This window comes from Streptacidiphilus jeojiense (genome assembly GCF_000719095.1).
Lineage (GTDB): Bacteria > Actinomycetota > Actinomycetes > Streptomycetales > Streptomycetaceae > Streptacidiphilus > Streptacidiphilus jeojiensis.
Window position 1 is genome coordinate 57,672 of record NZ_JOEH01000011.1, and the last position, 226,337, is coordinate 284,008.

General features: G+C 71.2%; 208 protein-coding genes, 1 rRNA gene, 3 pseudogenes and 2 riboswitches (1 of these 214 only partly in view). Of the genes and pseudogenes, 110 read left to right on the plus strand and 102 right to left on the minus strand.

The features are described from left to right. From IF29_RS0116335 to IF29_RS0116365, 6 genes are all read right to left on the minus strand, one after another. Nucleotides 1-1,144: the 5' portion of an acyl-CoA dehydrogenase family protein gene (locus tag IF29_RS0116335; protein WP_030254971.1), read on the minus strand. 1,097 nt of this gene lie to the left of the window's left edge; the window shows 1,144 of its 2,241 coding nt (coding positions 1-1,144); the start codon lies at nt 1,142-1,144; its stop codon lies beyond the left edge, outside the window. Continuing rightward, nucleotides 1,108-1,485, minus strand: a complete 378-nt coding sequence (locus IF29_RS46050) for a hypothetical protein (protein ID WP_030254973.1) — start codon at nt 1,483-1,485, stop codon at nt 1,108-1,110. The genes IF29_RS0116335 and IF29_RS46050 overlap by 37 nt, the downstream gene beginning before the upstream one ends. Before the next feature lie 36 nt (nt 1,486-1,521). Beyond that, on the minus strand, nt 1,522-2,715 hold the full coding sequence (locus tag IF29_RS0116345; protein WP_030254975.1) for an amidohydrolase family protein: 1,194 nt from the start codon (nt 2,713-2,715) through the stop codon (nt 1,522-1,524). Between the two features lie 165 nt (nt 2,716-2,880). Next, nucleotides 2,881-4,533 (minus strand): MFS transporter, encoded by a 1,653-nt coding sequence (locus tag IF29_RS0116350; protein WP_051725396.1) that lies wholly within the window; start codon nt 4,531-4,533, stop codon nt 2,881-2,883. Nucleotides 4,534-4,613: 80 nt separating this feature from the next. After that, nucleotides 4,614-6,047 carry an aldehyde dehydrogenase gene (locus IF29_RS0116360; RefSeq protein WP_030254981.1) on the minus strand — a complete coding sequence of 478 codons (1,434 nt, stop codon included), beginning with the start codon at nt 6,045-6,047 and terminating at the stop codon, nt 4,614-4,616. Between the two features lie 68 nt (nt 6,048-6,115). After that, entirely contained in the window at nt 6,116-7,231 is a 1,116-nt protein-coding gene (locus IF29_RS0116365; RefSeq protein ID WP_030254983.1) for an oxygenase MpaB family protein, read from the minus strand. Between the two features lie 181 nt (nt 7,232-7,412). Between IF29_RS0116365 and IF29_RS0116370 the strand changes: the two genes are divergently transcribed. From IF29_RS0116370 to IF29_RS0116390, 5 genes are all read left to right on the plus strand, one after another. Beyond that, nucleotides 7,413-8,018, plus strand: a complete 606-nt coding sequence (locus IF29_RS0116370) for a TetR/AcrR family transcriptional regulator C-terminal domain-containing protein (protein ID WP_232242176.1) — start codon at nt 7,413-7,415, stop codon at nt 8,016-8,018. 133 nt (nt 8,019-8,151) lie between these two features. After that, nucleotides 8,152-8,874 (plus strand): glucose 1-dehydrogenase, encoded by a 723-nt coding sequence (locus tag IF29_RS0116375; protein WP_030254988.1) that lies wholly within the window; start codon nt 8,152-8,154, stop codon nt 8,872-8,874. Between the two features lie 42 nt (nt 8,875-8,916). Beyond that, nucleotides 8,917-9,729, plus strand: coding sequence for an alpha/beta fold hydrolase (locus tag IF29_RS0116380; protein ID WP_030254991.1), 813 nt, complete (start codon nt 8,917-8,919; stop codon nt 9,727-9,729). A 95-nt stretch (nt 9,730-9,824) separates the two neighbouring features. Further along, nucleotides 9,825-10,790: an alpha/beta hydrolase gene (locus IF29_RS0116385; RefSeq protein WP_030254995.1), complete on the plus strand. Its 966-nt coding sequence runs from the start codon at nt 9,825-9,827 to the stop codon at nt 10,788-10,790. A 53-nt stretch (nt 10,791-10,843) separates the two neighbouring features. Next, nucleotides 10,844-10,910: riboswitch (guanidine-III (ykkC-III) riboswitch) on the plus strand. Nucleotides 10,911-10,927: 17 nt separating this feature from the next. Then, nucleotides 10,928-11,188: a CBU_0592 family membrane protein gene (locus IF29_RS0116390; protein ID WP_037595502.1), complete on the plus strand. Its 261-nt coding sequence runs from the start codon at nt 10,928-10,930 to the stop codon at nt 11,186-11,188. Between the two features lie 68 nt (nt 11,189-11,256). Here the strand turns inward: IF29_RS0116390 and IF29_RS0116395 are convergent, their stop codons facing one another. From IF29_RS0116395 to IF29_RS0116405, 3 genes are all read right to left on the minus strand, one after another. Next, nucleotides 11,257-11,856, minus strand: a complete 600-nt coding sequence (locus IF29_RS0116395) for a P-loop nucleotide/nucleoside kinase family protein (protein WP_232242177.1) — start codon at nt 11,854-11,856, stop codon at nt 11,257-11,259. 20 nt (nt 11,857-11,876) lie between these two features. Further along, a complete protein-coding gene (locus tag IF29_RS0116400) occupies nt 11,877-12,443 on the minus strand; it encodes a P-loop NTPase family protein (RefSeq protein WP_232242178.1) in 567 nt (188 codons plus the stop codon). Between the two features lie 69 nt (nt 12,444-12,512). Next, nucleotides 12,513-12,905 (minus strand): MerR family transcriptional regulator, encoded by a 393-nt coding sequence (locus IF29_RS0116405; RefSeq protein WP_030255006.1) that lies wholly within the window; start codon nt 12,903-12,905, stop codon nt 12,513-12,515. Between the two features lie 87 nt (nt 12,906-12,992). Between IF29_RS0116405 and IF29_RS0116410 the strand changes: the two genes are divergently transcribed. From IF29_RS0116410 to IF29_RS0116425, 4 genes are all read left to right on the plus strand, one after another. Next, nucleotides 12,993-13,721 (plus strand): 3-keto-5-aminohexanoate cleavage protein, encoded by a 729-nt coding sequence (locus IF29_RS0116410; RefSeq protein WP_030255009.1) that lies wholly within the window; start codon nt 12,993-12,995, stop codon nt 13,719-13,721. Between the two features lie 190 nt (nt 13,722-13,911). Beyond that, a complete protein-coding gene (locus IF29_RS43620) occupies nt 13,912-17,475 on the plus strand; it encodes a serine/threonine-protein kinase (protein WP_198037471.1) in 3,564 nt (1,187 codons plus the stop codon). Nucleotides 17,476-17,607: 132 nt separating this feature from the next. Further along, nucleotides 17,608-18,189 (plus strand): RNA polymerase sigma factor, encoded by a 582-nt coding sequence (locus IF29_RS0116420; protein ID WP_037595504.1) that lies wholly within the window; start codon nt 17,608-17,610, stop codon nt 18,187-18,189. Continuing rightward, complete coding sequence (locus IF29_RS0116425; RefSeq protein ID WP_030255016.1) at nt 18,186-18,830, plus strand: hypothetical protein; 645 nt, start codon at nt 18,186-18,188, stop codon at nt 18,828-18,830. The genes IF29_RS0116420 and IF29_RS0116425 overlap by 4 nt, the downstream gene beginning before the upstream one ends. Before the next feature lie 107 nt (nt 18,831-18,937). Here the strand turns inward: IF29_RS0116425 and IF29_RS0116430 are convergent, their stop codons facing one another. Beyond that, nucleotides 18,938-19,552, minus strand: coding sequence for a TlpA family protein disulfide reductase (locus tag IF29_RS0116430; RefSeq protein WP_051725400.1), 615 nt, complete (start codon nt 19,550-19,552; stop codon nt 18,938-18,940). Between the two features lie 89 nt (nt 19,553-19,641). Beyond that, entirely contained in the window at nt 19,642-20,490 is an 849-nt protein-coding gene (locus tag IF29_RS0116435) for a LysR family transcriptional regulator (RefSeq protein WP_030255021.1), read from the minus strand. 95 nt (nt 20,491-20,585) lie between these two features. Between IF29_RS0116435 and IF29_RS0116440 the strand changes: the two genes are divergently transcribed. Beyond that, nucleotides 20,586-21,317: an SDR family oxidoreductase gene (locus tag IF29_RS0116440; protein ID WP_030255024.1), complete on the plus strand. Its 732-nt coding sequence runs from the start codon at nt 20,586-20,588 to the stop codon at nt 21,315-21,317. 62 nt (nt 21,318-21,379) lie between these two features. On the opposite strand, the gene IF29_RS0116445 is transcribed toward IF29_RS0116440, so the two are convergent. Further along, nucleotides 21,380-22,366 (minus strand): LCP family protein, encoded by a 987-nt coding sequence (locus IF29_RS0116445; RefSeq protein WP_232242179.1) that lies wholly within the window; start codon nt 22,364-22,366, stop codon nt 21,380-21,382. A gap of 255 nt (nt 22,367-22,621) precedes the next feature. Here IF29_RS0116445 and IF29_RS0116450 point away from each other — a divergent pair, with 255 nt between their 5' ends. From IF29_RS0116450 to IF29_RS0116475, 6 genes are all read left to right on the plus strand, one after another. After that, nucleotides 22,622-23,134, plus strand: a complete 513-nt coding sequence (locus tag IF29_RS0116450) for a hypothetical protein (protein ID WP_030255029.1) — start codon at nt 22,622-22,624, stop codon at nt 23,132-23,134. Between the two features lie 107 nt (nt 23,135-23,241). Next, complete coding sequence (locus IF29_RS0116455) at nt 23,242-23,727, plus strand: DUF2975 domain-containing protein (RefSeq protein WP_030255033.1); 486 nt, start codon at nt 23,242-23,244, stop codon at nt 23,725-23,727. After that, the gene (locus tag IF29_RS0116460; protein WP_030255035.1) at nt 23,727-23,948 is read left to right on the plus strand and encodes a helix-turn-helix domain-containing protein; all 222 of its coding nucleotides are present in this window, start codon (nt 23,727-23,729) and stop codon (nt 23,946-23,948) included. The genes IF29_RS0116455 and IF29_RS0116460 overlap by 1 nt, the downstream gene beginning before the upstream one ends. 213 nt (nt 23,949-24,161) lie before the next feature. Beyond that, entirely contained in the window at nt 24,162-24,629 is a 468-nt protein-coding gene (locus IF29_RS0116465) for a MarR family winged helix-turn-helix transcriptional regulator (RefSeq protein WP_232242180.1), read from the plus strand. Nucleotides 24,630-25,029: 400 nt separating this feature from the next. Beyond that, nucleotides 25,030-25,902, plus strand: a complete 873-nt coding sequence (locus tag IF29_RS0116470; protein WP_030255040.1) for an NAD(P)H-binding protein — start codon at nt 25,030-25,032, stop codon at nt 25,900-25,902. After that, nucleotides 25,899-26,549 (plus strand): hemerythrin domain-containing protein, encoded by a 651-nt coding sequence (locus IF29_RS0116475; RefSeq protein WP_030255041.1) that lies wholly within the window; start codon nt 25,899-25,901, stop codon nt 26,547-26,549. The genes IF29_RS0116470 and IF29_RS0116475 overlap by 4 nt, the downstream gene beginning before the upstream one ends. Before the next feature lie 110 nt (nt 26,550-26,659). Here IF29_RS0116475 and IF29_RS0116480 read toward each other — a convergent pair whose 3' ends face one another. Then, a complete protein-coding gene (locus tag IF29_RS0116480) occupies nt 26,660-27,031 on the minus strand; it encodes a hypothetical protein (protein ID WP_030255044.1) in 372 nt (123 codons plus the stop codon). Between the two features lie 246 nt (nt 27,032-27,277). Between IF29_RS0116480 and IF29_RS0116485 the strand changes: the two genes are divergently transcribed. Then, nucleotides 27,278-27,643 (plus strand): hypothetical protein, encoded by a 366-nt coding sequence (locus IF29_RS0116485; RefSeq protein WP_030255047.1) that lies wholly within the window; start codon nt 27,278-27,280, stop codon nt 27,641-27,643. A gap of 87 nt (nt 27,644-27,730) precedes the next feature. Here IF29_RS0116485 and IF29_RS0116490 read toward each other — a convergent pair whose 3' ends face one another. The 3 genes from IF29_RS0116490 to IF29_RS0116500 form a co-directional block, all read right to left on the minus strand. Continuing rightward, a complete protein-coding gene (locus IF29_RS0116490) occupies nt 27,731-28,297 on the minus strand; it encodes a TetR family transcriptional regulator (RefSeq protein ID WP_030255050.1) in 567 nt (188 codons plus the stop codon). A 77-nt stretch (nt 28,298-28,374) separates the two neighbouring features. Continuing rightward, nucleotides 28,375-29,058: a hypothetical protein gene (locus IF29_RS0116495; RefSeq protein ID WP_030255052.1), complete on the minus strand. Its 684-nt coding sequence runs from the start codon at nt 29,056-29,058 to the stop codon at nt 28,375-28,377. Continuing rightward, nucleotides 29,055-29,561: a sigma-70 family RNA polymerase sigma factor gene (locus IF29_RS0116500; RefSeq protein ID WP_030255055.1), complete on the minus strand. Its 507-nt coding sequence runs from the start codon at nt 29,559-29,561 to the stop codon at nt 29,055-29,057. Before IF29_RS0116500 ends, IF29_RS0116495 begins: the two co-directional genes overlap by 4 nt. 138 nt (nt 29,562-29,699) lie before the next feature. Here IF29_RS0116500 and IF29_RS0116505 point away from each other — a divergent pair, with 138 nt between their 5' ends. Both IF29_RS0116505 and IF29_RS0116510 read left to right on the plus strand, forming a co-directional pair. Next, nucleotides 29,700-30,632: an SDR family oxidoreductase gene (locus tag IF29_RS0116505; protein WP_030255057.1), complete on the plus strand. Its 933-nt coding sequence runs from the start codon at nt 29,700-29,702 to the stop codon at nt 30,630-30,632. A gap of 138 nt (nt 30,633-30,770) precedes the next feature. Continuing rightward, nucleotides 30,771-32,024, plus strand: coding sequence for an amidohydrolase (locus IF29_RS0116510; RefSeq protein ID WP_030255059.1), 1,254 nt, complete (start codon nt 30,771-30,773; stop codon nt 32,022-32,024). 55 nt (nt 32,025-32,079) lie between these two features. Here IF29_RS0116510 and IF29_RS0116515 read toward each other — a convergent pair whose 3' ends face one another. Both IF29_RS0116515 and IF29_RS0116520 read right to left on the minus strand, forming a co-directional pair. Then, nucleotides 32,080-33,492: a CoA transferase gene (locus tag IF29_RS0116515; protein WP_030255061.1), complete on the minus strand. Its 1,413-nt coding sequence runs from the start codon at nt 33,490-33,492 to the stop codon at nt 32,080-32,082. A gap of 57 nt (nt 33,493-33,549) precedes the next feature. Further along, nucleotides 33,550-34,074 (minus strand): cysteine hydrolase family protein, encoded by a 525-nt coding sequence (locus tag IF29_RS0116520; protein WP_030255064.1) that lies wholly within the window; start codon nt 34,072-34,074, stop codon nt 33,550-33,552. Between the two features lie 138 nt (nt 34,075-34,212). Between IF29_RS0116520 and IF29_RS0116525 the strand changes: the two genes are divergently transcribed. Next, the gene (locus IF29_RS0116525) at nt 34,213-34,845 is read left to right on the plus strand and encodes a TetR/AcrR family transcriptional regulator (protein WP_030255067.1); all 633 of its coding nucleotides are present in this window, start codon (nt 34,213-34,215) and stop codon (nt 34,843-34,845) included. Here IF29_RS0116525 and IF29_RS0116530 read toward each other — a convergent pair. Continuing rightward, complete coding sequence (locus IF29_RS0116530; RefSeq protein WP_232242181.1) at nt 34,790-35,518, minus strand: COG4705 family protein; 729 nt, start codon at nt 35,516-35,518, stop codon at nt 34,790-34,792. The genes IF29_RS0116525 and IF29_RS0116530 overlap by 56 nt on opposite strands. A gap of 270 nt (nt 35,519-35,788) precedes the next feature. On the opposite strand from IF29_RS0116530, the gene IF29_RS0116535 reads away from it, so the two are divergent. The 6 genes from IF29_RS0116535 (at nt 35,789) to sigJ (ending at nt 43,230) form a co-directional block, all read left to right on the plus strand. Continuing rightward, on the plus strand, nt 35,789-36,982 hold the full coding sequence (locus tag IF29_RS0116535; protein WP_051725402.1) for a sensor histidine kinase: 1,194 nt from the start codon (nt 35,789-35,791) through the stop codon (nt 36,980-36,982). After that, nucleotides 36,979-37,641, plus strand: coding sequence for a response regulator (locus tag IF29_RS0116540; protein WP_030255076.1), 663 nt, complete (start codon nt 36,979-36,981; stop codon nt 37,639-37,641). Before IF29_RS0116535 ends, IF29_RS0116540 begins: the two co-directional genes overlap by 4 nt. Before the next feature lie 121 nt (nt 37,642-37,762). Continuing rightward, a complete protein-coding gene (locus IF29_RS0116545) occupies nt 37,763-38,236 on the plus strand; it encodes a carboxymuconolactone decarboxylase family protein (protein WP_030255077.1) in 474 nt (157 codons plus the stop codon). Between the two features lie 525 nt (nt 38,237-38,761). Next, nucleotides 38,762-39,406, plus strand: coding sequence for a transglycosylase SLT domain-containing protein (locus IF29_RS43625; protein WP_051725403.1), 645 nt, complete (start codon nt 38,762-38,764; stop codon nt 39,404-39,406). Nucleotides 39,407-39,571: 165 nt separating this feature from the next. Beyond that, nucleotides 39,572-42,148, plus strand: coding sequence for a DUF3616 domain-containing protein (locus IF29_RS44950; protein WP_051725404.1), 2,577 nt, complete (start codon nt 39,572-39,574; stop codon nt 42,146-42,148). 134 nt (nt 42,149-42,282) lie between these two features. Then, entirely contained in the window at nt 42,283-43,230 is a 948-nt protein-coding gene (sigJ, locus tag IF29_RS0116560) for an RNA polymerase sigma factor SigJ (RefSeq protein WP_030255082.1), read from the plus strand. 29 nt (nt 43,231-43,259) lie between these two features. Here sigJ and IF29_RS0116565 read toward each other — a convergent pair whose 3' ends face one another. Continuing rightward, nucleotides 43,260-43,775, minus strand: a complete 516-nt coding sequence (locus IF29_RS0116565; protein WP_030255084.1) for a putative immunity protein — start codon at nt 43,773-43,775, stop codon at nt 43,260-43,262. 385 nt (nt 43,776-44,160) lie between these two features. Between IF29_RS0116565 and IF29_RS0116570 the strand changes: the two genes are divergently transcribed. The 7 genes from IF29_RS0116570 (at nt 44,161) to pcp (ending at nt 53,842) form a co-directional block, all read left to right on the plus strand. Further along, nucleotides 44,161-45,948 carry an ABC transporter ATP-binding protein gene (locus tag IF29_RS0116570; protein ID WP_030255085.1) on the plus strand — a complete coding sequence of 596 codons (1,788 nt, stop codon included), beginning with the start codon at nt 44,161-44,163 and terminating at the stop codon, nt 45,946-45,948. A gap of 215 nt (nt 45,949-46,163) precedes the next feature. After that, nucleotides 46,164-46,928: an IclR family transcriptional regulator gene (locus tag IF29_RS0116575; RefSeq protein WP_030255087.1), complete on the plus strand. Its 765-nt coding sequence runs from the start codon at nt 46,164-46,166 to the stop codon at nt 46,926-46,928. Between the two features lie 238 nt (nt 46,929-47,166). Continuing rightward, nucleotides 47,167-47,877: an MIP/aquaporin family protein gene (locus IF29_RS0116580; RefSeq protein ID WP_030255089.1), complete on the plus strand. Its 711-nt coding sequence runs from the start codon at nt 47,167-47,169 to the stop codon at nt 47,875-47,877. 85 nt (nt 47,878-47,962) lie between these two features. After that, a complete protein-coding gene (gene glpK / locus IF29_RS0116585; protein ID WP_030255090.1) occupies nt 47,963-49,495 on the plus strand; it encodes a glycerol kinase GlpK in 1,533 nt (510 codons plus the stop codon). A gap of 142 nt (nt 49,496-49,637) precedes the next feature. Beyond that, complete coding sequence (locus IF29_RS0116590; protein ID WP_030255093.1) at nt 49,638-51,221, plus strand: glycerol-3-phosphate dehydrogenase/oxidase; 1,584 nt, start codon at nt 49,638-49,640, stop codon at nt 51,219-51,221. Between the two features lie 386 nt (nt 51,222-51,607). Then, nucleotides 51,608-53,167, plus strand: coding sequence for a molybdopterin-dependent oxidoreductase (locus IF29_RS0116595; protein WP_084714422.1), 1,560 nt, complete (start codon nt 51,608-51,610; stop codon nt 53,165-53,167). 81 nt (nt 53,168-53,248) lie between these two features. Further along, on the plus strand, nt 53,249-53,842 hold the full coding sequence (pcp, locus tag IF29_RS0116600) for a pyroglutamyl-peptidase I (protein WP_030255098.1): 594 nt from the start codon (nt 53,249-53,251) through the stop codon (nt 53,840-53,842). A gap of 14 nt (nt 53,843-53,856) precedes the next feature. Here the strand turns inward: pcp and IF29_RS0116605 are convergent, their stop codons facing one another. The 3 genes from IF29_RS0116605 to IF29_RS0116615 form a co-directional block, all read right to left on the minus strand. Further along, nucleotides 53,857-54,372, minus strand: a complete 516-nt coding sequence (locus tag IF29_RS0116605; protein ID WP_030255101.1) for a GyrI-like domain-containing protein — start codon at nt 54,370-54,372, stop codon at nt 53,857-53,859. Continuing rightward, nucleotides 54,369-54,932 (minus strand): isochorismatase family protein, encoded by a 564-nt coding sequence (locus IF29_RS0116610; RefSeq protein ID WP_030255104.1) that lies wholly within the window; start codon nt 54,930-54,932, stop codon nt 54,369-54,371. Before IF29_RS0116610 ends, IF29_RS0116605 begins: the two co-directional genes overlap by 4 nt. A gap of 79 nt (nt 54,933-55,011) precedes the next feature. Continuing rightward, complete coding sequence (locus IF29_RS0116615) at nt 55,012-55,623, minus strand: ABATE domain-containing protein (RefSeq protein ID WP_030255106.1); 612 nt, start codon at nt 55,621-55,623, stop codon at nt 55,012-55,014. Between the two features lie 79 nt (nt 55,624-55,702). On the opposite strand from IF29_RS0116615, the gene IF29_RS0116620 reads away from it, so the two are divergent. Further along, on the plus strand, nt 55,703-56,476 hold the full coding sequence (locus tag IF29_RS0116620) for an MBL fold metallo-hydrolase (protein WP_030255109.1): 774 nt from the start codon (nt 55,703-55,705) through the stop codon (nt 56,474-56,476). Here the strand turns inward: IF29_RS0116620 and IF29_RS0116625 are convergent. Both IF29_RS0116625 and IF29_RS0116630 read right to left on the minus strand, forming a co-directional pair. After that, nucleotides 56,464-57,921 carry a sensor histidine kinase gene (locus tag IF29_RS0116625; RefSeq protein WP_030255111.1) on the minus strand — a complete coding sequence of 486 codons (1,458 nt, stop codon included), beginning with the start codon at nt 57,919-57,921 and terminating at the stop codon, nt 56,464-56,466. The two genes, IF29_RS0116620 and IF29_RS0116625, sit on opposite strands and share 13 nt — an antisense overlap. Beyond that, nucleotides 57,918-58,655, minus strand: a complete 738-nt coding sequence (locus tag IF29_RS0116630) for a response regulator transcription factor (RefSeq protein WP_030255114.1) — start codon at nt 58,653-58,655, stop codon at nt 57,918-57,920. The genes IF29_RS0116625 and IF29_RS0116630 overlap by 4 nt, the downstream gene beginning before the upstream one ends. 195 nt (nt 58,656-58,850) lie before the next feature. Between IF29_RS0116630 and IF29_RS0116635 the strand changes: the two genes are divergently transcribed. After that, nucleotides 58,851-60,248 carry a ferredoxin reductase family protein gene (locus tag IF29_RS0116635; protein ID WP_030255117.1) on the plus strand — a complete coding sequence of 466 codons (1,398 nt, stop codon included), beginning with the start codon at nt 58,851-58,853 and terminating at the stop codon, nt 60,246-60,248. Nucleotides 60,249-60,317: 69 nt separating this feature from the next. Next, entirely contained in the window at nt 60,318-60,821 is a 504-nt protein-coding gene (locus tag IF29_RS0116640; RefSeq protein WP_030255119.1) for an FMN-binding protein, read from the plus strand. A 46-nt stretch (nt 60,822-60,867) separates the two neighbouring features. Here the strand turns inward: IF29_RS0116640 and IF29_RS0116645 are convergent, their stop codons facing one another. Continuing rightward, nucleotides 60,868-61,569, minus strand: a complete 702-nt coding sequence (locus IF29_RS0116645; protein ID WP_030255121.1) for an SDR family oxidoreductase — start codon at nt 61,567-61,569, stop codon at nt 60,868-60,870. 106 nt (nt 61,570-61,675) lie between these two features. Here IF29_RS0116645 and IF29_RS0116650 point away from each other — a divergent pair, with 106 nt between their 5' ends. The 3 genes from IF29_RS0116650 (at nt 61,676) to IF29_RS0116660 (ending at nt 63,335) form a co-directional block, all read left to right on the plus strand. Continuing rightward, nucleotides 61,676-62,260 carry a TetR/AcrR family transcriptional regulator gene (locus IF29_RS0116650; protein ID WP_030255123.1) on the plus strand — a complete coding sequence of 195 codons (585 nt, stop codon included), beginning with the start codon at nt 61,676-61,678 and terminating at the stop codon, nt 62,258-62,260. Nucleotides 62,261-62,321: 61 nt separating this feature from the next. After that, entirely contained in the window at nt 62,322-62,789 is a 468-nt protein-coding gene (locus IF29_RS0116655; RefSeq protein WP_030255125.1) for a GNAT family N-acetyltransferase, read from the plus strand. A gap of 60 nt (nt 62,790-62,849) precedes the next feature. Next, nucleotides 62,850-63,335, plus strand: coding sequence for a hypothetical protein (locus tag IF29_RS0116660; RefSeq protein WP_157623781.1), 486 nt, complete (start codon nt 62,850-62,852; stop codon nt 63,333-63,335). A gap of 93 nt (nt 63,336-63,428) precedes the next feature. On the opposite strand, the gene IF29_RS0116665 is transcribed toward IF29_RS0116660, so the two are convergent. Then, nucleotides 63,429-64,352 (minus strand): LLM class F420-dependent oxidoreductase, encoded by a 924-nt coding sequence (locus IF29_RS0116665; RefSeq protein ID WP_030255129.1) that lies wholly within the window; start codon nt 64,350-64,352, stop codon nt 63,429-63,431. Nucleotides 64,353-64,505: 153 nt separating this feature from the next. Here IF29_RS0116665 and IF29_RS0116670 point away from each other — a divergent pair, with 153 nt between their 5' ends. Beyond that, nucleotides 64,506-65,756, plus strand: a complete 1,251-nt coding sequence (locus IF29_RS0116670; RefSeq protein WP_030255138.1) for an MFS transporter — start codon at nt 64,506-64,508, stop codon at nt 65,754-65,756. Nucleotides 65,757-65,776: 20 nt separating this feature from the next. Here IF29_RS0116670 and IF29_RS0116675 read toward each other — a convergent pair whose 3' ends face one another. Then, nucleotides 65,777-66,304, minus strand: a complete 528-nt coding sequence (locus IF29_RS0116675; RefSeq protein ID WP_030255140.1) for an HAD domain-containing protein — start codon at nt 66,302-66,304, stop codon at nt 65,777-65,779. A 126-nt stretch (nt 66,305-66,430) separates the two neighbouring features. Here IF29_RS0116675 and IF29_RS0116680 point away from each other — a divergent pair, with 126 nt between their 5' ends. Continuing rightward, on the plus strand, nt 66,431-67,456 hold the full coding sequence (locus IF29_RS0116680) for an MDR family NADP-dependent oxidoreductase (RefSeq protein WP_030255142.1): 1,026 nt from the start codon (nt 66,431-66,433) through the stop codon (nt 67,454-67,456). Nucleotides 67,457-67,482: 26 nt separating this feature from the next. Beyond that, nucleotides 67,483-67,860: a MerR family transcriptional regulator gene (locus tag IF29_RS0116685; protein WP_030255144.1), complete on the plus strand. Its 378-nt coding sequence runs from the start codon at nt 67,483-67,485 to the stop codon at nt 67,858-67,860. 35 nt (nt 67,861-67,895) lie between these two features. Here IF29_RS0116685 and IF29_RS0116690 read toward each other — a convergent pair whose 3' ends face one another. From IF29_RS0116690 to IF29_RS0116705, 4 genes are all read right to left on the minus strand, one after another. Further along, complete coding sequence (locus IF29_RS0116690) at nt 67,896-68,891, minus strand: S66 peptidase family protein (protein WP_030255147.1); 996 nt, start codon at nt 68,889-68,891, stop codon at nt 67,896-67,898. A gap of 135 nt (nt 68,892-69,026) precedes the next feature. Further along, nucleotides 69,027-69,623 carry a cysteine hydrolase family protein gene (locus IF29_RS0116695; RefSeq protein ID WP_030255150.1) on the minus strand — a complete coding sequence of 199 codons (597 nt, stop codon included), beginning with the start codon at nt 69,621-69,623 and terminating at the stop codon, nt 69,027-69,029. After that, the gene (locus IF29_RS0116700; RefSeq protein ID WP_084714386.1) at nt 69,620-71,152 is read right to left on the minus strand and encodes an MFS transporter; all 1,533 of its coding nucleotides are present in this window, start codon (nt 71,150-71,152) and stop codon (nt 69,620-69,622) included. Before IF29_RS0116700 ends, IF29_RS0116695 begins: the two co-directional genes overlap by 4 nt. Then, the gene (locus IF29_RS0116705; protein ID WP_030255155.1) at nt 71,149-71,628 is read right to left on the minus strand and encodes a MarR family winged helix-turn-helix transcriptional regulator; all 480 of its coding nucleotides are present in this window, start codon (nt 71,626-71,628) and stop codon (nt 71,149-71,151) included. The genes IF29_RS0116700 and IF29_RS0116705 overlap by 4 nt, the downstream gene beginning before the upstream one ends. Nucleotides 71,629-71,778: 150 nt before the next feature. Here IF29_RS0116705 and IF29_RS0116710 point away from each other — a divergent pair, with 150 nt between their 5' ends. Beyond that, a complete protein-coding gene (locus IF29_RS0116710; protein WP_030255157.1) occupies nt 71,779-73,002 on the plus strand; it encodes a low temperature requirement protein A in 1,224 nt (407 codons plus the stop codon). Nucleotides 73,003-73,011: 9 nt separating this feature from the next. On the opposite strand, the gene IF29_RS47660 is transcribed toward IF29_RS0116710, so the two are convergent. Continuing rightward, nucleotides 73,012-73,521: a hypothetical protein gene (locus tag IF29_RS47660; protein ID WP_232242183.1), complete on the minus strand. Its 510-nt coding sequence runs from the start codon at nt 73,519-73,521 to the stop codon at nt 73,012-73,014. A 108-nt stretch (nt 73,522-73,629) separates the two neighbouring features. On the opposite strand from IF29_RS47660, the gene IF29_RS0116720 reads away from it, so the two are divergent. The 3 genes from IF29_RS0116720 to IF29_RS0116730 all read left to right on the plus strand — a co-directional run bounded on the left by IF29_RS0116720 (nt 73,630) and on the right by IF29_RS0116730 (nt 76,450). Then, nucleotides 73,630-74,559 (plus strand): helix-turn-helix domain-containing protein, encoded by a 930-nt coding sequence (locus tag IF29_RS0116720; protein ID WP_037595511.1) that lies wholly within the window; start codon nt 73,630-73,632, stop codon nt 74,557-74,559. Between the two features lie 23 nt (nt 74,560-74,582). Beyond that, nucleotides 74,583-75,005: an organic hydroperoxide resistance protein gene (locus IF29_RS0116725; protein ID WP_030255164.1), complete on the plus strand. Its 423-nt coding sequence runs from the start codon at nt 74,583-74,585 to the stop codon at nt 75,003-75,005. Nucleotides 75,006-75,127: 122 nt separating this feature from the next. Continuing rightward, entirely contained in the window at nt 75,128-76,450 is a 1,323-nt protein-coding gene (locus tag IF29_RS0116730) for a M48 family metalloprotease (protein ID WP_051725405.1), read from the plus strand. Nucleotides 76,451-76,495: 45 nt separating this feature from the next. On the opposite strand, the gene tpg is transcribed toward IF29_RS0116730, so the two are convergent. Beyond that, on the minus strand, nt 76,496-77,050 hold the full coding sequence (gene tpg, locus IF29_RS0116735) for a telomere-protecting terminal protein Tpg (protein ID WP_030255167.1): 555 nt from the start codon (nt 77,048-77,050) through the stop codon (nt 76,496-76,498). Nucleotides 77,051-77,059: 9 nt separating this feature from the next. Further along, on the minus strand, nt 77,060-79,114 hold the full coding sequence (gene tap, locus IF29_RS0116740) for a telomere-associated protein Tap (protein ID WP_030255169.1): 2,055 nt from the start codon (nt 79,112-79,114) through the stop codon (nt 77,060-77,062). Nucleotides 79,115-79,211: 97 nt separating this feature from the next. Here tap and mug point away from each other — a divergent pair, with 97 nt between their 5' ends. Then, entirely contained in the window at nt 79,212-79,766 is a 555-nt protein-coding gene (gene mug / locus IF29_RS0116745) for a G/U mismatch-specific DNA glycosylase (RefSeq protein WP_030255172.1), read from the plus strand. 457 nt (nt 79,767-80,223) lie between these two features. Then, nucleotides 80,224-80,817 carry a 3'-5' exonuclease gene (locus tag IF29_RS0116755; RefSeq protein WP_030255178.1) on the plus strand — a complete coding sequence of 198 codons (594 nt, stop codon included), beginning with the start codon at nt 80,224-80,226 and terminating at the stop codon, nt 80,815-80,817. Nucleotides 80,818-80,893: 76 nt separating this feature from the next. Here the strand turns inward: IF29_RS0116755 and IF29_RS0116760 are convergent, their stop codons facing one another. Further along, nucleotides 80,894-81,715, minus strand: a complete 822-nt coding sequence (locus IF29_RS0116760) for a hypothetical protein (RefSeq protein ID WP_051725406.1) — start codon at nt 81,713-81,715, stop codon at nt 80,894-80,896. A 301-nt stretch (nt 81,716-82,016) separates the two neighbouring features. Further along, entirely contained in the window at nt 82,017-83,228 is a 1,212-nt protein-coding gene (locus IF29_RS44415; protein WP_063757518.1) for a transglycosylase family protein, read from the minus strand. A 6-nt stretch (nt 83,229-83,234) separates the two neighbouring features. Beyond that, nucleotides 83,235-83,395, minus strand: a riboswitch (cyclic di-AMP (ydaO/yuaA leader). 267 nt (nt 83,396-83,662) lie between these two features. Between IF29_RS44415 and IF29_RS0116770 the strand changes: the two genes are divergently transcribed. From IF29_RS0116770 to egtD, 5 genes are all read left to right on the plus strand, one after another. Further along, nucleotides 83,663-85,348, plus strand: a complete 1,686-nt coding sequence (locus tag IF29_RS0116770) for an NAD(P)/FAD-dependent oxidoreductase (RefSeq protein WP_030255185.1) — start codon at nt 83,663-83,665, stop codon at nt 85,346-85,348. Nucleotides 85,349-85,374: 26 nt separating this feature from the next. Beyond that, nucleotides 85,375-86,808, plus strand: a complete 1,434-nt coding sequence (locus IF29_RS0116775; protein ID WP_030255188.1) for an ATP-binding protein — start codon at nt 85,375-85,377, stop codon at nt 86,806-86,808. Then, entirely contained in the window at nt 86,805-87,158 is a 354-nt protein-coding gene (locus tag IF29_RS0116780; protein WP_030255191.1) for a UBP-type zinc finger domain-containing protein, read from the plus strand. Before IF29_RS0116775 ends, IF29_RS0116780 begins: the two co-directional genes overlap by 4 nt. A 122-nt stretch (nt 87,159-87,280) precedes the next feature. After that, nucleotides 87,281-87,403 carry a type B 50S ribosomal protein L36 gene (ykgO, locus tag IF29_RS0116785; RefSeq protein WP_030255193.1) on the plus strand — a complete coding sequence of 41 codons (123 nt, stop codon included), beginning with the start codon at nt 87,281-87,283 and terminating at the stop codon, nt 87,401-87,403. A 187-nt stretch (nt 87,404-87,590) separates the two neighbouring features. Beyond that, on the plus strand, nt 87,591-88,586 hold the full coding sequence (gene egtD / locus IF29_RS0116790) for an L-histidine N(alpha)-methyltransferase (protein ID WP_030255195.1): 996 nt from the start codon (nt 87,591-87,593) through the stop codon (nt 88,584-88,586). A gap of 62 nt (nt 88,587-88,648) precedes the next feature. Here egtD and IF29_RS0116795 read toward each other — a convergent pair whose 3' ends face one another. The 5 genes from IF29_RS0116795 to IF29_RS0116815 all read right to left on the minus strand — a co-directional run bounded on the left by IF29_RS0116795 (nt 88,649) and on the right by IF29_RS0116815 (nt 93,424). After that, nucleotides 88,649-88,969, minus strand: coding sequence for a hypothetical protein (locus IF29_RS0116795; RefSeq protein WP_051725407.1), 321 nt, complete (start codon nt 88,967-88,969; stop codon nt 88,649-88,651). A 199-nt stretch (nt 88,970-89,168) separates the two neighbouring features. Next, nucleotides 89,169-90,644 (minus strand): serine hydrolase domain-containing protein, encoded by a 1,476-nt coding sequence (locus tag IF29_RS0116800; RefSeq protein ID WP_063757519.1) that lies wholly within the window; start codon nt 90,642-90,644, stop codon nt 89,169-89,171. Between the two features lie 25 nt (nt 90,645-90,669). Then, the gene (locus tag IF29_RS0116805) at nt 90,670-91,281 is read right to left on the minus strand and encodes an SMI1/KNR4 family protein (protein WP_051725408.1); all 612 of its coding nucleotides are present in this window, start codon (nt 91,279-91,281) and stop codon (nt 90,670-90,672) included. Between the two features lie 57 nt (nt 91,282-91,338). Continuing rightward, complete coding sequence (locus IF29_RS44960) at nt 91,339-92,058, minus strand: DUF4232 domain-containing protein (protein ID WP_157623782.1); 720 nt, start codon at nt 92,056-92,058, stop codon at nt 91,339-91,341. Nucleotides 92,059-92,095: 37 nt separating this feature from the next. Further along, nucleotides 92,096-93,424 (minus strand): NAD(P)/FAD-dependent oxidoreductase, encoded by a 1,329-nt coding sequence (locus IF29_RS0116815; RefSeq protein WP_030255208.1) that lies wholly within the window; start codon nt 93,422-93,424, stop codon nt 92,096-92,098. A 285-nt stretch (nt 93,425-93,709) separates the two neighbouring features. Between IF29_RS0116815 and IF29_RS0116820 the strand changes: the two genes are divergently transcribed. The 3 genes from IF29_RS0116820 (at nt 93,710) to IF29_RS0116830 (ending at nt 95,737) form a co-directional block, all read left to right on the plus strand. Continuing rightward, the gene (locus tag IF29_RS0116820; RefSeq protein WP_030255211.1) at nt 93,710-94,471 is read left to right on the plus strand and encodes a dienelactone hydrolase family protein; all 762 of its coding nucleotides are present in this window, start codon (nt 93,710-93,712) and stop codon (nt 94,469-94,471) included. A 38-nt stretch (nt 94,472-94,509) separates the two neighbouring features. Then, nucleotides 94,510-94,809: a DUF6295 family protein gene (locus tag IF29_RS0116825; protein ID WP_030255214.1), complete on the plus strand. Its 300-nt coding sequence runs from the start codon at nt 94,510-94,512 to the stop codon at nt 94,807-94,809. 106 nt (nt 94,810-94,915) lie between these two features. Beyond that, the gene (locus tag IF29_RS0116830) at nt 94,916-95,737 is read left to right on the plus strand and encodes a pentapeptide repeat-containing protein (protein WP_030255217.1); all 822 of its coding nucleotides are present in this window, start codon (nt 94,916-94,918) and stop codon (nt 95,735-95,737) included. 172 nt (nt 95,738-95,909) lie between these two features. Here the strand turns inward: IF29_RS0116830 and IF29_RS0116835 are convergent, their stop codons facing one another. Beyond that, entirely contained in the window at nt 95,910-96,467 is a 558-nt protein-coding gene (locus tag IF29_RS0116835; RefSeq protein ID WP_030255220.1) for an NAD(P)H-dependent oxidoreductase, read from the minus strand. A gap of 119 nt (nt 96,468-96,586) precedes the next feature. On the opposite strand from IF29_RS0116835, the gene IF29_RS0116840 reads away from it, so the two are divergent. After that, a complete protein-coding gene (locus tag IF29_RS0116840) occupies nt 96,587-97,264 on the plus strand; it encodes a TetR/AcrR family transcriptional regulator (protein WP_030255222.1) in 678 nt (225 codons plus the stop codon). A gap of 106 nt (nt 97,265-97,370) precedes the next feature. Here the strand turns inward: IF29_RS0116840 and IF29_RS0116845 are convergent, their stop codons facing one another. Beyond that, entirely contained in the window at nt 97,371-98,612 is a 1,242-nt protein-coding gene (locus tag IF29_RS0116845; protein WP_030255225.1) for a S53 family peptidase, read from the minus strand. 407 nt (nt 98,613-99,019) lie between these two features. On the opposite strand from IF29_RS0116845, the gene IF29_RS0116850 reads away from it, so the two are divergent. The 4 genes from IF29_RS0116850 to pflA all read left to right on the plus strand — a co-directional run bounded on the left by IF29_RS0116850 (nt 99,020) and on the right by pflA (nt 105,238). Further along, a complete protein-coding gene (locus IF29_RS0116850; protein WP_030255227.1) occupies nt 99,020-99,247 on the plus strand; it encodes a hypothetical protein in 228 nt (75 codons plus the stop codon). A gap of 133 nt (nt 99,248-99,380) precedes the next feature. Continuing rightward, entirely contained in the window at nt 99,381-102,041 is a 2,661-nt protein-coding gene (adhE, locus tag IF29_RS0116855) for a bifunctional acetaldehyde-CoA/alcohol dehydrogenase (protein ID WP_051725410.1), read from the plus strand. 101 nt (nt 102,042-102,142) lie between these two features. Further along, a complete protein-coding gene (gene pflB / locus IF29_RS0116860) occupies nt 102,143-104,416 on the plus strand; it encodes a formate C-acetyltransferase (protein WP_051725411.1) in 2,274 nt (757 codons plus the stop codon). Between the two features lie 9 nt (nt 104,417-104,425). Next, entirely contained in the window at nt 104,426-105,238 is an 813-nt protein-coding gene (pflA, locus tag IF29_RS0116865) for a pyruvate formate-lyase-activating protein (protein ID WP_030255234.1), read from the plus strand. Here pflA and IF29_RS46055 read toward each other — a convergent pair. Beyond that, nucleotides 105,225-105,395: a hypothetical protein gene (locus tag IF29_RS46055; RefSeq protein WP_157623783.1), complete on the minus strand. Its 171-nt coding sequence runs from the start codon at nt 105,393-105,395 to the stop codon at nt 105,225-105,227. The two genes, pflA and IF29_RS46055, sit on opposite strands and share 14 nt — an antisense overlap. 212 nt (nt 105,396-105,607) lie before the next feature. Here IF29_RS46055 and IF29_RS0116880 point away from each other — a divergent pair, with 212 nt between their 5' ends. From IF29_RS0116880 to IF29_RS0116890, 3 genes are all read left to right on the plus strand, one after another. Beyond that, nucleotides 105,608-106,075, plus strand: coding sequence for a DUF7144 family membrane protein (locus tag IF29_RS0116880; RefSeq protein ID WP_030255237.1), 468 nt, complete (start codon nt 105,608-105,610; stop codon nt 106,073-106,075). Nucleotides 106,076-106,220: 145 nt separating this feature from the next. Then, a complete protein-coding gene (locus IF29_RS0116885; RefSeq protein ID WP_051725412.1) occupies nt 106,221-106,583 on the plus strand; it encodes a phage holin family protein in 363 nt (120 codons plus the stop codon). 37 nt (nt 106,584-106,620) lie between these two features. After that, nucleotides 106,621-107,016, plus strand: a complete 396-nt coding sequence (locus IF29_RS0116890; RefSeq protein WP_030255240.1) for a YidH family protein — start codon at nt 106,621-106,623, stop codon at nt 107,014-107,016. 18 nt (nt 107,017-107,034) lie between these two features. Here IF29_RS0116890 and IF29_RS0116895 read toward each other — a convergent pair whose 3' ends face one another. From IF29_RS0116895 to IF29_RS0116910, 4 genes are all read right to left on the minus strand, one after another. Continuing rightward, nucleotides 107,035-108,141: an AI-2E family transporter gene (locus IF29_RS0116895; RefSeq protein WP_051725413.1), complete on the minus strand. Its 1,107-nt coding sequence runs from the start codon at nt 108,139-108,141 to the stop codon at nt 107,035-107,037. A 236-nt stretch (nt 108,142-108,377) separates the two neighbouring features. Continuing rightward, on the minus strand, nt 108,378-108,833 hold the full coding sequence (locus IF29_RS0116900) for a cupin domain-containing protein (protein WP_030255246.1): 456 nt from the start codon (nt 108,831-108,833) through the stop codon (nt 108,378-108,380). A 52-nt stretch (nt 108,834-108,885) separates the two neighbouring features. Further along, nucleotides 108,886-109,359 carry a MarR family winged helix-turn-helix transcriptional regulator gene (locus IF29_RS0116905; RefSeq protein ID WP_030255248.1) on the minus strand — a complete coding sequence of 158 codons (474 nt, stop codon included), beginning with the start codon at nt 109,357-109,359 and terminating at the stop codon, nt 108,886-108,888. Nucleotides 109,360-109,550: 191 nt separating this feature from the next. Next, nucleotides 109,551-110,600, minus strand: a complete 1,050-nt coding sequence (locus IF29_RS0116910) for a LacI family DNA-binding transcriptional regulator (RefSeq protein ID WP_030255251.1) — start codon at nt 110,598-110,600, stop codon at nt 109,551-109,553. Nucleotides 110,601-110,935: 335 nt separating this feature from the next. On the opposite strand from IF29_RS0116910, the gene IF29_RS0116915 reads away from it, so the two are divergent. Next, the gene (locus IF29_RS0116915) at nt 110,936-111,673 is read left to right on the plus strand and encodes a glycoside hydrolase family 16 protein (RefSeq protein ID WP_030255253.1); all 738 of its coding nucleotides are present in this window, start codon (nt 110,936-110,938) and stop codon (nt 111,671-111,673) included. Nucleotides 111,674-111,961: 288 nt separating this feature from the next. Then, complete coding sequence (locus IF29_RS42075) at nt 111,962-112,591, plus strand: hypothetical protein (protein ID WP_037595524.1); 630 nt, start codon at nt 111,962-111,964, stop codon at nt 112,589-112,591. A gap of 35 nt (nt 112,592-112,626) precedes the next feature. On the opposite strand, the gene IF29_RS0116925 is transcribed toward IF29_RS42075, so the two are convergent. Both IF29_RS0116925 and IF29_RS0116930 read right to left on the minus strand, forming a co-directional pair. After that, a complete protein-coding gene (locus IF29_RS0116925; protein ID WP_037595526.1) occupies nt 112,627-113,451 on the minus strand; it encodes a helix-turn-helix domain-containing protein in 825 nt (274 codons plus the stop codon). Beyond that, on the minus strand, nt 113,444-114,013 hold the full coding sequence (locus IF29_RS0116930; protein WP_030255258.1) for a carboxymuconolactone decarboxylase family protein: 570 nt from the start codon (nt 114,011-114,013) through the stop codon (nt 113,444-113,446). The genes IF29_RS0116925 and IF29_RS0116930 overlap by 8 nt, the downstream gene beginning before the upstream one ends. A gap of 310 nt (nt 114,014-114,323) precedes the next feature. Between IF29_RS0116930 and IF29_RS0116935 the strand changes: the two genes are divergently transcribed. Both IF29_RS0116935 and IF29_RS0116940 read left to right on the plus strand, forming a co-directional pair. After that, nucleotides 114,324-114,698 (plus strand): hypothetical protein, encoded by a 375-nt coding sequence (locus IF29_RS0116935; protein ID WP_030255261.1) that lies wholly within the window; start codon nt 114,324-114,326, stop codon nt 114,696-114,698. A gap of 34 nt (nt 114,699-114,732) precedes the next feature. After that, nucleotides 114,733-115,254 carry a hypothetical protein gene (locus IF29_RS0116940; protein WP_030255264.1) on the plus strand — a complete coding sequence of 174 codons (522 nt, stop codon included), beginning with the start codon at nt 114,733-114,735 and terminating at the stop codon, nt 115,252-115,254. Between the two features lie 119 nt (nt 115,255-115,373). Here IF29_RS0116940 and IF29_RS0116945 read toward each other — a convergent pair whose 3' ends face one another. Further along, nucleotides 115,374-116,156: a VOC family protein gene (locus tag IF29_RS0116945; protein WP_030255267.1), complete on the minus strand. Its 783-nt coding sequence runs from the start codon at nt 116,154-116,156 to the stop codon at nt 115,374-115,376. A 202-nt stretch (nt 116,157-116,358) separates the two neighbouring features. Here IF29_RS0116945 and IF29_RS0116950 point away from each other — a divergent pair, with 202 nt between their 5' ends. The 3 genes from IF29_RS0116950 to IF29_RS0116960 all read left to right on the plus strand — a co-directional run bounded on the left by IF29_RS0116950 (nt 116,359) and on the right by IF29_RS0116960 (nt 118,717). Continuing rightward, entirely contained in the window at nt 116,359-117,051 is a 693-nt protein-coding gene (locus IF29_RS0116950; RefSeq protein ID WP_030255270.1) for a hypothetical protein, read from the plus strand. Between the two features lie 7 nt (nt 117,052-117,058). Beyond that, a complete protein-coding gene (locus tag IF29_RS0116955; RefSeq protein ID WP_037595530.1) occupies nt 117,059-117,634 on the plus strand; it encodes a TetR/AcrR family transcriptional regulator in 576 nt (191 codons plus the stop codon). A 297-nt stretch (nt 117,635-117,931) separates the two neighbouring features. Continuing rightward, nucleotides 117,932-118,717 carry a heavy metal-binding domain-containing protein gene (locus tag IF29_RS0116960; protein ID WP_269665009.1) on the plus strand — a complete coding sequence of 262 codons (786 nt, stop codon included), beginning with the start codon at nt 117,932-117,934 and terminating at the stop codon, nt 118,715-118,717. A gap of 169 nt (nt 118,718-118,886) precedes the next feature. Here the strand turns inward: IF29_RS0116960 and IF29_RS0116965 are convergent, their stop codons facing one another. Then, entirely contained in the window at nt 118,887-119,945 is a 1,059-nt protein-coding gene (locus tag IF29_RS0116965; protein ID WP_030255278.1) for an ABC transporter permease, read from the minus strand. Continuing rightward, nucleotides 119,942-120,787, minus strand: a complete 846-nt coding sequence (locus IF29_RS0116970) for an ABC transporter ATP-binding protein (RefSeq protein ID WP_332262544.1) — start codon at nt 120,785-120,787, stop codon at nt 119,942-119,944. Before IF29_RS0116970 ends, IF29_RS0116965 begins: the two co-directional genes overlap by 4 nt. A gap of 204 nt (nt 120,788-120,991) precedes the next feature. On the opposite strand from IF29_RS0116970, the gene IF29_RS0116975 reads away from it, so the two are divergent. Further along, the gene (locus tag IF29_RS0116975) at nt 120,992-122,212 is read left to right on the plus strand and encodes a sensor histidine kinase (RefSeq protein WP_051725415.1); all 1,221 of its coding nucleotides are present in this window, start codon (nt 120,992-120,994) and stop codon (nt 122,210-122,212) included. A 52-nt stretch (nt 122,213-122,264) separates the two neighbouring features. After that, the gene (locus IF29_RS0116980) at nt 122,265-122,930 is read left to right on the plus strand and encodes a response regulator (protein ID WP_030255285.1); all 666 of its coding nucleotides are present in this window, start codon (nt 122,265-122,267) and stop codon (nt 122,928-122,930) included. A gap of 23 nt (nt 122,931-122,953) precedes the next feature. On the opposite strand, the gene IF29_RS0116985 is transcribed toward IF29_RS0116980, so the two are convergent. The 4 genes from IF29_RS0116985 to IF29_RS0117000 all read right to left on the minus strand — a co-directional run bounded on the left by IF29_RS0116985 (nt 122,954) and on the right by IF29_RS0117000 (nt 127,136). Beyond that, complete coding sequence (locus IF29_RS0116985) at nt 122,954-123,853, minus strand: bifunctional 5,10-methylenetetrahydrofolate dehydrogenase/5,10-methenyltetrahydrofolate cyclohydrolase (protein ID WP_051725416.1); 900 nt, start codon at nt 123,851-123,853, stop codon at nt 122,954-122,956. 64 nt (nt 123,854-123,917) lie between these two features. Then, entirely contained in the window at nt 123,918-124,820 is a 903-nt protein-coding gene (purU, locus tag IF29_RS0116990; protein ID WP_030255290.1) for a formyltetrahydrofolate deformylase, read from the minus strand. A 1-nt stretch (nt 124,821) separates the two neighbouring features. Further along, entirely contained in the window at nt 124,822-125,688 is an 867-nt protein-coding gene (locus tag IF29_RS0116995) for a methylenetetrahydrofolate reductase (protein WP_198037474.1), read from the minus strand. 113 nt (nt 125,689-125,801) lie between these two features. After that, entirely contained in the window at nt 125,802-127,136 is a 1,335-nt protein-coding gene (locus tag IF29_RS0117000; RefSeq protein ID WP_030255296.1) for an aminomethyltransferase family protein, read from the minus strand. Nucleotides 127,137-127,592: 456 nt separating this feature from the next. On the opposite strand from IF29_RS0117000, the gene IF29_RS0117005 reads away from it, so the two are divergent. Next, nucleotides 127,593-128,525 carry a LacI family DNA-binding transcriptional regulator gene (locus tag IF29_RS0117005; protein WP_030255298.1) on the plus strand — a complete coding sequence of 311 codons (933 nt, stop codon included), beginning with the start codon at nt 127,593-127,595 and terminating at the stop codon, nt 128,523-128,525. 129 nt (nt 128,526-128,654) lie between these two features. Here IF29_RS0117005 and IF29_RS0117010 read toward each other — a convergent pair whose 3' ends face one another. The 6 genes from IF29_RS0117010 to IF29_RS44970 form a co-directional block, all read right to left on the minus strand. Next, entirely contained in the window at nt 128,655-128,897 is a 243-nt protein-coding gene (locus tag IF29_RS0117010) for a hypothetical protein (protein WP_030255300.1), read from the minus strand. Beyond that, nucleotides 128,894-129,118 (minus strand): hypothetical protein, encoded by a 225-nt coding sequence (locus IF29_RS0117015; protein ID WP_030255302.1) that lies wholly within the window; start codon nt 129,116-129,118, stop codon nt 128,894-128,896. Before IF29_RS0117015 ends, IF29_RS0117010 begins: the two co-directional genes overlap by 4 nt. A gap of 62 nt (nt 129,119-129,180) precedes the next feature. Next, complete coding sequence (locus IF29_RS0117020; RefSeq protein ID WP_030255304.1) at nt 129,181-130,029, minus strand: helix-turn-helix domain-containing protein; 849 nt, start codon at nt 130,027-130,029, stop codon at nt 129,181-129,183. A 27-nt stretch (nt 130,030-130,056) separates the two neighbouring features. After that, nucleotides 130,057-130,581, minus strand: coding sequence for a DUF6879 family protein (locus IF29_RS0117025; protein ID WP_030255305.1), 525 nt, complete (start codon nt 130,579-130,581; stop codon nt 130,057-130,059). Beyond that, nucleotides 130,553-130,813 (minus strand): hypothetical protein, encoded by a 261-nt coding sequence (locus IF29_RS0117030; protein ID WP_030255307.1) that lies wholly within the window; start codon nt 130,811-130,813, stop codon nt 130,553-130,555. The genes IF29_RS0117025 and IF29_RS0117030 overlap by 29 nt, the downstream gene beginning before the upstream one ends. Nucleotides 130,814-131,230: 417 nt before the next feature. Further along, nucleotides 131,231-131,722, minus strand: a complete 492-nt coding sequence (locus IF29_RS44970) for a DUF4231 domain-containing protein (protein WP_332262545.1) — start codon at nt 131,720-131,722, stop codon at nt 131,231-131,233. A gap of 32 nt (nt 131,723-131,754) precedes the next feature. On the opposite strand from IF29_RS44970, the gene IF29_RS0117040 reads away from it, so the two are divergent. Continuing rightward, nucleotides 131,755-132,096, plus strand: coding sequence for a hypothetical protein (locus tag IF29_RS0117040; RefSeq protein WP_157623785.1), 342 nt, complete (start codon nt 131,755-131,757; stop codon nt 132,094-132,096). 258 nt (nt 132,097-132,354) lie between these two features. Here the strand turns inward: IF29_RS0117040 and IF29_RS42080 are convergent, their stop codons facing one another. Together IF29_RS42080 and IF29_RS48515 are read right to left on the minus strand one after the other, a co-directional pair. After that, a complete protein-coding gene (locus tag IF29_RS42080; protein ID WP_157623786.1) occupies nt 132,355-133,389 on the minus strand; it encodes an MFS transporter in 1,035 nt (344 codons plus the stop codon). Nucleotides 133,390-133,421: 32 nt separating this feature from the next. Next, entirely contained in the window at nt 133,422-133,793 is a 372-nt protein-coding gene (locus tag IF29_RS48515) for an MFS transporter (protein WP_332262546.1), read from the minus strand. A 44-nt stretch (nt 133,794-133,837) separates the two neighbouring features. Between IF29_RS48515 and IF29_RS0117050 the strand changes: the two genes are divergently transcribed. Beyond that, nucleotides 133,838-134,173 (plus strand): winged helix-turn-helix transcriptional regulator, encoded by a 336-nt coding sequence (locus IF29_RS0117050; protein ID WP_198037475.1) that lies wholly within the window; start codon nt 133,838-133,840, stop codon nt 134,171-134,173. A 77-nt stretch (nt 134,174-134,250) separates the two neighbouring features. On the opposite strand, the pseudogene IF29_RS44980 reads toward IF29_RS0117050, so the two are convergent. The 5 genes and pseudogenes from IF29_RS44980 to IF29_RS0117075 all read right to left on the minus strand — a co-directional run. Further along, nucleotides 134,251-134,463 (minus strand): annotated as a pseudogene (locus tag IF29_RS44980) (SDR family NAD(P)-dependent oxidoreductase); the annotation flags it as partial. A gap of 768 nt (nt 134,464-135,231) precedes the next feature. Then, nucleotides 135,232-135,393, minus strand: coding sequence for a hypothetical protein (locus tag IF29_RS46060; RefSeq protein WP_157623788.1), 162 nt, complete (start codon nt 135,391-135,393; stop codon nt 135,232-135,234). A 35-nt stretch (nt 135,394-135,428) separates the two neighbouring features. After that, entirely contained in the window at nt 135,429-136,340 is a 912-nt protein-coding gene (locus IF29_RS0117065) for an ABC transporter ATP-binding protein (protein ID WP_030255315.1), read from the minus strand. After that, nucleotides 136,337-137,149 (minus strand): hypothetical protein, encoded by an 813-nt coding sequence (locus IF29_RS0117070; protein ID WP_030255317.1) that lies wholly within the window; start codon nt 137,147-137,149, stop codon nt 136,337-136,339. Before IF29_RS0117070 ends, IF29_RS0117065 begins: the two co-directional genes overlap by 4 nt. Next, nucleotides 137,146-137,844: a hypothetical protein gene (locus tag IF29_RS0117075; RefSeq protein ID WP_157623789.1), complete on the minus strand. Its 699-nt coding sequence runs from the start codon at nt 137,842-137,844 to the stop codon at nt 137,146-137,148. The genes IF29_RS0117070 and IF29_RS0117075 overlap by 4 nt, the downstream gene beginning before the upstream one ends. Before the next feature lie 190 nt (nt 137,845-138,034). Between IF29_RS0117075 and IF29_RS0117080 the strand changes: the two genes are divergently transcribed. Further along, on the plus strand, nt 138,035-139,177 hold the full coding sequence (locus IF29_RS0117080; protein ID WP_063757520.1) for a sensor histidine kinase: 1,143 nt from the start codon (nt 138,035-138,037) through the stop codon (nt 139,175-139,177). A 32-nt stretch (nt 139,178-139,209) separates the two neighbouring features. Beyond that, complete coding sequence (locus IF29_RS0117085; protein ID WP_232242185.1) at nt 139,210-139,839, plus strand: response regulator; 630 nt, start codon at nt 139,210-139,212, stop codon at nt 139,837-139,839. A gap of 279 nt (nt 139,840-140,118) precedes the next feature. On the opposite strand, the gene IF29_RS0117090 is transcribed toward IF29_RS0117085, so the two are convergent. The 5 genes from IF29_RS0117090 to IF29_RS0117105 all read right to left on the minus strand — a co-directional run bounded on the left by IF29_RS0117090 (nt 140,119) and on the right by IF29_RS0117105 (nt 143,986). Continuing rightward, nucleotides 140,119-140,382, minus strand: coding sequence for a hypothetical protein (locus tag IF29_RS0117090; RefSeq protein ID WP_030255328.1), 264 nt, complete (start codon nt 140,380-140,382; stop codon nt 140,119-140,121). Nucleotides 140,383-140,644: 262 nt separating this feature from the next. Further along, nucleotides 140,645-141,913 carry a serine hydrolase domain-containing protein gene (locus IF29_RS0117095; protein ID WP_051725420.1) on the minus strand — a complete coding sequence of 423 codons (1,269 nt, stop codon included), beginning with the start codon at nt 141,911-141,913 and terminating at the stop codon, nt 140,645-140,647. 774 nt (nt 141,914-142,687) lie between these two features. After that, nucleotides 142,688-143,140 carry a hypothetical protein gene (locus IF29_RS0117100; RefSeq protein ID WP_030255333.1) on the minus strand — a complete coding sequence of 151 codons (453 nt, stop codon included), beginning with the start codon at nt 143,138-143,140 and terminating at the stop codon, nt 142,688-142,690. Between the two features lie 58 nt (nt 143,141-143,198). Then, entirely contained in the window at nt 143,199-143,624 is a 426-nt protein-coding gene (locus IF29_RS46065; RefSeq protein WP_157623790.1) for an ATP-grasp domain-containing protein, read from the minus strand. A 2-nt stretch (nt 143,625-143,626) separates the two neighbouring features. Beyond that, nucleotides 143,627-143,986, minus strand: coding sequence for a hypothetical protein (locus IF29_RS0117105; protein WP_030255336.1), 360 nt, complete (start codon nt 143,984-143,986; stop codon nt 143,627-143,629). A 113-nt stretch (nt 143,987-144,099) separates the two neighbouring features. Between IF29_RS0117105 and IF29_RS0117110 the strand changes: the two genes are divergently transcribed. The 4 genes and pseudogenes from IF29_RS0117110 (at nt 144,100) to IF29_RS47665 (ending at nt 146,512) form a co-directional block, all read left to right on the plus strand. Then, nucleotides 144,100-144,579, plus strand: a complete 480-nt coding sequence (locus IF29_RS0117110) for a macro domain-containing protein (RefSeq protein ID WP_030255339.1) — start codon at nt 144,100-144,102, stop codon at nt 144,577-144,579. 249 nt (nt 144,580-144,828) lie between these two features. Further along, on the plus strand, nt 144,829-145,266 hold the full coding sequence (locus tag IF29_RS0117115) for a hypothetical protein (RefSeq protein WP_030255341.1): 438 nt from the start codon (nt 144,829-144,831) through the stop codon (nt 145,264-145,266). Nucleotides 145,267-145,371: 105 nt separating this feature from the next. After that, nucleotides 145,372-145,695: pseudogene (locus IF29_RS0117120) on the plus strand (transposase); the annotation flags it as partial. Nucleotides 145,696-145,714: 19 nt separating this feature from the next. Next, complete coding sequence (locus IF29_RS47665) at nt 145,715-146,512, plus strand: transposase (protein ID WP_157623791.1); 798 nt, start codon at nt 145,715-145,717, stop codon at nt 146,510-146,512. A 174-nt stretch (nt 146,513-146,686) separates the two neighbouring features. Here IF29_RS47665 and IF29_RS0117130 read toward each other — a convergent pair whose 3' ends face one another. Next, a complete protein-coding gene (locus tag IF29_RS0117130; RefSeq protein ID WP_030255350.1) occupies nt 146,687-147,478 on the minus strand; it encodes a hypothetical protein in 792 nt (263 codons plus the stop codon). Nucleotides 147,479-147,567: 89 nt separating this feature from the next. Beyond that, a complete protein-coding gene (locus tag IF29_RS0117135) occupies nt 147,568-147,819 on the minus strand; it encodes a hypothetical protein (protein ID WP_030255353.1) in 252 nt (83 codons plus the stop codon). Nucleotides 147,820-147,945: 126 nt separating this feature from the next. On the opposite strand from IF29_RS0117135, the gene IF29_RS44995 reads away from it, so the two are divergent. From IF29_RS44995 to IF29_RS0117145, 3 genes and pseudogenes are all read left to right on the plus strand, one after another. After that, complete coding sequence (locus IF29_RS44995; RefSeq protein WP_157623793.1) at nt 147,946-149,343, plus strand: AAC(3) family N-acetyltransferase; 1,398 nt, start codon at nt 147,946-147,948, stop codon at nt 149,341-149,343. A 286-nt stretch (nt 149,344-149,629) separates the two neighbouring features. Next, nucleotides 149,630-150,437 (plus strand): annotated as a pseudogene (locus IF29_RS45000) (IS5 family transposase). An 87-nt stretch (nt 150,438-150,524) separates the two neighbouring features. Continuing rightward, entirely contained in the window at nt 150,525-151,250 is a 726-nt protein-coding gene (locus tag IF29_RS0117145) for a TetR/AcrR family transcriptional regulator (RefSeq protein ID WP_051725422.1), read from the plus strand. Between the two features lie 146 nt (nt 151,251-151,396). On the opposite strand, the gene IF29_RS0117150 is transcribed toward IF29_RS0117145, so the two are convergent. Together IF29_RS0117150 and IF29_RS0117155 are read right to left on the minus strand one after the other, a co-directional pair. After that, complete coding sequence (locus IF29_RS0117150) at nt 151,397-151,939, minus strand: MOSC domain-containing protein (RefSeq protein WP_030255362.1); 543 nt, start codon at nt 151,937-151,939, stop codon at nt 151,397-151,399. A 447-nt stretch (nt 151,940-152,386) separates the two neighbouring features. After that, nucleotides 152,387-153,019, minus strand: a complete 633-nt coding sequence (locus IF29_RS0117155) for an NAD(P)-dependent oxidoreductase (protein ID WP_030255365.1) — start codon at nt 153,017-153,019, stop codon at nt 152,387-152,389. A gap of 162 nt (nt 153,020-153,181) precedes the next feature. Here IF29_RS0117155 and IF29_RS0117160 point away from each other — a divergent pair, with 162 nt between their 5' ends. The 4 genes from IF29_RS0117160 (at nt 153,182) to IF29_RS0117175 (ending at nt 156,416) form a co-directional block, all read left to right on the plus strand. Continuing rightward, nucleotides 153,182-153,775, plus strand: coding sequence for a TetR/AcrR family transcriptional regulator (locus tag IF29_RS0117160; protein ID WP_051725423.1), 594 nt, complete (start codon nt 153,182-153,184; stop codon nt 153,773-153,775). A gap of 122 nt (nt 153,776-153,897) precedes the next feature. Continuing rightward, nucleotides 153,898-155,073: an AraC family transcriptional regulator gene (locus IF29_RS0117165; RefSeq protein ID WP_157623794.1), complete on the plus strand. Its 1,176-nt coding sequence runs from the start codon at nt 153,898-153,900 to the stop codon at nt 155,071-155,073. A 132-nt stretch (nt 155,074-155,205) separates the two neighbouring features. Beyond that, nucleotides 155,206-155,988, plus strand: a complete 783-nt coding sequence (locus IF29_RS0117170; protein WP_030255373.1) for an alpha/beta fold hydrolase — start codon at nt 155,206-155,208, stop codon at nt 155,986-155,988. A gap of 50 nt (nt 155,989-156,038) precedes the next feature. Beyond that, nucleotides 156,039-156,416 (plus strand): YybH family protein, encoded by a 378-nt coding sequence (locus IF29_RS0117175; RefSeq protein ID WP_030255376.1) that lies wholly within the window; start codon nt 156,039-156,041, stop codon nt 156,414-156,416. Nucleotides 156,417-156,462: 46 nt separating this feature from the next. Here IF29_RS0117175 and IF29_RS0117180 read toward each other — a convergent pair whose 3' ends face one another. Together IF29_RS0117180 and IF29_RS43650 are read right to left on the minus strand one after the other, a co-directional pair. Beyond that, complete coding sequence (locus tag IF29_RS0117180) at nt 156,463-157,188, minus strand: FAD binding domain-containing protein (protein ID WP_030255378.1); 726 nt, start codon at nt 157,186-157,188, stop codon at nt 156,463-156,465. Between the two features lie 144 nt (nt 157,189-157,332). After that, complete coding sequence (locus tag IF29_RS43650; protein WP_051725424.1) at nt 157,333-159,462, minus strand: beta-galactosidase; 2,130 nt, start codon at nt 159,460-159,462, stop codon at nt 157,333-157,335. 199 nt (nt 159,463-159,661) lie between these two features. Here IF29_RS43650 and IF29_RS0117190 point away from each other — a divergent pair, with 199 nt between their 5' ends. Then, nucleotides 159,662-163,033: an AfsR/SARP family transcriptional regulator gene (locus IF29_RS0117190; RefSeq protein ID WP_030255382.1), complete on the plus strand. Its 3,372-nt coding sequence runs from the start codon at nt 159,662-159,664 to the stop codon at nt 163,031-163,033. On the opposite strand, the gene IF29_RS0117195 is transcribed toward IF29_RS0117190, so the two are convergent. The 4 genes from IF29_RS0117195 to IF29_RS0117210 all read right to left on the minus strand — a co-directional run bounded on the left by IF29_RS0117195 (nt 163,017) and on the right by IF29_RS0117210 (nt 167,126). Further along, nucleotides 163,017-163,853, minus strand: coding sequence for an ABC transporter permease (locus IF29_RS0117195; protein ID WP_030255384.1), 837 nt, complete (start codon nt 163,851-163,853; stop codon nt 163,017-163,019). The genes IF29_RS0117190 and IF29_RS0117195 overlap by 17 nt on opposite strands. After that, entirely contained in the window at nt 163,850-164,872 is a 1,023-nt protein-coding gene (locus IF29_RS0117200) for an ATP-binding cassette domain-containing protein (RefSeq protein WP_030255386.1), read from the minus strand. Before IF29_RS0117200 ends, IF29_RS0117195 begins: the two co-directional genes overlap by 4 nt. Nucleotides 164,873-164,965: 93 nt before the next feature. Next, complete coding sequence (locus IF29_RS0117205) at nt 164,966-165,253, minus strand: hypothetical protein (RefSeq protein ID WP_157623796.1); 288 nt, start codon at nt 165,251-165,253, stop codon at nt 164,966-164,968. Nucleotides 165,254-165,371: 118 nt separating this feature from the next. Further along, nucleotides 165,372-167,126 carry a cation:proton antiporter gene (locus IF29_RS0117210; protein WP_030255392.1) on the minus strand — a complete coding sequence of 585 codons (1,755 nt, stop codon included), beginning with the start codon at nt 167,124-167,126 and terminating at the stop codon, nt 165,372-165,374. A 131-nt stretch (nt 167,127-167,257) separates the two neighbouring features. On the opposite strand from IF29_RS0117210, the gene IF29_RS0117215 reads away from it, so the two are divergent. Then, a complete protein-coding gene (locus IF29_RS0117215) occupies nt 167,258-167,986 on the plus strand; it encodes a Clp protease N-terminal domain-containing protein (RefSeq protein WP_030255395.1) in 729 nt (242 codons plus the stop codon). Between the two features lie 33 nt (nt 167,987-168,019). Here the strand turns inward: IF29_RS0117215 and IF29_RS0117220 are convergent, their stop codons facing one another. Genes IF29_RS0117220 through IF29_RS0117240 form a run of 5 tightly spaced genes read right to left on the minus strand, consistent with a single transcriptional unit; the run spans nt 168,020 to nt 173,629 of the window. Next, a complete protein-coding gene (locus IF29_RS0117220; RefSeq protein ID WP_198037479.1) occupies nt 168,020-168,844 on the minus strand; it encodes a GntR family transcriptional regulator in 825 nt (274 codons plus the stop codon). Next, nucleotides 168,841-170,433: a beta-N-acetylhexosaminidase gene (locus tag IF29_RS0117225; protein WP_051725425.1), complete on the minus strand. Its 1,593-nt coding sequence runs from the start codon at nt 170,431-170,433 to the stop codon at nt 168,841-168,843. Before IF29_RS0117225 ends, IF29_RS0117220 begins: the two co-directional genes overlap by 4 nt. Before the next feature lie 60 nt (nt 170,434-170,493). After that, entirely contained in the window at nt 170,494-171,333 is an 840-nt protein-coding gene (locus IF29_RS0117230) for a carbohydrate ABC transporter permease (RefSeq protein WP_030255404.1), read from the minus strand. Next, nucleotides 171,330-172,292, minus strand: a complete 963-nt coding sequence (locus IF29_RS0117235; protein ID WP_198037480.1) for a carbohydrate ABC transporter permease — start codon at nt 172,290-172,292, stop codon at nt 171,330-171,332. The genes IF29_RS0117230 and IF29_RS0117235 overlap by 4 nt, the downstream gene beginning before the upstream one ends. An 11-nt stretch (nt 172,293-172,303) precedes the next feature. Then, on the minus strand, nt 172,304-173,629 hold the full coding sequence (locus IF29_RS0117240) for an extracellular solute-binding protein (RefSeq protein ID WP_051725426.1): 1,326 nt from the start codon (nt 173,627-173,629) through the stop codon (nt 172,304-172,306). A gap of 355 nt (nt 173,630-173,984) precedes the next feature. On the opposite strand from IF29_RS0117240, the gene IF29_RS0117245 reads away from it, so the two are divergent. The 3 genes from IF29_RS0117245 to IF29_RS0117255 all read left to right on the plus strand — a co-directional run bounded on the left by IF29_RS0117245 (nt 173,985) and on the right by IF29_RS0117255 (nt 179,395). Next, nucleotides 173,985-175,436, plus strand: a complete 1,452-nt coding sequence (locus IF29_RS0117245; protein ID WP_063757521.1) for a cellulose binding domain-containing protein — start codon at nt 173,985-173,987, stop codon at nt 175,434-175,436. A 318-nt stretch (nt 175,437-175,754) separates the two neighbouring features. After that, complete coding sequence (locus tag IF29_RS0117250) at nt 175,755-178,496, plus strand: alpha/beta fold hydrolase (protein ID WP_030255416.1); 2,742 nt, start codon at nt 175,755-175,757, stop codon at nt 178,494-178,496. Then, complete coding sequence (locus IF29_RS0117255) at nt 178,493-179,395, plus strand: ABC transporter permease (RefSeq protein ID WP_030255418.1); 903 nt, start codon at nt 178,493-178,495, stop codon at nt 179,393-179,395. Before IF29_RS0117250 ends, IF29_RS0117255 begins: the two co-directional genes overlap by 4 nt. Before the next feature lie 29 nt (nt 179,396-179,424). On the opposite strand, the gene IF29_RS0117260 is transcribed toward IF29_RS0117255, so the two are convergent. Next, nucleotides 179,425-180,189, minus strand: coding sequence for a hypothetical protein (locus IF29_RS0117260; RefSeq protein WP_030255421.1), 765 nt, complete (start codon nt 180,187-180,189; stop codon nt 179,425-179,427). An 83-nt stretch (nt 180,190-180,272) separates the two neighbouring features. On the opposite strand from IF29_RS0117260, the gene IF29_RS0117265 reads away from it, so the two are divergent. Continuing rightward, nucleotides 180,273-181,823: an ATP-dependent DNA ligase gene (locus IF29_RS0117265; RefSeq protein WP_030255422.1), complete on the plus strand. Its 1,551-nt coding sequence runs from the start codon at nt 180,273-180,275 to the stop codon at nt 181,821-181,823. Between the two features lie 6 nt (nt 181,824-181,829). Here IF29_RS0117265 and IF29_RS0117270 read toward each other — a convergent pair whose 3' ends face one another. Continuing rightward, the gene (locus IF29_RS0117270; RefSeq protein ID WP_030255425.1) at nt 181,830-182,324 is read right to left on the minus strand and encodes a MarR family winged helix-turn-helix transcriptional regulator; all 495 of its coding nucleotides are present in this window, start codon (nt 182,322-182,324) and stop codon (nt 181,830-181,832) included. A 98-nt stretch (nt 182,325-182,422) separates the two neighbouring features. On the opposite strand from IF29_RS0117270, the gene IF29_RS0117275 reads away from it, so the two are divergent. Next, on the plus strand, nt 182,423-182,974 hold the full coding sequence (locus IF29_RS0117275; protein WP_030255427.1) for a YceI family protein: 552 nt from the start codon (nt 182,423-182,425) through the stop codon (nt 182,972-182,974). A 72-nt stretch (nt 182,975-183,046) separates the two neighbouring features. On the opposite strand, the gene glnII is transcribed toward IF29_RS0117275, so the two are convergent. From glnII to IF29_RS0117290, 3 genes are all read right to left on the minus strand, one after another. Beyond that, nucleotides 183,047-184,069 (minus strand): glutamine synthetase, encoded by a 1,023-nt coding sequence (gene glnII, locus IF29_RS0117280; RefSeq protein ID WP_030255430.1) that lies wholly within the window; start codon nt 184,067-184,069, stop codon nt 183,047-183,049. Nucleotides 184,070-184,297: 228 nt separating this feature from the next. Next, complete coding sequence (locus IF29_RS0117285; protein WP_030255432.1) at nt 184,298-185,518, minus strand: beta-ketoacyl-[acyl-carrier-protein] synthase family protein; 1,221 nt, start codon at nt 185,516-185,518, stop codon at nt 184,298-184,300. Between the two features lie 168 nt (nt 185,519-185,686). Beyond that, nucleotides 185,687-186,361, minus strand: a complete 675-nt coding sequence (locus IF29_RS0117290; protein WP_051725427.1) for a YigZ family protein — start codon at nt 186,359-186,361, stop codon at nt 185,687-185,689. A 183-nt stretch (nt 186,362-186,544) separates the two neighbouring features. Here IF29_RS0117290 and IF29_RS0117295 point away from each other — a divergent pair, with 183 nt between their 5' ends. Continuing rightward, nucleotides 186,545-187,699: a DUF5685 family protein gene (locus IF29_RS0117295; protein WP_030255438.1), complete on the plus strand. Its 1,155-nt coding sequence runs from the start codon at nt 186,545-186,547 to the stop codon at nt 187,697-187,699. 21 nt (nt 187,700-187,720) lie between these two features. Here IF29_RS0117295 and IF29_RS0117300 read toward each other — a convergent pair whose 3' ends face one another. After that, the gene (locus tag IF29_RS0117300) at nt 187,721-188,926 is read right to left on the minus strand and encodes an MFS transporter (RefSeq protein ID WP_037595534.1); all 1,206 of its coding nucleotides are present in this window, start codon (nt 188,924-188,926) and stop codon (nt 187,721-187,723) included. A gap of 58 nt (nt 188,927-188,984) precedes the next feature. Between IF29_RS0117300 and IF29_RS0117305 the strand changes: the two genes are divergently transcribed. From IF29_RS0117305 to IF29_RS0117320, 4 genes are all read left to right on the plus strand, one after another. Further along, nucleotides 188,985-190,010 (plus strand): ArsR family transcriptional regulator, encoded by a 1,026-nt coding sequence (locus IF29_RS0117305; protein WP_030255443.1) that lies wholly within the window; start codon nt 188,985-188,987, stop codon nt 190,008-190,010. Nucleotides 190,011-190,096: 86 nt separating this feature from the next. Continuing rightward, nucleotides 190,097-191,785, plus strand: a complete 1,689-nt coding sequence (locus IF29_RS0117310; RefSeq protein WP_030255446.1) for an ABC transporter ATP-binding protein — start codon at nt 190,097-190,099, stop codon at nt 191,783-191,785. Then, on the plus strand, nt 191,782-193,566 hold the full coding sequence (locus IF29_RS0117315) for an ABC transporter ATP-binding protein (protein WP_037595536.1): 1,785 nt from the start codon (nt 191,782-191,784) through the stop codon (nt 193,564-193,566). The genes IF29_RS0117310 and IF29_RS0117315 overlap by 4 nt, the downstream gene beginning before the upstream one ends. Nucleotides 193,567-193,621: 55 nt before the next feature. Further along, nucleotides 193,622-194,692, plus strand: a complete 1,071-nt coding sequence (locus tag IF29_RS0117320) for an iron-siderophore ABC transporter substrate-binding protein (protein WP_030255452.1) — start codon at nt 193,622-193,624, stop codon at nt 194,690-194,692. Nucleotides 194,693-194,768: 76 nt separating this feature from the next. Here IF29_RS0117320 and IF29_RS0117325 read toward each other — a convergent pair whose 3' ends face one another. Both IF29_RS0117325 and IF29_RS0117330 read right to left on the minus strand, forming a co-directional pair. Further along, nucleotides 194,769-194,981: an MbtH family protein gene (locus tag IF29_RS0117325; protein ID WP_030255455.1), complete on the minus strand. Its 213-nt coding sequence runs from the start codon at nt 194,979-194,981 to the stop codon at nt 194,769-194,771. Nucleotides 194,982-195,021: 40 nt separating this feature from the next. Next, nucleotides 195,022-215,295: a non-ribosomal peptide synthase/polyketide synthase gene (locus tag IF29_RS0117330; RefSeq protein ID WP_051725428.1), complete on the minus strand. Its 20,274-nt coding sequence runs from the start codon at nt 215,293-215,295 to the stop codon at nt 195,022-195,024. 185 nt (nt 215,296-215,480) lie between these two features. On the opposite strand from IF29_RS0117330, the gene IF29_RS0117335 reads away from it, so the two are divergent. The 3 genes from IF29_RS0117335 to IF29_RS0117345 are packed head-to-tail and all read left to right on the plus strand — an operon-like array spanning nt 215,481 to nt 218,483. Next, nucleotides 215,481-216,506 carry a FecCD family ABC transporter permease gene (locus IF29_RS0117335; protein ID WP_030255460.1) on the plus strand — a complete coding sequence of 342 codons (1,026 nt, stop codon included), beginning with the start codon at nt 215,481-215,483 and terminating at the stop codon, nt 216,504-216,506. Between the two features lie 2 nt (nt 216,507-216,508). Next, a complete protein-coding gene (locus IF29_RS0117340; protein WP_030255464.1) occupies nt 216,509-217,582 on the plus strand; it encodes a FecCD family ABC transporter permease in 1,074 nt (357 codons plus the stop codon). Between the two features lie 4 nt (nt 217,583-217,586). Beyond that, on the plus strand, nt 217,587-218,483 hold the full coding sequence (locus IF29_RS0117345) for an ABC transporter ATP-binding protein (protein ID WP_084714414.1): 897 nt from the start codon (nt 217,587-217,589) through the stop codon (nt 218,481-218,483). Between the two features lie 64 nt (nt 218,484-218,547). Here IF29_RS0117345 and argB read toward each other — a convergent pair whose 3' ends face one another. Both argB and IF29_RS0117355 read right to left on the minus strand, forming a co-directional pair. After that, nucleotides 218,548-219,402, minus strand: a complete 855-nt coding sequence (gene argB, locus IF29_RS0117350; protein WP_051725429.1) for an acetylglutamate kinase — start codon at nt 219,400-219,402, stop codon at nt 218,548-218,550. Then, a complete protein-coding gene (locus IF29_RS0117355; RefSeq protein WP_030255470.1) occupies nt 219,399-220,343 on the minus strand; it encodes a methionyl-tRNA formyltransferase in 945 nt (314 codons plus the stop codon). Before IF29_RS0117355 ends, argB begins: the two co-directional genes overlap by 4 nt. Before the next feature lie 95 nt (nt 220,344-220,438). Between IF29_RS0117355 and IF29_RS0117360 the strand changes: the two genes are divergently transcribed. From IF29_RS0117360 to IF29_RS0117385, 6 genes are all read left to right on the plus strand, one after another. Further along, the gene (locus IF29_RS0117360; RefSeq protein ID WP_030255472.1) at nt 220,439-221,788 is read left to right on the plus strand and encodes a lysine N(6)-hydroxylase/L-ornithine N(5)-oxygenase family protein; all 1,350 of its coding nucleotides are present in this window, start codon (nt 220,439-220,441) and stop codon (nt 221,786-221,788) included. A 3-nt stretch (nt 221,789-221,791) separates the two neighbouring features. Continuing rightward, the gene (locus IF29_RS0117365) at nt 221,792-222,334 is read left to right on the plus strand and encodes a GNAT family N-acetyltransferase (protein ID WP_037595538.1); all 543 of its coding nucleotides are present in this window, start codon (nt 221,792-221,794) and stop codon (nt 222,332-222,334) included. A gap of 17 nt (nt 222,335-222,351) precedes the next feature. Further along, a complete protein-coding gene (locus tag IF29_RS0117370; RefSeq protein WP_030255477.1) occupies nt 222,352-222,531 on the plus strand; it encodes a ribbon-helix-helix protein, CopG family in 180 nt (59 codons plus the stop codon). A 6-nt stretch (nt 222,532-222,537) separates the two neighbouring features. Further along, nucleotides 222,538-222,885 (plus strand): VOC family protein, encoded by a 348-nt coding sequence (locus IF29_RS0117375; protein WP_030255480.1) that lies wholly within the window; start codon nt 222,538-222,540, stop codon nt 222,883-222,885. Between the two features lie 7 nt (nt 222,886-222,892). Beyond that, nucleotides 222,893-223,756 (plus strand): class I SAM-dependent methyltransferase, encoded by an 864-nt coding sequence (locus tag IF29_RS0117380; RefSeq protein WP_030255482.1) that lies wholly within the window; start codon nt 222,893-222,895, stop codon nt 223,754-223,756. Nucleotides 223,757-223,871: 115 nt separating this feature from the next. Beyond that, on the plus strand, nt 223,872-225,032 hold the full coding sequence (locus tag IF29_RS0117385) for an FAD-dependent oxidoreductase (protein ID WP_030255484.1): 1,161 nt from the start codon (nt 223,872-223,874) through the stop codon (nt 225,030-225,032). Nucleotides 225,033-226,262: 1,230 nt separating this feature from the next. Here the strand turns inward: IF29_RS0117385 and rrf are convergent. Beyond that, nucleotides 226,263-226,337 (minus strand): 5S ribosomal RNA (gene rrf / locus IF29_RS0117395); the annotation flags it as partial.

Genomic DNA, 226,337 nt, shown 5'->3' on the forward strand with positions numbered 1-226,337 from the left:
CCCAGCCTCGGAATGCCGGGTCCTTGTCCTCCAGTTCGAGGTCGAAGTCCCGGGCCGCGGTCAGGGACAATGCGCCCAGGTCGCTCGCCCGGGTTGGGACCGGTCCGGTCAGGGCGTTCAGGCTGATGGCACGGCGCCAGTACAGGTGGATGTCGTGTTCCCAGGTGAAGCCGATGCCGCCCAGCAGCGTGACCGCGTCCAGGACCGCGTCGACGGCGCGGCCGGGGCCGACCACCGCGGCGGCGGCAGCGGCCAGGCGTGACTGCGTACCGTCCTGGGCAAGGCTGCGGGCGGCGTCCCACGCGGCTGCGGCGCTCAGTTCCGACGCCAGCAGGAGCAGCGCTGCCTTGTGCTTGACCGCCTGGAACGAGCCGACGGGACGGCCGAACTGCTCGCGGACCTTGACGTGGTCCACCGCCGTCCGCAGGCTCTGCGCGACCACGCCGCTGGCGTCGGCGGCGTACAGGGCGGTCACCGCGGCGCGCACCCGGTCGGCGTCCAGTCCGGGGACCAGGTCCGCCGCTGCGACCTGAGCGTCCGTCAACCGGAGTCTTCCCAGGTCACGGGTGAGGTCCACGCCCTCCTCCGGCAGCAGTGCACCGGCCAGCGCCTGCACCGGCAGGGCGAACCAGACGGCGTCCCCGGCTGCGTGGTCGACGCGCTCGGCGCCGACGAGGAGCAGGTCGGCCGACAGCAGGCCGAGCACGGGAGTGCTGCGGCCGGTCAGGACCCATCCCTGTGCTTCCCGGCGTGCCGTGATCCCGCTGCCGGGCAGGACCACCGCTCCGGTGGTGCCGTCGGCGAAGCACCGCAGCACTTCGCTGCGCCTGACGCCGGCGGCCGCCGTCGTGACTGCGGCGCTCGCGGTGACGGTGGGCAGGAACGGGCCGGGCAGCAGGGCCCTCCCGGTCTCCTCGACCACGACGGCCAGGTCCACCAGCGACCCGCCGTCGCCGCCGTCGGCCTCGTCGATGTGGATTCGGTGCAGCCCCTGCGCAACCAGCGCGTCCCAGTGCTTGGGGCGGTCGCCGGCCGCATACCGGGACAGGTGCAGCCGAGTCTCGGCGACGCTCGCGTAATGTGCGGTGAAATCCCTTACTGAATCAGCTAGTTGGATGTGCTCTTCGGTGACCGGGAGGGCCATGCGCTGCTCCCTGGGGAATCGGGTTCGACGGGTGACGGGTGTATCCACTGGGAGACGAGATCGGCCCACCGCTGCGAGACGGTCTGTTCCATCTCCGCCGCGGACTTCCGTGCGGACGCGTCGGGTGACGCCGCCCGCAGCGCGGCGAAGGGGCCGTGGGCGGTGGCCGGCAGCAGGGCGTCCAGATCCTCCCTGGCCAGCCCCGCCGCCTCCAACTGCCGTGCGTGCCCGTCGATGTCGAGGACCTCTGGCAGGTCCGAGACGGCGAGCCGGACGGCCGCGTCCTCCTCGCCGTTGTCCATGAGGATGCCGATCAGGCTGGCCTTGCTCAGCTGTACCACGGTGGCTCCCTGTGCTTGTTCCGGAGGTCCGCGCGGTCAGGCGGGGCTGCGGCGGGTGGCCAGCTCCCAGCCGTTGGTGCGCATGACGGCCTCGCACTGCTCCGGTGTGTAGTCGAAGTTCTCGAGGTCCTTGATGTAGGAGGCGGGATCGGCCAGGCCCTCGACGTGGGGCCAGTCGGAGCCCATGAGGATGTGGCCGGGCCCGATCAGTTGGAGCAGGCTGGCGAGTTCGTCCTCGTAGAACGGGGAGACCCACACGTGGCGCTTGAAGGTCTCGCGCGGGTCCTCGGGGTAGAGGTGCGGAACCTGGCCGTAGGACTTGCTGAGCTTCTCGAAGAGGTGGAACACCCAGGCGGAACCGATCTCGATGGAGGCGATCCGCAGGTTCGGGAAGCGGTGGAACAGGTGCAGGGAGAGGTGGCTGGCCATGGTGTCCTGCATGGGGTCGGGAGAGGAGATGCCGCGGAAGGCCGACGCCCGGTACGCCTCGGTGAAGTCCCGCTCCCCCCATTCCCCGAGGAACTTGGCGTAGTGGGTCTCACCGCCGTGGTAGGCCACCGTGATCCCGGAGTCGGCGGCGAGCTTCCAGAAGTCGTCGAAGACGGGATCGGCGGGTGCGCGCATGCCGCTCTCGGTCTGCACCGGGCCGGGGATCATCACCACGAACCGCGCGTCCCGCTCCAGGGCCCACTCCAGCTCCCGCGCCGCATTGGCGGGGTCGGCCAGGGTGATGTAGGGCGCCGCGAAGATGCGGTTCCGGTAGGCGAAGCCCCAGTCCTCGGCCAGCCAGCGGTTGAAGGCGCGGAAGGCGGCGGTCAGCGCCGGGATGTCATGGGCCAGGGCGACCTCCATGCCGACTCCGAGGGTGGGCAGCATGAGGCAGGCGTCCATGCCCTGCCCGTCCATGACCGCCACCCGGGCGTCGCGGTCGCGGTACTCGCCGCGTATCGGCCCCAGTTCGCCCATCAGCTTGCTCACGTCGGCGGACTTGGGGTTGCGCCCGCGGAAGTACTCGTCCATCACCCCGGGCGCGGCGACCGGGTCGAAGGTGGGCTTGGGGATGAACTTGTTCACCCTGCCCGCGACCAGCAGACGGGTCCTGCCCTCGATCTCGGCCCACTGCATGGCCCGCTTGCGGTACTCGGGCTCGATGTGGCGGGTGAAGGCGTCCAGCGCCTCGTAGTAGTGGTTGTCGCAGTCGAAGAAGCGGAACGGGAGTTGGTGCGCCATCAAGGGACTCCATACGTGTGAGGGGAGGCTCGCCTTCAAGATAGAACGAGGTTTCTCGAAGAACAAGACCTGAGAGAGGATCAGGAAACTGCTCTAAACCCACAGACTGGGACATGACCATCGCGGAAGTGTCCAGTTCCATGAACGCGGTTTCACCAACGTCGGTTAAGCGGCTACGACGCCGGCCTGTTCCGGAGCGCGCTGCTCCTCGCTGGCCGCGCCACCGGTCGCCGCCGCGCGGGCGTGGCGGAGGACCAGGGTGCAGGTGCAGGCGACGACCGTTGCACCCAGCACGATCCACATCAGGATCTGTGCGGTGCGGAGCGTCATCAGGGAGTACTGGGCGGTCAGATTGACCTGGCCCAGGGACTTCGGCCCCAGGGTCACTTTCATGACCAGCGGGTCGGCCCAGATCACCGCGGTCACCGTGGCGGTGGCGATGGACTGGCCGATGTTGGCGGCCAGGCTGAACATGCCGGCGCTAATGCCCTGCAGGCGCGGCGGCGCGGCCTCCATCATCAGGGTCGGGGTGATGGCGTAGTAGGCGCCGAAGCCGAGGCCGAAGACCGCGCCGGTCAGGGCGAAGAACCAGATGCCGTGGGTGAGCAGCGCCAGCATGAGCACGGCCGCTGACGCGAAGGCCGCGAAGCCGAGCAGCAGGGGAAAGCGCATGCTTCGGCGTCCTGCCAGCCAGCCGGCCGCAGGCCCGGCGAACAGGGCCGTACCGCCCTGCCACACCATCTGGTGCACTGCGCAGCCGATCAGGGAGAGGCCTCCCGCGAAGGCGAGGGAGCCGCTGAAGGAGACGTGCAGCAGCGCGGCAGTCGCGCTGGGCAGCCCTGAGGCAACGGCCTGCGCGCGGGCGCCGGCGGTCAGTTGGGCCGCAGTGGGGGTCTGGGTCATCAGGGGCACCGCGTAGGCCCAGACGCTGACGGCCACGCTGCCCCAGAAGGTGACCGCCAGCGTGCCCAGCACCCTGCGGTCGCCGAGCAGGTGCAGATCGATCAGCGGTGAGGGGGCGCGCCGTTCGACGGGGACGAAGAGGCCGAGCAGCACCAGCCCTCCGGCCAGGTAGGCGAGGCTGCCCAGGGCGCTCCAGCCCCAGTTGTGCCCGTTGCTGAGGTAGACGAGCAGCAGCGCCAGTCCCGCAGCCAGGACGAACGCGCCGAGCAGGTCCAGGTGTTGGCGGAAGCGGTGGTTGGACTCCGGTACCAGCAGGACGAGCAGGACCAGGGTCGCGATTCCGTACAGGGTCATGACCCAGAACAGCGACCGCCAGCTGTAGTGGTCGAGCAGGTAGCCGCTCAGCAGCGGGGCGGCGATGACCCCGGCGCCCGAGCCGGTGGTGAGCATGCCGATGGCAGTCGGTACGTACCGCCGCGGCAGGATGTCGCGGAAGAGGCCGTAGGCGACGGCGCCGATGCCGAGGGAGAGCCCCTGCAGCACCCGGCCGGCCAGGAAGGCGGGCCAACTGGCGGTCAGCGCGGTGACCAGCGACCCGATGACGAACAGGACGCCGCTGACCGTCATCATCCGCTTCTTGCCCCACAGGTCGGAGGCTTTGCCGAGCAGCGGAGCGGCCACCGCGCCGGTCAGGGCGAAGACGGTGTTCACCCAGCTGATGTCGGCGCCGACACCGGGGAAGCTCGGCGCGATCCTGAGCACGGCCGGGCTGACCATGGTGAACTGCAGGACCCCGGTCTCCGCGAACAGGACGGTCACCGCGACGATCAGGAAGACCCGTCGCCGGGAGGCCTCCGGCAGGCGGTCGTCTGGTCCCGCGTGGCTTTCAAGTGATCTCTCAGGCTCCTTGGGCATGGTTCAGTACTCCTTGTCGTCCGCGATGCGCGGCGAGGACTCGATGGGGTGGCAGGAGACTCGCGGGTCGGCCGGTCCGGTCACTGCTTCCTGGGGATGCTCTTGTGCTCCAGGTAGGCGTCCAGGCCCTCGGGGCCCAACTCGCGTCCGATGCCGCTGTTCTTGTAGCCGCCGAACGGGGTGGCCGGGTCGACGCTGTACAGGTTCACCCCGCAGGAGCCGGTGCGGATGCGGCGGGCCACCTCGACGCCGTGCTGCGGGTCGGCGGTCCAGACCGAGCCGGCCAGCCCGTACTCGCTGTCGTTGGCGATGCGGACGGCGTCCTCCTCGTCGTCGTAGGCGATCAGGGTGAGGACCGGACCGAAGATCTCCTCGCGGGCGATGCGCATGCCGTTGTCGACGTCGGCGAAGACCGTCGGCGCGACGTACCACCCGCGATCGAGCGGTCGGCTGAGGCCGCCGACCAGCACCTTCGCCCCCTCCTCCTGGCCGAGGCGGATGTAGCCCTCGACGCGCTCGCGGTGGCCGCGCGAGGCCAGCGGGCCGATCATGGTGTCGGCCGCGGAGGGGTCGCCGATCTTGAGGGCGCCGACCATGTCGGCCACGGCGCCGGCGAACTCGTCGTAGCGGGAACGGGGCAGCAGGATGCGGGTCTGCGCTGCGCAGACCTGTCCGCTGTTGGCCAGGGAGGCGCCCATGAGCCCCCCGACGGCAGTCGGCAGGTCCGCGTCCTCCAGGAAGACCGCTGCTGACTTGCCCCCCAGTTCCAGGGTCACCCGCTTGAGGCTGCGGCCGCAGACCTCGGCGATCCGGCGTCCGGCCGCGGTGGAGCCGGTGAAGGACACCTTGTCGACGCCGGAGTGGCCGACCAGGTGCGCGCCGACCTCCCGTCCCGCAGGGACGATGTTGACCACCCCGGCCGGGACGCCGGCCTCGGTGAGCCACTCGGCGAGCAGCACGGAGTCGAGCGGGGTCTCCGGGGACGGCTTGACCACGACCGTGCAGCCAGCAATCAGCGCCGGGGCGAGTTTGAGCATCAGCGCGAACTGGGGCACGTTCCACGGCACGATGGCCGCGACCACGCCCACCGGCTCGCGCACGACGGTCACCGGCCCCTGCAGTCCCTGGCGCTCCTCCTCCCACGGGTAGGAGGCGGCGAGGTCGACGTAGTACCGCAACACCATCTGGGGCATGAAGGCCTGGGCACCGAGCGAGAACCAGGCCGGGGATCCCATCTCGGCGGTAACCAGTTCGGCCATGGTCTGCACGCGCTCGGCGTACAGCGCCGACAGCCGGCCCAAGACCGCCGCGCGCTCGGTGGGGCTCATCCGCGGCCACGGGCCGTGGTCGAACGCCTCGCGTGCGGCCGCCACCGCCCTGTCGATGTCGCCGCTGGTGCCCTCGGGCACCTGGCCTATCCGCTCCTCGGTGTGCGGGGACACGACGTCGATCGTGCCGGTTCCGGCGGGTTCGACCCAGGTGCCGCCGATGAAGAGCTTGCCGCTTCCGTACATGGTGTTCCTCCGAAGCATGGTGGGGTGCCGGATACTGAGCCCTGGTCAGCTCCTGTGCGCGCGTGGGCTCAGCGCGCGGCCCTGGCCTGCGCCCTGGCAGCGGCCTTGGCCTTCTTGACCTGCTCGCGGGCGCTCCTGATCAGCGTCACGCCGTCCGGCCCCCACATCAGTCGCATGAAGTGGCGCTCGACGGGCCCGCGCTGGAAGAGCCAGATCAGCGGCATCGACAGCTTGGTGCGGCGCACAGCGCGCCGGGACTGCTCCGGTGTCATCCCCATCCAGGCGCGCAACTGCTCGGAGCCCACCGCGCCGACCCACATCCGGAACAGCGTGTGGTTGATCGGGCCGTTGTAACGCGCGACCGCGCGCTGCGACTTGTGGTAGTTCTTCCGGAGGTTCTCGAAGTACAACAGGTTGATGTTCTCGCCGGTCTCGGGGATCACGGCCATGGTGGCCGTGGGCCCGAACAGGTGGCCGTATTTCACGTACAACGCGTCGAGCTCGGCGATCGAGGTGGGGATCTCCTCCTCGTCGGCCCCCACGAGGCGGCAGTAGGCCGCGGCCTCGGCCATGAACTGGTCGCGCTCGTGCGGCGGGAGCCTGTGCGGCGGCCGACCGTCCCTGAAGGCCAGCCCCTCGTAGGCCCACAGCATGGAGTGCATCTCGGTCAGGGCCGCCCACATCGCCTCGCGGGGCCCGGCCGCCGCGTAGCCGCCGAGTTCCGGGTCGCCGACGTCGATGACCTCGCCGGCGACCTTCTGGTGGATGTTGCGCAGGTGCTTGGCCATGCGCTCGGCGGTCTCGGTGTCCCCCAGCCACATCGGTGCGTGCATGCCGGAGTTCCGCTGAGTGCGCTCGAACATACCGAAGTGGTTCAGTTCGCCCTTGCGCGCGGCGCGCGAGATGGGGTCGTGGTCGCGCACGCCGGCCAGGATGGGCCGGTAGGAGGACTGGATCGCGCTCTGCGCCGGGTACTGGAAGACGATCGTCGCGGGGTGCAGCATCACCTTCCACACGATGGAGTCCGGTCCGAAGAGTCCGTAGTCCGGCGAACCGTCCTCGCGAACGGACGCGCCCGCCGGAACGGGCTCGCCGAACCGCCGCCAGCGCCGTTCGGTGCCTGCGACCTGCTCCTTCGTGATCACATTGCTCGTGGGCCCGCGAAGCCCGGAAGTGGTGGCCATGGCCGGCTGCCTCCTTGCTGCCAAGTTAAATCCCGACCGGGATTTACGTCACTGTAAGATGGGTTTCATGAGCCGTCAACAGTCGTCGGCGGGTTCCGCACCCGCCGGCTCCGCCGCATCACAGACGCCGCCCGCGCGCAGGGGAAGGGGCAACAGCGTCGGACTCGGTCCGAAGCAGATCGTGGATGCGGCTCGCACCCTCCCGCCGGAGCGGCTGACCATGCAGGCGGTGGCGAACCTCCTCGGCGTGGACCGGAAAGCGATCCACAACCACGTCCCCGACCGCGAGGCACTGGCCACGCTCGTGGCACTCGACGCGCTCGCCGCGAACTCGACGGACGTACAGATCCCCGAGGACGCGGACTGGCAGACCGCCAGCCGGATCTACGCCTACGGCCTGGTCGACGGCGTCATCGCGGTGGGCGGCCTCGCCCGCCACCTCTCCCAGGGCTCACCGCTGACCGCCCAGACCCTGGACGGCACGGAGGCCGTGCTCGCACGCCTCATCGAGGCAGGCTTCGACCAGGCGACGGCCCAGCGCTACATGGCGGCTCTGACGAACATCTGCCTGGCGTTCGCCCGCGACGTGATCGACGCCGCCCAGGAAGGGACTGCCACCCGCCTGCACTACCTCCAGGCGGCCCTGGCCGAGCGGGACGCCGACCACTTCCCGCACCTGTCCCGCATCGCCAGGCAGCCGGAAGACACCTACGACAGGCAGCAGTTGGAGTTCACCCTCGACATCTTCCTGGCGGGCGCAGCAGCAGCCGACCCCGATCCCCGCTGACGCCGACCGTTCCATTTGACGGTCCAATGGACCCCGTCTAGCCTGGGATAAATCCCGGTCGGGATTTAGTTGCGTGATCGGTGGGACAAGCCGGCCGCACTGGGCAGGCCGGTGGGACGGGAAGGAACGCATCATGGCTCGACTCGACGGCAAAGTGGCGGTCATCACCGGCGGGGCACGCGGTATGGGGGCGGAGCACGCGCGTCGCTTCGTCGCCGAAGGAGCAAGCGTCGTGATCTCCGACGTCCTCAAGGATGACGGCGCCGCGCTCGCCGACGAACTCGGCGGCAAGGCGCTCTTCCTGGCCCACGACGTCACCGACGGGTCCCGGTGGGACGAGGTCGTCCGCGAGGCCGAGGAGGCCTTCGGGCCGGTCGACGTCCTGGTCAACAACGCCGGCATCTCCAGCGGCTCCGGTCTCCAAGGCACGGACGAGGAGCACTTCCGCCGCATCATCGACGTCAACCAGGTGTCGGTGTTCCTGGGCATGAAGGCCGTCCTGCCCAGCATGCGCAGGGCAGCGGGCGGCTCCATCATCAACGTCTCCTCCACCTCGGGGCTGGTCGGCTCCCAGGCGTTCGCGTACACGGCCTCCAAGTTCGCCGTCCGCGGCATGACCAAAGCAGCCGCGATCGAACTGGGGCCGATGGGCATCCGCGTCAACTCGGTACACCCCGGCTACATCCGCACTCCCATGATCACCGGCCTGCCGGACCGCCTCCCGGCGGCGACCCCGCTGGGGCGGGCGGCCGATCCCTCCGAGGTGTCGAGCCTGGTGTTGTACCTGGCCTCCGACGAATCCAGCTTCTCCACCGGCTCCGAATTCGTGGTCGACGGGGGCTTCACGGCCCAGTGAGTGCAGGATGGACGGGTAGTTCCGTTACTGAGGGGGTGCCACATGGCCTGGTCCGAACGCGTCGTGGTCCGAGACGGTGTACGACTCGTCTGCCGCGACTGGGGTGGTGACGGGCCGCCGGTCCTGATGCTGCACGGGTTGGCGGGTCATGCGGGCGAGTGGGACCGACTGGCCGAAGGGCTCGGCGGACAGCACCGGATCGTCGCCCTGGACCAGCGCGGGCACGGGGCCAGTGAGCGCCGCCCGAGGGAGGTCACCCGCGCGGCCTGTACAGCCGACGTGATCGCGGTGATCGATCAACTCGACCTGGAGAAGGTGGTTCTGGCCGGCCAGTCGCTCGGCGGCCACACCGCGATGCTCGCCGCTGCCGCCGCACCGGACCGGGTGCGCGGACTGGTCCTGGTCGAGTCCGGAGCGGGTGGTCCGAGCACCAACGCCGCAGCAAATATCGGAAATTGGCTGGACTCGTGGCAACTCCCCTTCAAGACCCGGGATTCGGCCGTCCAGTTCCTGGGCGGCGGAGCCATCGGCGAAGGCTGGGCCGCCGGGCTGGAGCAGCGGGACGACGGCTGGTGGCCGCGCTTCGACCGGGACATGATGGTCGACTCGATTGCGGAGCTGGATGAACGGGACTTCTGGGCAGAGTGGGAAGGCGTCACCTGTCCGACCCTGCTCGTGCTGGCCCAACACAGTTTCATCCCGCTGGACGAAGTCGACGGCATGCTCCGACGCAGGCCGGAGACCACTGCCGTGAGCATCCCGGGCACCCGCCACGACCTGCACCTTCAACAACCGGACGTGCTGCTCGACCGAGTGTCGGACTTCCTGAGCCGGCTCGACCACGCCGACGGGTGAACGCGTCGTGGCCGTTCGGCCACCTCGGCGATGTCCAGCAGGGCCAAGAAACCGCTCCTTGACTTGAACCTCGCTTCAAGTCGGAGCATGAACCCATGACCGACACGACAGCACCACTCGGCTCCCCGCACCCGCAGGTCCAGGCCTACCTGGACCGCCTGGCCGCCGCGAACGTCGGCGAGTTGCACACCTTCACCCCCGAACAGGTACGCCAGGGCTGGCGTCGCCAGATCGCCCTGCTGGGCGAGCCGGAACCCGTTGCCGGGGTCCAGGACCGACGGATCGTCACCACGGCCGGTCCGATCCCGGTGCGCATCTACACTCCCGGTGGCACTCCCGGCGGCACCGGCCCCTTCCCCGTGCTGGTGTACTTCCACGGCGGCGGTTTCGTCATGGGCGACCTGGACACCCACGACGGCCTGTGCCGCAGCCTGACCAACGGCGCGACCTGCGTCGTGGTCTCGGTGGACTACCCCCTGGCCCCCGAGCACAGGTTCCCCGCCGCTCCCGAGGCCTGTCTCGCCGCCACGGAATGGGTCGCCGAACACGCCGGCGACCTCGGAGCGGACCCCGCACGAATCGCCGTCGGCGGCGACAGCGCGGGCGGGAACCTGGCGGCTGTCGTCGCCCGGCTCGCACGCGACCTCGGCGGACCGGCACTGGTCTTCCAACTGCTGATCTACCCGGACCTCGACTTCCGCAGGACCAGCCACAGCATCCAGGCCTTCGCGGGGAGGTTCGGCAACGTCAGCCGCGCCGCCCAGCACTGGTTCATGGACCACTACCTCACGGACGAACAGCAGAAGCTGGACCCCCGCGTCTCCCCGCTGCTGGCACCCGACCTGACCGGTCTACCGCCGGCACTGATCATCACCGCCGAGTTCGACGCACTACGCGACGAGGGCGAGGAGTACGGGCAGCGCCTGGAGAAGGCCGGCGTCCCGGTGACGGTCTCCCGATACCCGGGGATGATCCACGAGTTCGTCCGCCACCCCTTCGACGACAGCGCAAAAGCCCGCCATGAGGCAGCACTCGCACTGGCGACGGCGTTCACCCGATGACAGCAGGCCGGGCCCCACCGAACCACCCTCCCGCCGTGTGCGAACATGGAAGTGGTGGGCAGGGATGACGCCCGCTTCCGGACGAGGTGCACCGTACCCGGTGGGACAAGACGACGCTTCGCAGGAGGCGTGCCGTCATGAACGAGCAGTTGGTGCAGATCCTCGGGTCGGTGCTGGTACTGATCCCCTTCGCGCTGGCCCAGGCCCGGCGGGTGGACCCGAGTTCACTCAGCTATCTGCTGCTGAACCTGCTGGGGTCGGGCCTGCTTGCAGTCGACGCCGCGGTGACGCGGCAGTGGGGGTTCCTGCTGCTGGAGGGCGTCTGGGCGGTGGTCTCCCTGGCCGCGCTCAGCCGCAGGCAGGCCGGCCGCCGAACGTCCCGAACCGCCGGCCACTGAGCGGTGCTGATGGTGGACCCGATGGCCTCCGTGCTCGCGAGAGGGTCTGCTCGCAGGTTCGGGGACTGTCAGGGCCGCGGTGACGGCGCGGCATTCGCCTGTCCGGCAGGTCCTGCGTGTGCCTGCGCGCCGATCCAGGCGGCGACGGCGGACATGTCCACGGGCACGCTGGTGTCCACGCGCAGCAGTGGCCCCACCGCGAGTGGTCGGGCCAGCTCGCGCCAGCTCTCCCACTCGGCGTCACCGGGGAGCTCCCCGTGGATGGGGTGCCGCGGCAGGCGCGCTGCGCACCGGTGCCGGGCCGTCTCCATCGGCACTTCGCACCAGACTTCCACCGGCAGCGCATGCCTGGCCGTGCTCAGGCCCTGCAGCACCAGGTCCCGGACATCCGCACGCCAGCTCGACTCCAGGACGGCTCCCGCCGGAGCGTGCGCCAGCAACGCCCACATGGTCTGGCTGGCGGCAGCCCCGACGGCGGAGTTCCACTGCCGCTGGGAGTACCCGATCGCATGGCTGCCCAGGATGTCCGCGTGCACTTCCTTGATCACGTCCTTGCTGAACAGCGGAAGCCCCAGCACCCGGGACAGCTCGGTGCTCAGGGTCGTCTTCCCCGCCCCCGGCAGCCCATTGACCAACACCGCCACGGCAGCACTCTCAACGACGGTCATCGAGTCCCCCTGTCTCACGGTCAGTGCTCCATCAGCCGGGTTGTCCGCAGGATCCGGGCGAGCGTCTGCTCGACCGTGTTCTCCGGGCCGATGACGGTCTCCAGCCCGGCGGGAAGGAGGTCGAGTTCGCGGTACCAGCTCCGCAGCAGATCCACGCCGATCTCGTCGGCGGACGGCTTGGTGTTGTGGCGCTCGACCGTCGTCTCGAACGGGGCGTGCAGGTAGAACCAGTGCTGGGGACCCGTGTGCGCGGCCCGCAGGTCGGTGAGCATCGGTCCGTAGCGGCCTGCGTCGAGGATGCCCTCAAGGACGGTGTGGAACCCGCGTCCGAGGGCGAACCCAGTGATCTCCCGGATCAGGTCGATGTTGTGGCCGCCGGGAACGTCCGGTTCCCGCAACAGCTCACGACGGACGACGTCCTGGTGCACCAGGGCCAGGTTCCGTCGCTCGTAGGCTGCCCGGATCCTCTTGGCGAGGGTCGTCTTCCCGACCGCGCTCGGCCCGCGCAGGACGATCAGGATCGGGTCGCCGGGTCGGTCATCCTGCGCCTTCTCGGGGGCCGCACGGGGTAGGGCGCTGGCAGTCACCGGGGGCTCCAGGGGTTCATCGACTTGTGAGGGATGTTCAGGTGCAGTTGGCTTCCCTCTGAGTTGGTGTCAGGCAGCCGGGGCGTCGGAGATGGCCTGCTTGAACTCGGGGCACTCGACCAGGGGGGAACGGGTGCAGACGGCGGCGTGGCGCAGACTGGCGCGCATCCGGGTGAGCCGGTCGATCTCGGCGTCCAACTGCTCGGCCTTGGCCGCCAAGTGCACGCGCAGTTCGGTGTCGTCGGGGGTCGCGGTCACGAACCGGGCGATCTCGGCGAGAGTGAAACCCGAGGCACGGGCACACGCGACCAGGGACAGACGCACCAGCACCTCGGACCCGAAAGTACGGCGCAGTCCGTTACGGCCCTCGGAGGCGATCAGCCCCCGCCGCTCGTAGTACCGCAACGCCGACGGTGCCAGCCCGGACCGTTCGGCCACCTCGGCGATATCCAGCAGGGCCATGAAACGCTCCTTGACTTGAACCTCGCTTCAAGTCGAAGCATAGACCCATGACGTCTGACACGAGTGCTGTCTGGCACGATCGTGGGCATGCTGCAGGTCTGCCTGAACGGGGCGCGGACCCCCGACGAGTGCTGCTCTCTTCCGGTGTCGCCCGACCAGCTGGCACGAGAGGCGGCCGCGGCGGTGGCCGCCGGCGCTGAAGACGTCCACCTCCATCCCAAAGGCGTCGACGGCGTCGACTCCTTGGAGCCCGAACCGGTGGCGCGGGCCGTCGCGGCGGTGCGCGCTGCCGTGCCGGCCGGGGTGAAGGTCGGGGTCACCACCGGGGCCTGGGCGGTGCCGGACCCCGAGCGCCGTGCGGCGCTCATCCGTTCCTGGACGGTCCTGCCCGACCACGCGTCGGTGAACTGGCACGAGGAAGGCGCCGAGGTGGTCGCGGAGGTACTGCTGGCGCGCGGCGTGGGGGTCGAGGCGGGGATCTATTCCAGCGGCGGCGCGGCCCACCGGTTCCGTGCCTCGGGGTTGTCGCATCGTGTGCTGCGCGTGCTCGCCGAGGTCACCGACACCGACCCGGTCACCGCGGCGGCCACGGCCGTATCGCTCATCGACCTTCTGGGGCCGGGGCTGCCGGTTCCGATCCTGCTGCATGGGGAGGACGGCGGAGCTTGGCCGGTGCTGCGAGTGGCGGCCCGGCTGGGCCTGGACACCCGGATCGGCCTGGAGGACACCCTGGTGCTGCCGGACGGCTCGACCCCGGAGGGCAATGCCGCTCTGGTACGGGCCGCGAAGACCGTCCTGCGCCCACGCGGAGCCTGAGCGCGGGCAGGGGCCAACCTGATCGTCCAGGGCGGCGCCCCACCCGCACCTCGCTGCGCGTTCACAGGTTCGCGCCGGAACCATCTACGACGTGAACTCGTCAGAATGGGGCAGGACCGGAACGGATCAAGCGCGACGGATGTGGGGCTGCGACATGGGGGAACCTCTACTCCCAGGGGATCCTCGGCAGTTGGGGGACTTCTATCTCGACGCCAGACTCGGCGCAGGTGGCCAGGGGGCTGTGTACGAGGGCTACGGCCCCGACGGCCGGCGCGTCGCCGTCAAGGTCCTGCACGACGTGGACCCCGCGAGCCGGGGGATGCTGCGCCGGGAACTGCGTGCCTGGCAGCGTGTCGAGCCGTTCTGCACGGCGCGGCTGCTGTACACCGACCTCGCCGGGCCGATCCCCTTCGTCGTCAGCGAGTACGTGGCCGGCCCCAATCTTCGGCAGGCGATCCGCGCCGCCGGACCGCACGCACCGCAGGAGCTGCGACGGCTGGCCGTCGGCATGGCGGCGGCGCTGGTGGCCGTCCACCGCGCAGGGGTGGTGCACCGGGATCTGAAGCCCGAGAACATCCTGCTCGGCCCCGACGGCCCACGTGTGATCGACTTCGGTATCGCCCGCGTCGTGGAGGGCACGGCCACCTCCGGCCTGCCCATGGGCACCCTGCGCTACATGCCGCCCGAGCGGTACCGGGGGGCGCCCGGGGACGGCAAGGTCGACGTGTGGGGCTGGGGCGCGCTCGTGCTGTTCGCCGCGACGGGCCAGGACGCCTTCGGCGGCGAGAACATGGCGGAGATCGCCTACCGGGTCGCCACTCACCGGCCCGACGTCTCCGGCCTCGACGAACCGCTCCGCTCGCTGGTCCGGGCCGCGCTCTCGCAGGAGCCGGACCAGCGGCCCAGCGCCGAGCAGTTGCTGCTGACCCTGGTCGGCCGCGCGGACCTGGCCTCGGCGGTCCGGGAGGCCGGCGCGGGCGGCTCGTTCAAGGACACTCCGGGCGATTCCGTCGGCCCCTCCCGCGGCGAGGTCGCGGAAGCCGTCTTCTCCAGACTGAACGCCGTCGCCCAGGACGCCGTCCCCGGTGTGATGCTGCGTCTGGTCGCAGCCGGGGAGCGCGCCGAGGACACCCTGCGTTCGGCGCACCGGAACGAGTTCTCCGACGGCCGGACCCCCGAGCACGTCCTGGACTGGGTGCTGCGCGCCTTTACCGACGCCGGGATCCTGGTCTGGCAGGGCTACACCGCCACGCTCTCCTCCGCTGCCCTGCTGCGGTCCTGGCCGCGTCTGCACGACTGGGTGGAAGCCGAGCGTTCGGGCCTGAGCACCCATCAGCGACTGGCGGAGGGGGCCAGGACCTGGGCGGAGCACGGCCGCCGCAGGAACGACCTGGTGCAGGGGAGCACGCTGGACCGCATGCGCGACTGGGCCGCGACCGGGCGCCGCCACCTCGCTCTGAACCTGGCGGAGCAGGCCTTCCTCGAGGCCGCGTCGGAGCTGGGCCGCCGGCGCGGTCGGCTGCGCATGCTGGTCAGTGCCGTCCTCGCCTTTCTGCTGGTCGTCGCGGTCGCCGGCGCGGCGGTCGCGTTCGACCAGTGGCGGACCGCCGTCGCCCAGCGCGACCAGGCCGCCTCCGCGCAGGTGGCCGGCCTCGCGCTGTCGCTGCGCGTCACCGACCCCCAGCTCGCCCGGCGCCTGGCGGTCGCCGCCGAGCAGTTGGGCGGGACACCGCAGGCCTGGTCGGCCCTGCTCGCCGTGCGTTACGAACTGGAGCACGACGCCTTCAAGTTGGAGGCGCCGACGATCGCCGGCGCGGACGACCTCGACGGCGCCGGGCAGACGTTCGCCGCGGCCGAAGGCGACCGCGTGGACTTCTGGGACGTCCGGACCCGCGCCAGGATCAGCAGCTACACCACACCCGCGAAGGTCCGGAACGTCATCCTGTCCGCCGACGGCACAGTGGCCGCCGTGGTCAGCGACGACGGCTTGGTCCGATTCATCCGGGTGGCCGCCGTCAGAAGCGGCGCCACGGCTGAGGTCGCGCCCGCGCTGAGCATCACGAAGAGCGCGGAAGGGGACTGGCCCTGGCTGATGCTCAGCCCGCACGGCAACTTCCTGGTCATCGAGCCGAATGACCCCAAAACCACGATGACCGTACGGAACATCCACACCGCACGCACTGTCGCGAGCCTCCCTGCCGGTGCCACGATTCCCATCTCGGAGACATCGTTCTCGCCGGACGAGCGCGTCCTCTCGCTGCCGGTCCCGAGCGGCGGTCAACCGTTCACCTGGATCGACCTCCTCGCCAACAGGCGCCTCCCCGTACCCGACATGAACCTCCAGGCGGCTAGCTCAACCGGTGCGGTGGCGTTCAGTCCTGACGGCAAGTCAGCAGCTGTGGCCACCCTCGGCAACACCGTCAGCCTCTTCACCCGGACCCGGGACGGCGCTTCCGGCACCCTCACCGGCGCCGACCAGTACTCGCCCTACCCGCTCTCCTTCAGCCACAACAGCCGGTTCCTGACGCAGGGTGGAACGGTCTGGAACACCGATCCCACCACGCCGAAACTCGATCCGGTCCTGACCTACACCACCAACCAGAACGACTGCTACACCGGCACGTTCTTCCGCTTCGCAGCCGACGACAGGACGTTGGAGTGCGTGGGACTCGACGGATTCGTCCGGTCCCTCGATGTCAGCGCCGCCACCGGACAACCCGTCTGGGACGTCGACAACGACGTCGACCAGGCCGCGGTGAGCCCGGACCGCTCCACCTTTGCGCTCCTGCACCAGAACAGGCTGGAGATCTGGTCGGCACAGTCGCGGACCAGACGTTTCAGCGTGGAGACGCTGGCGCAGACCGCTACCACCTCCACGACGCCGGACCAGATCCAACTCAGCCGGGACGGCCGGCTGGTGGCGGTGCTGCGCGGCACCACCGTCGAGGTCTGGGACCCGTCCAAGAAGGGGGGCGCGCTCCTCGGCACCTTCCCGCTCCTCGCCCCGGCCCGACGCAGCAGGGCGGTGACGTCACTCGCCTTCTCCCCCGACGGCAACTCACTCGCGGCCTTCGTCACGATGAAGGACGGGACCGACACACTCACCTTCTGGAACCTGCGCACGATGAAGCAGATCCGCTCGATGAGCGCACACCTCGGCTATCCCGACTACCCGGGTTCGCTGCTCTTCGCCCCCGACGGTCGATCCGTCATCGCGCCCGCATTCGGGAGGATCTCCTTCCCCTCCGGGCAGACCCTTCTCCCCGGCTCCCCGGACACGCACTTCGACGCGCTCAGCGACGACGGAACGACCCTCTACACCTTTCCGCGCGCCTCCCGGCCGTCCCTGCAGACCTGGAATGCGACGACCCTGCGTCCGCAGGGGAACGAGCTGTACACAGGAACGGTGAGCGAGCCTTCGTTCGATCCGGCCGGGGACACCGCCGTCTCCCCCGACGGCCGCCTGCTGGCCGCGGTGCAGCAGCAGGGAACCGACTTCCAGTTCGCCGTCTGGGACACCAGCAACCGGTCCCAGCTGGGAGTGGCGCTCACCGGACCCACCGGCGACGTCGAAGCCGTCGCCTTCTCCCCGGACGGCTCGGCGCTGAACGCCGTGGACAAGTACGGCAGATTCTTCAGCTACCCGCTCGCCCCGGCCGCCCTCGCCCACTCGCTCTGCACCGAGGCCGGCCCGCTGACCAAGGCCGAATGGAAGACCTACATCCCCGACGTCCCCTACCGCCACGACTGCTGACGCTTGCCGACTCCCGTGCGACCGCGGAAGCCGCGGACCCCTCCTCGAGGTGTCCCTCGACGATGTGACGCTTTCCGGCACCGGAGCCAAGAAGAGATGTAAGGCAGTACTCGTTCGTCGCAAGGAGCGTCCGTGCCCACGGAGCACCCGCCAGCCCCACCCGTGCGAGACCCGTCCGGGTTCGCCGAGTTCTACCGGCAGAACTTCGACACGATCCTCGGCTTCGTCACCCGGCGCACCGACAGCGTCCACCTGGCCGCCGATCTGACCGCCGACATCTTTCTGACCGCGCTGGAACAGGCCGACAGCTACGACGCCCGGCGGGGTGTGCCCGCCGCCTGGCTGTACGGCATCGCCCGCAACGTCCTGGCGGCGCATTTCCGCGGCAGCGCCCGGGAGCAGCAGGCCGTCTCCAGGATCGCCGGCCACCGAATGCTGGTCGAGCAGGACATCGCCGCGATCGAGGCGCGCATCGACGCGGCCCGCACCGCCCGGCAGCTGGCCGGCCGGCACGCCGCCCTGTCCGAATCGCTGCGCGCGGTACTGGACCTGGTGGCCGTCGACGGGCTGTCCACCAGGGAGGCCGCCCAGGTGCTGGGCATCAGCACCGCCACCGCCCGGATGCGCCTGCACCGGGCCCGCAAGGCGCTGCGGAGCGCCACCCCGCCGGCCGACCCGTCGTCCCTGAGCACCCTCCTGGAGACCGCCTCGTGAACGCTCCCACGTACGCTCCCGTCAACTTCCAGCAGCAGCTCGGCGACGAGCTGACCGCCCGCGCCGCGGCCCTGCCCGCGCATGCCCCGGCCACCGTACGGCCGCGGCACACCCGGCGCATCGCGGCCACCTCGCTCGGGCTGGCCGCCGCCGTGACCGCGGTCGTCGTGGGCACCCACACCGCCGGCGGCCCCGCTGCGCCGACCCAGGCGGCGCCGGCCACCTCCCCGGCCGTGGGCAGCAGCCCGACGGCGGGGCTCGCCGACGTCGGCTACACGGTGACGGTCCGTCCCGGCGACATCGTCGCCCTCAGGATCATCGGCACCCAGCTGTCCGGACTCCAGGCGGCGCTGCGACGAGCGGGCCTGCCCGCTGTCGTGCTGTCCCCGTCGGCCTCGTGCCACACCAAGGTCACCCCGGTCGACACCGGCAGCCTCGGTGCGGTGATGTCGCTGGATCCGGAGGACGGCCGGGTCGCGCTGCTCGACCCCGGCGCGATTCCGCACGGGGACACCCTGCTGGTCGTCGACGAGTCCCCAGCAAACGCCGTCCACGGGTCGGTGGGGAGCCTGGCCTACCTGCTGACCGAGCAGGCGCCGACCTGCTTCCCCACGTCGCAGGTCGACATCGGCGAAGGCTGATCCCACCGGTCGGCGGGGTGGCCCGGGCCACCCCGCCATGCCGGCCCAAGAGACCGGGCGTCCCGTTGCGGGCCGCCCGGACGGTAATGGGGAGCCCCGGCGCCGCGTCAGGACTTTTCGGCGAGGACCGGGGCAAGCATCCGGTTCAGCTCGGAGGCGCTGACGGCCTTGAGGGCTCGGGCGGCTATGCGGCCCTGGCGGTCGAGGACGAAGGTGTCGGGGATGAACTGGGGATCCAGCGCGCCCCGAGGGAAGCTCAGCAGCAGGGAGCCGGAGGGGTCGTACAGGTTGGGGTAGGCGATGCCGTGGTCGGCGACGAAGGCCTTCGGTTGGGCGGTCTGCGGGTCGCGGGTGTCGACGCCGACGAACTGGACCCCCTGGGCTGCGTCGGCGCCGGCCGCGGCAGCCAGGCCGTCGGCCTCGGCACGGCAGGCGGAGCACCAGGAGCCCCAGATGTTGAGGATCACGACCTTGCCGCGGTAGCCGGTGAGGTCGAACTTCTTTCCGTCCAGGGTGGTACCGGAGAGGTCCAACGGGGTTCCGCGGTCCTTGACCGCGGTGATGAGGCCGGTGCCCGGCAGCACCCTGCTGCCGGCATTGTCGCCGGCCCCGCCGGACCCCGTGCTCGTGGAGCAGCCGGCAACGGTGAGGGCGGTGGCCAGGGCGGTGGCGGCTACCACCCGGTGCCTGGTGCGGGGACGCGAGTTCGATTGCGGACGCATACGCAGGAGTCTCGCAGGTGGTTGAGAGGGAGCTGTGGCGGCCCTGCTGACGAACCGACAGGGAGCGGGTAAAGGTTCCGGACGCGGCGTCAGAGCCGTGTCGCGGTCCGGACGAGGTCGGCGACGGCCCGGGAGCGGCTGTGCGCCGGCCAGGCGATGACGGTGGTGACCTGCGGCGCGTCCAGCACCGGCACGGCGGCTAGGTCGCTGTGCAGTTGGGCCCGGCAGGACTCCGGTGAGACCGCGCAGGCCCGTCCGAGCGCGACCAGTTGCAACAGCTGCGCGTGGTCGCGGACCTGCGGGCCGGGGCCGGGCGGGTAGCTGCCGTCGGGGGCGGGCCAGCGCGGCAGGGGCAGGCCCGGCAGTCCGGTGACGTCGGCCAGGTGCACATGGGACCGGGTGGTGAGCGGATGCCCGGCCGGCAGCACCACCACCTGGCCCTCCGTGCCGAGCTCCTCGGTGTGGAACCCGGCGGTGGAGTCGAACGGCCGGTGCAGCAGCGCCACGTCGGCCCGGCCCTCGCGCAGTAGCCGGGCCTGTTCGGCCGGGCCGCACAGGATGACGTCGACCGGGACCGCGCCGGGTTCGGCGGCGTAGGCGTCGAGCAGTTTCGCCAGCAGTTCGCTGGACGCGTTGGCCTTGGTGACCAGGACCAGCCCGGGACGGCCGGTCGCGGCAAGGGCGGCGCGCCGGGTCCGGCGCTCGGCGGCGTCGACCGCGTCCAGGGCGGCGCGGGCCTCGACCAGCAGCACCGAGCCGGCCTCGGTCAGCGCGACGGTGCGGCTGGTCCGGTCCAGCAGCGCCACCCCGAGCCGGCGTTCGAGCTGCTGGATCGCCCGCGACAGCGGCGGCTGGGCGATCCCGAGCCGCTGCGCGGCGCGCCCGAAGTGCAGCTCCTCAGCGACGGCGACGAAGTAGCGCAGTTCCCGGGTCTCCATACAGCCACCGTACTGCGGATCAATACCCGGCAGGTATCGCCGACCACCCGATCGGTGTTGGACCCCGGCCCGGACCCGGCGGCAGCATGGTCGTCATGAGCGAACGAACAATCGCGCTGGTCACCGGCGCGAACAAGGGAATCGGCTACGAGATCGCCGCGGGCCTGGGTGCCCTCGGCTGGCGCGTCGGCGTCGGCGCCCGCGACGACCGGCGCCGCGAGGCCGCCGTGGAGAAACTGCGCGCGGCCGGCGTCGACGCGTTCGGTGTACCGCTGGACGTGAGCGACGACGCGAGCGCGACCGCCGCAGCGCGGCTGATCGAGGACCGGGCCGGACGCCTCGACGTGCTGGTCAACAACGCCGCCATCACCGGCGGGATGCCGCAGCAGCCCACCCAGGTCGAGCCCGCCACCATCCGCACGGTCATGGAGACCAACGTGATCGGTGTCATCCGGGTCACCAACGCCATGCTGCCGCTGCTGCGCCGCTCCGCCTCGCCGAGGATCGTGAACATGTCCAGCACCGTCGGCTCGCTGACCCGGCAGGCGGGAACCACCGCCGAGCAGACGGCCGGCCCGGTGGCGGTGGCGTACGCGCCGTCGAAGACGTTCCTGAACGCTGTCACCCTCCAGTACGCCCGGGAGCTGAGCGGTACCAACATCCTGATCAACCTCGCCTGCCCCGGCTACGTGGCCACCGACCTCAACGGCTTCCGCGGTGTGCGCACCCCCGAGCAGGGCGCAGCGATCGCCGTCAAGCTCGCGACCCTGCCCGACGACGGCCCCACCGGCCAGTTCTTCGACGACGCGGGCACAGTGCCCTGGTGATGCCTCGGAGCGCCCGGACCGACCGTCAGGACCGGTCGGCATCACCGGACGCGTCGTCGCCTTCAGGAGTCCAGGGAGGCCCAGAGTCCGGCCGCCGCGCTGGAGGCGACGAGGCGGTTGGGGTCGCTGGGGGCGGCGGCCACCGGCATGGTGACGGTGGTGACGTCACCCGTCTTGATCTTGTCCAGCCCGACCGCGAAGTTCACCAGCTTCGACACCGACCCCAGCTTGGTGTCCACCGTCAGGCTCTTGGTGGCCGTCTCCACCAGGGAGTAGAGCTCAGTGGGGTCACTGAACGCGTCCAGGCCACGGATCTTCTTCAGCAGCTGCTTCACCAACTGCTGCTGCAGCTTGATCCGCCCGAGGTCGCTGCCGTCCCCGATGCCGTGCCGGGTGCGGGCGAAGGCGACCGCCTGGGTGCCGTCGAGGACGTGGGTGCCCTTGCTGAGCTTGAGGTGGCTGTAGCTGTCGTCGATGTCCTGACTCACCGTCACCGTCACCCCGCCCAGTGCGTCGACCAGCTTGGCCAGACCGGAGAAGTCCACCTCGATGTAGTGGTTGATCTTCAGGCCGGTCAGGTGCTGCACCGTCTTGATGGCGCAGACCGGTCCGCCCACGGCGTACGCGGTGTTGAACATCACCCCGGACACCGGGTACGTGGTCGCGCCCGACGCGGTGGTGCAGGACGGGCGGTAGACCAGGGTGTCGCGCGGGATGCTGACGATCGTGGCCTTGGTGTGCGAGGCGTTGACATGGACCACCATCGCGGTGTCCGAGCGTGCGCCGGAGGCGGCGTGGTCGTGCACCACGGAGGAGTTGCTGCCCGAGCGGGTGTCGGAACCGAGCACCAGGATGTTCATCGAGCCCGTGGCGGCCGTGGTCCCGGGCATGGTCGGGCTTGCCGAGGCCGAGGCGGAGGGGGTCTCGGAGGCGCCGTCGTCCAGTGCGGAGGAGATGTCCACGGTCTTGATGTTGTGGTCCAGGCGCCAGTACTCGTAGGCGGTCGCGCTGCCCACGGCGAGCAACACCGCGGAGAATCCGGCAATCACTGTTTTGAGTGTGCGGCGGCTGTGCCTGCGCGCTCGCAGCTCAGGGTCGGGCTGGGAGCTGTCTCCGTCAGACACCTGTGTCGTCCGTCCGTTACGGGGGTGTTGGGGGACGAACGTACGTGCGGCGTGCCCGCGAGCGACATGATTCCCGGCGCCTTCACTACGAGATCACATGATTGACAGCGTCCCCTAACACGGCCACGCCACAGGGAAATCGCATGCGATCTTCAGGCAGTGGTGGATACCGTGCCGGCCATGGACGTGACGTTCACCAAGGTGCCGGGGCGCCGTTATCGGATGACTGTCATTCGGGAACGAGGCCCGGAGTTGGCGCCGCGGCAGGGGCCGGGCTATGACGACTACCTGCCGCATGACGCCGTGCACTTCCTCGTCGAGGCCGAGGCGGGACTGCCCGGCGGTGTCTTCGGCCGGATCGCAGCAGGGCAGAGCAACATCTTCTGGGCGACCGATCCTGTCGTCCGGAAGCGTCAGGCGCGTCAGGAAGCGAAGCGGCGGCCGGGCAGGGCCGAGCGTGCCGACATGGCCCGGTCCGAGACGCTGGCCTCCCTGTGCGAGCCGTTGTGGCAGTTCCGAACGGGCCGGCGCTCGGAACTGCCGGACTGGTTCTCCTCCATGGAGCCGGGTGTCACGGAGTCGCAGCTCGTCGAGCGCATCCTGGCCCGTCTGGACGACTTCGCCGCGCGCTGGCACCCGCTGCCGGCAGGCGGCAGCGTCACCCTGTCGTGGCCGCTACGCGCTCGTCGCTGACAAGACGCCCGCTGCTTGGTGCCATCTGCATCCGATCCCAAGAGGCGCCTTGCCTTGCCTATCGAAAATCGATAGATTTCCATCGCAACTCGATGGGAGGGCGGCTCATGGGAAAGCTGACGGTGCACGCGCTGCGTGCCGTGCTCGGGCTGGTGCTGACCGGCACCGTGTTCGTGCAGGCAATGATGGTGCTGGCGATGGCCACCAAACCGGACGGCGGGTCGTTCACGATGACCGGGCTACGGGTGACCACGATCCTGGGCATGGTGTCCGCCCAGCTCGCCCTGGTCTGCGTGTGGCGGCTGGTGACCATGGTGCGACGCGGAACCGTGTTCTCCCCCGCCGCCTTCCGCTACGTGGACGTCGTGATCGGCGCGATCGTGGCGGCTGCCCTGGTGTGGTTCGCGGTCACCATCCTCAATGCGCCGGGCCAGCGGGACGACCCCGGCGTCTCCCTCATCATGGGCGGGGTCGGCGTGGCCATCCTGGGAGTCGCGCTCATCGTGCTCGTACTGCGGATGCTGCTCGCCCAGGCCGTCGCGCGCGACGGCGAAGCCGCGCAGCTGCGGGCCGAGTTGGACGAGGTGATCTGATGCCGATCGCCGTCGACATCGACGTGATGCTGGCCAAGCGGAAGATGTCGGTGGGCGAGCTCGCGGACCGGGTCGGGATCACCCCCGCCAACCTGGCGGTCCTCAAGAACGGCCGCGCCAAGGCGGTGCGCTTCGCGACCCTCGCCGCACTCTGCGAGGTGCTCGAATGCCAACCGGGCGACCTGCTGCGCTGGGAGGCCGAGCACAGCACGGACGAATGACCCGACCGGGGCTGTGCTTCACGCTTCCCGCCGCATGGTGATGCCGGAGGCGTGAACTGCTGCGACTGACCGACGTCCAGTTAGTCAGGAATATTTACTATGCTGGCCATGCGAACCGCCGCACGCACGGCGTCGCACCCGCGTCGGTGCCACCGGGCCGGTAACGATCCGGCCCGTCACCGTTGGCATAGGGTGTGGAATTCGTGGGATCAGGTGGGCGACGAGGCCGAGGGTGGCATGGACGACGAACAGCGGGTTGACCTAGGGGTGTCGTTGTTCATCCCGTACCGGTACACCGAGGACCGGATTTTCCGGGCCCTCCAGGATGCGGGGTTCGACGACTGGACCCTCGCGCAGTGCCGGGTGTTCCAACGCATCTCCCCGGACGGTTCGCGCCTCACGGACCTCGCCGATCAGGCGCAGATGAGCAAGCAGAGCGCCGGCGTGCTGGTCGACCAGCTGGAACGCCTGGGCTATGTCCGCCGCGCCCCCGACCCCGCGGACGGCCGCGCCAGGCTGATCGTGATCGAGCAGCGCGGCCGACGGGCGGTCGGGATCGCCGCAGCGACACTCGACGAGATCTACGCGGAGTGGAAGGCCTACCTGGGCACTCGCAACTTCACACTGCTGCACCAGATCCTGGATCAACTCCGCGAGATCACCGACCCCTACGCGCGGTAGGCCCGAGCAGGGCCCGACTCCACCTTGACATCGTCAGGATCATTGACTAACTTAGTCAATGATCCTGACGATGTTCTGCTATGGACGGGTGGTTGCCACGATGCACGGTGCCCGGACGAGTCGGACCCGTCACCACACGGCCCGCCGCCAACGGCTGAGCCCCGATGCGCTCCGTCCCACCAGGGGCGGCTGCCGCACGCAGACCCGCGCTACGACCTCACCGATGCCCGGAACGCTCTCGCCGCGCCCCGCGGCGTCCTGACACCACACCTCTGCTGAGGCCCCTCGGCCTCGACCGCGCCGGCCCGTCAGCGAATCCCACTGGCCACCCCGCTGCGGGACACCGGCGATCTCCAGTCACGCGTCATGCACACACCGCACCCCTACGAACGGAATCAACATGTCCACCGTCATCACCGGAGCATCCGGTCACCTCGGCCGCCTCGTCGTGGACCAACTCCTCGCTGCCGGAACGCCGTCGGCGCAGATCGTGGCCACCGGCCGCGATGTCGGCAGACTCGCCGACCTCGCCCGCACCGGAGTCTCGGTGCGGCGCGCGGACTTCGCCGACCCGACCACTCTCGACGAGGCGTTCGCAGGTGCCGAAGCGATGGTGCTGGTCTCGACGACAACGGTCGGGCAGCGGTTCGACAACCACCGCAACGCCATCGACGCGGCGCGCCGAGCGGGCGTGTCCCGGATCGTGTACACCAGCATCGTCAACGCCTCGACCGCGGAGATGGCACTCGCCGACGAACACCGCCGCACCGAGGACTACCTGCGCGACAGCGGCTCGGCGTTCGTCATCCTGCGCAACGGGTGGTACCTGGAGAACTACACCGACCAGCTCCCGATGATCACCAAGTACCGCGCCTTGCTGGGCAGCGCCAAGGACGGCCTCGTCAGCGCAGCCGGCCGACGCGACTACGCAGCCGCCGCCGCGGCGGTGCTGACCCAGGACGGGCACCTCGGAGCGACCTACGAGCTCGGCGGAACACCGTTCACCCTGACCGAGCTCGCCGCCACCATCAGCGACGTCCTCGGCACCCACGTCGCCTACCGGGACATGCCGGTGGCCGACTACACCGCCACCCTGACCGCTGCCGGGCTGCCTCCGGAGATGGCCGCCGCCGTCGCCGACGCCGACGCCGGCCTGGCCCGCGGAGAGCTGTTCACCGCCGCCGACGACCTGGTCAAGCTCATCGGACGACCGGCAACCACCGCGCACGAAGCCGTCCAGTCCGCGGCCGCCACCATCGATGAGTCGCGGTGAGCGCCCCGGGGCCCGGCGTCGACACCCACGAGATGGTCCTGATCCACCGCGTCATCCGGCGCGAGTTCGGACAGCTCCCCCGACTGTTCCGCTCCGCGGCCGACGACCCGGCGCGATCCAAGGTCATCGGAGCGCACGCCCGCGAGATGCTGCACTTCCTGCACACCCACCACACCGGCGAGGACGAACTGCTCTTTCCCCTGCTGCGCGAAAGGGCTGCGCTCGACCCGGAACTGATGGACCGGATGGACGCGCAGCACGCACAGGTCGACGCCGCCGTCACCGCCGTCGGCGCGGAGCTGCCGGGGTGGACGGCGAGCGCTGACGCCGCCGCCGGCGAGCGGATGGCAGCCCTCGTCGAAGCCGCGATACCGACACTGATCGATCACCTGTCCGAGGAGGAGCAGCGGATTCTCCCGATCGTCTCGGCCACGCTGACGCAGAGCGAATGGGACGCGCTCGGCAAGCACGGCATGAGCGCGATTCCGCTCACGCGGCGGCTGGTCATCCTCGGCCACATCACCGAGGAGGCCGACGACGCAGAACGGCAGAGGTTCCTGCAGGTCGTACCGGCCCCGGCACGCCTGGCCTACCGGCTGATCGGCCACCGCCAGTTCACCCGCGAAACCACCGCGATCCGCGGCTGACCCGTCCCGCGATACAGGGCCGACGACCTCGTGCTGCCGTTCCCCGCCCGTCGGACCGGGAACGGCAGCACGAGGGATGCACCCGCCTGGAGCGGACCGGCGCGGAGGCGTCAGCCGCCGAGGATGCCGCCCCTGTGGAACTGGTCGACCGAGGCGTTGCTGCAGGAGTTCTTGTTGCCCCACACCCCGGCGACACCGGTGGGGTTGGCGACCGCGCAGCGCAGGTCGACGTCGACGAACGGGGCGCCGTTGTTGTTGATCACGCCGTCCTGCGAGCCGGCGAGAGTGTCGCCGAAGTGGTTGCCGTACGTGCCCTCGCCCGCGGTCGTGTTCCCGCCGTCCATCTGGTAGGAGCCGATCGCCTGCTGGGCCGCGCCGGTGCTGTCGCCCGCCGGGGGGCAGTCGGTCGCGCTGGCGGGGGCGGCGACGGCCACGGCCGCGGACATGGCGAGGGCGGTGCCCGCCAGAATCTTCGTGATCATGCTTCGTCCCTGAGTTCCGGTGCGGCCGTCCCTACTGGTCGCCGCTGTGCCCGGCCCAACGACGACGGTTTCGCGGGGTGACTGACAGTCACCTGCCTGGCCCACATGTTCGACCATCGGATGCAGTGTCGCTATGCCAATCGGTGCAAATAGGACAACTTGCCAACAAAAGGATCGTTGGTTGCTGCGAACGCCCTTCCGAAACCGGTCGGGCTCGGCAGACGAACTCCACAGAGGGAATTCCAGATGATCAAGAAGGTTCTCGCCGGCACCGCCCTGGCGGTCTCCGCGACCGTCGCGGCCACCGGCCCCGCGTTCGCAACCACCGGCATGGGCGCGGAGACCCACGAGAGCGCGGCGCAGGCCATCAGCTCGTACCGGATGAGCGGCGACACCGCAGGTGGCGAGGGCACCTACGGCAACCACTTCGGCGACACCCTGGTGGGCTCGCAGGACGGCGTGATCAACAACAATGGCGCCCCGTTCGTCTTCGTCGACCTGCGCTGCGCGGTCCCCAACGCCACCGGCGTGGGAGCCACGTTCGGCAACAAGAACTCCTGCAACGAGGCCCCGGTCGACCAGTTCCAGAAGGGCGGCATCCTGGGCGGCTGAACCGCCCGGACCCGCCGACGGGCCTGTCCGACACCAACGGTCGGACAGGCCGCAGGGCGCGCCGGCAACCGATGCGAGCGGGCCCGCTCACTCCCCCGTTACGGTTGCTGTCAGCTCCGTCATCGACTCCCGGACGGTCTGCGTCAGTTTCCCCTCGGCCGAAGCGGCGATCCAGCGGGCGAAGGCGACCCGGAACGCGGCCATGCCCGCTTCGGCGGCCAGGCGCGCGGGCCAGGCCCCGACTCCGCGCCCGTTCAGCGCCGCGGCCATGTCCCCGACCAGCCCGGCGAGTTTGGCCAGCTCGCGTTCCTGCAGCTCGGGATGGGCGTCGATGACGGCCTGACGCATCCTCACGTCGTCGGGCCGCTCCTGGATCAGCTCGGCCCCCGCCTCGATCCCGAACGAGACAGCCGCGAACGGGGCCAGTTCGGGCGGCGCCTCGGTGATCGCGCGGACCACCACGTCCCGCAGCGGGTCCGCCCCGGCGAACAGTACGTCGCGCTTGTCGGCGTAGTGGCGGAAGAAGGTGCGTTTCGTCAGGCCGGCGCGTTCGGCGATGTCCGCGATCGTGGTCTGGTCGAAGCCGCGCTCCACGTACAGCTCCATCGCGGCCCGCCCCAGGCGGCCTCGCGCGTTCGGCTCCCAACGTCCCATGCGCCCATCATATGGACATCCCCTTCTCCCTGATGGGAGGAGGATTCCTGGCTCACGCCGCCTCCGGGGAGTGCCCGCTACGTCGTGGTGCAGCCGGTGGGTTCGCCGGACAGCAGCGTCGTCCTGATCGCCCTCGCCGCTGTGTTGCCCTGCCCGATGGTGGCGTAGGCGAGGCCGAGAACGGAGCGGGCGGGCATCTTGGACGGGTCGATCGTGATGACCGCATCGTTGCCGTCCTGGCGCGGACTGCTGATGACGTCTCCCGGATGGAGTACCTGCGCTCCCGTCCAGGTGCAGGCCGCGTGCGGCGATACCGGAGTGCCCGCGGGCAGCGTGGTGTTGTGGAACGCCGTGGGTACACCGGCCTTGGCGAGCAGAGCCTGCAGCTCGGACTCGTCGAACAGCTGGTGCAGGGTCACGGTGACCTCGCCGGTCTTCGCGTCCGTGTGGACCGAGAATCCGGCCTCGTCCACGTTCACGACCGCGCCGTCGGCGGTCAGGGACTGCCCGGATCCCGCACCAGCCGTGCTGCCCGCCCCATTCGGTCCGGTCAACGCGACGACCAGGCTCACCGAAGCAGCGGCGACACCCAGGGCTCCGAGGGCGGGCATGGCGCGCCTGCGGCGCCGCAACGCCCGGCCGCGGGCCAGGACGTCCTGGACCTCACGTCCACGGCGGCCCTCGTCGAAGGCGGAGCCCACCAGGCCGATCAGGGCGGCTTCGGAGACGCCGCCGTCGTGCTCTTCGAACTCTTCGATCATTTCGCCGGCTCCTGCCGTGTAGTGGGGGCGAGCGCGGTGCCTAGCGCGGCGAGCGCCCTGGAAAGGTGGGTCATGACCGTGCCGGGCGTGACCCCGAGGACACGGGCCGTGGTCCTGGTGTCGAGGTCGAGGAAGATCCGCAGAACGACGACTTCTCGTTGGCGGCCGGACAAGGTCTTGAGCGCCTGCATGACGTGCCGATCGACCTGGAGGTGTTCCGGCGAGCGGTCCTCGGCATCGTGCGAGGGGTCCCACGCCACCTCCCGGCGACGCCGCCGCCACCAGGAGACGTGCGTGTTGAGCGCGGTCCGTACCACCCACGCGCGCGGCGCCGGGTGCCCGCGGACCTTGCGCCAGGAGGCGTAGGCCCGGGCGAACGCCTCCGCTGTCACGTCCTCGGCCAGCGACCACTCGCCCACCACCGCATAGACCGCGCGCAGGCAGTCGGCCCTGGCCTGCTCGTAGAACGCCGCGAAATCCTCGTCCTCTGGTTTCTCGTCCACACCCCTACTACGCATCAGCGGCAGTATCCATTGACGGCATTCACCGACAGTACGGGCCCGTTCCGTGATGACACTTGGTGTCATCACGGGTAGAGTGATGACACCAAGTGTCATCGATGCTCTTCGGAGGTTCCTCCCATGCATGTCTTTGTCACCGGTGCTTCCGGCCACCTGGGCTCCGCGGTCGTCCCGGAACTGCTCGCCGCCGGCCACCGGGTGGTCGGCCTGGCCCGCTCCGACTCCTCGGCCGCCGCGGTCGCCGCACTCGGCGCCGAGGTCCGCCGCGGTGACCTGGACGACCTCGACGGTCTGCGCGAGGCCGCCACGGCCGCGGACGGCGTCATCCACCTCGCCTTCAAGCACGAGGCGATGCGCACCGGCGCCTTCGCCGAGGCCGTGGAGGCCGACCGGATCGCCGTGGAGGCCATCAGCGACGCACTGGCCCGCTCCGGTACCGGCAAGCCCCTGGTCATCGCCTCGGGCACGCTGATGCTCGCCCTCGGCGGCATCAGCGGACGGCCCGGCACCGAGGCCGACGCCCTTCCGGGCGGCCCCCGGACAGACACCGAGAACGCGGTGATCGCGATGGCCGAGCGCGGAGTGCGCTCCTCGGCCGTGCGGCTGCCCCCGCTGGTCCACAGCGACCTCGACCACCACGGCTTCACCCCCTCCCTGATCGGCTTCGCCCGCGCCAACGGCTACTCCGGCTACCCCGGCGACGGCGACAACCGCTGGCCCGCCGGCCACACCCTGGACATCGCCCGACTGTTCCGGCTCGCCCTGGAGCAGGCCCCGGCCGGCTCCAGGCTGCACGCCGTCGCCGACGAGGGCGTGCCGACCCGACAGATCGCCGAGGCCATCGCCCGCAACCTGGACCTCCCCGCGAAGGCCGTCCCGGCCGAGGAGGTACCCGCCTACTTCCAGTTCATGGCCGCCTTCATCGGCCTGGACAACCTCACCTCCGCCGCCCGCACCCGCGAACTGCTCGGCTGGGAGCCGACCCACCCCGACCTGATCACCGACATCGACGCGGGCCACTACTTCGCCCCCGAAGGCGACCGGCAGGCCTGATCCACACACCCGTCCCCCGGCCCTGCTCCGCCACCCTGCTGAATCCGCGGCGCATCCGGGGGACACCCTCCCCTCCGGCACCAGGCCGGTGCCGGCGCCGGGTACGTTGCGCCGGGAGCCGATCGAAGGAGGCGGAGCATGGACCGGACCGTGATCGCGGGACTCGCTGACCTGCGCGAGGACCTGGCCGCGTTCTACCGGGACCTGCACCAGCACCCGGAGCTGTCGCTGCAGGAGACCCGGACGGCCGGCCTGCTCGCCCAGCGTCTGCGCGAGGCCGGCGTCGACGAGGTCGCCGAGCAGGTCGGCACCACCGGTGTGGTCGGCGTGGTGCGCAACGGGGACGGCCCGGTGGTGATGCTGCGCGCCGACTTCGACGCGCTGCCGGTGGAGGAGAAGACCGGCCTGCCCTACGCCAGCCGGGCGCGCGGGACGGACCCCGACGGCCGCGACGTCCCGGTGATGCACGCCTGCGGGCACGACATGCACGCCGCCTGTCTGATCGGCGCCGCAACCCTGCTGGCCGGGGCGCGCGAGTCCTGGCGCGGCACGCTGCTGGTGGTCTTCCAGCCCGCCGAGGAACTCGCCGTGGGCGCCCGCGGCATGATCGACGACGGGCTGTTCGAACGGTTCCCGGCACCGCAGATCGTGCTGGGACAACATGTGGCGCCACTGCCGGCCGGCTTCATCGGCTACGGCACCGGCCCGGTGATGGCCGCCGCCGACTCCCTCGGCATCACCCTGCACGGCCGCGGTGCGCACGGCTCCCGCCCGGAGGCCTCGGTGGACCCGGTGCTGATGGCCGCTCACCTGGTCACCCGGCTGCAGGGCATCGTGTCCCGCGAGGTGCCGCCGGCCGAGTCCGCCGTGGTCACCGTGGGCCGACTGCAGGCGGGCACCAAGGACAACATCATTCCCGACTCCGCCGAACTCGGCGTCAACATCCGTACCTACACCCCGCAGACCCGCGACCTGGTCCGGGCCGCGGTCGAGCGCATCGTCCGCGCCGAGTCCGCGGCCGGCGCCGCCGTGAGCGAACCGACGCTGACCTGGTTCGGCAGCACCCCGGCGCTGGTCAGCGATCCGACCGCGACGCAGACCACGATCGCCGCCTTCACCGAGCACTTCGGCGAGCAGCGGATCCAGACCATGCCGCTGGTGAACGCGAGCGAGGACATCGGCGTGTTCGGCGAGGCGCTCCAGGTGCCGACCGTCTTCTGGTTCTGGGGCGGACTGGACCCCGAGACCGTCATCACCGCGATGCAGGAGGACCGGTTCGACCAGATCCCCGGCAACCACTCCCCCTTCTTCGCGCCGCTGGTCGAACCCACCCTCAGCACCGGCGTCGAGGCCCTCACCCTGGCCGCGCTGACCTGGCTCGACACGCCCTGAGCCTGAGCCTGACCCAGGCCCAGGCTCGGGCCCGGGCCCGAGCCCGAGCCCGGTGTCAGTCCGTCCCGGTCCAGCGCGGGAGGTCGCTGCCCCAGCGGGTCGACGCCCGGGCCCAGGTCCCGGGGCCGCCCTCGTAGTTGACGGGCGGGAGGGCGTACCTCAGCCGGCCGTAGCCGGAATCCGTCTCCGCCAGCCAGCGTTCGGGGTCCGGGTCACCCGCCGGCACCGGTGTCTTCTTGATCCCGCGCACCAGCCAGGCCGCCGTTCCTGCCAGCGAGAACTGCAACTCAGTACCAGAGCCGGTCAGTTGACGCTCAGTCAGAGCACGGAGCACCGCGGCGGCAAGCAGATAGCCGGTGCCGTGGTCCAGTGCCTGGGCGGGCAGCACCCCGGGACTTCCGCCGCCCGGCATTCCGTCGCCGTCGCCGCGCTCGATGGCGGCGATGCCGCTCGCGGCCTGGACCAGGCTGTCGAAGCCGCGCCGCTGCGACCACGGCCCCGACCGGCCCCAGGCGGAGAGGTGGGCGACGATCAGGCCGGGGCGGCGCTCCAACAGGGCCGCCGGGGACAGCCCGTGCCGGTCCAACGCGCCGGGACGGTAACCGGTCACCACCACGTCCGCCGTGTCGAGCAGGGTCTCGAAGGTCTGCCGGTCCTGGGCCGCGGTGAGGTCCAGCAGCGTGGAGCGCTTGCCCATCCCGGTGTCCGTGTGGGCGTCCGCGTCCTCGCGGAGCGACGGCGTGTCGACGCGCAGCACGTCCGCGCCGAGCAGGGCGAGCGTGCGGGTCGAGACCGGTCCCGCGATCACCCGGGTCAGGTCGAGCACCCGGACCCCGCTCGCGGGCAGCGGCCCCGGTGGCAGCACCCGGGGAGCCGCTCCGCCCGCCCCCGACGTCCGATGCATCGTCACCAGTGGCCGGTCGTCCAGCAGTTGGGCTCCGTCCTCGGCCGACCGCGCCACCGCGACGGCCAGGCCGCCGCGGGCGTAGACGTCCTCCTGGACCGAGCGTGCGGGACGCGAGGCCAGGGTCCGCGCCAGCGTCCGTGCCAACTCCTGGTCGTCGCCGGTGTCCGGGATGCCCACGGCGTCCAACAGGCGGGCGCGGTGGTGCGGGTAGTTGGCGTGGGTGCGCACCCAGCCGTCGTCCGCGCGCCAGAAGCCGGACAGCGGCGCGAAGGACACGGCGGCCCGGCCCTCGATCCGCAGGTGGCGCTCGCTGACGAACGCCGCCGCCACCGCACCCTCGTTCACCCGCACCGCCGGAACGGGAGTCCCGTTGCGCCCGGCCAGCAGCTCCGCCGCCGCCAGCGAGCAGACCCCCACGCAGGCCCGCGCCAGCTCACGCACGGGCAGTCGGGCCGGCAGGACGTTGCCCGCCCCCTGGTAGGAGACCCCGGCCGCCAACTCGGCGCGGCCTCCCAGTGCGTCCCAGGCGTCAACGGTCGCGGCATCGTCTGTGCACGTCATGCCGCAATTCTGGCGGACGGCGGCCAGCGGCCGGGCGCGGGGGCCCGGGTCGCCAGGTCACTCGCGCAGTTCGGCGACCTCGGTCGAGTCCAGCACCCGGGCGATGCGCCACAGGCCGATCCAGCTCTCCGGGAAGGCGGACTCCTCGACCAGCGCGGCGTGCACCCGAGGGTCGGGGTCGGCGCAGGCGTCGGCGCAGACCGCGACCTGGTAGCCGGTGTCGTACGCCCAGCGGGCGGTGGACAGCACCGTGCCCGAGGTCGCCACACCGGCGATGACCACCCGTTCGACGCCGGCCGCCCGCAGCCGGGCGTCCAGGTCGGTGCTGGCGAACGCCCCCATGGTGGACTTGCCCAGCACCGGCTCGTCGCCCACCGGGCCCAGCAGCGGGTGCAGTTGGCCGAGCATCGCCTCGTGGACGACGTGGAACACCGGCAGTCCCGCGCCCCGCGCCGACGCCAGTGCGTTCGCGGCGTTCGCCGCGACGTCGGCGTCGTGGCTGAAGTTCTCCACGATGTAGGTCGCGAAGTCCAGCGCGAGGAACGCTGTCCGCGCCGGCGCGGTCCGATCATCCATGGTCATCCGGTCTGTTCTCCCTCGGCGAGGACGTCCGGGCGCTCAATCGGAGAGTGCGCCCCGGTTAGGTCGGTCACGCTAGCATAATCGGAGACAGCGCCCCGGTTGTACCCCGATCAGTCGGACGTCAGGACGGAGACCCACGTGCAGGCCGAGCAGAGACCGCTGCGCGCCGATGCCCGCCGCAACCGGGAACGGTTGCTGGAAGTGGCCCGGCAGGCCTTCGCCGCCGAGGGGCTCGCCGTCCCGCTGGACGAGATCGCCCGCCGGGCCGGGGTCGGTCCCGGCACCCTCTACCGGCACTTCCCCACCAAGGAGTCGCTGTTCGAAGCCGTCGTCCACGCGCGCCTGCGGCACCTGGTGGACCAGGCCCGGGACCTGCCCGAGGACGGCGGCGACCCCGGGGCGGCACTGTTCCTGATGCTGGACCGCATCGTCGCCGACGCGACCGCCAAGGCCGACCTGGTCGACGCCCTGGCCGGCGCCGGCGTCGAGGTCCGGACCGCGGTCGCCGGCTCGGCCGCGGACCTGCGCGCCGAGATGGGCCGGCTGCTGGCCGCGGCCCAGCAGTCCGGCACCGTCCGCGACGACATCGACACCGCCGACCTGATGACCGTCCTGTCGGGCGTACTGCTCGCCCTGCGCCACCCGGCCACCCGGGTCACCGACCCCCGACGCACCCTGGCCATCCTCCGCGACGGCCTACGGGCCGTGCCCGCGGTCAGCCCGGCTCGGGGAGCGAGCCCCGCCCGGCGGTCTCGGACCGGTGCCGGGTGACGACCAGCGCCAGCACCGCGACCAGGACCGCCCCGGTGGCCAGGCTCATCGGGCCGGTCCCCAGCTGCAGCCCGTCGCCGTAGGGCGCCGGGACTCCCAGCCAGTCGGCGAAGGACGCACCCAGCGGACGGGTGATGGTGTAGGCGAACCAGAACGCGAAGACCTCGTTGAACCGCAGCCACTTGTACCCGGCAGCAGGCACCAGGATGACCGCGAGGAACACGAAGGTGGACGCCAGGGTGCCCAGGCCGAGCGGTCCGGCCACGAAGTCACCGGCCGCCGTTCCCAGCGCGAAGGTGAAGATGACGGTCAGCCAGTAGAACATCTCGCGTGCACGGGTGTTGATGGAGTGCATGTCCAGGGTCCGCTGGCTGCCGTACCAGCCGGCGAACACCACCGCCTGCAGCACCAGCAGCATCAACGTGGAGCCCCACAGCGGCATCCCCAGGTCCTGGTTCAGGTAGTCCGCCGACATGGTGCCGAAGATGCTCACGGCGGTCACCGTCAGCCAGTAGACGACCGGGGTGTACGTCCTGGTGGACACCTGCGCCACCAGGCAGCCGGCCAACAGTGCCATCGCCATCAGAATGGCCGCGTTCCGGCCGATGTAGTCGTTGAAGAAGACGTAGTCGGAGAATGCCTCACCGAATGCCGTCGTCCCCAGCTTCGCCACCCAGAAAATGAGCGTGACTTCCGGAACCTTCGTTGCCGTGCCTTGTTTCATGAGTGCTTTTCTCCTCTGTCGGCCCGCGGTTCGACGTGGCTCCGGCGGGGTGCACCGAAGCGTACGAAGCCGACCCGGACCTGGGGATCAGCCGATCGTCATCATTTCCCGGCAGCTGTAAGACCTTTGGATGACACAGCCCCGGGCCGAGCGCTGCCCGGAAATGTGTAGGACCTTTGTCTGACGGCACGACGGAAGAACGCCGGTACGCTCGGAACGGTGAATTCCCTCAGCCCAGCCCTGCGCTCCGCCGCCCGGTCGCGCCCGGCGCTCGCCCCGGCCGCGCTGGTCCCGGCGATGCTGGCCGGGCCGCCGTTGATCTGCACCGTCGCCTCGGTCCACGAACTGCTCTACGACCACGCCGACGCACTGCGCTGGGTGCTGGCGATGGCGACGGTCTGGCCGCTGCTGCTGCGGCACCGCGCACCTGTGGCGGTCTTCTGGTTCTGCTGGGCGGCGGCGCTGGGCTCCGTGGCGCTCGGATCCGTCTCGGTTCCCGCGTTCGCCGTCCTGGTAGCGCTCTACACCGTGGCCGCCCACCGGAGCACCCGGTACTCGCTGGCGGCCGCAGCGGCCAGCGAGGTCGGGGTGGTGCTGCTGGCGGTGCAGATCGCCCCGGCCGGCAGCGTCAACGACGGAGTGATCATCCTCACCGGCCTCGCCGCCGCGGTGTTCCTGCTCGGCACCACCATGCGGGCCCAGCGCCGCTACCTGGCCTCGGTCGAGGACCGCGCCCAACGGCTGGAACAGGAACGGGTCCAGCAGCAGCAGCTCGCCGCCGCCTCCGAGCGCACCCGGATCGCCCGGGAGATGCACGACATCGTCGCGCACGGCCTGGTGGTCGTCATCGCCCTGTCCGAGGCGGCAGCGGCCACCGCCGGCACCGATCCCGAGGCCGCCCGCGGCCAGATGCTCCAGTCCGCGTCCACCGGACGGCAGTCCCTGGCCGGGATGCGCCGCCTGCTGGGCATGCTGCGGGCGGACGACGGCGTGGACCGCGCACCGCAGCCGGACCTGGAGGCACTGCGGGGCCTGGTCGAGGAGACCCGCCGCACCGGTCTGGACGTCCGGCTGACCGAGACCGGCAGCAGGGAGACCCTGAGCACGGCCGCGCAGACGACGCTCTACCGGATCGTCCAGGAGTCGCTCACCAACGTGGTCAAGCACGCCCCCGACGCGTCGAAGGCCGAGGTGCTCCTGGACTGGGGCACCGACCGGGTCCGTTTCGCCGTCACCGACGACGGACGGCGCACGTCCGGCGGCACCGGCGCACTGGCGCCCACGACCGGCGCCGGGAATGGGCTGACCGGGATGCGGGAACGCGTGGCGATGTTCGACGGCGAGCTGCGGGCCGGTCCCACCGCGACCGGCTGGGCGGTCACCGGCGAACTGGGACTGGAGGAGGCGCGATGACGGTCTCGGTCCTGCTCGCCGACGACCAGGCACTGGTGCGGATGGCCTTCCGCACCCTCCTCAACACCATGCCGGGCATCACCGTCGTCGGTGAGGCCGCCAACGGCGACCAGGCAGTCGACCTGGCCCGGCGCACCCGGCCCGACGTGGTCCTCATGGACGTCCGCATGCCCGGCACCGACGGCATCGAGGCGACCCGGCGGATCACCGCGGAAACGGCCTCCCGCGTGCTCATCCTCACCACCTTCGACCTGGACGACTACGCCTTCGACGGACTGCGCGCGGGCGCCTGCGGCTTCCTGCTCAAGGACGTGGTCCCGGCCGTGCTGAGCGAGGCGATCCATGCCGTCGCCTCCGGGGAGGCCGTCCTCACCCCGCGGATCACCCGCGGCCTGGTGGACCGCTTCGCCCGGATCGCTCCCTGGCCCCGCGACCAGCAGGCGAGCACCCGCTTCGCCCAGCTGACCCCGCGCGAGCAGGAGGTCTTCCGCCTGATCGCCTCGGGCCTGAGCAATGCCGAGATCGCCGACCGACTGTTCCTGACCGAGGCCACGGTGAAGACCCACATCACCCGCATCCTCGCCAAGCTGCAGCTCCGCGACCGGGTCCAGGCCGTCATCTTCGCCTACGAGCACCAGCTGCGCGGCCAGGCCGACTGACCCGGCTCTGCGAGACCGGGGTCTGCGAGACCCAGGTCACATCCGGCCACGTCACATTCGGCCGGGCTGTCCTGTCGAAAGGGTGTAGCCAACGCAGAGCAAAGCAGAGGAGTTCGCCACCATGGACGCTCGACTGAACCTGTTCGCCAACCCCGTCGGAGCCCAGGCCCTGAAGTACATCAACTCGGCCGGGAAGGTGATCGCCGACTCGCCGCTGCCGACCTCCACCCAGGAACTGGTGAAGCTGCGCGCCAGCCAGATCAACGGCTGCGGCTTCTGCACCGACATGCACACCAAGGAGGCCGAGCACGCCGGGGAGACCTCGCAGCGCCTCAACCTGGTCGCGGCCTGGCGCGAGGCCACCGTCTTCACCGACGCCGAGCGCGCCGCGCTGGAGCTGACGGAACAGGGCACCCGGATCGCCGACGCCGCCGGCGGCGTCACCGACGACACCTGGGCCAACGCCGCCAAGCACTACAACGAGGACCAGCTGACCGCACTGGTGTCGCTGATCGCCCTGATCAACGCCTACAACCGGGTGAACGTCATCGTCCGGCAGCCGGCCGGCGACTACCAGGTCGGCATGTTCGGCTGACCCGCCCCCGAATCCGCACCGGACCCGCTCGCCCCCACCGCGAACGGGTCCCGCCGCGCCCGCCCAGCGACCGGGCGCGGCACCCGGACTACTGCCCGGCGGGCTGCTGGGCCGGCGCTCTTTCCGGTACAGCCGGGCCGTCTCCGGGCACCAGGGTGTGACCAAGCCCTCAGTCGCCTCCGTGAGCCACCCCACACCGCCGCCGTGCAGCCCTTGCGGCGCCTGGGGTGGCACCGGAAGGTCCCGGCGTGGCGGGCCGAAGGTCCCTGTTGCCGCCGCCGGTCGGATGTGACCTTGGAAGAGAGGAAACGGGCGCTTCCGTCGCCCGTGATGAGAGCCCGGCCGGTTCCCGGCCGCCGCGTCGGCCGTGAGCCGCGCTGCCAAGCCCGTCCGAGGGCGGCTCTCCGGCGCCGGCTGAGCCCCTTCCGCCTCCTGCAGCAGTGTGCGTGCACCACGCCGTCCCGATTCCGGGGCCGGCCATGCCTGCTGCCCGGTGCCGCTCCCCCGTCCGAGCATTGGAGCGACATGCCCTCCCACGTCCGCCTGTCCGCCCGACCGACCGCAGGCCTCGCCGCCTACCTCGTGCTCGCCACCACCGCCACTCTCGGCACGGTCGTGGCCGGCAGCGGTCAAGCCGTGGCTGCCGGCACCGCCACCGGCGGCAAGCAGACGGCCCAGCACGGCACCCCGGCCACGAGCGGGTCCAAGGCTGCGACCAGCACGGCGGCCAAGACCCAGTCCAAGGCCGCGGCCAAGCCGGCGAGCAAGGCTGCGGCCAAGCCGGCTGCCAAGCCGGCTGCTAAGGCCGCGACCACCACGGCCGCGAAGACGGTCAGCTACCCGGACACCCTGGACGGCTGGATCGCCGAGGCCCGCGCCGTGCTCGCCGCCAACGGCGACCACGTCCCCTCCGCCGAGTCGATCAAGGCCCGGGCCATGACCGAGTCCTCCGGCAACCCGGACGCCGAGAACCACTGGGACTCCAACGAGAGCCTGTACGGCGGCACTTACGGCCTGCTGCAGACCATCAAGCCGACCTTCGCGCAGTGGGCGCTCCCGGGCCACACCGACATCATGGACCCGGTCGACTCGATCATCTCCGGGGTCCGCTACGCCAACGACCGCTACGGCAGCTTCGAGACCATCGCCTACACCAAGGCCGGATACTGACCATCCGCCAGTTCACGGGCGGCGCACAGCAAATTTCAAGATCCACTCTGTGCGCCGGAGTGACGTACTGCCGACGCGTCAGGTTCATGGGAATGTCACTCCGCGTGGACAGGGTAACGGCGTTCACCGCCCCCCACCCTGCCCGCTGAAAGGCACCCTGCCCCCATGAGTGGCAAGCTTCCGCACGTCTCCGCCCGGCCGGCCACTGCCCCGGCGTCCGCCTCCGCCCGGCTCAACCGCCGGATCCTGGCCGGGGGCGCCGTCGCCGGCGCGCTCGTACTCGGCGCGATCGTCGTGCCCGCCGTCGCCAACGCGACCACCAGCACCACCTTCGCCGCGGGCGACCTGGTCGTCTACCGCGTCGGCGACGGCAGCACCTCGCTGAGCGACAACGCCGCGCCGGTCTTCCTGGACGAGTACTCCCCCGCCGGCGCGCTGGTGCAGTCCATCGCCCTGCCGACGAGCGACAGCGGCAGCAGCCACGAACTGACGGCCTCGGGCAGCGCCGCCTCGGAGGGCGAGATCACCCTCTCCGCCGACGGCCGCTACCTCATGGCCCCCGGCTACCACAAGGCAGTGGGCACGGACAGCGTCGCCACCACCGACGACGTCACCGTCGCCCGGGTCGGCGCCGACGGCGGTGTCGACACCTCCACCGTGCTCAACGAGTTCGCCGACGACAACAACGTCCGCGGCGTGGCCAGCACCGACGGGAGCAGCATCTGGGTCTCCGGCGCGGCCGGCGGCATCGGCTACAGCACTCTGGGGTCCAGCAGCTTCACCCAGTTGACGGACGAGAACCTGCGCGAGGTCCAGGTCCTCGGCGGGCAGCTGTACGCCTCCTCCAGCAAGGACGGCATCGGCGTCTCCACCGTGGGCAGCGGCACCCCGACCACGGCCGGCCAGTCGCTGACCAACCTCCCCGGCAGCCCGGAGAGCAGCGGCGACCCGTACAACTACGTGCTGCTCAACCTCTCCGGCACCACCACCCCGGACACCATGTACGTCTCGGACAACAGCGCCGGCAAGATCTACAAGTTCAGCCTGGTCAGCGGTGTCTGGACGGCCGAGGGCAGCAAGAGCCTGTCCAATGTCGTGGACCTCACCGGCTCGGTGGTCGACGGGCAGGCAGTGCTCTACGCGACGGGCAGCGGTTCCTCCGGGACCAGCGGCACGCTGTCCAAGGTCGTCGACTCCAAGGGCGCGGGCGTCTCCATGTCCGGAACGGTGACGACCCTGGCCAGCGCCGCCTCCAAGGAGGCCTTCCGCGGCGTCGCCTTCGCCCCGGGCACCAGCACCGACAGCACGGCCAGCGCCTCCGCGACCGCCTCCGCCTCGGCGAGCGCGAGCGCCTCCGCGTCCGCGTCCGCGTCCGCCAGTGCCTCCGCCTCCGCGAGCGCCAGTACCTCCCCCAGCGCCAGCGCCTCGGCCTCCGCCAGCGCCTCGGCCACGCCCACCGGCAGCAAGACCCCGACGATCAGCCTCAGCACCGCCACCCTGCTGGGCGCCGTCAGCAACACCAGGAACCCGACCGTCACCGTCACCGTCGGCGACGCCTACTACGGCGCGAGCGCGGTCACGCTGACCGCCAAGTCCTCCAGCACCAGCGTGGTGCCGACCGCCAACATGGTCTTCTCCGGCAGCGGCGCGACCCGCACCCTGACCGTCACCCCGGCCAAGGCCGGCTACGCCACCATCACCGTCACGGCCACCGCCACCGACGGCAGCACCAAGACGGCCACGCTGGCCTACGCCGCCTCCATCGCCGACTCGGCCGACCCGGCCGCCGACTACTACTCCGGCATCGGCAACGCCTCGGCGATGATCGACGTCGGCGGCGGCTACTACGTCGTCGGCGACGACGAGACCGACGTCCTCTACCTGTACCAGCAGGGCGTCACCGCGCCGGTGAAGACCTACGACTTCACCTCACAGTTCCCCAACGGCGACACCGAGATCGACATCGAGGCCGCGGCCAAGGTCGGCAACCGGATCTACTGGACCGGATCGATGAGCAACAAGGACAGCGGCGACCTGGCCCCGGCCCGCAGCACCGTCTTCGCCACCGACATCACCGGCTCGGGCGCCTCCACCGCGCTCAGCTACGTCGGCGCCTACAGCGGCCTGCGCACCGACATGATCAACTGGGACGCCTCCAACGGCAAGACGCTGGGCCTGGCGGCCTCCGCGGCCGACGGCGTCGGCGGGCACACCACCTCCTCCTTCAACGTCGAGGGCCTGGAGTTCGCCCCCGGCTCCACCAGCACCGCCTACTTCGCCTTCCGCGCCCCGCTGGAGAGCACCTCGGCCCGCACCAAGGCCCTGGTCGTCCCGGTCACCAACCTGGACCAGTTGGTCACCGGCGCGGCGACCACCGCCACCTTCGGCAGCGCCGTCCAGATGGACCTGGGCGGCCTGGGCATCCGCGACATCCGCAAGAACGCCGACAACCAGTACGTGATCCTGGCCGGCACCGCCAACGGCGACAACGACGAAGCCGCGCTCTACTCCTGGGACGGCGTCGCCGCCGACGCCCCGGTCAAGGACGCGGTCACCCTGCCGACGCCCGAGGGCGCCTGGGAGGGCATCGGCGCCGTCCCGGACCCGCTGGCCGCCGGCAGCTCGCTCTACCTGATCCAGGACGACGGCGACACCGCCTGGTACAACGACGGCGACACCTCCAAGTCCGGACTGACCGCGCAGTACATGAAGTTCCTCGGCGACACCGTCACCTGGAAGTAGTCCCGCACCGCGACGGCAACGGAACGCCCCGGACACCGCCCGGGGCGTTCCGGCGTCCGCGCCTGCCTCACACTTCGGTGTGCTGTTCCGTCGAACCGGTGAGCACTGCCGAGACCGAGGGAGTCCAGGAGACGATGAGCACGCCATCCGAGCCGCAGGAGCACGGGACCGATCCGGGCCTGGACGCGATCATGAGCGAGCGGCGCAGACTGATCGGCATGGCCTACCGGCTGCTCGGCTCGCTGGCCGACGCCGAGGACGTCGTGCAGGAGACCTACGCCCGCTGGTACGCGATGTCCCCCGAGCGGCAGGAGGCGGTCCGCACCCCCGCCGCCTGGCTGACCACGGTCGCCGGCCGGATCTGCCTGGATCTGCTCGGCTCGGCGCGGGCCAGGCGGGAGAGGTACGTGGGCGAGTGGATCCCGGAGCCGCTGCCCGGCGGCCCGGAGTGGATCAGCGGCTGGTCCGGCGGCGGCACCGCCGCCGACCCGGCCGACCGGGTCACCCTGGACGAATCGATCAGCATGGCCTTCCTGGTCGTGCTGGAGTCGATGACCCCGGCCGAACGCGTCGCCCTGGTCCTGCACGACGTGTTCCGCTACTCCTTCGCCGAGGTCGCCGAGATCGTCGGCCGCTCTCCGGCGGCCTGCCGCCAGTTGGCCTCCTCGGCCCGCCGCCGCATCCGCGATTCCCGTGGCCCCCTCACCGCCCCGGCCCGACAGGCAGACCTGGTACGGGACTTCAAACAGGCCTGGCAGGCCAAGGACCTCAACGCCCTGATCGGCCTGCTCGACCCCCAGGCCGTCGCCACCAGCGACGGCGGCGGCCTGGCCACGGCCAGTCCCCACCCCGTCCAGGGCGCGGAGCAGATCGCCCGCTTCTTCGTGGACCTGTCCGCCCGCGCCGAGCGGGAGTCCGGGCTGACCCTCGCGGTGCGCACGGTCAACGGCCAGCCCGGTCTGGTGGCCCATCAGGACGGCACCACGGTGGCCGTGTTGGCGTTCGAGATCGCGGGCGACCGGATCCGGCGCATCTGGGGCGTCCGCAACCCCGAGAAGCTCCGCCACTGGCCGGCCGACTGAGGCTCAGACCGCCACTCCCGCCACTCCCGTCAACAGTCGAAGACGGACCAGCAGATCTCGTTACGCAACCGCTGATCGTCCAGGACGAGTTCGCGAATCGCCTCCGGGAGCTGCTCGCGCTGCCAACGGCATTCGAGCCCGCCGGCTCTCTCGCCCTCCCCTGCAGGGGCCGCCGCACGCACGGCCTTGATCGCGTAGGCTGCGGCGCCGAGCTCGTGCGCGGCGACATGCGCCACCACCGCCGCCTGGCCGGCGGCGAAGGCGGCGTGGCGCGCTGCTCCGCCCAACTCTCTTGCCGCAGCCATGGCATGGCCACCCGCCGCGCGGGACTGGGACATCCTGATCTCGCCGCGGGCCCATGCCCGAACCTGCTCGATCGCCTCGCGGGGCCGAGGGTCCGCGGGCTGCACCGACTCGAAGAGGTGCAGAACGTGCTCCGCACACCTGGCGGCCCACAGGGCCAGGAGCTGATGGTCGGAGTCCGTCAGCGTCCCGCCACGGCGGATGGTGGTGAAGCGGGGGTCGCGAACTCTGGGAAGGATCATGTCGTTCCAGGGGATCGGCTGCGCGCACAGGACGACGGTGTCCAACGCAGGGGTGATCAGAGGGTCACGGTCTTGTACTCAAGGTAGGTGTTCAGGCCAGCGAAACGCACGGCGGCCCACGGGCCGGAGGGCGACGGCGAGGACGCCGACACCCCGAGCAGGCGGGAAGCGACAGCTAAAACGCTTGGACTGGCCGGGCGCCGTCGCGGGAGACTGCGGTTCCGGCCCCCGTAGCCGCGCCGGTGCGCGGCCATGACTTCGTGCGAGGGCTTCACAGGCATGCCCTGCTGCCCGGAGCGGCACCCGCGGGGCCGCCGCTCGACACCTCGGGGGGAGTGGGATGGAATCGCCCGCAGTGCGCGACGACTCGCCGCGCAGAGGCTCGATGCTCCTCGCATTCAAGTACTACGGACAGGAGTTGGCCCGCAGGCGGTGGATCACCGCGCCGGCGATGCTGCTGCCGGCACTGGGCAACATCGGCATCAACTACATCGCGCCGCTGGTCGTCGCCAAACTGGTGGCCCGTATCGCCGGCGACCAGGCGGTCAGCGTTGGCTCCACGCTGCCCTATGTGCTCGCCTTCGGCGGCGTCCTGTTACTCGGGGAGACGCTGTGGCGGTTCGGGATGCACTTCATCAACCGCCTGGACGCCCTGGGCATCGAGCACCTGTACGTGATCGGTATGGACGAGCTGTTCGCCAAGGACGCGGCGTTCTTCCACGAGAACTTCGCCGGTTCGCTGACCAAGCGGATCCTGAGCTTCGCCTCCCGTTTCGAGGAGTTCGTCGACACGATGACCTTCTCGGTCCTGGGCAGCCTGGTCCCGCTGCTGTTCGGGTCGGTGGTGCTGTGGCAGTACCAGCCGCTGCTGGTGGTCGGCCTGCTGGCGATGATCGCGGTGACCGGACTGTGCGCGCTCCCGCTGATCCGGCGCCGCCAGGCCCTGGTGGACCAGCGCGAGGAGGCGATCGCCCGGGTCTCGGGCCATGTCGCCGACAGCCTGATGAACATGGACACGGTCCGGGCCTTCGCCGCCGAGGAGCACGAGGCCGCCGAGCACCGGTCCCGGGTGGCGCAGTCGCGGCGGCTGTCGCTGCGGTCCTGGGACTACGGCAATCTGCGCATCGACACGCTGGTCGCGCCGATGTCGGTGCTGACCAACGCGCTGGGCCTGCTGCTGGCGGTCGCGCTCGCCGGACACGGCCGCGGGGTGGAGTCGGTCGTGGTCGCCTTCACCTACTACAGCAACGCGACCCGGATCATGTTCGAGTTCAACCAGATCTACCGCCGGCTGGAAAGCTCGATGACCGAGGCCGCGCAGTTCACGGAGCTGCTGCTGACCGCGCCGACCGTACTCGACCCGCCCTCCCCGCAACCGCTGTGCTCCGGCGGCGGGAGCGGCGGTACGGGCGCCGACGTCCGCTTCGAGCGGGTGACCTTCTCCCACGCCGGCGCCGAGCCGCTGTTCGAGGAGCTGGACCTGGCCGTGCCCGCCGGCTCGCGGATCGGCCTGGTCGGCCGCTCGGGCGGCGGCAAGACCACGCTCACCCGGCTGCTGCTGCGGATGACCGACATCGACACCGGCCGGATCCTGATCGGTGGTCAGGACATCAGCCGGCTGCGCCAGGCCGATCTGCGCAGCCTGATCGCCTACGTCCCGCAGGAGCCGGCGATGTTCCACCGCACCCTGCGGGACAACATCGCCTTCGCCCGTCCGGAGGCCACCGATGCGGAGATCCGCCGCGCGGCCGAGGCGGCGCATGTCACCGAGTTCGCGGACGCGCTGCCGGAGGGCTTCGGGACCATGGTCGGCGAACGCGGCGTCAAGCTGTCCGGCGGACAGCGCCAGCGGGTCGCCCTGGCCCGGGCGATCCTGCGCGACGCGCCGATCCTGCTGCTCGACGAGGCGACCAGCGCGCTGGACTCGGAGAGCGAGATCCTGGTCCAGGAGGCGTTGTGGCGGCTGATGGAGGGGCGCACCGCGCTGGTGGTGGCCCACCGGCTGAGCACGGTGGCCACCATGGACCGGCTGGTGGTGCTGGACCGGGGACGGATCGTCGAGCAGGGTACGCACCAGGAGCTGCTGGAGGCGGACGGCGCCTACGCCAAGCTGTGGCAGCACCAGTCCGGGGGCTTCCTGAGCGACACCCCGGTCCAGGCCGACCTGCGCTGAGCCCGCCGGGCGGGGCGGGCGGGGCGGGCCTGGCGGGGAGCCGGCGCGGTTGGTTTGCGGCCTCCTGGGGCCGATGTCCCGGTCCTCGGCCACCCGGTTCGCCGGGTCGATATGGAGTAGCGGCCGTGGGAGTGGCACACTCTGGGAAGAAGAGTTAGCGGTCGACATAACCAATAGGTGTTCTGCATTGTCGACCGCATCCCAGCGGAGGTGTGATGCCCGGCCCGATCCAGTCGCTCGAGCGCGCGGCGGCCATTCTGCGGCTGCTCGCCGGGGGCGAGCGCCGACTCGGCCTGTCCGAGGTGTCAGCCTCCCTGGGCCTGGCCAAGGGCACCGCGCACGGAATCCTGCGCACCCTCCAGCAGGAGGGCTTCGTCGAGCAGGACCCGGAGAGCGGCAAGTACCAGCTCGGCGCGGAACTGCTGCGGCTGGGCCAGAGCTATCTGGATGTGCACGAATTGCGGGCCCGCGCCCTGGTCTGGGCCGACGACCTGGCCCGGGCCAGCGGCGAGACCGTCTACCTGGGAGTGCTGCACCAGCACGGGGTGCTGATCGTCCATCACGTCTTCCGGCCCGACGACAGCCGGCAGGTGCTGGAGGTCGGCAGCATGCAGCCGCTGCACAGCACCGCGCTCGGCAAGGTGCTGCTGGCGCACGACCCGGTGGCCCGCGGCGAGCTCGACGACTACCCGCCGGAGAGTTTCACCTCGCGGACCCTGGTCGACCTCGCCGCCATCGACGAGGAGTGCGCGCTGACCCGCGAGCGCGGCTGGAGCGCTGCGGTCGAGGAGACCTGGGCGGGCGTGGCCTCGATCGGCGCGCTGATCCAGGACCGCCGCCGCAATCCTGTGGGTGCGGTGTGCATCAGCGGCGCGGTCGAGCGGGTGTGCGAGGCCGGCGTGGTGCGGCCGGAACTGGTCGTGGCGGTGCGCGAGGCGGCCCGGGCGATCTCCCGTGACCTGGGCGCGGCCCGGTTCTGAGGCCGCGGGATCCAGCGGAACCCGATGCCCTGAGGGCAGGACGGGTTGGCCTGCGCGTGGGCAATTTGTCCCGGTTTATTGGTGTCTAGCGGGCTTTTTCGCCTATGGGTGATGGTCTTGACGTAAGCCCGGACAGAGGGAAAACTGCCGCATGGCGGTCGACAATGTCGAACATTGTTCACGGCAGCCGCACCACAGGCCCTCTCCCACCCACAGGGGCACGGACAAAGGAGTCGTTGTGTCCAACGGCCACATCTTCGTAGGCGAGCTCATCGGCACCGCCCTGCTGATCCTGCTCGGCGGCGGCGTCTGCGCCGCCGTGACGCTCAAGAGATCCAAGGCGTTCGGCGCCGGCTGGGTCGCCATCGCCTTCGGCTGGGGATTCGCCGTGATGATCGCGGCGTACGTCTCGACCCACCTCTCCGGCGCGCACCTCAACCCCGCGGTCACCCTGGCCATCGCCGTCAAGAGCGGCGCATGGAGCCAGGTCCCGGTCTACCTCGCCGGGCAGATCCTCGGCGCCATGCTCGGCGCCTTCCTGGTCTGGCTGACCTACCTGGGCCAGTTCCAGGCCAACGAGGAGCCCACTTTGGGCATCTTCTCCACCGGCCCGGAGATCCGTAACCCGATCCAGAACCTGGTCACCGAGATCATCGGCACACTGGTGCTCTGCATCCTGATCCTCACCGAGGGACTGACCCCGGGCCTCGGCCTGTCCGGCATGGGCGTACTGATCACCGCCCTCGGCGTGGTCGGCATCGGCTTCTCGCTCGGCGGCCCCACCGGCTACGCCATCAACCCGGTCCGCGACCTCGGCCCGCGCATCGTCCACTCCCTGCTGCCGATACCCAACAAGGGCGGCTCCGACTGGGGCTACGCCTGGATACCGGTGGCCGGCCCGCTGATCGGCGGAGCGCTCGCAGGCCTGCTCTACAACGTCGCCTTCTGACCCTGCCGCACCCACGCCGCACCCCGCCGCACCCCTGCCGCACCCCCGTCCGCTCCCCACCCGCCCCGACCCAGAGGACCAAGCCGTGACCACACTGTCCAATGGCGGCCAGTACATCGCCGCGATCGACCAGGGCACCACCTCCAGCCGCTGCATCATCTTCGGCGCGGACGGCCGCATCGTCGCCGTCGACCAGCAGGAGCACAGCCAGATCTTCCCCCAGCCCGGCTGGGTGGAGCACGACGGCGCCGAGATCTGGACCCGGGTCCAGTCCGTGGTCGCCGGCGCCCTGGAGAAGGCCGACCTGACCAAGGCGGACATCCGCGCCATCGGGATCACCAACCAGCGCGAGACCACCATCCTGTGGGACCGCCACACCGGCGAACCCGTCCACAACGCCCTGGTGTGGCAGGACACCCGCACCGAGGCGCTGTGCAAGGAACTGGGCCGCAACGTCGGCCAGGACCGCTTCCGCCGCGAGACCGGACTCCCGCTGGCCAGCTACTTCGCCGGCCCGAAGATCCGCTGGCTGCTGGACAACGTGGACGGGCTGCGCGAGCGCGCCGAGGCCGGCGACATCCTCTTCGGCACCATGGACAGCTGGGTCATCTGGAACCTGACCGGCGGCGTCAACGGCGGCGTGCACGTCACCGACGTCACCAACGCCTCGCGCACCATGCTGATGAACCTGGCCACCCTGGAGTGGGACGCCAAGATCCTGGAGTCGATGGGCGTCCCGGCATCGGTGCTGCCGGAGATCCGCTCCTCCGCCGAGGTCTACGGCCACGCGGTCGGCGTGCTGGAAGGCGTCCCGGTCGCGTCCGCGCTGGGCGACCAGCAGGCCGCGCTGTTCGGACAGACCTGCTTCGACAAGGGCGAGGCCAAGAGCACCTACGGCACCGGCACCTTCCTGCTGCTCAACACCGGCGAGAAGGCCGTCAACTCCTACCACGGGCTGCTGACCACGGTCGGCTACCGGATCGGCAACGAGAAGCCGGTCTACGCCCTGGAGGGCTCCATCGCGGTCACCGGCTCGCTGGTGCAGTGGTTCCGCGACCAGCTCGGCATCATCTCCACCGCCGCCGAGATCGAGACCCTCGCCAACACCGTCCAGGACAACGGCGGCGCCTACATCGTCCCGGCCTTCTCCGGCCTGTTCGCACCGTACTGGCGCTCCGACGCCCGCGGCGTCATCACCGGCCTGACCCGCTACGTCACCAAGGGCCACCTGGCCCGCGCCGTGCTGGAGGCCACCGCCTGGCAGACCCGCGAGGTCGTCGACGCCATGGCCAAGGACTCCGGCGTCACGCTCACCGCGCTCAAGGTCGACGGCGGCATGACCAGCAACAACCTGCTGATGCAGAACATCGCCGACGTCCTGGACGCCCCGGTCGAGCGGCCCTTCGTGGCCGAGACCACCGCCCTGGGCGCCGCCTACGCGGCCGGCCTGGCCGTCGGCTTCTGGCCGGACCTGGACACCCTGCGGGCCAACTGGCACCGCGCCGCCGAGTGGACCCCGCGCATGGACGAGGCCACCCGCGACCGCGAGTACAAGAACTGGCTCAAGGCCGTGGAACGCACCATGGGCTGGATCGAGGAGGACCAGCCCTCGGCGTAACAGCACCGGTACGGGGTGGGACGGGCCCACACCCACGGGCGCCGTCCCGCCCCGCACCGACGGAGCACCACTTCTGAGACACCCTTCCTTGAGAGGAGCACGGCAGGCCCCGCGCCAACCCGCGGCCCCGCCGGACCAGCTGATGAACACCATCCCGACCCTGGGCGCCAACCACTCCGCCAGCCGCGCGCAGTCGCGGCACCTGCTCAGCAGCGCCACCTACGACCTGCTGGTCATCGGCGGCGGCATTCTCGGTACGGCGGTCGCCTGGACCGCCGCCCAGTCCGGGCTGAAGGTCGCCATGGTCGACGCCGGCGACTTCGCCGGGGCCACCTCCAGCGCCTCCTCCAAGCTGGTCCACGGCGGGCTGCGCTACCTGCAGACCGGTGCGGTGAAGCTGGTCGCCGAGAACCACAAGGAGCGCCGGGCCCTGGCCACCGACGTCGCCCCGCACCTGGTCAACCCGCTCACCTTCTTCGTGCCGGTCTACAAGGGCGGACCGCACAGCGCCCCCAAGCTCGGCGCGGGCGTCTTCCTCTACTCGGCGCTCTCCGCGTTCCGCGACGGCATGGGCCGCGTCTCCACCCCCGCGCACGCCCTGCAGCAGGTCCCCGCGCTCAAGGCGGAGGGGCTGCGCTCGGTGGCCGTCTACGGCGACCACCAGATGAACGACTCCCGGGTCGCGGTGATGACCGTGCGCGCCGCGGTCGACTCCGGCGCCGTGGTGCTCAACCACGCCGAGGTCACCGGGCTGCGCTTCACCGGCGGCCGGGTCACCGGCGCCGACCTGCGGGACCGCCTGGACGGCAGCGAGTTCGGGGTCAACGCCCGCCTGGTGCTCAACGCCACCGGCCCCTGGGTGGACCACCTGCGCACCATGGAGGACGCCGGCTCCGCGCCCAGCATCCGGCTGTCCAAGGGCGCCCACGTGGTGGTCAAGCGCCGCGCCCCCTGGCACGCCGCGCTGACCATACCCATCGACAAGTACCGGGTCTCCTTCGCCATCCCCTGGGAGGACCACGTCCTGCTGGGCACCACCGACGAGGAGTACACCGGCGACCCGGCCGACGTGCGGGCCACCGACGCCGACATCGACCAGATCCTGGGCGAGGCCGGACACGCGATCAGGGACGAGCACCTGGACCGCGACCTGATCACCTACTCCTTCGCTGGCCTGCGGGTGCTGCCCGGCGGCCCCGGGCAGACCGCGGCGGCCAAGCGGGAGACCGTGGTCACCGAGGGCCGCGGCGGCATGCTGTCGGTGGCCGGCGGCAAGTGGACCACCTACCGCCACATCGGCCGAGTGGTGCTGGACAAGCTGGCGCACGTCTCCGGCACCGGTCTGGCCGAGGACATCTCGGCGATCCCGCGCACCGTGCCGCTGCCCGGCGTCGCCAGCCCCAACGCGGTCGCGCACCGGCTGCTGGTCGACCGCGAGCCGGGCACCAGGATCGACCCGCTGGTGGCCCGCAACCTGGCCACCCACTACGGCACGCTGTCCTTCGAGATCGCCCAACTGATCGCCGACAACCCCGAACTGGGCCGCCCCATCCACCCCGACGGCCCCGACGTCTGGGCCCAGGTCGCCTACGCGGCCGCGCACGAGTGGGCACAGACCCCCGACGACGTGCTGCGCCGGCGCACCACCATGGTCGTGCGCGGCCTGGACACCCCCGAGGTCCGCGCCGAGGTGGAGGCCTACCTGGCCGCGCACCACGTGGACTGACGGGGCCTCTGGTCCGGGCGGCTGGACCGGCCTCCTGCGCGGGAGGGGAGCAGCAGGAGGCGAACGGGCGGGTGACGCACAGTCACCCGCCCGTTCCGCATGGCGTCTGTCCGTCTGCCTGACCGTCCGTCACACCCGCTCCGTAGGACTTCCGTAAGCAGCTCCAGCCCCACAAGGGGCCCTCCGACGCAGTGTCATGGATACGCGCACCAGACACAGCCGGACCGGCAGGACGCACCCGTCCCGCCATGCATCGGAGATGTGAGCGGATGACCTACACAACCAGAGCGTCCCACGGGGCCCACAGCGCCCGGCGGACACCGCGCCCCACCGGCCCGCAGCGCGGCGGCCGCTGGCTGCGGGCCCTGTTCGGCGCGCTCAGCGGGATGGTGGCCGCCTTTGCCTCGCTGGCGGTCGCCGAACTGGCGGCGGTGGCCGTGCGTCCGCAGGCCAGCCCGGTGACGGCGGTGGGCGAGTCGGTCATCGACCGGACGCCCGGGGCGCTGAAGGACTACGCGGTCCGCAACTTCGGGACCAACGACAAGCTGATGCTGCAGCTGGGCATCCTGGTCCTGCTGGCGCTGTTCGCGCTGGGGCTCGGGCTGCTGGCGCTGCGGTGGCGCCGGGTCGGCTCGGCCGGCGTGCTCGCCTTCGGCCTGCTCGGAGCGGTCTCGGCGATGTCCCGCCCCGACGCGCAGCACTATGACGCGCTGCCCTCGGTGGTCGGCGCCGTGGTCGGCGCGGCCGTGCTGTACCTGCTTGCCGGACGGCTGGCCGCACAGCCCGCCGCGCCCTGGCAGGACGACGCGCTGGGCGAGCCACCGCTGGGAGGCGGGAGCCCGGTCTCGGACACCACCTTCGACCGCCGCGGCTTCGTGGTGCTGGCGCTGTCCGCCTCGGCGGTGTCCGCCGGGGCCGGACTGCTGGGCAGCAAGCTGAACGCCGCGGGCACCGAGCAGGCCGCCGCCTCGCGCGCCGCGGTCAGCATCCCCACCCCGCGCGCCACGACCAGCGCGGCGCCGGTGGGCGTGGACCTCAAGGTCCCCGGGCTCAGCCCCTTCATCACCCCCAACCCGTCCTTCTACCGGGTCGACACCGCCCTGGTGGTCCCGACCGTGGACGCCAACACCTGGCAACTGCGGATCCACGGGACCGGCGTCACCAAGGAACTGACCATCGGCTACAAGGAGTTGGTGGCCCGCGGCGTCATCGACCGCGACATCACCGTGATGTGCGTCTCCGACGAGGTCGGCGGCTCCTACATCGGCAACGCCCGGTGGACCGGCGTTCCGCTGGCGCCGCTGCTGCGGCAGGCCGGGGTCGTGCCCCCGTCCAAGGGGGGACCGGCCGACCAGCTCGTCGCCCGCTCGGTGGACGGCATGACCATCGGCACCCCGGTGGAGGCGGTGATGGACGGCCGTGACGCCATGCTCGCCGTCGGGATGAACGGCGAACCGCTGCCCTTCGCCCACGGCTTCCCGGTCCGCATGGTCGTGCCGGGCCTGTACGGGTACGTCTCGGCCTGCAAGTGGGTGACCGACCTGGAGCTGGCCAAGTTCACCGACTTCGACGCCTACTGGTCCAAGCGCGGCTGGTCCGCGCAGGCCCCGATCAAGACCGAGTCGCGCATCGACACCCCCAAGAGCTCCGGCAAGCTCACCGCCGGGAAGGTGGCGGTGGCCGGCGTCGCCTGGGCCCAGCACAAGGGCATCGCCAAGGTGGAGGTACGCGTGGACGGCGGCGCCTGGCACACCGCCGACCTGGCCGCCCAGGACACCATCGACACCTGGCGCCAGTGGGTCTGGCAGTGGCCGGCCACCTCTGGCTCGCACCGTCTGGAGGTGCGTGCGACCGACCGCACCGGCTACGTCCAGACCGAGCAGAAGGCCGTACCCCGGCCCAACGGCGCGACCGGCTTCCACAGCGTGACCGTCAAGGTCGCCTGAGCCGACAGGCAGTGGCAATGGCAATGGGTACGAATCATCCGTATGATCCCGGCACCCAGCCTCGCGCCCTGAAAGGCCCTCATGACCCGCATCCTGCTCACCGGTTTCGAGCCCTTCGGCGGCGAGGACATCAATCCCTCGTGGGCCGCCGTCAGCCTGCTCGCCGACGACCCCGGTGTCACCGCCGTACTGCTCGACTGCACCTTCGACTCCGCAGCCAAGCAGCTGCTCGCTGCGGTTGAGCGCACCGATCCGGACCTGGTCGTCTGTGTCGGGCAGGCCGGCGGTACGGTCGGCATCGAGCTGGAGCGGGTCGCGGTCAATCTCGACGACGCACGGATCCCGGACAACGCGGGCCGGCAGCCGGTCGACGAGCCGATCGAACCCTCGGGCCCGGCGGCCTACTTCAGCTCGCTGCCGGTCAAGGAGTGCGTCGCGGCGGTGCGCGCGGCAGGGCTGCCGGCCTCCGTCTCCAACAGTGCCGGTACGTACGTCTGCAACCACATCGCCTACACGCTGGCGCACCTGATCGCCACCGAACGCCCCACCCTGCGCGGCGGCTTCGTCCACGTGCCGTACGCCCCGCAGCAGGTCCCCTCCGGCAACCAGCCGTCCATGGCGGTGACCGACGCCGCCAACGGCCTGCGCGCCGTGGTCGCGGCCGCGCTGGCCTGACCGCAGCGCCGGCGCTAGCCGTCGGCCAGGCGGAAGAACAGGTCGGTCTCCCATTTGGTGGTGTCGGGCTGTTCTCGGGGGTCGGTTCGGTAGCTTTCCAGCCGGCAGCCCCACCGCTCGCCTTCCTCGCCCGGAGTCGTGTCCCAGCGCAGGCCGGCTGCGGCGGCCCAGTCCAGCAGGAGGGCGGTGGCGCCGACGAGTTGGTCGGGGCTGCCGACGTGGGTGAAGGTGGCGTAGCGGCCTGCGGGTAGCACGCCCGGCAGCAGGTCGCCGGAGGCCGGTACCGGTTCGGCGACCGGGACGCCGGCCTCGATCTCCAGTTCCCCCTCCATGTCGATCACGTTGTACTTGAGGAACGGCGGTCCAGCGGGGACGATGCCGAGGGTGCCCAGCCGGGCGAAGACCTCCGGGATGCGGTGCGCGATGGTCCCGACGTTCGCCATGGTGACGGTGGAGCGGACGGCGGCGTAGGGCTGGGCCGGGCGTTCGACGATTCTCGGCGGCTCGTGCGCCGCAGGCGTGGTGGTCATGACGCCGTGCCGCCGAAGTCGACGTCCTTGGCCACGACGGTGCCAGCCGTGCGGCCGGGAGCCTCGTGGTGGGTCCAGTAGAGGTTGGTGTGGGCGATGACCAGTTCCGGCGGCGGCGCGCCCCACTCGGTCTGGTCCTCGGTCGTGTGTGCGTCGCTGACCAAGGTGGCGTCGTAGCCCCGGACGATGGCGCCGTGCAGGGTCGAGCGGATGCACTGGTCGGTCTGCGCGCCGACCACGATCAGCCGGCCGATGCCCCGTTCGGACAGCACGCTCTCCAGGGTGGTCTCCTCGAAGGAGTCGGCGTAGTACTTCTCGACCTTCGGCTCGGCCTCGTCCGGGGTCAGTTCGGCGACGATCCGCCATGGGTCGCTGCCCCGCGTCAGCCGCTCGTCCGTCTGCTGGACCCAGACCACCGGTACTTGCTCGCGCCGTGCCTTGTCGACCAGCGCGCCGATGTTGGCGACCACGGCGTCGCGCTCGTAGTTGCCCTGGACGACGCCGCTCTGCACGTCGACGACGACAAGGGCGGTGTTCGGCCGGTTCTCCAGTGTGGTCATGGTGGTGTCCCCCTGCTCTCGGCTGCCCTGCTCGGGTTTCGACCACCCTAGACCGGGCCACTGACAACGGGCGGCAGTCTCAGGGCGTGGCGGTGCGCCGGGCGTAGGCGCGGGCCGCGCGGGCGCGGTCGCCGCAGCGGACCGAGCACCAGTGGCGGCGGCCGTGGGTGCGCAGCAGGTAGCGCCGGCAGGGGGGCGAGCCGCAGGCGGCGAGCAGGTCGGCGTCGGGGCTGGTGAGCAGGTCGGCGGCGTCGGCGGCGAGGACTGCCAGGGCGTGGTCGGCGACCTGGTCGGCCGGGTGGGCCTGGGCGCGGTGCAGGCCCTGGGTCCGGTCCCAGGCCAGCAGCGAGGCGGCGGGGGCGCGGGTCAGTGCGTCATTGACGGCGCGCAGTGCCTCCGGCGGGGCCGGGAGTGCGTCGATCCGGGTCGCGATCAGTGCTCCCACCTGCTCGCGGAGGTCGCGCAGCCGCCGCGCGCAGACCTCCTGCAGCCTGGCGTCGTCCGAGGCGAGTCCGCGTTCGATCAGCCACCGGGTGGCGGCTTCGGGTGTGCCGAGCAGGTCCAGGGACCGGCCGCCGGGCAGCGCCAGGTCGCTGTTGGCGAAGTCCAGGGCGAGGTAGCGGTCGGCCCCCGGTGCGGGCGGCACGGACCGGTCGGATGGTGCGGCCTCGTTCTCCGTCATGGATCTCATGTTAAACCTTGCGCTCCTCCGTGAGAATCGGTTAGCTTCATCTCACGGAAACCAGAGCCTTCAACCGTGAGGAAATGTCATGGGCGACACCCGTACGACCGGTGAACAGATCCCCGTCAGCGTCTTCGGAGGCCCCACCGCCCTCATCGAGTACGGCGGGCTCAGGCTGCTCACCGACCCGGCCTTCGACGCCCCGGGCGAGTACCGCCGGCCCGGCGGCGGCCCCGGCCTGACCAAGACCGCCCCGGCCGCCATCGACCCGGCCGACCTGGGCCCCCTCGACGCGGTGCTGCTCTCCCACGACGAGCACCCCGACAACCTCGACCGCTCCGGCCGGGCCCTGCTCGCCGACGTCCCGCTGGTGCTGACCACCCGCAGCGGCGCGGGCCGCCTCGGCGGCACCGCCCGCGGTCTGGCCCCCTGGGAGTCGGTGGAACTCCCCCGCCCCGACGGCGGCACCCTCACCGTCACGGCCACGCCCGCCCAGCACGGACCGGAGGGCTGCGAGCCGATCAGCGGCGAGGTCGTCGGCTTCGTGCTGACGTCGGCCGACCTGCCCAGCGTCTACGTCAGCGGTGACAACGCGTCACTCGCCCTGGTGCAGGAGATCGCCGGGCGCTTCGGGCCGGTGGACACCGCCGTCCTGTTCGCCGGGGCCGCCCGTACCGTGCTGTTCGACGGCGCGCTGCTCACCCTGGACAGCGTCCAGGCCGCCGAGGCCGCCGGCATCCTCGGCGCACGCCGGGTGGTACCGGTGCACTTCGACAGCTGGGCCCACTTCACTGAGGGCCGGGACGAACTGGTCAAGGCGTTCACCGCCGCCGGACTGCTGGACCGCCTTCAGCTGGGCTGACCCTCCGGCAGGTCCAGGCGGAACTCGGTGCACCCCGGACGGCTGCTCACCGTCAGGCTCCCGTGGTGCGCCGAGACCACCGCCTGCGCGATGGCCAGGCCCAGGCCGCTGCCGCCGTCGGTCCTGGACCGGCCACCGCCGCCGCGGGTGAAGCGCTCGAACAGGGTCGGCTGCAGCGACTCGGGGATGCCGGGTCCGTCGTCGGCCACCGTCAGCCGGACCCGCTCCGGAGTACGCGATAGCCGCACCCGCACGGTGCTGCCCGCCGGGGTGTGCTGGCGGGCGTTGGACAGCAGGTTGCCCACCGCCTGGTGCAGCCGGTCCCGGTCGCCGGTGACCAGCACCGGGGTCTCCGGCAGGTCCAGCACCCACTGCTGCCCCGGCCCGGCGACCTGGGCGTCGGACACCGCGTCGATCACCAGCAGGGTCAGGTCCAGCTCCGCGCGGGCCAGCGGCCGTCCCGCGTCCAGCCGGGCCAGCAGCAGCAGGTCGTCGACGATCGCGCCCATCCGCACCGACTCCGCCTGGATCCGGGTCAGCGCCCGAGCCACCTCGGGCGCCTGCGGCTGCGGGTGCAGCCGGGCCAGTTCCGCGTGGCCGCGGATGGCGGCCAGCGGCGTCCGCAGCTCGTGCCCGGCGTCGGCGGCGAAACTGCGCAGCCGCTCCTCGGACGAGTGCCGGCTGGCCAGCGCGGTCTCGACATGGCCGAGCATCCGGTTGAACGCGGCGCCCACCTGCCCCACCTCGGTGCCCGGATCGTTGTCCGGAAGGCGCTGCGGCAGTGCCACCGCGCCGCTCTCCAGCGGGAGTTCGGTGACCCGCACCGCCGTCGCGGCGACCCGGTCCAGCGGACGCAGCGACAGCCGCACCCACAGCGCTCCGGCGATCCCGGTCGCTCCCAGCGCGATCGCGAAGACCGTCACCTCGACCATCTCCAGCCGGTGCACCGCCCCTTCCACGCCCGCCAGCGGCATCCCGGTGATCAGGATGTCGTTGTCCCGGCCGGCCACCGCCCTGGCCCGGTAGTAGCCGTCGGTGTGCAGGTCCAGGTCGTGGATGCTGCCGTCGACCGGCAGCGCTCGGACCGCGGCCAGTTCGGCGGCGGACAGGGTGACCGCGTCGGCGCTGGCGTCGGCGTCGTCCGCGTCGCCGTCGACGATGGCTGCCTGGGTCAGCTTCCCGCCCGCCAGCCGGGCCCCGAAGGTGCCCACCGACTGGGCCCGGGTGTCCCCCGCCATCCCGCCGGCGTCGGGATGCTCCAGGCTCTGCGCGTAGCGGACCCCGGACTGCAGCAGCTGGTCGTCCACCTTGGAGACCAGGAAACTGTGCAGCGCCAGCGCGGTGGCGATCCCGACCGCGACGCAGGCCAGCGCGAGCAGCACCAGCAGTCCGCTGATCAGCCGGGCCCGCAGCGACCGCGGCAGCCGGCCCCGGACCCAGCTCACCTGGGCTCCCGCAGCACGTAGCCGACGCCGCGCACGGTGTGGATCAGCGGCGCGTGCCCGCTGTCCACCTTCTTGCGCAGATAGCTGATGTAGAGCTCCACCACGTGCGCCTGGCCGCCGAAGTCGTAGGACCAGACCGCCTCTAGGATCTGCGCCTTGCTCAGCACCCGGCGGGGATTGGCCAGCAGGTACCGCAGCAGCTCGAACTCGGTCCGGCTCAGCTCCACCGGCGCGCCCGCGCGCCGGACCTCCCGCGTCCCCTCGAACAGCTCCAGGTCCGCCAGGGCCAGCCGCTCGCCCCGGTCACTCTCCGACCACGGATCGGTGCCGGCCCGGCGCAGCAGCCCGCGCAGCCGGGCGACGACCTCCTCCAGGCTGAACGGCTTGGTGACGTAGTCGTCCCCGCCCGCGGTGATGCCGGCGATCCGGTCGTCCACCGCGTCCCTGGCTGTGAGGAACAGCACGCAGACCCCGGGTGCCTCGGCGCGCATCCGCCGCAGCACCTCCAGGCCGTCGAAGTCCGGCAGCATCACGTCCAGCACCACGGCGTCCGGGCGGAACGCCCCAGCGACGGCCACGGCCTCGGCGCCGTCGGCCGCGGTCCTGACCTCCCAGCCGTCGTACACCAGGGCCTGGGCCACCACCTCGGTCAGATCCGGCTCGTCGTCGACCACCAGCGCACGCGGGGGTCCGGCAGGTCCGACCTGGGGACGGCGGGCGGAATCAGGAGACATAGCATCACATGATGCACCCCCGCGGGATGCAGCCACGGCCGCCGACGCTCCTGTGGATTGCCTGTGACCTGCGGCGGAGACCGGAAGTTTCAGAGGGAACTCAGAAGGACCGGTGTCAGGGTGAGGTACCGCGCCCCACCGGGCGGCAGTACCGACCATCAGTACCCGGCAGATCAGTACCGGCAGAGGAGACCCATGACGAGCACCGTCGGAGCGCACCGCAGCGCCGACGCGCGCCGCGGATCGCCCGCGTCCCCACGCGGCGACCGGGCCGCGCTGCTGGCGCCCGCGCTGCTGGCCGCCATCGGCCTGGGAGCGCTGGTCGTGGTGTTCCTGTGGTGGAGCAACACCGCCTCGGTGGTCTCCCCCGCCGCCTGGATCACCAACGCCGGACGGCTCTGCGGCTTGCTCGCCGGGTACGCGGCTCCGGTGCTGGTGGTGCTGATGGCGCGAATACCGCTGCTCGACCGCACCCTGGGCAGCGACCGGCTGGCACGCTGGCACGCGATGGGAGGCCGCTACATGGTGGGCCTGGTCGTCGCCCACGTACTGCTGATCATCTGGGGCTACGCCCTGACCGACCACAACGGGCTGGTCCACCAGACCGCCCAACTGGTCTTCCACTACCCGGACATGCTGAAGGCCACCATCGGCACCCTGCTGCTGCTGGGCGTCGGCGCCGTCTCGGCCCGGGCCGCCCGGCGCAGGCTGAGTTACGAGACCTGGTACTACCTGCACCTGGCCACCTATGTGGCCATCTTCCTGACCTTCTTCCACCAGCTGGCCAACGGCGCCGAGTTCGTGCTGTCGACCAAGGCCAAGGTGATCTGGTACGGCCTCTACCTCGGCGCGGCGGCACTGATCCTGTGGTTCCGCTTCGCCGTCCCCACCCTGCTGGCGTTCCGGCACCGGCTGCGGGTCGCCGAGGTCCGCCCGGAGGCCCCGGGGGTGCACTCGGTCTTCATCACCGGGCGCCGCCTGGACGAGCTGGCCCGGGCCACCCGGTCAGGACAGTTCTTCCGCTGGCGCTTCGCGCAGCGCGGGCTGCTGCTGGCCGGCAACCCCTACTCGCTGTCCGCTCCGCCCAACCCCGACTACCTGCGGATCACGGTCAAGGACCTGGGCGGCCACAGCGCGGCCCTGGCCCGGCTGCGCCCCGGCACCCGGGTCTTCGCCGAGGGGCCGTACGGCGCCTTCACCGCAGAGCGGCGCCCCGGACGCCGGGGCAAGGTGCTGCTGCTGGCGGCCGGGGTCGGGATCACCCCGCTGCGGGCCCTGTTCGAGTCCCTCCCGGCCCGGCGCGGCGAACTGACCCTGGTCTACCGGGCCAGCCGGGAGGACGACCTGGTCTTCCGCGCCGAACTGGAGTCCATCGCCAGGGCGCGCGGTGCCAGGCTCCACTACCTGGTCGGCAGCCGCGCCGAGATCGGCGAGCCGCTGCAGGCCAGGACCCTGCTGGGGATGCTGCCGGACCTGCGCGAGCACGACGTGTTCCTGTGCGGCCCGGAGGGGATGACCCGCACCGCGCACGAGGCCCTGGAGACGGCGGGCGTCCCGCGCGGCCGGATCCACCACGAGTCGTTCGAGTTCTGACCCCGCAGCACCGCCGAGCCCCGCGACCCCGCAGCACCGCCGCACCGAGCCACAGGAGGGACGTCCCGAATGCGTCGCACCGTACTGACCGCTGGAGGCACCGCCCTGGGCGTGGTGCTGCTCCTGGCCGCCAAGCCGCACCACACGGTGGCCGTAGCCGTCCCCGCGGTCACCGCTCCCGAGCAGGACTCCAGCGGCACGGGGTCCGGGACCGGCACCGGGGCCGGGTCCTCGTCGGGCTCGCCGTCCGGGTCCTCGCCGAGCGCCTCCTCGACCGGCGGCGCCGCCAAGAGCACCGGCGTGCGCACCATCACCGGCGGCTCGGTGGACACCCGTTGGGGCCCGGTCCAGGTCAAGGTCACCTTCAACGGCTCGAAGATCACCGCGATCGACGTGGTCCAGGAGCCCGACGGCAACCCCCGCGACCAGGAGATCAACTCCCAGGCCATCCCGATCCTGACCCAGGAGGCGCTGGCCGCGCAGAGCGCCAACATCGACGCGGTCTCCGGCGCCAGCTACACCAGCGAGGGCTACATCGGTTCGCTGCAGAGCGCGCTCGACGCCGCCAAGTGAGCCGCGGCCGGGGTCCGGCCCCGGCCCACCCCTCGGCTCACCCCGTTCACCCCGCGAGCTGCGGGTACAGCGCGCCCAGGTCGCCGGACAGACCCCGCTTCACCTGCCGCGACACCTCGTCGACCAGCACCTCGGCCGCGTTGGCCTCGATGCCGTCCAGGGCCTGCCGGGCGACCTCGGCCGGCGCGGTCTTCGGGGCGTCGACGTGCGCGACCAGGTCGGTGTCGACGTAGCCGACGTGCAGGCCGGTCACCTGGATCCCGCGCGGCAGCAGATCCAGGCGCAGCGAGTTGGTCTGCGACCAGACGGCCGCCTTGGAGGCGCTGTAGGAGCCGGCCAGCGCCACCCACGACAGCACCGAGTGGACGTTCAGCAGGTGGCCGCCGCCGTTGCGCTCGATGATCGGCACGAAGGCGCGGGCGGTGAGCAGCGGGCCGTAGAAGTTGGTCTCGAACTCGGTGCGGACGTCCTCGACCGGGGAGTCCAGGAAGGACGCGTTCACCGCCCGACCGGCGTTGTTGATCAGGATGGTGACGTCCTGGGCCTGTGCGGCGGCGGCCGCCACCGAGGCGGGGTCGGTCACCTCCAGGGCCAGCGGGACGGCGTCGGAGTTGCGGACGGTGGAGGCGTCGCGGGCGGTGGCGTAGACCTTCTTGGCGCCGCGTGCGTACAGCTCCTCGACCAGTGCCTTGCCGATGCCCCGGCTTCCGCCGGTGACGAGCACGGTCGCGCCTGAGATCGCAGTCATGGGTGTTCTCCCTGGATGAGTCCGCCGGCCGTTGGAAACCGATCGGTTTCCACCAACGTACACCGATCGGTTTCCTCCTGTCACCACCCGGCGTACCCTCGTACCCATGACCACGTCCGCGCCCCGCACGCCCGCCCGCCCCACGCCCCGCGAGCGCCTGCTCGACGCCGCCGCCGGGCTCTTCTACCGCGACGGCGTGAACATCGGCGTCGACGCCCTGTGCAAGGCCGCCGGCGTCTCCAAGCGCTCCATGTACCAGCTGTTCGGGAGCAAGGACGAGGTGCTCGCGGCGAGCCTGGAACGCAGCGGACCCGGCTACCAGGCCCTGCTGCTCCCGCCCGCGGACGACTCCCGGCCGCCCCGGGCACAGGTCCTGCACGTGTTCGAGCGGCTGGACCAGCTCTCGGCGGGCCCCGAGTACCAGGGCTGCCCGTTCGTCTCCACCGCGACCGAGCTCAAGGACCCGGACCATCCCGCCAGCGTGGTCGCCCGCGGCTTCAAGCAGCAGCTCACCGCGTTCTTCCACGCCCAGGCCGCCCGCGCCGGCGCGTCCGACCCGGAGACCCTGGCCCGCCAGCTGACCATCGTCTTCGACGGCGCCGGCGCCCGCACCGTGGTCCAGGGCCACCCCCTGGACGGCCTGGCCACCGCGACGGCGACCGTGCTGCTGGACGCGGCCGGGGTGGTCTGACGGCAGGTCAGAACCGGGGCGGCCGCCGACGGGGCACGAGCCGTCGGGCAGGATGGCCGCCATGCACGCACAGATCGAGCCCGCCCGGGTCACCGACATCCTGCAGGTCCTCGCCGACCACCCCCGCTACTGGGGCGAGCGCGACCTGCGCCCGCTCCACCAGCTGGCGCTGGTGCAGGAGTTCGGCTCGACCTGCCTGGTCGCCCGCGCCGAGGACGGGATCCGGGGCTACCTGATCGGCTTCGTCACCCCGGCCGGCGTCGGCTACGTGCACCTGATCGCCACCCGCGACGACACCCGGGGCAGCGGGCTGGGACGGAGCCTGTACGCCGCGTTCGCCGACGCCGCGCAGCGCCAGGGCGCCGACCGGCTGAAGGCCATCACCTCGGTCGCCAACACCGGCTCAATCGCCTTCCACCGCACGCTCGGCTTCGACGCACGCATCGAGGACGACTACAACGGCCCTGGCCGGACCATGGTCGTCTTCACCCGAGCACTGCCGTTCGAGGGGCCCCTCGGGAACTGCTAATCTCTGCGCACCCCACCGTGACGTGCACGGTGCGACAACACCATAGAGAGACGGGGAACCATGGCGATTCGCCGGGCCAAGATGAAGGCTCAGGTCATCGAGAAGCTCTCCCAGGCCGCCCCGCCCGGAGAGACCTTCATCGCCTGCGTGCACACCGAGACGGGGCCAAGTCCCTGGCTCAACGCCATATTCGACGAGATTCCACTGGTCGGCGTGATCGTCGCATTCACGCGCAAGTTCTACTTCCTGACGCTGACCAACACCTCGATCGTGGTCAACTCGGCCAGCCGTTGGACCAACCGTCCCGGCGACGTCGTCGCGGTGTTCCCGCGGGCCGCCTTCCCGGTCAGCCGGATCAAGCGCGCTTCGGTCTGGAGCTCCCTGTACGTGGAGCTGACCCAGGGCTCCAAGCCCACCCGGCTCAACGTGCACCGCTACTGGCGCGCCGAGCTGGACCAGCTGATCGCTGCGTTCCCGCAGGCGACCGTCTTCGACGGCAGCGTTCCCGGCCAGGCCACCGGCCAGGACGCCGCCAAGACCGTCTGACTGTCTGACACCGAGCGCGTGACGGCACCCGCCTGACGGCACCGAGGGCCCCGGAGACCGCAACTGCGGCCGGGGCCCTCGGGCCTGTGCCGCTCACTGCGCCAACTGCCCCAGGAGTTCCCAGGTCCGGCGGCGCTCCGCAGCGCCTGCGATCTCCGTCCCGGAGAACACCACCTCCGTCGCACCGGCGTCCCGGTAGCGCCGCACCTCGGCGGCCACGCTCTTCTCGTCGCCGATGACCGCGACGTCGGCGGCCCGTTCGGCGCCGGAGAGCTCGATGACCCGTGCGTAGGACGGGATCCGCTCGTAGAACCCGAGCCGTTCGGCGAACGTCTCGCGCACCGCGTCGGCGTCGTCGGTCACCACGCCGGACACCAGCGCCACGATCCGGGGCGCCGGACGCCCTGCCGCCTCCGCCGCCTTGGTGACGGCCGGCACGATGTGCTCCGCCAGGGCCCGGGGTCCCGCCAGGTAGGGCAGGATCCCGTCCGCCAACTCACCGCTGGCCCGCAGTGCCTGCGGCCCCATGGCGGCGACCAGCAGCGGAACACCGCCTTCGGCGCCCGGCACCCGGGCCGGCAGCGGCGTGGTCGCGGTGAGCAGCTCACCGTGGAAGTCGGCGCTGCCCGTCTCGATCAACTGCCGCAGTGCGACCAGGAATTCACGGAGCCTTGCGATCGGGCGCTGGTAGGGGATGCCGAAGGCGGCCTCGGTCAGGGCTTTGGTACCGAGCGCCAGTCCGAGGTGGTAGCGGCCGTGCGTGGCCGCCTGGGCGGTCTGGGCCTGGCTGGACACCAGCAGCGGGTGGCGTCCGAAGACCGGGATCGCGGACGTGCCCACCTGCAGGCCCGGCACCGCACGGCCGACGAGCGCCGCGAGTTGGGGCGAGTCCGCGCCGAAGGTCTGCCCGAACCAGGCGGACCGCAGTCCCGCGGCCACGGCCTCCTCGGCCAGCCGCACGGTGGCGTCGATCTGGTTGGCCGCGTCCGGCGCGGCGAGTGCTACTCCCACTGTCATACCGGCTCGAACTACCGGTGGCAGCCGGCACATTCCGCTCCTGCATGACAATCATGTGTCAGCCACCACCCTCTTGCCCGACGACGGGACGGACTGATACCCATCGGTTGGCACTCTCGTATCGAGAGTGCCAACCGATGGGGTGGGTGGTCCATGTTCGGTGTCCTGCGGATCCGTGACTACCGCCTGCTGGCGACCGGTCAGCTGCTGTCCAGCCTCGGGGACTGGCTGCTGCTGGTCGCCGCACCCTTCTACGTCCTCCGGCTGACCGGATCGACGCTGGCCACCGGCCTGTCGCTGGCCGCCGGGACGGTGCCGGCGCTGCTGCTCGGGCCGGTGGCCGGGGTGTTCGCGGACCGCTGGGACCGGCGGCGCACCATGCTCACCGCCGACCTGCTGCGGGCCGCAGCGGTCGCGCTGATGCTCCTGGTCCACCGCCCCGACCAGGTCTGGCTGATCTACCTGGCCCTGCTCGGCGAGGCGAGCCTCAGTCAGTTCTTCACCCCCGCCCGCAAGGCCCTGCTCCCGGTCCTGGTCGGCCGAGGTCCACAGCTGGGCGCGGCGAACTCGCTGGCCGCGCTGGTCTCCGGCACCGTGCAACTGCTCGGCGGCCCGCTCGGGGGCGCCCTCTACGCCCTGGTCGGCTTCGCCCCGGTGGTGGCCTTCGACGCCGTGAGCTACCTGGCGTCAGCGGTCCTGATCACCGCGATCGGCCACCGCACCGCTGCCGCAGAACCCCGGCGCCGCTCCGGGACCGCGCTGCAGCGTTTCACCGGAGAGCTGCGGGCCGGTGCGGCCCGCGTCCGCTCGACCCCCGGGCTCCCGGTCCTGTTCACCGTGGCCGCTGTGTTCTTCCTCGGCAACGCGGCCCTGACCGCCCTGCTCGTGCCCTACATCGGCGCCGTCCTGCACGCCGCCGCCGGCACCCTGGGCTGGCTGTTCGCCGCCCTCGGGGTCGGCTACCTGGCCGGCGCCCCGCTCAGCAGGTCCGTCACCACCCGCTTCCCGCCCCGAACCGTCGTCATCGGCAGCCTGGCCGCCCTGGCCGCGGTGTTCGCCGCCACCTTCAACACCCACGACACCGCCTGGGACCTGTTCCTGTTCACCCTGATCGGTCCCCCGGCCGTCTGCTTCCTGGTCACCGTCGACACCTCCATCGCCCGGCAGACCCCCGACCACCTGCTCGGCCGGGTGAGCTCCGCCTACGGCATGGCGCAGGCAGCGGCCACCCTGGTCGGCATGCTCGCCGGATCCGTCCTCGGCCAGCAGATCGGCATCGGCCCCACCATGGACCTGGCCGCCCTCACCGTCGCCGCCTCCGCCGCCGCAGCGCTGCTGATGCCCCGTCACATCGCGGCGGAAGCAGCCCCCACCGCCGACGAGACCTCGCTACCGGTCCGCTGATCTCCCGTACCGGGCCTTCCTCATTCCCTCGGGGACTCGGCCCATTCCCACAGCTGCTCGAAGTCGGCGGGCAGCAGGCCGATTCGCGGGTTGATCGTCAGCAGCAGTGCCGGACCGGGGTGGACGTCGGCGACATACTCCCGGTCCGCGTCGGTCACCTCGTCGTCGACCCAGGCGAACGGCCGGCCGGCGGCCCAACGGACGACCTCATGGGTCTTGAAGTAGGTTCCGTCGTCCACGGCCGGACGTCGCACGTCCTGGAACGAGACGTGCTCCAGCACCGGCAGTCCCAACTGCGGGCCGATCCAGACGTTGGCCTCGGCCTGCCAGGTGGTGCACCACACGAGCTGGTACGGCAGCGCCGTCAACGCGGGCCCGTGCGCCGGGTTCAGCCACACCCGCAGGGGCTTGAGGCCCGGATCGTCCCAGCCGGTGGGACGCATCCGGTGCGTCCGGTAGCCCTTGGGGCGGCGCGTCGGCTTCGCGGCGTACGGATTGAGCGGTCCGTCCACATCGATCAGGAGCAGCGGCCGGGGCGCGTCAGCCATGAAGGACTCCCTTGGTGCCGGTCGACGGGGCTTGACTCTGACGTGCGGGTCAGAGGTTAGCGTCACTGCACCCGGCGGCGAACACCCACCGTCCCGCTGCCCCTCGTCCACCCGGAAGGGCCGACCATGAATGCCACGCTGCCCCGTACCGCCCGCGAGGTCCGTCTCGCCGCCGTCCCGAAGGGACTGCCCGCGCTGGAGCACTTCGCCGTCGTCACGGCGCCGCTTCCCGAGCCGACGGGCGGTCAGGTCCTGGTCCGGAACCGGTACTTCGTTGTCTTCCCCGGATTGCGGACCCTGATCGGCGGGGAGGTCGACGGCCTGCCGCTGCCGCAACTGCTCAGCGGCGACCCGCTGTTCGGGCCGGCCGTGGGCGAGGTGGTGGCCGCGCCGGCCGGTAGTCCGCTGCGCGTCGGTGACCAGGTCGCTCATATGTTCGGCTGGCGGGAGTACGCCCTGGTGAGCGACGGCGAGTGCACTCCTCTGGACGGCACGCTCCCCGATCCGGTCGCGTACCTCTCCCCGGGGTCGGCCGCCTACGGAGCGCTGACCCGCCTGGCCGAGGTCCGGCCCGGCGACACCGTCCTGGTCACCGGTGCGGCCGGGGCGGTGGGGTCGATGGCCGGTCAGATCGCCCGGCTGCTGGGCGCCGGACGGGTGATCGGCAGCACCGGCTCGCCGCGGAAGGCCGAGCGGCTGGTCTCCGAGCTCGGCTACGACGCGGTGGTGCTGCGCGGATCCGGGCCGGTCGCCGACCAGTTGGCGAAGGCGGCGCCCGAGGGCATCGACGTGCTGCTGGACACCGTCGGCGGCGAGCAGCTGACCGCGGCCGTCGGCGCGGCCCGCCAGGGCGCCCGGTTCGCCCTGGTCGGGGCCATGTCCGGGCAGATGTCGGCACAACGGGCCGGCGGCAGCGCTCCGGTGGAGATCGACAGCTACCGCCTCGTCGTCAGGGGCGTCTCGCTCCGCGGGTACAGCGGCGCGGACCACCCCGGTGTGGAGGCGGAGTGGCTCGGGCGCTTCGGCGGCTGGCTGCGGACCGGGGAGATCCGCTTCCCGCACGCACGGATCGCGGGCATCGATCGCGCACCGCTGGCATTGCAGGAGATGATCGAGGGCAGGCACTTCGGGGCGGTCGTCGTGGAACTCTAGCGGCGCGGTACGGGAGGCGGGGCCGGATGCGGATCGGTGAGGCGGCAGCGGCGACCGGCACCACGCCCAGGGCGCTGCGCTTCTACGAGCAGCGCGGACTGCTGCCCCCGCCGCTGCGCACGGCCTCCGGCCAGCGCGAGTACGGGCCCGCCGAGATCGCCCGGGTCCGGGTGATCCGCGAACTGCTGTCCCTGGGTCTCACCGTCGAGGACCTGCGCGCCTCCGCGGACCGCCTGCACCTGCTCGAACAGGACCCGCCGCCGCGCTGCGGCTCCGGCGAACCCGGCACCCCGGCCGCCGAGTTCGGCGTCGTCGGCCGCAGACTCGCCGCCCTCGACGCCGAGATCGGCCGACTTGCCGCCCTACGCGCGAACCTCGCCCAACGTGCCTTCGGGGACGCCTGACCCCGGCCGCTCAGCGACGGCGGGCGGTCGCCGGCTCACTGCCCCATCGCCGGTTCGAGCAGCGACAACGTCCGCTTCTGCGCGTCCAGGCCGACGCGCACCCCGACCGGCATCGGCAGGTTGGGCCCGGCGTGCCCGATCTCGACGTTGCCCAGGACCGGGATGTCACGGTCGCCCAGGACATCGAGGACGATCTCGGGCAGGGTCGGGGACGCGCCGGGTTCAATTCCGTTGATCTCGCGCGGAACGCCCACGACCATGCCGGAGATCCGATCGAGGATGCCGCTGTGCCGCATCACCTGCAGGTAGCTCCACACGTACGAGGCCAGGCCGCCCATCTCCTCCCAGAACAGCACCGCGCCGTCGAACCATTCCAGCGGAATCGCGAAGCGCGTCGCCTGCGCCAGGACGATGCGGTTGATCACCCCGCCGATCAGCCGGCCTTCGACCCGACCGGGCCGCCAGCACTCCCACGACGGGCTCGACGGCAACGCGCCGATCGCCTCGGTGCTGGTCAGCAACCCGGAGTAGAGCTTCTCCAGTTCCGCCCGGCGCGCTGCGGGTGCGGACTGCCAGTGTCCGCCGAAGCCGGGGACGGCCATGTCGGCATGGAACCCGACCAGACCCGTGCGCGCATACAGCACGAGGTGCAGCAGCGAGATGTCGCTGTAGCCGAGGATCGGCTTGGGGTCGGCCCTGATCGCCTCGACGTCGATCAGGTCGAGGTAGCCGAGCGCCGTCTGCCCGCCGTCGCTGGCGATGATCGCGCGCACCTCGGGATCGCGCAGGAGTCCGTTGAGCTCCCCGGCGATCTCAGCCGGAGTGGCGGCGCTCCACCAGTGGCTGCGCCCGATTTCCAGCAGCGGAGCCCGACGCACCCGGAATCCCATCCGTTCGAGCACCACCACCGTCTGCTCGACGTTGGGCTCGTAGGCGGCCGGCAGCGGACCGGACAGCGACGCGATGACGACGAGATCCCCGGGGCGCAGGGCACGCGGCCGAAGCACGTGAGGCAGTGCGGAACCAGTCATGGCGCCAGTGTTGCCGGTGCCTCGGGGCAAGGTCACCCGACTTTCGCGGGGCCCAGCCGCTGGGGTACGGGAACGGGGCGATGCGACGGGGCACAGGCCCCATCGCATCGCCCCGGAGCGGCGGGTGACGCCGGGTCAGGCGGACTTGAGCAGCTCGCGCAGCCGGGCCGTGTCGATCAGGTGGGCGCGGGACGGGAAGACCTCGTTGACCAGGATCCGGTTGACCTCCGGGTGCGGGTCGGCGACGCCGTCGGTCAGCACGTAGACGCGGTAGTCGCGGTCGGCGGTGTCGATCAGCGTGGACAGGACGACCCCGCCGGTGCTGATGCCGGACAGGATCAGGGTGTCGATGCCCCGGTCCTGCAGCTGCTCGTGGAGGTCGGTGGTGGAGACCGAGCCGAAGCGGATCTTGCGGACGACGATGTCGCCGTCCTCGGGGGCGATCCGCGCGTCGATCTGGGTGGCGTCGTCCTCGTGGTGCATCATCTTCGCCGCGGCGACCCCGCTGAAGGTCTTGTTGGTCTCCGGGACCGCCGCCCAGTCGTCCTCGGTGAAGGCGACGCGGACGTAGCCGATGGTGCCACCGGCGGCGCGGACGTCGGCGATCGCGCCCTTGACCCGCTCGACGAGCGCGTCGGGCTCCGGGACGAACGCGACGATCCCGTTCTGGAAGTCCATCGCCAGCAGAGCGGTCCGCTTGGGGTCGATCTCGGGGAGGGCAGGGGTGGTCATGCGTGGTTCTCCTTGCGGGTGATTGCCGTCGCCGCTGCGTTCGCGGCGCTCTCAGGGGGGTCGGTGGGGTCAGTGGGGTTGGGGGTGTCGGTGGGGTCCGGGGCGCCGGTCTTCCGGTCCGCCTTGCGGGCCATCAGCCGGCGGTCGAGGACGGTCAGCAGCAGGACGGCGACGCCGGCGGCGACCAGGACCAGGCCGAGGGTGTGCAGGCCGTGGTCGCTGGCGCCGTTGCGGAAGACGATGCTGCCGATCACGGCGGAGGTGATGGTGCCGAGGTAGCCGAAGGTCCGGAACAGCCCGGAGGCGGTCCCGATCCGCTCGGGCGGCGACGAGAGGTAGAGCGCGGTCTGGTTGCCGACGGTGGTGGCGGCCGACGTCACCCCGAAGATCAGCGAGACCAGGACGATGGCGATGGCCGGGCTGTGCGAGCTGAGCAGCACGATCCCGCCCGAGCCGAGCACCATGGTCAGCGCCGCGGCCAGCAGCGGTCCGCGCACCAGGTTGCGGCTGGCGAGCGGGCGCGAGAGCAGTGCGGAGACCGCGCCCATCGGCAGCAGCAGCAGTCCCGACGTCACCGTGGAGAACCCGTGTGCGGCCTCCATCCACTCGGTCATCCCGTACATCACGGTGTAGACGCCGAGCAGGGTGAGGGCCTGGCGCAGGTAGGTGCGGGCCAGGGCGCCGTTGGCGGCGAGTTCGCGGAAGTCGAAGAACGGGTCGGTCCTGCGCAGTTCCCACACCACAGTGGGTACCGCGGCGACGACGAAGACGACGAGCGCGACCCACTTGATGCCGGGGAGCCCCATCAGGAAGACGACCAGTGCGGTCATCGACGCGGCGAAGCCGATGATGCCGGTCAGGTCGATCCGGTCGGCGACCCTGCGGAAGGTGCTGTCCGCGCGGTCCAGGGCGGGGTCCGCGGGCAGCCAGCGCACGGCCATCAGCAGCGCGATCGCGGTGATCGGGATGTTGATGAAGAAGGCCCAGCGCCAGCCCGCGGCGCCGACCAGCAGCCCGCCGATCGGCGGGCCGATCGCGGCCGTGGCCATGCCGGCGATCGCGAGGCCGCCGAGCACTCCGCCCGGCGGGGACTCCAGCCCGGCCTGCTGGGCGCGGCGACGGATCATCACCATCGCGCAGGGGAAGGCGGCCGAGGTGCCGATGCCGATCAGGACCCGGGCGACGGTCAGCATCGCCAGGTTCTGGCCGACCCCGCCGACCAGGCCGCCGAGCAGCACCAGCACGATGCCGGACAGGAAGATCCGGCGCGGGCCGAGCACCTCGGCCAGCTTGCCCGCGGTGGGCTGGGCCACGGCACTGGCCAGGTACAGCGAGGAGACCAGGACGGCGGTGGCGCCCACCGCGACGTGCAGCTGGGCGGCGATGGGCACCAGGGCGGTGGCGATGATCGAGCTGTTGATCGGGTTGAGGGCCGAGCCCACGTAGAGCGGGGTGGTGAAGGGCCAGGCGAAGGGCTGGTGCCCGGGATCGCGGGTCGTGGCGTCACCCTGGCTGACGGCGACGCTCATATGCCGCCGCCGCTCAGGTCCGCCTCGGCGAGCCGCTCCAGCAGCTCGATGGCCCTGGCCAGGTCCTGGCGTTCCTCGGGGGCGACCACCTGGTCGATGGCGCGCGCCAGGAACGAGGCGCGGCCCGCCAGGATCCGGTCGATCAGCTCGGTCGCGGAGGTGTCGGCGCTGACCAGCTTCTTGCGGCCGTCCAGCGGGTCGGGCTCGCTGTGGACCAGGCCGGCTTCCTTGAGCACCGCCAGGCTCTGGGTGACGGCCTGCGCGCTGACGTGCTCCAGCGCGGCGAGCCGGGCCGCGGTGACCGGGCCCTCGCGTACGACGCCCGACAGGATGCCGAGCTGCGAGAGGGTCAGGCCGGTCGCGTTCTGCCCGGACTCCGCACGCAGACGTGCCCGCAGCCGAGTCATCGCGTCCTGCAGACGCTGTGCGGTCGCAGCGGACGGGGTGGGCTGCTGCGGCCGGGGCTTCGTGTTCATGACCCCATCGTAAAACTACTCAAGTAACTTTGCCAAGTTTCTTGAGTAGTTTTCTGCGACGGCTCCCGTTCGACGCGCTGCGGAACGCGCCACGGCACGCCTGCGATCCAGATCCGCACCCTTCCTCCGTCAGCCCTCTACGCTGCGGGAATGACCTCGCGACAGGAGCAGTGGGCCCGGCTGCGCCGACAGCTCTGGCAGCCCCCGCGCGCCCACGGCGAGCAGCCGCGCGAGCGCGTGGTCGGCCCGCTGGAGCTCTTCTACGACCTGGTCGTGGTCGTGCTGGTGGCCCAGGCGGCCCAGCACCTGGCCGGGGACCTGGACTGGCACGGCCTGGGCCTGTTCGCCGCGGTGTTCACGCTGGTGTGGATCGCCTGGCTGAACGGCAGCCTGCACCACGAACTGCACGGCCGCGAGGACGCCCGCGGCCGGATCATGTTCCTGCTGCAGATCCTGGTGCTGGTACCGCTGGGCGCCTTCATCCCCGACGCGGGCGGCGCACGCGGATTCGCCTTCGCCGTGGACGCCGGGGTGCTCTTCGCGGTGCTGGCCCTGCTCTGGCTGCTCGCCGCGCGCGGCGACAGCCCCGAGTACCGCCGTCCCAGCATGCTGTTCGTGACCGGCACGGCCGTCTGCGCCGCCGTCCTGGGGGCCAGTGCCGTCCTGCCGGCGGGCCCGCGCGTGCTGACCTGGGGCCTGCTGGCCCTCGCCTACCTGGTGGGCTTCACGGTCGTGATCGGCAGGTCCATCCCGGAACGGGCGGTCGCGCTCAGCGTCACCGACGCCCTCGCCGAGCGGTTCGGCCTGTTCATCATCATCGTGCTGGGCGAGAACGTGACCGGAGTGGTCGAGGGACTGGCCCACGAGACCTCCAACGCGCTGACCCTGGCCGTCGGGCTGGTCGCCGTCGTCGTCGGCTTCGGCTCCTGGTGGACCTACTTCGACTTCGCCGGCCACCGGCTGCCGAGGCCCACCCGTGCGAGCACCCTGCAGTGGATGCTGGTCCACCTGCCGCTCACCGCCGCGGTGGCCGCCATGGGCGCCGCGATGGTCGACCTGGTCGAGTACGCCCACGAGAGCCGCACCCCCGCCGCCACCGCCTGGGTCCTCTGCGCCGGCGCCGCCGTCGTGCTCTGCATGACGATGGTGCTGGCCTCCTCGCTCCAGATCTGGCGCACGACCCAAGGGCTCTACCGCCCCCTGTCCCGCACCTGCGTCGCCGCAGCCGTCCTGTGCGTGGCGGTGGGCGCAGCCCGCCCGGCCCCACTCGTGCTCGGCATCGCCCTCGCCCTCCTCTTCGGCATCCCCTGGACCCTCGCCGTGGTCAAACGCCTGTCCGACGACACCGAACCCGCCACCGACCCGACGTCCTGAGCGACTGCCTCAGCGTGGCTTGACGATCACCGGGCAGGAGTCCCACAGTTCCACACCCGCCCGGACCACTTCCAGGGCGGCCCGGCGCTCATCAGATGACCATGCGGAGCACTCGCCCTCGAACAGCTTGCGATAGGCCGCGCCGTGCACCGGCCCCTGCCGTGGCAGTCGATGGGCCGAGCCCAGCCCCCGGGCCAGATCCTCGAAGAAGTTCCAGGCCTCCAGTACCGCACCCGGCGGCGCCTGCCGGCGCACCGGATCCGCCGACCAGTGCTGGACACGCCGGAGTTCCAGCGTGTTGACACCAGGGGTGCCCAACACTCGTCCACGGCGGCGCACATACATCCGCGCCTGCCGAACCGTCACAAACACCGGGAGTCGCCGCCCACCGGCCGCCGGCAGCGCCAGCACCTGGTCGGGATCGTCGCCCCGGCCACCGATCCACAGCACCACACCACTGCGCCCACACCCCCGTACCCGATACGCGTAGAGGTTCCCCGCCGCCTCGATCGTGGCCACCCCCTCATCCCTCGCCCGAGCAAGGCATCCCTGTGATCACTTATACCGGAGCTGCCTGGCACTGACAGGGGCAGGCACGCCCCGCCACCCCTGCTCATACTCGAACCCATGAAGAGCAAGTCGCAGTTGGGACGGTTCCTGAGGACCCGTCGGGCGCTGCTGAAGCCGTCGGACGTGGGGCTGCGCGAGTTCGACGAGCGGCGGCGGGTGCCGGGTCTGCGCCGGGACGAGCTGGCCCGGTTGGCGGGGGTGAGCGAGTCCTACTACACCCGGCTGGAGCAGGGTCTCTCGCTCAACGCCTCGGTGGAGGTGCTGGATGCACTCGCTCGGGCACTGCGTCTGGACGAGACCGAGCACCGCCACCTGTACGACCTGGCCGGCGTCGGCCGGATGGCCGGCCGGGACCGGGCCCGCAGGGCCCCGGCGCCCGAGCACGTCAGCGAGGCGACCCGGCGGCTGATCGACGCCTTCGGGGACACCCCGGTGATCGTCCTCGGCCGACGCAGCGACGTACTGGCGTGGAACCGCACCGGGCACGCGCTCTTCGCCGGACACCTCGACCCGAGCAGCCCGGACGACCCGGCCCGGCGTCCCAACACCGCGCGACTGGTCTTCCGGGACGCCCACACCCGTGGGCTGTACGAGGACTGGCCGAAGAAGGCCAGGGACGCGGTGGGCAGACTGCGACTGGCCGTCGGCCGCTACCCCGACGACCCGCTGCTGGCCGCCCTCATCGGCGAACTGGTGATGCACAGCCCGGAGTTCACCGACCTGTGGTCCGAACACCGGGTCCGGGCCTGGGACCTGGCGGACTACCGGATGCGGCACCCGCTGGTCGGCCCGATCGACGTCACTCAGCAGGCCGTGCAGATCCCCGACGAGCAGGGACAGCGGCTGGTCGCGGTCACGGCTGCGGCGGGCTCGGCCTCGCAGACCGCACTGACCCTCCTCGCCCAGGCCACCGCTCCGGCCCCGGCCGCGGACCCGTACCCCCGTCCGGCCACCGACCACCCGACCACCCTTTCCGAACGCCTCTGAGAACACCTGTGAATGGAGTCCCCATGTCCACGCTCTACACCACCGAAGCCCTCTCCACCGGCGACGGCCGCAACGGCGAGGTCCGCACCGACGACGGGGTGCTCGACGAACTCCTCGCGGTCCCCAAGGAGATGGGTGGCCCCGGTGGCGACCGGACCAACCCCGAGCAGCTCTTCGCGGCCGGCTACGCCGCCTGCTTCCACAACGGGATGCGCCTGATAGCGGCTCAGCAGAAGCTGAAGCTGGGCGAGTCGACCGTCCGGTCCACGGTGAGCCTGGTCACCCTGGACGACGGCGGCTTCTCCCTGGAGGTCGCACTCGCCGCACACCTGCCCGGCCTGGACCAGGCCACCGCCGACCAGCTGGTGCAGACCACCCACCAGGTCTGCCCGTACTCCAACGCCACCCGCGGGAACATCCCGGTCACCCTCACGGCGACCATCTGATCCCGGACCGAGCCCGCGCCGTGCGGGCGGCCTGTGGGCGGCCTACGGGTCGCCCACAGGCCAGGTCTCGAACCCCGGGCCGAACGCGGGCCTCGACGAGCCGTACGGCATGATCCCCGTCTGTGACCACCACCAGCACACCCCGTGTCAGCTGCAGATCCTGCGGCTCGGATCTCACCAGCGATCCACGCTTCGTCCAGTGGTGCCCGTCCTGCGGCTGGAACGCCAACCCCGGCGGCAACCAGGCCAAAGGGCGGACCGACCGGCTCCTGCGCAAGCTCAACACCCAGGCCGAGGAACGCCTCTACCGCAAGGTCACCGCTGACCCCTCAACCCACCGGACACTGAGCATGGCCAGGATCGGTGCCTTCGCGATGGCCGGACTGGTCCACCTCGTCACGCTTGCACTGGCAGTCGGCGGTGTCTGGCTGCTCCTCTATCCCAGCTGGGTGGCGCGCGGGCTGGGCGTGTTGGCGCTCCTGCTCGCCGTCCATCAGCGTCCCCGGCTGGGGCCGAACCGCAAGGCGCGGAGGAGCATGCTCACCCTGGACCCGGCCGCGGCCCCGCGCCTGTATGCGCTGACCGAACGCGTCGCCGCGGAACTGGGCACCGCAGCACCCTCGGTGATCGTCGTAAACGGCTCGTACAACGCCTCCTATCTCAGGACCGGGGCGCGCAGGCGGGTGATGCTGTCCCTGGGCCTGCCGCTCTGGGAGGTCCTCACCCCGGGCCAGCGTCTGGCCCTGCTCGGGCACGAACTGGGCCACGGCGCCAACGGCGACTCCCGGCAGGGGCTGTGGGTCGGCACTGCCCTGGCCTCGCTACGGGAGTGGTACTACCTCTTTCGGCCCGGACGCCGCATGGTCGTCCCCGGGCGCGGGCGCGCCAGCGCCCAGAGCGGAATCGCCAGTCTCGGCGAGATGGTCGCCCGAGCCCTACTGGCCGTCTTCGCCGAACTCACCCTGCTTGCCCATCGCGTGCTGACCCGGCTCACCCTGCTGTCCGGACGGCGCGCCGAGTACCTGGCCGACGCGCTCTCGGCGCGCGTCGCCGGCCCGGACCGGACCGCCGAACTCCTGCAGGCGCTGACCATGGGCAGCGTCGTCGAGCACGTGCGGCAGAAGCGAAGGTTGACCACGGCCTCCCTGCCCCGCAGCCGCCGTGACAGCGGGGGGCCGGACCGGCGCGAGTCCAAGGACCTCTGGACCGAACTGCGGGAGCACCTTGCGTCCGTTCCACCCAGCGAGCGGGCCCGACGGCTGCTGGTGTCCCAACTCGACGACTCTGCGGTGGACTCCACCCACCCGCCGACACACCTGCGTCTCACCTATGTACAACAACTGCCGCCGAGCGAACCCACGGTCGCCGTCGGCGCCGACGAGGTTGCCGCGATCGAGAACGAACTGGCCGCCGCACGCACCGCGATCGCCCACGCCCTGAGCTGAGGTGAGCTGAGCCGAGGTGAGTGCGCGAGCAATGGGATGGGTGCCTCAGTACGACAGGTCCAGGTAGTCGATCGTGTTCAGGTCGACGACCAGGCCCTGGGCGCGGCGGCCGCGGTCCTTGAAGTACATCTCCTGGAGGCCCTGGGCGACGATCGCGGCCAACTGCTGCTCGGTGGCTCCCGACGCGTGGGCGTCGAAGAGCTGTTGGGCGTAGGAGGGGGGCAGGTGTTCGGTGATCCGGCGCAGGCGGGGGTCGTCGGTGGAACCCGGGGCGGCCGTGAAGCCGAAGCGGGCGCGGGTCTCCACCGTGATGCCTCCGGTGTCGACCGCGCGCTTGACGGCGCGCCTGCGGATCAGCGGCTGCCAGCGGCGCTTCACCTCGGCGTCGATCCGGGTGGCGATGGCCTGCGGCGGATGCCTGCGGGTGCCCTTGAGGTAGCGCTCGACGGAGCGCTGCGAGACGCCCAGCAGTTGGGCCGTGGCCCTGGTCGTGCCCAACTGCTTGACCAGGAAGCCGACCCGGGCCGCGGTGGAGACCGGCGGCTTCCGGGTGAAGGTGTCCTCGGCCGCACGGTCCAGGCTGTCGCCGATCGTCCCCATGGCGGTGTCCTACTCCCCGCCCGCGGCGGCGTCGGTGCCCTTGATGTGCCGGGCCGGATTGTGCGCCTGGTCCAGGAGTTGGGCCGCCCAGAGGAAGGACTGGCTGCCCTCGTGCTTGACCATGCCCGGGCTGACGCCCAGTCGGAACCCGCCCGGCATCGGCTTGCCGGTGGCCGGGTCGTACGGCAGCACGTCCAGCGGCGAGGGTCCCGGGGAGGGGTAGACCGCGCAGTCGGAGAGCACCGCGACCGGGTAGAGGTCAGCCTTGGTCGCCAGCGCCAGCATCTTGCGGTGCATGTTGATCCGCGCGGCTGAGATCACCGCGGCCCGGATGTCGGGGCGCCAGGTGGGCCGCTCCAGTGCGGGCCAGCGCTCGCCGGGCCGGTGCCGGGCGCCCTGGGGGCGCTCACGCAGCTTGCCGATGCCGCCCTTGACGGTGGCTTTGATCGCGGACAGCACCGCGGCCCGCCCCGGGTCGTGCTGCTTGTGCTGCTCCATCGCGGCCAGGAACTCGGCCGGCTCCATCCCCGAAGTGACGCCCAGTTCGGCCATGGTGGCCAGATAGGCGTCCCGCAGCCGCTGGTACCAGGGGTCCAGGTAGGGGCCGTGCTCCGGGCGCAGCCACCCCTCCAACGGGCGGACGTCGTACCCGAGTTCGACCGCGTAGGCGACCGTCGGGGTGGCGTACCAGGCCGGCCCCTGCGGCTGCGCGCCGTCAGGGGTGAACGGGTTGGGCAGCCGGGGGTCGAAGGAGATGTGCGAGAGGTCGACGAACCAGGACCCGGGCAGCGTCTTGTCGAACGCCGGCTGCTGGACGTGGACCGGGGCGCCCAGTCCCAGATTGAGCCGGTTGGCGGCGGCCGCGAAGGCCATGTTGACGTCCACGCCCACCGCCCACGGCAGCGCGCACTCGGCGTCGGTGAGCAGTTCCGGGTCGCGGATCCACTCGTAGGCCTCCTCGTCGAGGACCTCGCCCTCGGCCCGGCCCACCGCGACCGGATGCTCGTCCGGGGCCTCGGGCGGAGCCGGGTCGACCGCGGCCGCGAGCGAGCCGGGGACCGGTCCCGACTGCCAGACGCCGTCCTCCCCGCGCACCGCTCGGGTGGGCGGGCGCAGCGCGGACATCAACTCCAGGCCGGAGACGGCGGTGGAGCCACGCGGGGTGATCACCCTGGTCGCGTAGTCGCCGAGTACCTGGGCGAGTTCGGGCGGCGGCAGGGTGGCGGCGTCGTTCCAGGCGCGGGTGTCCAGCGCCTCCCAGGGCAGCACCGCGAGCTGGACGCAACGGCGCCGACCGCCCTCGGCCGGACGGTAGATCCGGGCCCAGGGCCCGAACCCACGCTTCGTCAACTGCCATTTGGCCTTGGTGAGTTGCTTGATGACGGGGTGGTTGTCGGGCAGCCGCAGACCGCGCCGGTCGGCCAACTCCGGCGGCAGTCCCAGCGATTCGGCGGCAGTAGCGGTGAGCACGACCAGCGGGTCGCCGTCCCGGCCGGAGCGGTGCAGCCGGGGGGAGCCGATCTGCGCCTGTTCCAGGGCCCACTCCACCAGCGCGGGAAGGGTACGGGCCGGGCAGTCCAGGACCAGACCGCCGATGCCGTAGGCGGTCCCGTCGCCGTCCAGGACCAGCAGCGGACCGTTGGCGAAGCGGCGCTCGCCCGGCTCCTCGGCGGCGGCCGGCGGGGCCGGGGCACGGCGCGCGGTCGTCGGCTGGGAACGTGCGGGTGCGGGAGCGGGGATCGACGGCTGTGCCGGGGCGGTGGCGGGCGCGGGCACCTGCGCGCCGGCCGCTGGTTCGGCAGCGGCCGGGAACCGCTCCGCCAGGCCCTCCAACAACCGCCGGTAGGCCTCCCGCTTGTCGCCCGACGGCTCGCTGCGGCCCTCCTCCCAGGCCTGCACCGACGCCGGACGGGTCCGCAGCGCCTGCGCCACCGCGGCCTCGGTGAGCCCGGCAGCCCGCCGCAGCCGCACCCGCTCCTCGGGGGCCGGCAGGACCTGGCCCGACTGCACCGCGGCCAGCAGGGCGTCGACGCCCGCGATCAGCGGGTCCGGCTGGTCGGGCATGGTGCGGAATCTCCTTCGGTGACGGCCGGCTGGCGGCGCACCTGGATGCTAACGCAGCGGAGGGGCCGTTCCACGGACCGCTGCCGCAGCGTGCAGACTGTCGTGCGTGAAGCCCACCGCCGAGCAGCTCGCCGCCGCCCCCGACCTGACCATCCCCGACGTGATCGCCCCCGGACTACGGGTGCTGTTCTGCGGGATCAACCCGGGACTGTGGTCCGGAGCCACCGGCCACCACTTCGCCCGCCCCGGCAACCGCTTCTGGCCCGCACTGCACCTCAGCGGCTTCACCCCGCGCCAGCTGCAGCCGGAGGAGCAGGAGGAACTGCTGGCCTTCGGTCTGGGCATCACCAATGTCGTCGACCGCACCACCGCCAGGGCCGACGAACTGACGGCCGAGGAGTACCGGGACGGCGGCCTGGCACTGCGCGAGCGCGTGGAGCGGCTGCGCCCCCAGGCACTGGCCGTCCTCGGCATCGGTGCCTACCGGGTGGCCTTCGACGCCCCCAAAGCCGTGGTCGGCCCGCAGACCGCATCCCTCGGCGGAACAGCCGTCTGGGTGCTGCCCAACCCCAGCGGCCTCAACGCCCACTACACCCTGGCCGCCATCGCCGACCGCTTCCGCGAACTGCGGGAGGCCACGAGTCAGAGTTGATCACGCCAGAGGGGTGTTATCGCAGATGAGAGCCAGCATGCAGAGAGGCACTCGGGCCACTCCTCGGAGGCGAACGAGTTACCTCAGCCGTACGAGGAGACCACCCGTCGCAAAACCTCGTACGCGGCGTCCTTCGCCCATGGGGAGCCGGACTACAACGGCCACTACGACATCCCTGAACTCTGCGACATCTGCCCACTCGCACAGCTCCACCTCTGCAAGAGCAGGCATCAGGTACCGACAGCAGGCCAGATATAGGAAGTCGCACTCTCCCTGACGCCAGCGGCTTGGTGGTCGTTGACATCAAGGAGGGGGCGGCCGTCGTGTCCGGGCTCAGCGAAGAGCAACCGCGCTACTACCTGCAACATTCGCTTGGCTTCCAGGTACACGATGTTCGCCATCCTCACCGCGACCGGCGGCATGGCCGGTCGGACATCGGATGGAAGGAAGCGACTTCATGACCGACTGGACGAGTCTTGACTACGTCGTCGTAGACGTCGAGGGCAACGGCCAGCACCCGCCCGACCTGGTGGAGCTGGCCGCCGTCCGAATCGTCGGGGGAACCATCGGGTCGCTCTCCACATGGTTGGTACGGCCAAAGACGCCGATCACGCGCTTTGCCGAGTCGATCCACGGCATCAGCAACGAGCAGGTGTCCGCGCTCCCAGTGTTCGAGGACATCAAGGGTGAGGTGCTGGGAGCCCTGGATGGTGACGCCCTGGTTGCTCACAACGCACACGTCGACGTCGGTGTTCTTCAGCGCAAGCTGGGCGACTGGCAATGCCCGGAGGTGTTCGACACTCTCAAGCTGGCCCGTCGCCTGATCCCGCACCAGATGAGCTACAAGCTCGGTGCCCTGGTCGAGGCGTACAAGCTGGCCGAGGGGATGCCTGCGGATCTCACGCCGCACCGGGCGACGTATGACGTACTGGTAGCCGCGCATCTGTTCATCCACATGGCGAATCCGCCCGGGATGGAGCCGCTGACGCTCGAAGCTCTCCGCAACCACCCACCGGGAGGAGAAGGTGATGAAGCTGCGACCCTTTTCTAACCACGAGCAGCGCCCCTTTGCATGTCCTCGCGCGGGGGCGAGGCCAGGGAGCGCGACGCGTTGAAGGCCGGACCAGTCAGCTCGGACGCCGCGAGACCATGAGCCGGCCGCCCGGACAGGCGCTGTCCCAGGCAGCCGGGTCCTGGAGGGGGCGGGTCAAGCACCGGTACTGCACCAGGTCCGATCGCTCGGACAAAGTCAGCATCCTCGGCTCGCCGAGGATGCTCCGGTCTGAGTCGAGGTCCTCGTCGACGTCAAAGTGGAAGGCGGCATCGGTGAGGTAGTCACGGCGGAAGTCCGTCTTCCACTGCGAGTTGTGGCCCCAACCCAGCGACCCGTCGAAGGTCTCCCGGTAGCGGCGCATGAAGACATCGTGGAGCAGCGACTTGTCTGCGATGCCCGCGACCAGATGCCGGGTGCCGGCGCGAACCGTCACACCGGTGCGACTGAACAGCAACTCCCCGAACATCAGTCCTGGCCAGACCGTCCCGGTAATCTCGATCGGAGCCTGCGGATGCTCGTCCTGCTCGACGTGGACGACCTCGTGGAAGAACGGCTCGAATGCGATGTTGCCGATCGGAGCCATGCCGAGTCGGGCGAAGGCCGTCAGGTACTGGTCGCGGTTGATATGCGGCCAGCGCTCAGGCTCGTGGATGTCATGCGCCCAGGGGGTCTCAGAACCGGGCGGCAACAGCGGCTGGAGCTTGTAGATCAGCGCGTCGCTGACGCGGCTGAGCGCGTATGCCGTCTCCAGGGGATCGCCGAACTCGTACTCGGTCCGCTTCCACCCGCCGAAGACGGCCAGCGGCGAGAGGGCCTCCCGGACGACTTCGGCGTGCTCGTCCAGCCACGGCTCGACGACGCTGAGGAAGACGTCTACGCCCTGGTACTCCTCCACGGCGCAGAAAAGTCGGCGGACACGCAGTGCTGGGATCACGCAATGCAGCGTAGGGAGCCTCGCCGGTGCGGTCGACTGGGTTTCCCACGGGCCGGCTTCAGGGTGCTGTGGCGGCAGCCGGAGTTCGCAGCAGACATTCAGGCCATCGGCGACCAGCGTGTCCAGGGCAGCTGCCTGCTCGCCAGCACAGTGTTGGAAATCATGTGGAGTCTGTGGAGGGCGGCGGAACCGCACCCGGAAAGCCCTCAGGGGCGTGGCCGGGTCGGCCGCGCCCCTGAGGGGTGGAGAGGGTGGTGCTGCGTCAGCTGATGCGGCCCGCGAAGTCGGGGGCCCAGTTGCTGATGGTGTCGGTCTTCACGCCGGAGCTGGGGTTGGCGGCCTCGACGTACTCGCCGTTGCCGACGTAGATCGCCACGTGGTAGGCGCCGGAGGCGGTGCCGTCGCTGGACCAGAACAGCAGGTCGCCGACCTGGAGCGAGTCCAGGGAGACCCGGGTGCTGGCGGCGGCCTGCTCCTCGCTGGTGCGGGGGGCGGAGATGCCGGCCTTGGCCAGGGCGGCCTGGACCAGACCGGAGCAGTCCCAGCCGGCGTCGCTGGTGCCGCCGTAGACGTAGGACTCGCCGACCTTCGACAGGGCGAAGGAGGCGGCCGCGGCCATCCCGGTGCTGGAGGAGCTGGAGGAGGCGTCGCTCGCGGTGGTGCTGCTCGAGGAGGAGCTGCTGGACGAGGAGCTGCTCGAGTCGCTGCTGGACGTGGTGGCCGAAGCGTCGGTGGCCGAGTCCGAGCTGCTGCTGGAGGACGAGGCCGAGGAGCTGCCCAGGGTCAGCTTCTGGCCCGGGTAGATCACGTCGGGGCCCGAGGTGAGCACCGAGCGGTTCAGCGCGTAGAGGCGCTGCCAGCCGCCGGAGACGTTCTCCTTGGCCGCGATGGTCGACAGCCAGTCGCCGGCGACGACGGTGTAGCTGCCGCTGCTCGCGGTGGTCGAGGAGGACGAGTCCGAGGACGAGGAGTCGGTGGACGCGGAGCTGGACGAGGACGAGTCCGAGGAGGAACTGCTGGACGAGTCCGAGGAGGAGCTCGACGAGGAGCTGGAGGAGGACGAGGTGTCCACCGAGGCAGCGGCGCCGCCCTGGGTGAGACCGGCCTGCGGCCCGCAGACCGGCCAGGCGGTCGGACCCTGCGAGGCCAGGACCTTCTCGGCGACCGCGATCTGCTGGTCCTTGGTGGCCTGGTCGGCGGTGGAGGCGTACTGGGTGCCGCCGTAGGCGGCCCAGGTGGACGCCGAGAACTGCAGACCGCCGTAGTAGCCGTTGCCGGTGTTGATGGACCAGTCGCCCGAACTCTCGCACTGGGCGACCTTGTCCCAGGTGGAGACGGTCGCGGCGGAGGCGGTGGTGGCGGTGACCAGCGGGACGGCCAGGCCGACGCCGGCCAGGCCGGTGGCCGCGATGAGGCGCTGGGCGGTGGTGCGTCGGGTCTTCGTGGCGCGGTGACGCCCGTGGACGGACAGCATGAAGCAGCGTTTCCTCTCCCACGCCTACGAGGTGAGCTGTCGGATTCGGGCTGGAGTTGCCCGGCCGTGCGCAGCACGGCTTCACCCCAAGCCGCGTCGACGACGAGCGTCGGCGCGGCGACTTACCTGGTTCCCCCGCTCCTGCCGTGGTGCGGTATGTGGGTCGCAACTCCTCCGGCGGCAGGACTCGGCGTTCCGGAGTTGTTGGTTCCGCTTAAGTGCGAATGCCAGAAAGGTAGGCAGACCTTGATTGAAACCACAACAGACTGTGGGATCCGTCACGCCCCGGTTCCATGATTCACAGGTTCCGGACCCCATTCGCCGCACCTGCTCACACGACGCCAGGATCAGCCGCGCCCGAGCGGATAGCGTAGGAACCGGGCCCTGGGACAACCTGCGGGCCGGGGCACATCCGACGACAGGGCGGAGCCGCGATGCCGACGACAACCGGACCGGAGAGCACCAGACGACCGGTGATCGTGACCGTGGACGACGACCCGTCGGTGTCCCGGGCGGTCGCCAGGGACCTGCGCCGTCGCTACGGCGAGGACCATCGCATCGTACGGGCCGAGTCGGGCCCCTCGGCGCTGGAGGCGCTGCGGGAGATGAAGCTGCGCGGCGAACCGGTCGCGGTGCTGCTGGCCGACCACCGGATGCCGGAGATGAACGGCATCGAGTTCCTGGAAGCGGCCATGGACATCTACCCCCAGGCCCGCCGGGTGCTGCTGACCGCCTACGCGGACACCGGCGCGGCCATCGACGCCATCAATGTGGTGGACCTCGACAACTACCTGCTCAAGCCCTGGGACCCGCCCGAGGAGAAGCTCTACCCGGTGCTGGACAGCCTGCTCAAGGCCTGGCAGGCCACTGACCCGCCCGAGGTGCACGAGATCAAGGTGGTCGGACACCGGTGGTCGGCCCGCTCCTCGGAGGTCCGCGAGTTCCTGGCCCGCAACCAGGTCCCCTACCGCTGGTACTCGGTCACCGAGGCCGAGGGCAGACACCTGCTGGCGGCCGCCGGTGAGGACGGCGAACGGCTGCCGGTGGTGATCACCCCGGACGGCGGCGCCCTGGTGGAGCCCAGCAACGAGGAGGTGGCCCAGCGGGTCGGCCTGTCCACCACGCCTGCCGCCGACTTCTACGACCTCATCGTCATCGGCGGCGGCCCGGCCGGCCTGGGCGCGGCCGTCTACGGCGCCTCCGAGGGCCTGCGCACCGTCCTGATCGAGCGCACCGCCACCGGCGGCCAGGCCGGGCAGAGCTCCCGGATCGAGAACTACCTGGGCTTCCCGGACGGGGTCTCCGGCGCCCAGTTGGCCGGCCGGGCCCGCCGCCAGGCCGTCAAGTTCGGCGCCGAGATCCTGACCGCCCGCGAGGTGACCGGCTTCGAGGTCTGCGGCTCGGCCCGCACGGTCCGCTTCGCGGACGGCAGCGTCATCGCCGCCCACACCGTCATCCTGGCCACCGGCGTCGCCTACCGGCAGCTGACCGCCCCCGGCATGGAGGAGCTGATCGGCTGCGGCATCTTCTACGGCTCCGCGCTGACCGAGACGGTCGGCTGCGCCGGCCAGGACGTCTACATCGTCGGCGGCGCCAACTCGGCCGGGCAGGCCGCGGTCTTCCTGTCCCGGGGCGCCAAGTCGGTGACCATGCTGGTGCGCGGCGACTCGCTGACCGCCTCCATGTCGCACTACCTGATCCAGCAGGTCGAGGCCGACCCGATGATCACGGTCCGCACCCACACCGAGGTCGTCGCCGCCCACGGCGAGGACCACCTCGAACGGCTGACCCTGCGCGACACCACGACCGGCGACACCGAGGAGGTCGACGCCCAGTGGCTGTTCGTCTTCATCGGTGCGGTGCCGATGACCGACTGGCTGGACGGGGTGGTGGTACGCGACGACCACGGCTTCATCCTGGCCGGACCCGACCTGGGCGAGGCCGGGCAGCGCGCCGGCGGCTGGCCGCTGGAGCGTCCGCCGCATCATCTGGAGACCAGCGTGCCCGGCGTGTTCGTGGCCGGCGACGTTCGCTCGGAGTCCGCGAAGCGGGTCGCCTCGGCGGTCGGCGAGGGCTCGATGGCGGTCATGTTCGTCCACCGTTACCTGGACAAGTTGTGACCGGCGGGACGGGCGGGGTCAGCGGGGTGAACTGTTCGCCGGAGGAGCTGCGCTCGCTGTTCCTGTTCGAGAAGCTGACCTTCGACCAGTTGGCCTGGCTGTGCCGGGTGGGCCGGGTCGAGACGTTCGAGCCCGGCCCGGTGTACGCCGAGGGCGAGCCGGCGACCTGCTTCTACGTCATGGTCGAGGGCACCGTGGTGCTCTCCCGCAGGGTCGGCCCCGACGACATCGAGGTCAACCGCAGCTCCAGCCCCGGTGTCTACTCCGGCGCCTTCCAGGCCTACCTGGGCGAGCAGGTGCCGCAGGTGTACGTGAACTCGATGCGGGTGGTCGTGCCCTCGCGGTTCTTCGTGCTGTCGGCCCACGACTTCGCCTCGCTGATGCACGACTGGTTCCCCATGGCCGAACACCTGCTGGAGGGCCTCTTCTTCGGCACCAAGACGCTGCAGCAGGCGGTCGGCCAGCGCGAGCGGCTGCTGGCGCTGGGCACCCTGTCGGCCGGGCTCACCCATGAGCTGAACAACCCAGCCGCGGCGGCGGTCCGCGCCACCGCGGCCCTGCGGGAGCGGGTCGCCCAGATGCGCGGCGCCCTCGGCGAGCTGGCCGCCAGCTCCGACAAGGGCGCGGCGCTGGACAAACTGGTGCACCTGCAGGACGACGCGGTGCGGGCCGCTGCCGGCCAGCCGGTGCTGGGCCCGCTGGAGGCCTCCGACCGCGAGGACACCCTCACCGACTGGCTGGACGACCACGACGTGGCCGAGAGCTGGGAGCTGGCCCCGGTACTGGTCCAGGCCGGCCTGGACACCGACTGGCTGGAGCAGGTCGAGGCGGCCGTCGGCGCCGAGTACCTGCCGAAGGCACTGAGCTGGCTGGTCCAGGGCGTGGAGACCGAACTGCTGCTGTCCGAGATCGAGACCGCGTCCTCGCGGATCTCCTCCCTGGTCGGCGCCGCCCGGCAGTACTCCCAGCTGGACCGCGCCCCCTACCAGCAGATCGACCTGCACGAGCTGCTGGAGAGCACCCTGGTCATCATGGGCGGCAAGATCGGCCCCGGCGTCACCGTGGTGCGCGACTACGACCGCTCGCTGCCCCGGGTCCCGGCCTTCGCCGCGGAGCTCAACCAGGTGTGGACCAACCTGATCGACAACGCCCTGTACGCCATGGCCGGGCACGGCACGCTGACCATCAGCACCCGGGTGGAGCACGACCAGGCGGTGGTCGGCTTCCGCGACACCGGCCCCGGGGTGCCCGCGGACATCCAGGGCCGGATCTTCGAGCCCTTCTTCACCAGCAAGCCGGTCGGCGAGGGCACCGGCCTCGGCCTCGACATCTCCTGGCGGATCGTCGTGCACCGCCACCACGGGGACCTTAGGGTCGAATCCGTACCGGGCGACACCCTGTTCCGGGTGGCGCTGCCGCTGACCGCACACGATCCCGACCAGGAAGAAGCTGCCACATGACCGACACTCCGGCGATCGACCCGACCGCGGCGCCCAGCGGTGCCGGCTGCGCAGAGTGCGACGCCGCCGGCGGATGGTGGTTCCACCTGCGCCGCTGCGCGCAGTGCGGCCACATCGGCTGCTGCGACAGCTCGCCCTCGCAGCACGCCAGCGCACACGCGGCCGCCGCCGGCCATCCGGTGATCACCAGCTTCGAACCGGGCGAGGACTGGTTCTGGAGCTACCCGGACGAGCAGTTCTACGAGAGCGGCCCGGCCCTGGCCACCCCCGACCACCACCCCCTCGACCAGCCCACCCCCGGCCCGGCCGGCCGGGTGCCGAGGGACTGGCAGCAGCACCTGCACCGGTAGGGATCCTGCACCGGTGGGGACCCTGCACCGGTAGGGACGGTCCCCGTCGGTGGGGCGAGCGGCGGAATACGGGAACCCCCACCCTCGTTGACATGGGCACAGCACGAGGAGAGGAACCGCCCATGAAGGTCCGCCAGTCGCTTCGCTCGCTGAAGGCCAAGCCGGGCGCGCAGGTAGTCCGCCGCCGCGGCCGCGTCTTCGTCATCAACCGCCGCGACCCCCGCTACAAGGCCCGCCAGGGCTGACCGGGAGCCGCGCGGGTCACTACTCCGGCCCACGACTCCCCCGCCCCACCGCCGCCGGTCCAGCCCCGACGTCCGTCCGGACGCCGGGGCTTCCTGCTGCCGTGATCTTCACACTGCCGCAACGACCCGGGGATACTCTGGCGCACCACGCCGGCCACCCGCTCCGACCGCTAGGACCCCGCGCCCCATGACCGAGAGCCGCCTCACCGTCGACGACCGACTGCCCGCCGACTACTTCACCCGCACCCTGCACCAGGACGTCCGCACCGGCCTGACCGCCGTACCGCGCACCCTTCCGGCGAAGTGGCTCTACGACAAGCGCGGCAGCGACCTCTTCGAACAGATCACCAGGCTCCCGGACTACTACCCGACCCGGGCCGAGCAGGAGATCCTGACCCAGCGGGCCGCAGAGATAGCCGCGATCACCCGCGCCACCACCCTGATCGAGCTGGGCTCCGGCTCCTCCCGCAAGACCCGACTGCTGCTGGACGCCCTGACCGCAGGCGGAGCCCTGCGGCGCTACGCACCCCTCGACGTCAGCGCCAGCGCGGTGAAGGAGGCGGGCCAGGCGATCTGCCGCGACTACCCCGGCCTCGACGTGACCGCCACGGTGGCCGACTACGACACCGGCCTGCCCGCCGCCACCGCCGCCGACCCCGCCGAGCCCGGTCCGCGCCTGCTGAGCTTCCTCGGCAGCACCATCGGCGCCTTCGACCCCGACGAACGGCGCTCCTTCTACCGCACCCTGGCCGGCACGCTGGGCAGCGACGACCACCTGCTCCTGGGCGCGGACCTGGTGAAGAGCCCGGACCTGCTGGTCCGGGCCTACGACGACACCACCGGCGTCAGCGCCGACTTCAACAGGAACGTGCTGCACGTCCTCAACCGCGAGCTCGGCGCCGACTTCGACCCCGACGCCTTCGACCACGTCGCCCTGTGGGAACCCGAACCGGAGCGCATGGAGATGCGCCTGCGGGCCCGCACCCCCCAGACCGTCACCATCCCGGCCCTCGACCTCTCCCTCGACCTCGCCGCGGGCGAGCACATCCGCACCCAACGGGCCCACAAGTTCCGCCGCGACGCCCTCACCACCGAACTCCAGGCCCACGGCCTCACCGTCCACCACTGGTGGACCGACCCAGCCACCCGCTTCGCCCTCCTCCTGGCGGCGCCCAACCAGTAGTTGTCCACTCGAACTCGAGCGGAGCCGGACGTGAGCGGTGCGGCGGCGATGGGCTGAGTGAATCACCCGTCCTGGTGGGTGAGCTGACCATCGGCGACGTACCAGCATCGGTGGTGTCGCATCAGCCGCCATGTCTCATCGGCACACAGTGCCTGTGCGGCCCAGGCGTCGAGTTGAGGCAGCGCCACGCGCCGCAGAATCTCACGGGTGGCAGCGCGTTCGGTCGGGCTGACCGGAAGGACGCGGACCTGGAGACCGATCATGGAGCTGGGCAACCCGGATCCACCGTAGTTGGAAGTCAGCTGCGGAACCCAGGCAATGCGCAGGACGAGGTCGTCATGGCTGAGATCGGTGTCGAACCACACCCTGCTGATCTGAGCCATGCGCGACTCCAGTGCATTACTGATGTCGGACGTGCTCAAGGGCCATGACAGATGACGCGGCAAGCGCCGGTTCCTAGCGGGCATGACCTGACAATGACAGCAGCTGGAACTTCAGCGTCACTTGTTTATTCATGACCTCGCCCGCACGCAGTAGCCACCGACACTCGATGAGGATCAGAAACGATCTCGCTGCCGTTCCTCACCGGAAGGGATGACCACGCTGATCGGATGTCAGGAGCAGGGAACAACGCCGCCCAGAGGGACATGGGCATGCCGTTCCCCCCACTGCTGCAGGTCGCCGCAGACCACTGACACAGCACGGCTCGTCAGGCAGCTCACACTCAGTGGGGGGGCGCAGCACGCAGGGGTGGACCAGGTAGGCGCCCAGCCAACCGTTCCGGTCGCCGTCCTTGAATGCCGTGGCACGGCCCACCAACTGGTTCTGCTCGGAGCGCAGTTCGAGGGCGAGGCTGGGGCTGTTCACCCGGGCGTCTGCGGTGGGCAGTTGCATCGGGACAGCCGCGCGCAGGTCCCAACGCCGGGAGGCGGTGGCCGATGCGGTGACCGGCAGGCCGTCCGCCAGCCGAACCTCCACCTGACGGTCCGCCAGGATCCGGATCCGCAACGGGATGCCCCCCTCCGCCGTGCCGATCTCCCCGGCCCAGTCGCCCTGCGCCAGCGCCATCGGACGGTTGGGGTCGGTGATCGGGTTGATCTGGTCTCTGTGGAAACCGGGCGCCAGAACGGCCATCAGATGGTCGACGACGGCGTCGCGGGCCGCCTTGTCGGTGGAGTTGGCCAGGACAGCGGCCGAGAGTTCGCGCTCGGGGATCTCGATCATCATCGCGGCGATGCCGCCCATGCCGCCGCCGTGGCTGCGGACCACCGGTCCGGCGCCGTGGGAGACGATCCTGCCGAAGCCATAACCGAGGTGCTCGTTGATCGGCACAGCGTCGTACATGGCCGCGACCGTGGCGGGTTGCAGAAGGCGGGAGGCGGCCTGGGCGAAGCGCGCGACATCGCCGGCGGTCGCCCAGCCCGCACCCGCCGCGGAGTGTCCGCTGTGGCAGGCGGCGTATGCACGACCGTCGGCGGAGTAGCGCTGCGCGACGGGCGACGTCCCGTCGTACACCGGACCGTACCCGAAGCTGCTCAGACCCAGCGGCTCGACGATCCGTTCGCGTAGGTAGGCGCCCAACTCCTGGCCTGTCGCGGTCTCCAGCAGCCTGCCCAGCTCGCGGTAACCGATGTTGGAGTACTCGAAATCCGTTCCAGGCTCGCGGAAGAGCGTGCGGTAGCGGTCGATGTCGATCGGCATGGGCCCGTCGCCGTAGTGGAAGTTGTAGAACGCCGGGAACCCACCACGGTGTTGGAGCAGCTGACGCGGCGTCGGCGCGGTCCACCGGTAGCTGCCGGGAATCGGCAGGTCGAGGTCCAACAGGCCCTCGTCGGCGGCCAGGCAGACGGCTGTGGCGGTGAACGCCTTGGTCACGGAGGCGAGCCCGTAGACCGTCTCCGGAGTGGCCGGCCGCCGGTTGGTCACATCCGCCTGCCCGTAGGCGCGGGCGAGCGTCAGCTCACCGCGCTCGACCACTGCGACGGAGACCGACGCACAACCATGCTCGGCCAGCACCTGCGTGCACAACTCGTCGAGCCCGTCCCATGCCCCCGTCACGCGGTCACCTCCCGATTGATCTGTTTCATCCGGTGACTACGTCCCAGGTAAGCAGGGCGCCGTCTGCCGAGGACCCCTCAAGTCGGGGACGGTAATGCAGGAATGTCACGGTGTGCTCAACAGCATCGGCCAGAGCGTCGAACAACTCGGCAAGGCTCGTGGCCCACAAGGTCGCGTCGATGTCGCCGGAGCCTACGCCGAGCTCGAAGACATGGCCGTAGGTCGGTCCTGGCCGGTGATCCACGAAGGCGACGCCGCCATCGAGGGGAAGGGCGAACGGCACCCACTGGTGCGGGTGCCCGTTGAGATAGTCCTGGTCCCAAGGAGAATCGGGTCCGTGCCACCCCATGTCGACCAGGATCCGGTGCATGTCGGTGATCTCGCCTGTGCCGATCAGGCGATGACTCAGCGGCAGAAAGGATCCGGGAACCGCCGACCGGTCGGTCCCGTTGTGCAGGCGCAGCAGCTCCTTCAGCTCGGGATGCAGTCGGAAGCCCAACTCCGCCTCCAGCTTCGCGATCTCCTGGGCGAACGCGATTCTGTGAAGCGTCTGATGACTCGCAGGCGCGTGCTCAGCGAGCCATGACGAAAAGCGGGTCCAGGATTGTTGGAGCCGGTCGGATCCGTGCGATGTCATGGCCCAGACCGTAGACGACCCCACTGACACCGCCCGAGAGCTCGGACGGCACGGACGTCAGAGCTGACCGCCCGAGGTGCCGGGGACTACCGGGTGGACCTGGATGCCGCCGCAGCCGGGGACGGCGAGGGCGAGGTGGGTGGAGCTGCGGGTGCCGGGCGGGGTGACCAGGATGGACGGGTAGCTGGGGCAGCTGGTGGCGTTGCCGCTGGGGACGTCGACGCCCTCGATCACCGCGGAGGCGAGCGCGCCCGGGGCGAGGACCACCGTGGTGGGGTGCGAGGTGGGGGTGGGCAGGCCGCCGATGAAGCCCCTGGGGACGCGGGTGGCCTGGACCTCCTGCCGTCCGGCCGAGTCGAGTCCGGCGACGCCCGGGTAGCCGTAGAGCGAGCAGGTCGAGCGGGAGGTGTTGCGGAAGAGCACTGCTCCGCCGATGTGTCCGGTGGCGCCGCCCCACTGGCCGGGGGTGACCTTGATCTGGCCGCCGGTGCAGGCGGGGACGCCTTGGGTGACGGTGGCGGGAGCGGTGGTGCCGACCGGGGCCGCTGCCGTGGTGGTCGTGGTTGCCGGTGAGGTGGATGCGGGCGCGCTGGAGGGTGCGGCCGCCGTCGTGCCGATGGACGGCGTGCCAGTGGCCGCGGCGGTGGCGGACGGCGCGGTAGCGGACGGGGTGGATCCGGACGGCGTGGAGCGGGGCGTCGGGGATCTGGTGCAGGCCGACGCGGCCAGGGCCACGCCGGCCGTGACGACCACGAGCAGGCGTGTCTGTGTTCTCATATCGAATGAGACGTGGATCACACCCATGGCGGTTCGCCTACTTCCGAGTCACTCCTGCCCCGTACACATCGGTGTGCTCGAAGTCCTGCAGGGTGGCCGGGCGCCCCTGCTGGAACCCGGTGCGGACGAAGTCGTCGCCGGTCACCGAGTTCAGCGCCCAGTTCACCAGGACCCGGGTCCGCGCGGTGACCGTGGGCAGCGCCATCACGTGGTAGCCGCGTGCCACCACCTGCGCCGGAAGGCCCGAGAGGCTGATGCCCAGCGGCCGGGAGACCGCGTCGGTGCCGCCCAGGTCGACCACCAGGCCCAGGTCCCGGTGGCGGTAGGGCTTCATCGCGGTGCCGCGCAGCTGCGCCTCCACGTTGACGGCCACGGCCTTGCCCTGGCGCTGGGAGTGCTGCGCGGTCGGCGGGGTGATCGCGTCACCGCCGACAGCGAGGTCCGGCACCGCGGCGGCGTCGCCCACCGCGAACACCCCGGGCGCGCCGGGGACCACCAGTTCGGGCGTGGTCGTCAGCCGCCCGCGGACGGTGCCCGCGTCCAGCGTGCCGACCAGCGGGCTGGCGACCACACCGGCCGTCCAGACCAGGGTCCGGGTGGGCAGCACCCGGCCGTCGGTCAGTGTCACCGAGTCGGCCGTGACCGCGCCGACCGAGGTGTTCAGGGAGAACTCGATGCCGCGCCGGCGCAGCGTGGCCATGGCATTGGCCCCGAGTCGGTCGCCCAGCTCCGGCAGCAGCTTGGGGGCGACGTCCACCAGGTGCCAGGACAGCAGTCCTGGGTCCAGCCGTGGGAAGCGCGCCGCCGCGGCGGCGGTGAGCCGCTGCAGGCAGGCTGCGGTCTCGGTGCCCGCGTAGCCGCCGCCGACCACCACGAAGCGCATCCGCGCCTCGCGTTCGGCCGGGTCGGTGGCGACCGCCGCTAGGTCGAGCTGCTCGATCACGTGGTCGCGCAGATAGGCGGCCTGGGCCAGCGTCTTCATGCCGAAGGCGTGCTCCTTCAGCCCCGGGATGTCGAAGGTGCGGGTGGTGCTGCCGGCCGCCAGGACCAGGTAGTCGTAGGACAGTTCGCGCAGGTCCCCGGTCCGGTTGCGGACGGTGACGGACCGGGCCGCGGTGTCCACGCCGATGGCGATGCCGGGCATCACCTCGGTCCGGCGCAGTCTGCGGCGCAGCGACACCGCGACGGACTGCGGGGTGAGCACCCCGGCGGCGACGTGCGGCAGCAGCGGCAGGTAGAGCTCGTAGTCGGTGGGGGTGACCAGGACGAGTTCGGCCTCCGCCGGCTTGAGCCGGTGTTCGAGCCGGTGCAGGCACTCCACCCCGGCAAACCCGCCGCCTATGACCAGGACTTTGGGACGTGACATGGGTTCCTCCCCCTCGGGATCGGTCCGGAGGTCCCAGTCTGGCGGCAGTACAGCGCGCCCGCGCGGCATGGCCGTTCGTCCGGTCACATGTCGTGAGGTCGCATGTCGCAGGATCGCGGAATCGCGGGGCGACGGAGCGACGCGGCGACGGGGCGACGGGGCGAAGGGCTGACAGGCAGCGGGGCCACGCGCCGGGTCGCGGTGGGCTCGCAGGTTCGGTTGGCATACTCAACGAACGACGGGGGTCAGTCATCGGGACGACGTTCAGAGAGGCATGGCGCAACCATGTACGACGCAGTGTTGGCGGAGACCGTCACCATCAACGGTGCCGACGGCCACGCGATCGAGGCCTACGCGGCCAGGCCGCTGCAGCCGGGTCCGCTCGGCGGGGTTGTGGTGCTCCACCACATGCCCGGGTTCGACCGGGGCAGCAAGGAGATCGTGCGGCGCTTCGCGGCCGAGGGGTACAACGCCGTCTGTCCCAACCTCTACACCCGGGAGGCCCCCGGAGCCGACCCCGACGACGCCGCGGCCACCGCCCGCTCGCTCGGCGGGGTGCCGGACGAGCGGCTGGTCGGGGACGTGGCCGGGGCTGCGGCCTACCTCCGCGGGCTGCCGAACAGCAACGGCAACGTCGGCGTGATCGGCTACTGCTCGGGCGGCCGTCAGGCGTTCCTGGCCGGGTGCAGCCTGGACCTGCAGGCCGCCGTGGACTGCTACGGGGCGTTCGTCATCGAGCCCACCCCGGAGGGCTTCCCGCTGCGCACCGGCCCGATCGGACACCTCTCCGAGCACCTGTCCTGCCCGCTGCTGGGGCTGTTCGGCGCCGAGGACCAGCACCCCTCCCCCGCCGCCACCCAGGAGTTGGAGGGATTGCTGCGCAAGTACGGCAAGGAGTACGAGTTCCACACCTTCGAGGACGCCGGGCACGCCTTCTTCGCCGTGGAGCGCCCCTCCTACCGTCCTGCGGCGGCGGTGGAGGGCTGGAAGCTGGTCCTGGACTTCTTCGGGCGCAACCTCGCCGGCGCCGGCTCCACCGCTGCCTGAACCCCCACCCACCGTACGCAGACAACGGAGACACCGGCATGTGCACCTATCTGACCGAACAGGTCGACATCACCGGCAGCGGCAAGGGCGCCGGCGGCTACTTCCCGCTGACCCGGGCCATGGTCTATGTCGACCACCCGCAGCACGCCCCCTACGAACACACCGTCAACGTCGACTTCCTCAACCCGGACCTGGGCCCCTCCGCGCGCGTCGCGGTGGAGCTGACCGAGGAGGGCGCGCTGGCGCTGATCGAGGCCCTGCGTGCGGCGCTGGCCTCGGCCCCGCCCGGTCTGGCCTCGATCAACGGAGGGCACCCGGTCCCGGCCGCCCAGGGGTAGGCCGGGCTGCGGTCGGCGTGCCGGGCTGCGGTTAGAGTGCGGGGTGGGCGCCCGCCCCGTCCACGCCCCCACCCCGCCCCCGTCCCGTCCCCGGAGTGACCGCACCGTGTCAGCAGCGTCAGGAACCGTTGACCCCGCCGAGCTGCGGGCCGACTGTGGCAGTTGCTTCGCGCTCTGCTGCGTCGTGCCCGCGTTCGCGCGTTCGGCGGATTTCGCGATCGACAAGGGTGCCGGCCGGGCCTGCCCCAACCTGAACGACGACTTCCGCTGCGGCATCCACACCCGGCTGCGGGAGCAGGGTTTCAAGGGCTGCACCGTCTACGACTGCTTCGGTGCGGGCCAGAGGGTCTCCCAGGTCACCTTCCTGGGGCGGGACTGGCGGCAGGACCCGGGGGCGGCCCGGCGGATGTTCGCGGTGTTCCCGGTCATGCGCGACCTGCACGAGCTGCTGCGGTACCTGGCGGAGGCGCTGTCCTGGCCGGCGGCCGCCCCCGTCCACGCCGAGCTGCGGGCCGCCTTCGCGGCGACCGAGCAGCTCACCCTGGGCGCAGCGGACACCCTGCCGGGGCTGGACGTGACCGCGATCCGAGGCAGCGTCAACCCGCTGCTGCTCCGGGCGAGTGAACTCGTGCGGGCCGCCGTGCCGGGGCGCGGGCGGGACCACCGTGGGGCGGACCTGATCGGGGCGAAGCTGAAGGGGGCCGGACTGCGCGGGGCCAATCTGCGCGGGGCGCTGCTGGTCGGGGCCGACCTGCGTGGCGCGGATCTACGGTCCGCCGATGTCATCGGTGCCGACTTCCGGGACGCGGACCTGCGCGGGGCGGATCTGACCGGGGCCCTGTTCCTGGTGCAGGCGCAGCTGGACGCGGCCAGAGGCGACGGCGCGACGGTCCTCCCGGCGACGATGCGGCGCCCGGCGCACTGGTGATCCTCGCGTCGGCGGGCGCGGCGGCAGTCGCACCCGGCAGCACCCCACGCCCGGCACCCCCCGCCCAGCACCCGGCACCCGGAATGGCGAAAGGCCCCGGCGGCCCCGGTCCGCGTGCTGCGGAACCGGGCCCGCCGGGGCCCGGGGCGCGGGAGCGCCCGATCGGCGTGGATCAGGCCGAGACCGCGGTGGCCTCGGCGAGCTGGGCCACGACCACGGGGAGCTGCTCGACGACCTCGGCGTCGTCCTGCGGGTGCAGCTCGGCGAAGCGCACCACGGAGCCGGGGATGGAGAGCTTGGCGTCGGCCAGCACGTTGGCGCCGGCGATGCCGAGCGCCTTGCGGGCCTCGTCCTGGGCCCAGACGCCGCCGAACTGGCCGTAGGCGGTGCCGACCACTGCGGTGGGCTTGCTGCTGAGGGCGCCGGCGCCGTAGGGGCGGGACAGCCAGTCGATGGCGTTCTTCAGCACGGCGGTGATGGTGCCGTTGTACTCGGGGGAGAAGAAGAGGAAGGCGTCGGCCTGGGCGGCGGCCTCGCGCAGCGCGGTGGCGGCGGCGGGGACCGAGCCCTCGACGTCGAGGTCCTCGTTGTAGAAGGGGACGTCGGCAAGACCCTCGAAGATGACGACCTCGACGCCCTCAGGGGCGTGCTTGACCGCGGCCTCGGCAAGCTGACGGTTGTGCGAACCGGCGCGGAGGCTGCCGACGAGGGCGAGTACGCGAACAGACATGACGTGCTCCTGAAGGTTGGGCAGGGCGTCCACCGGAAGTGGACTGTGGTCCGGTACAGTGGTAGCACGGAAACCGGACCTGAGTCCACTTTTCCTGGATCGGGTCTATCGTTAGGGGTATGACCGCGCAGCTCCCCCACCCCACCCAGCTCCCCGCCGAGATGCCGTCGCCCTGTTCCGCCGAGCCCCGCCGCAACGAGCTGCCCGTCCTGGGGCAGGCGCCGCGGGAGCGCGCCGATGCCGCCCGCAACCGGATCCGGCTGCTGGACGCGGCGACCCAGCTGGTGCGCGAGCACGGCGCCCAGAACGTGACCATGGAGGCCGTGGCCGACGCGGCCTGCGTGGGCAAGGGCACGCTGTTCCGGCGCTTCGGGGACCGCGAGGGTCTGATGCTGGCGCTGCTGGAGCACGCCGAGGAGGAGTACCAGCGCGGCTACCTGCTCGGCCCGCCGCCGCTGGGCCCGGGCGCCGAGCCGCTGGAGCGGCTGGACGCCTTCGGTGCGGCCACCATCCGCCATCTGCTCTGCAGCATGGACCTCTACCTGGCCGCGGACGCCTGCGCGAGCCGGCGCTACACCGTCCCCGGCGGCGTGCTGCGGGTCACCCATGTGGCGATGCTGCTGCGGCAGGCCGGCGCGGTGGGCGATGTCGAGCTGGTGGCCCAGACCCTGGCCGGCTATCTGGACCCGGCCCTGGTCAACCACCTGCGCACGCAGCGCGGCATGTCCCTGGAGCGACTGGAGGCCGGCTGGCGGGAGCTGGTGGCCCGGGCGGTGGCGCCGCTGAGCCCGTCCTGATGAGCGCGTCCTAATGAGCGCTGTGGCCGGATGACGGCAGGGCCGGGTCGGGGCGCTCGGCGCCGCGACCCGGCCCTGCCGGTGGGGGTTGTTCAGTGACGGTGCGTCAGCCGGTGAAGGCGGTCAGGCCGTTCGGGGTGCCCAGGCCGGTCGGGCCGTCGTAGCCGGTCTCCGCGGTGCACAGGTAGGCCGGGGAGCAGCTGGTGGTGCTGCCGGTGGTCACGTCGTTCAGCGACGAGGTGTGGGCGTAGAGGTCGGCCGCCGGGTAGCTGGCGCTCGGGGTGCCCGCGTCGGCGAACACCGCGGCGATCAGCGGCGAGGCGACGCTGGTGCCGCCGTAGACCACCCAGCCGGAGGCGCCGTAGGTCTCGTACACCGCGACACCGGTGGCCGGGTCGGCGACCGCCGAGACGTCGGCGACGGTGCGCTTGGAGCAGCCGGTGTCGGTCTGCCAGGTCGGCTTGGCGTCGTACTTGGAGCAGCCGGAGCCGGCGCCCTCGGTGCTGCTGGTGGACCACACGCTCTCGGTCCAGCCGCGGGAGTTGGAGGCCGTCTTCAGCGAGGTGCCGCCGACCGCGGTGACGTACTTGGACGCCGCCGGGTACTCGACGCCGTAGCCCGAGTCGCCGGAGCTGACGGTGATGGCCACGCCCGGGTGGTTGAAGTAGCTGCTGTCGTAGGAGGTGTCGGAGCTGGACTCCGAGCCGCCGTAGCTGTTGGAGACGAACTTGGCGCCCAGCGCCACCGCCTCGTTGACGGACTTGCCGAGGTTGGCCATCGACGAGCTGCTCGCCTCGACCAGGATGATCTTGGCATTGGGGGCGATCGCCGAGACCATGTCCAGGTCCAGCGAGATCTCGCCGGCCCAGCCGGAGTTGTTGGCGGGCAGCGAGGTGGTGCTGCCGGTCTGGCTGACCTGCTTGAAGCAGCCGCTGGCCACGGTGCAGGCCGGCAGTCCGTACTGGGAGCGGTAGACGGCCATGTCGGAGGCGGCGTTGGGGTCGTTGTAGGCGTCGACGATGGCGACGGTCTGGCCCGCGCCCCCGTTGGCCGGCAGGTTGTAGGCGCTCAACAGGCTGCTGGGGCCGAAGCCGGAGGGGGTGGCGTCGGGGGTGATGCCGAGCGCGTTGACGTGCTCGGTGGTGCTGGTGACCCGGAGGGCGTTACAGGCCATCTGACCCGCGGTGTGGATCACGGCGCAGGATCGCACCCAACTGGTGTGGGACGACTGCGCGGTGGCGGCTCCGGCGGGGGCGGCGCCGAGCAGGCCGGCCACGGCGAGGGCCGTCGAGCCGAGCAGCGGGAGCGCGACGCGCCGGGAGGAGCGGGAGTTCGGGATGGTACGCAACGTACTGCCTCCAGAGATGGGGGTGTGCCCGGGGGCGTGCGGGAGAGCTTGCCTCCCCGGTCCGGGGTGGCAACTGCGAGTACGTTAGGTGAGGTGTCCGTGCTCAGACAAGACCTAGCGGGCTCTCAACTTCCTGACAACTACTTCGGAAACATCACCGAAACACCAGGGCGCAGGACGGCCGATCCGCCGTCAACTCGAAGGCAGCACAAAGCGTTCAGCGGGGGAACTCAAGATCCCCCAGAAAATTCTGATCGCTTGCACACTTTCTCTTCAGTTCCTGCACGTGCCTATCGCATATGCGAAAGGATAGGCAGAGTACACGTCAATTTTCCCAGGAGACCGCCGTGGGCCGTCACGCACCAGACCCCCTACCCAGCCCGAGTGCCACCCGCACTCATCTGCGCGTGCTTTCCATCCTGCTGGCCAAACACGCGGCCGATCTTCCGGACGCCACCCTGAGCGACAGTTCCCGCCAGGACGCGGTCCGACTACTGGCCTGGGCGACCTCGGCGGCGGCGCTGGCCGCGGCCGCGCTGGTGGAGAACGATCCGGCCCAGGCCGTCAGGTACCGGATCCAGGTCCGGGACACCCTCGCCGAGGCACACGCCCTGGCCTGGTATCCCGGGACGTAGCCCGCACGGCACACCGGCTGCCAGGACATAGGTCCCGTCAGGAGCCGACATTGGCCCGTGGTGCGCTTACCGGGAGCAAGCGCACCTTAGAGGTATAGACCAATGTCGAACGGCATCCCTGAGGTGATCTGCAATGACTGAGTCAGCACCGGCCGCACCCGCCCCCACCGGGTCGGCCCCCTCCGCGCCGGCCCCCTCCGAGCCGGCCCTGGCCGTCGACGCACTGGTCGGCGCCGCGCAGAAGGCCCTGACCGAGTACGGCGCATTCACCCAGGAACAGGTCGACCACATCGTCAGGAAGGCGTCGCTGGCCGCACTCTCCCAGCACACCCGGCTGGCCCAGATGGCGGTCGAGGAGACCGGGCGCGGGGTGTTCGAGGACAAGGCCGTCAAGAACATCTTCGCCTGCGAACACGTCACCCACTCCATGGCGGACATGAAGACCGTCGGCGTGGTGCGCCGCGACGAGATCGACGGGATCGTGGAGATCGCCGAACCCGTCGGCGTGGTCGCCGGGGTCACCCCGGTCACCAACCCCACCTCCACCACCATCTTCAAGGCGCTGATCGCCCTGAAGACCCGCAACCCGATCGTCTTCGGCTTCCACCCCTCCGCGCAGGACTGCTCGGCCGAGGCCGCCCGGGTGGTGCGCGACGCGGCCGTGGCCGCCGGCGCCCCCGAGCACTGCATCCAGTGGATCGAGCGGCCCTCGATGGAGGCCACCGCCGCGCTGATGAACCACGACGGCGTCGCCACGATCCTGGCCACCGGCGGCAACGCCATGGTCAAGGCCGCCTACTCGTGCGGCAAGCCCGCCCTGGGCGTGGGCGCGGGCAACGTCCCCGCCTACGTCGAGAAGAGCGCCGACCTCAAGCGCGCGGTCAACGACATCGTGCTGTCCAAGTCCTTCGACAACGGCATGATCTGCGCCTCCGAGCAGGCGGTGATCCTGGACGACGAGGTCTACGACGCCGCGCTCGGCGAGTTCCGCAAGCTCAAGGCGTATGTCGCCGACGCCGCCGAGAAGGCGCTGCTGGAGTCGTACATCTTCGGCGTCGGCAACGGCACCGCCTGCTCCGGCGCCCGGCTGAACCCCGCCGTGGTGGGCATGGCGCCGGCCAGGATCGCCGAGGCGGCCGGCTTCAGCGTGCCCGAGGACACCTCGGTCATCCTGGCCGAGGCCGACTTCGTGGGCGAGGGCGAGCCGCTGACCCGGGAGAAGCTGTGCCCGGTGCTGGCCGTGCTGCGCTCCTCCGACCGCGCCGAGGGGTTGAGGCTGGCCGAGCGGATGGTGGAGTTCCACGGCCTGGGCCACAGCGCCGCCGTGCACACCGAGGACGCCGCCTTCGCCGAGGAGTTCGGGCACGCGGTCAAGGCCTGCCGGGTGATCTGGAACGCCCCCAGCTCCCAGGGCGGCATCGGCGACGTCTACAACGCCTTCATGCCCTCGCTGACCCTGGGCTGCGGCTCCTACGGCCACAACTCGGTGTCCGGAAACGTCACCGCGCTGAATCTGGTGAACATCAAGCGGATCGGCCGGCGCAACACCAATATGCAGTGGTTCAAGATCCCGCCCAAGGTCTTTTTCGAGCGCAACTCGATCAAATACCTGGCCGATATGCGCGGCGTGCGCCGAGCGGTGATCGTCACCGACTCGACGATGCGTCAGATCGGGAATCTGGCACGGGTTCAGGAGATGCTGGCCCGCCGCCGCGAACCGGTGGAGGTGCAGGTGGTCGACTTCGTCGAGCCCAACCCCAGCATCGAGACGGTCGAGCGCGGCGCGGAGCTGATGCGGGCCTTCCGCCCGGACACCATCATCGCCCTCGGCGGCGGCTCGCCGATGGACGCGGCCAAGGTGATGTGGCTGATGTACGAGCACCCGGAGACGGTGTTCGCGGACCTCAAGGAGAAGTTCTTCGACATCCGCAAGCGTGCCTTCACCTTCCCCGACCTGGGCGAGAAGGCCAAGCTGGTGTGCATCCCCACCACCTCCGGCACCGGCAGCGAGGTCACCCCCTTCGCGGTGATCACCGACACCGCCACCGGCCAGAAGTACCCGCTCGCCGACTACGCGCTGACCCCCAGCGTGGCCATCTGCGACCCGGCGCTGACCACCGAGATGCCCAGGGCGGTCACCGCCGACTCCGGCTTCGACGCGCTGACCCACTCCATCGAGACCTATGTGTCGGTCTACGCCAACGACTTCACCGACGGCCTGGCGCTGCAGTCGATCCGGCTGGTCTTCGAGAACCTGGAGCGCGCGGTCACCGACGGCGCCAACGACCCGGTGGCCAGGGAGAAGATGCACAACGCCGGGACCATCGCCGGCATGGCCTTCGGCTCGGCCTTCCTGGGCCTGGTCCACGCCATGGCGCACACCCTGGGCGCCACCTTCCACGTCGCCCACGGACGCACCAACGCGCTGTTGCTGCCGCATGTGATCCGCTACAACGGCTCGGCGCCCGGCAAGGTCACCTCCTGGCCCAAGTACCAGAGCTACGCGGCCCCCGAGCGGTTCCAGCAGATCGCGACGGTGCTCGGGCTGCCAGCCGCCACCCCGGAGCAGGGCGTGGAGTCGCTGGCCACCGCGGTCGAGGAGCTGCGCGAGCGGGTCGGCATCCCGCGCTCCTTCGCCGAGGCCGGGGTGGACGAGGCGGCCTTCACCGCGGCGCTGCCGCAGCAGGCGATGAACGCCTACGAGGACCAGTGCGCACCCGCCAACCCGCGGATGCCGATGCTGGCCGACATGCAGCAGCTGATGCGCCAGGCCTACTACGGCACCAGGGCCTGACCGGAGACAGGACGAAGGTCCCCGATCCTGGGGACCTTGTCTTCTCCCCCAGGCTTGTGAACAGATTCACAATTGAGGTACCGGGACGAAGGAGCAGCAACATGACCACCGCAAGCACCGTGTCGACTCCCCTGGACGCCGCCTGGAAGGGGTTCCGGGGCGGACTGTGGCGCGACAGCGTCGACGTCCGTGACTTCATCCAGCAGAACTACACCCCCTACCAGGGCGACGCGGCCTTCCTGGCCGGCCCCACCGAGCGGACCAGCTCGGTCTGGAAGAAGATCACCGACCTGTTCCCCGAGGAGCGCCGCAAGGGCGTGCTGGACGTGGACGCCGCCACCCCGTCCACCATCACCGCACACGCCCCCGGCTGGATCGACCGGGACCGCGAGCTGGTGGTCGGGCTGCAGACGGACGCCCCGCTGAAGCGCGCGATCATGCCCAACGGCGGCTGGCGGATGGTGGCCGGCGCCCTGGAGACCTACGGCTACCCGGTCGACCCGCAGCTGGAGCGGGTCTTCACCGAGTACCGCAAGACCCACAACGCCGGCGTGTTCGACGCCTACACCCCTGAGATCCGGGCCGCCCGCAAGGCCGGCATCGTCACCGGCCTGCCGGACGCCTACGGCCGCGGCCGGATCATCGGCGACTACCGCCGGGTTGCCCTGTACGGCGTGGACCGGCTGGTCGAGGCCAAGCGGGCGGAGAAGGAGGAGCTCAACGCCCTGCCCGCGGGCGGCCGTTCGATCGAGGAGACGATCCGGCTGCGTGAGGAACTGGCCGAGCAGATCCGCGCCCTGGGCGAGCTCAAGCAGATGGCCGCCGCCTACGGCCACGACATCTCCGGCCCGGCCGGCAACGGCCGCGAGGCGGTGCAGTGGCTCTACTTCGGATACCTGGCCGCGGTCAAGGAGCAGAACGGCGCCGCCATGTCGCTCGGCCGCACCTCCACCTTCCTCGACGTCTACCTGCAACGCGACATCGAGGCGGGCGAGCTGACGGAGGCTCAGGCCCAGGAGATCATCGACGACTTCATCATCAAGCTGCGCATCGTCCGCTTCCTGCGCACCCCCGACTACGACGAGCTGTTCTCCGGCGACCCGACCTGGGTGACCGAGTCCATCGGCGGCATCGGCGAAGACGGCCGCCCGCTGGTCACCCGCACCTCCTTCCGCTACCTGCAGACCCTCTACAACCTGGGCCCGGCCCCCGAGCCCAACATGACCGTGCTGTGGTCGCCGGCCCTGCCGCAGGGCTTCAAGGAGTTCTGCGCCCAGGTCTCCATCGACACCTCCAGCGTCCAGTACGAGTCGGACGAGCTGCTGCGCCCGCGCTTCGGCGACGACACCGCCATCGCCTGCTGCGTCTCGGCGATGCCGGTCGGCAAGCAGATGCAGTTCTTCGGCGCCCGGGTGAACCTGGCCAAGACCCTGCTCTACGCCATCAACGGCGGCCGCGACGAGAAGTCCGGCGCCCAGGTCGGCCCGGCCGGCGGGGCCCTGACCGGGACCGGTCCGCTGGACTACGACGAGGTGATGGCCGCCTACGACACCCAGCTGGAGTGGCTGGCCGAGGTCTACGTCCACGCGCTGAACGTCATCCACTACATGCACGACAAGTACGCCTACGAGCGCCTGGAGATGGCGCTGCACGACCGGGACGTCAAGCGCACCCTGGCCTGCGGTATCGCCGGGCTCTCGGTGGCCGCCGACTCGCTGTCCGCGATCCGGTACGCCCAGGTCACCCCGGTCCGCGACGACAGCGGCCTGGTGACCGACTACCTGGTCGAGGGCGACTACCCGGCCTACGGCAACAACGACGACCGGGCCGACGCCATCGCGGTGTGGCTGGTCGAGGAGTTCATGCGCAAGGTGCGCAGGCACCCGGCCTACCGCGACGCCGAGCACACCCAGTCAGTGCTGACCATCACCTCCAACGTGGTCTACGGCAAGAAGACCGGCAACACCCCCGACGGCCGCCGCGCCGGCGAGCCCTTCTCCCCCGGCGCCAACCCGATGAACGGCCGCGACACCCACGGCTACGTCGCCTCGGCCCTGTCGGTGGCCAAACTGCCCTACTCCGAGGCCGAGGACGGCATCTCGCTGACCAACACGGTCACCCCGGACGGCCTGGGCCGCACCCCCGAGGAGCGGATCCGCAACCTGGCCGGCGTGCTGGACGGCTACACCGCGGCCGACGGCTTCCACATGAACGTCAACGTGCTGAACCGGGCGACCCTGCTGGACGCCATGGAGCACCCCGAGGAGTACCCGCAGCTGACCATCCGGGTCAGCGGATACGCCGTCAACTTCGTCCGACTGACCCGCGAGCAGCAGCTGGACGTGCTCAACCGCACCTTCCACGGCGAGATCTGAGGTCCCGTCATGACCACCCACACCCTCCTGCCCCCTGTACCGGCCGTCGCCTCACCAGCGGCGACGGCGGCCGGGGCCGCCACCAGGCGGTCGGTGACCGGCTCCGTCCACTCCTGGGACCTTTCCACCGGAGTGGACGGACCGGGCACCCGGTTCGTCACCTTCCTGTCCGGCTGCCCGCTGGACTGCCTGTACTGCCACAACCCCGACACCAAGAGGATGCGCAACGGCCGGCGCAGCTCCGCCGAGGAGATCGTCGCCGAGGCCGCCAAGTACCGCGACTTCATCCGCGCGGCCGGCGGCGGCGCCACCCTCAGCGGCGGCGAACCACTGCTGCAGCCGGTCATGGCCGGCGAACTGCTGCACCGCTGGAAGCACGAGCTGGGCCTGCACACCGCGCTGGACACCAGCGGCTTCCTGGGCAGCCGGGCCACCGGCTCGCTGCTGAACGACACCGACCTGGTGCTGCTGGACATCAAGTCCTGGGACCGCGACCTCTACCGCCGGGTGACCGGCCGGCCGCTGCAGCCCACCCTGGACTTCGCCCGCCGCCTGGCCGACCTGGGCAAGGAGGTCTGGGTCCGCTTCGTCCTGGTCCCCGGCCTGACCGACCCCGAGGACAACGTCGCCGGCGTCGCCGCGTTCACCGCCTCGCTCGGCAACGTCTCCCGCGTCGACGTACTGCCCTTCCACAAGCTCGGCGCCGCCAAGTACGAGGCCCTGGGCCAGCGCTTCCCGCTGACCGACACCCCCTCCCCCACCCCGGCCCAGGTCGCCGCGGCCCGCGCGATCTTCGCCGCGGAGGGCCTCAGCGCCGTCTGACGTCGTCCCACATGGCTGCGCCGGTCATCGCGTCGAAGTCGTCGACGACCAGCACGCAGCGCAGTTCGCCCGACTGCGCGACCGGTGCAAGCGCGGGGGCGCCGCCTTCGCCCGGGTGGCCCACCCGGGATGCAGACCCGGGCGGACTCAGCAGCATGGAACAGGAGTCCCGCGACCGTCACGGGCCGCGAGGAGCGTGAGCGCAATGGGTCGGGCGTTCGGGCAGATGCCGGCCACCTGGGCAACTGGAAGGCGTGGATGGTCGACCACAACGCAGCCATCATGATCGTCCTGCTCACCGTGCCGGGCGCCGACCACATCGGCGACGCCGCCGCGCCGGCCTGACACCCATGAACCCAGGAGTCCCCCATGTCCTCCGCCGCCTCCGGACCGAGCTGGAATCCTCCTTCCCAGGACGAGACGCACCAGACCCCGCTCCGGCCCGGGGGCCGGCGCCGCAGCCCCTTGGCTGCGGGCGCAGCGGTCTTCGCCGCTGTCCTGATGCTCTGCAACGGCACCATCAGCATCCTGCAGGGCATCACCGGCATCGCCAAGGACGACCTGTTCGTCGCCACCCCCCGCTATGTCTACCGCTTCGACCTCACCACCTGGGGCTGGCTGCATCTGGCCCTGGGCGTGCTGCTGGTGGCCGTCGGCGCCGGTGTCCTGGCAGGGCAGGGCTGGGCCCGCTGGAGCGGAGTCTTCCTGGCCGCAGTGAGCCTGGTCCTGCAGTTCATGTTCCTGCCCTACTACCCGCTGTGGTCCCTGGCGGTCATCGCCGTGGACGTGTTCATCATCTGGGGCCTGGCCAGCATCCGGAGCAGCGACGAGCTGTGACACTACGTCAGTCGCTGCGCCTGATGGGCCCGACTCCCCCGCCGGCGGCGCCCGTGGCCGGCGCACCGGCACACCCCCGACCACACCCGTCTCCCGGCCCGTTCTCCCTGCGGCGAGACGGCGCGGCGCTCCGAAGGAGACCTTCATGATCAAGCACGGTGTGGTCTCCCTGCTCGCGCTCGCCGCCGCCTTCCTGCTGTGCGGCTGGCTGCTGCCCGGCATGACCCTCCACGGTGGCCTGCTGGGCGTGCTGTGGACGACCGTACTGTTCGCCGTGATCAACTTCGTCCTCGGCGGCTTCCTGAAGACCCTGGCCCGCCCACTGGTCTGGATCACCTTCGGCCTGTTCCTGTTCGTGATCAACGCGATCACCCTCAAGGTCACCGCATTCGTCACCTCCGACCTGCAGATCCACGGCTTCGGAACCGCCCTGTGGGCCGCGCTGATCATGTCCGTGGTCGGAATCGCCGTGCGGCTGGTCCGGCGACACGCCGACGGATCGCCCTAGCTGGGCCAGGCCACAGTGCGAAAGGGAGAGGCAACGCATGGCCACCGGAGAACGCCCGCCCACACCGGAGTCAGCCGGCACCGAAGGGCCGTGGCAGGAGCAGGGCGAGGAACCGGACTACCGTGCCACCCTCGCCAACGAGCGCACCTTCCTGGCCTGGACCCGGACCAGCCTGGCCCTGCTGGCCGGCTCGCTGGCCGTCGTCCAGCTCGGCCAGGCCACCCCCATTGCCCTGCGGCTGGCTCTGGCCGCCTACCTGATCGCCCTCGCCATAGCCACAGTCCTGGTGGGGTACCACCGTTGGCGCTCAGTCCAGCACCGGATGCGCCTGCGCCAGCCGCTGGGACGGTCCGGGTACCAGCCGCTGATCGCTTTGGCCATGCTGGTGCTGGCCGTCCTCATCTGCGTCAGCGCGGCTGTCACCGCACCGTGAGCCAGGCCTGACACCGGGTCACCGGGCCGCAGCCCCTTGCGGGGACTCGCGAAGTGCCCGGCGCAGTTCAGCGACGACGGCATACGAGGCAGCCGCGAGGGGCACCGCCAGCAGCGCGCCCAGGACCGAGCCGACGCTGAAGCCCGCCGTGACCGCCAGCATCACCAGCGCCGGATGCATGGCCACGGTCCTGCTCTGCACCGTCGGCTGCAGGAACGTGCCCTCGACGAACTGCACCACGAGAACCACCCCCAGGGTCCACAGCGCCACTCCCACCCCACGGTCGCCGAGCGCGACCAGGACCGCGGTCAGGCCCGACAGGAACGCCCCTACGTAGGGGACGTAGGCTCCGACGAAGACCAGTGCGGCCAGTCCCGAGGCTCCCGGGACGTCCAGGATCAGCAGTCCGACCAGGATCAGGAACGCGTCCACTAGAGCGATCAGCGTCGTACCCCGCATGAATCCGGCGATCGCCAGATAGCCGCCGCGCAGCGCCCGAAGGAGAGGCCGCGCGACTGCCGTCGGCAGCACTCGGTCCAGGACCGCGGGGATCCGATCTGCGTCCCGGAGCAGGAAGAAGGTGATGGCCAGGGACAGCACCCCGCCGGTCACCAACTGGCTGGCCACGCTGATCCCGTGGAAGGCCCCCTCTGCCACGGCACGGCCAAGATGCCCGCCCAGCCCGCGCAGTCCGCCGGCAACGGAACGCACCACATCGGCAACGGTCCCCTGGTCGAACCGGCCGGGCGCGCGGAGCAGCGCCTGGAGCAGGCGTTCCGCGTTGCTGGCCAGGGTGTGGGCGACGATGAACACCGCCGTGACGACGACCGCGCAGACGGCGGCGCAGGCGACCGCCGCTCCCAGCGCGCGTCCGGCTCCCAGCCGCAGCAGCAGCCGCAGTACGGGGTCGAGCAGGGCCGTGGCCAGCACGGCGACGACCAGTGGGATGACCGCGACCCGAAACACCCAGGCCAGCAGGAGGAGCAGGGTGAGCGCCCCCGCCGCGACGAGCCCGGAGATCGTCCAGGCGGTGACCTTGACCACCTGGGCGGGAAGGGCGGACATCATCGTGGGGTGGCCGGTCGGCCTGGCGGTGACCGGGGGCGGTTCGCCGATGTCGCTCATCGGGTGCCCGCCCGCCCTCGCCCGCCCGTGAGGCCGTTCCTCGGCATCACTGTGCCGCGCTGAGGAGTCGCCATCGGATGCTCATTGAGGTGACGCTAACCAGGCCTCGGATCCATCCTCGGCACCGCGCCCAGCGCCCGGTCCTGCTTCCCCCTATCGGCGCAGCCAGCCGGAAGCGGAGCGGGTTCGCGTTGGGGCGCCGGGTGCGGTCGGGGCACGGCTGGGGGCGTCGTGGGCTACTCCTCGTATCGGATGCCGTAGGGGGCGGCGATGGGGTTGAGTTCGGCGGGGGTGAATCCGTTGGGGTTGGTGGCCGGTCCGGCTTCGGCCAGGTCCTCCAGGTAGCACTCCCAGCCGCCGGGCGAGGAGATCTGCAGCACGCGGGGCGGTATGTCGGTGGCGCGGCCGAGCGCGTGCGGGACTCCCTTGGGCAGGAGGATGAACGAGCCGCTGGGGATGGTGAGGTCCTCGCCGTCGAAGTGCACGCCGAGTTCGCCCTCCAGGACGTAGATCATCTCGTCCGCGAGGTGGTGGGTGTGCCGCGGAATGTCACGGACCAGGGTCACTTCCAGCAGGGACAGGCGGCCTTGCGTGTCCTCCGTGCGTGCCTTGACCTGGAAGGGCGGCGGCAGCACCACGCGGCCGGCCCTGCGCTCGCCAGGCAGCAGCTTGATGAATCGCTCGTTCGGCATGGTGGTCTTCTCCCTCGGTATCACGGTGGGCGGGTCGGTGTCGTGGAGTGGTTCACCGGTCGGGGTCAGCGCTCTGGAGGACCTCGGCCAGCCGGGTCAGGGCGGCCACGACCTGCGCGCGGTCCTCGCCGAGTCCGGCCAGTAGCTCGACCTCACGCTCCAGCAGCCGAGGGAAGAGCGCGTCGATGACGTGCTCACCGGCCGGGGTGATGAGGACCTCTACCGACCGGCGGTCCGCTGCGCTGGGGGTGCGTCGGATGTAACCGCGCTCTTCCAGGCGGGCCAGGCTCTTGCTCACCGCCACCGTGGAGATCCCCAGGTGTGCGGCCAGCCGGCGGGCGATGACGGGCCCCGAGGCGTCGCGCAGCGGAATGAGCAGGTCCAGTTCCGGCGCGGTCACCGGTGCCGCCTCGTGCAGCGGACGCAGTGCCCGCTCATGCAGCGTGTGGACCCGGCGGATCAGCGCGATCACCTCCATCGGGGAGGTGTCCATGCCCGGATGCCGCTCCACCCATCGCGTGCGCATGTCCTCAACGGAAGGAAGCACAGCCAGCCAATCGTTAACTGGTGAACAATTGGTTTCACCATACTGCAGGAGGCCACCCGCGAACAGGGCACCGCCCAGGCAGCCGCCGACGGCTCCACGCAACCGCAGGCCCCCCCTGCGGCCGCCTCAACCGCGTCGTCGGCGGGCGAAAACGGCTCGGCCCTGCTGCACTACCGGGCCTGGCCGGCGTCCGCTCGGGGGGCGGGGGTGGGGGCGCTTTCGCGGACGGTGAGTCGGGTGGGAAGGATCAGCGAACCCGGATCGCGGCCGTCGATGACGTCGACGAGCATGCGCGCCATCTCGCGGCCCAGGGAGCGCACCGGCTGACGAACCGTCGTCAGCGGCGGATCGGCGTAGGGGGCACTGGCCAGGTCGTCGAACCCGACCACGGCCACGTCCTGAGGGGCACGCAGGCCACGGTGCCGCAGGGTGCGAAGCGCGCCCAGGGCCATACCGTCGCCGGCTGCGAAGACGGCATCCAGGTCCGGGTGCGCCGCCAGGAGGCGCTCCATGGCACTCTCGCCGCCGCGCAGGGTGAAGTCCCCGGCCTCTACTGCCAGCAGTGGGAGCCCTGCCAGGGTCAGCGCCTCGCGGAAGCCTTGTTCACGGGCAACGGACGCCTGCAGGTCCACCTGCCCCGTGATCATCGCAATGCGCTGCCGGCCGCTGCGCGCCAGGTGCTCCGCGGCCAGGCGGCCGCCCCCGCGGTTGTCGGGATCCACGTACCAACGGGGCGTGCCGTGCAGCGGCAGACCGCCGAAGACCACGGGCAGTTCCGTCTGCTCGGCCAGGCGCCCCAGCGGGTCCTCGCCGCGCACGGCCATCAGCATCAGCCCGTCGGCGCGGCGGGCGGCCAGGATGCGCCGCAGACGTTCGGTGCCGCGGGGCGTGTGGGCCAGCAGCAGGATCAGTTCCAGGTCGGTCTGCTCCAGGAAGGAGCTGACTCCGAGGGTGACTTCGGCGAAGAACGGGTCGGCGAACAGCGTGGGCTCGTCGCTGGAGACGGCGAGTACGACAGCGCCCACCCGCCGTGTGGCCAGGGCGCGGGCGGTCGAGTTGGGGACGTAGCCCAGTTCCTGGACCGCGCGCCGCACCGCCTCGCGCTTGGCCTGACTGACATGGGGGTCGTCATTGATCGCCCGCGAGGCCGCGGTGCGCGAGACCCCCGCCCGCGCAGCGACCTCGTCCAATGTGGGCTGCCTGCGGGGAGATGCCTGCATGCGTTCCTTGCCCCTCCACCAAACCGTTGAGTGCCCGCACCGCGGGGAAGCGCTGATGGTAGCGCTTCCAGCTGAAGCTGCCGCCACCTTCCAGTGTTGACACTCTTGACATGGCATCACACCCAGTCAATCATCATAAAAACTGGAAGCGCTTCCAGTTGCTTGGCGCAGAACCCCTTGGCCAGCCTCCATATGACAGTTCAATTCGGCAGCTAGATGGGATTAGCATCCGAATCTCGTGAGGCTTCGATCATGGAAGCGCTTCCATGACAGGGCAGGTCAGTTGCACCACCGTCCGAACCACCCTTCGGCCCGCAGTATCGGGAGGTACCACCATGCCCCTGACCCTTCTCAGGCCCGCCAGGCTGCTGACAGCAGCCCTGGCCACCTGTCTGCTGACGGCGCTGACCGCCGTCCCGGCCCACGCCAGCTCCTGGGGCACCCCGGTGAGCCTGAACTCCCTCAGCTTCTGGAACGTCGTCTCCGGCCGCTGGACGGACAACAACGAGCTGGAGACCTACACACCCAGCTGCGTCTGGTACGACGGCTCCACCCTGATGATCAAGACCTACAACGCGGGCGGCGGCGTGTACGACTCGGGCCGCGTGGAGTCCAAGGCCCTCTACGGCTACGGCACTTACAGCTTCACCGCCAGCATGCCCAACGGCGACGGCCTGCTCCCCGCGGTCTGGGGCGCCTACCTCAACCCCTGGCTGCCCGAGATGGACGCCGCTGAGGTCATCGGCTCCAAGCCCACCACCGCTTACCAGACCTTCCACGACGCCAGCAACAACCAGACCCAGTGGGCGGTCAACAACTCCAGCGGCTGGACCAACGCCTTCCACACCTACTCGTTCACCTGGTGGCCCGACCACATCGACTTCTGGGTCGACGGCGTCTTCACCGGCACCAAGTGGTACAGCACCGCGTCCGGTGTCGGCATGCACTTCATCATCGACACCGCCGTCGGCGGCGACTGGCCCGGCAACCCCGACTCCTCCACCTGGGCCACCGCCGACGGGGCGCGCTACCTGAAGGTCAGTGCCGTCACCTACACCCCCTACTACCCCTGACCCGGCGCGCCCCCGAGAGAATCCACGCATGAAACCGACGACCGGAGCGATGAATCGCGACGCCTCCCCGGTGCGCGGCGGCGATGCGTACTACCTGCGCCACCTTCCGGATCGTCAGCCCAGTGCAGCACGATGCCACCGGCGAAGTGCGTGCCCGCGTTGATCAGCGTCATGCCGGGAGCGATCCGGTGGGTGTCGCCCGTCCAGCAGGGCGAGCAAGCAGGTAGCCGCGGACTCCCTCGATAGGGTGTGCGCCGACAGTGCGGACGCACCAAGTCAGGGGGAACCGTGGGACTCTTCGACATATCCGCAGAACCGCTGCGGCCCGACGAGAGCGAGACGGGGCCGCTGCCGCCGCGCTCGCGAAGCGGGCTGTGGTGGCAGTTCTGGTTCCAGTGGACATACTTGCTGGTCGGGTCCGCACTGATCCTCGGCGTGGTCGGCCTGATGCTCTGCGCCTCGGCGGCCGGAGGCGGGGACGTAGGGGGACTGGGCGGTGGCGGCAGGGGCACCCAGATCAGGATCGGCGGTTACGTCGTGCTGACCCGTCGCCAGTACCGGCTGGAGCGCGACGGCAGTCGCGACGACTGGGAAAAGCGGGTCCAGGAAGCGCTGCGCGAGGGCACCGAGAAGGCAGAGAGGAAGCGCGCTGCGGAGGCGAAGAGCCGCACGAAGGCCGAGACCAAGGCCGCGGCCAAAGGCAAGCAGCTCAAGCATGAGCCGCTCCTGCCCGACCAACTGGAACTGACCCCACCCGTCTACCGCGGCGCCGGAATCGGCCTCGTCGAGGAGCTGGCCGCGCCGCACGGCTGGGAGCTCGACTGGAAGCGGACCCGGGCGTCGAAGCTGCAGACCGCCTGCCTGACGCGCCGTCCGAGCACCGGGCCAGCAGAGCGCTTGGACGCCGACGGCGAATGAACCGGTGGGGCATGACGATATCGGTGGAGCCGACCTCACCCTGGTGATCGGCCTGTCTCGTCCGCCAGTTCGGCCAGTTGCTGCGCTTGTGCACGAGTCTGGTCGTCCATGGGAAAGAAGCACTCGATGCGCAGTTCCTGGAGGGTGACGTCCTGCGGCGTGCCCAGGGTGGTGACGGTGGAGAAGTAGTCGAACCGGCGGCCGGCGCGGGCGTAGCGGACGGGCACGATCGGCAACTGCGGGGTGGCCGGGTCCAGGGTCCGAAGTGACGGGGGCACCCCGGGATAGTCGAGCACCTCGTCGAGGATGCGTTGTGCGTGCTGGTCGGTGACGCCGCCGATCGCTTCCCGCCGGACACGCCGGATCAGGGCCTCGGCGACCTCGTTCCAGTTGGAGATGTGTCGCCGGATTCCATCGGGGTGGAACATGCGGCGCAGCACGTTGGGTGGCCCGGGCGGCGTGCCTTCCTGGTTGTCGTGGAGGTAGGCGAAGAACCTGCGGGCGGCGGTGTTGGTGTGCTGGATGTCCCAGTTCCTGTCCATCACCAGGGCGGGGAAGGGCTCTTGCTGGGCCAGGATCGCCTCCAGGGCGTTGCTCACCGCGCTCAGCGCGGGTGCGGCCAGCGGGGACTCCTGGAATTCGGGGGAGAAACCCGCGCTGAGCAGCAGGGTGTTGCGTTCGCGTAGCGGTACGTCGAGGACGTCGGCGAGGCGCAGCACCATGGCGCGGCTTGGTCGGGCCCGGCCGGTCTCCAGGAAGCACAGGTGTCGGGTGGAGACGGATGCCTGGGAGGCCAGCGTGAGTTGACTCAGTCGCCGGGCGTTGCGCCAGTGCTTGAGCAGGGGGCCGATGTCAGACATCGCTCACGTGTGCCTCGGTCCATGCGTGGGGCTGCACTGGCGCTTCCAGCGGGGGGTGGGCGAGATTGGCGGTGTGGTTGGTCATCGTCGAGATTGCCACACCGGTCACCACCTCGAGCAGTTGCGACCGGGTGAAGCCGGCTGCGAGGAAGGCCGCCGTCTGCGTGTCGTCGAGGTGGCCGCGGCGGGCGATGAGCGTGGTGGTGAGGGTGGAGAGCGCTGCCATGCGCGGGTCGGCGGGCAGGTCCCCGTTGCGCAGGGCTTGGACCGTGGCGGGCTCGACCCCGTCCGCCAGCGCCTCCAGCGAGTGGAAGGCCACCGCCCACGCACAGGTGTTGGCGACTGCGTTGGAGAGCAGCAGTACCTGCCGTTCGGCCGGAGTGAAGGTGCCGGCACCGCGAAAGTGGCCGAAGGCCGACAGGAAGGTGTTCAGCAGCGTCGGGGAGTTGGCCATCAGGCCGGCTCCGTTGGGAACGAACCCGAACGCGTCGTCGAGGACGGCCAGCGCCTGCTGCGCTTGCGCGGGGGCGGTGCGGACGGTGTGGATCTGGAAGTCGGTCATGGGTTCAACATTGCGCCGCCCGCGATGTGGAACCAATTCCCTGTCAGGTAAGCGGGCGTGCAAGGTGGGCCCAGGACCTGCTGCCGTCCGGTGTGCCGAGCGGCTCCTGCCCCGCGCGGAGGTCGAACCCGGTCCCGACTGACGTGTCGAGCTGCCAGGCTGGTGGCGTGTGACGCCCTGGGCGATGGGGCGTGGGGGCTTGCATATGACAGATGCATACGTCCATGGCACATTCATCAAAGCCGATCAGAATCCAAAGACTTCCGACATTCAGTCAGTCCGTTTGTGGGACCTCCCTAGAGTCGTCGCCATGCCGAACATCGATATCGCGCTCAAGGAAGCCATGGCGATCGACGGAGCGATCGGCGTCGCAGTCGTCGACTACACCAGCGGGATGGCGCTGGGATTCGAGGGAGGCGGCACCGGCCTGGACCTCAGCGTCGCAGCCGCCGGCAACACCGAAGTCGTGCGCGCCAAACTGCGCACCCTGGAGATGCTCAACCTGCACCACGAGGGCATCGAGGACATCCTGATCACCCTCACCAGCCAGTACCACCTCATCCGACCGCTCACCAAGCAGGGCAGCCAGGGCCACTTCCTCTACCTGGCTCTGGACCGGAACCGCGCCAACCTGGCCCTGGCCCGCCTGAGGCTGCGCCAGATCGAGGACAATCTCGCCCTCTGACCCCAACGCCCGTACACCGAGCAGGAACTGAACCGTGGGCGCATCCCTCGCCGTCTGGCAGCCACACGCCGAAGCCGGGCCCGTCACCTCGCTCGCCGAGGCGCTGGACCGGGCCCTGCGCATCCCGGGAAGCGCAGCCGCACTGCTGGGAGACCTCAGCGGGGACAGCACGCTGAGCGCCCGACACCCCAAGGCGCCCGAAGGACTGGCCCAACTGACAGCGCGCAGCAGCCTCGCCTACGCACGGGCAGGGGAACCGCCGGAAGAACTGGTCCTGACCGGCCGGCACTACACCTCGCTCATGCAGACCACACCGGTTCCCACCGGTGGTCACGCCTTTGTCCAGGTGACACTGCTGCGCGCCGAGGCGAACCTGGCACTGGCGAGGATGGCGCTCCCCGACATCGTCCTCGCGCTCCCCGCCCTGCTCGCACGCCAGCGCGCCGCCACGCTGCCACGGCGCAAGCGGACCGAGACCGGGACCGCTCCCCCGCGCCGAGCAGGGCTTCCCACGGCTACGCTCCAGCGGATCATCGACAGCATGAAGAACATCTGAGCGGTGACATCTCGGGGCGTCGGCCACGACCTCCCCCGCCCGGTGGTCGATGGCGCGCTCCGCCGGCGAGGAGTGCCCGCCGACCGGCCCGCCCGGATTTCGGGCGGGCCGTGCAATGCCTAGGCCAGGGGCTGGGGCTTGATCATGGCGAACGGGGCGCCCTGCGGGTCAGCGACCACCGTCATCCGGCCGGCCATCATGTCGAACGGGGGCGCCAGCACCGTGCCGCCTCGCTTGACCAGCGCGTCCACGGTCGAGTCCACGTCGTCGACGGCGAAGTACGTCAGCCAGTGCGCCGGCGTGCCGGGCGGGTCATTGGCCAGCAGGGTGACGCCGCCGACGGCGCGGTCGCCGACCCGCAACTCCCAGTAGGAGTCGGCGCCGTTCAGCGGCGCGATCTCGATCCCGAATGCCTCGCGGTAGAACGCGGTGGCAGCCTGTACGTCGCTGGTGTGCAGCTCGTTCCAGGTCAGCGCGCCGGCCTCGTTGACCACCTGCGCGCCGAAGAACTCACCGGGCTGCCACACGCCGAACACCGCACCCTGCGGGTCGGCGGCCACCGTCATCCGGCCCAGGTTGCCGACGTCCATGGTCGGGACGAGCACCGTGCCGCCGGCCGAGACGATCGCGTCCTGGGTGGCCTGGGCGTCCGTGGTAGCCAGGTAACTGGTCCACACGGTCGGCGGCTCCGGCATTCCCTCGGGCGCCATCACCGGACCGATCCCTGCTACGGCTTTGCCGTTCAGCTCGCAGACCGCGTACCCGCCGAACTCTTCCGGGCCGGGCTGTCCCTGCCAGCCGAGCAGGTCGCGGTAGAAGTCCAACGCCGCCTGCTGGTCCTTCGCCATCAGGTCCACCCAGCACGGGGTGCCGGTCGGGTAGGGGGTGGTGACTTCGGGCATGCGCGCTCCTTGTGCATCGGGGTCTCGTACCACCCTTTCGTCCGGCCCGATGTCGGCCTACCCGACACACCACCACGAATTGGGGAATCGCGAGCGACCACGCTCCGTCGTCCCGAGTCGGGTGCAGAGCCCCTTGCACTCCGTGGTTAATGGCACTAACTTATGGCGAGTGAGCTTAACCAACTCCGAGGAGCAGTCAGTCATGACCACGATCAACGTCCCCACTCCCGCCGCCACCACCGGGACGGCCGTCCGACCGCGGCACCGCCCCACTGCCCTTGCGGTCGTCGGTGTCGCCTATTCGCTCTCCTGGATCGCCGCACTGTCGGTCGGGCCCGGCAACGTCAGCGCGACGGCGGACGGGCAGCAGATCGCGGCCGCCTACGGCGCGCAGAAGGTCGGCGCGACGGCGCAGTACCTGCTCTCCGAGGGGCTCCCGGCCCTGGGACTGGCCCTGGTCGGCCTGGCGCTGGCGCGGGCGGCCCGTCGGGCCGGGCTGCTGCGCGCCGCACGGACCACCGCGGTCGCTGCCCTCTCGGCTGCGGCGATCTCGACCGTGCAGTGCGTGCTGGGGCTGGTCCTGGTGCTCTCCTCGGTTCCGCGCGGCGCGACCGGGGAGGCACATCTGCTGTTCGAACTGGTCAATAGGATGGACGGTGTGAAGATGCTCGTCCTTGCCGTGCTCGCGCTGGCCGGCGCCTCACTGTCCCGGTCCGGTGTCGCCGCCACCTGGCTGCGCCTGCCCGGCTACGCACTGGCCTTGACCATCGCCGGATCCGGCATCGGCTACCTGCTGCTGCTCGGCGGCCTGACCTCGCTCGCCTACCTGTCCCTGCCGCTGCTGATGCTCTGGGTGACCAGCACCGGCATCAGTCTCCCCCGCAAGGCGCGGTGATCCGCAGGTGCCCCCACGCCCCGGTCTCAACCGCCTCCGCATCACCGCGGAGGCGGCCGCCGTCGCCGACGAGAACGGCTTGGAACGGCTGACCCTGGCCGCCGTCGCCAAGCGCTGCGGCGTCTCACTTCCCGGCCTCTACAAGCACGTCGAGGGCCTGGACGCGGTCAGACGCGACCTCGCCGTCCATGCCGTCCGCGAGCTGACCGCGGCCATGGCGATGGCCGCGGCCGGCCTGGCCGGTCGGGACGCCCTGCACGCCGTGGCCCACGCCTACCGCGCCTTCGCCACCGCCCACCCCGGCCTGGCCGCCGCAGGAGTGGCCGCCCCGGCCCCCGACGACACCGAGCACGCCCAGGCAGGGGTCGCCGCCGTCACCGTCCTCGCCTCGGTCCTCAAGGGATACGGCATCGAGGGCGCGGACGCCGTCGACGCCGTCCGCGCCCTGCGCGCCACCCTCCACGGCTTCACCAGCCTGGAGAGCGCCGGTGGCTTCGGCCTGGCCCAGTCCGTCGACACCAGCTTCACCCGCCTGGTCGACGGTCTGGACGCCGCCTTCCGGCACTGGTCCGCGGCCGGCTGAGTCCGTCCCTGCCGTCCCACCGCACCATGGATCGAACCCGGCCGGGCTTCGGCGGCCGTTGCGGAAGGTGCAGACGGTCCACGGTGTACGGCCTGCGCTGCTGGGCGTAGGCTCCGGGGGCTGGCTGGGGCAGGGGTGGGGGGACGGGTGTCGCTGTCGTGGGATGGGGCCGGGTTGCCGCCGGTGGCTGCGGCGCGAGTGGCCCGGGCCGGGTCCGGTGGTGCATGGTCGTCGGCGCTGTCGGCGGGGGAATTCGCCGCGATCAGGTCGGTCGGCTTCGAGCCGGTGGGTCAGGTGATGGGGTCGACAGTCGTTCACATCGACCGTGCCGGCCCGTATCCGGGGTACCTCGCTTGCGGATACACCGATCAGGGCGATCCCTTCAGTGTGGCTCCGGTCGCGTTGTCGGGTGGCGGGGCACCGTGTGCCGCTCTGGTGCAGGCGTACGACGCGGCCCGGCGTACCGCACTGGCGCGCATGAACGCTGAGTGCGTCGCGCTGGGCGGTGACGGCGTGGTGGCGGCTCAGCTGACGATGGCTCCGTTCCCGGCCGCTGCGAACTGCCAGGAGTTCCAGGTGATCGGTACCGCGGTGCGGGCGGCCGGACCGGTGCGGCCGCCCCGCCCGTTCACCTCCCATCTGGACGGGCTGGGCTTCGCCAAGCTCCTTGGCGCCGGTTGGGTGCCGGTGGACCTGCTCGTCGCCACCTCGATCGGGGTGCGCCACGACAACTCGGCGACCCGGGAGATGGCCGACTCGTGGGCCAATCAGCAGATGGACGGATGGACGCGGCTGGTCAGAGTCGTTCGCGCCGACGCCCGACGGCAGCTGCGCCGTCACGGCGCGCGCCACGGCGGCGACGGCATCATCCTGTCCAGCGCCGACCTACGGGTCTGGGAGGAGAGCTGCGTGAGCAGAACAGGGGACAAGGGGAAGCGCGATCACCTCGCGGAGAGCACCCTGGTCGGCACCACGATCGCACGCTTCACCACCGCACCGGCCCAGCCGCGCACCCTGACGGTCATGCCGCTGAACGACGACGGCGCCCTTCGCCGGCGCCTGGCCCGGGCGGCAGACCACTGACGTAGCCCCAGGACAACACCACCGCACCAGTCCCTCGTGCAGGGTGAGTTCCGCATCCGAGCGGGACCGTACCGACGGTTCCCGCGGGTCCGCTTCCGCGAGCACCTGGCGGTTAGTGCCCCGGTCTGCTGTGCCGTGCCGTGTCCATCCCCGAAGACAGCAGGTGAGACTACTGGGCCGGACGCGCCTCCGACAGACGGATGCGCCGGATGCAGAACGCTGTCATGATCCCGGCGAGCACCAGGTAGGCAGCCGTCTCGGACCATTGGAACCGCCAGTAGCGGCTGGCAGGCTGGTACGTCACCACTTGCCGCAGATTCAGCCGGTCGATCGATGCGAAGCATGCCTGCGGTGTCGCGTTCGTCGCCGCGCAGGCCGGGGTGACCGGTCCGGTGAACGGGCGTCCGGCCGGGTCCACGGTCTGCGTCGAGAGGACCCAGGCTCCAGGGATGTTGACCTCCATGCTCACTGACATGCGACTGCCCTCCTGGTCGTAGTGCGTGCCCGGTCCCCCGCTCGTCCGGAGCTCGGTGACGGTGTGTTGCGGCGTAGCGATGTGCGGCCAGACGGTGACGGGCAGCACGACCAGGGCGGCTACGAATACCGCGAAGGTGACGGCCATCGCGGGCAGGGTCCGGCGCACGAGCAGTCCGATGGTGATGCCGAGGACGAGAGCGAACGCGGCGCAGCCCACCGGCAGGACGTCCCGCGCGCCGAAGATCAGGGGGTTGAACCGGTTCGGGATCGCCTGTGTGTTGTAGCCCGGCATGGCGTCTGCCCTGTCGATGGGCCCGGACCACCAGGTGATCAGCCAGCTGCAGAGCCCCGCGGCAGCCATGCCGGTGAGCGTGATGACACCCAGCTTGACGGCCAGCCAGCGTGTGCGGGTGGTGCTCTGGTTCCAGGTCAGGCGGAACGTCCCGGCCTCCAGTTCGCGGGCGATGAGCGGAGCGCCCCAGAACATCCCCATGGCGGCCAGCGCGAGGTAGCTGCCGCCGATACCGGCGAAATAGAGGACCGGGTAGAGGCTGTCGCCCTTCACCCGGTCCAGGAACGCCGACTGTGCCGCGGAACACGCGTCAGCGGAACGGCAGGTGGCGATCCCGCTGGAGTCGAAGATCTGGTGCAGATTCTGGCCGGTGAGGCAGAAGAGGACCGCGACACCTGCGAGGACGCCGAGCGCCACCATGGCCTGCGTACGGAATTGACGCCAGGTGAGCCAGATCATTGCCGTGCCTCCAGAACGGTCCGGTTGCCACCAGGGGTTGGGTCGCGGCTCAGGTACGCCAGGACGAGGTCTTCCAGGCTCGGTTGCGGTGCGCTCCACGCGGGGTCCTGCGCAGCGCGGTCGGCCAGTTCGCCGATGCTGATGACGGACGGGCTCCGCCGATCATCGGCGTCGTCAGGAGGGGCTACGACGCGGTGCCCGGCGAGCAGTTCCTTCACCGGTCCGGCGACCTGCACGCGCGCGGACGTCAGCACGATGAGGTAGTCGCACACCCGCTCCAGATCGGTGATCAGGTGCGAGGAGAGGATGACGCTCATGTCGGCTTCGCCCACCGCGTCGGCCAGGTCCGTGAGGAAGTCCCGGCGGGCCAGCGGGTCGACGCTGGCCACCGGCTCGTCGAGGATCAGCAGTTCGGGCCGCTTGGCGATCGCCATCGTCAGGGCGAGCTGGGCGAGCTGCCCGCCGGACAGTCCCCCGGCACGCCGGCCGGGGTCCACGCCGAGCCTGTCGATCCGTCGCTGCGCGTACGGCGCGTCCCAGGTCCGGTTGAGCCTGGCCCCGAGCTTGAGGTGGTCGACAACCGAGAGCGCTGTGTAGAGCGAGGGATTCTGTGCGACGAAGCCGACTCGTGCGAGCTGGGCGCGAGACGACCCGGGACCTCTGCCGAGGACCTCGACACTGCCCGAGGTCGGCGGGGTCAGCCCGACGGCCAGGTTCAGCAGCGTCGACTTTCCGGCGCCGTTCGGCCCGACCAGGCCGACGACGTGGCCGGCCGGGATGGACAGGTTGCAGTCGGTGAGTGCCCAGGTCGTGCGGTAGCGCTTGCTGAGCGCGTCGGCCACGAGGACGGGGGTCATGATCGCTTGCGATCGGTTCGGCGGTGCGGGATCCGGATGTCTCTCATGGCTCCAACGGTGCCGTCGGCGCTTCAGGACAGCGTCCGACCACGGGGCAGTGTTCCAAGCCCTGAGCTGGCCGCAGGTACCACGGTGCGGGTTGTACCCAGGTACGACTCGCATGGCGGATACGGGAGTTATCGTCTGGGCATGGACCCGCTGCATGCGCCGCTGCTGAAGCGCCTGACACCCGCGCACTGGGTCGCGGTCGACTGCGTGGCCGTCCTGTTCCTCACCTTCCTCTACCGGACGACGTTCCGAGGGGCGAGCGGTCTGGTGGGCTCTCAGGTCCTGGACTCCGCACTGGTCACCGCCGCGATGCTCCCTGCCGCTCTGCGGAGGATCTGGCCGCGGACGGTACTGGCCGTGGTCGTCGTCGCGTGGGTGGCTGTCATGGTGCGGAGCTATCTGCCCGAGCAGCCGGCTGTCGCGATCGCCTTTGTCGTCTACCTCGTCCCGCTGCGGTTCCCGCGACGCGAGGCGCTGCTGCTGCTGATCGGGACAGTGGCCGTGACGACGATCGGCTTCGTCGCCGCGCATCCGTTCCCGAACGGCTACGGCTATCTCGGCGCGAACGCGGTACTGATCAGTGGCGCCTGGCTGACGGGGTTGCTGGTCCGGCAGCAGCGGGCCTACTCGGCCGGGATGCAGGATCTCGCGGAGCGGCGCGCGCGGGCGATGCTGGTGGAGGACCGGCTGCAGATCGCGCGGGAGCTGCACGACGTCGTCGCGCACACGTTGAGCCTGATCGCGGTGCAGGCGGGGGTCGCGAACTTCGTCGTCGCCGAGCGGCCGGAGGAGGCGCCCCGTGCTCTGGCGTCGATCGAGGGGATCAGTCGGAACGCACTGGCCGAGATGCGGGCCATGCTGGGGGTGCTCCGCGCCGACGACCAGGGTGACGGGCTCGGGCCCGCTCCCGGGCTCGAGGATCTGAAGGCGCTGGTCGAACGGGCGGCCGAAGCCGGCGTTCGGGTCGCCCTGTCCGTCAGGGGTAGTCGGCCGCACCTGTCCGCCGGGATCGACCTCGCGGCCTACCGGGTGATCCAGGAGGCCGTCACCAATGTCATCAAGCACGCCGCGGCCGGCGACTGCCGGGTCACGGTGACGTATGCGGACGATGCACTGGCGCTCGAAGTGACGGACTGCGGACGCGGAATGCGCGGCAACAGCGGCATCCAGGGTCCGGGCCACGGCCTCGTGGGGATGAGGGAGCGGGTGGGCATGTACGGAGGCGAGTTCGAGGCCGGTCCGGGGCCGGAGCGCGGATTCCGGGTCGCTGCGCGGTTCTCGCTGCGCGGGTCGGGGCTGACGGACGGTTCGGGCCCGCTGCACCGTACCGGTCCGTCACCTGCGTCGGGTACGGCGGCGTGACCGGCGAGGCGCCGTTCCCGAGGTCGGTCATCCGTCCGGAAGCCCTGGCCAGGTGATCCGCGTACTCGTCGCCGACGACCAGGCACTCGTCCGCGGCAGTTTCCGCATCCTGGTCGACACCGCCGCCGACCTCACCGCCGTCGGGGAAGCGGCGACGGGAGCAGAAGCCGTCCGGCTGGCCGGAAGCGAGCGGCCCGACGTCGTCCTGATGGACATCCGAATGCCGGATCTCGACGGCATCGAGGCGACCCGGCGGATCATGTCGTCCCCGGGTACCACGGGAGTCAGGATCCTGATCCTGACCACGTTCGGCATCGACGAGTACGTCTTCGCCGCCTTGCGCGCCGGCGCCAGCGGCTTCCTCCTCAAGGACACTCCGCCGGGCGACCTGCTCGCCGCCATCCGCGTCGTCGCGGCCGGCGAAGCGCTGCTCGCCCCGGCCGTGACCCGCAGGCTCATTGAGGAGTTCACCCGAAGTCCCGAGGCCGGGCGGCCACCATCAGAGGCGCTCCACGAGACCACGGAGCGCGAGCGCGAAGTGCTGACCCTCATCGGCCTGGGCCTGTCCAACACCGAGATCGCCGACCGGCTCCACGTCAGTCTGTCCACCGCCAAGACCCACATCGGCCGCCTGCTCATGAAGCTCGGCGCGCGCGACCGGGCTCAGCTCGTCATAGCCGCCTACGACGCCGGCCTGGTGCGGCCCCGGTCGGGGTGATCTGCTGTGCCCGAACCGGGCGGTCAGGCGGGCAGGGCCGCGGGGGTGGTGGGGGGTGTGGTCGGGGGTGTGCCGGGGTCTGCCGCCCACCGGGCGGCCTGCAGGGTGTTGACCATCAGCATCGCGATGGTCATGGGTCCCACGCCGCCGGGTACCGGGGTGATGCATCCGGCGATGCCGTCGAGTTCGGCGGTGCGCACGTCTCCTCTCAGGCCCCGGTCGGTGCGGTGGATGCCGACGTCGATGACTGCGGCTCCGGGTTTGACGTGTTCGGGGCCGATCAGGCCGAGCACCCCGGTGGCCACCACGAGGACGTCGGCGGGGCGGGTTACTGCGGCGAGGTCGGGGGTGTGCTCGTGGGCGACGGTCACCGTCGCGCCACGGCGCAGCAGGAGTTGCGCCATGGGGCGGCCGACCAGTTCGCCCCAGCCGACCACGGCTGCGTGCGCGCCGCGCAGGGGGACTCGGGCGGCGTCCAGGAGTTCGATCACGCCGCTGGGGGTGCAGGGGCGCAGACCGAACCGGCCGCGGGTCAGCAGTCCGGCGCTGGCGGTGGTCAGGCCGTCGGCGTCCTTGCCCACCGGGATGCGGTCGATCAGGGCGGCGGCGTCGAGTGCGCCGGGGAGCGGGAGTTGCAGCAGGATGCCGGAGACCTCCGGGTCCAGGGCCAGTTCGTCGATGACGGCCGCGACCTGGTCGTGGGTGCTGGTCGCGGGCAGGGAGCGGTGGAAGTCGCGCATGCCCGCCTCGCGGACGGCGCGGCGCTTGGCCGCCACGTAGACGGTGCTGGCCGGGTCGTCCCCGACCAGGATGGTCGCCAGTCCCGGTACCGGGCCGCCGAGCCTGGCAGCGCGGGCCACGTCCTCGGCCACGCCGGTTCGGATCCGCTGCGCGACCTTGCGGCCGTCGATGGTGGTGGTCATGGTGGCGGGACGCCTCCTTCGCTGATCGTGGTGGAGCGGTCCGCGCCGGCGCGGGCCGCCGGGCTCAGGTGAAGACGATGGTGTGGTTGCCGTGGCGGATGACGCGGTCCTCGGCGTGCCACAGCACGGCGCGCGACAGCACGGCCCGCTCGACGTCCGCGCCGCGCCGCATCAGGTCGGTAGCGCTCTGGGCGTGGGTGACGCGGACGACGTCCTGTTCGATGATGGGTCCCTCGTCCAGGTCGGCGGTCACGTAGTGGGCGGTGGCGCCGACGAGCTTGACGCCGCGCTCCTTGGCCTTGGCGTAGGGGCCGGCGCCGATGAACGCGGGCAGGAACGAGTGGTGGATGTTGATGATGGGCACGCCCGCCTGCTCGATGAAGTCCGCCGACAGGATCTGCATGTAGCGGGCCAGGACGATGAAGTCGACGTTGCCGCGCACCAGGCGCAGGTGCTGGGCTTCGGCCGCGGACTTGTCGGGTCCGGCGGAGGGCACGTGGAAGAAGGGGATGCCGAAGCCGCGGACCTCCTCGGCGACATCGGGGTGGTTGGAGACGACCATCGCCACGGTCACCGGCAGCTCACCGCGTCGGTGCCGCCACAGCAGGTCCAGCAGGCAGTGGTCGGACTTGGAGGCGAAGATGGCCACGCGCTTGGGCACGGAGGTGTCGCGCAGGGTGAAGGTCAGCCCGGAGGCGGCGGCGACCTGGGTGTCCAGGTCCTCGCGCAGCCGGGGCAGGACGGCCGGCAGGTTCTCCAGGCCGAACACGGTGCGCTGGAAGAACGCGCCGCCGTACGGGTCGTCGGAGTACTGGTCCAGGGCCAGGATGTTGGCGCCGTGCAGGGCCAGCGTGGAGGCGACCGCGGCGACCAGGCCGGTGCGGTCCGGGCCCTGGACGATGAGGGTGGCCGTGTTGGCCCCGGCCGCCGGACGGGGGTGGGCGGGGGTTTCCTGAGTGAGGGTCATCTCAGCCTTCCTTGCTGAAGCGGGCGGCCCAGGCGGAGGTCGCCTCCAGGCCGCCGAAGGTGTAGAGGTGCACGCTGACCCGGCCGTGGCGGCGCGGATCGTGACGCCGGGTCAGGGCGCGCAGGAACCGGTCGGGGCCGGCCGTGCCCATCAGATTGGTCAGCGAGAACCCGTACTTCCTGGCGATCGAGGCGCTGGTGCCCACCCCGAAGCGGGCCGCGTAGCCCATCAGCCGGCGCACCCCGGCCGGGCCGGGCACCCCGATGCGCACCGGTAGGTCGATGCCGCGCTCACGCAATTCCTCCAGCCAGTCCAGCACCGGGTCCACGTCGAACCCGAACTGCGTGATCACGCTGCCGGTCATCCGCTGCTCGCGCAGCGCTGCGGACTTGTCCTCAAGAGCCGCCCACAGGGCGGAGTCCGCGATCGCGGGATGGCCCTCGGGGTAGCCGCTGATGCCCACGCTGCGCACGCCGTACTGCGGCAGCAGTCCGGAGCGGATCAGCGACAGGGCATCGGGGTAGGGGCCGTGGGGGGTGGCCGGGTCGCCGCCGACCGCGAACACCTCCCCGCTGGTGCCGTCGGCCTCAAGGGCGGCCAGGAACTCCTCGAAGGCGGCGCGCGAGGCCAGGCGGCGCGCGGAGATGTGCGGGACGGGCACGAAGCCCAGGCGCCGCACGGCGCGGGCGGCCTCGCGGCGCATGGCCAGGTCCTCGTTGCCCAGGAAGGTGACGTTGATCCGGGTGCCGGCCGGGATGGCGGTGCGGGCCTGTTCGAGTCCGGCCACGTCCTTGCCGGTCATCTCCAGCGAGAAGTCGTCCATCAGCGGCGGGGCCAGGGTCTCGGACAGCGGGGTGCCGGGGTTCATCGGATTCCTCGTTTCGGTGTCTGCCGCGCGCGGCGGCCCGGACGCTGACCGTGGTGACGGGAAGCCCGGGCCGGGCCCGCTCCCCGGTGCGGCGGGGGCGGGCGGCGCGCTGCTCAGGCGTTGTGGCGGTACAGGGTGCGGGCGTGCTGGTTGAACGGGGCCGCCTGGACGGTGGCACGGATGCGCGGGAACCCGAGGTCGGCCTCGGGCGCGGTTCCGCCGCCGGGGTGCTGGCCCCAGACGACCTCGACCTGCGTACCCGGCGTTGCGTACGGACTCTCGACCAGCGACAGGCCCAGCACGGTGCCGACCGGGTCGATGGAGGCGGTCTGCATGGTGACCCCGACCAACCGGCCCTGGTGCTCGATGCGGTGGCGCGAGTAGGTCAGCACGAAACCCGGGTCCTGCCCCAGCACCCGGCGCACCTCCTCGGGGTCGAGGACCAGGGTGACCTTGGCGCGGTGCGGCTGGGCGGCGGCCCTCTGCAGCGCCTCGCGGCCGATGAAGTCGTGGTTGAAGGACACGACCTTGCCGTAGCCGAGGTCGTAGGGCGTGCAGTAGTAGTCCTCGATGTCCGGGGAGAAGTAGCTGCCGTTCAGCGGGCGCTGGCCCTCGATGCCGAACAGCGCCAGCTGGCGCCGGTATTCCAGCAGCTCGGGGTCGGTGTAGATGCCGGGCACCGGGGAGGGGACCCAGCCGCTCTCCACACTGGGCGTGGTGTAGGCCAGCGCGCCCACCCGCACCAGGCCCAGCGGCTCGCCCTCGCGCAGCAGCGCGTCCTGCACGTACTGCCCGTGCTCCCAGGGCCCGATGAACTCGAACCCGGCCTGGCCGGCCATACCGTGCCGCAGCGCGCGGAAGCGGCGGCCGTCCAGCTCGACCGGGCTGGAGTGGAAGAACCTGGTCTTGGGCAGCGGTCCGCCGAAGACCCGCTCGATCAGCTCGGCCGCCAGCGGCCCCTGGACCTGGTAGCGGAACAGCACCGGGTCCCCGCCCTTGCGGAACGCCGAGGACGGGTCGGTGCGGAACGAGACGTCGTAGCCGTTCCTCTCGCCGTGGTATTGCACCCAGTGCTGGGCAGCCGGGACGCCGCTGAGGGTGAAGGACTGCTCGCCGTCGCGTGCCAGGATGCCGTCGGTGACGATGTGCCCGTTCGCGGTCACCGGCACGAACTGCTTGGCCTGGCCGACGGCGAAGTCCTCGAAGCTGTTCGAGCCGGTCTCGCTCAGCAGCCGCAGCGCGTCCGGGCCCTCGATGAACAGGTCGAACATGTGGTGCGAGAGGTTGAGCAGCGCCACGCCCCGGTGCCAGGCGGCCTGCTCCTGGCGCCAGCCGGCGTACTCGCGCTCGACGACCTCGGGGGTCCAGGGGGCGGCGCCCGGCTTCCACAGCAGCGCGACCGGCGATCCGGCCTTGTCGATCCCGTCCTGGAGGCTGGGAGTGGTCATGCGTGCGGCTCCTTCAGTCAGTGCGATCATTCGACTAGATCGATCTAGTAATAGGCAGAGAGCAAGTCGACCGGTTGACCGGGGTTGATTGCGAGCACGTTACCCACGGATCACTAGATCGATCCAGTGATCGGATGGCACGTGTTTGCGGCGCACCCCGCCGTCCCCTGAGCGCCGAGCTGCGACAAGGAGGCCCACCGCGCATCGGCAGCTCCCCGCCCTGAACCCCTGAACTGCCCAGACACGCCCCCGCGCGGACGTCCACCGCCCCTGCAGGAGCCGGAGGCCGCGCCGTGCGCAACCTAAGCGTGCAAAGCGCAGGAGCCTCAGCGCGGTCTCCCGGCAACGAACACCGGGGCCCGGGTCAGCCGCGCACCGACTGCGCCGCGGTTCGCCTTAGAATCCACAAGGCCTGCTCGCGCCGCCCGGCGCGGCAATCGCTGCGGGGAGTGACTCATGGACGGTCGCAAGCGGGTCACGCTCAAGGACGTCGCCGCAGCCAGCGGCGTCTCACGCGCGACCGCCAGCTTCGTCCTCAACGACGACCCCAGGCAGAGCTTCCCCGCCAGTACCCGCGACCGGGTCCGACGGGCCGCCCATGAGCTCGGATACGTGCCCCACGGCCTGGCCCGTGCCCTGCGCGAGGGCACCTCACGGATCGTCGTGCTCAACCTGGACCGAGAGCTCGAAGGCAACTACTGCCAGAGCTACATCCGCGGCCTCGACGACGAACTCGCCGCCCACGACCACGTCCTGCTGGTGCGCCACGGCCACGCGGCCCCCCAGGCCACCCAGCAGATCCTGGACACCATCGTGCCCCGCGCCGTCCTGCGCTTCGGCGAGGCCTACCTCAGCGGACACGCCCTGGAGGACCAGGGCGGCGGGTGGAACGACGGCCTGGCCGCCCACGCCGCCCTGCAGATCCGCTACCTCGCCCAGGCCGGCCACCGCCACATCGCGCTCGCCCTCCCCGACACCGACTCCCCACTCATCGCCGTACGCGAGCAGTTCGCAGCCGAAGCCGCGCGGGGACTGGACCTACCCCCCATCCAGCCCTTCGTCGTACCCCTCCCCCGCACCGGACAGCAGACCGCAGTCCAGGCCTTTCTCCAGGCCCACCCACAGGTCACCGCCATCGCCGCCTTCGATGACCGCGTGGCCCTGCGCGCCCTCGCCTCCCTGCACGACCTCGGCATCGACGTCCCGGGGCAGATCGCCGTGATGGGCTTCGACGACACCGAGTACGGCAGCCTCACCACCCCGGCCCTCACCACCGTCCACATCGACGCCGAAGCCCACGGACGACGCTCCGCCCGCGCCGCTCTGGGCCTGGACGACACCGGCCTTCCCAGCACCCCCGCCCGCGTGATCGCCCGCGGATCAGCCTGATCCCGAGGGCAAGGCGGAAGCCTCCGCCGGGCCCGCGTTCCTTCTTGCACCGGTCGCAGTTCCGGCGCAGGTATGTCGAGGTGAACACGATGGTGTTGAGGAACGCCGAGTCGTCGGGGTGCGGATCGCTCACGGCTTGGGCTCCTCGGGGCAGTCCGGGCACGAGAACAGGCGGAACGTCACCACACGCCGGTAGCTGCCGTGCTGGTGCACGCTCTCGGTCGTGCCGACCGGGACGCGGTCTCCGCTGAGGGTGGTCTTGCACCAGACGCAGCGCAGGCCGCGGCACTGGTCGATGTGCAGGTCCCACGGATGCGGCAGCACCCTGACGGCGACCGTGTCCAGGGCGACGGGTTCCGGCGGGGCGGTCATGGCCGGTCCGCCCGCGGTGGCTGGTCGGCGACGTGCCGGGGGCAGGCGACGACAGGCCATCCGTACCGGGCGCCGTCCCCGTCGCCGGTGTAGACGTGGCCAGCCGCGACCAGCGGACCGACGGTGGTGCCGCAGTCGAAGCACGCCAGGGCGTGGAGCCGGACGAGGACCTGGTCGTCGACCGGTAGGGCGAGCGTGGGTGCTTCGGCTGTGTTCGCCATGGAACGGACGTTAGGGACGGCTGGTTTCCGACCTCAACGAGATTGCGGGTAGTTGCGTGTTTTCACCCGAGTGCGGCTATGGCGTTGGTGATCAACGCGCGGGCCTGGGAGCCGTATACGGCGTGGGCCTGTAGTTCGCTGAAAGTCTGGAGGTACTCGCTCAGCTCGCTGGCCGCGGTGATCCTCACGCGTGCTGTCACCAGCTCGATTTCGGCGATGTGGTCGTCAACGACCGCGAAGGTTTCCACCGGCCACAGAGTGCGTTCAGCTGTGAAGGGGATGATGCCCAGGCTGACGCGGGGCAGCGGCATGACGGACAGGAGGTGCCCGAGCTGACCGGCCATCACGGAAGCGTCGGCGATGCGGTAGCGCAGGACTGATTCCTCGATCACGCACACGATCCGCCGCTCTCCCTCGTGCATGAGTTCAGCTCGGTGCATCCGCTGGGCGACGGCTTGTTCCAGGTCGCGGGGGGAAGTCGCTGCCGCAGCGAACCGCGCCAGGATCGCAGCCGCGTAGCCACGGCTTTGGAACATTCCCGGTACGGCGTCGGAGCTGTAGAAGCGTAGGAGCCGTGCCCGGGTGTACGCCTCGGTGTAGGACTCTTGGAGCCGCTTCAAGCCGAGGCGTTGGAGGCGCTTCCATTCGGCGTACGCCGTCCCGACTGCTCGCGAGGCGGCGATGAGTTCGGGGATCTGGTCGTCGGCTCCGCAGGCAGTGCACCAGGCTCGGATGTCGGCGTCCGAGGGGGCGGCTTTGGCTTCCTGGAGCCGCGAGGTTTTGGCGGGGTGCCAGCCGCACCGGGCAGACAATTCCCGCCCGGTCAGGCCGGCGTCCCTGCGCAGCCCCTGGAGGCGGTCGGCGAGTGCCTTCCGGGCGGCTTGGGCGCTTGACGACGGTGAAGCGGGCATGGGCTGGCTGTCCGGTGTTCGTGGGGATCAGAGGCTGTACTTCTGATGGGGGGTGGCGCGCTGCCAGACGGTGTCGAAGGCGTCGGCGCAGAGCTTGACCACGGCTGGTTCGGTGCGGATCTCGTGGCCGACGAGTTCACCGTCGCCGGTGAAGTGCCCGAAGCGGACGAGGGTGTCGTCGAACAGCCAGTAGTCGTTGCCGGGTAGTGCGATGTCGGAGGCCAGCTTTCTGGGGAGCCAGCGGACGTTCTCGCCGAGGCTGAGGTTCACCGCCGTAGATGCGTGCTCCCACCTCATGTAGTCGGTGACGGGCTCGGAGACGATCCGGGCGCGGCGCATGGCCACGCCGCGGGCAACGGCTTCGCGGGCCAGGTCCGACCAGGGTTTCCAGCTGTCGGATTCCGGGTCGAGGTCCAGTTCCCCGGTTCGTTTCCAGTGCTCGAACTCTTCGACTTCCTGGGAGACTCCGTAGCTGTCACGCATCTCCAGGTGCACAGCGGATCGTTGTGTACCTCGCAGCAGGTCACCCAAGTTGGGCACGTTCTGCTGCATCGCATGCCTCCCTGAGTACGTTGATCATCCTGGCGGGCATGCGGACCACGTCTTCGTGGTCGGGGATGCCGGGGGTATGGCCTGGTGCTGGTGTTTCGGTGATTCGCTGGCGTAGGTCAGTGTCGGCTTTCCAGCCCTGGAGGACGAACTCGCGGGTGTCGTCGTCGAACCAGACGGTAGGCGAGTCTCCGGTTTTGGTGTCGGGGTCGATGCCGATGTACTGAAGCGCCATGGTTGCCTCCCCTGTTGGGCGCGTTGCGCATCGTTGCGACCTTCTCGCTGACGGACCCTCAGCGTCAAGGGGGCAAGGAGGCAGGAGCCTGCGGATGGCTATGCGCAAGACCATCGGTCGGTCAGGTGGAAGACCAGCTAGTCCGGCTCGCCGTCTGTAAGCCAGATGTCCAGCGTGCCGGAGGTGAGGTCGGGGTTGATCACGACGGTCCCCGCGCCATTGTTCTGGTCCTGCGGCGTGTACCAGGCGTACTGAGTTGCGCCAGCGGAGTCTTGCCCGTCTGGACTCTCGTCGGAGACCACCGAGACGCTGACGGCGTTGGGGGCGTCGTTGCTGCCGACTGGGCGGTGCGGGTTCCGCTCTCGGGCCTCGGGATTGGAGGCTTGGATCGATACCAGCTTCCCCTGACGCGCGGGGCTACGATTCCGCAGGAGGACGGGTCCGTTGACTCAACTGCGCTTCAAGGCCTGCGCGTCGAGTTGCCCAGCGGCTTAGTTCCTCGCCGGTCAAATTCTCGACGGTCGTGACGAGCAGTTGTACGGCACCAACGCCGTCGTATGGTGCTGCGTTCACCGCGAAGAGGGAGATCTCCCGCTCCATGCTGTAGAGCACTCGTGCTTGCTCGATCCAGCTCGCATGGACATCCCAAATCGTGCGCATGCCTGTGGCGACCAGCACTATGCTGCCCAAGGCAGCGATGATCCAGGAGTGCAGATTGGCTGCGGCGGCGACGGGAACTGCTGCGGCGCCGACTATTGCGACACTCTCCGCCAGTTTGAAGCGAGTCCGGGAGCGTGCGGACATCCGCTTGTACCCCCGCCACTTTTCGAGGACAGCCGGTGGAACCGGTCCGTCGTTATGACGGGCAGTCAGCACCCAGTGCTCGCTAGCAGTATGACCGCGCCGCACAGCTCCCCCTTGAAAGTCGCAGCTAAGCAACGATGTTCACGCTCAGCAGTCCATCATCAGTGAGGCAGGCCGCCGACTGCTCGACCTTGATGAGAATGATGGCCATTTGTTGCGGCAAGCAGGTGCCCGGCGGGGAGGTCATCAGCAGCATCTGCCCGGTGCCGGTGGACGGCCGGACGCTGCGCCAGTACCAGGACGCGATCGAGAAGCACCTGTACCCGCCGCCAGACTTCCCGGACATCGAAGCCGTACCGGTGACTGGCGGCAACCTGCTCGTCTTGCACCTCCCCGCACAGCTCGAGGAGCTCAGCCTTTCCTCGTCCACGGAGCCATTGTCAACGGACCCATCGAGCGCGCCTTCATCAGCATCGTGAACATGTGTATCCCACCCACAGCCAGCCGGGTGCTCGGCGAATGGACGGATCTGCGCGCCCGCCTCCCGATGCAGTTCGGCCACCCCGGGGACCGGAGCAGATCGGCTTCCAGCTCGACATCCTCCATGCGAGCGCCGATGTCTTGCGCACTGCAGGGATAGTGCGGGCGGCGGAGAGAGCGATTTCGGAACACTCCCAACCGGCGCGTGGAGCCCTGGCGGCACCAATCCGTTCGGGTCCCGCGGGGTGCCAGGGGCCTCAGTTCGCTGGTTCGGCCACCTGGGGGCTGGGCGTGAGGACCGGCTCGGGGCGCCGCGGCCGCATCGGCAGCACACTCACCAGACCCAAAAGCGCGAAGAGTCCGGCCCACCACCAGGCATGGACGAATTGGTGCAGCTTGTCGACGGTGATGGTGCTGGAGCCGATGACGATGACCAGCAGGGCGACGCCGAGCACCGAGCCGACCTGGCGGCCCATCTGGACCACGGCGCTACCGGTGGATGTCTGATGCGCGGACAGTCCGCTGCTGGCAGCGCCGATGATGGTGGGCATCGCCAACCCGACTCCGGTCCCGATGACCAACCAACCGGGCAGGATCTCGGACACGTAGTGGCGATGGGCGGTGAGGCTGACGCCGATGAGCACTCCTCCCGCTCCCATCAGCAGGGCGCCGAGCGCAGCGGCAAGGTTGACAGGAAGCTTCGCGATCCACCGCCGCAAGCCGAGGCCGGTGAGCGACACCATCACCGGTCCCGGCGCAACGCCCAGGCCGGTGCGCACAGCGGACCAGCCCCAGCCTTCCTGAAGCCAGAAGACGAGCCCGAGGAGCTGGATGCCGAAGGAGATGGACAGCAGGACCATAGCGATGTTGGCCCACGCGAAGACGGGATCGCGGAACAAGGCCAGGTCGACCACTGGCGAGGCGGCGCGGGACGAGCGGGCCACGAAGGCGAGCATGGCCACCACCGCGATCGCAAACACCTCCAACGTGCGCTGCGAGGTCCAGGCCCAGGCCGGTCCCTGGACCAGCGCCAGCGCCAGCGCGGCAACGGCGGCCATCAGCAGTACCCCGCCGAGCAGATCCGGCACCCGGGTCTCGGTGCCATGGCGCAGCCCGGGAACCAGGAGGGCTGCGGCGACAAACGCGGCCGCACCGATCGGGACATTCAGTAGGAAGATCCAGCGCCAGGACACCTGGACCAGCAGGCCGCCGATAGCCGGGCCGGCGGCCGCGCCCAGCGAGCCGGTGACGGCCCAGATCCGCACCGAATGGGCGCGCCGTTCGCTGGGCATGGCGGTGAGGACCAACCCGAGACTGGTGGGGATCAGCGCGGCCGCCCGACTGCTTGCAGGCACCGCAGGCCCACGATCAGCCACAGGTCACTCGACAGTGCGCAGCCCAGGCTGCCGAGTGTGAACAGGGCGAGCCCGGCTAGGAAGGCCTGTTTGTTCCCGTATCGGTCGCCCAGCCGCCCGGCGGGGACCAGCAGGGCGGAGAACACGATGGCGTAGGCGTTGAGCACCCAGCTCAGGTCTGCCAGGGATGTGTCGTGGACGTCGGTTCCGATCGAGCGCAGTCCGACGTTGACGATGAACACATCCAGGGTGCTCATGAACGCGGCGGTGCAGAGGATTACCAGCAGGATGCTCGGATGGACATGTCGCTGTGTTCTCGTGTCGGTCACAGCATTCCTCACTTGGTTCGCTTTTTAGACCTACTCGGGTGCGTTACGCTAACACGGTGAGTCCGAAAAACGAACTGTCATCTGGGGCCGGCCCTCGGGTGTGCCCGATCGCCGACGCACTGGACGTCGTTGGCGACCGCTGGTCGCTGCTGATCCTGCGCGAACTGGGATTCGGCGTGCATCGGTTCAACGACATCCGCGCCAACACCGGCGCCCCCCGCGAAACGCTGACCACCCGGCTCCGCGAGCTTGAGGAAGCCGGCGTCATCGTCCGGCGCCGCTACAGCGAACGCCCGCCGCGCGACGAATACGTCCTCACCGACTCCGGGCAGGCGATCACCCCCGTATTGCGCGCACTACGCCGGTGGGGCGAGAGCTATGCGGCCCAGTGAGCGGGCCAAGACCGCAGCCTCCCGCACGATCGCCCACTCCCGCCGGTCCGCGCCCTCACTGCGGGCCAGCACGGTCCTGCGCCCCAGCCGGCGGCGAAGATCCCCGAGCCGCGGACCACCCCGTCGGGGTTGACCCCGTTGACCCGGATGCCGTGCTCGCCCGGTTCGGCGGCCAGCAGCCGGACCTGATGAGCCTGGTCGGCCTTGGTGGCGGAGTAGGCGATGTTGTTGGGGCCGGCGAAGACCGCGTTCTTGGACGCGATGTAGACGATGTCCCCGCCCAGGCCCTGGGTGAAGGGCGAGGCGTCGATCTGCAGGTCGTCCCACCACCAGTCGGCGCACCCGACCAGGTGTCGGTCGGCCGCCGGTCCCCGTTCGGCATCCCAGCAGGCCAGCCACGGCGTGACGGACGACGTCGCAGTGACGCAGCTCTCGAAGACCTCGCGAGCCGGGGTCGGCGGAGAATCCTGCCGCAGGGTCCACACCCACCACGCCTCCAGGAAACCGAGCACAGCCCGGACCTGCTGGTCAGGCCACTGGGACCAGCCAGCGTCAGCCAGTCTCCGGGCAACCAGATCCGGCGACGTGGTGCCCTGCGCAAGCAGCACCGTGAGCTGCGGCAGTACCCGCCGGATCACCGCCGGCTGGTCGCTCCAGTGGTCGGGGACCTCCTCCGCGACCATCAGGACCAAGTCCGCTGGCAGAGCGGCATCCGCGGTCTGCAACAACGCAACTTCATCCGCGCCATAGCAGCGACCGCAGCCGACCTCATCCGGATGGGCTGTCATGCCGGCGAAGACCTCAGCAACACGAGCGATCGCGAGCCCCATGGACTGATCATCCGAGATGGGCACGGCAACTCCAGGCATCTACTCCCGCGAGCCACGCTCACCGAAGACAGTGACGCTACCAGTCCACACCCTCGCGAATGAACAGGGCGAAGGTTGCTTGATGCGGCACTAGGAGGGCCACCATCCCCCCACGGGGCGGCGGGCCGGGGCATCTCCAGGTGCGCACTCTCCCCCGTCATCGTGATTCTCTCGCGCTCCTTCGGGTGTTCAGCGACGGTCGCGGCGCTCGCGCCTCTGGCGGATGACGTAGATGGGAACGCCGATGACCGCGCCGATGATGACGGCCCACAGCGCGAAAAAGGTGACGCCGGGGTGGAAACCGGTGGTGGTGGAGGCGGCCAGGACGAAGTCGAGCGTCTGGTTGGTCATCTGCTGGTCCTTGGGGGTGTTGGCGGGGCTGGGGGTCAGACGGCGCGCAGGTGCTGCGCCGGGTTCGGCGCGGTGGCGTGCATCAGGGCGATGTAGCCGTCCTCGACGGTGGCGCTCATGCTCTCCGCGTCCGGGGCCGGGGCGTCGGAACTGATGACCCGATACGTGGTGCCGGAGATGCCAGGGATGACGTTGACAGTGGGCAGGTCGGGCGGCACGGCGGTGGCCGGCTGGGTCAGGTGCCACACCAGGCCCGAGGCGCGGGACGCGAGATCGCCGATGGAGCCCTGAAAGGCGAGGCGCCCGCGGTCGATCACCACGACGTTCGGGCAGGTCTGCACAATGTCGTCGACGATGTGGGTGGAGAGCAGCACCGTCCGGTCGCCGGCCAGCCTGGCGAGCAGGCTGCGGAACCGCAGCCGCTCCTCGGGGTCCAGTCCCACGGTGGGCTCGTCGACGATCAGCAGACGAGGGTCGTTCAGGATGGCCTGGGCGATGCCCACGCGGCGCTTCATGCCGCCCGAGTAACCCTTCACCTTCCGGTTGGCGACATCGCTGAGCGAGACCAGTTCGAGGACCTCATTGACACGCGCGCGGCGGGCGCGCCGGTCGGTGATGCCCTTGAGTAGCGCCATGTAGTCAAGAAACTGGCTACCGGTCAGATCCGGGTACAAGCCGAGCTCCTGAGGAAGGTAGCCGGTGGTGGCCTTGACCTCCCGGCGTTGGCTGCGCGAGGTCAGGTCGGTGCCGTCCACCGCGACGGTGCCCGAGCACGGCAGCAGCACCCCGGTCAGGACGCGCATGAAGGTGGTCTTGCCGGCTCCGTTGGGGCCGAGCAGACCGACCATGCCCGTGGGCAAGCGCAGGCTGATGCCGTCGAGGGCTCGGACCTCGCCGCGCCGGAAGGTGACGGTCAGATCGGTGATGGCCACATTGGGCGCGGTCATGACGGGCTCCTCCTAGTGAGCACGAGTTGAGTAATCACCAGGGCGGCGAGCCCCAGGAGCAGCGGGAAGGCGATGCTGAGGACGGCCTCACCGGTGGTCGGGGTGATTTTCCGGTGTTCGGCGTCGAGCATGACGCCGTGGAACCAGGCACCGGACGGGTACTCGCCGATGGCCTCGAACGGCGTGCCGGCGGGGGTGGGGATTCCTGTGCGCGGGGGAACCATGTTTCCCCAGATCCAGTAGCCGAACAGACCCAGCCGGTACAGCCCGGGCCCGGTCAGGTACGGGATGGTGACCGAGCAGGCCGCGACGAAGACCAGCCCGGGCAGGATGATGGCGGCGAATGCCGCCAGGCCAACCGGGATCACCCCGGCCCCGCGCTGGGCGGTCAGGTAGCCGAGCAGGCCCACCCAGGCGACGACGACCGGCGTGATGGTCGCCGCGCCGGCGCCGATGACCTTGCCCCACAGGCGCGGGCCGATGCCGGTGGGCGTCGAGTCCAGCAGGTCGCTCAGCCCGAGCCGGGACTCCCGCCAGACGCGATCGGCGAGGACGGCGCCCACGCCGATCGGGCCCAGCATGATGAAGTTGAACGCCCAGTCCGCGACCAGCTTGCCGTCGTCCGTGGTCGTGGTGAAACCGGGCGGGAAAGGCGCTGCGCAGCGCAGCCCGATCAGCGCGAGCACGACCACCCAGACCGCCGGGCGGCGCACCTGCATCAGGTACTCGTAGCGGGCGGCCGCGACGGTCTTCGCCCATCCGCCGCCAGCTGCCGTCGGCAGGGCGGTTCGCTCAAGGACAGTGGTCATGCGGCATCGCTCCCCACGAATCGTTCGGGACGTCCCAGCAGCAGGCCGACCGCGATCACGGCGGCGATGGCGACGGCGGGCAGGGCGATCCGGTTGACGGTCCAGTCGTGCGCCGAGACCTTGGCGCCGACGCCCATGAACATGTACTGCGCCCGCAGCACCGTGTTGCCCAAGATGGCGGTCCGCATCAGGTCCTGGGCCAGCCAGATGCCCCCGATCAGGCCGCTTGCGGCGGCCGGGCTGCGCAGGCCTGTCGCGATGAGCATCGCCAGTGCGACCAGCCAGAGCATCGGCGGGGCCCACACCAGGACGTAGCCGTCCGTGCCCTGCCCCTCGGGCCAGGCGTTCAAAGCGCGGAACACGATGGCGTCCACCATCGTGACCAACGCCGCTGGGACCACCACCAGGCCGACCCGCAGAAGCAGCACGCGGCGGTAGACCGTGCTGGTCATGACCAGCTCGGCGCCGGCGTCACGCCCCACAATCGAGGAGGCAGCGACGGCGGTGCCAAGCGGCGCGAAGCCCGCCAACACCGCGCCGGCGGCGAGATCGAGGTGTTCCGCGTCGGCCCCGGTGGCGTGCATGGCGATCACCAGGACCGCGCCACCCAGCGTTGCCGCCAGCGCTGTCAACGGCGGGGCAAGGCCGATGACCCGAAGTTCCAATCGGAGGCGGGCCCAGATGGACCGGTTCACGTCCACCTGCTGGCTCGTGCGGGCCCCGCGTCGCCGCAACGTGTGTCGAGGAATGGGTGCATGCCGTCAAGCCTGCTCATGCCGGGCGTCGCTCGTACCGGCCAAAAGTACTGATCGGGTGGATCGGAGCGGTCCCTTTGGCCGGTACTCCGGCTGTGACCGGTTCCGTAGTGTGAGCGCCGTGAGTGTGATGGAACGGCTGGCCGTGTTGGGCACACTGGCCGCCAGGCGAACCAACGTCCTGCTCGGACTCGCCTTCGCGGCGCTGTTGGCAGGGACGGCCTACAACCGTGCCGACGCCGGGCGCCGGGACTGGGTGCTCGACTGCGGCGTCAGTGCGGTGGTGTGCGTCGCGGCGCTGCTCCGAGGGCGCGACCGGCTGGGCGCAGCGGCCGTCGGCCTTGCTGCCGCGGCTGCCGCCGTCATCGCCTCCAGCAGGGGGTACCTGACCGGTCAGCCCGGCGTTGCCGCGTCCTTGGCGCTGGCCGTTCTCGCCGGCTCCGCGGTGCGGGTGCTGCCGCCCCGGCGAGCCGTGGTGGTCGCCGCCGCCGGACTCGCGGTCACGACACTCGGCCGGCTCGCGATCACCACAACTGCCGTCGGCTCGTTCCATGTGGGCGTTCAGAGCTGGCTGGCCGGCCTCGGAACGGGACTCGTCCTGCGCTACCTGGAGCATCACCGCCTAGCCATCATCGAGGCGGTGCGGCGCGATGAGCGCCTGGCTCTGGCCCGGGAGTTGCACGATGTCGTCGCCCACCACATCTCCGGCATCGTGATGCACACCCATGCCGCCCAGATCATGCTCCGCAAGCAGCCCGACCACCTCAGTACCGCCCTGGCGGACATCGAACGCTCGGGCACCGACGCCATGGACGCGATGCGAAGGGTGGTCGCCCTGCTCCGCGACGCGGAGGACGGCGCCGCCGTCACCGCCGGACCAGAGCAACTCATCGACCTAGTCCACCGCTTTGAAGAGAACGGACCGGCCGTCGACCTCCGGCTGGCCACCAGGGCGACGAGCTGGCCGCCCGTGGTCACCACCACCGTGTACCGGGTCGTCCAGGAATCCCTGACCAACATCGTCCGACACGCCCGCGGCGCCCGCACTGTCACCGTCACAATCGACCAGGACCATACGGACATCACAGTCGAGGTCGCAGACGACGCTCCGTCACACCCGCCGAGCCGCCTGTCCCCGCGCAGCGGCTACGGCCTGGTCGGCATGCGCGAACGCATTGAGGTACTGGGCGGTACGCTCGACGCCGGTCCGCGGCCCGGGACCGGCTGGTCAGTACGGGCCTGTCTGCCCCTGCCAACCGGAGACCGTCGATGAGCATCAGCGTCCTGGTCGCCGACGACCAGGCCATGATCCGTACCAGCCTGCGCCTCATCCTGGAGGACGAGCCCGACATCACTGTCGTCGCGGAAGCACGCGACGGTGCCCAGGCTGTCGCCCTTGCCCGCCAACTGCGACCAGACGTCTGCCTCATCGACATCCGCATGCCCCGCCTCGACGGCATCGACGTCACCCGCGCACTCGCCGGCCCGGGCATCGCCGACCCACTGCGGGTCGTCATCGTCACCACCTTCGGACTCGACGAATACGTCTACGGCGCTCTCCAGTCCGGAGCCCTCGGATTCGTCCTCAAAGACGGCGACCCCACCTTGTTCACCGCCGCTGTGCGGGCCGCCAGCGTCGGGGATGCCCTGATCTCGCCGTCGATCACCCGGCGCCTGCTCCGCAACCTCGCCCCCGTCAAAACCCCTTCTACCCTTCAGCCCAGCACCCCGCTCACCGACCGGGAAACCGACGTCATCCGCGCTGTCGCTCGGGGCAGCACCAACCAGGAGATCGCCGCAGCTCTCTTCATCTCCGTCAGCACCGTGAAGGGCCACCTCACCGCGATCCAGAACAAGCTCGGAGCCCGCAACCGCAGCGAGATCACCGCCTGGGCCTGGGAATCCCACCTCATGCCGGGCAGCAAAGGCCAATAGCGCCGCGGCTGATAGCACCCGCGGCCGTGGCCCCGACGACCTGCCGCTCGGCCCCCGCATAAGCGGACGGACCACCCTCACGCGACGTCCCGGCCGCGACCACCGTCGCAGCCTTCTTCGGCGTGATCTCCGCGAGCATTTCGGCGACTGTCTCCCGCATGAGCCGCCGACGCTCAAGTCCATGCCGGGGCCAGCGCCAGCTTCGCGGACAGCTCGGCGACCGCGGCTTCCAGTTCCTCCACCCGAACTCGCTGACAGGCCCGCCCGTTCCGGTTTGGGCTACAGCAGTTGCGCGAGCCATGACCAGGCCAGTACGGCGAATCCAAGCCACCCGGCGATCATGAACCAGATCCCGACGGCCCACGTGCCTACTTTCGCCTTCGGCCGGCGCTCGAAGTACTCGCTCCGTGGTAGGCCCCCGAAGAACAGCACGCGGGCGAGTCGTACGTCGAATGTGATCGAAGTGCCGATGGTGGCGACCGCGAGGGTCAAGAGCGTGCCGATGGCGATCGTGGCCAGCGTGGGGGGAGTGCTGTGGTTCACCGTGGCACTCTATGTCGATCCGAACTGTGGGGAGGGTACTGCCGGGCCTGTGACCTGAGCCCCACTGGTACGTACTGTCTCATAGATGCATAATCGAACACATGATCGAACTATCGCGCCGGTCGACCCCGAAGGACTGGCCGACCAGCCTGCCCCCGCCCCAGAGCGCCGACCTGCCCCGCGCCACCCTGAAATGGCTCCGAGACGAGATGCCCCACGAACAGTGGCGCCAGCTTTGGCTGACGCACGAGCCCCTGGTGGGTCAGGGGGCCGGGAGGGTAGGGGGCGCCGGCTTGTCGAGCATGGCGCAGACCGCGGCGTCCACCAGGGCCTGGTTGGCCGCAGCGGTCCTGGGGAGGGCCAGACCGAAGATGGTGGAGGTGTAGACGGAGGCGGTACGGCGGCCGGTGGCGTCGGTGTAGTCCACGCTGGAGTAGCCGGGCACCTGGCCGTCGTGGCCCCAGACGGTGCCGCACGGGGTGACGACCTGCTCGATGCCCAGCCCGTAGCGGTTCGGGTTGCCGGGCTCCTCCGCGACCGTGGTGAGCATCTCCTTCAGCTGGGCGGGCGGCAGCAGCCTGCCGGACAGCAGCGCGCTGTCGAACCGGGCCCAGTCGTCGGCGCTGGAGACGATGCCTCCGGCAGCCCACTCGGTGCTGGGGTTGATCCAGGTGGTGTCGACATGGCCGCCGGCCCGCTCGGGGCCGGCGAACGCGGTTCCGGCCGGAGTGCCGGGAGGGAGCAGCGGGGCCAGGTGCGCGGCGTCGGGTTCGTAGCCGTGGGCGAGGTGCGAACTTCCGGGCTGCCAGGACCCGGTGGTCAGGTAGGTGTCCTTCAGGTGCAGCGGTCGGGCGATCCGTTCTTGGACCAGGTCGGCCAGGCTGCGCCCTGATGCCTTCTCGACCAGCATCCCCAGGAGGATGTAGTTGGTGTTGCTGTAGGAGTAGCGGGTACCGGGGGCGAAGAGCGGGTCGTGCCGAACCGCGGCGGCCACCAGTTGCCGGGGCGTCCAGGTCCTCGTGTCCTGGCCGGTGAACGCCTTCAGGACGTCGGGGTCGTTGACGTAGTTGAACAGGCCGCTGGTGTGGTCGAGCAGCATCCGTACCGTGATCGCCTGCCCGCCCGGGACCAGGCCGGGCAGCCACCGTGCGACCGGGTCGGTCAGCCGGACACGGTGCTCGGCGACCAGTTGCAGGACCACGGTGGCGACCATGGTCTTGGTGTTGGAGCCCATCCGGAACCGGTCGGCGGCGGTGAGCGTGTGGTCGTCCCTGGACCAGGGGGATTGCCGGGCGATCCGCACCACCTGGCCGCTGCCGTCGTCGACGCGCACGATCACCCCGGGGGCGCCTGCGTTCACGTCCGCCAGTGCCAGCCGGGCGAGTTGGGCCGCAGTGGACTCGCCGGTCCTGCTCGCTGCACTGGCGGCAGGTGCCGCACCGGTCGTGGCCGCAGTGGCCAGGACGGCGGCCAGCGCCAGTGCCGACGCCGTTCGAAGGAGGTGGCGCGACGTCAGGGTGTGCTTGCTCATGGGGTGTTCTCCTGAGTGCAGGCTCGGTGCCCGGACGTCCGGACCGGAGCATGCCGGGCTCAGCGCGTCGGGCTCTTGGCGAACAGTGATCAGTCTGGTCGCGCGCACCTCGCCCAGCGATGGGGCCAACCCCCGCCCCGAACCTGCAGTTCGCCCTACGCCCAAGGCGACTGGCACCGCAAGCCCGAGAGCTTCACACCGCTTCCCCACCCCGTGGGCCGGGATGGCGGCGCACATTGCAGGGGGCCGTGGGGGCCCGCTCCTCCCCTCGTCTGCTGAGCGCCTGGAGACAAAGGCTCGTCAAGGTGATCAGCAGCCTGACTTCTGTGTCCGGGTCCAGGCTGATCGTGACCCACGGCGATCCGGCCAGGATCCGCAGCCCGGGCGAGCGCACCAGTTCCTCGTGGACTCGCGCGATGACCGGGGTCGTCTCTTCATGCACGCCCTGACCCGAAACCACCCGACCGGGGACCACCACTCGAACCAACGCCCGCCAAGATCGATAGAGCAGCAGCTACTCACGCCCGGATTGCGGATCACGGGGTCCGGTCGTTGTGCTGCCCTGCTCGACATCTGCACCACGATGCCGGCGGGCGTCCTCAAACGATTCCTTGGCATCAGCCCCGCCGCTGCCGACCGATGGGCAGCCGGAGCCGTCAGAACGGCCTACGCGGCTGAGGTGGCGCGTCGGTCATGAGCCCGTCCCAAACGTCGGCCATTCGTGACTGAGCGGCGTAGTTGGCCAGCCTGACCAACCGGTTGCTCGGCCGTAGGTCAGTGGAACCAGACGACGAGGCGCACGTTCTCGGCCCCGTGGTTTTCGCTGAGGATACGCATGACCTTCCAGACTCGGCCCCAGTCGGTGTCGATCCCCGCAGCCGAGGCGCGGGTTCGTGCGCCCGAGGCGTCGGTTTCCTGCCAGTCCGTAGTCTCCAGCTCCGCCCAGGTCAGCCAGGTAGTCCCGTGCACATCGTGGGGGCCGCCGTAGCCTGCGAACGCACCTTGCAGCCCCGTCGAGGCGTCCTCCGGGAAGCCGCGATCTTGTGCGAGGGGGTGGAAGCCGAAGGAGTTCCGGATTCCGAAAAGGCAGGCCAGCCCGACGTAGGCGTTGCCTCTGTTGAGGAGGAAGAGATCGATGCCGACCTCCCATACGGAGTCCTCGTCGTCAGGGCCCCACGGGCGAGCCCCCGGCCGGCACTCGATCACTCCACTGATATCTGTCGACATGCAGAGATCCTCCCTGCGCAGGCCAGGAGCCAGCACCTCCATTTTCCGGACGCGAGCGTTACCGGTGGAGCCTCCGGCTCGGCCAGGGGCCGATCCGCTCCCCCTCACGAGGAAGGCGACTGCCGTCGGCATAGACAGCAGCCGGGAACTGCTTGTCGCTGCGCTTCGCAAACCGTGGGCGATGGTCGCTCCATGCCTCCGACAGCGTGTTCAACTCGATGCGACGACCGGTGAATTCCTCGGGCGGGCCGACGAGCCAGTCATCGGATCCTGGCTGACCGGATCGCCAGCCACCTGGACCTGGCGTTACTGGAGCCCGCAGCGGGCCGCCGTACCAGTGCACAATTCGGCCCATGAGCGCCTCAGGGGGCACCGGACTGTCCAGCGTCATGACCTCCACGCCACGCCGCGCGGCGGCTTCGGCGAGCAGCACCGTTGTGCTGGTCAGCTGCGCCGACGTCAGGAGGACCGGTGCCGCGTCCACGTTCACACCTGCGGCCGGAATTCGTGGACGACCTCAATGGAACCGATGATGTGTCGGTTGAACTCCTCCAGTTCCTCGGCCGGGACCCACAGTTCCAGGATCGTCTCGCCACCCGCCTGGCGAACGGGGTAGCGCGCGAGGAACTCGGCGTCGACCTCGAACCGGGTGACATAGCCGACCCCGGAGGCGGACACGTTCCAGTCCCGCGCGATGCGGATCGCGTAGTCCTCGTTGAGTACTGGGTAGAAGATGGGCTGCTCGGGCAGGCGCGGCGGCCAGGCCCGCCAACCCGCCGCCTCGACCAGCGCGAGCTCCTCCGGACCGGACGGACGCCACAGCGTTGTCGTCTCTGCCTGGGTCATCGTTGCACTCCTTCGTTCCGCTGATCGACTGCCCACCGTAACGACCGTCCCGTGCGGAGGACGAAGGGATATCGGCGGCCCCGTTGTCAGTGCCGACCGCTACAGTGCGCAGCATGGCAAGGGGGATCGAGTACGTGCGGGGCGATGCGACCACACCGCTGGGCAAGGGTCCGAAGGTGATCGCGCATATCTGCAACGACCTGGGCGGCTGGGGCAAGGGCTTCGTCCTGGCCGTCTCCCGACGCTGGCCCGAGCCCGAGACGGCGTACCGACGCTGGCACCGCGAGCGGGCGGGCAACGACTTCGGCCTTGGAGCTGTGCAGCTGGTGCAGGTCGGCCCGCTACTCTGGGTCGCGAACATGGTCGGCCAACACGGAATACGCACCGGCAGCAAGGGCGTCCCCGTGCGCTACGAGGCCATCGACACCGCCCTGGGCACCCTCGCCGAACACGCCGCCGAGCTCGACGCGTCCGTCCACATGCCCCGCATCGGCTGCGGCCTGGCCGGCGGCCGCTGGCAGCGGACCGAACCGCTGATCCTCGCACGGCTGACGGGACGCAGCATCGCCGTGACCGTGTACGACCACGGCTGACCTACTACCAGGCATCGGTCTCATGAAAGGCGTCCGTCCAGGAAAATGGCGTCGGCCCGAGGCCGGAAGGCACCCCGGGACGCCATTGCATCGGGCCTGGCCAGCGAGGTAAATGAAGATCAGTACCGGGGATTTTTCGGGGACCTTCTCGTCTGTCCGGGGGACTCTCCGGGGACTTTTCGCCGCCTAATACTCCGGCCGTAGATCCCGATCATGGATGTGAGGGTCGCCCGTCGGTAGCCTGCGCGTGTGGCTGAAACCTGGGACGAAGCGCAGTTGATCACGGACGGCTTCGGGCGTGTGATCGCCGAGCTGGAGTGGTACGACGGACCGCGCGTCGGCCTCGTTGACATCGACGGAGAGCCCCACTACTTCGACGGCTACGGCCAGTACCTCGGCGACGAGGCCGACGAATACCGCGTCTGGCCCGCGAGCCCGGCCGCGGCGGAGTTGGAACGCGAGCAGTGGGCAATCTACGTCGACTGGAACGAGCGCCAGGGGGCTGGGGCTGCCTATCTGGGTCAGAGCGGGATCGACGCGCGCTACGACGAGTTGGACGCGCTGCTGGCGCAGTACCGTCAGGCGCCGGACGATGCGCGTCGGCTCGTGGGTGAGCTCCGGTATACCGGCGCCGGCCACCAGGTGGAAGGGACCGGCTTCTGGTTCAGGTGGCGTCCGAGCAGCTGAGGCCGCCGTTGATCATTAGATGTTGTGTGGACAACCAATGATCACGCGGCGACCTCGGCCGCCAGCGTAGTGCCTGCCTAATGGCAGGAGGCATTCGAGGCTCTGATGAGCCGGATTGCAGTCCGGTTCGCCCGAGTTGAACCCCGTCCCCGAGTAGGGCGGTTGGTCTCCGGGCTCCTGTCGGACTTGCCACGGAAGAACTGCTGGACCCTCGCCGAGCACGCTGGTGACGCCACCCCGGACGGCATGCAGCACCTGCTCCACCGCGCGAAATGGGACGCTGACGCGGTCCGTGACGACATACGCACCTACGTCATCGAGCACCTGCACGACGAGGACGCGGTGCTTGTGGTCGACGAGACGGGGGATCTGAAGAAGGGCACGGCGACCGTCGGCGTCCAGCGTCAGTACACCGGCACGGCCGGCCGAACGAGAACGCCCAGGTCGCGTGGCGAGCACCGCCGGGGCGGGCAAGGCAGAGGGGTCCGCCCACCGTTATGCGGATCGCACCAGTGAGCGCCACCGAGCCGTCCACGACCTGCTCGACCGCGGGCACAGCCGGCGCGCGATCGCCCAGGAGCTCGGCCTGGCCCGCGGCACTGTGCGGAAGTTCGCCAGCGCCGTCACCCCCGACGAACTCGGTACCGGCAAGTGGCACAACCTCCCCAGCATCCTGGACCCCTACAAGCCCTACCTGCATCAGCGCTGGCAGGAGGGCTGCACCAACGCCCGGACACTGTTCGAGGAGATCAGATCCGCCGGATTCCCGGGCCAGTGCACGATCGTCCGCGAGTACCTGCGACCACTGAGGTCCGGGCTCGATCCCGCCGGCCGCACGTCCAAGCCGCCCTCGGTGCGGGACGTGACCGGATGGATGACCAGACATCCCGACAGCCTGACCTCCGAGGAGACCCTCAAGATCAAGGGCATCCTCGCTCGGTGCCCCCAGCTCGACACCGCCGCCGACCAGGTTCGCTCCTTCGCCGAGATGATGCGCGACCGCGCCGGCCATCACCTGCCCCAGTGGCTCACCGAAGCCGATGCCACCGGCCTGCCGGAGCTGCGGTCGTTTGTGGTGGGGGTCAGGTCTGATCTGTCGGCGGTGACGGCGGGGTTGACGTTGACGTTGCCGTTCAGTTCCGGGGCGGTAGAGGGTCAGGTGAACCGGATCAAGATGCTGAAGCGGCAGATGTTCGGCCGCGCGGGCGTGGACCTCCTGCGCAAGCGCATCCTCTTGGCCCGCTGACCCGCGTCCCGGACACCCCGCGACGGTGACCCTCCGTCAGCCCTGCACCAAAAGTGATCCGGAACCACGATTCACCCGTCGCCGACAGTGACGGAGATCACGGGCGGGGTGGCCTACGAAGGCGCTGACAGAGCAGTGCCCAATGAGTCGGACCGATCGCCGCAAGTTGGCGAGTCAAGGGAGAGTCAAGCTTGCCCGGGACGCCTGGTACGCAGGATCGACACCGAGTTGGCGGTGAAACTCCTGCGCGAAGGAGTCGGCAGCTTTCCAAGCCCAGCGACAGCCCGCGTAGCCGAAGAACTGGTCCGGGTAGAACGAGTTGCCGGCCGAGGTGAACGGGTGCGGCCGGAAGCTCGTGCCGCCAAGGGATTCATGCAGCCCCTTCTCGAAGCTCCTCAAGTCCCTACCGACCTCGTGGGCGCCCTCCTTGAAGTGGATGAGCTTGTTTCGTGCCTCCACCAGGCGCTTGACCGGTTGATAGGGCGCGTGCCCGGTGTTCATCGGCTCTTTTCCGAGGAGGTTCAGGGTGAACTGGTACTTCTCAAGCAGCCCGGTGGCGCCCTTGAGTAGATCCCATAGGGCGGCCAGCCTGCGTCGGTCCTCGCTGGCCAGGAGTCCGCCGACGTAGGGGAAGCCGGCTCCGTAGAAGTTTGGGCGGCCTTCTTGCTCCGTTGCCCTGATCGCGGACAGGAACACCTCGTTGATGTTCGCTTCCAGGAACATGACCGATGCCACGACGGAGGAACTGGCGAAGGCCCAGTGTTCGTCTGCTGCTGTCTCTGCCTCGGAAGTGCCATCCGTCAGACCGGCTCGTGCTTGCTCTCGCTCTTCGCAGCGGCGCGCCATCAGGACTGCGGACCTGGCGTTGCTGATCGAATTCCATCGAACCAAGGTCACTGTCATCTCGTCAGAGATGTGGATCTCAGAGCCAGTCGTAGCTTCGGTTGGGGTCTCCTCCGAGCCCATAAGTCACTCCTTCGAGCCTAGGTCTGCCGAAAGGCCCATCGTCCCATTGGCCGCGAGACTCCAATGCCGGGAACACCATCGGCACCGGCTTACCTGGTGACCTCGCGCTGATGCGAGGAGTCCTTCGCGTCCTTCGCGTCCTTCGCGTCCCTCGCGTCCCTCGCGTCCCTCGCGTCCCTCGCGTCCAGCTCCCGCCCCTTCCATGCGGCGTAAAGGCCAGCCAGCGGGGTGGCGAGGACCGCGACTGATTCTGCGGACACGTGCCCAACGCACACGAGCAGGAAGGTGGTAGCCAGGATCACCACGAGCGCGATCAGGTCGAGCAGGGTCGGACGGCTCACGATGGTTCTCCTTGGATCGACGGGCCCGTAGACAGGGCGACGTGTGCATCCTCTGAGAGACTGAATTCTTGAGCCAGCTGCAATAACGTTGTTGAACAGGTCAGCAAGAACTAGTCGGGGGTGCGAGTGGGTGAGCTGGAGAGCCCGCTGCCCGATCGCGGTCGTCCACCTGGCCGACCCCGCAAACCGCTCAACCAGTCCGGCTACCCCCCGGCCAAACTGGCTTGGCTGGAACATGTACGCCTCATTGTCGACTCCTCCTTCGGCAAGCGGGAGGTAGCAGCGAGTGCTCTCAAGATTGACCAGGGCGAACTGTCCCGGCGTTTGAACGGCAAGCTCGCCGACTTGGACTTCGTCCGGCTGCTGCATGAGGTGTGCACCCCCCGCTACGGCGCGGCCATGCCGCCCATCGAGAAATCGAACGAACTCTTCTTAGCGGCTGTCCGAGAAGCGGACCCGAGTAGGTTTGAGGGCTTCAAGTCGTTGTTGGAGGTTGCAGAGGAGAACAGATTTCTAGCTGATCGTGTAAACCAATTGGAGATGGATATTACTGTCGCCCGGGGGCTTCTGGCAGTTGAGAAGGAGTCTGCGGATCAGCTTGCTCGGCAACTGCAAAATGCACTCGATCGCGCCGAAGCGGGCGAAGCGGCATGGCGGACACTTTTGGCATCCGTGCTTGGAGCCCCTCGTCAGGAGTGGCCTTGGAAATCTCAGTCGGGGCAAGTAAATGCGAATGACCTGGAGCAGGAGCTCGTGCGTGACTTCCTGAGCCTCGGAATTCGCCCGGGCATAATTCTCTATGTTCATATGGGTTTGGTCCATATAGACCGTACTACGGCTCAGGTGATGACTTGGGCTCTTCGCCGCGTGCTTGGCCCAAAGGGGACTGTCGTCATTTCCACTGCCACACCAGAGAACTCGGCTCACGGTCCAGTCTACGAGACGCTCACTCGTAGTATGACTCGCGTACAGCTGGAAGAATTCCACGAATTCGTGCCAGCGTTCGATCGGGTGGCGAGCCCGTCCTCGCAACTCTTGACGTGGCTCTCTGAGGAGATCAGATGCACCCCAGGTGCGCTTCGCAGTGGCCATCCGCTGGCATCCGTAGCGGCAGTTGGCCCGCATGCAGCGGAGATTACGAGGTCTCACGCATTTGAGTCTACTTACGGGTTCGATTCTCCATTTGGCAATCTCTACCTAATGGATGCACAGGTGCTGATCCTTGGAGCGCCGCAGTGGGACTGTCCTATCTACTACACGGCCGATTATATGTTGGACCGCCCGCCCACAAAAAACGAGGTATGCAAAGTTCGCGACAGTCAGGGCCAAAGAATGTGGGTCAGCTTCGAAACCGTAGACCATGCCAGTATCCACACGCCTGAAGTAGTCCAATCCCTTGAGCAGGCCATTGGCTCGCTTCTTGAATCCAGTAGAGGGATGCTCGGACCATATACGGCGCACCTTCTGTCGGTCCGCGATGGAGTTGACACGGCTTACGGGCGCCTTGCCGCGGCCATTTCCTGAATTGGGATCACTAGCGACGCGCGCACGTAGACCGGGTGGTGTACCGCGTGTTGGATGGCCTGTCCTAGATTCCTCCGACGTGTGCCGCCGTTCAGATGCACGCTAGTGGGTGCCAGCGAGACTATCCAGAAGGGTCGTTCCTTCATCATCCTCGATACCAACCAGCTCCGCCAAGCGGCGTTTCCTCACGGGGCGCTGCTTGGGATGCTTCGAGCTCGTAACACGATCTTGCGGGGTGGTGCAGGTCAGCCGTATCCAGTACGACGATTGAGCCGTTCGTGATGGTGTGAGCGTCAAGCCGTGGGTCGTGGACGATGAGTTGTGGGCAGTAGTCGAGCCGGTGCTGCCACCGTGGCCGGGCGTTCTCCGGGCCCGCGGCCGATGTCGGACCGGTTGTGTCTGCAGGGGGTGCTGTTCGTGCTCTACACGGGGATCCCGTGGCAGCAGCTGCCCCTGGAGCTGGGCTTCGGCTCCGGGCAGACCTGCTGGCGGCGTCTGGAGCGCTGGCAGGAGGCGGGCGTCTTCGACCAGCTGCACCGGATACTGCTGTCGGAGCTGAACGCGGCCGGTGAACTGGACTGGAGCCGCGCGTGCGTGGACGCCTCCCACCTGCGCGCGAAAAAGGGGGTGCCGCGACGGGCCCGTCGCCTGTCGACCGCCGCAAGAGCGGCAGCAAGCACCACCTGATCTGCGACGGCAACGGCACACCGCTCAAGGTCATCACCACTGCGGCCAACGTCAACGACGTCACCCAGACCCTGGCCCTGGTCGACGCCATCCCGCCGGTCGCCGGCCGCGTCGGCCATCCCCGCAAGCGCCCCGAAGCCCTGCTCGGCGACAAGGCCTACGACAGCGAACCCAACCGCCGTGAACTGCGGAAACGCGGCATCTTGCCCGTCATCTCCCGACGCGGCCACCCCAACATCCACGGCCTGGGCAAACTCCGCTACGCCGTCGAGCAGACCTTCGCCCTGCTCCGCCAGTTCAAGCGACTCGCTGTCCGCTGGGAACGACGCCTCGACCTCCACACCGCCTTCATCTCGCTGGGCTGCACACTCATCTGCTGGCGACGCCTCAAGAAGGCCACCACGTGATCGTGTTACGAGCTCTAAGGGCTGTCCCGCTACTCCCGACGGGCCAGCGGCGGAGACATATCGGTGAGGCCTGAGACACTCTGTTCCGTGCTGATCAAGGGTTACGACTACGGGCCGCTGGTCGCGGGCGAGTGGCTGCTTGAGCGTGCCGGGTTCTGGTCCAATCATCTGCTGGCCATGTGTCGATTCACCGCGGGTGAGACCCGGCCAGCACCCGAGTGGTTCGGTGACGACGGCGCCGACACGGACGCCCTCTCCGAGGTTCTCCAGAACGACCAGGTCTGGCCGGCTTTTCGCCTCCCATTCCAAGGGGGCCACAGCGCCGTCGTCGCCGAGCTTGGACCTGACGTCCCGTTGGACGTCATCGCCCGGCGCGCCGGGGTGGGCAACGCCACGCTGTACCGCCACTTCCCCAGCCGCGAACCCCTGGTCGAAGCCGTCTACCGCGACGACGTCGCCCGCCTCACCGAGCAGGCCCTGGACCTAGCCGGGCAGTACACCCCCGCAGTGGCTCTGGAGCGCTGGGTGCGCGAGGCGCTGATCCCCGCCCAGCAGCAGCCCGGACTGACAGCGGCACTCAGCAGTGCATTGACGCGCGCCCCCGAGCTCTTCTCCGAGAGCAAGCAACGCTTCAACGATGCCGCCGACCAGCTGGTCACCGCCGCCCAGGCCGACGGTGCGGTGCGGGCGGACGTGTCCACCAACGACGTCCTGCGCATGGCCTCGGGCCTTGCCCTCGCCTCCGTCGGCGCTGCGGGCACCCTTGAGAGGATGCTGACCGTGATGTTCGACGGCCTGGCCAGCAGCGGCTGACCGCGCGATCACCCCCAGACCCAGTGCATCGACCGGCGTCCGCCAACGTGCGCAGCCGGATGCCCGGCCGATCCCGCACCGCGAACCCGCGTGCGGCCGGCACCTGTCGGGCTTCGCTGATCGCGTCACGGCCCGCCGGTCAGAGGTCAGACTCGGTCCAGGGGCCGATGCGGCCCCTCCGGGAGTTCCACAGTGATCGCGTCGCCAGGACGCACCACGCCGCCCACTTGGACGACGCTCATGATGCCGGCCTTGCGCACGATGGCCCCGGCCTCGTCACGGCCGATGACCTTCTTCAGCAGCCCGTCCTGGAAGTTGTCGATCTGCAGGCAGGGATTGCGCAGGCCGGTGACCTCCACGATCGCCTCGCCACCGAAGCGCAGCAAAGTCCCGACGGGCAGAGCAAGCAGGTCGATGCCACTGGTCGTGATGTTCTCGCCGAGATCGCCGGGCGTCACCTCGAATCCCTCTCCGCCGACTTCGGTGAAGAGTTCCTCATGAATGAGGTGGACCTGGCGCAGGTTCGGCTGGGTGGGGTCCCGCGCGACGCGCGAGCGGTGCTTGACGGTGACACCGGCGTGCACGTCCCCCTCCACACCGAGCCCGGCGAGCAAAGTGATGCTGGTCCGATTGGGCTTGGTGAACGAATACTCACCGTTGCTGCTGACGGCCGTTACTACTCCACCCATCCCGCGGACCCCCTGCTCGGTAGCTATTGCTCGCTCTCGACCTGCACGTCCCAGGTTAAACAGGTAGCTGACGGACTCTTGTACGAACTGGTCCCGGAGCGCACCGACCAGATCGGCGGCCCGCTGCCGGTACCGCGCCGTCCAGTCACCGCCGGAGAGCAAGTACAGGGTCGCCGCCGTGTCCAGCTCGTCGAGCGCCTGCATCTGCTCGCGCCACCAGCGGTCGAGCACCGAGGTCACCATCGGTATGTGCGCCCGCACAGACCTCGCGGGCTGGAACATCCAGCTCGGAAAGGCCCGTGATGTTGAAGGACTCGGACAGCGCCTCCCAGATCCGCCGCGGATCCTCGTCCTGGACATAGGCCGCCGGCCCGATCGCACCCGACTGCGCGACTCGCTTGGTCGGGCGGGTGCTGAGTCCGTCGGTGGGCACCCGCCCGACGGGGGTCAGTGGGTGAGGATGATGCGCTGGCGGGTCCACTTGTTCGTGGTGGCGGCAGCGAGGAGGGCGTCGGCGAGGTCGGCGCGGCTGAGCTTTCCGCCGTTGCGAGTGGTGCCGCTGTCCAGCGGGAGGGCCTTGTACGTGCCGGTGGCGGAGCCGTTGCCGAGCATGACGGGCAGGGCGATGGTCCAGGCGAGGTCGCTGCGGGCGATGGTGTCGTCGGCGGTGCCCTTGTCGGCCATGAGCTTGCTCATGAGCAGCTTGGAGGCGCTGGCCTGGATGCGGGACTGGCGCTGGCCGCTTGTGCCCGCGCCGAGGGCGGAGAGCCAGACCAGGCGCTGCACGCCCGCGGTGGCTGCCGCTTCGAGGACGGGGCCGGTGGACTGGGTGGCGAGGGTGGACTTGAAGTCCTTGCCGGGGCCCAGGGCCGAGATCAGGGCGTCGCTGCCGTGCAGCGCCTTCTCGACGTCCGTGCGGGAGGTGGCGTCGCCGACGACGACGGTGACCCGGTCGTCGTCGCGCTGGGGCAGTCGGGCTGGGTCGCGGACCAGGGCGGTGATGCGGTGGCCTGCGGCCAGGGCCTGCTGGACGACCTGCTGGCCGGTGGGGCCGGTGGCCCCGAGGACGGTGAGCTGCATGGTTCCGGTCTCTTCCTCTGCGTGCGTGCGCCTCACGGCGAGGCGGTGGGAGCGCGGGCAGCTATGGTGAGCGTGCGCCCACTTTTATGATGAGCGAGCGCTCAGGTTTTGGCAAACGGCATGATGGACCGAGGAACACCACCGGGACGGGAAGCAGGGACGATGCAGGACAGGCCGCTGCGCGCGGACGCGCTGCGCAACCGCAAGAAGATCCTCGACAGCGCCCGGGACCTGATCACCCAGTACGGAGCCGAGGTCCCCACCGACGCCATCGCCGAGGCCGCAGGGGTAGCCGCAGGCACGCTGTACCGGCACTTCCCGGACAAGGCAGCGCTGATCGACGCCGTGCTCAGCGGCGCGGTCGATGAACTGGCGCAGCTGACGGAGGACGCCTGGGTTCGTGTGGAACGCGGTGAGGCCGGGGCCATGGCCGAGTTCCGGGCACTGGCAGGCCGCTATGTCGAGCACGCCTCGCGCGACCGTGCGATCCGCGCCGCCGCCGACCGGATGGCGCAGGAGTACCGCTTCACCGGTGACCGTCTCCAGCGCGCCACCGACGCCGGACGCAACCTGGTCGCCCGTGCCCAGGCCGACGGGGACATGCACCCCGACATCACGATCGAGGACGTCTTCCTGCTGCTGCACACCGCCCCGGCCGACGCGCCGCCCGCCGCGCGCGAGCGCTGGCTGACCCTGATGCTGGCCGGCTTCGCCGCCGGCAACCGCCCCGGGGCACGCGTGGCCGACCCGGCCTGACCCGGCGCGTTGCCGGCGGCCCGCGGACCGGCCACCTGGTCCCGCAGACGGTCTCTGCTGGGCGCCGCGCGTCAGTCGTCGCACGTCAGTCGCCGCGCGCTGTCGGCGCTTCGTCGTAGTCCTTGGGCAACTCGCCCCGGGCCCGGGCACGTTCGAAGATCGGCGCCATCTCGCCCAGGCGGCAGGTCCAGAACGCGGTGCCGGGGGGAGGGCTCCTCGGCTGCGCCCGTCTCCAGTCCGGCGGCCAGGGCCGCGGTGCCGAGCGGGGCGATGATGAACTCGGCTATCTCGCGCAGGCCCGCGCGATCTTCGCCGCGGAAGGACTCACCGCAGTCGGAAGGGGCCCGACCCGCCGGACCGGTGTCTCCGAACAGGGCGCAGACAGCTGCGATCATGGGTGGATGGCTGGTTCTGGAAGCCCGGACGTTGTCGATGTCAGCTATGACAATCCGGATCAGCCCCGGCTGGGGCTGGAGGTCATGTCCTTCGCGACGCTGCGTGAGCGGCTGGTGCCGAGTGTCGCGGGGGCGCCCAGCCGTCCGGACTTCCACCAGCTGACCCTGGTCACCGGTGGCGAGGGCACCGCGTTGATCGACTTTGTGGGATACCCGTGCGGCCCGGGGACTCTGCTGCATGTGCGTCCTGGCCAGGTGCAGCGTTTCCCTGCCGGCCCGCAGGGGGGCATTGCGGATCTCGATGCGACTCTGGTGGTGTTCACGCCCGCCTTTCCGCCGCCGGTGCCTGCCGCTGCGGCCGTCATCGACGAGGGGCTCAGCCCGGCCGCGTTCTCCCTGTCCGCGCTGGAGTACGGCGCCGTGTCGGTGGCGGTGGCCGAGATATCGGCGGAATACGCCGCCCTGGACGAGCAGGACGCCTCGCAGGCCGAACTCACCGTTGAACTGCTGCGGCAGCTCCTTGCCGCGCTGCTGCTGCGCATCGCGCGGCTGCCGCAGCCCGGTGCCTGGAGTCCGGCGGCGGGGGGCGAGGTGTTCCGGGCCTTCCGCGGCGAGCTGGAACGCGCGTTCGCCACCCGGCGCAGTGCCGCCCAGTACGCCGCGCGCCTCGGTTACTCGCCGCGGACGCTCACCCGGGCGTGCCTGGCCGCGACGGGCCGTACCGCGAAGGATCTCATCGACGACCGTGTCGCCCTGGAGGCCAAGCGGCTGCTGGTCCACACCGGCCTCCCGGTCGCCTCCGTCGGACGCGTGCTGGGTTTCACCGAGCCCACCAACTTCGGGAAGTTCTTCGAGCGCACGGTGGGCGCCACTCCCGGGGCATTCCGCGCCACCGAGCGCTGAGCGCCCACCCGCCGGGACGAGTCCACTTTTGACCATGGCGGGTCCCCTGCGCACCTCGCCCGCACCGCATCGCATCGCGCATTGTTGAAGCACGAAGCCGTGGTGCTACCGGGAGCAAGGGAGAAAACAACCATGCCGTACGCGGATGTCAACGGTGCCCGCCTCTACTTCGAGGACAGCGGAGGTGCGGGCCCGGCCGTGGTCCTCAGCCACGGCAACCTCATGGACCGTGACATGTGGGTGCATCAGGTCCGGGCCCTGGAGCGGGACTTCCGGGTCATCGGGTGGGACGAGCGGCTGCACGGCCGGACCGAGGACGACGGCAAGTCCCACAGCTACTGGGACTCCGCTGCCGACCTGATCGGGCTGCTGGACCACCTGGGCCTGCAGCAGGCGGCGCTGGTGGGGCATTCGCAGGGTGGCTTCCTGTCGATGCGGGCCGCTCTGCTGGCGCCTGAGCGGGTCAAGGCTCTGGCGCTGATCGACACGACATCGGTCGCCTGGCCGGCGGAGGCGCTCGCGCAGATGCGCGGCGTGTCGGAGGGATTCCGCGCAGCGGGTCCGGAGGCAGTGGCCCCGGTGCTGCTGGGGATGCTGCTGGGACAGCCCGTGATCCACGATCAGTGGCTGACGAAGTGGAAGGCACAGCCGCGCGAGCGGCTCGCCGACGCGGTGCAGGTGCTGATGGGCGCGGACGACATCACCGACCGGCTCGGTGAGATCGCGGTGCCGGCGCTGGTCGTCCACGGCGACGCGGACCAGCCGATCCCCTACCCGTTGGGCCAGGCACTGGCCCAACAGCTCCCCGCTGCCCAGGAACTGGTCACCGTGACCGGGGCCGGACACACCCCGAACCTCACCCACCCCGACCGCGTCAACCCGGCACTGGCCGGCTTCCTCCGCCGGTCTGCCTGACGCTCCATCAGTCCCGTTCAGCTATCCGACATTTTCTGGAAGGAACGACCATGTCGACTCCCATCACCGACCCGGCGCAGCTCCCCCCGGCCTTCGAGAAGGCCATGAACTCCGGGGATCTCAATGCGGTTCTGAGCCTGCTCGCACCCGGTGCCGTCATGCGTACCGTCACCGGTGAGAGCGTCACCGGTCAGGCGCTGCGCGACTACACGGCAGGTTCGATCGCCGGCAACGCCCAGCTGTCCAACGGTCCCTCGCGTGTCGTCGCCGGCGACGACATCGCCTTCATCACCGAGGAGTGGACCATGGAGGTCACCACCCCCGACGGCAACCGGAAGAAGGCCACCGGCACCACCGCCAACGTCGCCCGGCGCGGCCAGGACGGAGGCTGGCGCATGGCCGTCCTCAACCCCCTCGGCACCGCCTGAGCATCCACCAGCGGCCGGACATGCGCCTGCGGCCGCCGCCGCTCGATCAGTTCGCGTTCGCACGCCTGAGGACGTCGGCGACCTCTTCCCGGACCGCGGCCAGGACCGGCTGCGGGAGGAGGTCGCCGATCGGCGTGCGGACGAGGGCGTCCGCGACCTGCTCCGCACCGCCGTCGCAGATCACGCTCTCGCTGTGCACCTGGTAGCCCGCACGGACGGCGATCCGCAGCCGCGGCGGGCCGGCCTCCGACGTGTGGACCGCGGTGGCGACGACGGCAGGCGGCGGACCGCCTGCCTCGCCGGCGAACTTGCGGTAGCCGCTGGCCGTGGGTTCGGTCCAGCGCAGCCCGAGCAGCATCGGGTGCTTCGCCACGAGCGTGCCGAGGTCGGTCTCGTAGGCGCCCTCGGGCGCCAGCACCATGGCACGGGCGTCCAGCACGAGAGCGGCCGGTAACAGGCAGCGCAGCGCGCTGCCGACCAGGTTTCCGCCCACCGTGGCCGTCCGCCGCACCGCACCCGTCCCGACCTGCTGGGCGGCGAGTCGCAGGACGTCCGGCACGCGCTCGTCGATGCGGTGCAGGACCACGGCTGCGCCGACCGTCTCGCGCCCGAGCACATTGGCCTGCGGAAGACTGCGCAGCGACACCGCCTGTGCAGGGAACCCGTCCCGCTGCCACTCGGCCCACACCAGCGTCGCCCCGCCGACGGGCACCGCGCCCTCGGCGACGCACTCCAGGGCTTCGGTCAACGTCGTGGGCAGACGCAGCAGCACGGAGGCACACCTGCTCTCATCGGAGTCGGACGGCGCACGGCCATTCTTGCGGTCCGGGCCGCACCGCGTACAGGGCGCGAGATGTCGACTCAGCCGCGCAGACCCGGCCCGACTCCGCGAGGGGTCGGGCCGGCTCCGGTGGCGCTACTTCCCGGCGGTTCCGGTGGACCACAGGGCGGTTCCGGTCGCGCTGTAGATCACGGCGTTGCCGTCGTTCTGGACCGCGAGGTAGGCGCCGGTGTTGCCGCTGGTCCGGCTGGACCACAGGCTCGTGCCGGCGCTGTTGCGGAGGACGAGGTTGCCGTCGCCCTGCATGATCGCCTGGCTCGCAGCCGAGTTGGCCGTGCCCGAGGACCAGAGCGCGGTGCCGCTGCGGTAGAGCACGAGGTTGCCGTCGCCCTGCAGGTCCAGGCTGTAGCTGCCGTTGCAGGAGGCCAGCGACTGGCCCGGGGTCAGCTGCTGATTGGCGTTCAGCTGTCCGCACGTCGCGGTGGTGCCGCCGCAGTTGGCGGGCGTGGCGGTGCCCGCCGGCACGGCTCCGGCCACCACCGACCACTTGGTCAGCGAGGCGGCCGTGAGGCCGGCGGCGGCGCAGATGCCGCCGGTGACCGCCTTCTGCGGAATCACGGTGCCTGCGGCGTTGACCAGGTGGTAGCTGCCTGCGGCCAGACCGAGGCCGGCCGGGTTGATGGTGATCGCGTTGGTGTAGGCAGTGCTGGAGTTGATGTCGGCGATGGTGAGCTGCGCACTGTTCTTGGCGGCGGAGACGACCGGGACGACCTGCACGATGCCGCTGTTGGCCAGCGTCGCGTAGGCGGGGGCGTGCTGGGACAGCTGCGAGGCGGCCGTCAGCAGGGTGCCGCCGGCGTTCTTGTAGGCGGTCAGGTTCGCGTCCACGCCGTTGATCGGCAGGATCGCCTGGTACTGCGCGAGCTTGACGATCCCGGTGGCGACCTCCTCGCTGGTGACGACGCTGAAGCCGCCCTGGTACTGGTGCCATGCGGCGGCGATGTCGTCCTCCGGTGCGCCCAGGGCTCCGCCGGAGGTGTTGCCGTAGGCCAGGGAGTCGTCCAGGTACACGGCGACCGGCTGTTGCGGGTAGGACCCCGACAGGCTCTTGATGTTCGGCAGCCAGTCGGTGTAGATCGGGTAGACGACGGTGTCCTTCTGGGTGCCGTCGTGGATGAAGAAGTCCGTGCCGCCGCCTTCGGGCAGCATCAGGCCGTAGTTGCTGATCCACTGCACGCCCTGGGCAGCCAGTTGGGTGCTGTCGCTCGGCGCGGTCCATTCCGTTGCGACGGTGACCCCGTAGGCGCGGGCGAGGCCGGCGAAGAGCAGGTCGATGCCCGAGGATCCCGAACAGTCCTGGATGATGGTGACGTTGTACTTCTTGGCGAGGACGAACAGCCCCTCCGGAGCGTTCTCGTAGGTCGCGAAGTTCCCCACGTGGCCGCCGAAGTAGTAGTAGAGCGGGGTGTTCGCGGTCACCGCGCGCACGTCGGCGGCAAGTTGTCCGTAGACCTGCTGCACGCTCCACAACCGGAACAGCTGGTAGACACTGGCCAGGGCCTGCCCCGCCTTGGCCGCCGGGACCTGCGAGAACGCGGTGTACGAGGTCTTGTTCGCGGTGTTGAACGCGCTGATGCTGCTGTAGGTCTGCGGCAGGTAGACGTTGTGGAACTCATTGATGTCGGCCTGGGCCCAGCCGTCGACGGTGCCGCTGACGGTGCTGTCCCAGAACGAGTCGAGTCGTCCGTAGTCCAGGACGCTGCCGCCGTATCCCGCCTCACCGGCGATGTGCTTGACCGTGTTGGTGACGTAGGTGAGGTAGGCAGGCTCGTCGGTGGGGTCCCACCAGGCCGGGGTGGCGCTCTGCGCACCGGTGTTGGACACCTCGTGGCTGGTGACCCAGGACGCGGGACTGCCGCTCCACCCGGAGTACCAGAAGATGGGCACCAGGCGGATTCCGGCGGCGGCGGCGTTGGCCAGTTCCTGGTCCAGTTCGGTGTAGTTGAACGTGCCCTGCGCCGGCTCGACGGTGTTCCACGGCATGTCGATCGCGGCGGTGGTCAGGCCCTTGGCCTTGAGCGCGGCGAAGCTGGCCTGCGACCACGCGGTGCCGTTGTTGTCCCACTTGAGCTGTGTGGACCACAGCGGGGTGGCCGCGGCGGCCTGCGTCGCGGCGCCCGCCGTCAGGAACGGGGCCGCAATCAGCGCGGCGATCACGGCCAGCGCCGCGACGATCGCGGCCGGCAGCGGGATCCGGTACCGCATCCGGTGCGCCCGGCGCGGCCTGCGCTTCGACGCGCGACGGTGTGGATCAGCGGCAGATGGTCGACTCTGTGTGCTCTCGCTCATGACTGTGGAGGGCGCCCGGCCGCCGCTGCGATAACACTTCTTGGCAGCGGCGTCCGCGGGCGCTCGACGCGGCCGGAGTGGACGGTGGTACCTGCCCCCGGGCGCACCGGGGACAATGGGATCCGTGCGCTACCGCATTCTCGGCACCACGCAGGCGTTCCGCGACGACGGCACGACCGTCCCGGTCGGCGGGGCACGGCTGCGTGCCCTGCTCGCCGTGCTCGCGCTGCGGCCGGAGCGCACCGTGCCCGTCGCCGTGCTGATCGACGAGGTGTGGGGCGCGGACCCGCCCGCCGACGCCGCGGGCGCACTCCAGGCGCTGGTGGGGCGGCTGCGACGGGCGCTCGGTCAGGACGCCGTCGTCTCGGTCGAGGGCGGGTACCGGCTCGCTGCCGCCGCCGACCAGGTCGACCTGTTCCGCTTCGACCGGCTCGCCGCGGACGGCGCCCGCGCCCTGGCCGACGGCAACCCGGCCAAGGCCGTCGACGTGCTCGACGACGCGCTCGCCCTGTGGCAGGGACCGGCCTTGGCCGACCTGCCGGACCGGCAGGCCGAGGCCGCCCGCTGGGACAGTCGGCACCTGGACGCGCGCCGGACCCGCTTCGCGGCGCTGCTGGCGCTGGGCCGCACCGGCACGGTGCTGCCCGAGCTCGCCGCCCTGTGCGACGCGCATCCGCTGGACGAACCGCTCCAGGCCCAGCGGCTGCGGGCCCTGCGCGACGCGGGCCGGGTGGCCGAGGCGCTGGTCGGCTACGAGCAGGTACGGCTCACCCTCGCCGACCAGCTCGGCACCGACCCGGGCCCCGAACTGCGGGCCCTGCACGCCGAGCTGCTGTCGCCGACCGAACCCGAACCCGAACCCGAACCCGCGGCCGAGCCCGAGACCCGACCCGGTCTCCGGCCCGCCCCGGCGCCGGAGACCGCCCCCGGCCCGGCCACTGCGGCCCGCGCCGCGGGCAATCTGCGGGCCCGGATCACCTCCTTCGTCGGCCGCGGCTGCGACATCGACGCCATCCGCACCGACCTGACCCGGTTCCGGCTGGTCACCCTGCTGGGCCCCGGGGGCGCGGGCAAGACCCGGCTCTCGCAGGAGGCCGCCGAGGCGCTCAGCGGCACCGCGGCGGCACCGGACGGCGTCTGGTTCGCCGAACTGGCCCCGGTGAAGGACCCGTCCGCCGTCCCGGAGGCCGTGGTCGGTGCGCTCGGCGCCCGCGAGACCGTGCTGCACGGGGCCGGCGCCGAGGAGTTGCGCGCGGTGTCCGACCGGCACGGCGAGGACCCGCTGGTCCGCCTGGTCGAGCACTGCGCCGAGCGCCGGATGCTGCTCATCCTCGACAACTGCGAGCATGTCGTCGGCGCCGCCGCCGAGCTGGCCCAGACCCTGCTGACCCGCTGCCCGGGGCTGACCGTCCTGGCCACCAGTCGCGAACCGCTGGGCGTGCCGGGCGAGTTGCTGTACCCGGTGGAGCCGCTGCCGGAGCCGTACGCGCAGCTGCTGTTCGGTCAGCGCGGCGCCGCGGTGCGCCCCGGCTTCAGCCCGGACCTGGACCCGGAGGCCGTCGCCGAGATCTGCCGCCGCCTGGACGGGCTGCCGCTGGCCATCGAACTGGCCGCGGCCCGGCTGCGGATGCTGACGCCCCGGCAGATCGCCGACCGGCTCGACGACCGGTTCCGGCTGCTCACCTCGGGCGCGCGCACCGCGCTGCCCCGGCAGCAGACCCTGCGGGCGGTCGTGGACTGGTCCTGGGACCTGCTGGACGGCTCCGAGCGGACCGTGCTGGCGTGGCTGTCGGTCTTCCGGGGCGGCTGCGACCTGGCCGCCGCCGAGGCCGTGTGCGGTCCCGAGACACTGGACCTGCTGGCCTCACTGGTCGACAAGTCGCTGGTGGTCGCCGTGCCCCAGGACAACGGGGCGGGCATGCGCTACCGGCTGCTGGAGACCGTCGCCGAGTACGCAGGCGACCGGCTGGACGAGAGCGGCGAGCGCACCGAGGCCGAGCGGGCGCACCTGACCCACTACCGGGAACTCGCCCGCACCACCGACCCGCTGCTGCGCGGCCGCGGTCAGCGCGCCGCCTTGGCCCGGCTCGAAGGCGACTACGAGAACCTGCGCACCGCGCTGCGCCGTGCCATCGACGCCGGCGACGAGCAGGAGGCGATCAGCCTCGTCCTCTCGCTGAGCTGGTTCTGGCAGATGCGCGACCTGAACGCCGACGCCCGGACCTGGGTCCTGGCCACCTGCGAGCTGGGACCGGACCCGTTCGCCGGCCCGGTGCGGCCTGCGCCGCCGTTGCTGCAGCGCTGCACCGACGTGCCGCCGCCGCTGAGCGGCGAGCTGCTGGAGGAGGCCCGGCGCCAAGTGCACCTGTACCGGCTGGTCCACATGGACCTGGAGACCGACTCGTGGCAGTCCGAGCAGGGCCGGGCCCGGCTGAACGCCATCATCGACACCTACCGCGCCGACCTGCCGCAGGCCTGCCGCCCGCCCGGCAACGTCTGGTACTTCGCGGTGCTGATGTCGGGCCGTCCGGACCGCCTGCAGGACCTGACCGAGCTGACCGTGCGCACCTGCCGCGAACTCGGCTACGAGTGGGAGCTCGCCCTGGTGCTGCAGCTGCGCGCCAACATCCTGGCCAACCGCAGCGAATGGGCCCAGGACGCCGTCGGCGACGCGGACGAGGCGATCGAGCTGTTCACCCGGATCGGCGACGAATGGGGTGTCGCCGAGGGGCTGTCGGTCCGCGGCGAGGCGCACGAGAAGCTCGGCCGGTTCGCCGAGGCCACCGCCGACTACCTTCGGGCCCGGGAGGTCGCCGAGGCGATGGGGGCCCACTCCCAGGCCACGATCCTGCAGGTGCGGCTCGGCCAGGTGCTGATCGCGCAGGGCGAGGGGCAGCGCGGCGAGCAGCTGCTGCGGGAGACCCTGGAGGTGTCCCGGCGGTCCACCAACGAGGCGCGGCCGGCCGCCCGGATGCTGCTGGTGGTCCACCTCGGCGAGACCGGCCGGACCGTCGAGGCGCGCGAGCAGCTGGCGCTGCTGCGGATCGACGCCAGGACCCACGGCGCCCCGTTCGTCCAGGGCATGATCGCGGGGATGGAGGCGATGATCGACGTCGTCGACCGGCGCACCGGCTCCGCCCTAGAACATGCGGCGCACGCCCTCTCCTTCGGCGACGACCCGCTGACCGCGATGGTGATGCCGCATCTGCGGGCGCTGCACCTGCTGATCGCGGCCCGGGCCCTGGTCCAGCGCGGCGACCGGGGCAGCGCGGTGCTCGCCGCACACCTCGTCGGCGCCTCCGACGCGGCGCTGCCGGACGCTCACGTCCGGTCCGCGTCCGAGCGGCACTGGCGCGCCGAGGCCGAGGCCGAGGCGCGGGCCCTGCTGGACGAGGCGGCGTACGGGGCCGCCTACGCCGAGGGCGGCGGCCTCACCGTGGAGGAGGCCGCCGCCCTGCTGCACGCACAGGTCAGCTTTTCTGGGTGAACTTGCGGATCGCGATCGGCGCCATGACCACCGTCAGACCCACGCTCCAGGCCAGCGTCATGGTCAGGCCGTGGGCGACCGGGCCGCCGGCCATCATCCCGCGGGCGGCGTCGGCCAGTCCGGACATCGGGTTGTACTTGGTGAAGTTCTCCAGCCAGCCCGGCATCGAGCCGGTCGGCGCGAAGATCGACGAGCCGAACTGCAGCGGCATCATCACCAGGAAGCCCACACCCTGCACGGACTGGGCGTTCTTCATGGTCACGCCGAGCACCAGGAAGATCCACATGATGGAGGAGCCGAACAGCGCGGTCAGTCCCACCGAGGCCAGCAGACCGCCCCAGTGGCCGTTGACGTGGAAGCCCACCAGCAGCGCGATGGCCATCACCACGGTGATGGCGACCAGCAGCCGCAGCAGCTCCACGGCGATCTTCGCGACCAGGACCGAGCCCCGGCCGATGGGCAGCGACCGGAAGCGGTCCGTGATGCCCTTGTTGAAGTCCTCGTTGAAGCCGGTGCCGACGCCCTGGGCGATGTTCATGCTCATCATCGCGATCATGCCGGGGATCACGTACTGGACGTACGCCCCGTGGCCGCCGCCGAGCGCCTGCCCGATCGAGCCGCCGAAGACGTAGACGAACAGCAGCGTGAAGATGACCGGCATCAGGACCGCGTCCATCATCGACTCGGGGTCCTGCTTGATCCACAGCAGGTTGCGGCGGATCAGCGCGCCGGTGTGGCGCAGATGGCCGCGCAGGCCGATCTTCGGGTCGGCCTCGATGGTGATGGTGGGGGCCGGGGTGGTGAGAACGGCGGCACTCATACCGCGACCTCCTCAAGTTCGGGCCTGACGTCCTGCGGTGCGGACGCCTTCTGGCCGGTCAGGGACAGGAACACTTCGTCCAGGCTGGGCAGTTCGGTGGTGATCGAGCCGATCGTCAGGCCGCGCGCGGTGACCGCGCCGACCACGGTGGTCAGCTGCTCGTCGCTGACGATCGGCACCAGCACCTCGCCGGTCTCGGCGTCGACGGCGGCGGTGGCGGAGCCGGTCAGGCGCAGCCCGTCCAGGGCGTCGGCCAGCGGGCGCAGTTCCAGCGGGTCGGCCGGGCGGATCCGCAGGGTGCGGCCGCCGACCCTGGCCTTGAGCTCGTCGGTGCCGCCGCTGGCGACGACCCTGCCGCGGTCGATGACGGTCAGCTCGGAGGCCAACTGCTCGGCCTCCTCCATGTACTGGGTGGTGAGCAGCACCGTCACGCCGTCCCGGACCATGCCCTTGACCTCGGTCCACACCTCGTTGCGGGTGCGCGGGTCCAGGCCGGTGGTGGGCTCGTCCAGGTACAGCACGTGCGGGCGGCCGATCATCGAGGCGGCCAGGTCCAGGCGGCGGCGCATGCCGCCGGAGTAGGTGCGGGCCGGGCGGGTCGCGGCGTCGGTCAGGGAGAACCGCTCCAGCAGCGCGTCGGCGCGGGAGCGGGCCTCCTTGCTGGACAGGTCCAGCAGCCGGCCGATGAGGTAGAGGTTCTCGCGGCCGGAGAGCTTCTCGTCCACCGAGGCGTACTGGCCGGTCAGGCCGATCACCCGGCGCAGCTGCCGGGGCTGCTTCGCCACGTCGTACCCGGCCACCACGGCCCGGCCGGCGTCCGGCGTGATCAGGGTGGACAGGCAGCGCACCAGGGTGGTCTTGCCGGCGCCGTTCGGGCCGAGGACCCCGAGGACGGTGCCCTCGTGCACATCCAGGTCCACGCCGTCCAGGGCCTTGGTCGCACCGTAGTGCTTGACCAGTCCCCGCACGGACACGGCCACCGGGCGGCCGGATTCGGGGTGCTTGTCGATTCGCGTCATACCGCCAAGGTGCCGGACCCCGCCGACAGGCCGCCTACATCCCGCCGACAGCGGCCCGGCCCCGCTGACATATCGCTGACACGGCCGGTCCGGCTAGGGCAGCAGCGGCGCGGGCAGCAGCGGTGCCACCGGGGCGGGCTGCCGGACCGGGTGGGTGGGCGGGGTGGTCAGCGACGGGCGCGGGCGCGGGGCGCGGCGGCGGGCCGGGCGCTGGGCCCAGTCGGTCGGGCGGTGCGCCGGCGGCAGTGCCACCGGCAGCGTCAGGCAGGTCCTGGCTCCGGCCGCCATGGTGTGGGCCGGGACCGGACTGCCGCAGCCCGCCAGGGTCAGCAGCGACAGGCCCAGCGCGAGGACCGAGGCGGTGCACACGAGACGGGTCACCGGCCCACCCTGCCCGTCGGTGCCGGGGAATCGCCGCAGGCACGGGCGGGTGCGGCCGAGGATCCCCCGTACGTGGCGGCTGCCCCGCACACAGGGGGTCCCCCGTACCCGGCGGCGCTCAGCGGGCCGGTCCCAGCGAGACCGTGTGGCCGTCGGGGCGCTGCCCGGTGCCGGGCCGGGTGGTGGCCGGCCACAGCCGGCCGGTCCGGTCCACGGTGAACAGCAGGTCGTGGTCCGGTTCCAGCGCCAGCTCCGCCGGGCGGACCTGGATGGTCTCCCCCGAGCGGTGCCGGCCGGCCAGGGCGTGGCCCGAGAGCCCGGGTGCGAACAGCGCCTCCCCGCTCATGAACGGCGCCACCACGCCCCGCCCCTCCCCCCGTTCGACCAGCCGGTAGACCTCGGGGCCGCTCTCGCTGCGCAGCAGCGTCGCGGCCAGCGCGTTGAAGTCGTCCTCGCCGGTGAGCAGCAGCACCGAGGTGATCCCCTCCAGTTCGGCCCCCTCGCCTGCGGCGGTGGCCAGCAGTTCCCCCGGCGCCAGCTCCAGCCCCGCCTCGGTGATCCGGGTGCGCTCCTCCGGCTCGCCCGCCCACATCAGCACGTCCAGGCCCAGCCCGTGCAGCGCCCGGCCCAGGTCGGTGACCCAGGGGTCGCCGCCGACCAGCAGCGGCCGTGAGCGGGTGGAGCCGGTCACGCCCAGCCGGCGCGCGACCGGGACCGCGGTCAGCCCGTAGACCAGCACCGTGGCGACGATGACCACGAAGGTGGCCGGCAGGATCCGGTCGGCGCCGCCGACGCCCTTCTGCACCAGCGTGGCCGAGAAGGTGGAGGCGGTGGAGGCCGCGACGATGCCGCGCGGCGCCATCCAGCCCAGGAAGGCGCGTTCGCCCCGGCTCTGGTCGCCGCCGAGCGTGGACAGCGCCGCCACCAGCGGACGGGCCACCAGGACCAGCACCGCCGTCAGCCCCAGCGCCGGCAGCACCACATGACGCAGCGACGCCGGGGTGACCGTCGCCGAGATGGACACGAACAGCACGCCGATGGTCAGCGACACCAGCGTCTCGAAGAACGGGCGCCGCACCGGCAGGTCCAGCCCGGGCAGGGTGGCCATGGCCACGCCCATGACGATGGCCGCGATCAGCCCTGCGTCGTCGCGCAGCACGTTGCAGCCGGCCGCCACCCCGATCACCACGGCCAGCTGCGCGGTGGTGCCCAGGGTCTCGCCCAGCCCGAGGTGGCGCAGCAGCAGCCACAGCACCGCCGCCCCCAGCGCCCCGCCGGCCAGCCCGACGCCGGCGCTGCCCAGGGTCTGCAGCACCGCCGCGGCCAGGGTGACCCGATGCCCGGACTCCAGCGCCGCGAACACCAGCGCGCCCAGCACGCCGCCGACGCCGTCGATCAGCGAGCCCTCCCAGACCAGGATCCGGCGCAGCCCCTCGCCCGGGCGCACGAAGCTCAGCAGCGGTCCCACCACGGTGGGCCCGGAGACGATCAGGATCACCCCGAGCATGGCGGCGGCCTTGGCCGAGATGTCCAGCAGCGGGGCCGCCACCACGGCGGCGATCGGCCAGGTCAGCAGGGTGCCGATCCAGATCAGCCGGACCACGGTGCGCCGGGCGCCGCCGGTCAGCCGGCGTACGTCCAGTTCCAGGCCGGCGTCGTAGAGGATGACCGCCACCGCCAGCGAGACCAGCGGCGAGAACGCGGTGCCGACCAGCAGGTCCGGGTGCACGTCGTCGGTCAGCGCGCCGGCGACGAACCCGGCCGGCAGCAGCAGGATGATCCCCGGCAGCCGCAGCCGTGCCGCGAGCACCTGCGAACCGACGGCCAGGACGGCGATGAGCCCGACCCCCGTGAAGACCTGATCGGACGTCATGTCCCCAGCTTGGTGCGGTGAAGATCGCTGCGCCGCGCCGAACAGCCATCGGGGTGAACCCCCGAGTGACCGAGCAGCCGAGTGACAACCACGGGTTGACAGTCCTCGCACTGTCAACCTACGGTTGTCACATGACGGAACCCGTGGGAATGACGAACCAGGTCCGGCTGGACGACCTGATCCAGGCCATCAGGAAGGTCCACCCGGACGTACTCGACCAGCTCTCCGACGCGGTCATCGCCGCCGACCACCTCGGCGAGGTCGCCGACCACCTCATCGGCCATTTCGTGGACCAGGCCCGGCGCTCCGGAGCCTCCTGGACCGACATCGGCCGCAGCATGGGCGTCACCCGGCAGGCAGCCCAGAAGCGCTTCGTCCCCAAGGCCTCGGACGCCGCCGACCTGGACCCCAGCCAGGGCTTCAGCCGCTACACCACCCGGGCCAGGAACGTGGTGATGGCCTCCCAGAACGAGGCCCGCGCGGCCGGCAACGACACCATCGGCACCGGCCACCTGGTGCTGGGGCTGCTGAGCGAACCGGAGGCACTGGCCGCCAAGGCCGTACTGGCCCAGGGCGTGACGCTGGAGGCGCTCCGCGAGGCCGCGACGGCCTCGCTGCCGGCGCCCGGCGGGCCGGTGCCCGACCTCATCCCCTACGACGCCCAGGGGAAGAAGGCCCTGGAACTGACCTTCCGCCAGGCCCTGCGCCTGGGCCACAACTACATCGGCACCGAGCACATCCTGCTGGCCCTGCTGGACCAGGAGGACGGCAACGGGGTGCTCAGCGGCCTGGGCATCGACCGCGCCGCCGTCGAGGCCTCCGTCGCCGAGGCACTGGCCGGCTACCCGGCGGCCCCCTGAAGCCGGTCGCTCCCGAAGTACCGGCGCGCCGGCTCAGCCCGAGGAGGCGTCGAAGCGCAGCTTGGAGGTGATCCGGTAGCGGTCGCCGCGGTAGACCGCGTGGGCGAACTCGACGATGCGTCCGGTGGTGTCCCGGGTGGTCCGCTCCACCTGCAGGATCGGGGCGTAGACCGGGACGTCGAGCAGCTCGGCCTGCTCCGGGTTGGTGACCGCGGGTTCCAGGGTCTGCACCGCGTCGGCGACGACCACGTCGAAGCGCTCGCGCAGCAGCCGGTAGAAGTTGCCGCTCTCCATGTCCTCGGGTGCCAACCCGGGGACGATGGCGGCCGGCAGCTCCAACTGCTCGATGGACATCGGCTCGTCGTCCACGTCGCGCACCCGGGTGATCCGCAGCACCGGCTCGTCCGGGCCGATGCCCAGCCGGGCAGCGCGCGGCGGTCCGGCCGGGGCGACGGTGAAGCGGATCACCCGGCTGGTCCAGTCGCCCTCGGCGGGCGGCACCGCCAGTGCGTTGGTGGTGGTGCCGGACATCTCCTGGGTGACCTTGTGCGGGCTGGTGAAGGTGCCCTTGCCCTGCTGGCGCACCAGCAGCCCGCTGCGGGTCAGCTCCTCGACGGCGGCCCTGACGGTGGGCCGGGACACCCCGAGCTGGGTGGCCAGATCGCGCTCGGCGGCCAGGCTGGTGCCCGGCCCGGAGCGCTCGATGACGTCGAGCAGGTGCCGGCGGACCCGGTCGCGCTTGGCGGTGGGCAGCTTCCGGGCCGGATGGGCCGCCGAGGCCGCTGCGGCCGATGGGGCCGCCGGGGCGGCGACGGCGCTGTCGATGCCGCTGTCAGTGCTGCTGTCGGTACTGGTCACGCCTCTATCGTCCCAATCATTCGGGGAGTGTGCGTACCGCCCGCCGAGAGCAGCGCGGCGACCCTGCGCCGGTGCGTCGCGGCCCGCTCCAGCAGCGACTCGCGGTCGTGCGGTCCGGGCCGCCAGGCGATCTCGGCGATCCCGCACAGCCGCGGGTAGAGCAGGTAGCGGGCGTGCGCCGGGGTGGCCACGTACTCGGTCCACAGCGAGCCCTGCACCCCCAGCACACCGGGGAGTTCGTCCTGCGCCGGATCGGCGACGGGCAGCCCGCCCGGCTGCAGGTCCGCGGCCAGCGGGTCGAAGCGCAGCACGTCGTCGAGGCCGACGATCTCGCCGGGCTGGCCGTGCGGCTCGTGCGGATGGTCCCGCTGCGGGTAGTCGAGGTAGGTGGAGCGGTGCGGCCCCATCACCACCTGGTGGCCGCGGCCGACCGCGAGCACCCCGTGCACCGGGTCGCGCCAGGCGCCGAGCACCATCCCGGCCGGGGGTTCGCCGGCGGCGTGGCCGGTCTCGTCCCAGCACACGGTGCGCCGGCCGTGTCCGGCCAGGTGCTCCTGCATCCGGCCCAGGAACCAGCCGCGGAGCTGGGCCGGATGGGCCAGGCCCAGTTCGCGGGCGCGCTCGCGGGCCGCCTCGCTCTGCTCCCACTGGACGGTGGGGCACTCCTCGCCGCCGATGTGGACGTGCCGGGACGGGAAGACCTGCACCACGGTGTCCAGGATCTGCCGGCAGAACGCCAGGGTCTTGTCGTCCACCGACAGGATGTCCTCGCTGATGCCGCGCTGGGTCCACACCGGCAGCCGGCGCTCGGGGTGGTTGCCGTACTCGGGGTAGGCGGCCAGCGCGGCGCGCACGTGTCCGGGCATCTCGATCTCGGGGACCACGGTGATCCCGCGCCGGGCCGCGAAGGCCACCAGCTGCTGCAGTTCGGCGCGGGTGTAGTAGCCGCCGTGCGGGGTGTTGTCGGCCAGCCCCGATCCGGGCGGGCCGACCTGGGTCTCGGTGCGCCAGGCGCCGACCTCGGTGAGCCGGGGCAGGCCGTCGACCTCGAAGCGCCAGCCCTGGTCGTCGGTGAGGTGCAGCTGCAGCACGTTGAACTTCAGCAGGGCCAGCTCGTCGACCAGTTCCAGCAGGTAGGACAGCGGGAAGAAGTGCCGGACCACGTCGAGCATGAAACCGCGCCAGGGCAGCCGCGGGCTGTCCCTGATGGTCAGGCAGGGCCAGTGGCCGTCCGCGCCGAGGGGCCGTTCCGGGTCCAGGGCCTCGGGGGGCAGCAGCTGACGCAGCGTCTGGATCCCGGAGAGCAGCCCGGCTTCGGCCGGTGCGGCGAGCGTGGCGCCGTCGGGGCGGATGTCCAGCAGGTAGCCCTGCGGGCCGAGTGCGGACTGCTCCGCGGTGGCCGGGTGGTCCGGGACCAGTTCCAGCCGGAGCCGCGGTCCCGGCCCGGTCGGTGCGTCCGGCAGGCCCAGGTACTCGGCCAGCAGCCCGGCGGCCTGCTCGGCGCCCGGGCCTGCGGACAGGTGGAGGTCGGGGCCGACGGGGAGGGTGCCCGGACGGGGGGTGAGCTCGCGGGGGCGGGGGATGATCACGGTGGCCCTTCATGATGCCGGACGTGCGGATGAGCGGGTGGGAGAGCGGCGGGGTGGGGGTCAGTCCTTGACGGCTCCTGCGGTCATGCCGGCCACCAGCCGGCGCTGGATGAGCATGAAGAACACCACCACCGGCAGGGCGAACAGGGTGGAGGCGGCGATCAGGCCGCCGTAGTCGGTGCCGGCGCTGGTGCTGAAGGAGACCAGCCACACCGGCAGGGTGTAGTGGCTCTGGTCCTTCATCAGCACATAGGCGAACAGGTAGTCGTTCCAGGCGGTGATGAAGGCGAAGACGCTGGTGGCGATCACGCCGGGCAGCACCAGCGGCAGCAGGATCGTGCGGATGATCCGCATCCGGCTGGCGCCGTCGACCATCGCCGCCTCCTCCAGCTCGACCGGGATGCCCTGCAGGAAGCCGCGCAGCACCCAGATGGTGAACGGCAGCACCAGCGCCAGGTAGGTGAGGGTCAGTCCGAACAGGCTGTTGAGCATGTGGGCGCTCTTCAGGCTGAGGAAGATCGGGATCAGCAGCGCCGGGGTCGGCACCATCTGCACGATCAGCACCCCGACCAGGAAGCTGCGCCGGCCGAAGAAACGGAACCGAGTCAGCGCGCTGGCCGCCAGGAACGCCACCACGATGGCCAGCAGCACCACCGAGCAGGTGACCACGGCGCTGTTGGCCAGGTCGGTCAGGAAGCCCGACTTGTGCACCGCGTCGTCGAAGTTGGACAGGCTGAAGGGGAAGGGCAGGAAGCCCGGGGTGGGCTTGAGGATGTCGCCGTAGGGCTTGAAGGCGGTGTTGACCATCCAGTAGACCGGGAAGATCCACACAGCGCAGAACAGCACGGCTGCGGTGTTCAGCCCGATCCGGCGGGCCCGTACCGCGGCGGGGAGGCTCACAGGTCTTCTCCTGACCGCACCAGTCGGCGCACGTAGAGGGCGCTGGCGGCGAGCAGCAGCAGCACCGAGACCACCGCGACGGCCGCGCCCTGCCCGAACGAGTTGCTGCTGAAGGCCTTGGTGAAGGACCAGATCGGCAGCGTGGTGGTGCTCTGGTTGGGGCCGCCCCTGGTGAGGATCCAGAGCTGGTTGAAGACGTTGAAGTCCCAGATCACCGACAGGATGGTGACCAGGCCCAGGATCGGCCGCAGGAACGGCAGGGTGATCACCCGGAACACCGTCACCTGGCCGGCTCCGTCCAGCGCGGCGGCCTCGTAGTAGGTGCGCGGGATCTGCGAGAGGCCGGCGTACAGCGTCAGCGCCACGAACGGCACCGACTGCCACACCACCAGCAGCCAGACCAGCAGGAAGGCGCTGTAGGTGGATCCCGACCAGTCGCGCTGGGTGAGGTCGCCGAACAAGTGGGTCTGCGTCAGCATCCAGTTGACGACCCCGTAGACGGGCTGGAACAGCCACTGCCAGACCAGGCTGGAGGCCACGTTGGGCACCGCCCAGGCGGCGATCAGGCACAGCGTCACCGCGGTACGCATCCGCGGCCCCAGCCGCTCCATCATCAGCGCGGCGGCGAGTCCGATCAGCAGCGTCCCGGCCACCAGCGCGGCGCAGAACCCGACGGTGCGCAGCAGCACCGGGACGAACTGGGCGTCGTCCAGGACAGTGCGGTAGTTGGCCCAGCCGGCCCAGGTGATCCTGCCGGTGAACAGGGCGCGCAGCCCGTAGTCCTGGAAGGAGATGACCACCACCCGCACCAGCGGGTAGCCCAGGACCAGGCCGAGTACGGCGGCGGCGGGCACCAGCAGCAGGTAGGGCAGGGCGCGGCCGCGGCCGCGCGGCCGGCGCCGCGGCGGGACCGCCGCCCCCTGGGGGGCAGCGGCGCGCTTCCTCGGTGCCTTGATCAAGGTAGTCATCGTCACTGGGAGGCGTTCAGGGCCTGGTCGAGGTGGGTGTCGAAGTCCTTGGCCGCCTGGGCGGTGGTCTTGCGCCCGGTGGCGATGTCGGCGAAGAAGGTGTTGATCGACTTGTCGCTCTCGATGGTGGCCCAGCCCGGGGTGGCCGGGGTGCCGACGCTGGTCTTGGCGGCCTCGAAGAAGGCGGCGGAGGTGTCCGGCAGCGAGCCCTTGGTGGAGTCGATGAGCTGGGTGGACACCGGGGTCCAGGCGTCGATGCCGACGATGGCGCTGGTCTGCACGGCCGGGCTGGAGGCGGCCTTGAGGTAGGCCAGCGCCAGCGCCTGGTTGGGGCTCTTGGTCGCCACCGCCAGGTCGGAGCCGCCCAGGAAGACCGGCTGGGTCTTGCCGGCGGTGGCGCTCGGGAACGGGAAGGTGCCCAACTGCCCCTTCAGCGCGGGGTTGTCCTTGAGCACGGTGTTGATGCTGGTGTCCAGGATGGTGGCGGTCTTGCCGCCGGCGAACAGTGCCCGCTGGTCCGGCGCGGTGGTGTCGACGTTGCGTGAGGCCGCGCTGGAGTAGGTGTTCTGGAAGGCCTTCCAGGCCTGCAGGCCCTGCTGGGCGGCGGGTGACTCCAGCGCCCCGGTCCACTTTCCGCCGCTCTGGGTGGCCAGTTGGCCGCCGGCGTCCCAGACGAACTGCAGCGCGCCGTACCAGTACTCGCCGGGGAAGTAGAAGGGGGAGAAGTCCGCGGCGTGGTTGGCCGCCTTGATCTTGGCCAGGTCCGCGGTGAACTCGGCCATGGTGGTCGGCGGCGCGGTCACCCCGGCCTTGGACCAGATGGTCTTGTTGTAGACCACGGCGCGGTTGCCGGCGAACAGCGGCACCGCGTAGAGCTTGCCGTCCACGGTGGCCGGGTCGGCCAGGCCCGACAGCCAGGTCTGACCCGCCGACAGGTCGGCCTTGTCCGAGGTGATGTCGCTCAGCGCGCCGTTGGCCGCGAACAGCGGGACGTCGGTGTTGCCTATCTCCAGCACATCCGGTGGGTTGTCCTGCGCCAGCGCGGTGCTGATCTTGGTGTTGATGTTGTCCCACTCCTGGATCTGCACCTTCACCTTGGCGCCGGTGGCCTTCTCGAAGGCCGCGTTGATGGCGTCGGTGGCCTTGGTGCTCAGGTCGCCGTCCATGTACCAGACCGTGATCGTCTTCCCGGCGGCGGAGGCGGCTCCGGAGGAGCCGGCCGACCCGGTGGCCCCGGTGCCGGTACTACCGCCGCTGCTGCCGCAGGCGGTCACGGACAGGGCCAGCACAGCACCGCAGGCAAGCGCGGACAGGGCTCTCTTGTGCACGGAATCCTCCTCGGAAAACGTCGCCGCACCGGGACCCGCACCGTGGCGGGCCCGGCTCGTCGGCTGATGAGCGCAGACGCTCCCAGGTGACCATTGGTCATGTCAATACCCCGCGGAGAAATGTCCGCTCCGACCTGCGGATACCAGTATTTCCAATGCATTAGCACCCATCAGGCCCTTGACAGCCGCAGAACAAGGCCCCACCTTGTACGTCAACCGGCAAGCAGTTAATGACCAGTGGTCAGCCCGACGGGGCTGTGCCGGCTGCACCGGGCCGTACGGGATCCGCGCTTCCTGGCGCGCGGACTCCGTACGGCGTGCCGCGTTCGCACCTCCCATCTCCCGAGGAGCACCGATGGAGCACGTCCACCCCCACCGCACACCGCTCGACCTCCGCCGCCGGACCCGCAGGGCGCTGCTGGCCGGCGCCGCCGCACTGGTCTGCGCGGCCACCGCGCTGTACCCGACCGTGCACCCCGCACACGCCGACTCCCCCGCACTGTCGGTGCTGTACAAGACCACCACCGGGGCCAGCGCCGACGAGGCCGAGCCCTGGTTCCAGGTCGTCAACAACTCGACCACCGCCGTCCCGCTGAGCCAGGTGACACTGCGTTACTACTTCACCGCCGACGGCGCCTCCTCGTACACCTTCGCCTGCGCCTGGGCCGTGGTGAGCTGCTCCAACGTCACCGGCACGGTCGCCGCACTGGCCACACCGAGCGCCACCGCCGACCACTACCTGCAGATCAGCTTCGGCGCCGGGGCCGGATCGCTGGCCCCCGGCGCCAGCACCGGCGACCTGCAGCTGCGGCTCTACCGCAGCGACTGGCAGAACGTGAACCAGGCGAACGACTACTCCTTCAACGGAGCCGACACCTCCTACACCGCGTCCAGCACGGTGACCGCCTACCGCAGCGGCGCCCTGGTCTGGGGCACCGAACCGGCCGGCGGCGGCGGTCCGACCTCCAGCCCCACCCCCACACCGACCCCGACGCCCACCGGCGGTGGCGGATCCACCACCCCGCCCTCCGGCGCCACCCTGTTCGACGACTTCCACTACACCGGCCCCAGTGACCCCGCCCTGGCCGCGCACGACTGGACGGTGCGCACCGGCTCCGGCGGCCCCGGCGTTGCCAACACCTGGTCCGCCAACGCCATCAGCTTCCCCAGCGACTCCACCGCCCAGGGCGGCCGGGTGATGCAGCTGCAGGCCACCACCGACGGCACCACCGCCGGCACCACCCAGGCCGAGATCGACACCACCCAGCGCAAGTTCTTCGAGGGCACCTACGCCGCCCGGGTCTACTTCAACGACGCCCCCACCAGCGGCGCCAACGGCGACCACGTCAACGAGACCTTCTACACCATCACCCCGGACGACTCGCTCTACAGCGAGGACGACTTCGAGTACCTGCCCAACGGCGGCTGGGGCGGCCCGGCGAACTCGATGTACACCACCTCCTGGTACAGCTCCGACGCCTTCGACCGGGTCACCAACGACACCATCGGCAGCCTCCAGGGCTGGCACACCCTGGTCGCGACCGTCGCCGGCGGCACGGTCACCTACTACATCGACGGCACCCAGGTCTTCTCCAGCACCGGCAAGTACTACCCGCGCGAGAAGATGACCATCGACTTCAACGAGTGGTTCATCGACCTGCCCTTCACCGGCGCCCGCACCTGGGACGAGAAGGTCAACTGGGTCTACTACAACGCCTCCGGCGCCCAGTCCCCGGCCACTGTCCAGAGCGCCGTCAACGCCTACGAGGCGGCCGGCACGCACTTCACGGACACCGTGCCGAACTGACCCGGCCCCGGAACCACCCGGGGAGCGGGCCGGCCGAGGCGGTCTTGACACTGCGCGTGGTGTCACGTCACCTTGGTACTCAGCCTCCCCAGGTGATCTGACCAGTGGTCATCAGGACTGCCTTCACGGCCGAGGCGACCACCCCGTGCAGCCCCGCGCTTCCTGGCGCGCGTGGGCTGCGCGGCGGTCCGCCCGACACCCCCGCAGTTCCTCCTGGTCGAAGGGCACCAGCGCGCGTCTGGGATCGTTCTCCCAGCAGTGATCCGCCGAACGCGGACCCACTGAGCTCCTGACGCCCCTTCGAAAGGCACCCCCCGTATGGGATTTCGACTGCTCCGCCCGCGGCGAGCACTGTTCGCGGGCGCGGTCGCCGCAGCCCTGCTGGTGGGAGCCGGCACCTGGACCGCCGTCGCCGACCACGGCCCCACGCCGGTGCAACGCACCGACCAGGTACTGGCACTGCCCGAGTCGCCGGGCAGCAGCACCACGGTGAGGATCGACACCTCCTACTTCACCTCCGGCTCCCCCGGCGTCCGCCGCCCGGCCGTCCTACTGGCCCACGGCTTCGGCGGCAACAAGGACGACCTGACCGGCGAGGCGCAGACCATGGCCCGCCAGGGCTACGCCGTGATGACCTGGTCGGCACGGGGATTCGGCGCCTCCGGCGGCGACATCGGCCTGAACGACCCGCAGCGCGAGGTCGCCGACGTCAGCGGCCTGATCGACTGGCTGGCCAAGCAGCCCGACGTGCAACTGGACGCCCCCGGCGACCCCCGGGTCGGCATCGCCGGGGCCTCCTACGGCGGCGCGGTGGCCCTGCTGGCCGCCGGATACGACAAGCGGGTCGACGCCATCGCCCCGGAGATCACCTACTGGAACCTGTCCGACGCGCTGTTCCCCGACGGCGTGTTCAAGAAGCTGTGGGCCGGGATCTTCTTCACCACCGGCTCCACCGACCAGTCCGCGACCACCACGACCCGCCAGGCCGGCCCCCGGATCACCGCCACCGACGACTCCACCTGCGGCCGCTTCGCCGCGGACCTGTGCGCGATGTACCAGCGGGTGGCCGTCTCCGGGAAACCGGACGCGGCCGCCGAGCAACTGCTGGAGCAGCGCAGCCCCTCGGCGGTGGCCAAGCAGATCAAGGTCCCGACGCTGCTGGTCCAGGGCCAGACCGACTCGCTGTTCCCGCTGGACCAGGCCGACCAGGCCGCAGCCGCGATCAAGGCCAACGGAGCCCCGGTGTCGGTGGACTGGATCGCCGGCGGCCACGACGGCGGCGACCTGGAGTCGGCCCGGATCGAACAGCGCACCTCGGCCTGGTTCGACCGCTACCTCAAGCGCGACACCGCCGTCGGCACCGGCCCGGCCTTCCGGGTCAGCCGCAGCGGCGGCGTCGACAGCACCAGCGGCACCGTCACCCTCCAGGGCGCCAGCGCCGACTCCTACCCCGGCCTGGAGAACTCCCCGGTCGCGGTCTCCCTCTCCGGCCCGCCGCAGACCTTCGAGAACCCACCGGGCGGCGCACCGCCGGCCATCTCCGCGCTGCCCGGGATCGGTTCGCTCAGCCAGCTCTCCGGCCTGGGCGTCGGCCTCTCACTGGACTTCCCCGGCCAGTCCGCCGAGTTCATCTCACAACCGCTGACCACCTCACTGCGGATCACCGGCTCCCCCACCGTACGCATCCACGTCCGCGCCGACAGCGACGACGCGGTGCTGTTCGCCAAGCTCTACGACGTCGCCCCCGGCACCGGCGGCAGCAAGGTGCTGCCCTCGCAACTGGTCACCCCGCTGCGGGTGACCGGCGCCAGGGCCGGCGCCGACGTGCTGGTGCACCTGCCCACCGTGGACCACCAGGTCCCGGCCGGGCACCGGCTGGAGCTGGTGCTGTCCTCCACCGACCTGGCCTACGCCTCCCCCGCCGCGCCCGCCTCCTACACCGTGTCGCTGCTGGGCAACGACCTGAGCGTGCCCACCGACCCGGCGCTCAGCACCGCTGCCTCCCCGCTGCCCTGGTGGGTCTGGGGCCTGCCGCTGCTGGCCCTGGTGGTCGCGGCGGCGCTGCTGCTCACCGGGCGCAACCGTCGCACCGGACGCCTACGCCGCCGGGCCGGGCAGCCGGCCGCCGACCCGGAACTGGTGCTGGTACCGCTGCGGATCCAGGGTCTGACGAAGCGTTACGCCGGATCGGCCGACCGCTACGCCGTGCGCGACCTGTCCTTCCAGGTGGAGCCGGGCCAGGTACTGGGACTGCTCGGCCCCAACGGCGCCGGCAAGACCACCACCCTGCGCATGCTGATGGGCCTGATCAGCCCGGACAGCGGCGAGATCCGGGTCTTCGGGCAGCCGATCCGCCCGGGCGCGCCGGTGCTCTCCCGGGTCGGCGCGTTCGTCGAGGGCCCCGGCTTCCTGCCGCACCTGTCCGGACTGGCCAACCTGGAGCTGTACTGGCAGGCCACCGGACGCCCCGCCGAGGACGCCCACCTGGACGAGGCACTGGCCATCGCCGGGCTCGGCGACGCCGTGGAACGCGCGGTGCGAACCTACTCGCAGGGCATGCGGCAGCGGCTGGCCATCGCCCAGGCCATGCTGGGCCTGCCCGACCTGCTGATCCTGGACGAGCCGCTGAACGGACTGGACCCGCCGCAGATCCGCGAGATGCGCGATGTGATCGTCGGTTACGCCGCGGCCGGACGCACCGTCATCGTCTCCAGCCATCTGCTGGCCGAGGTCGAGCAGACCTGCACCCACCTGGTGGTGATGGACCACGGGCAGCTGGCCCAGGCCGGACCGGTCGCCGAGATCGTCGGCTCCGGGGACACCCTGCTGGTCGGCACGGAGCAGCCGCTCGACCCCGACCTGGTCGGCAAGGTGGCGGCACTGCCGGGGGTGGCCTCGGCCGAGCCGGTCGCCGAAGGCCTGCTGGTACGGCTGGACGGGGCCACCGCCGCCGAGCTGACCGTCGACCTGGTCCGACTGGAGATCCCGGTGCAGAGCCTCGGCCCGCACCGCCGCCTGGAGGACGCGTTCCTCACCCTGATCGGAGGAGCAGCCCGATGAGCACGCTCACTGACGCCCCGTCGGGCCCGCCCTCGGGCGCCCCGGCCACAGCTCACGGGCTTTTCAAGAATCGCAGCACCGCGCGCCGCACCCTGCCGCTGCGCGTGGAGGCGGTCCGCCAACTGCGCCGGCGCCGCACCCTGGCGATGGGCGCGCTGGTGGTGCTGCTGCCGCTGATCATCCTGATCGCCTTCCAGGTCGGCGGCAGCCCCGGCGGTGAACGCAACCAGAACGGGCTGCTCACCGTCGCCACCGCCTCGGGCGCCAACTTCACCGCGACCTGCCTGTTCCTGTCCTCGGGCTTCTTCCTGGTGGTCCCGGTCGCGCTGTTCTTCGGCGACACGGTGGCCTCGGAGGCCGGCTGGTCCTCACTGCGCTACCTGCTGGCCGCGCCGGTGCCGCGGACCCGGCTGCTGGTCAGCAAGCTGACGGTGGCTCTGGCCTTCAGCACCGTCGCCACCCTGCTGGTCCCGCTGGTCGCCCTGGCCGCCGGCACCGCCGCCTACCACTGGAAGCCGCTGCAGCTGCCGGCCGGCGGATCGCTGCCCACGAGTACCGCCGTGGTGCGGCTGCTGGTCGCGATCGGATTCATCCTGCTGAGCCAACTGGTCACCGCGGCGCTGGCCTTCTGGCTCTCCACGGTCACCGACGCGCCGCTGGGCGCGGTCGGCGGCGCCCTGGGCCTGACCATCCTGGGCAACATCCTGGGCGCGATCAGCGCCCTGGGCAGCGTCCGCGACTTCCTGCCCACCTACTGGGCCTACTCCTGGGCCGACCTGCTGCAGACCGATCCGCAGTGGAGCGGCATGGCCAAGGGCGTCTCGGTGTCGGTGAGCTACGCCCTGGTGCTGTTCGCCCTGGCCTTCCGCCACTTCCGCGCCAAGGACGTCGTGTCCTGAGCCCGACGCCCTGAGAGCCGGCGACCGGCTCAGCCCGGGCGGTCGCTCCGGGCCGCCTCCCCGGTCGGGGCGCCGCCGACCAGTTCGTTGAACCGGCGCCCCAACCGGGACCAGCGCCGCGCGTGCCGGTAGGCACGCAGCCGGGCCCTGGCCCGCGCACGGGGGCGCCGCCGGTAGAAGCGGCGCTCCCAGTACGACCCGGGCTGTGCCAGCCGTACCGCCCCGAACAGGGCCACGAAGGGCACCAGCACGCCGATCAGCGCCATCCGCAGCTTGCCCTTGAGCAGCGCGAGGACCACCAGCAGGAAGTTGACCACCAGCGTGGTCACCACCGAACCGCGGTCGCCGGCCTGCTGGCCGGACAGGTCGTCCACGCCCAGCGGCGAGAAGCCCAGCGCCACCAGCCCGCCCAGCGCCGCCGCCAGCACCACCACCTCCACGCTGCGCCGGCCCTCCTCGCTCCAGTAGACGTCGTCCAGGTGCACGATCAGCGCGAACTCGTCGAGCACCAGGCCGGCGCCGACGCCGAAGACCACCGCGCACACGCTCGCCGAGGCGCTGTGCAGATCCGTGGCGACCGCGCCGAACCCGCCGACGACGGTCAGCACCAGCCCGGGCACCGCGTGGTGGATGTGCACCCCGCCCGGGGTGATGTCCCGGAACGGGCCCCGGCCGGCCCGGATCAGTCGGGTGATCAGCCGGGTGACCAGGAAGGTGATGATGAACGAGGCCAGTGCCAGCAGCAGCGGCAGCTTGCCGGGCTCCGTGATGTTGCGGTACCACCAATCGCCCATGCGTCCATCATGCAGATCATGATCGAGGACTGCCCGCGGGCGGCCCGCGGGCAGCCCCGGCCGCGCCGGGCCAGAATGACCCCATGCAGCTTCAGCAGGTAGCCGCGGTCTCGCACGCCACCGCTGCGGAGCCGGCCCGCAACGCCAAGGTCGCCCTGCTCGCCGACCTGCTCCGCGGGCTGGACCGGGCCGACCTGCACGCGGCGGTGGTGCTGCTGTCCGGCGAGTCGCGCCGGATGCGGGTCGGCGTCGGACCGGCGGCGCTGCGCGACCTGCCCGCCGCCGCGGAGCGCCCGCAGTTGGGCGTCGCCGAGACCGAGCGGATCCTGCAGCAGATCGCCGAGGTCCACGGGCCCGGCTCCCAGGCCGCCCGGCAGCAGCTACTGACCGGCCTGTTCTCCCGTGCCACGGCCGAGGAGCAGGGCTTCCTGCGCGGGCTGCTCGGCGGGGACCTGCGGCAGGGCGCGCTGGACGCGGTGATGGGCGACGCCGTCGCCAAGGCCGCCGGGGTGCCGGTGGCGGACGTGCGCAGGGCGCTGATGTTCCGGGGGTCGGCGGCGGCGGTCGCCGACGCGGCGATGACCGGCGGATCGGCCGCCCTTCGGGCCTTCGGCCTGGAACTGGGCCGCCCGGTCCGCCCGATGCTGGCGGCCTCGGCGCCGGACGTCGGCTCCGCCCTGGAGCGGGTCAGGCCGGCCGCGCTGGAGTGGAAGCTGGACGGCATCCGGGTGCAGGTGCACCGCGACGGCGACCAGGTCGGCGTCTACACCCGCAGCCTGGACGACATCACCGGCCGGGTGCCCGAGGTCGTCGAGGCGGTGCGGGCCCTTCCGCTGCGCTCGGCCGTCCTGGACGGCGAGGCGGTGGCGCTGGGCCCGGACGGCCGTCCCCGGCCGTTCCAGGTCACCGCCGCGCGCACCGCTTCCCGCAAGGACGCGGCGGCGCTGCGCGAGGAGGTCCCGCTCAGCGTCTTCTTCTTCGACCTGCTGCACCTGGACGGCGCCGACCTGCTGGACCAGCCCGCCCAGCGCCGCGTCGAGGCGCTGGCGGCGACCGTGCCGGCGGAGCTGCGCGTACCCCGGCTGCTCACCGGGGACGACGAGGCCGCGCATGCCTTCTTCCGGGACGCGCTGGCCCACGGCCACGAGGGAGTCGTCGTCAAGGACCCCGACGCGCCCTACGCGGCCGGGCGGCGCGGGGCCGGCTGGATCAAGGTCAAGCCCCGGCACACCCTGGACCTGGTGGTGCTGGCCGCCGAGTGGGGCAGCGGCCGCCGCAGCGGCTGGCTGAGCAACCTGCACCTGGGCGCGCGGGCCGACGGCGCCGAGGGACTGCCGCCGGGTACCGGCGAATGGGTGATGCTCGGCAAGACCTTCAAGGGCCTCACCGACGAGATCCTCGCCTTCCAGACCCGTGAGCTGCTGCTCCGCGAGGTCCGCCGGGACGACTGGGTGGTCCACGTCCGGCCCGAGCTGGTGGTCGAGATCGCCTTCGACGGGGTGCAGCGCAGCCCCCGCTACCCGGCCGGGCTGACCCTGCGCTTCGCCCGGGTGCTGCGCTACCGCGAGGACAAGGGCCCGGCCGACGCCGACACCGTCGCCGCCGTCCGGGAGCTCGCGGCCGAAGGGCTGTGACCGGCCTCAGTCCTCGCAGCTCGGCGCGGGGGTGCCCAGCTGCTCCAGGATCCGGTCGGAGACCGCGCCCAGTGCGGCGACCTGCTCGCTGGTGAGCGCGTCGAACACCAGCCGGCGGACCGTCTCCACATGGCGCGGGGCCGCCGCCTCGATCGCGGCCTGCCCCTGCGGGGTGATCGCGATGAAGGCGCCGCGTCCGTCGGCCTCGCACTCCTCGCGGGCTATCAGTCCGCGCTTGGCCATCCGGGCCAGGTGGTGCGACATCCGGCTCTTCTCCCAGTCCAGTTCCCTGGCCAGTTCGAGGATCCGGCGCCGTCCGCCCTCCAGATCTGTCAGATGCACCAGTACGTCGTAGTCTGCGATGGAGAGGTCGGACTCGGCCTGCAGCTCGCGGCCCAGGCGGGTGGTGAGCTGGGCCTGCATCCGCAGGAAACTGCGCCAGGCGTGCTGCTCGGTGTCGTTCAGCCAGCGCGGCTCAGCAGCGGTGTCGATGTCGTTCATGAAACCACCTTACCTCTCTTGGTTGACACATCATCCATCCTGCGCCACTATCAAGGTGACACATCAACCACTGACGAACAACGATCGAGGAGCGCAACATGGCCGCCATCACCCCCGAGCTGTCCGGCACCTACACCATCGACCCGGCGCACACCCGCATCGGCTTCGTCGCCCGGCATGCGATGGTCACCAAGGTCCGCGGTTCCTTCAACGAGTTCACCGGCACCGTCGTGATCGACGCCGAGAAGCCCGAGCAGTCCACCGCCGAGCTCGCCATCAAGGTCGACAGCATCGACACCCGCAACGCCGACCGCGACGGCCACCTGCGCACCAATGACTTCCTCGACCTGGACAACTACCCGGAGATCACCTTCCGCTCCACCAGTGCCCAGCTGGTCGACGAGAACAACGCCAAGCTGAGCGGCGACCTCACCATCAAGGGCGTCAGCCACCCGATCACCATCGACTTCGAGTTCGAGGGCGCGGCGACCGACCCGTTCGGCAACAAGCGCCTGGGCTTCGAGGGCTCGCACACCATCAGCCGCAAGGACTACGGCATCACCTGGAACGCCCCGCTGGAGACCGGCGGCGTCCTGGTCAGCGACAAGGTCGTGCTGGAGTTCGAGGTCTCGCTGATCAAGAACGCCTGATCGACAGGATCCAGCACGCAGCGCCCGCCGGGAGTCCCGGCGGGCGCTGCGTGTTCTGGGCTCAGCTGCGGATCAGACCTGGTCGGCCTTCTCCAGCGCGGTGCAGCAGGTGTTGACCAGCAGGCGGGTCACCACGTACGGGTCCACGTTCGCGTTGGGGCGACGGTCCTCGATGTAGCCCTTCTGCTCGACCTCGACCTGCCACGGGATGCGCACCGAGGCGCCGCGGTCCGAGACACCGTAGCTGTAGACGTTCCACGGGGCGGTCTCGTGCTTGCCGGTGAGACGGTCCTCGATGCCGTGGCCGTACTGCTTGACGTGCTCCAGCACCTTCTCCTGGTCGGCGCCCAGCGACTCGCACGCGGTGATGATCGCGGCGTAGCCCTCGCGCATCGCCTTGGTGGAGAAGTTGGTGTGCGCCCCGGCGCCGTTCCAGTCGCCCTTCACCGGCTTGGCGTCGATGGTCACCGCGACGTCGAACTCCTCGGCGGTGCGGTAGAGCAGCCAGCGGGCCACCCACAGGTGGTCCGAGACGGTCAGCGCGTCGACCGGGCCGATCTGGAACTCCCACTGGCCGGGCATGACCTCGGCGTTGATGCCGCAGATGGCCAGGCCGGCCTCGATGCAACGGTCCAGGTGCAGCTCGACGATCTCGCGACCGAAGACCTCGTCGGCGCCGACGCCGCAGTAGTAGCCGCCCTGGGCGGCCGGGTAGCCGTTGACCGGGAAGCCGAAGGGACGGCCGTCCTTGAAGAAGTTGTACTCCTGCTCGATGCCGAAGATGGCCTCCTGCGCCGCGAACTGCTCGGCGATGGGGCGCAGCAGCGCGCGGGTGTTGGACTCGTGGTCGCTGCCGTCGATGTTGAAGACCTCGCACAGCACCAGCACGTTGTCGCCACCGCGGATCGGGTCCGGGCAGGAGAACACCGGCTTGAGCACACGGTCGGACGCGTGGCCCTCGGCCTGGTTGGTGCTGGAGCCGTCGAAGCCCCAGGTGGGCAGCTCTGCACCGTCGGCCAGGACACGCGTCTTCGAACGAAGCTTGGCGGTCGGCTCGGTGCCGTCGATCCAGATGTACTCAGCCTTGAAGCTCACGGGCGGCATTCCTCGCGGTGGGGTGGGAACGATGCGGTGACGCGTTGCGGTGCTCCGCGACGCTGAGGAGGTCCGCTGTTTTTCTGCGCCCGAGACTCACAGGCCGCAATTTCCCTCCTGTTGCCCATGTGTGAACAGCAGGTTAACCGGGCTGGTTAGTGCCACAACTCACATGAACAGAACGTCCGAACCCGGCAGAAACGGGCGGATCGTGCACGTCGTAGCAGCTCAGGCGCGGGTGAAGGCGAGCGTGACGTTGTGCCCGCCGAAGCCGAAGGAGTTGGCCAGCGCCGCCTCCCAGACGCCCCGGCGGCGGTTGCCGCGGACCAGGTCGAGCTTGACCTCCGGATCGGGCCGGTCCAGGTTGCGGATCGCCGGGGTGGCGCCCTCGCGCAGCGACAGCACCGCCACCGCGGCGCCCAGCGCGCCGGAGGCACCGAGCAGATGACCCGTCATCGACTTGGTCGCGGTGACCACCGGGTGGGTGCCGACGGCGTCGGCCACCGCCTCGGCCTCGACCAGGTCCCCGGCCGGGGTCGAGGTGGCATGGGCGTGCACCATCCCGATGTCCAGCGGCCCCAGGCCGCCGTCGGCCAGGGCCTGCCCGATGGCCCGGACCTGGCCGTACCGGTCCGAGGCGGTGATGTGCACCGCGCTGGAGGTGACGCCCGCCCCGGCCAGCAGGGCGTGCACCCGGGCGGACCTGGCCCGGGCCAGGTCCGCGCGCTCCAGGACCAGGACCGCCGCGCCCTCCCCCATTACGAAGCCGTCCCGGTCCAGGTCGAACGGGCGCGAGGCCGCGCCGGGGTCCTCGTTGCGCGTCGACAGCGCCGTCATCTGCGCGAACCCGGCCAGCGGCAGCGGGGCCAGGCAGGCCTCGGTGCCGCCGGCCACCACCACGTCGGCCCGGCCCAGCCGGATCAGGTCCAGGCCCATGGCGATCGCCTCCGCCCCCGAGGAGCAGGCACTGACCGGGGTACGGGCCCCGCCAAGCGCGCCGAGGTCGATGCTGACCCAGGCGGCCGGACCATTGGGCATCAGCATCGGCACGGTGTAAGGGGACACCTTGCGCGGCCCGTACTGCTCCAGCAGGTCGTCCTGGTCGAGCAGAGAGCGGGCGCCGCCGGTGCCGGTGCCGATCACCACGGCCAGGCGCTCCGGATCCACCTCGGGCCGCCCGGCGTGCGCCCACGCCTCGCGGGCACTGACCAGGGCGAGCTGCTCGCACCGGTCCAGCCGCCTGGCCTCGACCCTGGACAGCGACTCGGTCGGCTCCACGGCGAGCGGCGCGGCGATCCGCACCGGCAGCGCCGCGGCCCAGTCCTCGGCGATCACGGACGTCCCGGAGCGTCCGGCGAGCATCGCCTCCCAGGTGCCGGCCATGTCCCCGCCCAGCGGGGTGCTGGCACCCAGTCCGGTCACCGCGACCTCGATCGTCCCCATCGCCATCGCCGCACTCCCGTCAGTAGGAAACAAACGAAGGCCGCACTGTGCCGACGAGCCGTCAGCACTGCGGCCTCTGCTGCATACCTCCACACTGTCACGATGATCGAGCCGCGCAGGGGCGCCACAGCGCACCGAGTTGACCTTGTCGACCTTGTGGGGTCCCCACAACCGTCAGCGGGAGGGCCGGACCCCGCCCCAGGGCACGTCGACGCGCTCGGTCCCGATCGGCTCCAACTCGGCGGCGCCCGCGCTCGCCGCTGCCAGCCAGGCCTCGAAAGCCGCCACCTCCCCGGCCGGAACGCCGATCTCGAAGCGGACCCCCGACCCGGTGTAGACGGCCTCCCGGACCAGGTGCCCGGCGGCGCGCAGGTCGTTCTCCAACCGTCCGGCCCGCTGGTGGTCCACGCCCACGGCCAGCAGGGCCACCAGCCGCCGCTCCACCACCACGGCCTGGTCCAGCGCCGCCGACACCGCGCCGCCGTAGGCGCGCACCAGGCCGCCCGCGCCCAGCAGCACCCCGCCGAAGTACCGGGTCACCACCGCCACCGTGTCGGTCAGCCCGCGCCGGCGCAGCACCTCCAGCATCGGCGCCCCCGCCGTGCCGGCCGGCTCGCCGTCGTCGTTGGAGCGCTCGCGGCGCGGCTGGTCCCCGATCACGAAGGCGGTGCAGTTGTGCCGCGCGTCCCAGTACTGCCGCCGCACCGAGGCGACGAACGCCTGCGCCTCGGCCTCGTCCTGCACCCGCAGCAGGGAGCACAGGAAGCGCGACTTCTTGACCTCGGTCTCGTGCACGACCGGGCCGTCCGGCGTCGAGACGGTCAGGTAGGGGATCTGCTGCGCCGTCATCGGGCCAGCGTAACCGCCCTGAGCGGACCCGCCGCTTCGGCCGGCGTGCGGCCCGGTCGAGCACCGAGGCGGTGGCGGCCAGATCAGCGGTCTCCCTGCCTCTCGAACACGGCTCGCACTAGGCTCCCCTGGTACGCCGTCAGGCGGATGCCCCTCGTCTCTCGGAAAGGCCCCCACGCGCGGATGTTCGGAATCATCAGGCCCTGCCGGCACCGGCTCACCGAGGCGCTGCACCAGTCCTGGACCGCCCACCTGTGCGGGCTGTGCCTGGCCCTGCGCGACGACCACGGCCAGCTGGCCCGGACCGCCACCAACTACGACGGGCTGATCGTCTCGGTGCTGGTCGAGGCGCAGAGCGACGATCCGGCCGGCGGGCGCCGCAAGGCGGGCCCCTGTCCGCTGCGCGGGATGCGCACCGCCTCGGTGGCCCGCGGCGAGGGGGCCAGGCTGGCCGCCGCTGTGTCGCTGGCGCTGGCCTCGGCCAAGGTCCGCGACCATGTCGAGGACGGCGACGGCGCCTACGCCCGGCGCCCGGTGGCGCTCGCGGCCGGCGGGGTGGCCGAGCGCTGGGGACGGCAGAGCCGCAGCGGCGGCAGCAGCCTCGGCTTCGACACCGGCCTGCTCTTCGACACCCTGGCCCGGCAGGGGACGCTGGAACGCGCCGCCCTGCCCGGCAGCTCGGTGCTGCTGGTGACGGCGCCGACCGAGCACGCGACCTCGCTGGCGCTGGAGCACACCGCCGTGCTCGCGGGCCGCCCCGGCAACCGCGCCCCGCTGGCCGAGATCGGCCGGCTCTTCGGCCGGCTGGCCCATCTGCTGGACGCCGTCGAGGACCTGGCCGAGGACCGGGCCACCGGCGCCTGGAACCCGCTGCTCGCCACCGGCACCAGCACCGACGAGGCCCGGCGGCTGTGCGACGACGCCGTGCACGGCATCCGGTTGGCGCTGCGCGACGTGGAGTTCAGCGACGGCACGCTGGCCCACCGGCTGCTGGCCCATGAGACCGCCGCCGCGGTGCGCCGCACCTTCGCCCACGCGGGCGCCGGCGCCCAGGGCTCCTTCGGTCCGGCCGCCCCGTACGGCCCGGCCGGTCCGCGCGGCCCCTTCGACGTCCCGCCGCCGCCCCCGCCGCGCCGCCGCAACCCGGTGGCCGGCTGCGCGATGTGGGCCCTGCTCTGCTGCACCTGCCAGGCCTGCTGCCGCGAGGACTACGAGGACCCCTGCAACGGCCGCCGCCGCCAGGGCCCCTGCAGCGACCTGGACTGCTGCGACGGGGACTGCTGCGAGGCGCTGGAGTGCTGCGAATGCTGTGAGTGCTGCGACTGCGGAGGCTGCTGACGGTTCGTCAATGGTGATACCTCAGGAGTGCTGAGCCACCGGCACCTCGGGCTGCCGCTCTTCGGGCCGGACCGGGCCCCGCAGTCCCGGTGCCAGGCACAGGGTGACGGCCACGGACGCCGCCGCCATCAGCGACATCGCCGCCGCCGGCGAGGTCCTGGTGGCGACCGCCCCGGCCAGGGCCGCGCCCACGCCCTGCATGGCGAGCATCCCCGAGGAGTGCAGCCCCAGGGCGTGTCCGCTCAGCTCCTCCGGCACCAGCGCCATCAGCCGCTCCTGCAGCAGCAGGCTGGCCGCGTAGCCCACCGAGGCCAGCAGCACCGCCACCAACGCAACCGGCAACGAGGGCCGCAGGGCGAACACCAGGTAGGGGACGGCCAGCAGCAGCCGCAGCGGCGCCCCGAGCCGCTCGCGCCACCACACCGGGACGAAGCGGCCGGTGAGCGTGTCCCCCGCCAGCATGCCCAGCGCCGCGAAGGCGAACAGCAGTCCAGAGCGACCCGGCGCGTACGGCACGAAGAGCGACTCGGCGCCGACGATCAACCCGTTCGGCACCCACAGCGCCAGGTAGACGTAGCGGCGCGGCTTCGCGGACCAGAGCCGGGCGTTGTTCCGCCAGGTCTCGGTGACCGAGGGCCGCCCGCCGGAGCGTGCGGGCCGGGCGCCGAGGCCGAGCCGCGCCACCAGCGCCGCGCAGGTGTAGAGGGCGGCGCCGACCAGCAGCGTGCCGCGTGGCGACATCCCGGCGATCAGCAGCCCGCCGACGGCGTATCCGCAGATCTGCAGGGTGCCGGTGGCCATGTTCAGCAGCGAGCGGCCGAGCAGGTAGCCGTCCCGGTCGACGATCTCGTTGAGCAGTCCGTAGCGGACCCCGCCGCCGAGCGAGGAAATCAGCCCCTGTCCGGCGAGCAGGGCGAAGACGGCCCACACCGGCAGGCCGGGGACCGCTTGCGCGGCGGTGGCCAGGGCCGACAGCAGCGTCAGGCCGCTCATCGCCGCTCGGGGCGGCAGCCGGTCGGCGGCCGACAGCAGGGTTGCCGCTCCGACCAGTTGGGCCAGCGAGGGTCCGAACATGGCCAACGAGGAGAGCAGCGGCGAGCCGGTGGCGCCGAAGACCAGCGTGCCCCGGGCCAGCCCGCTGACCGTGGAGGCGCCGATCCCGGCCGCCGAGGCCAGGAAGAAGGGGGTGAACTCGGGGGTGCGGAAGAGCTCCTGGTAGGTGCGCATGCCGCAGTCTCCGGTGGTGCTGTTCGGGGGCGTTAGAGTTTCGCGCGGAGGCGAAACCATGGGCTGGTGGCAGGTCGACGCGGACACCCTCGCGGGCAGCAGGTTCGTGCTGTCCCCGCTGGCCGAGGCCACCGCGAGCCTGAAGGCGCTGGAGCGGGGGACCGCCGCGCATCCCGGCGAGCGGGCCTGGCTGGACGCGCACCTGGCCGCCTACCGGCGGCGCCTGGCCGCCGACCCGGTCACCGCGCTGCTGATCCGGTCCGCCCTGGGCCGCAGCTGGATCGCGGACTTCCTGACCCCCACACCCGGGGCGGCACCCGATCCCGCCTTCGAGCAGGAGGTGGCGCGGGTGCGCGAGGCCTCCCCCGAGGTCGCCCGGACCAATCTGACCGTCTCGCTGGGCGGCCCGCTGCCGCCCGAACTGCACCGCGCCGATCTCCCGCACCGCGCCGCCGGCCTGCTGGAGTGGGTGTGGACGGAGACCGTGCTGCCGTACTGGCCGCAGCGGCGGCGGGTGCTGGAGGCGGACATCGTGGCGCGCACCGCCGAGCTGAGCCAGGGCGGCTGGGCCGGGGCCTTCGACGCCATGCGGCGGGGTATGCGCTGGCTGGGCAACGGCCGGCTGCAGGTCAACGTCCATGACTACCCGCCTCGGGACATCTCCGGAGCGCAGCTGCTGTTCGTACCGGTGACGCCGCGTCAGGGCTGGGTCTCCTGGTCCCCCAAGCCGGCCGACGGCGTGGAGGGGGATCCGCCGGCCCCGCTGCCGCACCACCGCTACGCCGTGGTCTACCCCTGCTCGGGCGCCCTGGCCGAGGCCGGCCGGCCGGACGCAGCGCCCCGGGCGCTGGCCGCCCTGCTCGGTCCCGGACGGGCCGCGGTGCTGGTGCTGCTGGCGACACCCAAGAGCACCACCCAGCTGGTCGCCCTGACCGGACAGGGCCTGGGTTCGGTCGGCCGGCACCTCAGGGTGCTGCACGACGCGGGGCTGGTGCGGCGCAGGCGGTCCGGCCGCTCGGTCCTCTACTACCGGTCCGGCGCCGGGGAGTCGCTGGTGTCGGCCTCGGGGGGCCGCGAGACCTGACGCCCCCGGGCGAGCTGGCTACGGCAGATAACTTAGGTTAGCCTCACCTTTGTTTCCATGCTGCCGAGCTGTGCGGAGGGGTGAGGGTGCGCGTTTCCGGACGGGCGGTACTGGGCCGGGCGGTCAGCGGCGAATGGCGCGACGTGGTGACCGGGGCGGTGCTCGGGGCCGGGCACCAGGCCGGCGAGGCGATGGTGCCAGTGCTGATCGGCGTGGTCGTCGACCGTGCGGTGGCCCGCGGCAGCCTGACGGCACTGCTCGGCTGGCTGGTGGTGCTCGCCGCGGTCTACGTCGGACTCTCCTTCAGTTTCCGCTTCGGCGCCCGGGCCGGGGAGCGCGCCGCCGAGCAGGCGGGCCACCGGCTGCGGATGGACCTGGTCCGGCGGGTGCTGCACCCGGCCGGCGGGGCCGAGAACGGCCGGCTGCCCGGGGCACTGGCCACCCTGGCCACCGAGGACGCCCGGCGCGTCGGCGCCGTCAACACCGGGCTGGTGTTCGGCATCTCGGCACTGATGGGCCTGGTGGTCGCCGCAGCCGTACTGCTGCGCACCTCCCTGCCGCTGGGCCTGGTGGTCCTGCTCGGCACGCCCGCGATGACCGCGCTGGGCCATCTGCTCAGCAAGCCGCTGGAGCAGCGCAGCGAGACCGAACAGGAGCGGGCCGCGGACGCCTCCGGCGTCGCCGCCGACCTGGTCGCCGGACTGCGGGTGCTCAAGGGCCTCGGCGCGGTCCCCGCCGCGGTCGAACGCTACCGCCGCACCAGCCGCGACTCACTGGCCGCGACACTGCGGGCCACCCGCGCCCAGGCGCTGCAGAACGGCCTGGTGCTCGCCCTGACCGGGGTCTTCATCGCGGTGATCGCCCTGGTCGGCGGCCGGCTGGCCGCCGAAGGAAGCATCAGCCTGGGCCAGTTGGTCTCGGCCGTCGGCCTGGCGATGTTCCTGCTCGGCCCGCTGGAGACGCTCACCTGGGTCAACGCCGACCTGGCCCAGGGCCGCGCCTCGGCCCGCCGGATCGCCGAAGTCCTCTCCGCCGCACCGGAGATCACCACCGCCCAGCCGCTGCCCCCGGCCACACCGGTGCGCGGCGGCCTCCGGCTGCGCGGCGTCGGCCACGGCAGCCTGCGCGGCCTGGACCTGGACATCGCCCCCGGCGAACTGCTGGGCGTCGCCGTGGCCGACCCCGCGGACGCCACCGCGCTGATCCAGTGCCTGGCCCGGCGGCAGGACCCCGGCACCGGAGCGGTCGAGCTGGACGGGATACCGCTGACCGCCCTGGACCCGGCCGAACTGCGCTCGCTGGTGCTGGTCGCCGAGCACGACGCCGACCTCTTCGCGGGCACCCTGCACGACAACGTCGCCGCCGCCGCCGACCCGTCGACCGATCTCGCCCCGATCACCGCCGCGGCCGGCGCCGACGAGGTCGCGGCCGCCCTGGCCCAGGGCTACCACACCCCGGTCAGCGAACGCGGCCGCTCGCTCTCCGGCGGCCAGCGCCAACGGATGGCGCTGGCCCGGGCCCTGGCCGCCGACCGCGAGGTCCTGGTGCTGCACGACCCGACCACCGCGGTCGACGCGGTCACCGAGGCCGCGATCGCCGACGGCCTGCGCACCCTGCGCCACGGCCGCACCACCGTACTGATCACCACCAGCCCGGCACTGCTGGCGGTCGCCGACCGGGTGGTGCTGATCGAGCACGGACGAGTCGCCGACACCGGCCCGCACCTGGAACTGATCCAGCGCCAGTCCGGCTACTGCGCGGCGGTGCTGGCATGAGCGGCACCGACCCGACCAGGGAACTGCTGCCCACCGCCGACCCGGCGCAGACCCTGGCCGCGGTCCGGCGCCTGCTGCGCCCGCGCCGAGCACTGGCCCTCGCCGGACTCGCCACCATGACCGGCGCCACCGCCGTGGGACTGCTCACCCAGCCGCTGCTGGGCCACATCGTCGACCTGGTCGCCGACCACCGCGGCCCCGGCGCCCTGACCCTCCCGGCCGTGCTGCTGGTGCTGGTCGCTGTGGTGCAGGGCGCCACCACCGCGCTCGGCCGCTCGCTGACCGCCCGGCTCGGCGAGACCGTACTGGCCGCACTGCGCGAGGACTTCGTCGAACGGGCGCTGCGGCTGCCGCAGCAGCAGTTGGAGCGGGCCGGCTCCGGCGATCTCACCGCCAGGGTCACCGGGGACGTCTCCCGGGTGGCCGAGGCCGTCCGCACCGCCCTGCCTGAGCTGGTCCGCTCGGCGCTGGCGATCGTGCTGACCCTGGGCGCGCTCGCACTGCTGGACTGGCGCTTCCTGCTGGCGGCGCTACTGGCCGTGCCGATCCAGGCGGCCACCGCCCGCTGGTACCTGCGCCGGGCCGTACCGCTCTACGCCTCCGAGCGCATCGCCACCGGCGCCCAGCAGCAGGAACTGCTGGACACCGTCGGGGCAGCGGCCACCATCCGCACCTTCCGGCTGGAGGCGGCGCACACCGAACGGGTGGAGCAGCGCTCCTGGGCCGCGGTGCAGATCACCATGCGCGGGGTGCGGCTGATCCTGGGCTTCTACAGCCGGCTGCACGTCGCCGAGTACGTCGGACTGGCCGCCGTGCTGCTCACCGGCCTGCTGCTGGTACGGGACGGCTCCGCGAGCATCGGCGTGGCCACGGCCGCGGCCCTGTACTTCCACAGCCTGTTCGACCCGGTCAACGCGGCGCTGGTGCTGCTGGACGACATGCAGTCGGCCGGGGCGGGGCTGGCCCGGCTGGTCGGCGTCACCGATCTGGCGGACCATCAGGACCCGCCGCTGCCTTCCGCGTCCGGCACCGACACCGACACCGACACGGCCGTCGAGGTGACCGCCCTCGGCCACGCCTACGCCCCCGGCCGGCCGGTGCTGCACGGCATCGACCTCACCCTGCGCCGCGGCGAGCAGGTGGCCCTGGTCGGCGAGAGCGGCGCCGGCAAGAGCACCCTGGCCGCCCTGATCGCCGGCATCCACAGCCCGACCAGCGGCACCGTCCGGCTCGCCACCGCCCTCAACGACAGCGACCCGCACAGCCTCCCGGTCGGACTGGTCACCCAGGAGGTGCATGTCTTCGCCGGCTCCCTGGCGGACGACCTCCGGCTGGCCCGCCCCGACGCGGGCGAACCCGAACTGCGCGCCGCCCTGGACAAGGTGGGCGCACTGGCCTGGGCCGAGGCGCTGCCCGAGGCGCTGCGGACCGTGGTCGGCGAGGGCGGCCACCGCCTCACCCCCACCCAGGCCCAGCAGTTGGCACTGGCCCGGCTGATCCTGGCCGACCCGCCGGTCGCCGTGCTGGACGAGGCCACCGCGGAGGCCGGCAGCGCCGGAGCCCTCCTGCTGGAGGCCGCCACCGCACAAGCGCTGCGGGGCCGCACCGCGCTGATCGTGGCGCACCGGCTCAGCCAGGCCGCGACCGCGGACCGGATCGTCGTCATGGACGGCGGCCGGATCGTCGAGAGCGGCACCCACGACCGGCTCAGCAGTGCGGGCGGCCGCTACGCCGACCTGTGGGCGGCCTGGTCGGGGACCCGCACCGGCACCACCCACTGACCCCAACAGACCTTCCCTCCACGGCATCACCACAGCGAACCAAAGGACATGACTCATGCGCTCCTTCCCGAGAGGCACCCGCACCGCCACCGCACTGGCCTCCGGCCTGGTCCTGCTCGGCGCCGCCACCGCCTGCGGCTCCAGCACCGGCGAGACCACCGCCTCGGCCGGCGACGCCAAGGCCAGTGCCACCGCGGGCTCGGCCTTCCCGGTGACCATCGCCAACAAGTTCGGCAGCACCACCGTCAAGGCCGCACCCAAGCGCATCGTCACGGTCGGACTGACCGACCAGGACGCGGTGCTGGCGCTGGGTCAGGTACCGGTGGCCACCACCGAGTGGCTCGGCGCGTACAAGGGCGCCATCGGCCCCTGGGCCACCGCCAAGCTGGGCAGCGCCGCGCTGCCGACCGTGCTGAAGGACCCCGGCACCGGGCCCAATGCCGAGCAGATCGCCGCGCTGCACCCGGACCTGATCCTGGCGGTGTACGCGGGCCTGACGGATGCTCAGTACAAGACCCTGTCCAAGATCGCCCCGGTGGTCGCCGCACCCAAGGGCTACAACGACTACGGGGTCCCCTGGCAGCAGCAGACCGAGATCATCGGCCAGGCGCTGGGCAAGGCCACCGAGGCCAAGACCCTGGTCTCGGGCGTCGACGCCGACTTCGCCGCCGCTGCCAAGGCACACCCGGAGTTCGCCGGGAAGACCGCCGTGATGGCCACGCCGTACCAGGGCTTCTTCGTCTACGGCAGCGAGGACCCGCGTTCGCGCATGCTCACCTCGCTCGGCTTCAAGCTGCCCGCGACCCTGGACAAGGTCATCGGCAACCAGTTCGGCGACAACATCAGCAACGAGCGCACCGACCTGCTGAACACCGATGCCATCGTCTGGCTGGTGGACGACCCGGCCAAGGACGAGGCCGCGCTGCACGCCAACAAGCTCTACGGCGACCTGGCGGTGGTCAAGCAGGGCCGCGAGGTGTTCGTCCCCAGCAGCAGCGACTTCGGCAACGCGACCTCCTTCGTCTCGGTGCTGAGCCTGCCCTACACCCTGGAGCGGCTGGTGCCGATGCTGTCCGAGGCCGTGGACGGCAACCCGGCGACCAAGGTGGTCACCCCGACCTCCTGATCCCGCCCACCGCAGTACGCCGAAGGGGCCGGCCCGCGAATCGTCTTCGCGGGCCGGCCCCTTCGGCGTTCTCGGGTCAACCGTCCTGCCGCACCAGGCTCTTGGGCCGCAGGTCGGTCCAGTTGGCCTCGATGTACTCCAGGCACTCCGGACGGGCGGCCGGCCCGTGGGCCACCGTCCAGCCCGCCGGGACGTCGACGAAGTCGGGCCACAGGCTGTGCTGGCCCTCCTCGTTGACCAGGACGGTGTAGACGCCGTCGGGGTTCTCGAAGGGGTTGCTGTTGCTCATCGTGGTTCTCTCCTTGCAGGGGTTGCGGGTTGAGCTCTGTTCAGGAAGGAAGGTTCGTAAGGGGGTTGGTGTGCTCCAGCGCCTCGGCCCGGTCCACCAGGGCCTCCAGCGCCCGGAACCAGGTCTCGGCCAGGTCCCTGACCGCCGCCTCGGACAGCAAGCCCGCGGCGAAGGACCAGTGCGCCGCCAGCTCGGGCCCCTCGGGCCGGTCCTCGGTCAGCGCGTTCACGGTCAGGGCGTGCGAGAGCGGCATCCCGGGGTCGCCGTCCAGATCCGCGGCATCGCCCTCGGGCGCGTAGGACCAGTCAGTGGCCTCCGGGTGGCCGAAGCGGCCCATGTAGTTGAACTCGATCCCAGGGGTGCCGAGTTCGGCCAGCTCGCGGCCGGCCACCGGGTTGAGGTGGCGCAGCAGCCCGTGGTGCAGGCCGGAGGCGGGCAGTGCCGCCAGGTGCCCGCTGACCCGCTCCAGCGCGCGGTCCAGCTCAGGGCCGCCGGACAGTGCACCGCCCAGGTCGACCGCGCCGACGTCCAGCCGGACCGGGACCACGCTGGTGAACCAGCCGACGGTGCGCGACAGGTCCGCGTCCCCGGCCAGCTCCTCCTCGCGGCCGTGGCCCTCCAGGTCCACCAGCACGGCGGTGGCCCGGTCCTGCGGGTCCTGCCGGGTGCGCCAGTCCGCGACGGCCAGGGCCAGGGCGGTCAGCATCACGTCGTTGACGGTCGCGCCGAAGGCGGCCGGCACCCGGCTGAGCAGCGGCGCGGTACGGGCCGGCGGCAGGGTCAGGGTGAGCTGCCGCTCGGTGCCGACGGTGTCCAGGGCCGGGTCGAGCGGCCGGGCCAGCGGGAACGGGTCGGCGTCGTCCAGGATCGAGCTCCACAGCGGCAGTTCGTCCTCGGCGACCGGGTCGACGGCGCGCCGCTCCAGCAGTTCGGACCAGCGGCGGAAGGAGAACCCGACCGGGGGCAGGGTCACCTGCCGGCCCGCCGTGACGTCCCGCCAGGCCGTCTCCAGGTCGGGCAGCAGCACCCGCCAGGAGACGCCGTCCACCACCAGGTGATGGACCATCAGCAGCAGCCGTCCGGATGCCCCGGGGCCCGCGTCGAACCAGACCGCCCGGACCATGCGGCCGGACTCCGGGTCCAACCGGTCCCGGGCCGCCCGGGCGTGCTCGGCGACCAGCGCGCGCAGCCCGGCCTCGTCGGCGCCCGCGGCGTCCACCTCGACCAGCCAGGACGCCGCGTCCACCGCGCCTGGCGCGGGGACCTGCAGCCACCACTGCTCCGCGCCCGCGCCGCCGACGCAGCTCCCCGAGGGGATCCGCTCCAGCCGGGCCCGCAGCATGTCGTGGTGGTCGGCCAGCCCCTGAAGCACCGTCAGCAGCCCGGTCCGGTCCAGCCCGGAGGGTGTCTGCACCAGCGCGACCTGGTGGTAGCCCTGGAACGGGCCGCCCTGCTCACGCAACGCATGCATGATCGGGGTGATCGGCAGCAGACCGGTGCCCCGGTCGTGCGCCCGGTCCCCGGCCGCCGCGGGGGCCGACCGGAGCGCGACCCCGGCCAGCGCCTCCACGGTCCGCAGCTGGAAGACCTGGCGCGGGGTGATCCGCAGTCCGCCCGCCCGGGCCCGGCTGACCAGTTGCATGGCCACGATGCTGTCCCCGCCCAGGGCGAAGAAGTCCTGGTCCGCCCCGCAGTCCGGCAGGCCGAGCACCTCGGCGAAGACCCCGCAGAGGAGCTGCTCCAGCTCGCCCTGCGGCTCACGGCCGCCGGACGAGCCGTCGGCGCCGAAGTCCGGCGCCGGCAGCGCCCTGCGGTTCAGCTTGCCGTTGGACAGCAGCGGCAGCGCGTCCAGGACCACCACCGCCGCCGGGACCATGTAATCGGGCAGCGCGGCGGCCGCGGCTGCCCGCAGCGAGGCCGGGTCCAGCCCGCCCGCACCCTCAGCCGGAACCGCGTAGGCCACCAGCTGCTTGACCCGGGGCCGGTCCTCACGGGCGACCACCACCACCTGGGCGACGTCCCGGTGCCGGGCCAGCACGGCCTCGATCTCGGCCAGTTCGATCCGGAAGCCGCGCAGCTTCACCTGGTCGTCGGCGCGGCCCAGGTAGTCCAGCTGTCCCTGCCCGTTCCAGCGGGCCAGGTCGCCGGTGCGGTACATCCGGGAGCCGGGGTCGCCGTGCAGCGCCCCGAACGGGTCGGCGACGAAACGCTCCGAGGTCAGGTCCGGCCGGCCCAGGTACCCCCGGGCCAGGCCGGCACCGGCCAGGTACAGCTCGCCGCTGACCCCCGGCGGCACCGGCCGCAGCGCCGCGTCCAGGACGTAGGCGCGGGTGTTGCCGACCGGCCGGCCCACCAGCGGGTGCTCGCTGTCGCCCACCCGGGCGACCAGCGCGTCCACGGTGGCCTCGGTGGGCCCGTAGAGGTTGAACGCCTCGGTGCCGGGCAGTGCGCCCAGCCGGCGCCAGAGCGCGTCCGGCACCGCCTCGCCGCCGACGCCGACCGCCGCCAGCGGGCACTCGCCGTCCTGGATCAGGCCGCTGTCGGCGAGCTGGCCCAGGAACGAGGGCGTGACCTCGATGAAGTCCAACCCCTGGTCCCGGATCGCAGCCGCGGTCAGCTCCGGGTCGTGCCGGGTCTCGTCGTCCAGGATGTGCAGGGCGTGCCCGTCCAGCAGCCACAGCTGCGGCTGCCAGGAGGCGTCGAAGGAGAAGGACCAGGCGTGCCCGATCCGCAACCGCTGCCGGCCGGTGCGGCGCTTGGCCGGGTCGTGCAGTGTGCGGCGGTGGCTGCGGAACAGGTTGGCGACGCTGCTGTGGCAGACCACCACGCCCTTGGGGCGCCCGGTGGAGCCGGAGGTGTGGATGACGTACGCCGGGTGCCGCGGGTCGGGTCCTTGCGGCAGGTTCCCGGCCGCGAAGGCGTCCAGCTGCTGCCGGGTCGCGTCCGCGTCCAGGAGCAGCACGGGTACCGCGCTCTGCGGCAGCCCGGGGGCCAGCCGACCGGTCGTCAGCAGCAGCCGCGGCGCGGTGTCGTCCAGCATGGCGAGCATCCGCTCGGCCGGCAGGTCCGGGTCCAGCGGCAGGTAGGCGGCGCCGGCCTTGAGCACGGCCAGCAGCGCGACCAGGTAGTCCTCGGTGCGCGGCAGGGCCAGTGCGACGATCCGCTCGGGGCCGGCGCCGCGCTCGACCAGCAGCCGGGCCAGCCGGTTGGCCCGGCCGTTGAGCTCGCCGAAGGTCAGCGAGACCGGACCGCAGACCAGCGCCACGGCCTCCGGACCGGCGGCCACCTGCGCCTCGAACAGCGCCGGGACCGTCCCCGGCGCATCGGCCCCGACCGGCAGGGCGGTGGCGTTCCAGTCCTGCAGGACGGCACGGCGCTCGGCGGGGTCGAGGATGTCCACCCGGGCCAGCGGCTGCTCCAGGTCGGTGGTCATGGCCTCGAACAGCCGGACCATCGCGGCCGTGATCCGCTCGACGGCGGCCGCGTCGAACAGGTCGGACCGGTACTCGGCCGTCAGCGACAGCCGCTCGCCGGGCTCCACCGCCCAGGCCAGCGGGTAGTGGGTGGCGTCCCGGTGGTCCCGGACGCTGCTGCGCAGCCCCTGCTCGGCCCCGAGGCCGGGTCCCTCACCGCCGGGGTAGGACTCGAAGACGACCAGCGTGTCGAAGAGGTCGCCCAGTGCGGCCCGCCGCTGGATGTCGGACAGGCCCAGGTACTGATGGGGGATCAGCTGGGACTGCTGGTCCTGCAGCCGGTCCAGGAACGCGGCCAGCGACTCGCTCTCGTCGATCCTCGCCCGCACCGGCACGGTGTTGATGAACAGTCCGATCATCGACTCCGCACCCTCCAGCTCGGCCGGCCGCCCGGAGACGGTCGCACCGAAGACCACATCGCTCCGGCCGGTGAGCCGCGCCAGCAGCAGCCCCCAGGCGCCCTGGACCAGCGTGTTGACGGTCAGCCCGCGCGAGCGGGCGACAGCGGTGACCGCGCCGGTCAGCTCCGGTGTCAGCAGCAGGGTGCGGGTCTGCGGCACCGCCGGGGCCCGCTCGGGGTCGGCGGGGACCAGATGGGTCGGCTCCTCCAGCCCGTCCAGGGCCTTGTCCCAGGCGTCGGCGGACGCGGCGGCGTCCTGGGCCGCCAGCCAGGCCAGGTAGTCGCGGTAGGGGGCGACCGGCTGCGGCGCGCGTCCGGCGTAGAGCTCGGCCAGCTCGTCCATCAGCTGCGGCAGCGACCAGCCGTCCAGCAGCAGGTGCTGGTGCGACAGGACCAGCCGGTGCCGCTCGGGTCCGCAGCGGACCAGCAGCAGCCGCAGCAGCGGGGGCACCGCCGGGTCGAAGCGGCGGCGCTCCTGGGCCAGCAGGTCGCTCCAGCGCGCCTCGAACTGCTCCGGGTCCAGACCCGAGAGGTCCAGCTCGCGCCAGGGCAGCGTGACCGTGCGCGGCACCACGGCAACGGGACGGCCGGAGGCCAGGTGGCGGAAGCCCGCCCGCAGGTTGGCGTGCCGGTCCAGCAGTGCCTGACCGGCAGCGCGCAGCGCGGCCGGGTCCAGCGGACCGTCCAGGTCATGGCTGATCTGGACGGTGTAGACGTCCGGCACCTCCGCGCCCGAGTCGAAGGAGGCGTGGAACAGCAGGCCGGCCTGAAGCGGCGTCAGCGGCAGCAGCTCGGCCACCGCCGGGTCGGCGCCCAGCTCCGCCAGCTCGGCCTCGGTGAGGTCGAGCAGCGCGGCATCGGCGGCCGGAGCGACGGCCGACACCTCCCCGGCGACGGCGGCCAGACCCGCAGCCGACTTGTGCCTGAACACATCGCGGGGGGTGAAGCCCAGACCGGCCGCCCGGGCCCGACCGACCAGTTGCATGGCCACGATGCTGTCCCCGCCCAGAGCGAAGAGGTCGTCCTCGACCCCCACCCGCTCCAGGCCCAGCACGGCGGCGAACAGCTCGCACAGCAGGGCCTCGCGCGCGGTGCGCGGCTGGGTGTCGGTGGTCCCGGCGGCGAAGTCGGGCGCGGGCAGCGCCCTGCGGTCCAGCTTGCCGTTCGGGGTGAGCGGCAGCGCCCCCAGGACGACGAAGGCGGCGGGCACCATGTGCTCCGGGAGCTCCGCGGCGGCATGGGCCCGCAGCGCGGCCGGCTCCGGCGCGGGTCCGCCCGCAGCTGGCACGACGTAGCCGACCAGACGGCCCTCACGCGCCACCACGACGGCGTGGGCCACGCTCTGATGGCTGCTCAGCACCGACTCGATCTCGCCCAGCTCGATCCGGAAGCCGCGCAGCTTCACCTGGTCGTCGGCACGGCCCAGGAACTCCAGCTCCCCGCCGCCGTCCCACCGCGCCAGGTCGCCGGTGCGGTACATCCGCGTGCCGGGTGCGCCGAAGGGGTCGGCGACGAAGCGCTCGGCGCTCAGCGAAGGACGGTTGAGGTAGCCGCGCGCCAACTGGACCCCGGCGAGGTAGAGCTGACCCGTGCAGCCCGGCGGGACCGGGCGCAGCGCATCGTCCAGCACATAGGCGCGGGTGTTCCACACCGGCCGCCCGATCGACACCCGGCTGCTGCCGGAGAGCACGGCCGTCGCGGTCACGTCGACCGACGCCTCGGTCGGCCCGTAGAGGTTGTGCAGCTCGACCCCTGGCACCAGGGCATGGAAGCGCACGGCCAGTTCGGCCGGCAGCGCCTCGCCGCTGCACAGCACCCGGCGGAGACCAGAGGCGCCGGCAGCGGTCGGCTCGTCCAGGAAGGCCCGCAGCATCGACGGCACGAAGTGGCAGGTGGTGATGGACTCGTCCTGGATCAACCGGGCCAGGTAGGCGGGGTCCTTGTGGCCCTCGGGTCGGGCCAGCACCAGGGCGGCGCCGGTGATCAGCGGCCAGAAGAACTCCCAGACCGACACGTCGAAGCTGGACGGCGTCTTCTGCAACACTCGGTCCGCAGCGGTCAACCCATACTCCGCCTGCATCCACAGCAACCGGTTGGCAATGCCCTGGTGCGGCACCACCACGCCCTTGGGCCGACCCGTGGACCCCGACGTGTAGATGACGTAGGCGGGGTGGCTCGGGTGGTAGCCGGTCGGCAGCTCGCCGGACGGTCCCTCTGGCAGCCGGTCCTCGATCACGCAGACCGGCTGCGCGTCCGCCAACATGTAGGCCAGCCGGTCGGCCGGGTAGTCCGGGTCCAGCGGCAGGTAGGCGGCCCCGGCGCGGTGCACCGCAAGCAGCGCCACCACCAGCTCCACCGACCGGGGCAGCGACACCGCCACCGTGCGCTCAGGACCCGCCCCGAGCCCGGCGAGCACCCGAGCGGTCCGCTCCACCCGCACATCCAACTCGGCGTAGCTCAGGCGCTCATCACCGAAGACCAACGCCAACGCATCCGGCGTCCGAGCCACCTGCTCCCGGAACAGCTCCGGCAGCGTCACCGCCGGAACGGCGTGGTCGGTCTCGTTCCACTCACCCAGCACCTGGTCGCGCTCGGAGCCGTCCAGCAGTTCGATCTCGCGCAGCGGGACGTCGGGGGCCACCGCGACCTGCTCCAGCAGTCGCAGCAGCCGCTGCGCAAGCCGTTCGACCGTGCTGTGGTCGAAGAGGTCGGCGCTGTACTCGATCCAGCTCTGCATGCCGCCGTCCGGACCCTGCTCCACGAAGTCGAAGCTGAGGTCGAACTTGGCGGTGTGCTGGTCCAGCGGCTCGGGGGTGGCGGACAGCCCCGGCAGATCGGGGACACCGCCCGGAGCCGCGAGGTGGACCACCATCACCTGGAACAGCGGGTGCCGCGCCAGCGAGCGCGGCGGGTTGACCGCCTCCACCAGCCGCTCGAACGGCAGCGACTGGTGCTCGTAGGCCGCGAGGTCGGTCTCCCGCACCCGGGCCAGCAGTTCGCCGAAGGACGGCGCACCGGACAGGTCGCTGCGCAGTACCAGCGTGTTGACGAAGAAGCCGACCAATTCCTCCAGCTTCTCGTCGCTGCGCCCGGAGATCGGCGCGCCCAGGGGGATGTCCTCCCCCGCGCCCAGCCGGTGCAGCAGCGCCGCCACGGCGGCCTGGACCAGCATGAACATACTGACGGACCGCTCCCGGGCCAGCGCCCGCAGAGCGCCGGCCAACTCGGGGCTCAGCGTCAGCCCGACCGCCCCGCCCCGGTGGCTGCTCTCCAGCGGACGCGGACGGTCGGCCGGCAGCGCCAGCTCGTCCGGGATCCCAGCCAGAGCCTGCTGCCAGTAGGCGAGTTCAGCTGCCTCGACGGCCTCGCCCAGGGACTCCCGCTGCCAGAGCGCATAGTCGGCGTACTGGACCGGCAGCGCAGCCCACTCAGGAGCCCGCCCCTCGATCCGGGCCCGGTAGGCGGTGGCCAGGTCGCGCCAGAGCGGCCGGTCCGACCACTCGTCGGTGGCGATGTGATGGACCACCACCAGCAGTACCTGCTCCTGCCCCGAGGTGCACAGCACATGCGCACGCAGGGGAGGCTCCCGGTCCAGCTCGAAGCCCTGCGCGGCAGCCTCGGCGAGTCGCCCCGCAAGGTCCTGCTCATCCACCTGCTCGACGTGGACCACCCCGGGCAACCGCTCCGGGTCCAGTACCAGCTGGTGCGCCCGCCCGTCCCGGGTCGGGAAGACGGTGCGCAGGCTCTCATGACGGATCATCACGTCATGGACGGCGGCCGTCAGAGCGTCGCGGTCGAGCTCGCCCACCAGCCGCCAGGCCGCCGGGAGGTTGTAGGTCGGCGTCGGGCCCTCCAACTGGTGCAGCACCCACAGCCGTTGCTGGGCCGAGGACAACGGCAGCAGCTCAGGACGGTCCTCCATCGGGAGCAGGGCGGGCAGCGGAGTGCTGCCCCCGCCGCCCGTCAACCGGGCCGCGAGCCGGGCCACCGTGGGGGCCTCGAACACCGCGCGCAGGGCCAACTCCGCGTCCAGCACCGTGCGGACCCGGCTGACCAACCGCATCGCCAGCAGCGAATGCCCGCCCAGGGCGAAGAAGTCGTCATGGATCCCGACCCGCTCCAGTCCCAGGACGTCGGCGAACAGTCCCGCCAGCAGTTTCTCGCGCGGAGAGCGCGGCAGTGCCGTCGTCGACTCCGCGGTGAAGTCCGGCGCGGGCAGGGCCTTGCGGTCGAGCTTCCCGCTGGGCGTCAACGGCAGTGCGTCCAGGGCAGTGAAGGCGGCGGGAACCATATGCTCGGGCAGCACCGCCCGCGCGTGGGCCCGAAGTGCGGCCAGGTCGGCCGAACCCGGCGCCACATAGGCGACCAGCCGCTGCTCGTACACGGCCACGGCCACCTGCCGCACCGTCTCGTGCCGGCCCAGCACCGCTTCGATCTCGCCCAGTTCGATCCGGAAGCCGCGCAGCTTCACCTGGTCGTCTGCGCGGCCCAGGAACTCCAGCACCCCTTCGCTGTTCCAGCGCGCCAGGTCGCCCGTGCGGTACATCCGCGCCCCGGGCGGCCCGAACGGGTCGGCGCAGAAGCGCTCCGCGGTCAGTCCGGGCCGGCCCAGATACCCCCGGGCAAGCTGGGCGCCGGCCAGGTACAGCTCGCCGGCCACGCCCGGCGGTACCGGACGCAGCCCGGCGTCCAGCACATACGCCCTGGTGTTCCACACCGGCCGCCCGATCGGCACCTGCCTGCCACCGGGGTGCACCCGCACGGCGGTGACGTCCACCGACGCCTCGGTCGGCCCGTAGAGGTTGTGCAGCTCAGCCGGGAGCAACGCGAGGCAGCGGTCCGCCAGTTCGGCCGGCAACGCCTCGCCGCTGCACAGCACCCGGCGCAGCCCGGTGCATCCGGCGGCGGTCGGCTCGTCCAGGAAGGCCCGCAACATCGACGGCACGAAGTGCACCGTCGACACGCCTTCGTCCTGGATCAGCCCGGCAAGGTACTCGGGGTCCCGATGACCGTCCGGTCGGGCCAGCACCAGGGCGGCGCCGGTGATCAGCGGCCAGAAGAACTCCCAGACGCTGACGTCGAAGCTGGACGGCGTCTTCTGCAGCACCCGGTCCGCAGCCGTCAGCCCGTACTCGGCCTGCATCCACAACAGCCGGTTCGCGATACCCCCGTGCGGAACCACGACGCCCTTGGGTCGCCCGGTCGAACCCGATGTGTAGATCACATACGCCGGATCACGCGGGTCATAGTCGGACGGCAACTCACCGAACGGACCCTCCGGCAACCCCTCCCGGACCACACACACCGGACGGGCGTCAGCCAGCATGAACGCCAGCCGCTCGGCCGGATACTCCGGATCCAACGGCAGATAGGCAGCCCCCGCACGATGCACCGCCAGCAGCGCCACCACCAGCTCGATCGAACGCGGCGACGCCACCGCCACCGTCCGCTCAGGACCCGCACCGAGCCCCGCCAGCACCCGAGCAGTCCGCTCCACCCGCGCATCCAACTCGGCATAGCTCAACCGCTCGTCACCGAAGACCAATGCCAACGCATCAGGCGTCCGGGCCACCTGCTCCCGGAACAGCTCCGGCAGCGTCACCGCCGGCACGATGTGGTCGCTATCGTTCCAACCCTCCAGCACCAACTTCCGCTCGGCCGGGTCCAGCAGCTCCAGCTCCCGCAGCGGACGGTCGGGTGCAGCTGCCGCCTCCTGCAACAGCCGGAGGCACCTGGCGGCCATGCCCGAGGCCGTGCTCCGGTCGAAGAGTTCGGCGCTGTACTTCAGCAGCAGCGTGATCCGGTTCTCGGCGGCGTGGTCGACGAAGGTGAAGTCCAGGTCGAACTTGGCGCTGCCGCTCTGCGTCGGCAGCCATTCGGTGGGCAGGTCCAGCAGCTGCGGCTCGCCCTGCGGGCGGTAGTGGTAGCCGGCCATCACCTGGAACAGCGGGTTGCGGCCCGGCAGCCGGGGCGGGTTGACCGCCTCCACCAACTGGTCGAAGGGCAGGTCCTGGTGGTCGAAGGCGGCCAGATCGGCCTCCCTGACCCGGGCCAGCAGTTCGGCGAAGCCCGGGTCGCCGGACAGGTCGGTGCGCAGCACCAGGGTGTTGACGAAGAAGCCCACCAGGTCGTCCAGCGCGCTGTCGGTCCGTCCGGCGATCGGCGCGCCGACGGGGATGTCCTCCCCCGCGCCGAGCCGGTGCAGCAGGGCGGCGACCGCGGCGTGGAACAGCATGAACATGCTGGTGCCGGTCGCGATGGCCAGTTCGCGCAGGGCGCCGGCAGTCGCGGCGGGCAGCTCCACCTCCACCGCGCCACCGAGACCGGTCGGCTCGGTCGGACGCGGTCGGTCCAGCGGCAGCGCCAACTCCTCCGGCAGCCCGGCGAGGGCCTGCCGCCAGTAGTCGAGCTGCCGGGCACCGTCGGCGTCGAGCAGCCGCCGCTGCCAGAGGGTGTATTCGGCGTACTGCACCGGCAACAGCGCCCACTCCGGGGCCCCAGCCGCCGCGCGGGCGCGGTAGGCGGTGCCCAGGTCGGCCAGGAACGGACGGTCGGACCACTCGTCGGTGGCGATGTGGTGCAGCACGATGACGACCACCTGGTCGTCCTGACCCACCCTCAGCACATCGCAGCGCAGCGGCAGCCCGCGCCCCAGGTCGAACGGCAGGGCCGTCAACTCGTCGACACGCCCGGCGACTTCGCCCTCCGGGCAGCCCTGGACCCGGAACGGCATTTCAACGCCCGAAGCAACCCGCTGGTACAGCTCACCACCCTGCTCCACCACCACCGTACGCAGGGCCTCATGACGTTCCGTCACATCGACCAGCCCCTGCCGCAACGCCTCCAGGTCCAAGCTCCCGCGCAGCCGGAAGACCAGCGGGAAGTGGTAGGCGTCCCCGCTGCCGAACTGCTCGGCCAGCCACAGCCGCCGCTGCGCCGGTGAGAGCGGCACGAGCTCGGGGCGGTCGGCGAGCGCCGTGACCGTCGGACGCGCCGGCCGGCCCGGGGCCTCGGCGCGCAGCGCCAGCAGTGCGGGGGTGGGGGCCTCGAACAGGTCGCGGATCGCCAGCTCGGCCCCGAGCGCGGTGCGGGCCCGGCCGATCAGCCGGGTGGCGAGCAGGGAGTGCCCGCCCAGGTCGAAGAAGCCGTCCTCGGCGCCGACCCGGGGCAGTCCCAGCACCTCGGCGAACAGTCCGCAGAGCACCTCCTCGGCCACCGTCTCCGGCCCGCGACCGCCGCCCAGCGCCACCGAGGGCTCCGGCTGCGGCAGCGCGCGCACGTCCAGCTTGCCGTTGGCGTTCACCGGCAGCCGGTCCAGGGTGACGAAGGCCGCCGGGACCATGTAGTCGGGCAGCTGCCGCCGCAGTTCCTCCCTGACCCGGGGCACCAGCCCGGAGCGGTCCGCACCAGCGTCGGGCACCAGGTACCCGATCAGTCGACGGGCCCCGGGAACCGAGCTGTCGTCAGCGGCGACCACGGCCGCCTGGGCCACCTCCGGCAGCCGGTTGAGGGCGCTCTCGATCTCGCCCAGCTCGACCCGGTAGCCACGGATCTTCACCTGGTCGTCGGTACGGCCCAGGAAGTCCAGGTTGCCGTCGGCGCGGCGGCGCACCAGGTCGCCGGTGCGGTACATCCGCTCCCCCGGCAGACCGTGCGGGTCGGCGACGAAGCGCTCGGCGGTCAGGTCGGCGCGGTTCAGGTAGCCCCGGGCCAGCCCCACCCCGGCGATGTAGAGCTCCCCCGGCACACCGTCGGGGACCGGTCGCAGCCACTGGTCCAGGATCAGCGCCCGGGTGCCCCGGATGGCCCGGCCCACGGTGGGGGTGGCGCTGTCACCGGTGCCGGCGCCCAGGGTGTTGATGGTGTACTCGGTCGGACCGTAGAGGTTGTAGCCGTAGGTGCCCTCGGTGTCCCTGAGCCGGTTCCAGACTGCCTCGGACACCGCCTCGCCACCGAGCAGCACCAGCGGCGGCCGGTGCCCCGGGGCGTCCAGCAGGCCCTGCTCCAGCAGCAGATGGGCGTAGGTCGGCGTGACGTTGACGACGTCGATGAAGTGCGTCGCGCAGTAGTCGACCAGGGCCTCCGCGTCGCGGCGCAGCTCCTCGTCGCAGATGTGCACCTGGTGGCCCTCCACCAGCCAGAGCAGCTCCTCCCAGGACATGTCGAAGGCGAAGGAGACGGTGTGCGCGATCCGCAGCCGCCGGCCGCCGGCCGAGGCGACGGCCGGGTCGAAGATCTCCCGCTGGTGGTTGAGCTGCATATTGGTCAGGCCGCGGTAGGGCGTGACCACGCCCTTGGGACGGCCGGTGGAGCCCGAGGTGTAGATGACGTAGGCGGGGTGCTCCAGGCTGAACCGCGGGCACTCCTCCTCGGTGATCGGCGCTCCGGACAGCCGGTCCAGTTCGGCACGGACCGCGGCGTCGTCCAGCAGCACCCGCCGCGTCCCCGGCGCGGCCTGCGCCAGGCGCCCGGCCACCGCCGACTCCGCCAGCAGCAGCGCGGGGCGGGCGTCGTCCAGCATCCCGGCGAGCCGGTCGTCCGGATGGTCCAGCTCCAGCGGCAGGTAGGCGGCGCCGGTACGCAGCACCGCGAACAGCGCCACCACCGTCTCGATCGACCGGCGCAGCCCCAGCGCGACGATCCGCTCCGGCCCGGCGCCCCGGGCCAGCAGTAGCCGGGCCGTCCGGTTGACGGCGTCGTCCAGCTGCGCGTAGGTCAGCCTCTCGTCGCCGAAGACCAGCGCGACGGCGTCCGGGGTGTGGGCGGCCTGCTCGGCCAGCAGTTCGGCGATGGTCAGCTCCGGCGCCGGGACCCGGCCGGCCGCCCACTCCTGCCGCAGCGCGGCGCGTTCGGCCGGCAGCAGCGGGTCCAGGGCCGCCACCTGCCCGTCCAGCTGCCGGGTGAAGCGGTCCAGCAGGGTGGTGAAGCGGTCCAGCAGCGCCTGGGCCTGTTCGCGCGGAACCGCGTCGGGCCGGTGGGCCAGGGTGATCCTGATCCGCTCGCCCGGTGTCACGATCAGGGTGACCGGGTAGTGGGTGGCGTCGATGTTGGAGACGGCGGTGGCGCCATGACGCTGCTTCAGTTCGGCCAGCCGGTCCCCGGTGTCGGCGTCGCGCAGCACGAAGAGGGTGTCGAACAGCCGCCGGTGGCCGGTCTCGGCCTGCAGCACGCCCAGCCCCAGGTACTCGTACGGCATCAGCGCCAGCCGCTCGTCCTGGATCCGGCGGGCCAGCTCCAGTACCGACTCAGCGGGGTCGTAGGCGATCCGGGCCGGGACGGTGTTCAGGAACATCCCGATGACGTTCTCGACGTCGGGCACCTCGCTGGGCCGCCCGGCCACCGCGGTGCCGAAGACCACGTCGGTGCGCCCGGTCACGGCGGCCAGAGTGAGGCCCCAGGCGGCGGTGAGCACGGTGTTCATGGTCAGGCCGTGCCGGCGCGCCCCCGTGCGCAGCCAGTCCGCCGACCGGTCCAGCAGGTCGGTCTCCAGGCTCTCCGGGATGTCCGGCTCCAGGCCCGCGTCGGACGCCGCGAGCAGCGTGGGCTCCTCCAGGCCGGCCAGGGCCGAGCGCCAGGCACGGGTGGCCTCGGCGCTGTCCTGCGCCTCCAGCCAGGTCAGGTAGGAGCGGTAGGAGCCGGGACGCGGAAGGACGGACTCGTCGCCGCCATTCTGGTAGAGCGCGAACAGCTGGTCCAGGAACAGCCAGGCGGACCAGCCGTCCCACAGCAGCAGATGACGGCCGATCACCAGCCGGTCCCCGCGCCCGGCGCCGAGACGGACCAGCAGCAGCCGGAACAGCGGCGGGCGGGCCAGGTCGAAGCGGCGGGTGCGCTCCTCGTCCATCAGGGCGTCCAGGCGGGCCTGCTGCTCCTCGGCCGGCAACCCGGAGAGGTCGACCTCCTGGAACGGCGGCTCCAGGCCGGCGGTGATGAACTGCACCGGGCGGCTCAGCCCGTCGCTGGTGAACCCGGCGCCCAGACTGGGGTTGCGGGCCAGCAACAGCCGGGCGGCGGTACGCAGCCGCCCGGCGTCCAGCGGGGTGGCGAAGTCGAAGGACTCATGGGCGGTGTAGACGTCCACGGCAGTCGCGTCGTAGGTGGCGTGGAAGAACAGGCCCTCCTGCAGCGGGGCCAGCGGCCAGACGTCCGCCACCGGGCCCGGGCTGGTCGCACGGACCCGCGCGGCCTCCTCCTCGCTCAGCTCGAAACCGAAGGACGACGCCCCGGAGTCCGGCTCCGCCACCGCGCCCGCGGCCGCCGCCAGCGCGGCGGGGGTGCGGTGCTCGAAGACCTCGCGCGGGCTCAGCGCCAGGCCGGCCCGACGGGCCCGGCTGGAGACGCCGATGGAGCTGATGCTGTCGCCGCCGAGCAGGAAGAAGTCGTCGTCGATGCCGACCTGCTCCAGCTTCAGCACGGCCGCGAAGATCTCGGTCAGCGTCTGCTCGCGCCCGTCGCGCGGTGCGCGCAGCTCGGCGCGCACCGACTGCGGTGCGGGCAGCGCGGCCCGGTCCAGCTTGCCGCTCGGCGTCAGCGGCAGCGCCTCTAGCAGCACATAGGCGCCTGGTAGCAGCGCAGCCGACAGCTCGGCCGCCAAGGCGTTCTGAACAGCCGTCAGGTCCAACGGATCGGCGACCGGGACCAGATAGGCGACCAGCTGGGTGCCCACCACCGCCACGGCGGCCTGCGCCACCTCGGGCAGCCGGGTCAGCGCGGCCTCGACCTCGCCCGGCTCGATCCGGTTGCCGCGCAGCTTGACCTGCCGGTCGGTACGGCCCAGGTACTCGACCGCGCCGTCCGGACCAAGCCGCACCAGGTCCCCGGTGCGGTACATCCGGCTGCCCGCCGGGCCGTACGGGTCGGCGGTGAAGCGCTCGGCTGTCAGTGCGGGCCGCGCGTGGTAGCCGCGGGCCAGCTGAACGCCGGTCAGGTACAGCTCGCCAGGGACCCCGGCCGGCACCGGGCGCAGGCAGGAGTCCAGCACCCGCAGCCCGGTGTTCCAGACCGGGCGCCCGATCGGCACGGTGGTCCCGGCCGCACCGTCGTAGGCGTGGTGGGTGACGTCCACCGCGGCCTCGGTGGGCCCGTAGAGGTTGTGCAGCGGGACGGCCGTCAGCTCGCGCCAGCGCTCCGCTGCCGCCGCCGGAAGGGCCTCGCCGCTGCTGAACACCCGGCGCAGGCTGCGGGCCCAGCCGGGGTCGGCGGTGATCTCCTCCGACTGGAGGAAGGCCTCCAGCATGGACGGGACGAAGTGCAGGGTGGTGACCCCCCGTTCGCGGATCAGCCCGGCCAGGTAGGCGGGGTCGCGGTGCCCGTCCGGTCGGGCCAGGACGACGGCCGCGCCCTGGCACAGCGGCCAGAAGAACTCCCAGACGCTGACGTCGAAGCTGGACGGGGTCTTCTGCAGCACCCGGTCCTCGGCCGTCAGGCCGTACTCGCCCTGCATCCAGGCGAGCCGGTTGACGATGGCGCGGTGGGTGACCACCACGCCCTTGGGACGGCCGGTGGAGCCGGAGGTGTAGATCAGGTAGGCGGGGTGGTCCGGGCCGGTCGCCGGCAGCGGCCGGGCCTGGACCGCCTCGCTCTCCTCCACCAGCAGCAGCGCGCGTCCGGAATCCTGGGGCAGCAGCCCAGCGGTGGCGGCGGTGGCCAGTACGACGCTCGCCCCGGAGTCCGCGAGCATGTGGGCGACCCGGTCGGCCGGGTAGTCCGTGTCCACCGGCAGGTACGCGGCCCCGGACTTCAATACCCCGAGCAGGGCCGTCATCAGCTCCGTCGAGCGCGGCACCGCGACCGCCACGACTGTCTCCGGTCCGGCCCCGCGCGCGACCAGCCGCTGTGCCAGCGCCTCGGCACGGGCGTCCAGTTCGCGGTAGCTGACGCTGCTGTCCTCGAAGAGCACCGCCGTGGCGTCCGGGGTGCGGCGCACCTGGTCGGCGATGGCGGCGGTCAGGTTGGTGCCGGGGACCGGCTGCTCGGCGCCGAGCAGCTGCCCCTGGGCCCGCTCCTGCGCGCTGAGCAGGTCCAGGTCGGCGACCAGCGCCCGGGGGTCGGCGGCCAGTGCCTCCAGCACCAGGGTCAGCCGGTCGGCGATCCGCTGCACGGCCTCCGCGTCGATGCGCTGGGTGTGGTGCTTCAGCCGCAGGTCCAGCCGGGCACCGGGCTTGACGATCAGGGCCAGCGGGTAGTGCACGGTGTCGTGGAACTCGTGGCCGGTGATCCGCACCGCGCCGGAGGGGTCGGTGAGGCCGCTCCCGGTCGGGTAGTTCTCGAAGACCACCAGGGTGTCGAAGAGTTCGCCGACGCCGGCGGGTCCGGCCACCCGCTGGATCTCGGCGAGGCCGAGGTGCTGGTGCTCCAGCAGCTGCGTCTGCTGCTCCTGGAGCCGTCCGAGCAGGTCCGCCAACCGGTCGGCGGGCTGCCAGGCGAACCGGGTCGGCAGGGTGTTGATGAACAGTCCGACCATCGACTCGATGCCGCGGACCGCCGCGTCACGCCCGGAGACGGTGGTGCCGAACACCACGTCCTGACTACCGGTCAACCGCCCCAGCAGCAGGCCCCAGGCGCTCTGGACCACGGTGCCCAGGGTGACCCCGTGCTCGCGCGCCCGGGCCGAGAGCGCGGCGGTCAGCCGCTCGGAGAGCTCGACCCGGACCTGTCCCGGCCGCGGTGCGCTGCCGTCCGGGGCGGTGGCCACCAGCCGGGTGGGCTCCTCCAACCCGGCCAGTGCGGTGCGCCAGGCCGCCCGCGCCGCGTCCTGGTCGGCGCCGGCGACGTGCCGCAGGTACTCCCGGTAGGGCGCGGGGGCGGGCAGCTCGGCCGCCCCGCTGCCGTGGCCGTTGCCGTAACCGTCACTGCCGTATCCGGCCAGCAACTCCTGGTGCAGCACCGGAAGTGACCAGCCGTCGGCGATGATGTGATGGAACGTCAGCACCAGTCGGCTGTGTCCGTCCCCGAGTCCGATCAGCGCGCAGCGCAGCAGCGGCGGACGGGCGAGGTCGAAGCGGGCCGCCCGCTCGTCGGCGGCCACGGCGTCGGCCAGCGACCGCTGCACCTCGGCGTCCTGCGCCGAGAGGTCCACCTCGCGCCAGGGGAGCTCCAGCGGACCGGGGACGATCTGCACCGCCCGGCCTTCGGCGGTCTGCCGGAATCCGGCCCGCAGCGGCGCGTGGCGGTCCAGCAGCCCCTGGGCGGCCCGGCGCAGCGCGGCCGGATCGACCAGCCCGGCCAACTCCAGGACCTGCTGCACCACATAGGCGTCCCGCTCCGGTCCGTCCAGCTGCGAGTGGAACCAGAAGCCCTGCTGCAGTGGCCCCAGCGGCAGCAGCTCCCGTACCGTCAGCGGGTCTGCGCCCTGCAGCTCGGCCAGCTCGGCGTCCGAGACCCGGATCAGCGGCGCGTCGTCGACTGCGGTCTCCTGGTGGACGACTGCCACCTCGGCCAGCGCGGCGACCGTGCGGTGCCGGAACACCTCGCGCGAGCTGATCCGCAGTCCCGCCTCACGCACCCGGATCAGCAGCCGGACGGCGACGATGCTGTCGCCGCCCAGGGCGAAGAAGTCGTCGTCGATGGAGACCGCGGGCAGACCGAGCACCTCCGCGTAGGCCGCGCAGAGCAGTTCCTCGCGCTCGTCCCGCGGGGCCCGGCCGGCGCTGAGGGCGGCGTAGTCGGGGACCGGCAGGGCGGCCGGGTCGATCTTGCCGCTGGGCGTCACCGGAATCCGCAGCACCGGAACCAGTGCGCTGGGCACCATGTAGTCCGGCAGTGACTCGGCCGCGAACGAACGCAGCCGCCGCATCAGCGCGTTGACGTCGCGGAACGGCACCGGCCGGTTGGCCGTCGGAGCCTGCCGTTCCGCCCCGGACGGGAGGTAGACCGCGCCGAGCGGAAGCCCCCCGGCGACCAGCACCGCGTCGAGGCTGCCGTCGTCGGCCGAACCGTTCCAGGTCACGGCCACCTGGTAGCCGTGCCGGGCTCCCAGTGCGTGCAGTTCCTCCGGATCCACCCCGACCGTGCCGGGGCGGCGGACACCGTCCCGCACCGCGGCCAGGTCGGCGAGGTCGGCCGTCAAGCGGGCGTTGGGCAGGGCGGTGATCCGGAGCCGGGCCGGACGGCCGTCCGCCGCCAACCGGTCGTCGAGCGCCGCCAGCGAGCCCAGTTCGGCCCAGTCCAGCCGGGCCTCCGGCTCCAACTCCGGCGCTGGCGCAGGCGCGTCGCCCGCCCTGCGCAGCACCACGTCGTACCGGTAGCGGGTCAGCTCGTTGTGGTGGTCGCCGCGCTTGACCCGGATCTCGGCGTCGAAGCCCTCCAGCGCCGCGAAGAAGTCGGGGTCGAGCAGCAGCTCGCCCTCCCAGGCCGTGGAGCGCTCGACGGCGTCCCGCAGCGCCGCCGCGTCCACCGGGTCGGTCTGCCGCCGGGTCTCCACGGCGGCGCGCAGGCAGTCCAGCAGCCGGTGGTTGCGCACATCGCCGACGAACAGGCTGCCGCCGGGGGCCAGCAGCGCACCGGCCGCGCGCACCACCGCAGCCAGGTACTCGGCGCTGGGGAAGTACTGGGCCACGGAGTTGATGACGACGGTGTCGAAGTGCCCGGCCGGCAGCCCGACGAGGTCGTCCGCCGGACGGGCCTCCAGCCGTACCCGGTCCTTGAGTCCGGGCACCGCGTCGACCTGGGTGCGCAGGGCGCTTACGGCCTGCTCGGACAGGTCGGTGCCCCAGTACTCCGTGCAGTCGGGGGCGATCCGGGACAGGACCAGCCCGCTGCCGACGCCGATCTCCAGCACCCGGCGCGGCTTCAGCTCCCGGATGGCGGCGATGGTGGTGTCGCGCCACTCGCGCATCTCCGCGACCGGGATGGGCAGGCCGTCGTACATGCTGTTCCAGCCGGCGAAGTTCTCCTGGAATCCCTCGGAACCGGCGGCGGCGTAGAGCAGTTCGTGCAGTTCCTTCCAGTCCTCGACCTGTTCGGCGGCATCCTGCCCGGGCTCGCCCGCTCCCGTCTTCTCCTCTCCCGCCTGTCCCGCTCCCGGCCGGCCCGTCAGCGCGGGGACGACGTAGGCGGCCAGCCGCCGGTCGCCGGGGCGGTCCTCGCGGACCACCACCGCGACCTGGTCCACGGCCGGGTGGCGGCGCAGTGCGGACTCGATCTCGCCGGGCTCGATCCGGAAGCCCCGGATCTTGACCTGGGCGTCGGCCCGGCCCAGGAACTCCAGCCTGCCCTCGGCGTTCCAGCGCACCAGGTCACCGGTGCGGTAGAGCCGGGCGCCGGGTGCGCCGAAGCGGTCGGCGACGAAGCGTTCGGCGGTCAGGTCCGGGCGTCCGAGGTAGCCGCGCGCGAGCCCGTACCCGCCGAGGTAGAGCTCCCCCGGCTCGCCGACCGGGACCCGCTCCAGCCGGTCGTCCAGTACATGGGCCCAGGTCCCCGGGTCGGGCACGCCGATGGGCACGATGGAGCCAGCCGGGATGTCCGGGTCGCACAGGCCCAGGGTGGAGTTGGTGGTCGCCTCGGTGGGGCCGTAGGCGTTGAACATCATCCGGCCCCGGGCGTAGCGGCTCACCAGTTCCGGCGAGACCCGCTCGGTGCCGGCCAGCAGCGTTGCGGTGGGCGGCAGTTCGACGTCGGCCGGCATCGCCGCGAGCAGCGCGGGGGGCAGGATCATGAAGGTGACGCCGTGTTCGCGCGCGTAGTCGGCCAGCGGGGCGCCCGGCACCCGCCGCTCGGACGGGACCACCACCAGCCGGCCGCCGGAGAGCAGCCCCAGGCACAGGTCCCAGAAGGCGACGTCGAAGCTGGGCGAGGCGAACTGCAGCACCCTGCTGCCCGGGCCGATCCCGAACCGCTCGCTCTGGGTGGCCACCAGCTTGGCCACCCCGGTGTGGGAGAGCACCACGCCCTTGGGCCGGCCGGTGGATCCGGAGGTGTAGATCACATAGGCGGCGTTGCCGAGCGCCAGTACGCCACGGTCGCTCGCGGTCGGGTCGTGGCTCGGACGGCCCGTCAACTCCCGCTCGGCCTCGTCGGTGTCGAGCGCCAGCACCGCCATACCGTCCGGCGAAGCGATCCCGTCCACCGTCCCGACGGTGCCGACCAGGCAGATCGGAGCGGCGTCAGCCAGCATGTAGCCGATCCGCTCGGCCGGGTAGTCGGTGTCCAGTGGCAGGTAGGCGGCGCCGGACTTCAGCACCGCTACCTCGGCGACGATCAGGTCGGCCGATCGGGGCAGCGCCAGCGCCACCACCCGCTCGGGGCCGGCGCCACGGGCGATCAGCGCATGGGCGAGCCGGTTGGCCCGCCGGTCCAGCTCGGCATAGCTGAGCTCGACGTCCTCGAAGACCAGCGCCACGGCGTCCGGCCGCAGCCGTACCTGTTCGGCGAAGAGCTCGGGCCAGGTCAGCAGCCCTTCCTCGGGGAGGGGGGCCGCGTCGGAGCCCTCATACGCCGTCACTTCTTGGATACCGGACACCGAGTCGACCGTGCCTCTCAGGACGTGCGGAACCGGCGCGAAGCCGGACGATCAGTCGCCATACTAAGGTAAGGATTACCTAACTTAGAACCCTCCAGGCCGATCAAGCTAAGGTGTGCCTAACCTAAGAGCTATTCCCCTGACGGCACCCCCAAGGAGGCCCGCCGGTGACCCGGAGCGCGGCGCTTCGCCCCACCCTGCTCGTGGCCCTGCTCGGCACCGCTCTGCTGGCGATCTGTCTGCTGTCGCTGTCACTTGGCGCCCGGAGCATCCCGCCGATCGAGGTCGCCAGGACCCTGCTCGGCCATCCCCCTGACCAGGACGTGCACGACATCGTCTGGTCGGCGCGGGTCCCGCGCACCGCCCTCGGCCTGACCGCGGGAGCGGCACTGGGCCTGTCCGGCGCGCTGATGCAGGCACTGACCCGCAACCCGCTGGCCGACCCCGGCATCCTCGGGGTCAGCGCCGGCGCGTCCTTCGCGATCGTGCTGGCCATCGAACTGTTTGGGCTCGGCTCGCTGCTCGGCTACATCTGGTTCGCCTTCGCCGGCGCGATGGCCGCCAGCCTCGTGGTCTACCTGCTGGGCCGCACCGGCCGCAGCGGACTGACACCGGTCAAACTGGCCCTGGCGGGTGTGGCCGTCACCGCGCTGCTGTCCTCACTCACCAGCGCCGTGGTGCTCACCGACCCGGACGCCCTGGACCGCTACCGGTTCTGGTCGGCCGGCTCACTGGGGACCGCCACCGGCTCCACCGTGCTGCACTTCCTGCCCTTCCTCGCCCTCGGCGCGCTGCTCGCGCTGAGCTGCGCGCCCGCGCTCAACAGCCTGGCGCTGGGCGACGACGTGGCGGCCTCACTCGGACGCCGGCTCGGCCTGGTGCGCTTCCAGGGCGTCGTCGCGATCGTGCTGCTGGCGGGCGGCGCGGTGGCGGTGATCGGCCCGGTGGTCTTCCTCGGCCTGGTGGTCCCGCACGCGGCCAGGATCGTGGCCCAGCAGGCCGGCCTCGGCCCGGACCACCGCTGGCTGCTGCCGATCTCCGCAGTACTGGCCCCCTGCCTGCTGCTGCTGGCCGACATCGTCGGCCGGCTGGTCGAACGCCCCATCGAGGTCCAGGCCGGCATCATCGTCGCCTTCATCGGCGGCCCCTTCTTCATCGCCCTGGTACGCCGACGCCGACTCGCGGAGATCTGATCATGACCCTCCCCACGGCGGACTCCGCCGCCGCACCGCGGGTACGCGCACTGCGGCTGGCCGTGCCGCCCGTCTCCGCCCTGCTGCGACCGCGGCTGATCGCCGTCAGCGCCGGACTCGCCGTCGCCGTCTTCCTGGTCTTCTGCTGGGGCGTCTCCATCGGGGACTACCCGGTCAGCCTGCTGGGCGTGGTCAAGGCCCTGGTCGACAAGGGCGATCCGGGCACCCTGCTGGTGGTCCGCGACCTGCGGCTGCCACGGGCGGTGGTGGGACTGCTGGTCGGCATCGCCTTCGGGATCTCCGGCGCGCTCTTCCAGACGATGACCCGCAACCCGCTGGCCAGCCCGGACATGATCGGCCTGACCGAGGGCGCGGGCACGGCCGTGGTGGCCGGCATCGTCTGGGGCTGGGACAGCCACGTCAGCGCCCAGACCCTGGGCCTGCTCGGCGCGCTGGGCACCGCCCTGATCGTCTACCTGCTCTCCTGGAAGCGCGGCAGCACCGGCTACCGGATCATCCTGATCGGCATCGGGGTGTCCTGGATCTGCTCCAGCGCCACCGACTACCTGGTCGCCAACGGCAGCAGGTTCCAGGCGTCCGAGTCGATCGGCTGGCTGGTCGGCAACCTCAACGGCCGCACCTGGGACCAGGCCCGCCCGCTCGCCCTGGCCCTGCTCGTCCTGCTGCCCGTGTCGCTGCTGCTGGGCCGTCAGCTGCGCACGCTGCAGCTGGGCGACGACGTCGCGGCCGGGCTGGGCACCCGGGTGCAGACGGTCCGGCTGGCCGTCCTGGTCACCGGCGTCGGCCTGATCGCCTTCGGCACCGCGGCCGCCGGCCCGATCGCCTTCGTGGCCCTGGCCGCACCGCAGACCGCCCAGCGGCTGGCCGGCACCGCCTGGCCGCCCACCCTCGCCTCGGGACTCACCGGGGCACTGATGGTCCTCGTCGGCGACCTGGTCGCACGCGAGGTGATCCCCGGCACCGAGCTGCCGGTCGGGATCGTCACCGGTGTCATCGGCGCGCCGGTCCTGCTCTGGCTGCTCACCCGCGCGAACCGCGCCGGATCTGGAGGCTGAACCCATGCCCACGCCCCCCGCTGCCACCGAACGCACGCAACGCACTGAACGCACGGAACGCACGGAGAGCCCCGCCCACCCGGAGTTGACGGTGCGTTCGCTGCACCTGGCCTACGACGACCGGCAGATCGTCAGCGACCTCGACCTCGCCGTACCGCCCGGGCAGGTGACCGCCATCGTCGGCGCCAACGCCTGCGGCAAGTCCACCCTGCTCCGGGCACTGGCACGGCTGCTGACGCCGCGTCGGGGAACTGTCGAGCTGGACGGCCGGGTGCTGCAGTCGATCCCGACCCGGGAACTGGCCCAGCGCCTGGGCATGCTGCCGCAGGGGCCGGTGACCCCGGAGGGGATGACCGTGCTCGACCTGGTGAACCGCGGCCGCTCCCCGCACCAGACCTGGTGGCGGCAGTGGTCCCGGGCCGACGAGCTGGCCGTGCACGCGGCACTGGCCGCCACCGGGATGACCGAGCTGGCCGACCGCCCGGTCGACGAGCTCTCCGGCGGCCAGCGCCAACGCGCCTGGATCGCCATGGCGGTGGCCCAGGGCACCCCGGTGCTGCTGCTGGACGAGCCCACCACCTACCTGGACCTGGCCCACCAGATCGACGTGCTCGACCTGGTCACCGACCTCAACCGGAACGAGCACCGGACGGTGGTGATGGTGCTGCACGACCTCAACCAGGCCTGCCGCTACGCCGACCACATCATCGCGATGAAGTCCGGCCGGATCGTCGCCCAGGGCGAACCGGCCGAGGTGATCACCGCCGAGACGGTGGAGGAGGTCTTCGGCCTCCGCTGCCAGGTCGCCCAGGACCCGGTCAGCGGCACCCCCATGGTCATCCCCATGGGCCGCCACCACACCCCTGCTCCCGCTCCCGCTCCCGCCACAGCGACGGGCTGACCCGTGGGCGCGGGTGACGGGCCGCCGGCACAACACTGACGGCCCGTCACCCACCACTCACCGGCTACCGCCCGTCCGGCAGAACCGTCGTCCCTACGCTCGCCGTGCCCGTCCTGCCCGCTGGGCCCGCCGCACCGGCGCTCCCGGCCAGCCCGGCCCTGAGGGCGTGCGGTGACCGTCCGTCCAGGACCCGTGCGGACCGCACCCCCGCGCGGACCGCCCGCAGGCACGCCTCCATCTTGGGTCCCATCCCCCCGCTCAGCCCCGGCAGCATCCGCTCCAGTTCTCCCGCGCCGATCCGGTCCACCACCCGCTCGCTCCGCGGCCAGTCCGCGTACAGGCCGGGGACGTCGGTGAGCACCACCAGCGTCTCCGCCCGCAGCGCCGCCGCCACCGCGCCCGCGGCCGTGTCGGCGTTCACGTTGTAGACCTGGCCGTCCTCGCCGCGCCCCAGCGAGGAGAGCACCGGGATGTGGCCGTGGTCCAGCAGCAGTTCCAGCAGCGCGGTGTCGACCCGCGCCACATCGCCGACCAGCCCGAGGTCCACCCGCTCCCCCGCCACCTCGGCGTACCGCCGCTCCGCGGTCAGGGTGCGCGCGTCCTCCCCGCTGAGCCCGACCGCATAGGGCCCGTGCTCGTTGAGCAGGCCGACCAGCTCCGGCTGGACCCGTCCGGCCAGCACCATCCGGACCACGTCCAGCGCCGAGGGGCCGGTGACCCGCAGGCCGTTCAGGAACGGCGTCTTGATGCCCCGCCGGTCCAGCTCCGCGCCGATCTGCGGGCCGCCGCCGTGCACCACCACCGGCCGCAGCCCCTCCTCCCGCAGCCGCACCACGTCCCGGGCGAAGGCCCGCCGCAGCGCCGGCTCGGTCATGGCGTGGCCGCCGTACTTGACGACCACGGTGCGTGCGGCCGTCACGGACGCGCGGTCAGGTAGCCGCCCATGGTGCGGAAGTAGTCGGTGGCCGCGTGCTCCGTACCGTCCTCGGTGCGCACCCGGGTGACGGCGAGGCCGCGCAGCCGCCCGCTGCGGGCCTCCGCCCCGGCGACGACGACCACGCCGTCTCCCTCCCTGATGAAGATCCGCCCCGGCGTGCCGCCGTAGCAGGCCTGCGACACCTCGGCCGCGACGATCCGGATCCGCTCCCCGCGGTGGTAGGCGAAGGCATTGGGGTACGGGTCGGACTGGGCCCGGACCAGGCGCTGGATGGACTCGGCCGGCCAGCTCCAGTCGATCCGGCTGTCCTCCTCCGAGCGCTTGTGGAAGAAGCTGGCCCGGCTGCGGTCCTGGGCGGTCCACTGCGCCCGCCCCGAGTCGATCAGGTCCAGCGACTCCTGCACCAGCGGGCCGATCAGGTCCACCGTGCGGTGGAACAGGTCGGTCACCGTGTCCTCCGGGCCCACCGGCACTGCATGCTGCAACAGCACGTCCCCGGCGTCGAGTTCGGCGTTCATCCGGTGCGCGGTCAGCCCGACCTCCCGCTCGCCGTTGATCAGCGCCCAGATCAGCGGCGAGAAGCCGGCGTAGGCCGGCAGCAGCGAGTCATGGACGTTGAGGGTGCCGTGCCGGGGCAGGTCGAAGATCTCCGGCGGCAGCAGGGTGCGCCAGTTGTTGGCCACGATCAGATCGGGCTCGGCCTCGCGCACGGCCGCCAGCAACGCGTCGTCAGGGCGGCTGCACAGCAGCACCGGAACCCCGTGCTTCTCGGCCAGTTCGGCCACCGAGTCGCTCCAGATCCGCTCGTACGCATGGTCGCTGCGCGGATGGGTGACGGCGAGGACCACCTGGTGCTCCGACTCCAGCAGGGCCTGGAGTGTCCGGTGGCCCCAGGTCTGATAACCGAACATGACGACCCGCATGGAAGTTCCTCTCGGAGGGCAGTGATGCAGAGGCAATGTTGCAAGGTAAGCCTAACCTTACTTAGTCTGTCGCTGGTCAAGGGAGGCACCACGCAATGAACACTCCGCGCACGGAGATCCACGACGTCCTGGGCATCGGTTTCGGCCCGTCAAATCTCGCACTGGCCATCGCAGTCGAGGAGCACAACGCCGCCGTCCCCGAGGACCGGCGGATCCGGGCCGCCTTCCTGGAGCGGCAGCCCCGGTTCGGCTGGCACCGGGGCATGCTGATCGACGACGCGACCATGCAGGTCTCGTTCCTGAAGGACCTGGTCACCATGCGCAACCCGACCAGCGACTACAGCTTCCTCTGCTACCTGCGCGAGCAGGGCCGGCTGGTGGACTTCCTCAACGCGAAGACCCTCTTCCCGCTGCGGATCGAGTTCCACGACTACTTCGACTGGGCCGCCGCCCGCGTCGCCCACCTGGTCGACTACTCCTCAGAGGTGGTCTCGGTGGAGCCGGTGACCGGACCCGACGGGGAGGTCCACTGGTTCGACGTGGTCAGCCGCGATCCCGACGCGCCGGGGAACGGGACCGTGGTCCGCAGGGCCCGCAACCTGTGCGTCGCCGTCGGCCTGGAACCCCACCTGCCGCCCGGCACGGTCCGCTCGGACCGGGTCTGGCACACCAGCGAACTACTGCCCCGGGTGGCCGAGTTGGCCGAGCGGGCCGAGCGGGCCGAGCGGGCCGAGACCGGCACTGCGGTGCGCCGGGCCGTCGTCCTCGGCGCCGGACAGAGCGCCGCCGAGGCGGTGGACTACCTGCACCGCAGCTTCCCGCAGGCCGAGGTGTGCGCGGTCTTCGCCAAGTACGGCTACACCCCGGCGGACGACAGCCCCTTCGCCAACCGGATCTTCGACCCCGAGGCGGTGGACCTCTACTTCCAGTCCCCGCCCGCGGTGAAGCAGGCGCTGTTCGACTACCACCGCAGCACCAACTACTCGGTGGTCGACCAGGAACTGATCGAGTCCCTCTATGCGACCAGGTACCGGGAGCGGGTGCAGGGCCGGGAACGGCTGCGGATGCTCAACGTCTCCCGGATCCGCGAGGTGACCGAGCTTCAGGACCGCCTGGACGTCACCGTGGAGTTCCTGCCCACCGGCGAGCGCGAGGTGCTCTCCGCCGACCTGCTGGTGCACGCCACCGGCTACCGGCCCCGGGACCTCTCCACCTTCCTCGGCGACGCCGCCAAGCTCTGCCTGCGCGACGAGACCGACGCGGTCCGCGTCGGCCGCGACCACCGCGCCGAACTCGCACCGGGCACCACCGCCGGCATCTACCTCCAGGGCGGCACCGAGCACACCCACGGCATCACCTCGACGCTCCTGTCCAACACCGCGGTCCGAGCAGGCGAGATCTTCGAATCGCTGCGCTCCCGGCAGCCCTCCGCGAGCCGTGCCTGAACGATGAGCACCACGCTGACGGCCGGGCGGATCCGCCCGGCCCGGGCCGCCGACGCCTACACGCTCTACCTGCTCTCCACACCCTTCATGCGCTCCGGCGAACTCCGCCACCGCCCACCGGGCCTCTACACCGCCACCGCGCACGAGTTCCTGGTCGCCGAGGACGACCGCAACACACCCCAGGGCTGCCTGGCCCTGCGCCACTACCCGGCCGCGGCACGCGGTCGGGCCACCGGCGAGGTGGGCGGGGCGGGCGGGGCCGACGGGGCGGGCGCGAACGGCCGCCCGGCCGGGGTGCTGCACAACTTCTGCGTCCTGCGCCGCGCCCAGGGCGCCGGCCTGGGGTCGCTGCTGCTGGCCCGAGCCCTGGCCCGGGCCGAGGCCGACCACCTCCCCGCCGTCTACACCGCCACCACCGGCCATGCCCGCGTCTTCCTCCGGGCCGGCTTCCACGAGGTCCCGGCCACCGCCGCCCCACCCCTCTGGGCGTCCGCCCTCGACCCCGATCGGCATTCCCGCATCCTCACCCTGCCACTAGCCGGATAGTTTGCTAGCATGCTCATGTGGGCGACGAGGATGTGAAGCAGTTCAACGTGTACTTGCCGATCGGCTTGATCAAGCAGGTCAAGCACCGGGCCATCGAATCGGAGCTGTCGCTGTCGGCGCTGGTCGCCGCAGCGCTGCGCGCCTACCTCGACGACGCCCCGAGTGAGCCAGAGCCAACGTCCGAGAAGGAGAGCTGAGCCGACATGACGACGACCGAGGGCATCGAGGCCGTGTTCCTGGAGACCCACAACTGGGGCAGGGCGGCCAAGTTCTTCCAGGGGCTGGGCTACCGGCTCGAGTTCGACACCGGCCACAACTCCGGCCAGTTGCGCAACGGCGACGGCCCCTACCTCTTCATCGCCGAGGTCCCGGAGAGCAAGGAGCCGGAAACGCGGCTGGTGCTGCAGGTGACCGACGAGGACACCTTCCAGCCGGGCCCCGGCGTCGAGGTGGTCACCCCGTTCGAGGACACCCACTTCGGGACCAGGGAGATGACCGTCCGCGACCCGGACGGACGCCTGTGGAGCCTCCAGGCTCCAGGCAAGGGCTGATCGCGCCATGTCCGACGAACGACGCACCGCAGCACCGGACAGCACCGCAGTGCGGGTGGCCCTCTGGCGGGCCCTGCACGTCCAGGTCGACGCACCGCCGCACGTCCTCGAGGATGAGGTCGGCCTGCAACTGGTCGCCCCGGACGACGGCTGGCGCAGCCGCGGGGACATGGATCCGAACGGGACCAGCTGGTTCCGGGCCTCGATCGTGGCCCGGGCCCGGTTCATCGAGGACCTGGTGGCACAGCAGGCCACCGGACACGGCGTCACCCAGTACGTCATCCTGGGAGCCGGCCTGGACACCTTCGCCCAGCGCCGACCCGAGATCGCCTCCCGACTGAGGGTGTTCGAGGTCGACCAGCCCGAACCCCAGGCCTGGAAGCGCCGACGCCTGGACGAACTCGGCTACGGCGTCCCGGACTGGCTCCGACTGGTGCCGGTCGACTTCGAGGCGGGTGCATCGTGGTGGGACGAGCTGGCAGCCGCCGGCTTCGACCCGGACCGCCCCACCGTGGTGGCCTCGGCCGGCGTGGCCCTGTACCTCACCAGGGACGCCAACGCGGCGATGCTGCGCCGGCTCGCCTCCCTGGCCCCGGGCTCCACCCTGGCCATGACCTTCCACTTGCCCGCGGACCTCCTCGACGAGGACAAGCGCGCCGGCATGCGAGCGGCGACGGAAGGCGCCAGAGCCGCCGGAACCCCGTTCCTCAGCTTCTTCGCCCCGCCGGACATCCTGGCCATGGCCGAGGCCGCCGGCTTCAAGGAAGCCGAGCACATCTCGGCAGCCATGCTCAACCAGCGCTACTTCGCCGACCGGACGGACGGGCTCGGCACCTCCAGCGGTGAGGAACTGCTGGTGGCAAGGGTCTGATCACCCCTTTGGGCGAACATGTTCGTGGGAAACTTGACCGTAACGAACATGTTCGTCATCCTGGAGTCATGAGAGCAGGTGCCGAAGAACCCACCTCACGATCCAGGAGCAGCCGATGACCACCACCACACACCACCCCATCGCAGTAGTCGGCGCCGGACTCGGTGGCCTGACCCTCGCGAGCGTCCTGCACGCCCACGGCATCGAAGCCGCCGTGTTCGACCTCGACGCCTCCGCCACCGCCCGCGCCCAGGGCGGGATGCTGGACATCCACGAGGACACCGGCCAGGCCGCACTGCACGCCGCCGGCCTGTACCAGCAGTTCCGGACCCTGGTACTGCCCGGCGGCGAGGCCATGCGCATCCTGGACCGGAACGCCGTGGTGCTCCGCAAGGAGGAGGACGAGGGCGACGGCACCCGCCCCGAGGTCGAGCGCGGCGAGCTCCGGAACCTGCTGCTCGGCTCGCTGCCCGAGGGCACCGTCCACTGGGGCAGCAAGATCACCGCCGCCCGCCCCCTGGACGCGGGCCGGCACGAGGTGACCCTGGCCGACGGGACGCAGTTCACCACCGACCTGCTGATCGGCGCCGACGGCGCCTGGTCGCGGATCCGACCCCTGGTCTCCCAGGCCACCCCCGTCTACTCGGGCCTGTCCTTCGTCGAGTTCGACCTGAAGGACGCCGACACCCGGCATCGCGAGGCCGCCGAACTCGTCGGCGGCGGGATGCTCTTCGCGCTGGGCCCGGGCAAGGGCTTCCTCGCCCACAACGAGCCCGACGGCAGCCTGCACGTCTACGCCGCGCTCACCGCGCCGGAGGACTGGGCCGCCACGGTCGACTTCAGTGACGCGGAGGCCGCAAAGACCGCACTGCTGACCCACTTCGCAGACTGGGACCCGCGCCTGCGCTCCCTGGTCTCCGAGGCGGACGGTGCTCTGATCCCCCGCCCGATCCACGCGCTGCCGGTGGGCCACCGCTGGGACCGGACGCCCGGCGTCACCCTGCTGGGCGACGCCGCCCACCTGATGTCCCCCTTCGCCGGCGAGGGCGCCAACCTCGCCATGTTCGACGGGGCCGAACTCGCCCTGGCCCTCGCCGCCCACCCCGGCGACACCGAACAGGCCCTCGCCGCCTACGAGGAGAAGCTGTTCCCGCGCAGCGAAACCTTGGCCGCCGAGTCCGCCGACAATCTCGTGCTGTGCTTCGACGACACCGCCCCGCAGTCCCTGGTCGACCAGTTCGCCCAGTACGACCGGCTCCGCGACGAGACCCGCTAGAGATCCGGACGTCCGGACGGCGGCGACCGCACTCGGTGCCCTCATCCACCGCCGCGGAACCGACTTCACGGCGGCGGACGAGGACACGCTCTCCGGTGCGGTGCCGACTGCTCAGCAGGTGCAGGAAACCGTCAGGGTGATACTCGGGGGCGGGGGCGGCGAATTGAGGTACCCACCGATCCAGACCGTGAGAGCACGACCTCCCTCGTAGGTCCGCCAGGTCCATCGCTGATCCTTGCCCAGCGGGGTGCCGTCGCCGTTGGTGATGGTCCAGTTGTCAGCCGGCAGCAGTCCCTGGGGACAGACAGCGGTCACGCCACTCGGGGAACCGGTGGCGGACACGGTCTCGGGAAGATTGTCGGCCAGAGCGGGACCGGCCAGGATGGCTGCCAGTGCCACCCCTGCCAGTCCGGCACCGACGAGTCGTCCGGTACGCATAGAAGTCCTCTCGCTGAGCAGCCCTCGAACAGGGCCGAACAGCCACATCCGTTGCCACACCACAGCGCAACTCACACCACTTCCACCGCACTCCACTCTTCTGCGCCAGCCAAGGGTCGCGGCGGGCGGGGCTGGTGGTGCGGGATCTGTTTGGCTGCCGAGCCCCCGTCTTGTGGCCGGGTTGCCGGTGCGTGTTCGCTCCCGGTGATCGTTCGTCAGTTCCGTGGGGCGCGTTGGTGTGTTGGTGGCTGGGGTGGCTCGCTCCGCTCGCGGCCAACTACGAGGAGCCAGGGGGCGGGTAGAGCTCCGTTGCCGGGCGGCGGGTGAGTGCGGGGTGGGGCGTGCAGAAACGTTCCTGCCGAGGCCAGTGCGGTTTCGGGGCCCGAGAAGCGGGGCCTTGGACTGAACCGGGGTCACTTTCGGGACAAGGTGTCACTCGATCATGCCGTAATGCCCCATTTGACCCGGTCTTGGTGTACCACGAGTGACCCGACGTACGAGAATCGACCCCGGTTCGCGCGAGGCCCGGCGGCAGAACCGTTTCTGCGCGCCCGCACCCGGCAACGGCGCCCGGCACCGGCCCCGCTCCCCCGCTGTAGTTGGCCCGCGAGGCGGAGCCGAGCAACAGCAACAAGCCACGGACGTGCCATTCGGCATCGGTGGCGCCATGTAAGCCACCCACAGCAGCCGCCCCACCAACGACGGCCGGCCTCCCCAGCCCGCTTCCGGCGCTGGTGCGGGAATGCAGAAAAGCCCCCTGACCGGTGGTCAGAGGGCTTCCTGTTAATGATTGTTCGGCGGCGTCCTACTCTCCCACAGGGTCCCCCCTGCAGTACCATCGGCGCTGTGAGGCTTAGCTTCCGGGTT

Excerpts from the sequence above, each read along its gene's own strand:
- pflB (WP_051725411.1), top strand. The coding sequence starts at position 102,143 with ATGACCACCGCAAGCACCGTGTCGACTCCCCTGGACGCCGCCTGGAAG.
- IF29_RS0116590 (WP_030255093.1), top strand. The coding sequence starts at position 49,638 with ATGAACACCATCCCGACCCTGGGCGCCAACCACTCCGCCAGCCGCGCG.
- IF29_RS0117345 (WP_084714414.1), top strand. The coding sequence starts at position 217,587 with ATGCCCACGCCCCCCGCTGCCACCGAACGCACGCAACGCACTGAACGC.
- IF29_RS0116645 (WP_030255121.1), bottom strand. The coding sequence starts at position 61,569 with ATGACTGCGATCTCAGGCGCGACCGTGCTCGTCACCGGCGGAAGCCGG.
- IF29_RS44960 (WP_157623782.1), bottom strand. The coding sequence starts at position 92,058 with ATGAGAACACAGACACGCCTGCTCGTGGTCGTCACGGCCGGCGTGGCC.
- IF29_RS0116485 (WP_030255047.1), top strand. The coding sequence starts at position 27,278 with ATGATCAAGAAGGTTCTCGCCGGCACCGCCCTGGCGGTCTCCGCGACC.
- IF29_RS0116480 (WP_030255044.1), bottom strand. The coding sequence starts at position 27,031 with ATGATCACGAAGATTCTGGCGGGCACCGCCCTCGCCATGTCCGCGGCC.
- IF29_RS0116755 (WP_030255178.1), top strand. The coding sequence starts at position 80,224 with ATGACCGACTGGACGAGTCTTGACTACGTCGTCGTAGACGTCGAGGGC.
- IF29_RS0116690 (WP_030255147.1), bottom strand. The coding sequence starts at position 68,891 with ATGACTGGTTCCGCACTGCCTCACGTGCTTCGGCCGCGTGCCCTGCGC.
- IF29_RS0116935 (WP_030255261.1), top strand. The coding sequence starts at position 114,324 with ATGCCGAACATCGATATCGCGCTCAAGGAAGCCATGGCGATCGACGGA.
- IF29_RS0116430 (WP_051725400.1), bottom strand. The coding sequence starts at position 19,552 with ATGCGTCCGCAATCGAACTCGCGTCCCCGCACCAGGCACCGGGTGGTA.
- IF29_RS0116545 (WP_030255077.1), top strand. The coding sequence starts at position 37,763 with ATGGACGCTCGACTGAACCTGTTCGCCAACCCCGTCGGAGCCCAGGCC.
- tap (WP_030255169.1), bottom strand. The coding sequence starts at position 79,114 with ATGCCCGACCAGCCGGACCCGCTGATCGCGGGCGTCGACGCCCTGCTG.
- IF29_RS0116455 (WP_030255033.1), top strand. The coding sequence starts at position 23,242 with ATGGGAAAGCTGACGGTGCACGCGCTGCGTGCCGTGCTCGGGCTGGTG.
- sigJ (WP_030255082.1), top strand. The coding sequence starts at position 42,283 with ATGAGCACGCCATCCGAGCCGCAGGAGCACGGGACCGATCCGGGCCTG.
- IF29_RS0116960 (WP_269665009.1), top strand. The coding sequence starts at position 117,932 with ATGGGGTCGACAGTCGTTCACATCGACCGTGCCGGCCCGTATCCGGGG.
- IF29_RS0116820 (WP_030255211.1), top strand. The coding sequence starts at position 93,710 with ATGTACGACGCAGTGTTGGCGGAGACCGTCACCATCAACGGTGCCGAC.
- IF29_RS0116700 (WP_084714386.1), bottom strand. The coding sequence starts at position 71,152 with ATGAGCGTCGCCGTCAGCCAGGGTGACGCCACGACCCGCGATCCCGGG.
- IF29_RS0117155 (WP_030255365.1), bottom strand. The coding sequence starts at position 153,019 with ATGCAGCTCACCGTCCTCGGGGCCACCGGCCCCACCGGCCAGCAGGTC.
- IF29_RS0116565 (WP_030255084.1), bottom strand. The coding sequence starts at position 43,775 with ATGATCCTTCCCAGAGTTCGCGACCCCCGCTTCACCACCATCCGCCGT.
- tpg (WP_030255167.1), bottom strand. The coding sequence starts at position 77,050 with ATGGGGACGATCGGCGACAGCCTGGACCGTGCGGCCGAGGACACCTTC.
- IF29_RS0116720 (WP_037595511.1), top strand. The coding sequence starts at position 73,630 with ATGAAGAGCAAGTCGCAGTTGGGACGGTTCCTGAGGACCCGTCGGGCG.
- IF29_RS0116490 (WP_030255050.1), bottom strand. The coding sequence starts at position 28,297 with ATGGGACGTTGGGAGCCGAACGCGCGAGGCCGCCTGGGGCGGGCCGCG.
- IF29_RS44415 (WP_063757518.1), bottom strand. The coding sequence starts at position 83,228 with ATGCTGTCCGTCCACGGGCGTCACCGCGCCACGAAGACCCGACGCACC.
- IF29_RS0117295 (WP_030255438.1), top strand. The coding sequence starts at position 186,545 with ATGTTCGGAATCATCAGGCCCTGCCGGCACCGGCTCACCGAGGCGCTG.
- IF29_RS0116670 (WP_030255138.1), top strand. The coding sequence starts at position 64,506 with ATGTTCGGTGTCCTGCGGATCCGTGACTACCGCCTGCTGGCGACCGGT.
- IF29_RS0117085 (WP_232242185.1), top strand. The coding sequence starts at position 139,210 with ATGATCCGTACCAGCCTGCGCCTCATCCTGGAGGACGAGCCCGACATC.
- IF29_RS44950 (WP_051725404.1), top strand. The coding sequence starts at position 39,572 with ATGAGTGGCAAGCTTCCGCACGTCTCCGCCCGGCCGGCCACTGCCCCG.
- IF29_RS0116410 (WP_030255009.1), top strand. The coding sequence starts at position 12,993 with ATGCTGCAGGTCTGCCTGAACGGGGCGCGGACCCCCGACGAGTGCTGC.
- IF29_RS0116650 (WP_030255123.1), top strand. The coding sequence starts at position 61,676 with ATGACCACGTCCGCGCCCCGCACGCCCGCCCGCCCCACGCCCCGCGAG.
- IF29_RS46060 (WP_157623788.1), bottom strand. The coding sequence starts at position 135,393 with ATGACCAACCAGACGCTCGACTTCGTCCTGGCCGCCTCCACCACCACC.
- IF29_RS0116655 (WP_030255125.1), top strand. The coding sequence starts at position 62,322 with ATGCACGCACAGATCGAGCCCGCCCGGGTCACCGACATCCTGCAGGTC.
- IF29_RS0116440 (WP_030255024.1), top strand. The coding sequence starts at position 20,586 with ATGAGCGAACGAACAATCGCGCTGGTCACCGGCGCGAACAAGGGAATC.
- IF29_RS0116930 (WP_030255258.1), bottom strand. The coding sequence starts at position 114,013 with ATGACCGACTTCCAGATCCACACCGTCCGCACCGCCCCCGCGCAAGCG.
- IF29_RS0116675 (WP_030255140.1), bottom strand. The coding sequence starts at position 66,304 with ATGGCTGACGCGCCCCGGCCGCTGCTCCTGATCGATGTGGACGGACCG.
- IF29_RS0116360 (WP_030254981.1), bottom strand. The coding sequence starts at position 6,047 with ATGTACGGAAGCGGCAAGCTCTTCATCGGCGGCACCTGGGTCGAACCC.
- IF29_RS0116350 (WP_051725396.1), bottom strand. The coding sequence starts at position 4,533 with ATGCCCAAGGAGCCTGAGAGATCACTTGAAAGCCACGCGGGACCAGAC.
- IF29_RS0116710 (WP_030255157.1), top strand. The coding sequence starts at position 71,779 with ATGACCTCGCGACAGGAGCAGTGGGCCCGGCTGCGCCGACAGCTCTGG.
- IF29_RS0117105 (WP_030255336.1), bottom strand. The coding sequence starts at position 143,986 with ATGACCCAGGCAGAGACGACAACGCTGTGGCGTCCGTCCGGTCCGGAG.
- IF29_RS0116450 (WP_030255029.1), top strand. The coding sequence starts at position 22,622 with ATGGACGTGACGTTCACCAAGGTGCCGGGGCGCCGTTATCGGATGACT.
- IF29_RS0116695 (WP_030255150.1), bottom strand. The coding sequence starts at position 69,623 with ATGACCACCCCTGCCCTCCCCGAGATCGACCCCAAGCGGACCGCTCTG.
- IF29_RS0117070 (WP_030255317.1), bottom strand. The coding sequence starts at position 137,149 with ATGACCACTGTCCTTGAGCGAACCGCCCTGCCGACGGCAGCTGGCGGC.
- IF29_RS0116680 (WP_030255142.1), top strand. The coding sequence starts at position 66,431 with ATGAATGCCACGCTGCCCCGTACCGCCCGCGAGGTCCGTCTCGCCGCC.
- IF29_RS0116570 (WP_030255085.1), top strand. The coding sequence starts at position 44,161 with ATGCTCCTCGCATTCAAGTACTACGGACAGGAGTTGGCCCGCAGGCGG.
- pcp (WP_030255098.1), top strand. The coding sequence starts at position 53,249 with ATGACCCGCATCCTGCTCACCGGTTTCGAGCCCTTCGGCGGCGAGGAC.
- IF29_RS0116705 (WP_030255155.1), bottom strand. The coding sequence starts at position 71,628 with ATGAACACGAAGCCCCGGCCGCAGCAGCCCACCCCGTCCGCTGCGACC.
- IF29_RS0117175 (WP_030255376.1), top strand. The coding sequence starts at position 156,039 with ATGTCGACTCCCATCACCGACCCGGCGCAGCTCCCCCCGGCCTTCGAG.
- IF29_RS0117365 (WP_037595538.1), top strand. The coding sequence starts at position 221,792 with ATGAGCACCACGCTGACGGCCGGGCGGATCCGCCCGGCCCGGGCCGCC.
- IF29_RS0116540 (WP_030255076.1), top strand. The coding sequence starts at position 36,979 with ATGACGGTCTCGGTCCTGCTCGCCGACGACCAGGCACTGGTGCGGATG.
- IF29_RS0117340 (WP_030255464.1), top strand. The coding sequence starts at position 216,509 with ATGACCCTCCCCACGGCGGACTCCGCCGCCGCACCGCGGGTACGCGCA.
- IF29_RS0117080 (WP_063757520.1), top strand. The coding sequence starts at position 138,035 with ATGGAACGGCTGGCCGTGTTGGGCACACTGGCCGCCAGGCGAACCAAC.
- IF29_RS0116405 (WP_030255006.1), bottom strand. The coding sequence starts at position 12,905 with ATGGCCCTGCTGGATATCGCCGAGGTGGCCGAACGGTCCGGGCTGGCA.
- IF29_RS0116380 (WP_030254991.1), top strand. The coding sequence starts at position 8,917 with ATGGCCTGGTCCGAACGCGTCGTGGTCCGAGACGGTGTACGACTCGTC.
- IF29_RS0117270 (WP_030255425.1), bottom strand. The coding sequence starts at position 182,324 with ATGAACGACATCGACACCGCTGCTGAGCCGCGCTGGCTGAACGACACC.
- IF29_RS0116375 (WP_030254988.1), top strand. The coding sequence starts at position 8,152 with ATGGCTCGACTCGACGGCAAAGTGGCGGTCATCACCGGCGGGGCACGC.
- IF29_RS0117260 (WP_030255421.1), bottom strand. The coding sequence starts at position 180,189 with ATGGGCGATTGGTGGTACCGCAACATCACGGAGCCCGGCAAGCTGCCG.
- IF29_RS0117380 (WP_030255482.1), top strand. The coding sequence starts at position 222,893 with ATGTCCGACGAACGACGCACCGCAGCACCGGACAGCACCGCAGTGCGG.
- IF29_RS0117160 (WP_051725423.1), top strand. The coding sequence starts at position 153,182 with ATGCAGGACAGGCCGCTGCGCGCGGACGCGCTGCGCAACCGCAAGAAG.
- purU (WP_030255290.1), bottom strand. The coding sequence starts at position 124,820 with ATGACCCTCACTCAGGAAACCCCCGCCCACCCCCGTCCGGCGGCCGGG.
- IF29_RS0117285 (WP_030255432.1), bottom strand. The coding sequence starts at position 185,518 with ATGGCGATGGGGACGATCGAGGTCGCGGTGACCGGACTGGGTGCCAGC.
- IF29_RS0117275 (WP_030255427.1), top strand. The coding sequence starts at position 182,423 with ATGGCCGCCATCACCCCCGAGCTGTCCGGCACCTACACCATCGACCCG.
- IF29_RS0117245 (WP_063757521.1), top strand. The coding sequence starts at position 173,985 with ATGGAGCACGTCCACCCCCACCGCACACCGCTCGACCTCCGCCGCCGG.
- IF29_RS0116510 (WP_030255059.1), top strand. The coding sequence starts at position 30,771 with ATGGACCGGACCGTGATCGCGGGACTCGCTGACCTGCGCGAGGACCTG.
- pflA (WP_030255234.1), top strand. The coding sequence starts at position 104,426 with ATGACCACCCACACCCTCCTGCCCCCTGTACCGGCCGTCGCCTCACCA.
- IF29_RS0116575 (WP_030255087.1), top strand. The coding sequence starts at position 46,164 with ATGCCCGGCCCGATCCAGTCGCTCGAGCGCGCGGCGGCCATTCTGCGG.
- IF29_RS0116925 (WP_037595526.1), bottom strand. The coding sequence starts at position 113,451 with ATGTCTGACATCGGCCCCCTGCTCAAGCACTGGCGCAACGCCCGGCGA.
- IF29_RS0116995 (WP_198037474.1), bottom strand. The coding sequence starts at position 125,688 with ATGAACCCCGGCACCCCGCTGTCCGAGACCCTGGCCCCGCCGCTGATG.
- IF29_RS0117195 (WP_030255384.1), bottom strand. The coding sequence starts at position 163,853 with ATGAGTGCCGCCGTTCTCACCACCCCGGCCCCCACCATCACCATCGAG.
- IF29_RS0116515 (WP_030255061.1), bottom strand. The coding sequence starts at position 33,492 with ATGACGTGCACAGACGATGCCGCGACCGTTGACGCCTGGGACGCACTG.
- IF29_RS42080 (WP_157623786.1), bottom strand. The coding sequence starts at position 133,389 with ATGCCCAGCGAACGGCGCGCCCATTCGGTGCGGATCTGGGCCGTCACC.
- IF29_RS0117095 (WP_051725420.1), bottom strand. The coding sequence starts at position 141,913 with ATGAGCAAGCACACCCTGACGTCGCGCCACCTCCTTCGAACGGCGTCG.
- IF29_RS0116470 (WP_030255040.1), top strand. The coding sequence starts at position 25,030 with ATGTCCACCGTCATCACCGGAGCATCCGGTCACCTCGGCCGCCTCGTC.
- IF29_RS0117000 (WP_030255296.1), bottom strand. The coding sequence starts at position 127,136 with ATGACCACTCCCAGCCTCCAGGACGGGATCGACAAGGCCGGATCGCCG.
- IF29_RS0116620 (WP_030255109.1), top strand. The coding sequence starts at position 55,703 with ATGGGCGACACCCGTACGACCGGTGAACAGATCCCCGTCAGCGTCTTC.
- IF29_RS0116780 (WP_030255191.1), top strand. The coding sequence starts at position 86,805 with ATGACCGACACTCCGGCGATCGACCCGACCGCGGCGCCCAGCGGTGCC.
- IF29_RS0117210 (WP_030255392.1), bottom strand. The coding sequence starts at position 167,126 with ATGACGTCCGATCAGGTCTTCACGGGGGTCGGGCTCATCGCCGTCCTG.
- IF29_RS0116635 (WP_030255117.1), top strand. The coding sequence starts at position 58,851 with ATGACGAGCACCGTCGGAGCGCACCGCAGCGCCGACGCGCGCCGCGGA.
- IF29_RS0116915 (WP_030255253.1), top strand. The coding sequence starts at position 110,936 with ATGCCCCTGACCCTTCTCAGGCCCGCCAGGCTGCTGACAGCAGCCCTG.
- IF29_RS0117020 (WP_030255304.1), bottom strand. The coding sequence starts at position 130,029 with ATGCCCGCTTCACCGTCGTCAAGCGCCCAAGCCGCCCGGAAGGCACTC.
- IF29_RS43650 (WP_051725424.1), bottom strand. The coding sequence starts at position 159,462 with ATGCGGTACCGGATCCCGCTGCCGGCCGCGATCGTCGCGGCGCTGGCC.
- IF29_RS0116365 (WP_030254983.1), bottom strand. The coding sequence starts at position 7,231 with ATGGCCACCACTTCCGGGCTTCGCGGGCCCACGAGCAATGTGATCACG.
- IF29_RS0117355 (WP_030255470.1), bottom strand. The coding sequence starts at position 220,343 with ATGCGGGTCGTCATGTTCGGTTATCAGACCTGGGGCCACCGGACACTC.
- IF29_RS46055 (WP_157623783.1), bottom strand. The coding sequence starts at position 105,395 with ATGCTGCTGAGTCCGCCCGGGTCTGCATCCCGGGTGGGCCACCCGGGC.
- IF29_RS0117290 (WP_051725427.1), bottom strand. The coding sequence starts at position 186,361 with ATGACGGCGCAGCAGATCCCCTACCTGACCGTCTCGACGCCGGACGGC.
- IF29_RS0116975 (WP_051725415.1), top strand. The coding sequence starts at position 120,992 with ATGGACCCGCTGCATGCGCCGCTGCTGAAGCGCCTGACACCCGCGCAC.
- IF29_RS0117100 (WP_030255333.1), bottom strand. The coding sequence starts at position 143,140 with ATGTCGACAGATATCAGTGGAGTGATCGAGTGCCGGCCGGGGGCTCGC.
- IF29_RS0117065 (WP_030255315.1), bottom strand. The coding sequence starts at position 136,340 with ATGACCGCGCCCAATGTGGCCATCACCGATCTGACCGTCACCTTCCGG.
- IF29_RS0116885 (WP_051725412.1), top strand. The coding sequence starts at position 106,221 with ATGATCAAGCACGGTGTGGTCTCCCTGCTCGCGCTCGCCGCCGCCTTC.
- IF29_RS0117130 (WP_030255350.1), bottom strand. The coding sequence starts at position 147,478 with ATGGGCTCGGAGGAGACCCCAACCGAAGCTACGACTGGCTCTGAGATC.
- IF29_RS0117200 (WP_030255386.1), bottom strand. The coding sequence starts at position 164,872 with ATGACGCGAATCGACAAGCACCCCGAATCCGGCCGCCCGGTGGCCGTG.
- egtD (WP_030255195.1), top strand. The coding sequence starts at position 87,591 with ATGACCGAGAGCCGCCTCACCGTCGACGACCGACTGCCCGCCGACTAC.
- IF29_RS0116495 (WP_030255052.1), bottom strand. The coding sequence starts at position 29,058 with ATGATCGAAGAGTTCGAAGAGCACGACGGCGGCGTCTCCGAAGCCGCC.
- IF29_RS0116435 (WP_030255021.1), bottom strand. The coding sequence starts at position 20,490 with ATGGAGACCCGGGAACTGCGCTACTTCGTCGCCGTCGCTGAGGAGCTG.
- IF29_RS0117040 (WP_157623785.1), top strand. The coding sequence starts at position 131,755 with ATGTTCACGCTCAGCAGTCCATCATCAGTGAGGCAGGCCGCCGACTGC.
- IF29_RS0117385 (WP_030255484.1), top strand. The coding sequence starts at position 223,872 with ATGACCACCACCACACACCACCCCATCGCAGTAGTCGGCGCCGGACTC.
- IF29_RS0116345 (WP_030254975.1), bottom strand. The coding sequence starts at position 2,715 with ATGGCGCACCAACTCCCGTTCCGCTTCTTCGACTGCGACAACCACTAC.
- IF29_RS0116905 (WP_030255248.1), bottom strand. The coding sequence starts at position 109,359 with ATGCGCACGCGATGGGTGGAGCGGCATCCGGGCATGGACACCTCCCCG.
- IF29_RS0116770 (WP_030255185.1), top strand. The coding sequence starts at position 83,663 with ATGCCGACGACAACCGGACCGGAGAGCACCAGACGACCGGTGATCGTG.
- IF29_RS0117300 (WP_037595534.1), bottom strand. The coding sequence starts at position 188,926 with ATGCGCACCTACCAGGAGCTCTTCCGCACCCCCGAGTTCACCCCCTTC.
- IF29_RS0116965 (WP_030255278.1), bottom strand. The coding sequence starts at position 119,945 with ATGATCTGGCTCACCTGGCGTCAATTCCGTACGCAGGCCATGGTGGCG.
- IF29_RS0116900 (WP_030255246.1), bottom strand. The coding sequence starts at position 108,833 with ATGCCGAACGAGCGATTCATCAAGCTGCTGCCTGGCGAGCGCAGGGCC.
- IF29_RS0117320 (WP_030255452.1), top strand. The coding sequence starts at position 193,622 with ATGCGCTCCTTCCCGAGAGGCACCCGCACCGCCACCGCACTGGCCTCC.
- IF29_RS0117030 (WP_030255307.1), bottom strand. The coding sequence starts at position 130,813 with ATGGCGCTTCAGTACATCGGCATCGACCCCGACACCAAAACCGGAGAC.
- IF29_RS0116395 (WP_232242177.1), bottom strand. The coding sequence starts at position 11,856 with ATGACCGTCGTTGAGAGTGCTGCCGTGGCGGTGTTGGTCAATGGGCTG.
- adhE (WP_051725410.1), top strand. The coding sequence starts at position 99,381 with ATGACTGAGTCAGCACCGGCCGCACCCGCCCCCACCGGGTCGGCCCCC.
- IF29_RS0117025 (WP_030255305.1), bottom strand. The coding sequence starts at position 130,581 with ATGCAGCAGAACGTGCCCAACTTGGGTGACCTGCTGCGAGGTACACAA.
- IF29_RS0116390 (WP_037595502.1), top strand. The coding sequence starts at position 10,928 with ATGAACGAGCAGTTGGTGCAGATCCTCGGGTCGGTGCTGGTACTGATC.
- IF29_RS0117265 (WP_030255422.1), top strand. The coding sequence starts at position 180,273 with ATGCAGCTTCAGCAGGTAGCCGCGGTCTCGCACGCCACCGCTGCGGAG.
- IF29_RS0116985 (WP_051725416.1), bottom strand. The coding sequence starts at position 123,853 with ATGACCACCACCATCGACGGCCGCAAGGTCGCGCAGCGGATCCGAACC.
- IF29_RS0117315 (WP_037595536.1), top strand. The coding sequence starts at position 191,782 with ATGAGCGGCACCGACCCGACCAGGGAACTGCTGCCCACCGCCGACCCG.
- IF29_RS0116610 (WP_030255104.1), bottom strand. The coding sequence starts at position 54,932 with ATGACCACACTGGAGAACCGGCCGAACACCGCCCTTGTCGTCGTCGAC.
- IF29_RS0116795 (WP_051725407.1), bottom strand. The coding sequence starts at position 88,969 with ATGGCTCAGATCAGCAGGGTGTGGTTCGACACCGATCTCAGCCATGAC.
- IF29_RS0116640 (WP_030255119.1), top strand. The coding sequence starts at position 60,318 with ATGCGTCGCACCGTACTGACCGCTGGAGGCACCGCCCTGGGCGTGGTG.
- IF29_RS0116945 (WP_030255267.1), bottom strand. The coding sequence starts at position 116,156 with ATGCCCGAAGTCACCACCCCCTACCCGACCGGCACCCCGTGCTGGGTG.
- IF29_RS0117015 (WP_030255302.1), bottom strand. The coding sequence starts at position 129,118 with ATGGCGAACACAGCCGAAGCACCCACGCTCGCCCTACCGGTCGACGAC.
- ykgO (WP_030255193.1), top strand. The coding sequence starts at position 87,281 with ATGAAGGTCCGCCAGTCGCTTCGCTCGCTGAAGGCCAAGCCGGGCGCG.
- IF29_RS0116835 (WP_030255220.1), bottom strand. The coding sequence starts at position 96,467 with ATGTCTGTTCGCGTACTCGCCCTCGTCGGCAGCCTCCGCGCCGGTTCG.
- IF29_RS0117360 (WP_030255472.1), top strand. The coding sequence starts at position 220,439 with ATGAACACTCCGCGCACGGAGATCCACGACGTCCTGGGCATCGGTTTC.
- IF29_RS0116595 (WP_084714422.1), top strand. The coding sequence starts at position 51,608 with ATGGTGGCCGCCTTTGCCTCGCTGGCGGTCGCCGAACTGGCGGCGGTG.
- IF29_RS0117215 (WP_030255395.1), top strand. The coding sequence starts at position 167,258 with ATGACGGAACCCGTGGGAATGACGAACCAGGTCCGGCTGGACGACCTG.
- IF29_RS0117190 (WP_030255382.1), top strand. The coding sequence starts at position 159,662 with ATGGGATCCGTGCGCTACCGCATTCTCGGCACCACGCAGGCGTTCCGC.
- IF29_RS0116895 (WP_051725413.1), bottom strand. The coding sequence starts at position 108,141 with ATGAGCGACATCGGCGAACCGCCCCCGGTCACCGCCAGGCCGACCGGC.
- IF29_RS0117375 (WP_030255480.1), top strand. The coding sequence starts at position 222,538 with ATGACGACGACCGAGGGCATCGAGGCCGTGTTCCTGGAGACCCACAAC.
- IF29_RS43625 (WP_051725403.1), top strand. The coding sequence starts at position 38,762 with ATGCCCTCCCACGTCCGCCTGTCCGCCCGACCGACCGCAGGCCTCGCC.
- IF29_RS0116910 (WP_030255251.1), bottom strand. The coding sequence starts at position 110,600 with ATGCAGGCATCTCCCCGCAGGCAGCCCACATTGGACGAGGTCGCTGCG.
- IF29_RS0116890 (WP_030255240.1), top strand. The coding sequence starts at position 106,621 with ATGGCCACCGGAGAACGCCCGCCCACACCGGAGTCAGCCGGCACCGAA.
- IF29_RS0116685 (WP_030255144.1), top strand. The coding sequence starts at position 67,483 with ATGCGGATCGGTGAGGCGGCAGCGGCGACCGGCACCACGCCCAGGGCG.
- IF29_RS0117150 (WP_030255362.1), bottom strand. The coding sequence starts at position 151,939 with ATGGGTGGAGTAGTAACGGCCGTCAGCAGCAACGGTGAGTATTCGTTC.
- IF29_RS0116950 (WP_030255270.1), top strand. The coding sequence starts at position 116,359 with ATGACCACGATCAACGTCCCCACTCCCGCCGCCACCACCGGGACGGCC.
- IF29_RS0116825 (WP_030255214.1), top strand. The coding sequence starts at position 94,510 with ATGTGCACCTATCTGACCGAACAGGTCGACATCACCGGCAGCGGCAAG.
- IF29_RS0116805 (WP_051725408.1), bottom strand. The coding sequence starts at position 91,281 with ATGACATCGCACGGATCCGACCGGCTCCAACAATCCTGGACCCGCTTT.
- IF29_RS0116520 (WP_030255064.1), bottom strand. The coding sequence starts at position 34,074 with ATGACCATGGATGATCGGACCGCGCCGGCGCGGACAGCGTTCCTCGCG.
- IF29_RS0116605 (WP_030255101.1), bottom strand. The coding sequence starts at position 54,372 with ATGACCACCACGCCTGCGGCGCACGAGCCGCCGAGAATCGTCGAACGC.
- IF29_RS0116725 (WP_030255164.1), top strand. The coding sequence starts at position 74,583 with ATGTCCACGCTCTACACCACCGAAGCCCTCTCCACCGGCGACGGCCGC.
- IF29_RS0116665 (WP_030255129.1), bottom strand. The coding sequence starts at position 64,352 with ATGACAGTGGGAGTAGCACTCGCCGCGCCGGACGCGGCCAACCAGATC.
- IF29_RS0117250 (WP_030255416.1), top strand. The coding sequence starts at position 175,755 with ATGGGATTTCGACTGCTCCGCCCGCGGCGAGCACTGTTCGCGGGCGCG.
- IF29_RS0116385 (WP_030254995.1), top strand. The coding sequence starts at position 9,825 with ATGACCGACACGACAGCACCACTCGGCTCCCCGCACCCGCAGGTCCAG.
- IF29_RS0117010 (WP_030255300.1), bottom strand. The coding sequence starts at position 128,897 with ATGACCGCCCCGCCGGAACCCGTCGCCCTGGACACGGTCGCCGTCAGG.
- IF29_RS0117110 (WP_030255339.1), top strand. The coding sequence starts at position 144,100 with ATGGCAAGGGGGATCGAGTACGTGCGGGGCGATGCGACCACACCGCTG.
- IF29_RS0116660 (WP_157623781.1), top strand. The coding sequence starts at position 62,850 with ATGGCGATTCGCCGGGCCAAGATGAAGGCTCAGGTCATCGAGAAGCTC.
- IF29_RS0116815 (WP_030255208.1), bottom strand. The coding sequence starts at position 93,424 with ATGTCACGTCCCAAAGTCCTGGTCATAGGCGGCGGGTTTGCCGGGGTG.
- IF29_RS0117305 (WP_030255443.1), top strand. The coding sequence starts at position 188,985 with ATGGGCTGGTGGCAGGTCGACGCGGACACCCTCGCGGGCAGCAGGTTC.
- IF29_RS0117005 (WP_030255298.1), top strand. The coding sequence starts at position 127,593 with ATGGACGGTCGCAAGCGGGTCACGCTCAAGGACGTCGCCGCAGCCAGC.
- IF29_RS0117170 (WP_030255373.1), top strand. The coding sequence starts at position 155,206 with ATGCCGTACGCGGATGTCAACGGTGCCCGCCTCTACTTCGAGGACAGC.
- IF29_RS0117325 (WP_030255455.1), bottom strand. The coding sequence starts at position 194,981 with ATGAGCAACAGCAACCCCTTCGAGAACCCCGACGGCGTCTACACCGTC.
- IF29_RS0116615 (WP_030255106.1), bottom strand. The coding sequence starts at position 55,623 with ATGAGATCCATGACGGAGAACGAGGCCGCACCATCCGACCGGTCCGTG.
- IF29_RS0116840 (WP_030255222.1), top strand. The coding sequence starts at position 96,587 with ATGACCGCGCAGCTCCCCCACCCCACCCAGCTCCCCGCCGAGATGCCG.
- IF29_RS0116460 (WP_030255035.1), top strand. The coding sequence starts at position 23,727 with ATGCCGATCGCCGTCGACATCGACGTGATGCTGGCCAAGCGGAAGATG.
- IF29_RS0116630 (WP_030255114.1), bottom strand. The coding sequence starts at position 58,655 with ATGTCTCCTGATTCCGCCCGCCGTCCCCAGGTCGGACCTGCCGGACCC.
- IF29_RS0116505 (WP_030255057.1), top strand. The coding sequence starts at position 29,700 with ATGCATGTCTTTGTCACCGGTGCTTCCGGCCACCTGGGCTCCGCGGTC.
- IF29_RS0116880 (WP_030255237.1), top strand. The coding sequence starts at position 105,608 with ATGTCCTCCGCCGCCTCCGGACCGAGCTGGAATCCTCCTTCCCAGGAC.
- IF29_RS0117255 (WP_030255418.1), top strand. The coding sequence starts at position 178,493 with ATGAGCACGCTCACTGACGCCCCGTCGGGCCCGCCCTCGGGCGCCCCG.